Genomic DNA, 228,985 nt, shown 5'->3' on the forward strand with positions numbered 1-228,985 from the left:
CGGTGTCGGCGAACCACCACACCTCCGAGCCGTCCCGGTCGATCACGGCGAGGGTGGTACCCGCCGGCCGGTCGGTGAGCTGGTGGTGGGTGTCGGTGGCGCGGTCCCAGGTGTGCACCTGCAGGGCGCCGGAGGCGTTGGACACGTAGACGGCGCGGTCCGGCGCGTCGGGGGCCCAGCGCAGGACCGGCAGGTTCGGGGCGCGGAACCGTTGTACCCAGCGGGGCTCATCAGACATCCGATCAGACTCGCACCCGCCGGTACCCCCGATCAATGGGTTTGAGTCGTTACCCGGGCGGCGCGACCGCGGCGTCGGGCTGACCCGCGCGCAGGAGCGAGTCGGCCACGAACCCGCTGGCCTTCAGCTCCTCGACGAGGTCCCGGAGGAACGCCACGGTCTCGGGCAGCCGGGTCCTCGTCGTGCCCACGGCCTGCTGGATCTGCATGAACCGTTCCCCGATCAGCCGCACCCCCGGGCGGGCGGCGACGAACTCCGTCATCGGCTGCCGGACGCCGGCCACCGCCTCCAGGCCCCCGCCGAGGAACTCCGCGGTCCCGTCCTCGCCGCGCACGAGGGTCGCGTGTTCCAGGGTGCGCGACAGGTACAGGTCGTAGGCCGACCCGCGGTTCACGCCGATCCGGACGCCCGGCCGGTCGACGTCGGCCGGCGTGGTCAGCGGCGAGTCGACGGGCACGGCGAACACGCCCTCGATCACGACGTACGGCGCGGTGAAGGCCACCTCCGCCGCCCGCGCGGGCTCGACGGCGAGAAAACACAGGTCCGCGCGGCCGGCGGTCATCGCGTCGAAGGACTTGCGCGCGGCGTCGAAACACACGAGTTCGACGGGTACGCCCAGCCGCGCGCCGACCTCGTGCGCGATGTCGACCGTGACACCGGTCGGCGCGGTGGCCGTGCCCTGGGCGAGCACCGGATTGCCCAGGTTGATGGAGGCCCGCAGGGTGCCGGTCGGCGCCAGGTCCCGGGAGATGATCTTCATGGGCCGAGCGTAGCGCCCGTAGGGTCGGTCGCTCCCGGGCGGGACACGACCCGACCCACGGCGGCGGCTACCCGAGCGTGACCCGGTCGAGGACCGGGCGGAACCCCAGGGCCCGGTACTTCCCGTCGGCCACGCCGTCGTCGGCGGACCCGAAGACGAGGACGTCACGAGCCGTCTCCGCCGCCGTGGCGCAGGCCGCCACGAAGGCCGCGTCGGCGTGAGTCTCGTCGTCCGGGGCGTAGACCGCGCTCAGGCGGACCATGCCGGCCACCGTGCGACTGCGGCCGGCCATCGCCACCGGCACCCCGTCGACCTCCCACAGCGTGATGCCCCCGACGCTGATCGGGTCGTCGACCACGTAGGCCAGGTCGCTGGGGTCGTCGGGGAACGCCGCCATCATCCGCTCGAACCACGACACCAACAGGTCGCGGTCCGCTGGCCCGGCCGTCCGGGCGCTTCCCCGGGGCGGGGCCGGTGGTTCCAGACGCTCCAGCCGGTACAGCGTGATCCGTGACCGCTCGGTGAGCCGCACACCGGTCCGGCGCTCCCAGGCCACCGCGACGGAGTCGGCCAGCCGGCCGTCCACTCCGATCCCCCGCGCACCGGCCAGGACGTCGGCGAGGTCCGCCATCCCGTCGGCGGGCACCATCGACAGCACAGGCGGGTGCCGTGGCGCCCGGACGAACGCGCCCGCGACGTCGCCACCGGCGGTCCGCCACCAGCCGTGGAGCTGATCGGTCGCCGCACTCGGCCGAGCGTGCAGGTAGGCGGCCTCCGTGAGCAGGACAGTGTGCTCGACCGGGCGGGACTCGAGGAACGCGCGCGCCGCGGCGAGGAAGACTCCGATGTCGGACGTGGTCGACCAGGTCATGGCCCCATCCTGCTACGTGGGCCGGTGTCTTTCCGCACCGGCCGATCCGGCGATCCCACACCATGTGGCCCGCCGGATCGACGCCGGTCCGGATCAGTCGCCGGTCTCCGCGGCCTTCCAGGACTCCGCCCTGGCCCGGTGCAGCTGGGACTGCCACAGCAGCGCCGGCCCGGCGCACAGGGCCGCGAAGCCCGCGAAGAAGCTGATCGCGAACCAGTAGTCGGTCGGAGCGTCCTCCTCCACCGTCTCGCCGGCCTTGGAGAAGAAGTAGAACGCCGCGACGAGGAAGATCAGCACCGTCACACTCCCGGCGACCAGGAAGACGCGGGCCCGAAGTGTCTCGCGCTCGGCGCGCGCCGCCGGCGGCAGGGCGGCGACGCCGCTGCGGCGTTCCCTGTCGGCCTCGAGAATCGCCCGGGCCTCGGTGTTGGTCAGCCCGAGCTCTCTGAGCAGACGCCGCTGCGGGATGAGCAGCAGCAGGCCGATGCAGATCCCGATGAATCCGCCGCCCCCCAGCGGGAAGGACACGTCGGCCGCCACGAGCAGGACGACTCCCGCGATGACCACTGCCAGAGTGGCCAGCAGCGAGATCTTCAGACGTCGGTTCGACTCACGCAGACGACGGAGGTCTTCCTCGCTGATTTCGCGCACCGCTTCCCGCCCTTCGCTCGGAAACCCTGTCGACGCTGGTCACTCGCGCGGCAGAGGAGGCCGGCCCTGTGGAAGTGGGCCGGAACGTCTATCCATCATAGACAGACAAGGCCTCCCTGCGGGAGTCCGGTTCCCGACCCTTTCAGGTGGAGTGCACCGGTCTCAGCACCTCAGCCAACGAGGGGGCGCGGTGCCCGGTCCGGACACCGCGCCCCCTCGTGACGGTCAGTGGTTGTACTGGAACCAGGGCTGGGTCCACCCGAGGTACGGCTTGCCCCACTGGCTCTTGATCTCCGCGATCGTCGTCTCGGTCAGGGTGCCGTTGCCGTGGATGTCGTTGGAGATGAACTTCCCGCCACCGATCGAGATCATCACGTGGCCGGCCCCGCCGGAGAAGAACGCCAGGCCACCGGCCGGGACGTTGGTGTCACCGGCGTGCCGGTACGCCGAGGGCACCTGGGTCCAGTGCACGTACGCCGTGGTCGAACCGCTCGCCGGGAAGCCGTAGGCCAGCCCCATGATGTGGTCGCACCGGTTGTAGTAGTCCGCGACGTACGACGTCGTCTTGTGGTTGATCGCCCACGTCACCGCCTGGGAACAGCTCCTCGGGTCACCCAGCCCGCTGGTCGAGCACGCGGGGCCCGAACCGCACAGCGGCGCGATGAGGTCGTCGGAGCCGGTGTACACGTACGTGTCGGTGATGTAGCCGGTGGAGATCTTGTCCCAGATGTTGCTGGTGCCGTACTTGCCGGTGACCGTGTCGCCGTAGGTCTGGCAGGTGATGTTCACCGAGGCGCCGCTGGCCACCGACCCGACAGCGCTGGAACTGACATGCGGCCCCGACCGGACGGTGACCGCCACCCCGCTGTCGGTGTGGACGGTGCCACTGGCCGCGAAGGCCGTTCCGGCGGTCAGCGTGACCACCGCCGTCAGCACCGCGCCGACGATCCCGAGACGGGCGAAGCCGCGGCGTGACGAGGCTGTGTGTGACATGTGTTCTCCCAGGGGTTGCGGTGCCGGGGCGAGCGACATGTCGACCCGCCGGGGCCTGTGGCATCGAGAGGTGGAACTCGTTGAAAGTAGCCACGGGGCATCGACGGTGTCCAGGATCTGACTGTCAGCAAACAGGTTCTGACAAGGCCTTACACCGCCATTGGCGTCGCGTTCGCGCGTCGGTCACCGTGGCGACGTCCGGGCCTCTCCCCTGTCGGACCAGCGTCGGGAGCCCCGGAACCGGCCGACCGTTGGCACATACTATGTGGATGATCCGGCTGGCGGTGGTCGACGACTTCCCGATGAACGTGCTCGGCTTCGAGCAGACGTTCGTGGCGGCTCCCGACGTCGTGGTCGTCTCCGGGGTGACCGACCCCGGCGAACTGCCGGCCGGGGACGCGTTCGACGTCGTGCTGTGCGATCTGTACCTCGACGGCGGGCAGCGGCCCTCCCTGGACGTGATCGAGGCACTGGCGGCCCGCGCGCACGTGCTGGTCGTGTCCCGCTCCGGCCGGCCGCTGGACGTCCGCTCCGCGCTCGCCCGGGGCGCGCGCGGCTACCTGACCAAGCGTGCCCCGCTGGCGGAGTTCCTGCCGGCGGTCCGGACGGTGGCCGCCGGGGACATCTACCTCACCGGGGAACTGGCCGACCTGCTCGCCGCCGCGGAGAACACCGACCCCCGGCTGTCCCCGCGCGAACGGGAGGTGGTGGAGCTGATCGCCAGCGGCCTGGCCAACAAGCAGATCGCCGCCCGGCTGTCGATCGACATGTCCACCGTCGACACGTACATAGACCGGATCAAACGCAAGTTGGGGGTACGCGGGAACCGCGTGGTGCTGGCCATGGAGGCCCTCCGGCTGCACTACCCGGACTTCCCGGCCGGCGACGTCCGGTGAGCCGGGCGGACCTCGCGCCGTCCGTCGCCGTGCCGGCAGCGGACAGCGCCGCGGCCGGCGCCGAGCGGACCCTGGCCGTGGCCGCCTTCGCCGGTCCGGTGGCCGGGCTGCTCCTGGTCGTCGGGCAGGCCGTGACGTTGCCAGCCTCCCCCGCCCGGCTGCCCCTGCTGGCGGTGTGCGTCACCGCCGCCGTGTCCGCCGGACTGCTGGCCGCCGTCTCCTGGCGGCGCGGCCGACTGCCGCCATCCTGGGTGGCCGTCGACGCCGTGCTCCGGGCGGCGCTGCTGGCCGCGTCGTTCCTGCTCTGCTGGTACGGCGGCGGTCTGGCGGCCACGACAGGACGGGACAACAGTCCGCTGTACGACTTCCTGGTCGTCACCGCGGCCGTCCCCGGCCTGGTCCCGTGGCCGCTGCCGGTGGCCATGGCGTCGGTGACCCTGGTCACGGCCACCTCGGTGGCCGGGGAGCTCCTCCTCGGCAACCCGATGTGGAACGTCGTGCCCAACTCGACGGCGTTCCACGGCTCGGCGTTGATCGCCGCCCTGGTCGCCCGGCAGGTGCGCGCCGTGGCCCGGCGGACCGACGCCTACCATCGCGAGACGGCCGAACGCGCCGCGGCCCTCTCCGCCGCCGACGAGCGCCGACGGCACACCGAACCGCTGCGGCAACGGGTGCTCACGACCCTCACGGAGGTACTGGAGTCCGGCGCGATCGCCGACCCCCGGCTCGCCGGCCAGGCCCGCCGGGAGGTGGCCTGGCTGCACGGGCTGCTCAGCCGCGGTCCACGCGAACCGGACGGCGACCTGCCGGACCTGCTCCGCGCGCTGGCCGGCGACCTCGCCGACACCGGCCTGCGGGTGGAGCTGGACCTGCCGGCCGGGGACCTGCCACCCGGCGGGCGGGGCGCGGCGGCGCTCGTCCAGGCGGCCCGCGAGGCGCTGACCAACGTCCGCAAGCACTCCGGGGCGGACGTGGCCCGGCTCAGCCTGCGGCGGACCGCCGACGGCTGGCTGGTCGAGGTGGCCGACGACGGCTGCGGCTTCGACCCGGCCGAGGTGCCGGTCGGGCTCGGCCTGGCCCGGTCGGTACGGGACCGGATGTCGCGGGCCGGTGGCCATTCCGCCGTCCGGTCGGCCCCGGGCCGGGGCACCGTGGTGCTGTTGTGGGCGCCGCGGTGAGACGGCCCGACGCCCCGCTGCAGTTGACGGCGGGCCTCATCGTGCGGGCGTGCGCGCTCGTGGTCATGTGGGGGATCCTGACGTGGACCGGGCCCCGGTTCGACCACCCGTGGCAGCCCGTGGCCCTGCTCGCGGCGGTCACGGCGGTCAGCGCGGTGGTGGCGGCGCGCTGGTGGCGAGCCGGCCGGGCCGGGCGGGTCGGCCGGGCCGTGGACCTGCCGCTGGGCGTGGCGATGCTCGTCGTGGGCGCGCTGATCCTGCCGCCCGGCGGGACGGGGTGGTTGTACTTCGCCGCGCAGTACACCCAGTTGCTCAGTTTCGCCGTGGGACTGACCGCCGGCCGGCTGTGGTGGGCCCTCGGCGTGGGGGTGTCCTGGGCGGCCACGCTGGTGGTTGTCGGGGTAGGCATCCGCCACCAGCCGTTGGCGGCCCAGTTGGCCGCGACGCCCGGCTTCCTGGTCAATCCGCTGGTCGGGTGGTCGGTCGCCCGGTACCTGCGCACGTCCACCACGGCGTTGCGGGCCGCACAGCTTCAGGCCGTCGCCCAGGCCGCGGCCCTGGCCACGGCGACCGAGCGTGAGGCGTACGCCGGCGCGCTGCACGACCGGGCCCTGCAGATCATGGAGCTGTTGGCGGCCGACGGGGTGGTCACAGAACCCGGGCAGGCCGCGCGGGTCCGCGAGGTGTCGGCGTGGCTGCGGGACTTCGTGGACACCGGGCGGACGGAACCGGACCTGCTGGCGGCGTTGCGGACCATCGCGCAGGCTGCCGACCGGCCCGTCCGGTTGCACGACTCAGCGCTGCGCGCCGAGCCGGTCGCGGCGGTTCCGGTACTGGTGGCGGCGGTGGCGGCGGTGCTGGCCTGCGGGTCAGGGCCGGTGACGGTGCGGGCGGCGCCCCGCGACGGCGGCGTGCGGATCACCGTGGTCGGCGAGGACGTCGGCGACGGCGGCGGGGCCGGCCCCCTGCTGGCCCGGGCCGGCGGGCGGTTGGTGGCGGAGCCGTTGTGTCTGGAGCTGTGGGCGCCCGTCCGGTAAACACCCGACATGCGCGCGAGGTCCCCGACTGACAGCCTCAAGTCATCCTCCGCGCCCGCGAACCCGCTGCTCCGACGGGCGCCGGACCGACGTCGCCTGTCAGTTGTGGAGGGTCGCCCGTGAGCCTGCGCGGTCTTTTCGAGTACCGGGTCCGCGCCACGCCGGACGCCCCCGCCGTCCGGTGCGGCGACACGGCGTGGAGCTACGCCGAGTTGGCCGACCGCGCCGACCGGGTCGCCCGGCACCTGCGCGGCCTGGGCCTGCCCCTCGGCGCCCCGGTCGCCGTCTGCCTGCCCCGGGGCCCGCACCTGGTGGCGGCCCTGCTCGGCGTCCTGCAGGCCGGCGGAGCCTTCGCGCTGGTGGACCCGGGTGGCCCCGTCCGGCGACGGCTCCGCGAACTGCGACCCTTCGCGGTACTGGCCCGCGGTTCCCACCACGCGGACCTCCCCGGCGACCACCCGGTCGTCCGCCTCGACGACATCGACGGCCCGCCGACCGCGCCCACCACGGCCACCGACCACTCGCCGCCGCGCAACGACGGGACCCTCGACGTGCTCGTGGAACACGGCGACCCGGCCGGCTCCCGGCCGGACCGGACCGAGACGTACGACCTCGCCGACCCGGATCCGCTCGGCACCCCGGTCACCGACGGACGGTTCACCGTCGCCTGGGTCCGCGCGCTGTGCACCGGCGGCACGCTGAACCTTCTCACCCCGGAGGCCCCGCCCGGCGTGGGCGCCGACCCGCACCGGCTCGTCGCCGCCGAGCGGATCACGGTCCTCGGGTGCGATCCGGCGACGGTCCGCCGGCTGCTCCCTCCGGGGCGGCCCGACGTCGGCGTCGTGCGGCTGCTCGTCGTCGGCGTCGAGCCGTGGGCGTCCGCGGGACAGCGGGCCGCCCGGTACCGCCCCGGACCCCGGGTGCGGGTCATCGTGTCGGGCACCGACGTGCGGCTGTGAGCCTCGGTCAGCCGGCGCCGGTCGAGTACCGCCAGAAGTCGGACATCCACTCCGGCGGGACCGGGCTGTCGGCTCCGACCTGGGTGAGCAGGATCGCGACGGTGCCGGTGGCCGGGACGACGTGCGCCGACGTCCCGGTGCCCCCGACCCAGCCGTACCGGCCCGGCACGTTCCACGGGTCGAGGACGGCGACGTCGACCGAGCCGCCGAAGCCCCAGCCCTGGCCCTGGAGGAACAGCTCGCCGACCGCCCGTTGGACCGCGGTCGTGTGGTCGCTGGTCATCCGCCGCACCGAGTCGGCGGACAGCAGCCGCCGACCGTCGGCGGTCACGCCCCCGGCCAGCAGCATCCGCCCGAACGCCAGCCAGTCGTCGACCGTCGAGACCAGCCCACCGTTGCCCAGCGCGAACGCCGGCGGGGCGCTCCACTGCCCTTCCGGCCCGTCGGCCAGCTCCAACGCGCCCGCCTCGCCGCGGCGGTAGTAGCTCGTGAACCGTCCGAGCCTGTCCGCCGGCACCTCGAAGCCCGTGTCCACCATGCCGAGCGGCCCGAACACCCGCTCGGCCAGGAACTCCGGCAGCGGGCGGCCCGCGACCCTGGCGACCAGCACGCCCTGCAGGGTGGAGCACGTGTCGTACAACCACGCCTCGCCCGGCTGGTAGAGCAGCGGAACCTGGGACAGCTCGGCCATCCACACGTCCGGGGCCGGGAACGTCGCCGGCCGCCGGCCGTCCTTCTGCACCGGGAACAGCCGCTGGACGGCCGGCAGGGTGAAGTCGGAGGCGAAGCCGTAGCCGGCGGTGGAGGTGAGCAGGTCGAACACCGTGATCGGACGGACCGCCGGGACCACGTCGTCGACCGGGCTGGCGGGGGTGCGCACGACCATCGGCTCCGCCAGCTCCGGTAGCCACCGGTCGACCGGTTCGTCGAGCGCGATCCGGCCCTCCTCGACCAGGACCATGACCGCCGCGGCGGTGACGGGCTTGGTGATCGACGCGATCCGGAAGATCGAGTCCCTGGCCATCGGCGCGCCGCCGACCGCGACCGAGCCCACGGCCGCGACCTCGGTCCGGTCGCCGCGGGCCACCAGGGCCACGGCGCCGGGCACCGAGCCGTTCCTGACGTGGGTGTCCAACAGCTCGCGCAGGTCGGTCATCGCCCCACCATATGTCGGGTTCGACCCGTGTCACGACTGGGACGAGGTGGAAACCCGTCGACCCGGCGGTCCGACACACTCGCCGGCGCGCCGCTGACGGGTCCGGCGGGCGGGAGGCTCCCCGCCCGCCGGATCGGTCACCGCAGCGTCCTGCTCCACTCCGTCGACCACGGCTCCGCGGTCATGCCCGCCTTGCGGTACAGCTCCAGCGCCCCGGTCGCGTTGTCGGCGTCCACGTTGAGCACCCCCGTCGGCAACCCGTCGACCGCGAACGCCGCCAGCGCCGTGGTGAGCAGGGCGAACGCGATCCCCCGGCCGCGCCAGCCCGGCACGACGCCGACGTCGCCGACATATCCGACGGTGGTGTCCCGGTCGCCGTGCCGGCCGCCGTGGCAGAAGCCGACGATCCGGTCGCCGTGCCGGGCGACGAACCACAGGGCCGGGTCGAACGGCTCTGCCGGGTTGGCCCGCCGGTCCCGCCACCAGGCCGCCTCGTCCGCCGGGTCGGCCGGGAACGCCGCCCGGAACGCCGCGAACAGCTCCCCGGCGTCGCGCGCCTCGTCGAAGCCGGTGACCGCCACGCCGGGCGGCAGCGAGGCGGCCGGCCGGTCGTACCCGTGCAGGGACCTGCGCATCCGCAGGATCCGGTGGATCTCGGTGTAGCCGCGCCCCAGCAGAAGCGCGGTGCCGGCGGTGTCGGTGCCGGGCTGCATGACGGTGACGACGTCGCAGCCCAGCGTCGTGCCGGCCCGGTCCTCCAGCTCGGCCAGCAGGGCGGTGCCGACGCCCCGGCCGGTCGCGTCCGGGTGGACCCGGGCGAAGCAGCGCACGGCGGGTCCGGCGCGCCAGGCGTGGCCGAAGCCGAGGACGGCCCCGGTGTCGTCGTGCACCAGCGCAGGTACGGAACCGGGCTGGGTCAGTCGGGCCAGTGCCGCGCCGGGCGGCTGCGGGCGGCCCACGCGCACCAGGGCGTAGGCGTCGAGCAGGGTGTCTACCGCTGCCGCGTCCCCGGGGGTCGCGGCGCGTACGTGCAGAGTCATCGTGGTGGTTCCTCTCGCGCGATCGGGTACTGGACCCAGGCGCGAGCCGTCAACGGCCGGAGATGACGCCTGGGCGGAGAGTCCTGGCGGCCATGGCGTCACCTCCTCGTGTCACGTGTCCGAGCGAGCATGCCAGAGCGCCGCGGTCCTGTCATCCGGAAATCCCGGGCGTCCCGCAGTGCGCGAGCGGCTGATCGGGGACAGTAAAGTCCACCCCCGTGGATCACGCGGGGGTGGTGTCAGTCCTGGCCCGACGGGCCGGCGCGTTGTCGCGCCGCAGCGAAGTACGGTACGTCCTGGTCGGCGGGATGTGCTTCGCCGTGGACGCCGCGCTGCTGTACACGCTGAGCCGGCCGTGCCACGTCTGGCTGCCGCTGGCCACGGCGCTCGCCTTCGGCAGCTCCGTCCTGGCGAACTTCACCCTCAACCGGCTCTGGTCCTTCGGCGCGCGACGCACCCCGGGCAGACACTTCCTGCGGTACTCGTGCCTGGTCGCCGCGAACTGGGCGGTCACAGTGTGCGCGGTGCCGACGATCACCTGGGCCGGCGCTCCGCTGCTGGTGGCCAAGACGACGTGCACCGCGGCCCTGTTCCTGGCGAACTACGTCGTCTCCCGGCGCTGGATCTACCGCTAGGCGAGCCCCGGGCAGCCGCCCGGGCTCCCGCCGCCGCACGCGGGGGCAGTGATCACCGTAAAAAAGCGCAATGGTGTTGATCTGGTGTCGCCGCACCATTAGGGACAACGCTAGTGTTGTCATGATTTACATGAACCAATTTCGGGACTCTTCGAAGGAGCCGACAATGCGGGTGACGGTCTCACCGGAGGCATGCTGCGGATCCGGCCAGTGCGCGCTGCGCCTGCCAGAGGTCTTCGACCAGAGCGACGTCGACGGCACGGTCGTCCTGCTGGTGGAGCGACCTGCCGGACAGTTCCGGGCCGCCCTACGCGAGGCGGTGCTGACCTGCCCTTCCGGAGCCATCGAGGTCTCGGAGGACTGACCGAAGGAGCTGCGATGACCGATACCATCAATCTGCTGCCCACCGCCAGGACCAGCCCGCTCGACCCACCGCCCGAGGTGCTCGCGCTGCACGCCGCCGAAGGGCCGGTCAGCCGGCTGGACTTCCCGAACGGGAAGCGCGGCTGGCTGGTCACCGGCTTCGACGAGGTCCGCGCCGCCCTGATCGACCCCCGGCTCAGTGCCCGCGGCCGGCTCGAGCTGAACCCGATCCGCAAGCTCGAGGTGCCGCCGGAGGAGCTGGAGAACATCAACCGGCCCAACCTGCTCAACACCGACCCGCCGGACCACACCCGGCTGCGGAGAATGCTCACCGGCCTGTTCACGGTGCGCCGGATGCGGGCGTTGTCCCCCCGGATCGAGGAGATCGTCGCCGACCACCTCGACGCGATGGCCACCGCCGACGGGCCCGTCGACCTGGTCTCGGCGCTGGCCCTGCCCGTGCCGTCGCTCGTGATCTGCGAGCTGCTCGGCGTGCCCTACGACGACCGGACCCACTTCCAGGGCCTGACCGCCACCCTGCTGCGGAACGACTCCACCAGCGAGGAGGTCGTCGCGGCCGGCGCTGGCCTGCGGGAGTACATGATGGGGCTGGTCAAGGCCAAACGGGCCAACCCCGACGACGGGCTGCTCAGCGAGCTGATCCAGGCCGAGGACACCCTCACCGACATCGAGGCGGCCGGCACCGGCCTCCTACTCCTGATCGCCGGACACGAGACGACGGCCAACATGATCGGGTTGGGCACGTTCACCCTGCTCAGCCAGCCCGAACGGTGGGCGGAGCTCCGCGATCGTCCGGAACTCATCGACCACGCCGTCGAGGAGCTGCTGCGGTACCTGACGATCGTGCACTTCGGGCTGCCCAGAACCGCCGCCGCCCCGCTGACCATCGGCGACCAGGCCATCGCCGCCGGCGATCCGGTGCTGCTGCACCTGTCGGCGGCCAACCGGGACCCGGCCCAGTTCGACGGGCCGGAGTTCCTCGACTTCCACCGCGAGTCCGTCCGGCACATCGCGTTCGGGTACGGGGTGCACCAGTGCCTCGGGCAGCAGTTGGCGCGCAACGAGATGATCGTGGTGTTCCGGCGGCTGATCGAGCGGTTCCCGGAGCTGCGGTTGGCGGTGCCGGCGGAGGAGGTGCCGATGCGCAGCGACATGGCGATCTACGGGGTGCACCGGTTGCCGGTGCTGGTCGGCTAGACCCGCCGACGGGTACTCCGCCGGCAGTGTGGTCCCGGGCTCGCGCCTTCAGTGCGCGGGTCCCGGGGCTTGTCCCCGCTCCGGGGTCGGGATCAGGAACGAGCAGCCGGCGGCGGCGAGGACCAGCGCGCCGGCCAGGTCGATCGTCCCGTCCGTACTCCACCCCTGGCCGAGCGCCGCGCCGGCCAAGGAGCCGAGGAGCGTCGCCGCCGCCTGCAACGTCAGGTACGCCGCCGACACCCGTCCCAGGATGCCATCGGCCGTCTCCCGTTGGATGAACGTGTCGATCGCGACCAACGCGCACACCGCCGGCGGCCCGATCAGCGCGAACAACACGGTCGCCGACACCACGTCCGGCGCGTGGAAGGCGAGCAGGAAGACCACGCCCAGCGCGCCGAACGCACCGGCCAGCGACCGTCGCAACGGGACCCTCGCCGTGACGTACCGGCCCAGGGGCGCCCCGACGACGAAGCCGGCCCCCAGCCCGCCGAGCAGCAGGCCGAGGGTCCGCGACCCGGCGTGCAGCACCCCGCTGACGAACGGCACCAGCAGAGCCGTCAACGCGCTGTTGCCGACGAAGAACAGCCCGGCGGCACCGAAGGTCGCGGCGAACCCTGGTGCCGTGCGCACGTGCGCCCAGCCCTGGGTGACCTCGGCCCCGAACCGCCGCAGCGCTCCCCGCCCGCCGGGTACGGGCCGCGTCCGACCGCCGGATAGCGGTCCTGTCCGCCCGGACCGTCCGGCACCCCCGGCGCGTCCGGTCCGGTGCCGGACGAGGGCGATCAGCGCCGCCGACGCCAGATAGGTTCCGGCGTCGACGCCGATGACGGGGCCGAAGCCGACCACCGCGTACAGCGCGCCGCCGAGCGGGGCTCCGACCAGCCGGATCGTGCCGCTGACGAAAGCGCCCAGCGAGTTCGCCGAGACCAGGGCCGTGCCGCGCCCGACGAGCGCCGGGATCAACGCCTGGCGGGCCGGGAGGAAGAACTGGCTGAAGGAACTCTCCAGCGCCAGGGCCACGTAGATCACCCAGACCTGGTCGGCGGAGTGCACGCACAGCAGGAGCCCGGTGGCGCCGGCGCGCAGTACGTCGGCGGCGATCATGACCGCGCGGTGGTCCCACCGGTCGACGAAGACGCCGGCGACCGGGCCCAGCAGCAGGGCCGGGACCATCTCCGCGGCGATCGCCAGGCCTGTCGCCAGCGCGGAGCCGGTCAGTTGCCACACGTAGAACGGCGCGGCGACGACCAGCAGCCAGTCGCCTAGGCTGGAGAGGAACTGGCCGGTCAGTAACAGGCGGAAGTCCCGGTTCCGCAGTGCTTCGCGCACGTGCCGCTCCTCAGTCCCCCGTCGCCCGCGGCAGCCGCTCCGCTGGCGAGCGTCGTTAGCACTCTCGGGTGGAGAGTGCTAACGCATCCTGGCACCGGGCGGCCCTCCCGGCAAGACCCGGCAGTGCGCCGCACCCGGGCTGACAGGGCCGGGGTTTGCCGGCGGGACCGGAGTTCACCGCACGGGCGGAGCCGTCCGCGCCAGGGCTCCGGGTGTCAGGGAATTCAGGTTGCGGTCAGTCGCCGCGCGCCTGGGCCGTCGCCGACCCCGCGTCCCCGAGCAGCGCCCACGCCGGATCGGCCCCCTGCCCGGCGCGCTGCCGCCGGGTGTACACGTGGGCCACCCCGATCGCCAGGCCCGTCGCGAGCACCGCCGCGACCACGGCCTCGTTGGGCACCGCGAGCATCTTCAGCCCGCTGGCCAGCAGGACCACCGCGAGGAACGCCCGGATGGTGCCGCCGGCCGCACGGGAGGAGTACCGCGCGCCGATCCACACGCCGGGGATCGAGCCGACGAGCAGGGACACCGTCAGGTCCAGGTGGAAGTCGCCGAACAGCAGGTGTCCGCCCGCAGCGGCCGCGACCAGTGGGACGGCCTGCACGAGGTCGGTGCCGACGAGCCGGTGGGCGGCCAGCGTCGGGTACGCCACCAGCAGGGCGACCACCACCAGCGAACCGGAGCCGACGGAGGTCATGCCGACGACCAGGCCGCCGAGCACGCCGATCAGCACCGTCAGGGCCGGCCGGACGACGAGCTCCCCGCCGGGGGCGCGGCGGCGCTGGAGCCACTGCTTCACGCCGATCAGGGTGGCGGCCAGGACCAGGGTCACGCCCAGCGCGGTCTTGACCAGGTTCTGCAGGTCGCCGCCGAAGGCCCGGGTGAGGAGCACGCCGGCGAAGGCCGCGGGCACGCTGCCGAGGCACAGCCAGCCGACGAGCGGCCAGTGCACGGTCTTACGTCGGATGTGCACGAAGCCGCCGACGGGCTTCATCAGCGCGCTGACGACGAGGTCGTTGGACACCGCCGTCAGCGGGGGCACACCGAAGAACAGCACGAGGATCGGCGTCATCAGGGCGCCGCCGCCCATGCCGGTCAGCCCGACGATGACGCCGACGGCGAGGCCGGCTGCGGCCACGGTCCAGTCCACCATCCCGAGATTGTCTACTAAACAGGTAGACAAACTCAAGAGGCCGAGTTCGACCGAACGGTCAATACCAAACCCCCCATTTCGGGTACCGGGAGGGACGCCGGCCCGGTCAGGCCTGCGGCTCGCTGATGTTGACCAGCCAGGCGATGCCGAACTTGTCCGTGCACGCGCCGAACTCGTCGCCCCACATCTGCTTCTCCAACGGGACCGACACCGTGCCACTGCCGGAGAGCTTCCCCCAGTAGCCCCGGAGCTCGGCGGCGTCGTCGCCACTCAGGCTGACCGTGATGTTGTCCCCCGGGTTGTACGGCATCCCGGGCGGGGTGTCCGCGCCCATCAGGGTGAAGCCGCTGTCCGTCTCGAGCTGACCGTGCATGATCTGGTCGGCGTTCGGCGCGTCGGGGGCGCCGTACTCGCCGAACGTGTTCAGCCGCAGCGTGCCGCCGAAGACCTGCTGGTAGAACTCCATGGCGTCGCGCGCGGTGCCGGCGAAGCTGATGTACGGGTTGAGACGAGTGCTCACAACGTGCTCCTAGGTCGTGGCGAGGTCAACCCCTGCACACTATCGAGCCCCACCGACAATAGACGCCAAATCGGCTCCGACCTGCACACGGGCCGAACGTGGCGTACCCGTCAGGAGGTCTGCGGGTTCAGATCCGCGCGCCCGGTCCGCACGCCCCGCACGAGGAGCCAGCCGACCATCGCGATCTCCGCGACGGCGGCCGGCGCGACGACGAACGGACCCACGGCCGCGCCCAGGTCCGGGGCCGCGAACCGGGTGAACGTGTCCACCAGGTAGCCGGCGCACCCGGCGACGAGCAGCACCCCCAGCGCGCGCGGGAACAGGCGCGACGTGTAGACGAGGTAGCCGAGGGGCAGTAGCCACAGGCCGAAGAAGATCTGCGCGATGAGGAAGCCGTGGTACTGCAGGTCGAGCATGAGCAGGACGAGCCGGTCGGAGCCCGGCGCCGCCGCATAGCCGGGGTCGGTGGCGATGAGGAGCCCGGCGAACTGGTGGACCATGTTCAGGCACATCATCGCGACGGCGATCGCCACGAAGGTCACCATCGCGCGGGCGGCGTCGCGGTGGACGTGCCGCAGGAGCACGTACAGCGCCATGGCCAGGAACACGAAGAACGTGGCCTGCACGAGGTCGGCGACGAAGCCGGCGCGGACCAGGCCGGCGTGCGCGGCGACGTTGCGCGCCGTGGCCGCGGCGTCGCCCGGGACGTAAACCTCGCCGCGGGTGTAGAAGGCGAAGCCGCCGCAGACCCCGACGACCAGGTAGAGGAGTCCGGCGATTCTGGCGAGGCGTTGCGGGGATCGCATGGGTTCTCCCTGGTAGCGGCCATGTAAAAGAAACTTGACACCATGAAGGTAAAACAAACCCAACATGGTGTCAAGAATTCTTAACTTAGCGCGGGAGGTCAGCGACCCTGGAGCCCCCTGACGTTGTCGCCGAAGGTCCAGCCCTTCGACCCGTCCCAGTTCAGGGACCAGGTCATCAGGCCCTTGAGCTGGCCGCCGTACGTGTTCCAGGACTGCGACACCAGGCCCGTCGACATGTAGCCGCCGCCCGCGCCCGGCTGGGCCGGCAGCCCCGGGACCTGCTTGTCGAAGGGCACCTTGATCGTGGTGCCCTGGATGACCAGGCCCTGGTTGAGGCAGTCGGTCTGCTGGGTGAAGCCCTGGACCGTGCCGGCGGAGTAGGAGTCGCCGGAGCAGCCGTACATGCTGCCGTTGTAGTACTGCATGTTCAGCCACCACAGCCGGCCGTTGTCGGCGTACTTCTTCACGATCGGCAGGTACGCGCCCCAGATCGAGCCGTAGGTGACGCTGCCACCGGTGACGTACGCCGTCTCGGGTGCCATCGTCAGGCCGAAGGTGCTCGGCATCGCCGCCAGGACGCCGTCGATGATCCGGATCAGGTTCGCCTGCGAGGGGGACAGGCTCGTGATGCTGCCGCTGCCGGCCAGACCGGTCTCGATGTCGATGTCGATGCCGTCGAAGTTGTACCGCTTGAGGATCGGCACCACGGTGGCGACGAACCGGTCGGCGACCGTGCTGGAACTCAGGTCGATGCCGGCCGCCGCGCCGCCGATCGACATCAGGATCGTCAGCCCCGCCGCCTTGGCAGTGCACATCTCGGCCGGGGTCGCGACCTTCACGCCCGCGTCCATCCCGTCCTCCCACAGCACGGTGCCGTCGGAGAGGATGACCGGGAACGCCGCGTTGACCACGTTGTAGCCGTGCTGGCGGATCACGGGGTTCGTGATCGGGGTCCAGCCGAACGGCGGGTGCACGCCGTTGGACGCGCCGTCCCAGTTCTCCCAGTAGCCCTGCAGGACCTTGCCGGCCGGCCTCGACTTCACGGCGCAGGTGTCCGTGCCCGGGGAGGTGGTCGGCGTGGGCGACGGGGAGGCCGTCGGCGAGGGGCTGGGCGACTTCGTGGGTGACGGGGACGGCTTCGGCGAGGTCGAGGGCGACGGGGACGGGGACGGGGACGGGGTACCCCCGTCACAGGCTCCGAGGTCCTTCCACAGCGACGCCGCCGCGACCGGGTTCCAGCCGGCGCCCGGCGGGGCGGTGTGCGCGACCCGGGCCTCGTAGGTGTGGCCGAGATAGGTGACCTTGGCGCCGACGGCGTACGGGACGCCCTCGGCCCAGGCCGGGCCGGTGCACGGGGCCAGGACCGAGGCGCCAGTGAGGACGTCGGCCCGGCCGTTGGGGGCGATGACGAGTGCGGTCAGGACGGTCATCGCCGCGCTGACGGCCAGGGCGACTGCCCAGCGGGGCGCTCTCATGGCCGCACCGCCGTACCGCTTGAGGGGTATGTGTTCCACATCCCGTAATTGTTAAGAACGTTTGCTGTCAATGTCCACAGGTAGGGACGTGCCAAAATTCGGCATCACCTCCGGGGACAGTCGACCGTGTGCCCGTCGGTGGCGGCGCACCGGGGCCGCACCCCGGAAGTGGGATCGGGGTGGTGCGCAGCCCGATAGAACAGGGCGCCGATCCCGGCGAGGAGCGTCACGAGCCCCAGAGCCACGCCGAACGACCACGCCGCCAGACCCCGCCGGAAGATCCGACTGAGGGTGAAGCCCACCAGCAGCAGCCCACCGGCCAGGCAGAACGCGCCGAATACCGCGTCGGTCGCCCGGGCGGCCTCCGTGGTGGTGGGCTCCTCGTCGACGCCGAACCGGACCGACGGCGCGACGCCGACCACGACCAGCACGGGGAGACCCACGAGGACGAGCAGCCAGAGGACGCTGAGGATCCCGGTGAGCGCCGGGCCACCCGGTTGGCGGGTCATGCGACTGTCGGTCATCTCCCCATTGTGCCCATACCGTCGGAGTCAGCCGCGCAACGTCACCAGCCGCTCGCCGCCATAGGTCGTGTACGAGACCACCTCCGCCGGCACCCGCAGCCCGGGACTGTCCAGGTAGAGCAGGTGCAGGGCGGCGAACGGCCCACCGGCCGCCCCGAGGTCCGCCGCCCGGTCGAGCAGATCCAGGTCGGGGTCCTCGTCCTCCGCCGCGCCCCAACTGTCCCAGGGCAGCACCTCGACCTTGTTCAGCGCGGCCAGGTCGCGCACGACGCTGCCGCCGAGCATCTCCCAGCCGGTCAGGTTCAGGTCCGGCACCCCGAACGTCGCCGGATCGGCGCGCCCGTCCCGGCAGTCCCGCCACGCCCGGCCGCCGACCAGGAACTCCTCCCGCGGCACGTCCATCGGGTCGAACCGCAGCGCGAAGGCCTCGATCATCTCCGGGGCGAGCATCTCCGCGTCGGCGAGCCGCCAACCGTCCTGCCAGTACTCGGTCACCCAGTGGTCGGCGTGGAACCCCGCCACGAGGTAGGCGGCGTACCCGCACCGGACCCGCGCGGGTGTGCCGGTGTGCCGCAGGAACGCGCAGAACAGGACGGCGAAGTCCCGGCAGGTGCCGGCGAACCGCTCCTCCGGCGCGCGCGGCGCGGTCAGGGGCGCGGGGTTGCGGCCCCGGACGATGGCCAGGATGTCGGCGGCGTAGCGGGTCTCGGCCTCCTCGCGCCGTTCGGCCGGCAACGCGTACCCGAACGGGGCCGTGCCCTCGCGGTGGATCAACAGGTCGCGGACGAGCAGCCCGAGGGCGCGCGGATCTCCGGGCAGGTCCTCGAGCGGGCCGGGCTCGGTGACGACGCTCTGGGCGCGGTAGTACGCGAGTTCAGACATGGGGAGTGACCCTGTTCATCGAAGGATATACCTTGATCACAGTGGCAGGAATTGGCGGGGATTGTCGAGACTGGAATTGACAGGGGTCTGTTCACCGCGCGGAACACCGGTGGTCACCCGCGCCGGCGAGAGTGAGGGAAATCCACGTTTCCCGGTCAGGAGCCCTCACGATGGTGGACAGACGACAGGTACTCGCCGGCGGTGTCGCCCTGGGCGCGGCGACCACGCTCGGCCTCGCGACGCCGGCCCTCGCCGCGGACACGGTGCACCCGTTCGGGCTCGGCGTCGCCAGTGGCGACCCGCTGCCCGACGGGGTCGTGCTGTGGACCCGCCTGGTCGCCGACGCCGGCCAGCTTCCCGCCCGGCCGGTCGAGGTCGGCTGGCAGATCGCCGAGGACGAGCGGTTCCGGCGCGTCGTGCAGTCCGGGACGGCCACCGCCCGACCCGAGCTGGCGCACTCCGTGCACGTGGAGGCCTGCGGGCTGCGCCCCGGTCGGGAGTACTTCTACCGGTTCCGCGCCCACGGCCAGCTCAGCCCGGTCGGGCGGACCCGCACCGCCCCCGCCCCGCACGCCGACCCGCGCAGCCTGCGCCTGGGCGTCGTCAACTGCCAGGACTTCCAGAACGGGTACTGGCCGGCGTACGACGGGCTCGCCACCGAGGACCTCGACGTGGTGTTCCACCTGGGCGACTACATCTACGAGTACGACGCGCACAGCCGGTTCGCCGACCGCAACCACTCCCCCGTGGCCACGCCGGGGCTCGACCAGCTGCGCACCCTGGAGGACTACCGGGGGCGGCACGCGCAGTACAAGGGCGATCCGGCGTTGCGGGCCGCGCACGCGGCGTTCGCCTGGGTGCCGACGTGGGACGACCACGAGACCGAGAACAATTACGCCGGTACCACCGACGAGATCGACGACACGGGCGCGCGCCGGCAGTCCCCCGAGGAGTTCGCCCGGCAGCGCGCGGCGGCCTACCAGGCCTACTACGAGCACATGCCGATCCGCGCGCGGCTGCGCCCGGGCAGCTCCGAGCTGAAGATCTACCGGCGGTTCGACTTCGGCCGGCTGGCCAGGTTCCACGTGCTCGACACCCGGCAGTACCGCACCGACCAGCCCGGCGGCGTCCCCGGTGACTTCGGGCCGGAGCAGATCGGCCGGGCCAACACCGCCGGCTCGCTCACCGGCGACGAGCAGGAACTGTGGCTGACCCAGGGCCTGCGGTCGTCGTCCGCGCGGTGGAACGTCATCGCCCAGCAGGTCATGATGAGCCGGACCCGGTTCCCGAACCCGACCGGCGTGCCGCCGACGATCGTGAACCTCGACCAGTGGGACGGGTACGCCCCGCAGCGCGACCGGCTGCTGAGGTTCCTCGCCGACGCGCGGATCGCCAACCCGGTGGTCCTCGCCGGGGACATCCACTCGACGTGGTTCAGCGACCTGTTGGCCGACTTCGACGACCCCGCCTCGCCGACCGTGGCGGTGGAGTTCGTGGCCACGTCGGTCAGCTCGGACTTCCCTGTCGCGTTCGACGGCCCGATCAAGGCGATCAACCCGCTGGTCAACCCGCACGTCCGGTACTTCGACGGGCTCGCGCGCGGGTACCTGCGGTGCGAGCTGGACCGGGACTCGTGGCGTACCGATGTCCGGGTGGTGGAGTCGATCGAGACCCGGCGGTCGCCGGTGCGCACCAGCGCGTCGTTCGCGGTCGAGGCCGGCCGGCCGGGGCTGCACCCGGCGTAACGGGGCCCGCCGTCAGGCCCGGGCCGGGGCGTCGGGAAAAGGGCGGGCGGGCCGGGTGCCCGTTCGGGGAGAATCACGGCCCATGAGGGACAGACCCGACGGCGTCACCGAGTCCGCCCTGTTCGAGGCCCTGGCCGCCGGCTGGGGCCTCACTGTCCGGTCCGCGCGGTACGTGCCGCTCGGCGCCGGCAGCTACCACTGGGCGGTCACCACCGACGACGGCACCCGGTTCGTGACGGTCGACCACCTCGGCGGCGCGGACCGGGAGGCCACGTTCGCCCGGCTGGAGCACGCCTTCGACACCGCGGTGGCCCTGCGCCGCGACGCCGGACTCGGATTCGTCGTCGCCCCGGTCCCGACCAGGACCGGGGCGACCGTGTGCCGCCTGGATCCGCGGTACTCGGTGGCGGTGTTCCCGATGCTCGACGGCCGGTCCGGCCGGTTCGGCCCGCACCCGCCGGCCGACCGCGCCGAGGTCGTGGCGCTCCTCGCCGCGCTGCACCTGGCCACGCCGGTGGTCGCCGCGCACGCTCCCCCGGTCGACCTGGCCCTGCCCGGTCGCGCCGGCCTGCACGACGCGCTGCGGCACCTCGACGGGGAATGGGCGGGCGGCCCGTACGCCGAGCCGGCCCGCCGGCTGCTGGCCGACCGGGCCGGGCACGTCGTGGCCCTGCTGACCGAGTTCGACCGGCTCGTCGCGCACGTGCGCGGCACGACGACCGACTGGGTGGTGACCCACGGCGAACCGCACCCGGGCAACCTGATCCGGGACGCGGCCGGCCCGCACCTCGTCGACTGGGACACCGTGCGCCTGGCCCCGCCAGAGCGCGACCTGTGGATGCTCGCCGCCGGGCCCGGCTCCAGCGACTCCGGGGACTCCGGCGCCTCCGAGGCGGTGTTCGACGACTACGCCCGGACCACCGGCCGCGCCGTGGACCCGGCGGCGTTGGCCCTCTACCGACGATGGTGGAACCTCGCCGACATCGCGAACTACGTCGCGGAACTGCGCGGGCCACACCGGATCACGGCCGACTCCTCGGCGTCGTGGGAGTACCTGCAGGCGGGTCTGGTCAGCCCTTGACCGCCCCCTCCTCCACTCCTCTGAAGAAGAACCGTTGCAGCACCGCGAAGATCACGACGATCGGCAGGAACGCGATCATCGTGCCGGCCGCGATCAGCCGCGGGTTGGAACTGAAGGTCCCGTTGAGGTACTGCAGCCCGACGGTCAGGGTGTACTTGTCGGGATCGGTGAGCACGATCAGCGGCCAGAGGAAGTCGTCCCACGCGCCGATGAAGGCGAAGATGACCACGACGCTGAGCATCCCGCGCACATTGGGCAGCGCGATGTGGACCAGGCGCTGCCAGGCGTTGGCCCCGTCGATCCGGGCCGCGGCGTCAAGGTCCGGCGGGACGGCCCGGAACGCCGTGCGCATCAGCAGGACGTTGAGCATGCCGATCGCCCCCGGCAGGGCCACGCCGACGAGGGTGTCGGCGAACCCCAGACCGCGCACCGTGACGTACTGCGAGACGATGGTGACCTCGCCGGGCAGGACGAGGGTGGCGAGGAAGAGCCCGAGGAGCACCCGTGCGCCGCGGAACCGGAGGTTGGCCAGCGCGTACCCGGCCAGGGTGGCGCCGATCGCGTTGCCGGCCACCACGATGGCCGCGACGATCAGAGAGTTGATCGCGTAAGACCACACCGGGATGGTGTCGGCGACCTGGCCGTAGTTGTCCAACGTGGGTCGCTGCGGCAACAGGCTCGGCGTTCGGGTGTAGATGTCCTCGGTGAGGCTCTTCAGCGAGGTGGACAGCTGCCACAGGAACGGCCCGATCGTGCACACGAGCACGACGAGCAGCAACGCGTACCGGAGCACCTTCTCCCCGCGGGAGACCGAGTGCAGGCCGAGTGCCGGTCGGGTCATGTCAGGCCGCCTTCCGGTTCAGGCGCAGCAGGAACAGCATGGGGCCCAGGGTGATCACGAACAGGATCAGGCTGAGCGCGGAGGCGTAGCCGAGATGGCCGGTGAAGCCCCGGCTGTACATCTGGATCAGCATCACCACCGACATGTCCCGCCCGCCCGGACCGCCGGTGCCGTTGGACAGGATGAACAGCTCGGAGAAGATCCGCAGGGCAGACACGGAGATCAGCACCGAGACCAGCAACATGGTAGAGCGCACCCCGGGGATGGTGACGTGCCAGAACCTACGGACCGGGCCGGCGCCGTCGACGGCGGCGGCCTCGTGCAGCTCGCGGCCGACGTTGCCCAGGGCGGACAGGTAGATGACCATGTAGTAGCCCAGGCCCTTCCAGACCGTCAGGCTGATCGCGCTGAACAGCAGCAGCCACCGGTCGGACAGGAACGCCCATGGTTCCGTGATCGCACCCAGTTGCTGGGCCATGCCGTTGATCAGGCCGCGGCCGTCGAGGAGCCAGCCCCACACCAGAGCCACGACGACGGCGGAGGCGATGACGGGCGTGTAGAAGGCCGTGCGGAAGAAGGTGATGCCGGGCAGCTTCTTCTCCGCCAGTACCGCCATCAGGAGCGGCAGCAACGTCAGCAGCGGCAGGCACACCAGCATGTAGATGACGCTGTTGACCAGGGCGTCGACGAGTTGGCTGTCGTCGAGCGCGCGGCTGTAGTTGTCCAGGCCGGTGAACTCGCCGCCGCCGAGCGGCTTGGCGTTGGTGAACGACAGCACGACGGTGTTGACCGACGGCCAGATGTTGAAGACGAACAGCCACACCACCGCCGGGCCGAGCAGCAGCCACGGGGTGAACCATCGTCGGTGTGTCACAGGTATCGCCCTTTCCCCAGGGTGGGGCCGTGGCACACGACCCCACCCGACGTGCTCGTGCCTCGCGGAGCCTGACGTCATCCCTTGAGGAGCTGGTCGCACTTCGCGACGGCGTCGTCGAGAGCCTGCTTCGAGGTGGCGGCACCGCTGATCGCGAGGCCGAACTGCTGGTCGACGATGGTGCTCATCGCGCCGCTGACCTCGACCGGGGAGAGCTGCTGGGCCTGTGCGAGGGAGGTGAACGCCAGGACCTTCGCGTCCCCGGACGGGGTGCCGTCGCTCTTGGAGAAGAACGGGTCGTTGGCCGAGGCCTTGGTGCTGGGGAAGATGTTCACCAGGTGCGCGAAGGCCGCCTGGTTCTCGGCGTTGGTCACCCAGCGGGCCAGGGCGATCGCCGTCGACAGGTTCTTGCTCTTCTTGGACACCGACAGGCCCTGCACGTACAGGGGCGGGGTGCCCATCGCCTTGGAGGGCACCACCTTGGGGGCCAGCGTCGGGTTGTCCGTGGCCAGGCTGGTGATGTAGTTGCCGCCGCCGGTGGTCCACGCCGCGACGCCGGTGCTGAAGAGCTTCGAGTTTCCCTGGTACTTGTCGCTGAGCACGTCCTGCGGCAGCAGCTTCTCCTTGTACGCGTCGCGGTACTTGTCGAGTAGCGCCGCCGCCTCGGGGGTGTTGAACGTGAAGCTCTTGCCGTCGGCGGCCATGAGCTTGACCCCGGCGTTGGCCAGGTCGCCCAGCCCCGGCTTGCGGCTCATCAGGTAGACCTTGCCGCCGGACCTCTCCTTCATCACCGTCGCCTGGGCGATCAGCTCGTCGAGGGTGGTGGGCGGCTTGGCGGCGTCCAGGCCGTTCTGGGCGAGGAGTTCCTTGTTCCAGTAGTTGACGTCGGTGTTGAGGTACCACGGGTACCCGTAGACGCCCTCGACGCCGGCGTACCTGTAGGCGGCGATCCCGCCCTCGACGTAGTCGGCGGCGAGCTTCGGGTCCGCCTTGCCGACGTCGAGCAGCATGCCCTGCTTGGCCAGGGGCAGCGCGAAGTCGGGCGGGAGGTTGGTGACGTCGGGCAGCGACCCGGCCGACGCCTGGCTGAGCACCTTGTCGGAGTAGCCGTCGCCGGGCTGGTCGAGCCACTCGACCTGGGTGCCCGGGTACTTCTTCTGGAACGCGTCGATGACGCCCTGCACGTAGGTGGTGAACTTCGGCTTCAGCGCCCAGGTCTGCAGGCTGACCTTGCCCTTGATCTCGCCCGAGGTGTCCGTCTTGCCGTCGCCGGAGTCGCTGCCGCCGAGGCCGCATCCCGCGAGTGCCGCCATTGTCGCCGCCGCGACGAAACCTACAAGAACTCGTCTCATCCAGGTCTCCTGACAGTTACTAAACCGCTCTAGTATCGCGGTACTATCCTCCCGCTACACTGAGGTGTCAAGGGGTGACGATCGATGCGTACGGAAGGGCTGGAGCCATGGGACGTCCCACGATCAGCGACATCGCCGCCAAGGCCGGGGTGTCCAAGGGTGCTGTCTCCTTCGCCCTCAACGGCCGGCCCGGCGTCAGCGACGCGACCCGCGCGCGGATCCTGCAGGCCGCGGCCGAGATGAACTGGCGGCCGCACAGCGCGGCCCGGGCCCTGGGCGGCGCGCGCGCGGACGCCGCCGGCCTGGTGATCGCCCGGCCGGCCCGCACACTGGGCCTCGAGCCGTTCTTCGGCCACCTGCTCTCCGGTCTGCAGGCCGGCCTGTCGGCGCGTTCCGTGGCGCTGCACCTGATGGTCGTCGAGGACACCGCGGCCGAGATCGAGATCTACCGGCGCTGGGCCACCGAGCAGAAGGTGGACGGCTTCGTGCTGGTGGACCTGAAGACGCGCGACCCGCGGATCGCCGTGCTCGAGGAGCTGGGGATGCCGTCGTTGGTGCTCGGCGGCCCCGGCGGGCACGGGACCCTGTCGAGCGTGTGGGCCGACGACAGCGCGGCGATGGGGACCATCCTCGAACACCTCGCCGGGCTCGGCCACGGGCGGATCGCCCACGTGGCCGGCCTGCCGGCGTTCCACCACACCCAGCGGCGGATCCGGGCGGTGAGGAACTCGATCAAGCGACTCGGCTTCGAGACCGCGGAGTCGCTGCCGACCGACTTCAGCGACACGGAGGGGGCCGCGATCACCCGCAAGCTGCTGGAGCGGCCGATCCGCCCGACGGCGATCGTCTACGACAGCGACGTGATGGCCGTGGCCGGGCTCGCCGTGGCCGCCGAGATGGGGGTCGCCGTGCCGGCCGAGCTGTCGATCGTCTCGTTCGACGACTCGCTGCTGACCCGGATCGTGCACCCGACGCTGACCTCGCTGTCGCGGGACACGTTCGCCCTCGGGATGCGCGTCGCGGAGGAGTTGCTGGCCACGATCGCCGAGCCGGCGACCCGCCGGGACACCCAGATGCCGACCCCCCACCTGGAGATCCGGCAGAGTTCGGCCGCGCCGCCGGGGTCCCTGGGCACAGCGCGGCCTCTTGGCAAAGGCACTAAAGCGGTTTAGGCTCCTGCGTCAAGACGTCGGGTTGTCCTGATCCGACAACACGGCGTTTCCGGAGGAAATGTGACATCGCACTTGAGCGGGCCCCCGTTGCGGTTCGGCGCGAACTACGTGCCGTCGGAGGGATGGTTCTACAGCTGGCTGGACTACTCGCCGGCGGCGGTGCGCCGCGACCTGGCGGACCTCGCCGGGATGGGCCTGGACCACGTGCGGATCTTCCCCGTCTGGCCGTGGATCCAGCCGAACCGGGCCCTGATCCGCCAGCGCGCCATCGACGACGTGCTGGACATGATCGACGCCGCGGCGGAGTTCGGCCTCGGGGTGGCCGTCGACCTGTTGCAGGGCCACCTGTCGAGCTTCGACTTCCTGCCCTCGTGGGTGCTCACCTGGCACCAGCGCAGCGTGTTCACCGACGCTGAGACCCGCGCCGGCATCACCGCGTACGCCGACCAGCTCACCCGGGCCGTCGCCAGCCGGCCCAACGTGTTCGCCGTGACCCTCGGCAACGAGGTCAACAACCTGTGGCCGGCCAACGCCGCGACCCCGGCGGCGACCACGGCCTGGGCCGCCGACCTGATCGAGGTCGTCCGGGCCGCCGCTCCCGACGTGCTGGCCCTGTACTCGCTCTACGACGACGCCTGGTACGACCCGAAGCACCCGTTCGCCGTCGCCGACGCCGTCGACCTCGGCGACCTGAGCACCGCGCACTCGTGGGTGTTCAACGGGGTGTCCGCGATCGACGGCCCCCTCGGCCCGGCGACCGTCACCCACGCCGACTACCTCGTCGAGCTGACCGCCGCGACCGCGACCGACCCGGCGCGCCCCGTGTGGCTGCAGGAGGTGGGCGCGCCCGGCCCGGACATCAGCCCGGCCGACGCCCCGGATTTCGTCCGCCGGATGCTCGGCGCGGTCACCGGCAACCCGGCGCTGTGGGGCGTCACCTGGTGGTGCTCGCACGACGTCGACCGCGCGCTGGTCGACTTCCCCGACCGCGAGTACGACCTGGGCCTGTTCACCACCGACCACCGGATCAAGCCCCTCGCGGCCGAGCTGGCGGCGTTCATCCACGAGCTGGCCCCCGGCGCCCGGAACCTGGAGCGGCGGCCGGCGCTGGTGTGCGACGTGGACCTGCGCACCGAGCCGCACCGCCGGGGCGAGGTCGCACCGGGCAGCGCGTTCCACGCCGAGTGGACCCGGCTGCGCCAGGCCGGACCGGTCGCCATCGTGTCCGCGCCCCGCGCCGCGGACCAGCCCTACCTCGCCGCTCGCGGGATCAGTTCCGTCGTCACCCCTTCCTGAGCCTCAAGGAGCACCTGCCATGCATGATGACCGCAGCCTGGTCGAGGCCCGTCTCAAGCGAGTCCTGGAGGAGCGGATCCGTCCGGCCGTCTATCCGGAGACGGTGCCGCTACGGGTGGAGATCTGGGTGGCCCCGGACGAACCCGTGCCCGTGGCGGAGGGGCTCGCGGCACCCCGCGTCCCGATCAGCGTCGGCGACCGGTGGGGCGCGCCGTGGGGCACGAGCTGGCTGACGGTGTCCGGCACGGTACCGGAGCACTGGGCGGGCCGGACGGTGGAGGCCCTGCTCGACCTGGGCTTCGACGCCAACATGCCCGGATTCCAGTGCGAGGGGCTCGTCTACCTCTCCGACGGCACACCGGTCAAGGGGCTCAACCCGCGCAACCAGTGGGTGCGGATCGGCGCGCCGGTCAGCGGCGGCGAGGAGGTCCTGCTGCACATCGAGGCGGCCTCCAACCCCGTGCTGCTGGACTACCACCCCTTCCTGCCGACGGAGCTGGGCGACAAGCACACCGCCGGGGACGAGCCGCAGTACACGCTGGCCCAGATGGATCTCGCGGTGTTCGACGACACCGTATGGCAGCTGGTCCAGGACCTGGAGGTGCTCGGCGAGCTGATGGTCGAGCTGCCGGTCGAGGGTGCCCGGCGGTGGGACATCCTGCGCGCCGTCGACCGGGCCCTGGACGCCGTGGATCTCCAGGACGTCAACGGGACCGCCGCGGCGGCCCGCGAGCGGCTCGCCGGGGTGCTGGCCTCGCCGGCCGAGCCGTCCGCGCACCGGATCAGCGCGGTGGGGCACGCGCACATCGACTCGGCGTGGCTGTGGCCGCTGCGCGAGACTGTCCGCAAGGTCGCGCGGACCACGGCGAACATGACGGCGCTGCTCGACGACGAGCCGGACTTCATCTACACGATGTCGCAGGCCCAGCAGTACGCGTGGATCAAGGAACACCGCCCCGAGGTGTACGCCAAGGTGAAGAAGGCCGTGGCGGACGGCAGGTTCGTGCCCGCCGGTGGCATGTGGGTCGAGTCGGACACCAACATGCCGGGTTCCGAGGCGATGGCGCGGCAGTTCGTGCACGGCAAGCGGTTCTTCCTCGAGGAGTTCGGCGTCGACAACTCCGAGGCGTGGCTGCCCGACACCTTCGGGTTCGCCGGCGGTCTACCGCAGATCATCAGGGCGGCCGGCTCGAAGTGGCTGCTGACCCAGAAGATCTCCTGGAGCCAGATCAACAAGTTCCCGCACCACACGTTCTGGTGGGAGGGCATCGACGGCACCCGGATCTTCACGCACTTCCCGCCGATCGACACGTACAACTGCTCGATGGTGGGCCGGGAGATCGCGCACGCCGCCCGCAACTTCAGGGACAAGGGCCGGGCGCGGCACTCCATCGCGCCGACCGGCTGGGGCGACGGCGGGGGCGGCACCACCCGGGAGATGATCGCCAAGGCCGCGCGCATGCGGGACCTGGAAGGCTCGGCGACCGTGCGGTGGGAGACCCCGGAGACGTTCTTCACCCAGGCCCAGGCCGAGTACCCGGATCCGCCGGTGTGGGTCGGCGAGCTCTACCTGGAGCTGCATCGCGCGACCCTGACCAGCCAGGCCAGGACCAAGCAGGGCAACCGGCGCAGCGAACACCTGCTCGTGGAGGCCGAGCTGTGGTCGGCCACCGCCGCGGTGCTGGCCGGCGTGCCCTATCCGTACGCGGACCTCGACCGGATCTGGAAGACGGTGCTCCTGCACCAGTTCCACGACATCCTGCCAGGTTCCTCGATCGCCTGGGTGCACCGTGAGGCGGAGAAGACGTACGCCGCGGTCGCCGACGAGCTGGGCGGTCTCATCAACCGGGCGCTGCTGGCGCTGGCCGGTGACCCCGCCAGCGGTACCGAGGTCGTGTTCAACCCGGCCCCGCACAGCCGGGCCGCGGTGCCGGCCGGCGGCGGACGGATCGTGGCCCCGGCGGCGGCGGAGGGGTGCGCCGTCACGGCCCACGCGGACGGCGGTTGGACGCTGGGCAACGGGCTGCTCAACGTCACCGTGGACGCCCGCGGCCTGGTCGTGTCCGCCTACGACGTCGCCGCGCGGCGCGAGGCGGTCCCACCCGGGGCCGCGGCCAACCTGCTGCAGATCCACCCGGACTTCCCGAACATGTGGGACGCCTGGGACGTCGACGAGTTCTACCGCAACACCGTCACCGACCTGACCGGCATCGACGACGTCACGGTCACCGTCGACACCCCGCAGCGGGTGTCCGTGCGGGTGACCCGCTCCTTCGGTGACTCGACGGCCGTGCAGACCATCTCGCTGGCCGCCGGCTCCCGGCGACTGGACCTGGACACCGAGGTCGACTGGCACGAGCGGGAAAAGTTCCTCAAGGTGGCGTTCCCCCTCGACATCCACACCGACCGGTACGCCGCGGAGACCCAGTACGGGCACCTCTACCGCCCCACGCATACGAACACCAGCTGGGACGCCGCCAAGTTCGAGGCGTGCAACCACCGGTTCGTGCACTTCGACGAGTCGGGCTGGGGCGCGGCGCTGGTCACCGGCTCCACCTACGGCCACGACGTCACCCGGACGGTCCGGACGGCCGACCAGGGCACCACGACGACGGTCCGCGCGTCGCTGCTGCGGGCGCCCCGCTTCCCCGACCCGCACACCGACCAGGGCGTGCACCGGTTCCGGCACGCGCTCGTCGTGGGGTGCGCGATCGCCGACGCGGTCCGCGAGGGCTACGCGGTCAACCTGCCCGAACGGGTGCTCGCCGGGGACGCGGCCGTTGCGCCGCTGTTCGCCGTGGACGACGACGCCGTGGTGATCACGGCGGTGAAACTGGCCGACGACGCCAGCGGGGACGTCGTCGTCCGGTTCTACGAGTCGCTCGGCGGTCGGGCCAGGGCGCGGCTGACGCCGTCGTTCGCGTTCGCCGACGTCACGGCCTGCGATCTGCTCGAACGGCCCACCGGGGGGTCCGTGGCCGTCGAGGGCGGGGCGGTCGGGCTCCAGTTGCGGCCGTTCGAGCTGGTCACGCTGCGGTTCCGGCGCGGGTAGCCGCCGGTGCGCGTGGGCCGACCTCCTCGCGGGAGTCGGCCCACGCGCCCGGTCAGGTTCCGTAGACCTCGAGTTCGTAGATTCTGGTCGCCTTGTCGCTCGTCTGGGTCGGCGTGGTCACGTTCAGCCGCACGTACCGGGCCGGGGTGGCCGTGATCGGGTGGGTGGTGACCGCCGCGGTGTTGTTCGCGACCGTCACCGCCGTGGTCCAGGTGCCGCCGTCCGTGGACAGCTCGATGGTGAACGTCCTGGTGTTGTAGCTGGCCGTCTCGCCACCGGCCGAGGCGTGTCTGACCACGAACTGGTCCACCTGCCGCACCGATCCGAGGTCCACCCGCAGCCAGCTGGGCGTGGTCAGCGAACAGAACTTGTCGGAGTTGCCGCCGCCGACACTGCCGTTGACCGCCTTGGCCGGGGTCTCGGCGGAGTTGGCCGGGGTGGTGCCGGTGGCCGGTGCGTTCAGTGCCAGGTTCACCGACGGGCCCGAGCCCCAGGTGAGCACGGCTGTCGCCGCCGGGCCCTCGTCGCCGGTGACGGAGACCGGCACGAGCTGGAGGGTGGAGGTGGCCTCGGCGGCGACCCGCTGGAGGTCGTTGACGTAGAACACCTCGTCGTAGACCCGGCCGATCGCCTCCAGGCTGCCGTCCGGCCGGACCCGGCGCAGGTCGTAGTGCCACACGCCCGGGGCACCGAACGTCCACGACAGCAGCAGCTCGGCCGACGTGCCGTAGAAGTGGCTCGCGTCCAGCCGGAAGCCGGTCGGCGCGGCGGGCGTCACGGCGGGACCGTCCAGCAGGGCCAGTTCACCCACGTTGACGGCGTAGCTGGTCTGCCGCGCGGCGGTGAACCGCAGGCTGACCGCCGCGATGGTCCGGCCGGCGTGGCCGCCCAGCTGCACCGCCGCGGTGTTCCAGCCGGCCGCGTACGCACCGGCGACGGGCACCCAGGTGGTCTGGGTCGGCGAGTCCTCGAACACGAGCCCCAGGCTCAGGCCCAGGTCGCTGCCCGCGCCGCCGGCGTTGTAGACGATCCGCGCCGTGGTCGCCGAGCTGGCGGGGAGCCTGGTCTTGAACAGCCGGATGTCGTTGCTGTCGCCGGCCTGCAGCGTCCCGGACACCTTCAGCGAGGTGCCGCCGTCCCACGCCGTCGTCGCGTCGTAGTCCACGGTGAGCTTCGCGCCCGATCCGGCGGCGCGCACCCACCACTGCCAGGTGGGCAGGATGTCGGCGACCCCGGCGTGGGCCCAGGGCACGGAACCGACCCGGACCCCGCGCCGGTGGAAGGCCGCGCCCTTGCCCGTGTTGAACCGGGTCACGAACGGGAATGCGCCGATGGCCGAGCGCTCGACGATGTAGTGCGCGACGCCGTCCCAGACCTGGTACGCGTCGTAGGGGGCGTTCAGGTCCGCCTGGGTGGGCGCGCGGAGCCGGCCCGTGGCCGTCGGGTCGGAGTTGGGCCCGGACCAGAACCGCCGTTCCATGGCGTAGCGGGTCTGCTGGGTCGCGGGGTTGGTGAGGTCGACGCCGGGTGGCGCGCTGATCGAGGTGGTGCCGAACAGCGCCCAACTGGTCCGCGCCGGGCCGCCGTCGGGGAAGTTCTGCCGCGGGTCGTAGTCCAGGGAGTTCACGAATCCGCGCTGCTGGATCTCGCTGCCGGCGAACACGGTCGCGTAGGGATCCAACCCCAGGCTCTGGGCGTACGAGCGCGACGAGGACAGCCGGGTGGTGTTCCACGCGTAGTTGAGGAACATGCTGTGGCAGACGGGGGTGCCGGCGTTGAGTACCCAGGGAGCGTTCGCGCTGTTGAACTGGTTCTGGTAGGACACCGAACCGCCGGGCAGCATGGCGTCGTACCACTGCACGTGGAAGCCCGCCGGGGCCTTGGCCCGCAGGTACTTGAGCATCGCCATCAGCCTGGTCGCGTCCGCCGCGGCGACATTGCCCTCCTGGTTCACGAAGTAGCCGTCGAAGCCGAAGTAGGCCGCCATGGCCAGCAGCTTGTCGGCCACCGGGTACGAACCGTCCGGAGCGCTGACCACGAGGTTGGCGAACGTGTCGCCGCGCGGCCAGAACCAGCAGCCCAGACTCCGCACGCCGTTGCGGTGCGCGGCGTCGGTCCACGCCGGGTTCGGCAGGTTCACCACGCCGTAGGTCGCGCCGGTGGCCGTCAGCGGGGAGTCGGCGGTGATCAGGCCGTGCCAGGCGGCGTAGATGTCCTGGTACTGCCAGAAGCGGGACGTGCGCAACGACATGTCGTTCTGGTAGCGCAGGCTCCGGTAGCCGAACTTGCCGTAGTAGTCGTCGGACAGGTCGAGCACCTGTGGACCGTGGGCGAGGGCCGGCTTGGCCTGAGTGGCGACGAACACCGGGATGCGCGGCGCGAGCGGGACGCGGGAGCGCGAGTACCGCGCGTAGGGGTCGGTGGCCGGGCTCCACGTGGCGAGGTCGCGGGACAGGTAGCCGTGCATGACCGGCTGGCGCGGGGTGACGGTCAGGCCGGCCGGGTCGGTGGTGGAGTCGGGCGGTGCGGCGCTGGCCAGCGGCGCGGGAGCGGCCGGTGCGGCCGCGCCGGCCGGGGTGCGCGCCAGCAGGCCCCCGATGCCGATCGCCGCGCCGGCGGCGACGGTGCCGCGGAGCAGTGTCCTTCTGCTGACAGGTGGGATTTCCATGCTGCGCCTCCCAGGATGGTAAATCGGTTTAGTGCTCACCATCGCAGCCCCCGGAGGGAGAGTCAATCCATCCTATTCGATGCCGAGTGCGGCGCGGCCCCTTTCGGTGACTCTGGGTGCGCGGAGACTGCACCAATTTGGTCGTCTGACCGGATTCTCCGGTCGCTCCGAGGGAACCGGCCGGACGGGGCCTACAGCAGCCGCAGCGTGAGGAACGGGTACTCGTCCCCGGGCGGAAGATACCGGTCCACCTCCACGAACCCGTGCGACTCGGCGAACCGCAGCCCGTCCGGGTTCGACGCCAGGACGATGGTCTCGATCACCTCCGCGCCCAGCTCCCGGGCCCGGGCCACCGCCGCGGCGTGGTACTCCTCCCCGTACCCCCGGCGGCGGTGTTCCGGGAGCACCCGGACGATCACCGTGGCGGTCGCCGGGTCACCGGTCGGCGGGCGCACCGTCGCACAGCCGACGAGGACGTCGTCGCGGTAAGCCACCGTGAGATGGTTGCGCCCCACGCGTTCGCGCACCTCGTCCGGCGACAGCGGGTCGGTGGGGATGATCAGATTGTGGACGGACCGCCAGTCCTCGAGGGTGGCGTCGTCCACCGGTTCGATCCGGAGCACAGACATCAGCACACCGAACGCGATCACCCGGGCCGGCGTCAACCGGATTGACGCGGACCCGGTCGCGACGGGGCGAGCCGGCCGGAGGACTCCCGGCGGTGGGAGTCGGCCAGCTCGGCGGCCAGGTCCTCCTGGCCGGCGGCCACTGCGGCGTTGACCTTCGCGACGTAGGCGTCGTGCGTCCGGCGGGCCCACGCGTCCGGGGCGAACGGCCCGTCCAGCGCCGCCCACTGCAACAGCATGATGGTCTTCGCGTCCGCGATCCGCCCGTCGCGGACCATCGCGAGCGCCTCGCCGAACGGCAGCTCCACGACGGCGATGTCCTCGCCCTCGGCCGCGACGCCCCCACCCCCGGACCCGGCACCCGACCGGTACGGTGCGGCGAAGAAGTGCAGCCGCTCGGTGACCGAGCCGGGGCTCATGTACACCTCGAACACCCGGCGGATGTCGCCGATGACGTGCCCGGTCTCCTCGGCGGCCTCCCTGCGCACCGCCTCGCCCGGCTGGTCGCCGTCGAGCAGGCCGGCCGCCGTCTCGATCAGCATCCCGTCGGGGTGGCCGTTGACGTACGCCGGGAAGCGGAACTGCCGGGTCAGCAGCACCGTGCCGCGGTCGGGTTCGTAGAGCAGCACCGTGGCCCCGTCGCCCCGGTCGTACGTCTCGCGCTGCTGGCGGCTCCAGTGCCCGTCGCTGTGCTGGAAGTCGAAGGTGGTCCGGCGCAGCACGTACCAGTCGCAGGACAGCACCTCCACGTCGCGCACCCGGACCCGCGGGTTGCCGGTCAGGCCGCGGCCGTGGCGGTCCAGCCCGGTCCGACCGCGCCGGTCGGGGGTGTCGACGCCGGGACGGTACCCGTCGATGGGGGTCACGCGTGCTCCTTCCGTCATGCCAGGACGATCTCGACGCCCGCGTCGCGCAGCGCCGTCAGCGTCTCGGGGCCCATCGGGTGGGTGTCGGGGTCGTCGGCCGCGGCGTCGGTGACGAACGTGTCCACCGCGCCGAGCGGTGCGACCTGGCTGAAGGCGCGCACGCCGAGCTTGGTCGCGTCGGCCACCGCGACGGTGCGGGCGGCCTGGGTGAGCCCGACCTGTTTGACGGCGGCGTCGTCGAGGGAGAACTCCGACCAGCCGTGTCGGGCGTGCACGCCGCCGATCGACATCACGAACAGGTCGAACGCCATCGCCTCCATCGTCCGCACCGCGAGCGGGCCGACCAGCGACCGCTCCCCCGGCCGGGACTGGCCGCCGACCACGAGCAGCCGGATCCCCGGCAGGTCGGCGAGCCGCACGGCAGCCTGCAGACTCAGCACCGCCACGGTCAGCGGGCCGCGGGCCGCCAGGTGCCCGGCGACGTGCACGGTCGTCGTGCCTGCGTCGAGGAGCACCGTCGAGCCGGGCTCGACGAGATCGGCGACAGCCCGGCCGAGCCGGTCCTTCGTGGCGGCCTGCCAGCCCTCGCGGGCCGTGAACCCGGCCTCCTCCTCGCGGGACCGGGTGGCCACCGCGCCGCCGTGCACCCGCCGGACGAGGCCCTGGCGCTCCAGCTCGTCGAGGTCGCGGCGCACCGTCATCTCGGACACCCCGAGGCGCCCGGCCAGCTCCGCCACGGACACCCGGCCGGCGCCCTGCACCAGCCGCAACGTCAGATCCCACCGGTTCGCCACCTTCACACCCCCAGTTCTACCATGAAAATGTTCGAACTAACAACGCGATGTGACGGACCTGAAAGGTCTAGAGTCGCGGCCATGGCGATCACCGAGGGATTCGACAGCCTCCGATCCGAGCTCACCGACGCGCCACTCCCCGTGCGCGGCGCCCTGCCCGGGTGGCTGTCCGGCACCCTGATCCGCAACGGGCCGGCGTTGTTCGACGCCGGCGGCACCTCGTTCCGGCACTGGTTCGACGGGCAGGCGATGCTGCACCGGTTCGGGTTCGCCGACGGGGCCGTCACCTACACCAACCGGTTCCTGGACACCCCGGGCCTGCGGTCGGCCCGCGACGACGGGCGGATCGGGTACACGGAGTTCGCCACCGATCCTTGCGCGTCGCTGTTCGGCCGGTTCTTCAGCCGGTTCCGGCGCGGGTCCGGGGTCAACCCCAACGTCAACATCTCCCGGTACGGCGAGCACGACGTGGCCCTCACCGAGGTCCCGATGGCCGTGGAGTTCGACCACGCGACCCTGGCGACCATCGGGGTGCTCGCGCCCGACAGCGGCCCGACCGGCAACGTGACCACGGCGCACCCGCACGAGGCGCCTGGCACCGGTGACCTGGTCAACTTCGTGCTCCGATTCGGACCGAAGAGCAGCTACCAGGTGTACCGGCAGCCGGCCGGCGGCACCACCCGCCACCTCCTCGGCACGGTCACCGCCGCCCGCCCCGGCTACGTGCACAGCTTCGCCGTCACCGAACACCACGCGGTGCTCGCTATCTTCCCGCTGGTCGTGAACCCGCTGTCGTTCTTCCTGCGCGGTCGCCCCTTCATCGAGAACTACCGGTGGCGGCCGGAGCTGGGCACCCGGATCGTCGTCATGGACCTGCGCGACGGGTCGGTCCGCGCCGACCACACCGCGCCGCCGTTCTTCGCCTTCCACCACATCAACGCCTTCGAGGACGGCGGCCGGCTCGTCCTGGACGTGTGCGCGTACGAGGACGCGCGGATCATCGACGCCCTGTACCTCGACCGGCTGCGCGCCGGGGACGAGGCGCCGGTGTCGCACCCCACCCGGTACACCGTGGACCTCGACACCGGTGGCGTGGACGTCCGGCGGCTGTCCGACGAGCCGATGGAACTGCCGCGGATCGCGTACCGCACCCACAACGGCCGGCCCTACCGGTACGCGTACGGGGTCGGCACCACCACCCGGAGGGACCTCTTCGACCAGCTCGTGAAGCTCGACACGCACACCGGGGAGACCCGGCTGTGGCACGTACCGGGCAGCTACCCGGGCGAGCCGGTGTTCGTGCCGGCCCCCGGGTCGACCGGCGAGGACGACGGGGTGGTGCTGTCCGTGGTCCTCGACGGGGACGCCGGCCGCTCGGCGCTCGTGGTGCTGGACGCGGCGTCGTGGGCGGAGGTGGCCCGCGCCGAGGTGCCGCACGTCGTGCCGTTCGGCTTCCACGGCCAGTTCTCGCACCGCGCCTGATCAGGCGGATGCCGCCTGACCATGCCCACCTGGCAATGATTGACGGAAACTCTAAGATCTGCGTAATCTGTTGCCATGATCTCGCATGGCACGCCCCTCGGAGTCCGGATCAGGGCACTGATGCCGGAACTCACCGGCACGGAGCAGCGCGTCGCCGGGCTGGTGCTCGCCGATCCCTCGGCGGTCGCCGGCCTGACGATCGGCGAACTCGCGGCGGCCAGCGACACCTCGACGTCGACCGTGCTGCGGTTCTGCAAGGCGCTCGCGTTCCCGGGGTACCGGGCGCTGCAGACCGCGCTCACCGCCGAGGTCGCCCGGGCTGCCGAACCGCGGCTGTCGACCGGCACCGACGGCGGGATCGACCCGAACGACCGGCTCGCGGAGATCGTGGCCGCCGTGGCCGGGGCCGACGTGCGGGCCATCACCGAGACCGCGGCCCAGCTCGACCTCGACGCCCTGACGGCGTGCGTGGAGGCGATGGCTGGCGCGTACCGGGTCGACGTGTTCGCCGTGGGCGGCAGCGCCCAACCGGCGGCCGGCTTCCAGGCCAGGATGCACTACACCGGCATCGCCTGCTGGGCCTGGACGGACGTGCACCTGGCCCTGATCAGCGCCGCGCAGCTCAAGCCAGGCGCCGTGGCCCTCGGCGTCTCGCACAGCGGCCAGACCATCGAGGTCATCGAGGCGCTGGAGACCGCGCGCGCGGCGGGCGCGACGACCGTGGCCCTGACCAACTTCCCCCGCTCGCCCCTCGCCTCGGTCGCCGACATCGTGCTGACGACCGCGGTGCGGGAGGGCACGTTCCGGCCCGGCGACATGTCCGGCACCCACCCGCAGACGACCGTCCTGGACTGCGTGTACGCGGCCCTGGCCCAGCGGGACCGGCCCCGCACCGAGGCCGCGCTGTCCGCCGCCACCCGCGCCATCGCCGGCCACCGCACGACCAGGCAGCGTTAGTACCCGTCGAAGGAGTCCCATGTCCCTCAGTTCCGCCAGCTACGTCGCCGCCGTCCAGGCCACGATCGCGCACATCGTCGACACCCAGGCCCCGTCCGTCGCCGAGGCCGCCGACCTGATCGCCGCGTCCCTCGCCGACGGCGGGGTGCTGCAGGCCTTCGGGTCCGGGCACTCCGAGGCCGCCTCGATGGAGCTGGCCGGTCGGGCCGGCGGCCTGGTCGCCTCCAACAAGCTCGCCCTGCGCGACGTCATCCTGTACGGCGGCGAGCCGGCCGACACGCTCGCCGACCCGAAGGCCGAGCGCGACCCGGCCCTGGCCCGCCGGGTGTACGACCTGGCCAACGCCGAGCCGAAGGACGTCTTCGTGATCACGTCGCAGTCCGGCGGCAACGGGTCGATCGTCGAGATGGCCCGGATCGCACGGGAGCACGGCCACCCGCTGGTCGCGATCACGTCCCTCGCGCACTCGCGGGGCATCACCTCGCGGCACCCGAGCGGCCAGCGGCTGTTCGAACTCGCCGACGTGGTGATCGACAACGGCGCCCCGCACGGCGACGCCGTCCTGCCGCTGCCCGACGGCGGCACGGTCTGCGCAGTGTCCTCGATCGCCAACGCGCTCATCGCCCAGCTGATCACGGCGGAGGTCGTGATCCGGCTGCTCGCGAAGGGCATCGAACCCGACGTGTACCTGTCGATGAACGTCGCCGGCGGGGACGCGAAGAACGTGGCCGCCGAGGAGCGCTACGCCGGGCGGATCCGCCGCATCGCCGGCTGACCGCCGGGTCGCCGCGCCCCGGCCGCACAGGGCCGGCCGACCTCTACCGCAACCGCGGAAGCCGGGGTACCCCCAGAACTGGGGGCATGTCCGTGCGGTGCCGCCCACCTACCGTGAGCAGGCACAGCACAGTCCTTAGAGGAGGAACACCCATGGCGAACGCACGGATGACCCGTCGACTCTCCGTCCTCGGCGCGGTGGCGCTGGGGGCCGGGGCCGTCGTCGGCGTGGCCGCACCGGCCCAGGCGATGCCGACCTGCCGGGCGGTCTACTCGATCGGCTACAGCGCCGCCGGCAACGCGATCCACGCGAGCGGCAACCGCGCGTGCTTCGACACGGGCACGGTCACGCCGCTGCCGGTGACCATCCTGCGCCTCGACCCGGCCACGGGGACGTGGAGCGCGGTGGCCGCCGGCACCGGGTCCGTGCAGTACCCGTGCGTGACCGCCGTGACGAACACCTACCGCCTGCAGCAGGACGCGCTCAGGACGGTCACGGCCAACTGCGGCTGACCCGGGCGGTCGCGGACCGGGGCGCGGGATCCGGCGGCCACCTGCGGCCCCGCTCACAGGGCGGCGGCCAGCAGGGACTCGGCGACGGCCGTACGGGCGTAGAGCACCGAGCGGCCGGCCCGGTGCGCGCTGACCAAGCCGGCGTCGCGCAACGCCGTCAGGTGCTGGGACACCCCGGACGGGGAGATCCCAGTGCGCCGGGCCAGCTCCGTGGTGGAGGCCGGGGCGTCCAGTTCGGTCAGCAGCAGGGTCCGGGACCGGCCGAGGACCGCGGCGACCGCGTCGGTCCGCGGCAGGGGACGCGACTCCCACAGCGTGCCGGTGCCGCGCGCCGGGTACGCCAACTGCGGCGGCTCCGGGGGCCGGACCCGGGTGTGCACGCCCGGTCCGGCGAACGCCGAGGGCAGCAGGAGGAGCCCGGCCCCGGCCGTCGGGCGGTAGAGGGTGCGCTGGCGGCGTACCAGTCGAAGGGCGTTGTCGTCCCAGCTCAGGGACGGGTGCAGGTCGTTGAAGAGGCGGGCCGCGCCGTGCTCGGCGAGCTGTCGGGCCCGGTGGAAGACGTCGGCGTCGAGCAGGGCCCGGATCCGCGCCCAGTAGGGGGCGAGCGCCAGCTCCCAGTAGGTCGCGATCTCCTCGGCCACCCGGACCAGGCGGGCCGGCGGCTCGGCGTACAGGGTCCGCAGCCGGGGGCCCCGGCCGCCCTGGTGGTACTCGAGATGGTCCAGGTCCCGGCGCACCTGGTCCGCCGGGGTGGCCCGGATCGCGGCCAGCTCCTCGGCGAGCGTGGGGGCGGGGCCCACGGGGGCCGGATTGAGGAAGTCCGGCCGGTACGGCCCCGGCGGGATCAGCTCGGCGAGCACGCCCCGGTCCAGCCCCGCGGCCACCACCCGTCGCCGGACCTGCCCGATCCACGGCTGGTGCACGGGATGCGGGCCGGCGGCGCCCAGCAGCCGGAAACTGGTCAGGACCTCCCACATCGGCGAGACGGTGAACCGGGTCTGCGCCAGGTCACTCGCCGAGAACGCGAACTCCGCCAGAACGACCACCCCATGGATTCAGGCACACCTTAATCAATGGTGGCCAGGCTACCCCGCGCGGATCATTCCGGCATGACCACAGAGACGAACACAGCCACGGCCGCAGGTACCTGGAAGCTCGGCGACCTGGTGGTCAACCGGATCGGGTTCGGCGCCATGCGCCTGACGCAGAACGGCCCGGCGTTCCAGCCCGGCGTCGCCCCGAGCGACCGCCGCCGGGCGATCGGCGTCCTGCGCCGCGCCGTCGACCTCGGCGTGAACCACATCGACACCGCGGCGTTCTATTTCTCCCCGCTGCGCTCCGCCAACGAGCTGATCAACCAGGCGCTGGCCCCGTACCCGGACGACCTGGTCATCACCACCAAGGTCGGTCCGGGCCGGGACCCGTCGGGCGCGTGGCTGCCACACGCCACCCCCGCCCAACTGCGCGGCCAGGTCGAGGAGAACCTCCGCCAACTCGGCCGCGACCACCTCGACGTGGTGAACCTGCGCATCGTGGGCACCGACCCGATCGCCGAACGCTTCGGCGCACTCGCAGAGCTGCGCAACGCCGGGCTCATCCGGCACCTGGGCCTGTCCAACGTCCAGCCGCACCACCTCGCCGAGGCGCGGGCGATCGCGCCGGTGGTGTGCGTGCAGAACAGGTACGGCATCGGGGAGGACGACACCTTCCTGCGGTCGTGCGGGGAACTCGGGGTGGCGTTCGTGCCGTTCTACGCGATCGCCGGGGCCGGCCGCGAACGGGGCGCGACCGGTGCCGACAGCGCGGAGGTGCTGGCCGTCGCGCGGGCGCACGGGGCGAGCGCCGCGCAGGTCCGGCTGGCGTGGACGCTGCACCAGGGGGCGCACGTGCTGGCCATTCCGGGGACCGGTGATCCGGAGCATCTGGTCGCCAATGTGGCGGCCGGGGTGCTGCGGCTGTCCGCGGCGGATCTGTCGGTTCTGGACTCCGCAGTCTGAAACCAACCACGATAGCCGGAGAATCCGGGGCGGTCAGGCGTCGGCGAGTGCCAGGAGTTTCGTCACGGTGGACCAGTTGCGGGTCGTGCAGTCCGTCCCCCGGAGGCGCTTCTGCCAGAAGTCCGGCCCTAGCCGGGTCTCCAGGATCCCGGTGGGAAGCCAGATGTAGAGCTCCCGGCCGACCGCCCGGACCTCGTCGGGCGCGTAGGACTCCGGGTCGAGGCCGTCGAGGCGCGCCGGGTCGAACTCCTCGTTGAGGAACCCCACCAGGAACTGCTTCGGCAGCGTCGGCCCCGCCGGAAGCGGGTTCCCGGCGATCACCGCCGAGAGCTCCTGACGGGTACGGATGTGCACGGCGATCGTCAGCCCCAGCTCCTCGGTGATCCGGCCGGCCAGTTCCAGCCCCACTGCGGCCGGGTCGGCGTTGTCGCTGGTGAACACCGCGTTGCCACTCTGCAGCAGGGTCGCGACGTCGGTGTGGCCGAGTCCGGTCAGCAGGTCACGGAGCCGGGCCATCGGGATCTTGTTGTGGCCGCTGACGTTGATGCCGCGCAACAGGGCGACGTACCTGATCATGCGGCGCAGCGTAGCTCAGGCACGGGGGCTGCTCAGGTCGCGGGCCGGGATGCGGGGTCGGCCTGTTGGCGGCGGAAGGCCGGAATCGCGAGTCCGACCAGCACCGCGCCGAGGACCGTGGCCAGTCCGCCGCCGACGGCGCTGATCGCCGGCGTGGTCAGTGAACCGACGGCCCCGGCCCGGAAGTTGCCGAGCTGTGGGCAGCCGACGCCCACGACGTACTCGGCGGCGCTGACCCTGCCCCGGTACCGGTCGGGGGTCGCCGCCTGCACGACGGCCGTGCGGAACACGACGGAGATGACGTCGGCCGTGCCGGCGAGCACCAGCAGCGCCAGGGCCAGCCACAGGCTCCTGGACAGGCCGAATCCGGCGAGGCCGACGCCCCACACGGCACCGGCGACGAGGATGGCCCGGCCCTGGCGGGTGACGTGCGAGACCGGTCCGGACAGCGCGGAGCCGAGGACGCCGCCGACGGCCGGGGCCGCGGTGAGCAGGCCGAGGGTGACGGCGCGGCCGCCGAAGTGCTCGGCGTTGATGGCCGGGAACAGAGCGAACGGCATGCCGAGGACCGTGGCGCTCATGTCGGCGAGGAACGCGCCGGCGATCACCCGGTGGCCCCGGATGAACCGCAGGCCCTCGCCGACGGCGCGCAGTCCCGGGCGGGCCGCACCGCCCTCGGGGGGCATCGGCGGGAGGCGGAAGACGCCGTAGAGGGCCGCGGCGAAGCTGAGCGCGTCGATCAGGTAGCAGGCCCGCAGTCCCCAGCCGGCGGCGACGGCTCCGGCGAGCACCGGGCCGACGGTGACGGCGCCGTGCATGGTGAGCATGCCGAGCGCGGCCCCGGCGGGCAGGCTCGACGGCGCCAGCAGCCGGGGCACGAACGTGCGGCGGGCCGGCATGTTGACGGAGTTGAGCATCGACTGGACGGCGACCAGGAGGTAGAGCGGCCACAGTTGGCGCAGGTCCGCGAAGGCCTGGACGGCGAACAGGGCCGACACCGCTGCGAGGGCGCCGCTGGCGGCAAGGACCAGTCTGCGCCGGTCGACGGCGTCGATCAGCGGGCCGCCGAGCAGGCCGACGACGATGGCGGGTACGGCCATGGCCAGCCCCACCGCCCCGACGGCCGCCGAGGACCGGGTCAGCGTGTACACCTGCAGGGCGACGGCGAAGGTGGTCATCTGCCCGCCGACGGCCGACAGGGCCGAGCCGGCCCACAGCCTGCGGAAGGCCGGCGACTCGCGCAGGGGTCGGGTGTCCAGGAGGATTCTCATGACGGTGGCTCCCCGGGGTGGGGCGGACCCACGGCGGGGCCGACGGTCGCTGGCGGAGGAAGACTCCACGCCTGCACGTCGTGGTCAGTCCCGGCCGGCGAAACGGCCAGGGTCGCGATGCTAGCCGATCGTCGACCCCGGCCGGAACACCTTTACTCCAGCGGCAGGCCGGCCTCGGCCCAGTCCTCGATCCCCTCCTTGTACTTGCGCACGTTGGTGTAGCCGAGCGCCGTCAGCCGGTCGGCGACCTGGCCGCTGTTCGGGCAGGACGGGTTCGAGCAGTAGGTGACGATCGCGGCGTCGCGGTCGGGCAGCAGCGCGGCGTGCCGGGCGTCGACCTCTCCGGGCGCGAGGGGCAGCGCGCCGGGCAGGTGGCGCTGCGCGTGGTAGGTCGCACCGAGGGCGTCGAGCACGGTCACGGTGCCGGCCGCGACGGCGGCGGCGAGTTCGTCGCGGGTGATCAGGGTGGTCACGGTGAAACCTCCGAGGATATGGACTACAGTCCGGTTATGGCCTCCGACGTTAACGGACCGCAGTCCGGTTATCAAGAGCTGCACCAGTTGCGCACGTCACCCCCCACGGAGCGCGCCGACGCCGCCCGCAACCGGGCCACGGTGCTCGACGCCGCCGCCCGGTTGTTCGCCGAACACGGCGCCGACCAGGTCTCGATGGACGCGATCGCCGCCGCCGCCGGGGTCGGCAAGGGCACGCTGTTCCGCCGGTTCGGCGACCGCGCCGGCCTGGCCGCGGCGCTGCTCGACGCGCGGGAACGCGACCTGCAGGAGGGCGTCCTCAGCGGACCGCCGCCCCTCGGACCCGGCGCGCCGGCCGCCGACCGGCTCACGGCGTTCGTCGCCGGCTACCTGGACTACCTGCTCGCGCACCTCGACCTGGTCCGGATGTCGGAGACGGCGGCACCGGGGGCCCGGTACCGGATCGGGGCCTACCGGTTCTGGCACCGGCACGTCGCGCTGCTGCTCGCCGACGCCGCCGAGGACCCCGACTACGCCGCGCACGCCCTGCTGGCCGGCCTCGCCGCCGAGCACGTCACGGCGGTCCTGCCGGCACTCGGCCCGCAACGGCTCCGGGCCGGCGTGCTCCAATCAGCCAGAGACATCTACAAAGGCCGCATATAGTGACTTCGTGAAGCCTTGGGTCCGGTGGGGCGTCGTCCTGCTCGTCGCCGGGATCGCCGGCACCGCCGGGACCTGGCTGTACGCGCACGAACGCGCCGCCCGCGACCGCACCTACACCATCGGGTCGTCCACCGCCCCCGACCGGTTGCGGATCGTGGCGTCGGTGCAGCGGATCGACGCCTCGGCCCACGACCTGGTGCTCCGGGTCCTGGTGGTGCCGCTGGGCCGGTACGCCGAGGCGGACAGTCCACTCACTCCGACCAGGGACCTGCTGATCGAGACCACCGCGCTGCGCCCCGGCTCGCTGGCGATCCCGGCCGGCGAACGCAGTTCGAGCACCGACCTGACCGTGGGGTTGGACGGGGACGCGATCACGGCGTACCCGTTCGACAAGTACCAGGTGACGATCGGGTTCTACGCGGAGGTGGCCGGGGAGCCGGTACCCGTCTCGGTCGAGATCTTCAGCAACGACCCGTTGTTCCGCTCGCGCCTGGCCCAGCACGTGGACGACTCCACGGTGGAGATCTCCTTCTCCCGCACCTCCGGCTCCCTGATCATGGGCTGGTTCATGATCGGCGGCATGTGGGCACTCGCGCTCGCCGTCCTCGCCGGGGCGTGGGTCATCGTCCGCCAGCGGCGGGGCCTGGTGTGGCCGGCGCTGGGCTGGATGGCGGCGACGTTCTTCGCCCTCGCGGCGTTCCGCAACACCGCTCCGGGGCTGCCGCCGATCGGGTCGGTCCTCGACTACGCGGCGTTCCTGTGGGCGGAGGCGGTGATCGCGATCAGCCTTGCGGTCACGGCCGCCGCCGGCCTGCGGGTGGAACGGGCCCCGGCCACCGGGCCCGCCACGCCCGCCGCCGGGAGCTGAGCGCGCCTAGCCCGGCGGTGCCGTGCTCTGCCGGACCACCAGCGACGTGGGCACGATCCGCGTGCGCAGCTGGCCGGTGTCGTGCCGGATCTCGTGCAGCAGGCCCTCGACGCACAACCGGCCGACCTCGTCGAAGCTCTGGTGCACCGTGGTCAGCGGCGGCCAGAACGAGTCGGAGTCCTCCATGTCGTCGAACCCGACCACGCTGACGTCGCCCGGAATGGACCTGCCGGCCTCGTGCAGCGCCCGCATCGCGCCGAGGGCCATCTGGTCGTTGGCCGCGAAGATCGCTGTCACGTCCGGGTCCCGGGCGAGCTCGCGTCCGTGCAGGTAGCCGGAGTGGTTCGTCCAGTCCCCGACGAGGACCCGGGGTGGCTGGACACCGGCAGAGCGCAGCGTGTCCCGCCACGCCTCCTCGCGGGCCGTGGCCGAGAACGACGTGCCGGGGCCGGCGATGTGCCAGACGGTGCGGTGGCCGAGCCCGAGGAGGTGTTCTGTGGCCTGTCGGGCACCGCCGGCCTGGTCGCTGTCCACGACGCAGTACTGCGACGCGCCGCCGGAGTCGGCGACCACGATCGGCAGGCCGGGCGGCAGGGACAGCGCGCCGCCCTCGATCAGTCGGGCCTCGACGATCACGATGATGCCGTCCACGGCCTGCTTGTGCAGTCGTTCGACGGCGTCGGCCACCTCGCCGCCGCTGACCGACCGGGCGGTGAGCAGGGTGACCGAGTAACCCTGCTTCTCGGCGGCGGCCACGGTCGCGGCGATGGTGCGGGAGTTGCCGTAGCTGGCCATGGTGAAGGTGACGACGCCGAGGGTGCCGAACCGGCCGGTGGCCAGGGCCCGGGCGGCGGTGTTGGGCTGGTAACCGACCTGGGCCATGGCGGCCAGCACCCGCTGGCGGGTGGCCTCCTGGACGGTGTCCTGCCCGTTGGCGACCCGGGACACGGTGATCGGGGCGACGCCGGCGACCCGGGCCACGTCGATCATCGAGGGCCGGTTCCGGGGCTTCCGGCCGGGCGGTACGTCGCTCACCTGCGGACAACTCCTGGGGCTCGGGGTGGGACCTCTGGTCACAAAGGGTAGCGGAAGTCCACCGCACCCTTGCGCGCCTCGATCCCATGGTGCAAAGTGCGTGAACAGAAATGGTTGCGCAACCATTGCGTAACGTCCGGAGGGAGTTCCAGATGGTGGTGCCGCCAACCCGGGCCCCGGGGCCGGTCGCCGTCCCCCGCGCGGCCCGGTCCCGCCGGCGCGGGAGGTGGATCGGCTGGCTGTTCGTCGCGCCGTTCCTGCTGGTCTTCGCGGTCACGGTGCTCGCCCCGATCGGGTACGCCGGCTACCTGAGCGCCTACCAGGACCTGATGGTCGGCGGGGAGCGGTTCGTCGGGCTGGACAACCTGCTCGGCGCGGTGCGTGACGCCCGGCTGCACGAGGCTGTCGGCCGGGTCTGCCTGATCCTCGCCGTGCAGGTGCCGGTGATGACCGGCCTGGCGGCGGTGTTCGCCCTCGCCATCGACAGCGGCCGGCTGGGCGCCGCCCGGCTGTTCCGGATCGGCCTGTTCCTGCCGTACGCGGTCCCCGGCGTGATCGCCACCCTGCTGTGGGGCTTCCTGTACGGCGACCAGTTCGGCCTCGTGCACAGCGTCAACGACACCTTCGGCTGGCACGTGCCGAACCCGCTGTCGGGCACCTGGGCCCTTCCTGCGATCGGCAACATCGTCACCTGGGAGTACGTCGGCTACAACATGCTGATCTTCTACTCGGCCCTGCGGGTGATCCCGGCCGAACTCTACGAGGCCGCCGCCCTCGACGGGGCCGGCCCGTGGCGGGTCGCCTGGTCGATCAAGCTCCCGGCGCTGCGCCCCGCGCTGGTCATCGCGACCCTGTTCTCGATCATCGGCAGCTTCCAGCTGTTCAACGAGCCGGCGATCCTCAAGTCCCTCGCGCCGAACGTGATCAGCACCTACTACACGCCCAACATGTACGCCTACAACCTGTCCTTCGCCGGCCAGGAGTACAACTACTCGGCCGCGATCGCGCTGGTCGTCGGGGTGGCCACCGCCGTGTGCGCGTGGACGTTCCAGGCGGTCGCCGCGCGTAGGAAGGACGCCTGAGATGGCCGCCACCCCGCACCGGATCCGCGCATCGCGGGCCCTGACCGCCGTGATGACCCTCGCGCTGGTCTACGCGTTCCTCCCCCTGGTCTGGCTGCTGGTCAGCGCCACGAAGACCCAGTCGTCGCTGTTGACGTCGTTCGGCCTGTGGTTCGACGGCCCGTTCGCGCTCTGGGACAACGTCGGCGAGACGCTGACGTACCACGACGGGGTGTTCGTCCGCTGGCTGCTCAACACCCTGCTCTACGTGGTGGCCGGCGCGGGCGGCGCCACGGCGCTGGCGACCCTGGCCGGCTACGGGCTGTCGAAGTTCGCCTTCCCCGGCCGGCGGGGCGTGATCTCCGTCGTGCTGGCCGCCGTCGCCGTGCCGTCGACCGCGCTGGCCGTGCCCACCTTCCTGCTGTTCAGCAGGCTGGGGCTGACGAACACCCCGTGGGCGGTGATCCTGCCGACGATGGTCAGCCCGTTCGGCATGTACCTGATGTGGGTCTTCGCCAACGAGTCCGTGCCCGACTCGCTGCTGGAGGCGGCCCGGATCGACGGCGCGTCGGAGCTGCGCACGTTCCGCTCGGTCTCCCTGCGGCTGCTGTCGCCGGGCATCGTGACCGTGCTGCTGTTCAACATCGTCGCCACCTGGAACAACTACTTCCTGCCGCTCGTGATGCTCAGCGACCCGGAGTGGTTCCCCCTCACGGTCGGGCTCAACCAGTGGAACGCGCAGGCCAGCACCGTCGCGGCGCAGCCCATCTTCCACCTGGTCGTCACCGGCTCGCTACTCACCATCGTCCCGCTCGCGGTCTGCTTCCTGGCCTTGCAGCGGTACTGGAGGTCCGGTCTCGCCGCCGGCAGCGTCAAACAGTGAAACCCCCCTCGAAACAGAAAGGCACGCAGATGCCCCTCCCCCCACGCGTCGTCGCCGGTGTGCTCGCCGCGGCCACGGCCCTCGCCCTGACGGCGTGCTCATCGGGTACCGGCACCCCGTCACCGGTGAAACCGGTCGCCGCCGGTGAGTTCTCCCCCGGCGTCGCCGAGGCGCTGCGCAGGACGTCGACCATCACGGTGTGGTCGTGGACCCCGCAGATCGCCGACATCGCCAAGGCGTTCATGGCGAAGTACCCGCAGGTGACCGTGAACGTGGTCAACGCCGGCACCGGCAACGACGAGTACACGAAGCTGCAGAACGTCATCGCCGCCGGCAGCGGTGCCCCCGACCTCGCCCAGGTCGAGTACTTCGCGCTGCCGCAGTTCGCGCTGAAGAAGTCCCTCGTCGACCTGTCCGGCAACGGCGTCGCCGGGTTCGCCGACCGGTTCAGCAAGTCCGTCTGGGGCTCGGTGTCGATCGGCGGCGGGATCTACGGCATCCCACAGGACTCGGGCCCGATGGCGATGTACTACCGCGCCGACCTGTTCGACAAGTACGGCATCGCGGTGCCGAAGACGTGGGACGAGTACGTCGCCGCCGCGCGGAAGCTCAAGGCCGCGGACCCGAACCTGTACATCACCTCCGACGGCGGGGACGCCGGGTTCACCACCTCGATGATCTGGCAGGCCGGCGGGCACCCGTACACCGTCGAGGGCACGAAGGTGGGGATCACCTTCGCCGAGCCCGGTACCCGGAAATGGTTGGGGGTGTGGAACCAGCTGACCGCCGACAAGCTCGTGGACACCCACACGCCCGGCTGGTCGGACCCGTGGTTCAAGAACCTCAACGCCGGCGCCTACGCCACGATGCTGTCCGGCGCGTGGTGGCCGGGGATCCTGGAGTCCTCCGTGCAGTCCGGTGCCGGCAAGTGGCGGGCGGCGCCGATGCCGCAGTACACGGTGGGTGCGACCGCCACGGCCGAGAACGGCGGCTCGTCGTTCGCGCTGCCCAAGGGCGGGTCCAACCCGCTCGTCGCCCTCGGGTTCGCCGAGTGGATGAACACCAACGCCGACGGCATCGCGATCTGGACCAGGGGCGGGGCGTTCCCGTCCACCACGGCCCAGCTCACCGACCCGGCCTTCGTCAACGCGGAAATCCCCTACTTCGGCGGCCAGAAGGTCAACCAGGTCCTGGCCGAGGCCAGCCGCGACGTGGTGCCCGGCTGGAACTACCTGCCCTTCCAGGTGTACGCCAACAGCGTGTTCGGCGACACCGTCGGCAAGTCCTACGCCGCGAACGCCGACCTGGCCCCGGGGCTGGCCGCCTGGCAGCAGCAGTGCGCGGCGTACGGCACCAAGCAGGGCTTCACCGTCACCGCCGGTTAGGCGACCGTGGGGACGGCTCCCGGGCCGTCCCCCTCACACCTGGGAGTACACCCGCATGGCACACCGTTGGCTCCGCTGGCCACACCCGCACAACCCGATCGCGTACGGAGCCGACTACAACCCCGAGCAGTGGTCCCCGCGGACCTGGCGCGAGGACGTGGCCCTGATGCGCGAGGCGTCGGTCAACATCGTCAACCTGGGGATCTTCTCCTGGGCCGAGGTGCGACCCGCCCCGGACGAGTGGCGCTGGGACTGGCTCGACGAGATCCTCGACCTGCTGCACGACAACGGCATCGCCGTCGACCTGGGCACCGGCACAGCGTCCCCGCCGCCGTGGCTGACCACGCTGCACCCGGAGATCCTGCCCGTGACCGCCGACGGGCGCACCCTGGGGCCGGGCGGCCGGCAGCACTGGCGGCCGACGTCCCCGGTGTTCCGCCGGTACGCCCTGGAACACGTCCGCGCCGTCGCCGACCGGTACGGCGCGCACCCCGGGCTCGCGATGTGGCACGTGTCCAACGAGCTGGGCTGCCACAACGCGCTCGACTACTCCGACGACGCGGCGGCGGCGTTCCGCACCTGGCTGCGCGCCCGCTACGACACCCTCGACGCGCTCAACACCGCCTGGGGCACGGCGTTCTGGTCGCAGCGCTACTCCGCCTGGGAGCAGATCCTGCCGCCCCGGCTGGCCGCCAGCTACCCCAACCCGGCCCAGCAGCTCGACTTCCACCGGTTCTCCTCCGACGCGCTGCGGGAGCACCTGCGCGCCGAGGCCGCCGTGCTGCGCGAGCTCACCCCCGACATCCCGGTGACCACCAACTTCATGGTCATGGGCGACACCCGGAACATGGACTACGCCGGTTGGCGGCACGACGTCGACCTGGTCTCCAACGACCACTACCTGACCGGCGCGCGCCCGGACGCCTTCGAGGAACTGTGCTTCTCGGCCAACCTGGTCCGGGGCCTGGCCGACTCCGCGCCGTGGTTCCTGATGGAGCAGTCCACCAGCGCCGTCAACTGGCAGCCCGTCAACCACGCCAAGGCCCCCGGCCAGCTCGCCCGCGACAGCCTCGCGCACCTCGCGCACGGCGCCGACGCGATCAGCTTCTTCCAGTGGCGGCAGTCAACCGCCGGCGCGGAGAAGTACCATTCGGCGATGCTGCCGCACGCCGGCACCCGGTCCAGGCTGTGGCGGGACGTCCGCGACCTCGGCGCCACGCTGCGGGAGCTGGGTGAGGTCGCCGGCAGCCGGGCCGCGCCGTCGTCGGTGGCGGTGCTGTTCGACTGGGAGTCGTGGTGGTCCAGCGAACTCGACTCCCACCCCAGCGAGCTGTTCCGGTACCGGGAACTCGCGCTGGACTGGTACAAGGCCTTCGAGGCGCTGGGCATCGCCACCGACGTCCAACCCGTCGACGCGGACCTGACCGGCTACCGGATGGTCGTCGCCCCGGGCCTGCACCTGGTGCCCGCCGACCTCGCAGCCCGGATCACGGCGCACGTCGACGGCGGCGGGCACTTCGTCACCACGTTCTTCTCCGGCATCGTCGACGAGAACGACCGCGTCCTGACCGGCGGCTACCCCGGTGCGTTCCGCGACCTGCTGGGCGTCCGGGTCGAGGAGTTCGCGCCGCTGGCGCCGGGTGCGGTCGCCGCGCTGGACCGGGCCGGGCACGGCACGCTGTGGACCGAACACATCGCCGTCGACCCCGGCGTGGACGTGCTCGTCCGGTTCGCCGACGGGGACCTGGCCGGCCTGCCCGCCGCGACCCGCCGCCCGGTCGGCACCGGAAGCGCGGCCTACGCCGGCACCCGGCTGGACCCGGTGGCCCTGCGCGCGCTGGTCGGCGACCTCTCCGGCCGGGCCGGACTCGGCCCGGACCTGGACCCGGCGGCCGCCCCTGCCGTGGTCCGGCGCGTCCGGCAGACGGACACCACGCGGTACGTGTTCCTCGTCAACCGCACCCGGGAGGCCCGCACGGTCACGGCCGAGCACGGCTACGACCTGCTGGGCCGACGCGAGGTCACCGGGTCGCTCGACCTCGCGCCGCTGGGCGTGGCCGTGCTGCGACAGCCACGTCCGATCGATCACGATGAGTGCAGCCTCGGTACAGAACTGATCCAGAAAACCTCATGAGTCCACTCATAGTCTCCTCAGGTTCCTGAAGGACACCTGAAAGGACAGTTGAGATGATTTCTCGGAAGTTCGCCCGCGCCGCCACCGTCGCGGCCTCCCTCGCCGTCGTGGGCCTCGGCAGCGTCCTGGCCGCCACCCCGGCCAGCGCCGGCGACGACGTGAGCTGCTTCACCGGCGGCGACTCCAGCTGCGTCAGCGGCACCCTGCCCGCCAACGGCAACCACACGGTCTGCTTCGGCGGCCAGAACACCGCCCTCGGCCACTGGGGCAACGTCGAGCTGTGGGACCTCGACACCGCCCAGCGGGTCGGCTACCAGGCCACCAGCGGCTGGCAGTGGCAGCAGAAGTGCGTCGGCGGCCTGTACGGCAGCCACTACTACGTGGTCGGGCACTCGAACTACCTGAACGCCGAGGCCTGGAACTAACAGCACGCACCGTCGGGCCGGCCCCTCGGGGTCGGCCCGACGGGCACCGCGCTAGCGCTTCGCCTTCGGGACCTTGCCCGAGGCGACCATCTCCTTGAACCCCGCGCCCGGCTTGAACGCCGGCACGTTGGTGGCCTTCACCTTGATCTCGGCCCCGGTCTGCGGATTGCGTCCCGTCCGGGCCGCGCGCTTGCGCTTCTCGAAGGAACCGAAGTTCGGCAGCGACACCCGCTCCCCCCGCGCGACCTGCACGGAGATCTCCGCCAGCACCGCGTCCAGGGCCTCGCTCGCCGCCGCCTTGCTTCCCAGGCGTGGGGCCATGGCCTCGATCAGCTCACCCTTGTTCAACCCTGCCTCCTCAGCCGTTCACGACACTGACGACATTGTGCGCACACCGGCAGGGGTCGAGTGCCCGAATCTGTAGAGATACGGCGGGAATTAGGGTGATCGAGGCGCGCCGCACAGCGCGGACGTGTCAGTGCGGCCGGTCAGCGTCCGGCCAGGGCTCGTCGTTCGCCGCCCGGAACTGCGCGGCCAGTCGCTTCGGCGCGCGCAGCAGCCACGCCTCCGTCAACAGCTCCCGCAGCTCCGGCTCGGCGATCCGGTCGAGCCGGACCAGGATCGCCGGGTACCCGTTGAAGTGCGGGGTCGTGAAGTAGACGTCCGGGTCCTCGGCGAGCAGCGCCTCCTTGGCCCCGACGTCGGACACCCGCGCCGCCAGGACCGGCCCGTCGGGGGCCGCCTCGCCCAGGGCCGCCAGGTCAGCGCGGCGCAGGGGGCGTTCCCACGCGAGGGGCTTGTCCCGCACCCGCCAGGCGAGCTGGCCGTCGGCGGAGGTCAGCTCCACCGTCTCGGGCAGCTCCCGCGCGAGGCGGCTCACGTCGTCCCAACTGGCCACGCCCTCACCCTAGCCGGCCGGTCGGAGAGTGTCGCTGTCGTCGCCGGTCAGCTTCCACCTCGCCCGGACGACCAGGTGTCCCTCGGCGGACGTGCGCGCCACGATGGCACCGGCCTCGGCGGTCAGGGTGACCCCGATCTCGACCTCCACCTCGTCGGGGCGCCGGGTCAGGCCGCGCACCATGGACAGCGTCGACTCGATAGCCGGACGGATCTGCGCGAGCGCGGCCTCCAGGCCCTTCTTCGACGGCCGGACGTGGTCGAGGAGACCGATCCGCTCCAGGCCCTCGCCGTCACGCTCTTCGATGAGGATGGTGCCGTGCTCCGACTCGTACCGTAGAAGATCGCCCATAGGGGCAACATAGGGCCACCGGTCGGCCGTGGCCACTGTCGGAAGCGCGACAACGTCCCACTATGGGCTGATCCGGCCCGGTCGCTCGTCTCCGCGACGCCGGACACCGGTAGGGTGAAAGCGCGCCACCGCCTGGGAGGTTGATCCATGGAGTCCGTAGAGATCCCCGTCGCCGGCGGCGCCCTGCACGCCCTGCGGTTCGGCGAGGGTCCGCGTGTGGTGCTCGCCGCGCACGGGCTCACGGCGTCGGCGATGTCGTACCTGGCGGTGGCCCGGCACCTGCCGCCCGACTGGAGCCTGGTGGCCCTGGACCTGCGCGGCCGGGGCGGCAGCTCGACGGTCGGCGGGCCGTACGGGATGACGGCGCACGCCGCCGACCTGGCCTCCGCCGCCGAGCACCTGGGCGCCCCGGTGGTGCTCGCCGGCCAGTCGATGGGCGCGTACGCGGCGCTGCGGGCCGCCAGGCTGCGGCCGGAGCTGTTCAGCAGGGTGGTGCTGATCGACGGCGGGTTGCCGTTGCCGGCTCCCGAGGGTATGGATCCCGACGACGTGCTGTGGCTGACCGTGGGACCGGCGATCGCCCGGCTGACGGAGACCTACGCCGACATCGACGCCTACGTGGACTTCTTCCGCGCGCACCCGGCCCTCGGCGGGGACTGGACCGAGGACATGGCCGCCTACGTGCGCTACGACGCGGTCGGCGGGCCGGGTGCCGTCCGGTCGCGGACGAGCGGGGACGCGGTGCGCGCCGACGGCAGGGACCTGATCGTCGACGCCGCGTCCTTCGGGGACGATCTGGAGCGCGTCACGGTGCCGACCCTGCTCCTGCACGCGCCGCGCGGCATGCTCGGCCAGGAGCCCGGCTTTCACCCGCAGCCGCTGGTGGACCACTGGGTCGGGCGGGCCCCGGCGTTGAGCGCCGAGCTGGTGCGCGACACCAACCACTACACGATCCTGATGGCGGACCGGGCCGCAGCGATGGTCGCCGCGCGGCTCACCTCGTAATCAACTCTTGATCGAAAGTACCCTTTCGAAAGGGGTCTTTCGATGAGAGGCTCTGGGGCATGTCCGAGCTTCCGCACCGGCAGGTCTCCGACCCTGCCGAGCTGAGGGCCTTCGCCCATCCACTGAGGATCCGCCTCATCGAGGAACTCCTCGCCGACGGCCCCGCCACGGCCTCCCAGCTCGCCGACCGGGTCGGCGAGAGCCCGGCCAACTGCTCCTGGCACCTGCGCCTGCTGCACCGCTACGGCTACGTCGAGGAGGCCGAGGGCGGCACCGGCCGGCAGCGCCCCTGGCAGATGGTGCTGACGTCGCGGAGCTGGTGCGGCGACCACGACGACCCCGAGCTGGCGATGGCCGGCGACGAGGCCACCCGGTTCCTCACCCGCCGCGAACTCGACGCCCTCGAGGCCTGGAACGCCCGCCGGCGCACCGAGCCGGCCGCGTGGCGCGACGCCGGCTTCACCAACCAGAGCCTGGCCTGGCTGACCCCCGAGGAGCTCGCCGACCTCGGCCGGCAGATCGGCGAACTGCTCGTCATGAACGCCGAACGGTTCCGCGACCGCTCGACCCGCCCCGAAGGCGCCCGACTCATCCGCCTCATGGCCTGGGGCGTCCCCGCCACCCCACCGATGGAGAAATGATGCGCGCCGTCCTCCGCCGTTCCGACTTCCGGCTGCTGTTCACCGGACTCGCCGCCAGCATGGTCGGCGACATGCTCCTCATGCTCGTGCTGTCGATATGGGTCCGGGAACTCACCGGCTCCAACGGCGCCGCCGGCGCGACCATCCTGTGCATGGTCCTGCCCAGCCTGTTCGCGCCCCTGCTCGGCTGGGGCGTCGACCGGTTCCGCCGCAAGCCGTTCCTGATCTGGGGCAACGTGCTCTCCGCCGTCACCCTGCTGCCGCTGCTCGCCGTCGAGGGCCGCGAACAGACCTGGATCGTGTACGCCGTCGCCGTCGCCTTCGGCCTCTCCGGCGTCGTCCTCGGCGGGGCGCTGTCCGCCCTGATCAAGGACATGCTCCCCGAGGACCTGCTCGCCGAGGCCAACGGCGCGCTGCAGACCGTCCGCGAGGGCCTGCGGCTCGGCGCGCCGATCGCCGGGGCCGCGATCTACGCCACGGCCGGCGGGGCACTCGTCGGGGTCATCGACGCCGTCAGCTTCCTGATCGCGGCCGGGGCGATCGCCCTGCTCAAGGTACGCGGCACGCCGGTCGAACCCTCCCAGCTCGACTGGTGGGGCGAGATGACCGCCGGGGTCCGGCACCTGTTCGGCGAGCCGGCGCTGCGGCGCACCGTGCTGGGCGTCGCCGGAGCGGCCCTGGCGTTCGGGTTGCTCGACGCCATGGTCTTCGCGCTCGTCGACCATGGACTGCACCGGTCGGCGCCGTTCATCAGCGTCCTGGTCACCGTGCAGGGCGTCGGCGCGCTGATCGGCGGCCTGTCCTCGGCGAAGGTGATCCACCGGATCGGCGAGGTCGCCGCTATCGGGCTCGGCATGGGCCTGCTCGGGGTGGCCCTCGCGGGGATGGCTGCCCCGGTCCGGCCGACCGTCCTGCTCCCGATCGCGCTGGTCGCGGCCGTCGTCGCCGGGGTCGGGCTGCCGATAGCGTTCGTGGCCGTGAACACGCTGATGCAGAAGCGGACCCCGGGTGAGTTGATGGGGCGGGCGAACACGGCGGCGAGCGCGCTGATCAGCACCCCTCAGGTGCTGGCGCTGGGGTTGGGGTCGATCCTGGCGGCGTTCGCCGACTACCGGATCGTGGTCGGGGGCGCCAGCGTCGTCGTGCTCCTCGTCGCCGGGTTCATGTGGCGGGCCCGGGGGCTGACCAGGGCTGTGCCGGCCGTGCCGCAGGAGAAGGCGCTGGTCTGAGCCGGCGTCGGGGTCGAGCTCGGGTCCGGCCTCCGGGCCGGCTTCCGGGCGCTGGCGGAAAGTGTCGGGGGTGCCCGGTACAGTCGCGCGGTCCCACTGAGGAATGGAGCGCACGTGTCCCGCCCCCTGCGTCTGCTGACGGCCACCGTCCTGTCCCTCGCCGTCGTGCTCGTCCCCACCGGCCCGGCGCTGGCCGGTCCCGTCCCGCTGGGCCCGAACACCCGGCTCGAGGTCGGTGACGGCACCACCGGAGCCACCTACGCCCTGTCCACCACGAGCAACTACTGGTCGGCGGTGTGGGTCCGCCCGACGACCAACCCCGGAAAGTCCGTCGACTACGACGTCACCCTGCTCGACGGCGCCGGGGCCGCGGTCGGCGGCAGCGCGCTCGGCGCCGACCTGGTCGACGTCGTGGCGATCGACTCGAACCTGCGCACGCCGGGGGCGTACCAGGCCCAGACCCGCTACTACGCAGGCACCGGCGGGTACCAGATCGGGTTCGCGCAGCCCAACGAGATCCTGCCGCCCATGACCCAGGCCCAGCCGGTGTACGAGATGGACTCTCCGCACTGGCCACTGGCGCTGCGGGACGTGTACCTCGCGGCCGGCGAGTGCCTGGCGGTCACCGTGTGGGGCGCCAGCAGCTACGGCGACGTCATGGTGCTGGCCAGCGACCCGGCCAACCCGGTGCGGTCCCGGGCCCAGGCGGCGGCCCGGGTCCCGATCCACACGACCACGGGCATCCAGACGCTGCGGTACACGGCGCCGAGGGGCGGCTGGTACGGCTTCGCGATCGTCGACGACAACGTCTTCTTCTACGGCACGCTGCGCTACCAGCGGGTGGCCTGCTGAGCGGGCGGGGCCGTCACCTGTCGGCTGCCGGCCCCGCCCGGTCCGGCTGAGCTTCCTCGGCTGAGTGCGGGTGTGCGGCGTGGGTTCCGCGGCCGGGCGGGGTCAGGCGCCGATGGTTTCCTCGGTCACGCGCCTTCGCTTGCTCGGTCAGGCGGCGTGCGCGCCGAGCTTGTCCCGCAGGTATCCCTTGGGTCGGGCGCCGACGAGGGACCCGACCACCTCGCCGCCCCGGAACACCAGCAGGGTCGGCAGGGACATGACCCCGTAGTCGCGGGTGGTGCGCGGGTTGTCGTCGGAGTTGAGGGCCACGAAGTCCAGCCGCCCGTCGAACTCCTCGGCCAGCTCGGCCAGGCTCACGGAGATCTTCCGGCACGGCGGGCACCACTCGGCCCAGAAGTCCACCACGACCGGCCGGTCTGCGGCCAGCACCGTGGCGGCGAACGTCTCGTCGGTGACCGTGACTAGCAGGTCTGTCGCGTGCAAGTGTCCTCCCGGTGGGTGATCGCATGGCTGAGCTGGGCGTGCAACCGCTCGCGGACCTCGCCCAGCCGGGCGGCGGCGGCGTCGACCTCGGCGAGCTTGCGCCGCAGCACGGCCACCGAGTCCGGGCAGACGTCCCCGGAGCTGTTGCCGGCCCGCAGGCAGTCGACGAACGGGCGGATGTCGTCGAGGGTCAGGCCCACGGCGAGCAGCGCCCGGATCTCGTGCACGACGCGCAACTCCGCCGCGTCGTAGGTGCGGTAGCCGTTCGACGAGCGCCGGGCGTGCAGGAGCCCCCGGGTCTCGTAGTACCGCAGCGCCCGGGTGCTCGTGCCGGCGCGTTCAGCCAACTCCCCGATCAGCACGTGCCCTCCCTGACGTCTCCGTGGAAGTCACGCTAGACCTTGTCGCCGGCGTCAAGGCAACCCTGCCGACGGGTACGCGGCGGGCGGGAGGCGAACAGGTGGAGCAGTCCGTGGGCGCGTCCCCGCGGAAGCGGACGCCGCCGGTCGGGGCGAGCGCGGCCCCGGGGGCTACGGGCCGGTCGGGATGAAGCCGAGCTGCTGCATCATGCCGAACTGGTCGACGACTCCCCAGTGTTCGACGATCTGCCCACCGCTCATCCGGGAGATGTGCATCTCCTCCCAGGAGGCCTTCTTGTTCACCGGCGGCATCCCCATGAACTCGCCGGTCATGGTGCCGGTGGCCGTGATGTGGATGACGTGCCTGTCGCCCTCGTTCACCTCGTTCGTGATGGCGCAGTCCAGGTCGGGGAACGCGGCCAGGTACGCGGTGAAGAACTGGCGCAGGCCCTCCCTGTCCTGCGAGTATCCCGGGATCATGACGTGCTCCACGTAGTCCGGGGCGAAGACCTGGTCGATCAGCTCGAAGCGGCCCTTGTTGAGGATCTCCTCGGGCACCAGCCGATGCGTGTCCGCGTCCGACATCTCGATCACCCCTCAGGTTCGTGCTCACACCGGTTCTGACGCTACACCCGATATCAGGTGATAAATCGGGAACTGTGGAAGCTAGCCGTAGACCCGGTGTGGCCGCGCCCGGCCGCGTCGGTCCCGGCGGATGTGCCGGACGTAGGCGCCGACGCAGCCGAGGATCACCAGCACCGGCACGCCCCAACTGAGCAGCCGCTCGATCCGGTTCCACACCGGCTCGTCGGGCTCCCGGGGCGGGAAGTCGGCGGGGAACCCGGTCGCGGTGCCGCCGACGTCGAGGACCGCCTGGCCACGGCCGAGCGCCGGGTCCGCAGACTCGGCGGTCGTCTCCCACCGGCCGGGCGGCAGCACGTCCAACGCCGCGTACACCCCGGTCTGCTCCGGCACGGCGACCATCCGCACCGGCCCGATCCGCTGCGCGCCCTCGCCGGCGGTGCGCACGGCGGTCAGCAGGACCACGACGGGTACGTCGACCCGGTGGCCGTCCTCGGTCCACACCCCGGCGGCCCGGACGTGGCCCGCGCCGTCACCGGCCACGGTGAACGCGATCGTCGAGCCGTGCGCCAGCGCCGGTCGCGGCCACAGTGCCGCGAGCACCACGACGAGGCCGACGACGACGAGGGCGGAGCGCCTGGTCACGTGGTGGTCCCAGCGGTCAGGCGGCGCAGCAGCGCCGCGGCGTCGGTGGACAGGTGCCGTCCGGCGGCGCGGCGGGCCGTGGCCATGTCGGTGAGCATCCGGGCCAGTTCGGCGTCGGCCCGCTCGTCGAGGTCGTGCACCACGCCGAGGGGCACGCCCATCCGCACGCACCGGACGACGGCCTGCCGCCAGGCCTCGTCGTCGAGGTGCGCCGAGTAGGGCCCGAGGGCCGCGGCGAGCAGCGCGGGGTCCTTCCCCGAGCAGGCGTCGCGGAGCAGGTGCACCGCCGTGCCGCCGAGGTCGAGCATCGCCAGGGCCCGCAGTACGGTGCGCCGCTCGAGCGCGTCACCGAAGCGGTAGAGCTTCTCGACCACGGCGGCCAGGGCCCGGCCGCGCATCGGCAGGACCGACAGCAGCAGCACCCGGGCCGCGACGTCCGCCGTCCAGCCCGGCGCCTGCGGGAGTGGCCGGTTGCCGCAGCGGCGGGCGGCCAACGAGTACAGGCCGGCGATGGTGGACGGTTCCACCGCGACGCGGTGGAGCGCCCCGATCAACCAGCTGCGGTCCGGCACGGCGACGAGCGCCGCCCGGAGTTGGTCGGGATTCATGGGATCCTCCTCAGGCTCTCGACGACGCTGACAGGCCGGGGCAAGCCCGGACGGGCGCGGTGACCGACCGGAACCGGTCACCGCGCCCTGGTCGGTCAGGTGCCGGCGACGGCGATCTCGGCGGCTGAGGTCCACGGGTTGTTGTTGACCTCGGACAGGGCGCGCAATTTCACGTAGCGGCCGGCTCTGGGCGCGAACGTGGCCGCCTCTTCGGTGGTGGTGTTGGTCCAGGTTCCGGTCGCCACCGGGGTGCCCCAGGTGACGCCGTCGGTGGACACGTACACCTCGTAGCGGGCGATCGTGCCGTTGCCGCCGCTCTGGCGGGGCAGGTAGTACAGGCTCGTCACCTGGTAGGTGGCGTGCAGGTCCAGCTGGATCTCGTGCGGGGGCGGCGGGTTGCCGGCCGACCAGGCGGTGTGCCAGATCGTGGCCGGGTCGCCGTCGACGACGTTGGCGGCGGCCCCGTTCTCATTCGCGGTCTCCTGGCTGTCGGCGGACCGCACCGTCAGTCCGGGGATCCGGCCGGGCGGGTTGGGGCCGCCACCGCCGGCGATCAGGAAGACGTTGTCCGCGACGTTGAAGTGGGTGGCCAGGTAGCTGCCGGCCGGCGGGTTGGTGTGGTAGTAGTCGTCGTGATTGCAGTCGAGCCGGTTCTCGTGCGCCCGGTCGGCGCACAGGATGCGCATCGGCGGGTAGTTGGGGCTGTCGGAATAGCACATGACGTCGTACTCGTCGGTGCAGTGCGCGCCGTGGCTGGTGTTGGGCGCGCTGTAGCTGACCGCGCCGAGGTTGTGGCCGAGTTCGTGGGCCATGACCTGCCCGTTCCAGCAGCCGCTGTCGGACCGGGCGAACATCGGGCCGAAGTTGCTCTGGTTGGCGGCGATCTTGCGGTCGTCGCCCCGGAACTCGCCGATCCCGCAGTACACCGTGGAGTCCGTGATCAGGGAGTACTTGCGGTCCACCCGGTTGTAGCCCAGGGCCTTCATGGCGTTGATGGTTCCGTCGAAGGAGCCGATCGCCGCCGCGCTGATCCCGACGTCGAGCACGGTCGGCACGCAGGCCGCGTCGTGCACGAACCGGATGTGCCGGGTGCCGCCGGTCTCCTTGGCGCTCTCGTTGTAGATGGTGTCCATGTCCTGCGACCACTGCACGAACGACGCCTTGTACTGGTTGTACCGGTCGGCGTTCGGGCCGTGCACGTAGATGACCTGCACCCGGTTGCCGGACTGGCCGTCACCGACGCACGGGGCGGCGGCGAGCGGCGCGGGTGCCGGGGCGGCCGGGGCTACCGGGGCCTTCGCGTTCAGCCCCGGCGGGGCGATGTCGGGGCCGTGGGTACAGGCGCCCGACAGCCGGAGCCGGTACAACCCGGCACACGCGGCGCTGCCGGGCACCAGGTCGCGGTAGACCATGCCGTGTGCCGGCTGGTCGGAGGGAACCCGCGGCGTGTCGTGCGCGGGGGTGGACGCGCCGGCGGACGCCGGCAGGCCGAGTCCGAGGGCCGCGACGGCCACGAGGACCGCGAGCCATCGGGGTGAGGGGTGGGGCATGACTTCCTCGTTTCGTCCGAGGGGAGGGCATGGCAGGTCAGACCGGCGACCGCGAGGGAACGGTCGCGGCCTCCGGGCCGCTCCGGACAGGCTTGGGACCGTCTGTTCGGGGTCTGACGGTCACCGATGTGGAGGACGGTGACGCTGCGTTGCTTTCTAGCCCTCCCCGGCACCCCGGTCAACCCAAACGATCAGTATCGATCATTCACACATCGCGACCAGGGGTGTGTACGGCCGGATTCGGACGATCGCGCAGCCGCGCGCAGGAATACGCATCGGCCCTGCTCGATGGATGCACGGTAGTGCGCGTTTCCCCGGTTTCATTGACAGTTATCGTCACGTCGGTTCTCAATGAGGTATGACCTCTCCCCCTCGCAGACTCCGACTGCTCCTCGGAGGACTCCTGATCGGCACGGCTCTGAGCGTGTGCCCGATCTCCCCGGCCAGCGCGGCGACCGCCGGGAACGTCACCGGATTGACCCAGGCGGGCAACGTCTACAACATCGCGACGAACAGCTCGGCGAAGGCGCGGGTGACGTTCGCACGCGCGGACATCTTCCGGATCGAGCTTGCCCCGACCGGGACGTACAGTGACCCCGCCGGCACGGACATCACGATCAAGACCAGTTTCGGGTACAGCGCTCCGGCGTTCACCGACGCCGGCACGTACTACCGGGTCACGACGAGTTCGGTGTCGTTGCGGATCAACAAGTCCCCGCTGACATTCGCCACGTACAAGGCCGACAACACGACGCTGCTGTGGTCGGAGTCGGCCCCGCTGAACTGGACCGGATCGCAGACCACCCAGTCGCTGACCCAGGGCCCCAGCGAGCAGTACTACGGCACCGGGCTGCGGCTCGGCGAGTGGGCGCTGCGCGGGAAGACGGTACCCGTCAAGATCGACAATGCGTGGAACGAGAACGACAACGCGTCCCCGGCGCCGTTCTACATGTCCACCAACGGCTACGGGGTGCTGCGCAACACCTGGGCACCGGGTTCCTACGCGTTCACCGGGCCCTCGGCGTTGACCCACGACGAGAACCGGTTCGACGCGTACTACTTCGCCGGCAACGGTCCCGGTGACCTCAAAGGCGTGCTGAACGCGTACACCGACGTCACCGGCAAGCCGTTCCTGGCCCCGATGTGGGGCCTGGAGGTCGGCAACGCCGACTGCTTCAACGCCTCCAACCCCACGTATCAGGGCGACCACAACCGGGTCGGCCACCAGGTGACCCCGGACGTCGTCGCGTACGCCACGGACGCCCGCAACAAGAACATGCCGTCGGGCTGGTTCCTCCCGAACGACGGCTACGGCTGCGGCTACACGAACCTCTCCACGGCCGCGAGTGGCCTGGCCGCCAAGGGATTCCACACCGGACTGTGGACGTCCACCGGATTGAACGGCATGCCGGGTGAGATCGCCGCCGGATCGCGCGCGGTGAAAACGGATGTCGCCTGGATCGGCGGCGGCTACAAGAGCGCGTTCACCGGGGTCAACCAGGCGGTCAACGGGATCGAATCGAACTCCGACGCCCGCCGGTTCGTCTGGACGGTCGACGGCTGGGCCGGTACGCAGCGCAACGCGGTGGTGTGGACCGGGGACACCGAAGGCAACTGGGACAACATGCGCTGGCACGTGCCCGCCATCGCCGGAGCAGGCCTGTCCGGACTCAACTACGCCTCCGGCGACATCGACGGCATCTTCCAGGGCTCGCCGGCCACCTACGCCCGCGACCTGCAATGGAAGGCCTTCACCCCGGCACTGATGACCATGTCCGGCTGGGGACCCACCAACCCGTCGACCGGCTACAACGACAAGCAGCCGTGGCGGTGGGCCGAGCCGACGCTGAGCATCAACCGCAAATACCTGCAACTCAAGATGCGGCTGATGCCCTACATGTACACGATGAGCGCCAACGCCACCACGACCGGCACCCCGGCCGTGCGGGCCATGGTCCTCGACTACCCCAACGACCCGGTCGCACGCGGCAACCAGACCTCCGGTGAGTTCCTGTCCGGCGACTCGTTCCTCGTCGCGCCAGTGGTGACGAACACGACCACCCGTGACGGCATCTACCTGCCCGCCGGCACCTGGACGGACTACTGGACCGGCCAGGTCTACCAGGGCCCCACCACCCTCAACGGCTACAACGCGCCCCTCGACACGCTGCCCCTGTTCGTCAAGGGCGGCGCGATCGTGCCGATGTGGCCGCAGATGAACTACACCGGCGAGAAGGCCGTCTCGACGTTGACCTACGACCTCTACCCGCGCGGCACCTCGAACTTCACCCTCTACGAGGACGACGGCATCACCCGCGCCTACAAGACCGGCGCGTCCGCCACCCAGGCCGTGACCATGACCGCCCCGACGTCCGGGACCGGCGACATCACCGTCGACGTCGGCGCTTCCGTCGGCACCTACACCGGCAAACCCACCAGCCGTGGCTACGAGTTCACCACCCACCTCGCCGGCGCACCGACCAGCGTCACCCTCGGCGGCACCACGCTGACCAAGCACGCCTCGAAGGCGGCCTACGACAGCGCGCCGACCGGCTGGTACTTCGACGGCAAGGTCCTGTGGACCAAGGCCGGCGCACAATCAGCAGGGTTCTCCGTCACCATGACCGGGGCCACCCTGCCCGGCTCCACCGTCCCACCCACCGGCTCGCAGCCCATCCCCAGGACCGGCTGGTCGGTGCTGTTGGCCGACAGCCAGGAAACCGCGTCGGCGAACAACGCGGCCACCAACGCCATCGACGGGAACTCCTCCACCATCTGGCACACCAAATGGACCGGCGGCACCCTCCCGCACGAGATCCAGATCGACCTGGGAGCGAGCTACAACGTCGACTCGTTGCAGGTCCTCCCCCGCCAGGACGGCGGAGCCAACGGCCGCATCGGCTCCTACGAGATCTACGTCTCCGACTCCCCGACCGGCTGGGGAACAGCGGTGGCCACGGGGACGTTCTCGGACACCGCCACCGAGAAGACGGTGACGTTCGCCGCGAAGAGCGGCCGCTACGTCCGGCTTCGAGCCCTCACCGAAGCCGGCAACCGGGGACCGTGGACCTCGGTGGCCGAACTGAACGCGACCTCAGCCGTCTGATCCTCTCCTACCCCTCACACGCAACAGGAGTCTCAATGATGAAGTCAAGCCGTATGCGTGACGGGTGCGTTGGGGGTGAACAGTCTTCCGTCGCGCAGCAGGGCCCACAGCACGTCGACGCGGCGGCGGGCCAGGGCGATGACGGCCTGGACGTGGCGTTGTCCTTCGGCACGTTTCTTCAGGTAGTAGTCGCGGGAGGGTCCGGGGCGCATCATCGCGGTCTGGGCCGACAGGTAGAACAGTCGTCGCAGTCGGCGGTTGTAGCGTTTGGGCCGGTGCAGGTTGCCGGTCCGGCGTCCGGAGTCACGGGGAACCGGGGCGAGGCCTGCGGCCGAGGCCAGCCTGCCGGAGTCGGCGTAGGCGGTCAGGTCTCCGACGGACGCGAGAAATTCCGCGCCGAGGATCGGGCCCATGCCGGGCAGCGACTCGATGATCTCGGCCTGCGGGTGGCAGCGAAACGTCGCGCCGATCTGCTTGTCGATGCCGCCGATGCGCTCATCCAGGGCGAGGATCTGCCTGGCGAGGTCGGCGACCAGGTCGGCGGCCACCGCCTCACCGGGCAGTGCCACCGTCTGAGCGGCGGCTGCGGTCATCGCCTTGTCAGCGACGGTGTCGGCACTACGGACACCTCGTTTGACCAGCCAGGCTTCCAGGCGGCTGCGACCGCGTCGGCGCAGGGCCGCCGGGGTCTGAAACCCTGTCAGCAGGATCAGTGGTCCCTTGGCGGCCGAGTAGTCGAATGCGCGTTCCAGCGCGGGGAACACGCCTGTGAGCAGGTCACGCAGCCGGTTGATCATCCGGACCCGGTCGGCGATCAGATCGGATCGGTGGGCGGTGAGCAACGCCAGCTCGGTCACGAGTTCGCCCGGCACATCGATCGGGGCGAAGTCCCGGCGCAGCCGCGCGGTTTCGGCGATCACGTAGGCGTCACGCGCGTCGGTCTTGGCTTCGCCCCGATAGCCGCCGGCCATCCGGTTGACCGTCCGGCCGGGGACATAGACCGGCCGGTGACCGGCCGCGGCAAGCAACGCGAGCAACAACGCCGAGGCCGTCCCGGAGATGTCAACTGCCCAGTCGGCCTGCTCAGCCAGCGCTCCGGCCTCGCCGATCGCGTTCAGGATCGCCGTCTCGTCGTTGTCGATCTTCTTCGACCATACCGAGGCGCCGACTTCATCGACGGCGACCGCCCAGTGATGGCCCTTGCCGGCGTCAACGCCGACCCAGACCCGGGCCCGAACCTGCCCCACACGCCCCTCCTCCAGCCATACCAACACGTTCTGGCCCGAAGAGCGCCCCGCCGTCATCTCCGTAAACAGCGACCGAATCGCAGATCTCAATCAGCAGTCAGGGCACCCAAGAGAACCGGGCGGCCACTCCTGGTCAGCCACTGACGACAAGACCCCATAAGCCACACCCGGCCCTCCCGGGCCACCCAACAACTTACGGAGACCCCATGTCCACATCCAGAACCTGGACGGGACTACTGATCGTGGCCGCCACGGCCCTGTCCCCCGCGGTCGCGGACGCGTCCGCGGCGATCAACGCCTACGGCGGCAACGTGTCGGTGAGCTGGTCGGTGTCCGGCGTCCCCTCCGCCGGCCTGACGAACATCACCTTCCCCATCACGGTCAACCCGGCGACGGTGCACGCCGCCGGGACGTACTTCGCCCAGCAGTACAACTTCCGGAACAACTCCACCGGCGGTTACACCGGGCTGCAGCCCCGGGCGAACCTCAACGGCCACGAGCGGCTGCACGGCGTCTTCTCCAGCTTCACGAACGGCGCGACGTCCACCGACCCCAACTGCCACAACGGAGCCGACGGCGGGGCCGGGGTCAGCTGCGCCTCGGACTTCGACGCCGTCTACGGCCACACCTACGCCGTCACCGTCGCGCGCACCGGCACGGACACGTGGACCGGCACCGCGACCGACACGGTGACCGGCGCGTCCAGCCACATCGGCACGTACCGGATGCCCACCGGCAGCGGCAACCTCAACGGCTCGCACAGCGGCTTCGTCGAGTACTACAGCACCACGACGAACTGCGCGCAGCTGCCCAGGACCGACGTGGTCTTCGGCGGCCCGACGTCCACCGACGGCAACCTGACCGGCACCACCCGGGCGAACTACGAGTACGGCGAGTGCACCGGCCAGGCCAACTTCCAGGCCGGCAATGTCGGCAACGGTGTCCACGTGACCCGGGGCTGGGGCGGCACCACCCCGACCCCCGGCACTGTGGTGCGCAACACCGGTTCCGGCCGGTGCCTGGACGACCCCGCCGGCAACACGAACAACGGCACCCGGATGGCGATCGGGGACTGCACCGGGGCGAGCAACCAGACGTGGACGTCCACGTCCGGCAACGCGCTGACCCTCGGTGGCAAGTGCCTCGACGCGTACGCCGGCGGCACCTCCCCGGGCACCGCCGTGATCCTGTGGGACTGCCACGGCGGCACCAACCAGCAGTGGGTCTTCGGAGCCGACGGCGCGATCCGCGGCACCCAGTCGGGGCTGTGCCTGTCCCCGTCCGGCGGCGCGACCGGCAACGGCACCCTCGTGGTCCTCGCCACCTGCACCGGCCAGCCGATCCAGCGCTGGACCCGCGGCTAGGCTCGACGGCTGGGGCGGGGAGACCCGCCCTAGCCCGCCGGCGGTGGCTGCAGGTGCGCGGCGTAGTCGCACAGGGCCGCCCGGTTCGGTTGGCCCGTCTTGGCGATCAGGCTGGCCACGTGCTTCTCCGCCGTGCGGGGCGAGATGAACAGCCGCTCGGCGATCTCCCGGTTGGCCGGGGCCGAGCCGAGCAGCCGGAACACCTCGTACTCGCGGACCGTGACGCCGCCGTCGCGGAGCACGGCGGGCACCTTGCCGGTGCCGGAGCGGCGCTGGCCCACGTTGGCCCCCGCCCGGCGCAGCAGCCCGCGGCAGGCCGCCGCGACCGCCGGGGCGGTGGGGTGGAAGTACTGCTCCGCCGCCCGCAGCCACCCCTCCGGGTCGCCCCAGCCGTGCGCGACGGCGTCCTCGGCCACGAGCCGCAGGCCCAGGTGGTGGGCGACCGGGAAGGGGCGGGCCGCCTCCCGCGCCGCCGTCATCGCCGCCGTCGCCTCGGCGGCCCGGCCGGCCCTGCCCAGCGACACCGCCTGGGCGAACAGCACGAACTGCCGGTTCCACCGCAGCTGGCCTGCCGGGTCCTCCTCCGCCGGGGCGTGGCCGGCCAGTACCCGGAGGAAGGGGCGCAGGCCGAAACGGCCGTCGAGGGGGAAGATGTTGAGGTTGGTCCGCGACCAGGCCAGGGACTCGCCGAGTTCGGCGACGGCCCGGTCCCGGTCCTCCTCGAGCAGCGCGCAGAAGGCCCGACAATGCCCGAACACGACGGGCACGTGCATCGACCCCGTCCCGCCGCGCCGGCCGAACTCGGCGAGCGCCCGGTCCATCTCCCGCCGTTGTCCCTGGTGTGCGGCCACCACGGCCAGGGTCAGCAGCGCCATCCGCTGGTTGTCCACGTGCCGCAGCCGGGTACTCGACGCCAGGCAGCGCTCGGCCACCTCCCGCGCGTCGGCGTGGTCGCCGCGCAGAGCCCAGATCCTGGCCAGGGACACCTCGACCGTGTGCAGCAGGGAGATCTCGCCGATCCCGCGGGCGGCCTTCAGCGCGCGTTCGAGCTGGTGGGAGTGGCCGGTGCGCAGGAACTCGTTGCCGCCGAGCAGGGTCAGGGCGTGGATGTGCCAGACCGGCAGCCCGTGCGTCTCGGCGATGTCCAGCACGCGTTCCAGGCACGCGTCGGCCTCGCCGGTACCCCGCAGGCGGGCCACTTTGGACAGCAGCTGCCAGGACTGGCAGGCGACCACGTGCTGGCCGGCGGCCTCCGCGGCCCCGACGGCCCGGGTCGCCAGCTCCTCGGCGCGGACCAGCCGGTCGGGCCCCGTGGCCCCCATGTGCCCGTTGAGGGTCAGCTCGCCCTCGACGACGTCGAGCGCCGCGGTCTGTTCGGCTCCCCCAGCCCGGCCGAGCAGGGTACGGGCGAGGGCCACCTGGGCCACCCCGTCGGCCACCCGGCCGGCGGACGCAGCCCACCAGGCCATCCGGGTGTGCAGGGCCGCGGCGCGGGCGTGGCTGAGCCCGCCGGTGACCGGCAGCTGGTCGATGAGCGCCAGGGCGCGGTCGAGCTGCCCGGCCTCGGCGAGCGCGTGCGGCAGCGACTCCAGGACGTCGGTGAGTTCCGGCCGTCCGGTGAGGAGTTCCCTGGCCCGTTCCAGCAGGCCGACGGCCGACGTGAGGCCGCCGGCGGCGAGGGCGGCGTCGCCGGCCCTGGCGAACAGCAGCCCGGCCCCCGCCAGGTCGCCGCTCGCCAGGCGCAGTGTCGCGACCCGCTGTCCCCAGTCGCCGGGCAGGCCCGGGTGGGCGCGCTCCACCGCGTCGGCGGCCCGCCGGGCGATCGCCGCGCGCTCGGTCGGGGTCAGCGAGGCGAGGAGCGCGTCGGCGATCAGGGCGTGGCGGAACTCGTAGGAGTCGGCCACCGAGCCGCTCGGGGTGACCAGGTGCCCGTCGATGGCGGCCCGCAGGTGCGCGATGAGGCTGCGGTCGTCGAGCCCGGTGACGGTGCGCAGCTCGGCCAGGTCGAACCGGCGGCCCAGTACGGCGGCGACCTGCAGGAGTTCGCCGCCCTGGGCGCCGAGCCGGTGGGCGCGCCGGGCGACGCTGCGCACCACCGTGACCGGCACCTCGATGTCGAGGTCGCCGAAGACCCGCCAGCCGGCGGGGCCGGTACGCAGCACGTTCGCCGCGACCATGCCGCGGAGGATCTCCTCGACGACGAACGGGCTGCCGTCGCCGTGCTGGACCAGATGGTCGCCCACCGTCCCCGGCAGCGCGCCGCGGTCCACGCCGAGGCAGGCGGCGGCCATCTGGCGCACCTGTTCCGGGGTGAACCCGCTCAGCTCGGACAGGACGGCGGACCGGCGGCGGGCGGCGTCCCGGGCGAGGTCCGCGGCCCGGACCGGGTCGGGGCGCAGGGTGGCCAGGATCAGCACCGGCAGTCCGGCGACATTGTCCACCAGGTAGTCCAGGACCGCGAGGGTCTCGGCGTCGGCGTCGTGCAGGTCCTCGATGACGAGCAGGCATCCGGTGTCCCGCCCGGCGACGGCGAGGAGGCGCAGCACCGCCTCGGCCACCTCGATCAGGGTCACCGGGCCGTCGGCCACGGTGCCGTCGCGCCAGTCGGGCACGAGTCGGGCGAGCACCGGCCGGTACGGCGCGAGCTCCGGGTCCCGGGGCGGCCCGAGCAGCCGGAAGTAGGACAGCAGCGCCTCGGTGACCGGCCGGAACGGCATCGCCAGCCCGCTGGTGCCGCTGCGACCGCGCAGCACCGGCATCCCGGCGGCGCCGGCCCGGGCCGCGCACTCGGCCGCCAGCCGGGACTTGCCGATCCCGGCCTCGCCGATCAGGAACAGGGTGCCGCCGCGCCGGTCGCGGGCCGCCGCCAGCCCCCGGTCGAGGAGCGCCAGCTCAGCACCGCGGCCGATGACGACGGGCGATGTGATCTGCACAGGGCGAGGCTACCGTCCCGGGCACCGTCGTGGGCCCAACCGTCCGCCGGGCCCACCCGGGTCAGAAGTTGCCGAGGGTGTGGACGCAGGTGATGCTGGTCTCCGTGATCGTGTCCTCCGCGGCGACCACCGCCGCCGCGGCGAGCAGCAGGCCCGCCAGGCCGGTCATCCGTCGCAGGGTCGCGCGGCCCGAGCCGATCAGGCCCGAGGGATGATCGATGGTCGTGCCCTCCCTGGCCTCCGGGTCCTTCCACAGTCGGGCCAGTTCCTCATTGGTCATCCGGTGTCCTTTCGGTGCGGTGATGGCGAGGTCGGCGTCCTCAGGAGCGGCACCGACGGCACGCGGGCGGGGAACGCGAGGCGCAGCAGACCATAGCCGATGCCGGCGAGTCCGCCGAACAGTCCGGGGCTGGGCACCGCGCCGGGGGTGGAGCAGCGCGGGCCGTGCCGGTCGAGACCGGCCAGGAAGGCCCCCGCGCGCCGGGGCAGCGCGTCGACGGCGACCGGGTGGCCGGCTGTCGCGGCCACGAGCAGCAGTTCCAGCCGGCCCGTGTCACCGTGGCAGAGGCAGTCGTCGGGGAACGCCACCGGGCGGGCGGCGTCGACGATCGCGTCCTCGACGAGGGGGGCGCGCAGGCCGAGGTCCACAAGGGCGAGAGCGATTCCGGGGGTACCGTCGCACCAGGTCCCCGGCGTGCCGGCCGCCTCCGCCGTGCGGCTCGTGTCCCGCTCGCCGGCCGTGCCGTTCCCGTCGGCGGCGGGCTCCGGTCGTCCGGCCCTCAGCAGGAGGCTCGCGGCCTCGGGCCGTTCGCCGTGTCGGGCCAGCGCCCAGCCGACCCCCGCAGCGCCGAACGCCATCCCGCCGGTCGCCGGAAGCCGGTCGCGCAGGTGCGGTGCCCAGGACGTGGCCAGCTTCCGGGCGTGGTCGAGCCCGGTGGCCTCGTGCACGGCCACCAGCGCCGCCAGGTTGCCGGCCGCCCCGGTGAGCAGGCCCGGCCCGGGGGCTCCGACGAGCGCCGGGTCGCAGAGGGCGACCGCGCGTTCGACCCAGCCGGCGATCTCCCGGTCGTTCCACAATGCCGCGAGGTGGGTCAGCGCGTAGGCCAGGCCGGCCGGGCCGTGCAGTCCGCTGCCGGACAGCGCCAGGTACTCCGGGTGCGCCGCCAGGCCGGCCAGCAGCCCGGGCACGGGCCGCACCGCCTGGCTGGCCAGTTCCGCGTACCGGGCGATGCCGGTGAGTTCCGACAGGTGGGCCAGGAACAGCGCGGTGCCGGAGTGCCCGCTGACCAGGCCGGCACGTTGCGGGAGAATGCCCCAGCGGTCGGCGTCGACGGCCTCCATGCCCAGCCAGTTCACCCGGTGCCCGTCGGTGTGCGCCATGGCCAGCAGCTGGTCGCCGATCCCGCACGCCGCGGCGAGCAGCCGTTCGGACCCGACCGGCGTGCGGGGGGCCGGCGCGGGTCGCGGGGGGCCCGGCCGGTGCTCGGGCATCGGGGTGCGCACCGCCAGCGACGCCTGGATCACCCACTCCTGGTCGTACTGGTCCACGCCCCGCATCGCGGCCAACTTGCCGGCGACCCGCTCCAGTCCGGACTCGGCCAGGTCCGCGACCGGGGTGCCGTCGCCGGCCAGCAGCTGTCGGCCCGCCGGCCGGTGGGTGAAGTACGGGACGTCCCCGGCCCACAGGTCGGCCAGCTCGTGCCGCACGGCCGACCAGCGCACCGGGTCGTCGGCGGAGTCCGGCCACAGCGCGTCGAGGAACCGGTCCCGGTCGAGGGCGTCGCGCAGCAGGTCGGGGTGGGTGGACTCGTCGAGCAGGGTCGTGTACCGCCGGGTGGCCCGCAGCACCACCCGCATCTCGTCGGCGCCGAACCGCCCCACCAGCCGGGTCAGCTCGGCGCGCCGCTCGCTGATCACCTGGTACGCCTCGCGGAACCCGGCCAGGATGCTCTCCCCGAAGGACTCCGGCTCGACGTCCGCGCCGTCGAGCCGGGGCCGGTTGTCCGCGCCGGGGAACACGGCCGGTTCCCGGGTCAGCCGCATCTCGTCGGTGCCCGGGTCGGCCCACACGTCGAGGCCGTTCGGGGACGCCGCGCCCTTGTCGCCGCCCACGCCGGAGATGTCCAGGGCGCCGTGGTCGCCGATCAGCAGGTGCGGGAGCAGGGCGATCCGGTACACCGAGGACTCCAGTGCCCGGGCTGCCGGGTCGTCGGCGTCGGCGGGCATCGCCGGGTGGAACAGGGTCTCGACGTCCACGACGACCGGCTGGTCCGCGCAGGCCAGCAGGTTCTCGTAGTGGATGTCGGTGCCGTCCAGGGCGTGGAGCAGGGCGAGGAGCGCGCCGAGCCGGCGGTAGAAGGCGTCGACCTGGCGCAGGTCGGCGCACGGCCCTGCGACGGCGAACTCCATCCAGCCGTAGGGCCCGCGGTCCGCGACGGCCAGCGTCCGCAGGTCCAGGCCGGGCAGCGCGGCGTTCGTCCAGGCCAGCACGTCGTTGAAGTGCGCGTGCGCGGCGAGCGGCCGGGGCTTGTAGACCACCCGGGCGCCGTCGGCGAACCGCAGCACCGCCACCCTGCGGCCGCGCCGGTGGCTGTCCCCGGCCGCCATGTCCACGTCGACCAGCGGGCCCGGGTCGACACCGCCGAGCAGGTCCGCGACGATCCGGCCCCGATCGGCGGCGAGCCGGGCCGCGAGCTCCGACCACGCGGCGACGGCCGCGTCGCAGGCGCCGGCCAGGATCCGGGCCAGCACCGGCCACTCGGCGAGCAGGGTACCCAGATGATCCGGGGTGGACAGTCGTCCGACGAAGTCGGCGAAACGCTCCTGCGGGGTCTCCCCCGCCAGTTTCCCGGTGAGCCGCAGGACGTTGAGCTCCAGCACCAGGGTGCGCCGGGCCAGCCGGGTCAGGTCGCCGGACAGGTGCCGGGCGAAGCAGTCCGCGAGGGCCCGCGGCACCTCCGGCAGGTCGGCGCTGGCGCGGTGCACGAGGGGCGCGAGGATCCGGGCGAACCCGGCCTGCGTCGTCGCCGTCGGGCCGCCGAGGGCCTCGGCGACGTAGCGCGCCCAGGGCGGCTCCCCGCCGGCGGCGGCCACGTCCTCGGGGGGCTGCGCGAGCAGGGCGAGCAGGCGGGGCTCGTCCAGGCCGGCGACGGCGAGCCGGAGGTCGAGGTACCCGTCGCACGCTGTGCGCCACGCGGCCAGCCGGCGCTCGGCCCGCCGCAGGGCCGGATCCACCGGCGTGCCGGTCCCGGCCGGTGTCTCGGGCCTGCCAGCCCCGGCCGACGTGTCAGGCCCTCCCGCCCCGGCCGGTGCCGCCGGCCGCGCGGCCCGGCGTTCGGTCAGGGACAGGCCGCGGGCCCACCAACCGGCGGCGAGCCCGAGCACGTCCGGTTCGGTACTGGTCACGCCGCCGAGCATGGCACGCCGCCAGGTGCCGGGGATAGATAGCCCGGTCCCCATTCGCCCGGGATCCTCCCCCACGACCCATGGGCGACTACCCACATTCCCGACCACCCATTGTGGCCGGTCGATCCGTCTCGCTTGACTCGGTGCGCAGCCGTCCGCGCGGTGCGGAGGGCACGGGACAGGGAGAGCACCCATGATCGGGAGAAGGATCAGGCTCGGCGCTATCGCGTCGGCCTGTCTGACCTTGGCCGCGGCGGCGGCCACGACCGTCGGGACGGCCCCGGCCGCGGCGGCGACCGGGATCCGCACGGGCATGACGTGGACCGTGCTCGGCGAGCAGGACGGGTCGGTGCACGTCGGAGCCGACGGCCAGACCAACGCGTACGCCGGGGACACGACGGTCGACCAGTACCGGTCGATCCTGTGTCTCCTGGTGGACGGCCGGTCCGCGCCGGCCGGGATCACGTTCGACTTCAGCAACGGCTGGGCCCGGGGCGCCGTCCGCGCGACCCCGGCCATCGCGGCCAGCGTGCTGACCTCGCAGGCGCAGGCCGACGAGATCTGCGCCGACACGTTCGGCGCCGGGTGGCGGCTCGCCGAGTTCCACGACGGCCGGTACGGGCCGAACCTCGACCAGCCGGGCGGCTGGAGCTTCTGGGCCGCCGGCAGCCTCGCCCCGGGCACCCGGCTGTGGACGGCGATCAGCGACCAGCCGGCCAACGCCTGGAACTCGGCGGGCACGATGCCGGCGGTCCCGGCGCTGCCCAAGTTCATCGCGGCCGACGCCGAGGAGAACCCGATCGCCGGGCAGTACCAGGTGATGTTCCCCGACACGACCGCGGAGACCGACGTGGCCGCCCGTGCCGACGCGCTGGTGGCCGCGTACGGCGGCAAGGTCCTCGACGTCCAGACGTCGGTGCTCGGGTTCTCCTTCGCCGGCACCGAGGCGCAGGCCCAGGCGATGAGCGCGCACAGCTGGGTGGAGACCGTCGAGCAGGACACGACGGTCGACGGGAACGTCGTCCCGTGGCACCTCGACCGGGTGGACCAGCGCGCCCTGCCGCTGGACACCCAGTACGCGCCCACCGGCACCGGCGCCGGGGTCAACATCTACGTGCTGGACAGCGGCTTCCGCTACACCCACACGGAGATCGCCGGCCGGGCCCGCAGCGGCGTCGACCTGGTCGGCGGCAACGGCGTGGACTGCATGGGCCACGGCACGGCGACCAGTGGCATGGCGGCCGGCCGCACGGTCGGCGTCGCCCCCGCCGCGACCCTGATCTCGGTGCGCATCTTCGGCTGCTCCGGCGGCACCAGCCGCTCGAAGATCGTGTCGGCCTTCGACTGGGTGGCCCGCAACCACGTCAACCCGGCGGTGGCCAACGGCAGCTTCGGCGGCAAGGTCGGCTTCCTGCGCCGCTGGTTCAACTGGCGCACCCCGGAGGACAAGGCCGTCCGGCGCGCGACCCAGGCCGGGGTGACCGTCGTCGTGTCGGCCGGCAACAACAACGACAAGGCGAAGAACTACACCCCGGCGCGGGCCGCGGAGGCCATCACGGTCGGCGCGACCAACTCCGGCGACCAGCGCGCGTACTTCAGCAACTACGGCAAGGTCGACCTGTTCGCCCCCGGCCAGGCCGTGCTGTCGGGCAACCAGCTCGGCGACACGTCGTACTCGTCGTGGGACGGCACCTCGTTCTCCTCGCCGATGGTCGCCGGGGCCGCGGCGCTGTACCTGCAGAGCCACCCGACGGCCTCGCCCGGCCAGGTGAAGTCGTTCCTGCAGAACAACGCCACGCCCAACGTGGTCGGCAACCCGGGCTCCGGCTCCACGAACCGGCTGCTGTACACGCGGGCCGCCGCCACCCACGCAGGCATGACGTGGACCGTGCTCGAACAGCGCGCCGGCGCGGTCCGGGTCGGCGCGGACGGCACGACCAACCCGTACTCCGGCGACACCCCGGCGAGCGCGGCGTTGCCCGTGCTGTGCCTGTTGGTCGACAACACCCCGGTGCCGGCGGGCATCACGCCGAGCTTCTACGCCGGCTGGGCCCGCGGCCCGGTGCGGCTGAGCCCGGCGGTGTCCGGTGGCGACCTGACCAGCCGGGCGACCGCGGACGCGGTGTGCGCGGCGAACTTCGGGGCCGGCTGGCGGATGGCCGAGTTCCACGACGGCCGGTACGGCGCGAACCTGGAGTTCGGCGGCGGCTGGGCCTTCTGGGGGGCCGGGACGCTGCCGGCCGGCACCCGGTTCTGGACGGCGATCAACGACCAGCCGGCGAACAACTGGAACTAGTCGCACGCGGGGCCGGCCACCGGGTGGTGTCCGGCCCCGTCCCGTTCGGGGGTCCGCTTCGCCGCGTCGCGGCCCGGACCGGGAGTGGGGTCAGCCGCAGGCGTACGTGCCGCGGAACTGCTCGAACGACGCGCCGTTCCAGGCGCGGTAGGCGGTCGGGGTGGTGCCGGCGCAGTTGTAGAGCGCCTGGCCGTTCCCCTGGGCCACCACGGTCCAGGCTCCGGTGGCGGCGTTCTGCCTCTCCAACCGGACCCAGGCGTCGCCGCCCGAACCGTCGGGGCAGTCGTAGTAGCCGTCTGCGAACAGCTGGGTGGTGAAGTCGAAGATGGCGTAGTAGGAGCTGCAGACGGGCCTGGCCTGTGCCGGGGTCGAGACGGCGGCGGTGAGGCCGGTGGCCGTGACGGCGAGGGCTGCGGCGAGGGCCGCCGAACGCAGAGGTCGCGACATGGACGCACTCCTTGGGAAGAGACGTTCGTCTACATTAGACAGTGACGACTATACGCATCCCCGCACCCCACCGGGCAACCCTCAGCCGCCCGGTGGAGCCGACTCCGCCGAACGCCGGTCGCGCCCCGCCCGGGTGCGATACGGTCGGGCGGAGAGGGGGCAACCGTGCTCAGTCCACCGGTCGACGACGCCCAGCGCATCACCTCGGGACGGCAGTTCTGGCGCTTCGCCCTCACCGTCTCCGTGGTGGGGGTCGCGGTCCAGCTCGCGCTCACGGCCTACTACCTCGGCATGGGCCACGCCCCGAAGCCGCACGACCTGCCGGTCGGGGTGATGGCCACGGCCGCCCAGCTGCCGAAGGTCACCTCGACGCTGGAGGCCGACGGCGCGTTCACCGTCCGGACGTACCCGTCGGTGGACGCGATGACGGCGGCCATCAGACACCGCGACATCTACGGCGGCGTGGACCTGACCGCCGCCGAGCCGCACCTGTACATCGCGACCGCCGCGGGCCCGTCGGCCGCCGCCGTCCTGCGCGGCACGTACACCACGGTGATGCAGCAGCAGACCGCCCAGAAGCTCGACCAGCTGGCCGGGCAGGCCACCGAGGTGCCGCTGACCGCTGTCCGGGCCCTCACGGCGCCGCCGGCGGTCACCGACGTCGTGCCCCTGCCCGCCGACGACCGCAACGGCTCCTCGATCGGGTTCCTGGTCCAGGCGCTCGCGCTCGGCGGGACGATCGCCTCCACCGGACTCGGGCAGCTCATCCCCAGGGCCCGGCGGCAGGCGCGGCGCGGTCTGGCCCACATGACCACCCTGATCGTGTACGCCCTGGGCTCCGCGGCCATCGTGCTGTGGTCGATGAGCTGGTTCGGGGTCGGGGCCGGCGCGAACCACATGGCGCTGTTCTGGGAGTTCACGCTCGTCTCGCTGGCCATCACCGCGTCGACGGCCGGGGCGGTGAGCCTGATCGGGCCGGCGGGCGCGCTGGCCGGCCTGTTCTACTTCACCATCGGCACCGTCATCTCCGGTGCCAGCATCCCGCCCGAGTTCCTGCCGGCCTTCGGGCACCACCTCGGCCAGGCGCTGCCCACCGGCGCCGGGGTGCAGGCCGTCCGCGACAGCCTGTACTTCCCCGCGGTCTCCCTGCACCGGCCGCTGACCACCCTCGCCCTCTACGCCGGGCTCGGTTGCCTGGTCATCCTGGTCACCAACGCGCTGCCGAACCGCAGCGACCGGACCTCCGAGTTCGAGATCACCCTGCAACCGCACCAGCCCGTGCCGCCGTCCACCGACTAGCGACGGGCCTCCGTCCGGCCGGGCGGCCGCTGGCCGCTGACGGCCTGCGGCGGGCTGCTGGCGGCGGCGTCAGGCGTGCGCGGCCAGCCGGGTCGCCACCGTGTCCGCCTCCGGGAAGCCCAACGCCGTGTACCCGGCCCGGGCCTGTTCCCAGTGCGCGCGGGCCGCCGCCGGGTCCTCGTCCGCCAGCGCGTCGCCCAGGCCGTCGTGCGCGCGGGCCTGCGTCTCTCGGTGCCGGATCGCCGCCCCGAGTTCCAGCGCCCGACGGTGGCCGTCGGCTGCCTCGGCGGGCCGGCCGGCGGCGAGACAGGCCCGCCCGAGCGCGTTGAGCACCGTGCCCTCCTTCGTGCGGTTCCCGGTGGCGCGAACGAGGTCTAACGCCCGGTGCAGATACCCGACGGCGTCGGCGTGCCGGCCGAGGTGGCCGTACACGTCGGCGATGTGGGTCAGGGAGTTGCTCTCGCCCAGGCGGTGGCCGAGGGCGCGGTGCAGGTCCAGCGCCTCGTGCAGGGTCGCCAGCGCCTCGGCGTGCCGGTGCCGGTGGGCGTGGACCTTGCCGATGTTGTTCAGCAGGCCGGCCTCGGTCAGCCGGTCGCCGACCTCCCGGCACGCCGCCAGGCTCCGCTCGAAGTGGTCGAGGGCCTCCGGGTAGCGGCCCCAGGTGCCGTACACGGTGCCGAGGTTGAGCAGGGGGGTGGCCACGTCCGGGTGGCCGTGGGCGCGGTGCAGCTCCAGCGCCTGCTCGAAGTGGGCGACGGCCTCCGGGTAGGAGCCGAGTTCCCGCAGGACCAGGCCCAGGTTGTTCAGGGTGCCGCCGGTCCGGCGCGGGTCGCCGAGGGCGCGGCGGATGTCGAGGGCGTGCCGGTAGTGGTCGAGGGCGTCGGGATAGCGGCCGACGTGCCAGTACGCCGTGGCCAGGCTGTTGAGGGTGTCGCCCAGGCCCTGCCGGTCGTCGAGGTCCGCGTGGGCGGCGAGGGCGTGGCGCTGGGCGCTGATCCACGCCTCGGTGTGGCCGCGCACGTCGAAGCAGCTGCGCAGGCCGTTGGCGAGCCGGACCGCGTGGGCCGGCCAGCCGTGCCGGGCCGCGTGGGCGACGGCGGTCGCCAGGGTGTGGCGTTCGGCCTCGTACCAGGCGAGGGCGTCGGCGTAGCTGGCCAGGGCCGGGGTCCCGGGCGCGCCGGGGCGGACCGGGCGGCCGCGGACGTGGTCGTCGACCCGGTCGACCACGTGGGCGTAGTGCTCGAGGAGGCGGGTGACCGCCGCGTGCCGGTCGGCGGCGGGGTCCACCCGGTGCGCGACCGTGCGCGCGTACTCGCGGAGCAGGTCGTGCAGCCGGTACCGGCCCGGGGTGACCTGGTGGGCCAGGTGCGCGTCGACGAGCCGTTCGAGGGCGTCGTCGGCGGCGCGGTGCCCGACGCCGGCGAGGGCTCCGGCGGCGTACCCGTCGATGTCGGCTCCGGGGTGCAGGCCCAGCAGGCGGAACATCCGCTGCTCCGCGGGGGTGAGATGCCCGTAGGACAGCTGGAACGTCGCGGTCATGCTGCGGTCGTCGGCGGCGAGTTCGCCGAGCCGGCCGTGCTGGTCGCGCAGCCGGCGGGCCAGTTCGGCCATGGTCCACGACGGCCGGGCCGACAGCCGGGCCGCAGCGAGCCGGATCGCCAGCGGCAGGTGGCCGCACAGGGCCACCACCTCGCCGGTGGCGTGCGGGGCCGACCGGGCCCGGTCGCCGACGACGCCGGCGAACAGCGCCCGGGCCTCACCGTCGGGAAGCACGTCGAGGGAGACCGGAACCGCGCCGTCCAGGCCCAGCAGGCTGCGGCGGCTGGTGATCAGCACCAGCGCGCCCGGGGCTCCGGGGATCAGCGGCCGGACCTGGGCGGCGTCGACGGCGTTGTCGAGCACGACGAGGACCCGACGGCCGGCGAGCTCCTGACGCCAGGCCGCGGCGCGCTCGTCGAGGTCGCGGGGCACGGCGTCCTCCGGTACCCCGAAGGCGGCCAACAGGGTCGTGAGCGCGGTGGCGGGGTCGACCGGGGACCGCCCCGGCGTGAAGCCGTGCAGGTCGAGGAAGACCTGGCCGTCGGGGAAGCGCGGGGCGAGCGCGTGCGCCGCCCGCACCACCGTCGCCGTCTTGCCGACGCCCGGCATGCCGTCCACGGCCGAGATGACCACGGAGGACGCGCCGGACCCGCCGAGCGCGCACAACCTGTCCAGCTGGGTCGCCCGGCCGGTGAAGTCCGCGAGATCGTAGGGCAGTTGGCGGGGCACGTCCCGGGCCGGTGCCGAGGCGGTCGACGGGCACACGAGTACCGGGTCGTTGCGCAGGATCCTGGCGTGCAGGTCCACCAGGTCGGGGGTCGGATCCAGGCCAAGCTCCGCCTCGCGCAGCAGCCGCCCGGCGTCGTACGCCGCCAGCGCCTCGGCCTGCCGCCCCGCCCGGTGCAGCCCCACCAGCAGCAGCCGCAGGGGCTCGTCGCGCAGCGGGTACTCCCCCGCCAGCTCCGTCAGCTCGGCCAGCGCCTCCCGGTGCCGCCCGGCCCGCAGCTCGGCGGCCAGCAGGGACTCCCGCGCCCCGACCCACTCCTCGGTCAGCCCGGCCCGGATCCGCTCCACCAGGGCGGTCGGAGGCACTGCCTCCAGCGGGGCACCGCGCCACAGGCCGAGCGCCGCGCGGAGATCGGCGGGCGCGTCGGCCCCGCGGCCCCGGGCGAGAAGGCTCCGGAAGCCGGTCAGGTCGACCCGGTCGGCGGTCAGGTCGAGCAGGTAGCCGGGCCCGTGGCGGACGATGTCGGAGCCGAGCGGGCGCAGGACGGCACGCAGCCGGGAGACGTAGGTCTGCAGGAGGCCGCGGGCCCTGGCGGGCGGGTGTTCGCCCCACAGGCCCGCGGACAGGTGGTCGAGGGGGACGGTGCGGCCGACGTCGAGGGCCAGGAGGGCGAGGAGGCCGCGTTGCATGGCCGCGCCGAGGGGCACCTCCGTTCCGGCGTGGCGGAGCTCCACCGGTCCCAGTAGTGCGATCGTCAGCCCGGGCATCCGTCCCCCTCAAGATCCACTATGGCTGAAGGTACCTCGCGGAAGCGCGCGCGGCATCCGGGTTCCGGGAGCCGGGTCCCCTGGCTCCGGGGAAATCCGTGTCCACAGCCCGTGGGCGCGGCTACATTCACGGCCATGGAACCCACGGAGGCCGAACAGTTGCTCGCCGACCACGGCCGGGCCCGCGACACCCTGCTGCGCGGGTTCACCACGGCCGCCGCCGGGGACAACCTGACGCTGTGGCTGCTCGGTTCCCTCGCGTCGGGCGTCGCGGACGCGTGGAGCGACCTGGACCTCCTGGTCGTCGCCGGCCCGGCCCCGGTCGGCGATCCGGCGCTCGTCGTCGTCAACCCCGCCAACGGCCCGCAGGGTGGCGGCTACACCGGCGGCGCGTACCTGGCCGGTCCGCTCCTGATCTGGGTCGACTGGTTCACCTGGCCCGCGGAGCTGCCGGTTCCCGCCGGCGCGCGGCTCCTGACGGGCGACGGACGGCCCGGCACCCTGCCCCTGTTCGACGCCCTCGACCGGCACGGCCGCGGCACGAGACGCGCGGAGCCGGATCGTGACACGTTCGCGCTGGCGATGATCCCGATCGCGGCGAAGTACGTGGCGCGGGGCGAACTCGAGGACTCCGCCGGCATGATCGCCATGCTCGGCGGCGACCCGGACGGCGACCACGTCGCGGCACTGCGGGCGCTGCTGCGGGCGATCGCGGACCACGGCCCGGTCACCGAGCGGGTCGCCCGGACGATCGACGTGGCCGAGGCTCTGCGCGGGTAGCCCGGACGTGGCGGTCGACGCCGCTTCGCAACCGACCACCACGATCCGAGCCGCCTCCCGGCGCACGTCAGGCGTTCATGAACGACCCCACCGGCAACGCCCGGTCCACGATCCGCACATCCCCGATCCAGCCGTAGAAGCCCTGCTCGACCACGTTGTCGTACGTGCCGGCCCCGATCAGCCACGGCCGGCCCACCGTGCTCAGGCCGATCGACGGGGTCGACGGGTTGCGCAGCAGCTTCGCGCCGTCCACGTACATCGTGGTCGTGCGGCCGTTGTTGACGACCGCGACGTGGAACCACCGTTCGGGGCGCAGTTCGTGGCCCCAGTTCGTGGCGATCCCGTCGCGGTTGAGCGGCCACACGGCCCACTGCAGGGCAAGCCCGTCGGAGATCGCCAGGGCCGCCACGGGCTCGGCCGGGTCGTCGCCCGTGCGCCCGGCGTCCCCGCCCCGGCCGAGCCGGCTGAGCACGCCCATCCACGCGTGGTCGCCCCGGGCGTCGGCCGGCAGTTTCAGGAACGCCTCCACCGTGTACCCCTTGGTGAAGGTCATGGCGTTGAGCGGCGCGTCCTCCGCGGTGCGCAGGTAGCTGCCCCGGGCCGGGCGTTTGCCCCCGGCGAGGAACACGCTGCCGTGCGTCGGCTGGTCCGGGTGGTGCTCGGCCGTCCAGCGCAGGCTCTCCGACCCGTCCAACGACACCCGGGTCAGGTGGTTGCCGGCGCCGGAACGGTCCTCGACCCGGTCACCGGCCGCGTCGAAGCGCCAGTAGGCGACGGTGCCGGGCAGCACGAGGTGGCTCGCCGGGCGCGGGACGCGGACTGGCACGGGGTCGAAGCCGGCGAACCGGGCCGCGAAGTCGATCGGCACGGAGAACCGGTTGACCGGGTCGGTCAGCTCCACCTCGGCGCGCCCCAGCGCGTCGCGGGTCTTCTGACCGAGGAGCCACGGGGAGAACGTCTCCACGTCGATCGTGGCGCGGGCCAGGTCGAAATGGTACATCCGGATCGTCGCCGAGCCGCCGTAGAAGCGGTCCTGGTAGTTGGTGACGTGCACGTGCACGTCGTTGCCGGCGGCGTTGCGCAGCGTGGTGCGGCCCGGCGGCCAGTAGTGCCCGTTGAGGGTGAGGAAGATCTGGTCGTTGTCCCGGATCAGCGTGTCCCACAGCCGCTGGCCGTGCTCGGACAGGGTGGCCGTGCCGGCCTCGTCGGCGTGGGCCAGGTCGTGGGTGGTGAGGATGGCCGGCGTGCGCGGGTGGGCGCGCAACACCCCTTTCACCCATGCGACGGTACCGGCGGACACCCGCCAGTCCAGCGCGAACACCAGCCAGTCCCGCCCGGCGGCCCGGAACCGGTGATACGTGTTGTACCCGCCGGACGTCGCCCCGCCGAAGGTGGCCATCTTCTGGAACCGGGCCGTCCCGAACACCTCGAGGTACGGGCTCGGGCCCCGGGTGTCGTCGGTGCGGGAGTCGATGTCGTGGTTGCCGGCCAGCACGCTGTACGGCATCCCGCGCCGGTCGAACTCGCGGAACACCTTCCCGGCCGCGACGAGTTCGGCCGCGGCGGCGTTCTCCACGACGTCGCCGAGGTGCGCGGCGAACACGGTGTTGTGTTCGCCGCTGTGGTCCACGATGTACTTCAGCGTCGCCTCGAGCGGAGCCGGGTCGCCCCGGTCGGCGTCGAAGAGGTACTGGGTGTCGGGGATGACGGCGAGGGAGAACCGGGGGTCGTCGCCTCTCGCCCCGGCCGCACCGGAGACCGCGCCGACGACCGGGACCGCCGACGCGGTGCCCGGCACGGCGGTGGCGGCCGACGCCGTGCCCGGCACGGCCAGGGTCGCGGCCCCGGCGCCGAGTGCGCCGACACCGAGCAGGAGTTCGCGGCGGGAGGTCACTTCTTCACCTCGACGAAGATGGGGTTGGTGTAGAGCCAGGTGTCCAGCCACGGGTCGCCGTCGCCGGGCGGGTGCGGGAGCGGCCCGTGCGGGTCGATCGCCGCACCGAGCAGCCCTGGACCGTTGCGCCGACCGTCACTGCCGCGCACCCGCAGGTAGCAGGACTCCCGGACGCCCTCGATCGGAACCTTCACGGTGTACGTGCCCGTCCGGCCAGCCACGTCGGCGGTGTGCACGACCCTGGTGTCGGGGGCGCGCCACGAGTCCCGGTCGGCGGCCGGGCCTCGCACCGCGCCCCTGATCACGTCGAGGCGCGCGAGCGTCGGGATCTCGCCGTGGTAGTTCGGCCGGGACGCCGTGGTCACCGTGATGGTCAACAGCAGCCGCTCGCCCTTGCGGACGTGCACCCGGCCGCCCAGGGTCGCGCCCCTGCACCGGCCCAGGTGGTCGGTGAGCCGGACCTCGAGGCCGTCGACGAGCTGGCCGTGGTCGACCCATACCCGGCCGGCGCGGAGTCCGGCCATCACCTCGGCGTACCCGAATCCGGTGACGCCGACGTGGGTGCGGCTGAACTGGCCGGGCCACAGGTCGCTGCCCGGCTGCGGGGTGTCGGTGTCCACCGGGTCGGGCAGCCGGCCGGTGTTGTCGAAGTTCGCGCCCGGGGCCCAGTCGCCGTTGCGCCAGGTGTCTAGGACGGTGCGGTGGTTGTCGGAGTTGGAGGTGACCGAGTACAGCTTCCCCTCCGACAGCAGCGCGTCCCACAACCCGCCGACCGTGGCCGTCATCCAGTCGAAGCCGCCGTAGGTGACGTAGGCCTCGATCGGGTAGCCGGGCCAGGACCGGGCGGAGGGCTTGTTCTCGTACTCGCCCCGGATGCTCGTCGCCCCGCGCGCCGGCAGCGCCGCGCCCTGCGCCCCGGGCGCGCCCTCCATCCCGATCATGATGTCCGGGTCGGCGTCCCGCCAGGCGCGGATCTCGTGCGGGGAGTCGATACCCAGCCGGGACGGGTGGTTGGCCAGCACCAGCACGTCGGGGACGTCCCCGGCCCGCTTGCGCTCGCCGAGCCACCGGATCGCCTCCACCGCGAGGGCCTCGTTGCCGGCCGTGTCGGGGTGCCCCGGCGCGCCCTCGGTCCGGCCGAGCAGCTTGCCGTCGAACGTCAGCTCGAACTGGCGGAGGATCTCCGCCTCGTTCGGGCCGGGCGGGGTGAACACCGTGGCGTGCTCGGCCCCGGGGATGTACCACTCCAGGCCCTGGAACACGAGCATCCGAGGGTTCTCGGCCCGGGCCTTGAGCACCTCGGCGTGCTCCGCGAGCGCGCCCCCGGCGTTGGCGTGCCCGACGTTGCTGTGCTCGGTGAACACCATCCAGTCCAGCCCGAACTGGGCGGCGCGCCGGGTGAGCTGCGCCGCCGTGTACTTCGCGTCGTGGCTGAACACGGAGTGCACGTGATGGTCGCCGACGAGGTAGACGAGGTCGGGGTCGTCGTCGGGCTGGAGCGGGGCCTTGCCGGCGGGTGCCGGGCCCGCGCCGGCCGGGCTCTCGCCGAGGGCCGGCGTCCCGGCGGCGGGTGTCGCGGCGGCCGGGACGCCCTCCAACAGGGACAGCCCGGCGAACCCGGCGCCGAACAGGCCGGCCCGCACGAGCAGTGCCCGCCGGGAGCCGCCCTGGGCGTCCAGCGCCGTCTCGGGCACCTCGGGGTCCGCCCACTCGGGCAGCGGATTGCGGTCGTCAGGCATGGGACTCCCTGGTCGTGGTTGTGTCCCCGCACGGTAGGAGTCCCAGGTGACGGGCGGGTGATCTTCGGCGGGCCAACAGTTGACAACGTTGCCAGTCAGCACGCCGGGGCCCCGGGGCCAGTCCCGATCGCCCGGTCGGCGGCGTTGATGATCTTGTGGCGGCCGGTTAGGGTGGCGGCGTGACGAACCCCCAGCAGCGTTCCGATGTCCGACCGCCCACCGTCGACACCGACGAGCGGACCACCCTGACGGCGTTCCTGGACTACGTCCGCGACGCGGTCATCGCCAAGGCGTCCGGCGTCACCGACGAGGAGGGCCGCACCCCGGGCGTGGCCTCCGGCACCAGTCTGCTGGGCCTGGTCCGGCACCTGACGGCCGCCGAGCGGTTCTGGTTCGCCTGGTCCCACGCCGGCGAGGACGTCGAGTTCGACCTCGACATGCGGGTCGCCGACGGCGAGACCGCCGAAGGACTCCTCGACGGGTACCGGGCGGCGATCCGCCGCAGCAACGAGATCGTCGCCGGCTGCGCGGACCTGGACAAGCCGGCCGCCCGTCCGGCGCGCCCGACCCAGCCGGCCAAGTCCCTGCGGTGGATCCTGGTGCACATGATCGAGGAGACGTCCCGGCACGCCGGACACGCCGACATCCTCCGCGAACACCTCGACGGCAGCGTCGGGCGCTGACCCGCACGGCGTTCGCCGGTCACGACGGCCGCCGCGCTGAGCGGTGCTCCTCCATCACAACGCCGTGCTCCCCGGTCGCGACGGCCACCGCGGGAGCGGTCGGTGCCCGATACTGGACCGGTGCCCGTCGTTGAAGCCACCGTCGTCGTCCCGGTCCCACCGGAGCTGGCCTTCGCGGTGTCGCAGACCACTGCCCCGGTCCGCTACCGGTGGGACCGCTTCATCCGCCGCCAGTACTTCCTCGACGCGGCCACCGAACCGGCCAAGGGCGTGCGCACCTTCACCCGCTCCCGGCTTGGCGTGTCGATGGTCAGCGAGTACGTCTCCTATCAACCGCCGAGCCACGTCGGCATGAGGATGGTGCGCGGCCCGTGGTTCTTCGCGGTGTTCGCCGGCGGCTGGCGGTTCGCGGCCGCCGACCGGCCGGGTCACACCGTGGCCACGTGGCGGTACAACTTCCGGTGCCGTCCAGGGTGGACACGCCCGGCTGCGGAGCGGATCGGCGCGTGGCTGCTGGGGCGGGAGATCCGTCGCCGGATCGCCGGCTACGCCGGGGGCTGTGCCGATCCGGTGGTGCTCGCGGCCGCGCACCGGGCCCTGCGCGGGCCCGAGGTCTGACCCTGGCGCGGGCCGGGTCTGTCCGTGTGGCCCTGCTCCCGGGCGGTCGGCGCTGCTAGCGTCGGGAAGTGAGATTCTATGTACGTTCCGTCCTCGGCGTGACCCTGCTCGTGGTCGGCCTGACCGTGTTCGTCTTCGGCGTGTACCAGGTCGCCAAGGGCGGGACGTGCTCCTCCGGCGGCGTGCACGTGTCGACGAAACAGTGCGCCGCCGGCTCGTCGGAGTGGATGTTCGCGCTGCCGGTGATCCTGCTCGCCGGGCTCGGCGGGCTGTGGCTGTGGACCCGGCGCGGGCCGCGCCCGGGAACCGCGCCCGTTGCGGCCCAGGGCTGGTCGCACCTGTCCTCCGGTCCCACCGTCCGGTACGTCTCCGGGGACGCTCCCGGCACCCGTACCGACCCGATCGTCCGACTCGGACAGCTGCGGGCGCTGCGGGACGCGGGGGTGCTCACGGCCGCCGAGTTCGACGACGCGAAGGCGAAGATCCTGTCCGAGTTGTGAATCCGGGAGCGCTAGCAGCGGTCGGGGAACGCGCGTACGCCACCGAAGCGGGCGCCGAGCCACTCGTCGTAGTAGTCGGCGGCGTCGGCGAGGCTGTCGCACGCGTTGGCCAGCTCCGGCTCGTCCAGGGTCTCGGCGAGCAGCTCGGCCGCCGCGTACACGGTGCGGTCGCGCCAGAACAGGCGCAGGAACGACAACCGGCCGTTGAGGTCGTTCAGTTCGGCGAGCAGGGCCGGGCCGGAGTCGATCTCGCGGAGCAGCGGGGAGAACACCCGCACCACGGCCGGCTCGGCGTCGATCAGGCGCACGTACACGATCGCGGTGCCGCTGCGGATCGCCACCGGTTCGTCGACCAGGTCAGCACTGGGGACCGAGCCATGCAGGTATCCGGCCACGAGTCCGTGGACCCGGGTGCGCAGTACGTCGTCGATCGCCACGATCGTCAGGGTAGCGCCGTGCGGCTCAGCCCGCCTTGCCCGGCCGCCCCGGTGGCAGGAATCCGCGCCGCCGGGCCTCCTTGATCCAGCGGTGCGCGGTGGTGGCCGGCACCCCGTTGGCGGCGGCCAGCTCGGCGGCCGGCCGGTGCGAGGACTGCGCCAGGTCCCGGTACGCCCTGGCCACGTCGCGGTAGAACTCGTCGGGCCGCCGGCCGGAGCCGTCGTGCGCGAGCCGGGCTGACCCCGCCTCGGTCGGGCGGCGGGCGGCTCGGCCGGGATCGCTGGTCTCCCAGCCGGCGTCCAGGGTGTGCGGCGGACGCGCGGGGCCGGACCGGTCCTTGGGCCCGAGCGGCGCGGCCTGGACCACCCGGTCGTCCACGATGGCGAGTTGGGCGTTGGCCGCCGCCTCGATCCGGCCGACCGGGATGGCCCGGAGCAGCTCGGCGCTCGGTTCGCCGTCGATCCGCAGCCCGGTCAGCACCAGCCTGCCGTGCGCCCCGGCGCTGATCCGGACCAGCACGATCCCATGCAGAGGGGGCTCCTGGCGCCATTCACACCATTCACCTTCAACCGGAAACAGCCGCCCTCGCACCCGGACAGCCTACCTTCCCGCTAGTTGCGCGAACCTAGACGTCTAAGTACGCTCATCCAGACCGAGCTGTTCGGTCACCCTCCGCCGGACCGCCGGCGGCCAAACGGGGGGCAGTCGGGGCGGTGATCGCCGTCCCGGCTGCGGGGCCACACGTGGTTCCTTCGGGTTCCGGCGAAGGCCGGTGAAACGCGGAGGTCCGCCGAACGCCGCCGGGCGCGGGTTGCCCGAGCGGGCAGGGTCCGTCGCCCCTCCGGGTGCACGGGCGACGCCGGTCCGCGGCGACCGGCGGTGCGAGCCTGGAACCATGGGGTTCGCACGGGACCACGACCACGGCGTCGCGCCGGGTCCGCGTCGACCGGCGGACCCGGAGCGACGCTCGCCGCGGCACCCGGACACCGGCGGCACGCCGCAGACGACGGACCTGGGTCCGGCGGCCCTGCAACGGGCGGTCGGCAACCAGGCCGTCACCCGGCTGCTCACCGGGCAACTGCCCGTCCAGCGCGCCGTCGTCCGCGACTACCCGGACATCCTCAGCCGGCTGCGTTCCCTGTGGGTGAGCGACGGCGACGAGTACCGGATCATGAGTTATCTGCTCACGGATCCGCAGGACCAGTACGACACGGTGCGGGCGATGATGCGCGACGGGGTGCTCACCGAGTTCTTCGACCAGTTGCCGTCGGACGCCCGGACCCGGTTCGGCACCCTGATCACCACCGTCGAGCGGTACCGCGACGACCGGCTCACACCCGACGAGCAGCTGTCCTTCCGGCACCGGATGGACTGGGTGCGCACGGCCGCCGACGCCGACGCCGCGTTCGCCGCGCTGCGGGGCATGCCCGGAACCGAACGCGCCACGGTGCTGGCCGCGGTGCCCGCCGCCGAGTTCGAGGCCTGGTCGCGACTGTTGCCGGCCCGCACCGACCCGGTCGAGCTGCGGGCGCTGCAGGACCTGGAGATCGCGGCCAACGGGACCAGCCGGGCCGCGATGGGCACCCAGCAGCACGCGTTCCTCGCCAGCCAGGCCGCCGCCCAGGGCAAGACGGTCGAGCAGTTCCTGCGCGGCGAGGCCGACGCCCGCGGCTACGGCGGCCAACGCGCCCTGTGGTGGCCCCGCCTCAGCCCCGCAGCCCAGGCCCGGTGGCGGCAGCGTTTCACCGTGGCCCTCAGCCGAGTCGAAGCCGCCCTGCCGGCCGATCTGCGCCGGGTGCTGGCCGGCGCACGGGCGGGCGGGGGCGGCATCGAGTTCGACCCGCAGGCCGTCGAGGAGAACAGCGCCTACGCGATGAACACCGGCAACATCCGGCTCCGGGTCGGCAAGGACTGGCTGCTGGCCGCCGAGCACAGCCCGGCCAGCGTGTTCGAGAACATCGCGCACGAACTCGGCGGGCACCGCGACTACGGCACCGAGCTGACCTGGGACATCATGACCGACGCGACCTCCCCGGCCGAGCGCGCCGCCGCCGCGGCCGGCGGCCGTCCGCTGTACACGGCGTACGGGTACCTCGAGAACGAGTTGTACGCCGAACTGCGCGAGCTGCCGCACCGGACCCCCGACAGCCAGGGCGACGAGCCCGAGCAGGACGTGCCGCGCCAGCTCCGCCAGATCCAGGCGGGCTTCGCGCCGGGCGTGGCGGCGGTCGTGGTCCGCGCGTTCCGCCGCCGGATCGCCCACGACGCCCGGATCACCCCTGCGGCCCTGGCCCTGTACGACCGGCACGTCCGCGCCGTCTTCGGCATCACCTTCTAAAAGCACCGAAACACGGGAGATCCGCACCCGACAGCTGTGACGAATCGGTCGCGTCCTTGACAGCGGGCTGGACGGATCCCACAGTAGCCAGGACGTTCGCGCCCTGGCTGCGGGACGACGTCGAGCGGCCCCCCTCGGCCGCGGCCCGAGACGTAGGAGGAGCTCACCCGTGCGGTGGACACGTCGCAAACTCATCGTCGGCATCGCCACGGCCACCCTGGTCCTCGCCACCGCCTGCGGCGCGCCGTCGGCACCCCGGCCCACGGCCAGGAACGCCACATCGGCCACCGAGCTGGGCGGGATGGACGCGCTGGTCGCGGCGGCGAAGAAGGAGCGCGAGCTCACGGTCATCGCGCTGCCGCCGGACTGGGCGAACTACGGGGAGATGATCTCCAGGTTCGAGAAGAAGTACGGCATCAGGGTGGTCTCGGCGCAGCCCGACTACACCAGCCAGGACGAGATCAACGCCGCCCGGGGCCTCAACGGCACCAACCGCGCGCCCGACGTGTTCGACCTAGGCGTCCCGGTCGCCCTCGCCAACACCGGCCTGTTCGCGCCGTACAAGGTGGCGACCTGGCGCGACATCCCCGAGCAGCTCAAGGAACCCCAGGGCCTGTGGTTCAGCGACTACGGCGGCTACATGTCGATCGGGTACGACGCCGGCAGGGTCCCCGCCCCCGCCACGCTGCAGGACCTGCTCAAGCCGGCGTACCGGGGCAAGGTGTCCATCAACGGCAACCCGACCGAGGCCGGCTCGCCGTTCAACGCCGTGATGGCCGTGGCCCTCGGCACCGGCGGGTCCGCCGACGACATCGGGCCGGGTGTCGACTTCTTCGCCCAGCTCAAACGCAACGGCAACCTGCTGTCGGGCGAGCCCAACAAGACGTCGATCGACAGCGGGAAGACGCCGGTGATCATCGACTGGGACTACCTGAACACCGCGACGGCCGCCCGGCTCAAGGGCGTGCTCGACTGGCGGGTCACCCTGCCGGCCAACGCCGTCCTCGGCTCCTACTACGTCCAGGCCGTCAACAAGGAGGCCCCGCACCCGGCCGCCGCCCGGCTGTGGGAGGAGTTCCTGTTCTCCGACGAGGGCCAGAACATCTGGCTCAAGGGCCTCGCCCGACCAGTCCGCGCGGACGCGATGCGCGCGGCGGGCACACTCGACCCCGCAGCGGACGCGAACCTGCCGAAGGTCGTCGGCACCCCGGTGTTCCTGTCCCCCGCGCAGACGGACGCCGCGAAGAAGTACCTCACGGAGCACTGGCGGGCCTCGGTCGGCTGAGGACCGGTCGCCCAGATCGGCGACCGGTCCCACCCCGCCTCAGGGGGCCGGGGTCAGCCGCCACTGCTGGCTGAGGTCGCCGGTGTCGGTCTGCTGGACGAGGGTCGCGCCACCCGCGGTCGAGTTGCCGGTCACGCCGAGCGGCTTGCCGGTGCGCACGTTGACCAGCTTCACGAAGTCGCCGTCGGTGGGGACGATCCGCCACTGCTGGTTCGTGCCGCCGTTGGCCGGCCACTGGATGACCGGCGTCCCGTCGGCGGTGGAACCGCCCTGCACGTCGGCGAGTTGCCCGGAACTGGCCGACGTGAGCGTGTTCGCCCCGCCGGCGACCCCGGTCAGCCGCCACCGCTGGTTGGCCCCGCCGTGCGCGGCGTACTGGATCAGCTGGGTGCCGGCCGTCTGCGAGTTGCCTGCGACGTCGATCACGAGCCCGCTGCGCCGGTTGGTGACCACGAACGTGGCGCCCGGCCCGGCCAACGTCGCCTCGAACGTGATCGGCGCCGGCTGGAGCTGGTGCAGGTCCAGGACGAGCACCTCGTTGACACCGACGGTGAGCCAGGGCGCCGGGCAGTACAGGCGCTGCTGGGGACCGATCTGCCAGTACCGGCCGAGGTGGTGGCCGTTGACCCAGACCAGGCCCTTCGTCCAGCCCGACATGTCGAGGTAGGTGTCGCCGGTCTCGGTCAGGGTGACCGTGGCCCGGAAGAAGACGCCCGGCCGGTTCGGCGCGGACACCACCGGGTTGAGGCGCGCGACGTAGGCCTCGTCGACCGGGAGCGGGAAGGTCTGCCAGCCGGTCAACGTACCCGTCAGAGGTCCGGCGTTGGTCAGGGACACCTGCTCCAGGATGCCCTTGCGGTCGACGAGGGCGTGGCCGAAGTTGGTGCGGCCCATGCCCTCGACGAGGATGTCAAGCGTCGGGGTGCCGGTCGAGGACTTCAACGCCAGCGGCGCGTTGCCGTTCGTCACGTTCAACGCCTGCGCGACGGCCGCCGGGATGGCCGGCCGGGAGAATCCGCCCTGGTACACGCCGTTGAGGAACACCGTGGCGTAGTCGTGCACCCAGCGGATGTCCAGCATGCCGGTGGTGTAGCCGGGCAGGTTCCTGCGGTAGAGGACGAAGCCCGAGTTCTGGCCGTGCGCCTCCATCGGCTGCGGGTTCGGCTGGCTGGCCGGCAGCGGGGCCGGCAGGTTGTCCCACAGCGACGCGTACGGCGTCGGCGTCACCTGGAAGCCGGCGATCGTGGGCACCGCCGGCGGCACGGCAGGCAAGGTGCCGAGATAGCCGGCCATGATGCTGCGGTACTGGGTGTAGCGCGGCCCGACCGCGCCCTGCTCCGTGATGGGGGCCGAGTAGTCGTAGCTGGTGATGTCCGGCTGGTAGTTGCCGGAGGAGTCGTCGGCGTTGGCGCCGGCCGTGTAGCCGAAGTTCGTGCCGCCGTGGATGACGTACAGGTTGAACGACAGGCCGCCGTTCATGAACCCGCGCAGCACATTGGACAGATCCGTGTTCTGCCCGGCGAACGTGCCCTCGCCCCAGTGCGTCAACCAGCCCGGGTAGACCTCGCCGCCCATCGCCGGCACCGTCGGGAACGAACGGCGGGCCGCCGCGATCCCGGCCGCGTCGCCGCCGCTGAGCCCGATCGCGCCACCGGGCACGTTCGTGTGGTTGGCGACCACCTGGGACAGGCCGTCCTGGGTGTAGAACGGGCCGGTGATCCCGGCGTCGATCCACGCCTGGCGAACCTCCTGGAGGTAGGTCGAGTCGTTGCCGAAGGAGCCGTACTCGTTCTCGACCTGCACCATCAGGATCGGGCCGCCGTTGGCCACCATCAGCGGCCTGACCCGGGCCGCGAGCGCGTTGACGTAGCGGACCACCGCCGCCATGTAGTTCGGGTCGTCCGCGGCGCGGACCCGCAGCTTGACCTGCGGATTCCTCAACAGGTACTGCGGGATTCCGCCCAGGTCCCACTCCGCGCACACGTAGGGCCCCGGCCGCAGCAGCACCCACATGCCCTCGGCCTGGCACAGCCGGATGAACGCCTCGTAGTCGCGCCGGTCGGTGTGGAAGTCGAACACCCCCGGCTGTTCCTCGACGTCGTTCCACATCACGTACAGGGCGATGGTGTTCATGCCCATCGCCTTGGCCATCCGGATCCGGTGCTGCCAGTACTGCACGGGGATCCGGGCCGGGTGCATCTCGCCGCTGCGGATCTGGAACGGCTGACCGTCGAGCAGGAAGGCGCTGCCGTCGGCCGCGAACCCGAAGGTGTGCCCGGCCGCGGCGAACGCCGGGTCGCCGGTGGCGACCATGGCCGCCAGCGGGGTGAGCGCCCCGATCATCAGAAGGTGCCGTCTGTCCATGGTCCGGTCTCCTTGGCGTGTCGGTGGAGGGCGATGGCGCCGCGCTGCGCCCCGGAAGCCCGGTGTTCATTGATGTCGCTTCATGCGTGAACTCGGCTAGCTTCCCGCTGATATCGACATGTGTCAACACTATGTCCACAGGAAATCCACCCCTCGTGGACACTCCGCCCTGGCCTCGCATACCCTCTCCGGGTATCGTTCGGCCGAGAGTTCCGGAGGAGGTGGGATGGCGACCCGACTGCGCGTCGTGATGCTGGCCCTCCTCATCCTGGGGATCGTCGGCATGCACACGCTGGGGCATCCCGCGGCCGGACACGGCTCGATGCCGGCGATGGCCACCGTCGGCGCGCCGGCCGACCACCCCGAGCACGCCGGCCCGGCCGTCGTCGGTCTCGGCATGGGCCTCGATCCGATGAGCGTGTGCCTGGCCGTCCTCACCGCCCTCACGCTGCTGCTCGTCGCGGCGGCCGCCTCCCGGTTCGCGCGCGGGTCGCAGGCCGTGCGCGTCCGGGTCGATCCGGGCCGAGCGGGTTCCAGCCGGGGTCCGCCGCGCCCTCTGCTCGCCGACCTCTCGGTACTGCGGATATAGGACACGTCTGCCCGGCGGCGGCATCACGCCGCCCTTCGACGTCCCTTTCCTCCAGTTATGCCGATCTGAAGAGGCGAATCATGAAGAGCACCACCCTCCCGCGCCGCGCGTTCCTCGCGGGCGTCACGGCCGTCACGGCACTCGTGTTGACCGCGGCCTGCGGCGGCGACATGGGCGGCATGGACCACGGCGCGAAGCCGACCACCGCCGGCTCCGCGACCTTCACCAGCGCCGACGTGACGTTCGCGCAGATGATGATCCCGCACCACCAGCAGGCCGTGACCATGGCGACCCTCGCGGAGACCCGGGCCGCCGACCCGGAGCTGAAGCGGATCGCCGCGGCCATCAAGGACGCGCAGGCCCCGGAGATCACCACGATGACCGGCTGGCTGAGCGCGTGGAAGCAGCCGACCACTGCCGCCGGTGGGCACGACATGGGCGGCATGCCGGGCATGCTCACCGCCGAGGAGCTGGCCGCGCTGACCGCGGCGTCCGGCGTCGCGTTCGACCGGCTGTTCGCCCGGGGGATGATCGCGCACCACAACGGAGCGATCGCGATGGCCAGGGACGAGCAGAGCCGGGGCGGCGACGCCGACGCCCGGGCCCTCGCCGCGGCGATCGAGAAGGGCCAGACCGCCGAGGTCGCGGCTCTGCGGAAGATCCTCGACCGGCTCTGACCGCACGACGCCGGTGGGCCGCCGAGTTCGGCGGCTCACCGGCGTCGCGGTGCTCAGTGGTGGTGGCCGTGGTGCCCGTCGGCCGCCTTGGGGCCCTCGCCCGCCGGGGCCTGGTGGCCGTGGTACTGGTGCACGACAGCGTGGCCCCTGCCCCGCGAGATCATCCACCGGTTGACCGGCACCGTGACCACGAACGCGATGACCAGGGACGCCGCGAGGCTGGCCCAGAACAGGACGTCGGTCAGGCCGGCGGTCAACGCGCCGGGGACCGCGAGCATGAAGGCGTTGTCGATGACCTCCATGACGGCGATCGACACGGTGTCGGCGGCCAGGGCGACGCCCACCGCCGCCGTGAACCCGAGGCCGGCGCGCAGGACGGGGCGCATCGTCAGCGCGTACCCGAAGAAGAAGGCCAGGACGATCGACACCACGATCGTGGCGAGGTTCGACCAGCCGAACGCCGTGCCGAGGATCATGCCGAGCACCTCGCCGATGGCGCAGCCGGTGAGGCAGTGCAGGGTCGCGGAGATCGCCGTGCGCCAGGTGCGGTCGGCGGCGTGGCCGGTGTGCGTGCTGTGGTCCATGATGTGCTCCCCTTCGCTTTCAGCTCCAGGTCACCATACCCCTGGGGGGTATTAGTCACAAGGGGCGGTCGCCCCGTTTCTTACCGACCCGTGACGGCGGCGTCCGAACCGTCGGAATCTGCCCTACGCTCGGCTCGCGACGGGCGGCGACAGATGGCTGGAGCGTGACGTGATCCTGGAACGCGAACCCGAGCGGGCCACGCTCACGGGCCTGCTGGACCTGGCCCGCGCCGGCGACGGCGGCCTGGCCGTGGTGGTCGCCCCGGCGGGAATCGGCAAGACGACCCTGCTCGCGGACCTCGCCGCCACCGCCCGGGACCGGCAGGTGCGGGTCCTGGCGGCGCAGGGCTCACAGTTCGAGCGGGAGTTCTCCTTCGGCCTGGTCCGGCAGCTGTTCGAGCCACTGCTGGCCGGCGCGGCGGAGTCGGAGCGGTCCGCGCTGCTGGCCGGTGCCGCGGGGCAGGCGGCAGCAGTACTGGGCGCGGCGGACCCGGCGGCCGGCGAGCGCGGCGACTTCGCGATCCTGCACGGCCTGTACTGGCTGACCGCCAACCTGTGCCAGGACCGCCCCCTGCTGCTGTGCGTCGACGATCTGCAGTGGTCAGACCACGCCTCGGTCCGGTTCCTCGCGCACCTGCTCCCCCGGTTGCGCGATCTCCCCGTGCTGGTGCTGGCGGCCACCCGGCCGGAGGACCCGGACGCCGACCTGCGCCCCGTGCGCCAACTCCTCGCCGATCCCCGCGGCGTCGCCGTGCGCCCCGGGCCGCTGGGCGAGGCGGCGGTGGCCCGGCTGCTGTCCGAACGGCTCGGCCGACCGGTGGGCCCGGCGTTCGCGAGAGCCTGCCACGCCGCGACCCAGGGCACCCCGTTCCTCGTGGCCGAGCTGGGCCGGAGCCTGGCGGCAGCCGGGGTGGAACCCGACGACGCCCACGTCGACCGGGTGGCAGCGATCGGCTCGGCGGCGCTCGGGCACATGGTGTCCCGGCGGCTCGCGCACCTGTCGCCGGGCGCGACGGCGTTCGCCCGGGCGATGTCCCTGGTGGAGGACAACTCGGCGCTGGCGGACGTGATCGCCGTGTCCGGGCTGGCCCTCGCGGAGGCCACGGACGCGATGACCGAACTGGAACGCGCCGACATCCTGCGGGCCGGCGGCCCCGGCCGGGTGGCGTTCGATCACCCGCTGATGCGGTCCGTCGTGTACGACGCCCAGCCGGTCGGCGCCCGGATCGCCGGCCACGCCCTGGCCGCACGGGTGCTCGCCACCGCCGGGCACGAGCCGGAGCGGGTTGCCGGCCATCTGCTGCGGGTCCCGGCCGGCCCCGTGCCGAATCCGGCCGTCACGGCGGCACTGCGCCAGGCCGCGGCCGACGCGCTGACCCGAGGCTCCCCCGACAGCGCACACGCCTACCTGCGCCGCTGCCTCGACGAGTCCCTGCCGGCGGCCGAGCGGCTCGCCCTCCTGATCGACCTGGGCGCCCTCACCCAGCAGTCGGACATGGCCGCCTCCGCCGACTACCTGGGCCGGGCCGCGGACCTGGCCACCGATCCCGGGGACCGGGTGCGGGTCGCCGACATGCTCGCCCGGGCGTTGCACTTCGTCGGCCGCAACGCCGAGGCCGTCGCCGTGTGCCGGGCGGCACGCCGCGAACCGGACCTGTCGGCCGACGCCCGACAACGCCTCGACGCGCAGCTCCTGGTACTCGCCATGGCCGACCGCTCGATCACCACGTCCGGGAGTCTCGCCGAGGCGCGGCTGCTGGTACCCGAACCGGGCACCGGCGGCCGGCTGCTGGACTGCATCGTCGGGGTCGCCGACGCCTTCGACGGGCGACCCGAGGCGACCGAGCGGACACTGCGGGCGCTGCGGGGCCTCGACGTGCGCACCGCGGCGCACGGGTTGGAGATCTACCTGTCGGGTTGTATCGCGCTGCTGATGGCCGACCATCCCGACGGCATGGCCGTGCTCGACGGCTGGGTGGCCGAGGCGCACCAGCACGGGTCGACGGTGCTGTACGCGTACACGAAAGCGGCCAGGGGCATCGGCTGGTACTGGCGGGGCGCGCTCGCCGAGGCCGAGGCCGACGCGTCCGACGCGCTGGAGATCGGCGAGGCCAGCCTGACCGACGTGCGGCCGGCCGCGGCGGCGTGCCTGGCCAACACCCTGATGGCGCAGGGTCGGGACGAGGAGGCGTCCATGGCGCTCACCCGGGCCGGCGTGGATCCGGGAGACCCGGACGCCGGATTCCTGTACACGCTGGTGGAGAGCCAGGCCGCACTGCACGCCGCCCGTGGTGACGCGGTCGGCGCCAGCCGGTGGGCCGCGCTGTGCGGTGAACGCTACGCGGCCAGCGGCGGCGTGAACCCGGCCCGGGTCGCGTGGCGGTCCGTGCTGGCCGCCGCCCAGCACGCGCTCGGCGACGTCGGGGACGCCCGCCGGACCGCCGCCGCGGAGCTGGACTTGGCCCGGCGGTGGGGCGCGCCGCGCACCCTGGGCCGCGCGTTGCGGGTGTCCGGGCTCGTCGAGGGCGGGGAGGCGGGGCTGGCGCTGCTGCGCGCGTCCGTCGAGGTGCTCGCCGACAGTCCGGCCCGGCTGGAGTACGCCACCGCCCTGGTCGATCTCGGCGCCGCCCTGCGCCGGGCCGGACGACGGGGCGACAGCCGGCCGGAGCTGGTCCGGGGCGTGGAGGTCGCGGAGGTGTGCGGGGCCGGTCCGTTGGCGCTGCGGGGGCGTCGGGAGCTGCGCGCCGCCGGCAGCCGGATGCGCCCGGCGGCGGTGGCCGGTCCCGCGGCGCTCACCCCCAGCGAGGCCCGGGTCGTCGAGCTGGCGGTCGAGGGCGGCTCCAACCGGGACATCGCCCAGGCGTTGTACGTGACGGCGAAGACCGTCGAGGTACACCTGAGCAACGCGTACCGCAAGCTCGGGGTGTCCGGCCGCCGCGAACTGCTCACCCGGCACCGCGACCGCCCGGCCTGAGCCGGACGGTCGCCGCCGTGCCCGTGGTCAGACGACGTGGATGGTGACCGTCGCGACGCCGGAGACGCTGGGCTCACCGAGGCTGGAGTTCTGCCGGTACCGGAAGGTGTCCGTGCCCACGAACCCGGGGTTCGGGGTGTAGCTGAACGCGCCGGTGGCGTAGTCGAGGGTGAGGGTGCCGTTCGGCGGGGCCCAGCCCTGCTGGATGGAGTAGTACTCGCGGGTGCGGTCGGCGAACGTGTCGTTGGCGGTCAGGCCGTGGGCGGCGTCGACGGCCAGGGTGCCGCCGGCCGCGACGGTGTAGTCGTCGTTGGCGGCCGTCGGGGCCGGCGCGACCGTGACCTGCACCTTCGCCGTCCAGGCCGGGTCGGTGGCGTTGACCCGGTTGCCGAGCCGGTCCTTGAGGAACACGTCGATGGTGGCCGGGCCGGAGTAGTACGGGTCGGCCGGGGTGAAGGAGATCCAGCCGTCGGCGGCCAGGGTGGCGGTGCCGAGCCCGCCCTCCACCGCGGCGACGACCGTGACGTTGCTGCCGTTGGTGGCCTTGCACCGGGCGTCGTCGAGCCACCAGTTGCCGGCCCCGCGCAGCGTCACCGACGTCGGGTTGTAGGAGGTGCAGGTGGGCGGGGTGATCGGCACGACCGGCGCGACGCCGCATGTGAGTTCGCGGAAGTTCTGCACGCAGTGGTCGTAGTAGTAGTCGTTGGGGGCGTGCACGGGCCTCGCCAGGGTCGGCAGGCTGGCGGCGGTGTAGACGTCCTCGTCGCTGAGTACGTCGTGCCGGCTGAACACCCACGGCGCCGGCGCCGGACACACCGCCTCCCACCCGGCCGGGTACGGCGGCGGCGTGCCCCACACGACGCAACCGGTGTGGCCCGTCACCGTCAACGACGGCGTCTTGCTGCCCGTCGCCCAGAACACGGTGCGCCCGTCGGCGAGGGTCAGGTCGTAGGCCCAGACGCCGGGGCCCTTCATCGGGTCGGGCTTGATGCCGCCGCCGATGCTGCCGATCGGCTCCAGGCCGCCGCTGTTGAGGACGATCAACTCGCCCGACAGGCAACCGCCGCCCTCGTCCGGCCGGCAGATCGCGGCCTTGGCCTGCGCCGCGGCGGGAGTCAGTGCCGTCACCGCCGCGGCCACCGACAGGGCGGCGAGCACGGTGGCGACGACCCGGCTGAATCTGCGCATGGGGGTACTACCTCGATTCCGTGTGGAGAGTTCCGCCCCGACGGGGCGGCGTGCTCTCGACGCTACGGACCGCGCGCACCCTCCACATGGGGGAAAACCCCAAACCGGTGTCAGGGGTGAAGAGCCGTGAAGACCCTGCCTGCGTCCGTGGTGTCGTCCGGGTCGACGAGGGCCGTGACGTCGTCGCCGGCCCGCAGGACGGTCTCGCCGTTGAGGGACAGCAGGTGCCCGCCGCGGCTGATCAGGCTGACCCACACCGTGTCGGGCAGGTCGAGGTCGCTGATGCGCACCCCGTCGGCCCGGGCCCCGGGGACGACGCGGAACCGGCGGACGTTGTCGGGTTCGTGGCGCAGCCTGACCCCGAGCGACCAGGGCTCCGGCGGGTGGGTGCGCATCGGGATCCGGCACCAGCGGGCCACGGCCGGCACCAGGCCGCCCTGCACCGCCACGGAGAAGGCGACCACGACGAAGATGATGTCGTAGATCCGCAGCGTGTCGGCCCGGCCGGAGGTGAGGATGAACGTGCCGAGCAGGATCGGCACCGCGCCCTTGAGCCCGGACCACAGCACGAACACCCGCTCGCCCCGGGTGAGGTTGACCCGGGCCAGGAGCAGCCCGACCAGCAGCGGGCGGATGACGAACGCGAGGAGGACGGCCAGGGCGAGACCGATCTGCCAGGCGTGGCCCTCGCCGAGCGTGCCAAGGGTGACGGTCAGGCCGAGGACCGTGAACGCGACGATCTCGGCGAGGCTGGCCAGGGACGCGAGTACCCGTCGGGTGTCGCCCTTGTAGGGGGCCGGCAGGTCGCCGATGACGATGCCTGCGACGAACACGGCGAGGAACCCCGAGCCGTGCGCGACGGTCGCGGCCCCGTAGATGACGAATGCCGAGGCCAGGGTCCGCAGCGGGTACAGGGCCGCCGACGGCAGCGGCACCCGGCGGATGAACACCGCCAGCACCGCCCCGCCCGCCAGCCCGACGGCGGCCCCGATCCCCATCTGCAGGGTGAACTCGAGCACCCCGGCGGTGACCGCTCCGAAGCCGGTCGTGCCGGTGGCCGCCAGCAGCGCGACCATCAGCGCGATGCCGACCGGGTCGTTCGCACCTGACTCGCCCTCGAGGATCACCCCGGACCGCCCGGTGATCTCCTTGCGGCCCAGCACCGAGAAGACCACCGCCGGATCGGTGGGGGCCAGCGCCGCGCCCAGCAGCAGTGCCGTCGACCAGTCCAGGCCGAACAGGCCGTGCGCGGCGAGGGCGACGGCCCCGGCGGTCACGAACGTGCCGGCCACGCCGAGCCACACGATCGCCCCGGCCGCCGTCCGCAGCCGCTGGCGGCCGATGTGCATGCCGCCGTCGAACAGGATGACGACCAGCGCCACGGTGACGACCCGCTGGGTCATGGTCACCGACAGGTCGCCGAGCGCCGGAAACAGGTCGGAGGCCCCGGCCGCCGCGACCAGGAAGATCACGGGCGCGGGGATGCGGGAGCGTTCGCTGAGCCGGTTGGACAGCACCGCCGCCAGCACCGCGACCGCGACCAGGCCGACGAGCAGTCCGAAGGGCAGAACGTCGCGCACCGGCCGGACTCCGATCATGAGAATGGTCCCCTACCACCGGCTTCCCGGCACACCACCCTACGACCTGGCCCGACCTGGGACCACCGCGACGCGGGCCCCGAGGGTCCGCCGGCCCGACTGTCGTGGGTCCGGCGGGCCGCGGTCAGATCATGTTCCCCGCCTCGGTGAGGACGGCGCGCAGCACGCCTTCGATCTCGTTGAAGTGGGTCTGGTCGCAGATCAGCGGCGGGGACAGCTGGATCACCGGGTCGCCGCGGTCGTCGGCCCGGCAGTACAGCCCCGCGTCGAACAGCGCCTTGGACAGGAAGCCGCGCAGCAGCCGCTCGGACTCGTCGTCGTCGAACGTCTCCCGGGTGGTCTTGTCCTTGACCAGTTCGATGCCGTAGAAGTAGCCGTCGCCGCGGACCTCGCCGACGATCGGCAGGTCGTTGAGGCGCTCCAGCGTGGACCGGAACGCGCCCTCGTTGCGGCGGACGTGGCCGAGGACGTCCTCGCGCTCGAAGATCTCCAGGTTGGCCAGCGCGACCGCCGAGGAGACGGGGTGCCCGCCGAACGTGATGCCGTGGTAGAAGGTCGCGTCACCGGCGAGGAACGGCTCGGCGAGCCGGTCCGAGGCGATCATCGCGCCGAGCGGGGCGTAGCCGGAGGTCATGCCCTTGGCGCAGGTGATGATGTCGGGCTGGTAGCCGTAGCGGGTGGCTCCGAAGTACTCCCCCAGCCGGCCGAACGCGCAGATCACCTCGTCGGACACGAGCAGCACGTCGTGTTCGTCGCAGATCTCGCGGAGCCGGTCGAAGTAGCCGGGCGGCGGCGGGTAGCAGCCGCCGGAGTTCTGCACCGGCTCGACGAAGACCGCGGCGACCGTGTCGGCGCCCTCGCGTTCGATGGCCCGGCCGATCTCCTCCGCGGCCCACCGGCCGAACGCGACCGGGTCGTCACCGAAGACCGGCGCGCGGTAGTAGTTGGCGTTGGCGGCCTTGATCGCGCCAGGCACCAGCGGCTCGAAGTCGCTCTTGATGCCCGGCAGGCCGGTGATGGACAGCGCGCCCATCGAGGTGCCGTGGTAGGCGATGAAGCGGCTGACGACCTTGTGCTTGTTGGGCCGGCCGGTCTTCTTGTAGTAGGCGCGGGCCAGCTTCCACGCGGACTCCACGGCCTCGGAGCCGCTGGTGGTGAAGAAGACCTGGTTCAGGTCGCCCGGCGCGAGGGAGGCGATCTTCTCCGCGAGCCGCAGGGCCGTCGGATGGGCGTAGGACCAGATCGGGAAGTACGCCAGCTCGGCCATCTGCTTGGCGGCGGCGTCGGCGAGTTCGGTCCGGCCGTGGCCGATCTGCACCGCGAACAGGCCGGCGAGGCCGTCGAGGTAGCGCCGGCCCTTGTCGTCGTAGACGTAGGCGCCCTCGCCGCGCACCATCGTGGGGACGGGCGCGTTCGCGTAGGACGATCGGCGGGTGAAATGCATCCAGAGGTTGTCAGTGGTCATCTAGTGCCCCAGGCATAGGTTTGTTTGGTCAACTTGAGATAGACGAACGTTTCGGTGGCTGTGACGCCCGGCACCGTGCGGATCGCGTCGTTGAGTAGCGTCAGCAGGTGCTCATCGTCGGCGCAGACGAGCTCGACCAGCAGGTCGTAGCCGCCGGCGCAGATGACGACGTAGTCCACTTCGGGGATCAGCGCGATCGTGTCGGCGGCGGCTTTGAGGTCGCCGGTCACCTTGATGCCGATCATCACCTGCCGGGCGAAGCCCAGGGTCAGCGGATCGGTGACGGCGACGATCTGCATCACGTTGGTGTCGAGCATCCGCTGCACGCGTTGGCGGACCGCGGCCTCGGACAGCCCGACCAGTTTGGCGAGCGCCGCGTACGACGTGCGGCCGTCGCGCTGGAGGAGTTCGACGAGGCGCTTGTTCACGTCATCGAGTACGGGGTTCTCGGTCACAACTAAATCCTATACATCAGCTGGTGTTTGGCAAGTGATTCCGTAGATTCTAACGAGGAATTCTACGGAAACACTTGGGCCGCAGCGGCGGCTCAGGGAGCAGTCTCGCACCCTCAGTCCGCCGTCGCCCGCAGCGCGCCCTCCAGGATCGTCAGCCCCTGGTCGAGCAGCTCGTCGGAGATCACCAGCGGCGGCAGCAACCGCAGGACGTTGCCGTATGTGCCGCACGTCAGGACCAGCAGCCCCTCCCGCAGGCACGCCCGCGCCACGGCCTGGGTGCGGCCGGGGTCCGGCACGACCGAGCCGGGCAGCACGAGCTCCACCGCGACCATCGCCCCGCGCCCCCGGACCTCGCCGGGCAGCCCGAGCGCCCGCAGCCGCGAGGTCAGCACCCCGCCGATCCGGCGCGCGGCGGCCGGCAGGTCCAGGACCCGCATCGTCTCCAGGGCGGCCAGCGCCGCGGCGCACGCGACCGGGTTGCCGCCGTAAGTGCCACCGAGTCCGCCCGGGTGCACGGCGTCCATGTACTCCGCGCGGCCGGTCACCGCCGCCAGCGGCATCCCGCCGGCGATGCCCTTGGCCATGGTGACCAGGTCCGGTTCGACACCCTCGGCGTCGCAGGCGAACCAGTCGCCGGTGCGGCAGAAGCCGGTCTGGATCTCGTCGGCGATGAACAGCGCCCCGCTGGCCCTGGCCCACTCCGCCAACGCGGGCAGGAATCCGGGCGCCGGCTCGATGAACCCGCCCTCGCCCTGCACGGGTTCGATCAGGACCGCCGCGACGTTGTCCGCGCCGACCTGCTTGGCGATCACGTCGATCGCCCTGGCCGCGGCCGCCGTGCCGTCGAGGCCGTCGCGGAACGGATAGGACATCGGGACCCGGTACACCTCCGGGGCGAAGGGGCCGAACCGGTGCTTGTACGGCATCGCCTTCGCGGTCAGCGCCATCGTCAGGTTCGTCCGGCCGTGGTAGGCGTGGTCGAACACGATGACCGCCGGCCGCCCCGTCACGTGCCGGGCGATCTTCACGGCGTTCTCCACCGCCTCGGCGCCGGAGTTGAACAGGGCCGAACGCTTGTCGAAGGTGCCCGGAGTGAGCGCGTTGAGCTGTTCGCAGACCGCGACGTAGGACTCGTAGGGCGCGACCATGAAGCAGGTGTGCGCGAAGCGCACGATCTGCGCCTGGACGGCCTCGATCACCCGGGGGTCGGCGTGCCCGACGGAGGTGACGGCGATCCCGGAGGCGAAGTCGATCCACTCCCCGCCGTCGACGTCGACGACCGTGGCGCCCCGCGCGTGCGAGACGTAGGACCCGATGACGCTGCCGACCCCCTGGGCGACGGCCCGGACCCGGCGTTCGTGCAGCTTGGTGGACTCAGACATTGTTGTTGCTCATCACGTGCTTGATCCTCGTGTAGTCCTCGAAGCCGTAGCCGGACAGGTCCTTGCCGTAGCCCGAGTGTTTGAACCCGCCGTGCGGCATCTCGGCCACCAGCGGGATGTGGGTGTTGATCCAGACGCAACCGAAGTCCAGGTCCCGCGCGGCGCGCATCGCCCGGCCGTGGTTGGCGGTCCAGACGCTGGAGGCGAGGGCGTAGCGCACCCCGTTGGCCGCCCGCAGCGCCTCGTCCTCGTCGGCGACCCGCTGCACGGTGATGACCGGGCCGAAGATCTCCCGCTGGGACAGTTCGTCGTCCTGGCGCAGGCCTGCGATGACGGTCGGGGCGTAGAAGTAGCCCCGGTCGCCGATCCGGTGGCCGCCCGCGACGAGGGTGGCGTGCTCGGGAAGCCGGTCCACCATGCCCGTGACGTGGGCGAGCTGGGCGGCGTTGTTGAGCGGCCCGTACAGCGCGTCGGGTCCGGTACCCGTCTCTGTGGCCTTGGCCCGCTCCGCCAGCGCGGCGACCAGTGCGTCGTGGACGCCGGGGGTGGCCAGGACCCGGGTCGCGGCGGTGCAGTCCTGGCCGGCGTTGAAGTAGCCGGCCAGCGCGATGCCCTCCGCCGCGGCGGCGACGTCGGCGTCGTCGAAGACCAGGACCGGAGCCTTACCCCCCAATTCGAGGTGTACGCGCTTGACGTCACCGGCAGCGGCTCCCGCCACCTCCATCCCGGCCCGGACGGAACCGGTGATCGACACCATCTGGGGCGTGGCGTGCGCGACGAGCGCCTGGCCGGTCGCCCGGTCGCCGCAGACCACGTTGAGCACGCCCGGCGGCAGGAACTCCCCGGCGATCTCCGCGAGCAGCAGTGTGGACACCGGGGTGGTGTCGGAGGGCTTGAGCACGACAGTGTTGCCGGCCGCGATGGCCGGGGCGAGCTTCCACACCGCCATCATCATGGGGTAGTTCCACGGGGTGACCTGGGCGCAGACCCCGATCGGCTCCCGGCGCACGAAGGAGGTGTGCCCGGCCAGGTACTCCCCCGCCGAGCGGCCCTCCAGCATCCGGGCCGCGCCGGCGAAGAACCGCAGCTGGTCGACCATGGCCGGCAGCTCCTCCGAGGCGGTCAGCGCCCGGGGCTTGCCGGTGTTGGCGCACTCGGCGTCGATCAGCTCGTCGGCGCGGGCCTCGACGGCGTCGGCGATCCGCAGCAGCGCGCGCTGCCGGTCGGCGGGGGTGGTGTCCCGCCAGGTCACGAACGCCCGGGCGGCCGCGGCCATGGCGAGGTCGACGTCGGCGGCCCCGGAGACCGGCGCGCTGCCGAACACCTCGCCGGTGGCGGGGTCGATCAGGTCCGCGTACGTGCCGTCGACGGGGTCGACGTACCTGCCGTCGATGTAGTTGCGTAGGGCAGACATCCAGACTCTCCTCGTGTAACCGTAGAGGAACGTCATCTTGTCAACTGATTCCGTTGATGGCAAGCTCTTCAGCTATGGAAACAACAGAATTCTGGGTAGCCGGGCAACCGGTGACCAGCGATCGGACCTTCGACGTCCACCACCCGTACGACGGGGCGTTGGTCGCGACCGTCGCCGTCGCCGGGCCCGAGCACGTGGAGGCCGCCGTCACCGCCGCCGTCGCGGTGGCTCCCGAGGCCGCGGCGCTTCCCGCGCACGCCCGGGCCGGCGCGCTCGACCACCTGTCGCGGCGGCTGGCCGAGCGCGCCGAGGAGGTCGCCCGGCTCATCACGGCCGAGAACGGCAAACCGATCCGGTGGGCGCGGGCCGAGGTCGGCCGGGCCGTGTCCACCTTCCGGTGGGCCGCGGAGGAGGCCCGGCGGTACTCCGGCGACCTGCAACGCCTCGACACCGACCCGGCCGCCACCGGCCGGCTGGGGCTGATCCGCAGGTTCCCGCGCGGGCCGGTGCTGGGCATCGCCCCGTTCAACTTCCCGCTGAACCTCGTCGCGCACAAACTCGCGCCGGCCATCGCCGTCGGGGCACCCGTCCTCGTCAAGCCGGCGCCGGCCACCCCTCTGTCGGCCCTCATGCTCGGCGAACTGCTGGCCGAGACCGACCTGCCCGCCGGCATGTGGTCGGTGCTCCCCGTCCCCAACGACCGGATGCCGGCGCTGGTCGCCGACCCGCGGCTGCCCGTGGTGTCGTTCACCGGCTCCGTACCCGTCGGCTGGGCCATCAGGGCCGCGGTGCCCCGCAAGCACGTCACCCTCGAACTCGGCGGCAACGCAGCGGCGGTGGTCTGCGCTGACTGGACGGACCTCGACCGGGCCGCGGCGCGGATCGCCACGTTCGCGATGTACCAGGCTGGCCAGAGCTGCATCAAGGTGCAGCGGGTCTACGCCGAGACCCCGGTCTACGAGCGGCTGGCCACGAAGATCGTTGCCGCCGTCGAGGCGCTGGGCGCCGGCGACCCGGCCGACGAGGCCACCGAGGTGGGGCCGCTGATCAACGAGGACGCGGCCCGCCGGGTGGAGTCCTGGGTGGCCGAGGCCGTGGCCGCCGGGGCCCGGGTGCTGTGCGGCGGTACCCGGACCGGCTCCTCCCACGCACCCACGGTCCTGGTCGACGTGCCCGCCGACGCGAAGGTCGTCCGGGAGGAGATCTTCGGCCCGGTGCTCGTCCTGTCGCCGGTGGACTCGGTCGACGAGGCGTTCGCCGCCGTCAACGACTCGGCATTCGGCCTGCAGGCCGGCGTGTTCACCCACCGGCTCGACGTGGCGTTCCGGGCGCACCGGGAGCTGGTCGTGGGCGGGGTGGTCATCGGGGACGTGCCGTCCTACCGCGCCGACCAGATGCCCTACGGCGGCACCAAGGACTCCGGGGTCGGCCGGGAGGGGCTGCGCTCGGCGATGGACGACTACACCGAACCCCGGGTCCTGGTGCTGACGGATCTGCCGCTGTGAACTGCCCCCGACCGGAACCCCTCCGGCCGGGCGCAGGGCCCGCCCCGGCACGGGGCCCGACCGGGCCCCGGCCGGGGTTCAGCCGCGTGCCGCGCCCAGCTCCGCCGTGATCGCCCCGCACAGCAGGTGCCGGGCCCGCTCCAGGGTCATCGACCCGCTGAGCCAGCGCTCACTCAACCCCTCCACCAGGGCGGTGAGCCGCTCTGCCACCTCCTCCGCGTCGAGGTCGGCCGAGACCCGGCGGACGACCTCGGCGGTGTCGCGCACCCAGCTGGCGGTCGCCTCGGTCAGCGGCGCGCGCAGGTCGGCCTCGAAGATCGCGCTCGCCCGCAGCTCGCCCCACGCCGTGCTGTTCTCGCGCACCGACGGCGTGTCCTGGAGCTCGGACAACAGTCGTTGTTCCAGCTCGCCGCGCGGGTCGGCTCCGGCGCCCACGCTCTCGCCGGTGTAGCGGTCGGCGCGTTCGCTGATGAACTCCAGGGTCCGGCGCAGCAGGCCGGCGCGGTCCTTGAAGTGGTAGTAGATCAACGCGGTCGAGACTCCGGCCTCGGCCGCCAACACCTCGACGCGCAGCCCCCGCACGCCGTTGCGCGCGACGACACGGGCGGCGGCTTCGAGCACCTGGACCTGTCGGCTGGACACGGCACTCCTCAATTTCTCGAATTCGAACCGGGCGATGGGTTGACTGAAATTTCAGTCAGGAGCACGATAGGCCATCACGTCCACCGCTCGTGCAGGAGGAGGAAAGACCCATGACCATGCGAATGCCGGCGCCGTGGGCCGACCATGAGGGCTGCCTCATGGCCTGGCCCACCAGACCGGAGATGTGGGGCAGCGTGTTCGCCCAGGCCAGGGCGGAGTACGCCGCTGTGGCCCGCGCGATCTCGGCGTTCGAGCCGGTCACCATGATCGCCGCCCCGGGCCAGGGCGGGGCCGCCCGGCAGGCGTGCGGCGACGACGTCGACGTCCTCGAACTGCCGATCGACGACTCGTGGCTGCGGGACTCCGGCCCGGTCTTCGTCCTCGGCCCCGACGGCCGGCGGGCCGGGGTGGACTTCCGGTTCAACGGCTGGGGCGGGAAGTTCCCACCGTTCGACGCGGACGACCGGATCAGCGGGGTACTGCTGGAACGGCTGGGCGTCACGGCGATCCACTCGCCGATGGTACTGGAGGGCGGGGCCATCACCGTCGACGGCGAGGGCACGCTGATCACCACCGAGCAGTGCCTGCTGCACCCGACCCGCAACCCGCTGCTGACCCGCGCGCAGATGGAAGCAGAACTGTGCGCCAAGCTCGGCGTGACCACGGTGATCTGGCTGCCGTACGGCCGGATCGAGGACACCATCACCGACGGGCACGTCGACGGGGTGTGCATGTTCGTGGCCCCCGGCACGGTGCTGGTCCGGATGCCGTCGGACCCCGACCACCCCGACCATGACCGGATGCGCGCCAACCGCGCCCACCTGGAGGCCGCCGTCGACGCCCGGGGGCGCAAGCTCCAGATCCTCGAACTGCCGCAGAGCGCGTTCGTGGAGGTCGACGGGCACCGGACCGAGGTCGGCTACCTGAACTTCTACGTCGCCAACGGCGGCGTGGTCGTGCCGATCGCCGGGTGTCCGTCCGACGAGGACGCGCTGGCGGTGATCGCCGCGGCGATGCCCGACCACAAGGTCGTCGGGGTGCCCGCGACGACGATCGCGTACGGCGGCGGAGGCGTGCACTGCGTCACCCAGCAGGTTCCGGAGGAGAAGGCATGAACGAGCGTCAGCGAGTGCATCAGTGGATCAGCCCGGCTGCGCCTCATGCGGCCGGCGAGCGGAGCGGGGCGGGCGCATGAGCGAGCGTCAGCGAGCGAATCAATGGATCAGCGCGGCTGTGCCTCAGGCGGCCGGCGAGCGGAGCGAGGCGGGCGCATGAGCTACACACTGTTGACGGCGTTCGGTTCCCCGCTTGGCTCCCCCGGCCGGCTCGACCAGGAGACCGGGTCGATGTTGCGCGTCGGCCTGGTCCAGATGCGCTGGTACGACGGCGAGCGCACCCACGACGAGAAGCTGCGCGAGGGCGTCCGGCTCGCCGCCGCCCAGGGCGCGCAGGTCGTGTGCCTGCCCGAGCTGACCCGCAGCCCCTACTTCGCCGCCGACCACACCCTCGCCGCGGGCGCCGACCGCTACCTGGAGGACCTGCCCGACGGGCCGACCACCCGGCTCGCGACCGAGCTGGCCAAGGAACTCGGGATCATCGTGCACGCGTCGCTGTACGAGCGGGCGACCGACGGTGGCCTGGGGTACAACACCGCGATCTGCGTGGGGCCGGTCGGCGAGCTGCTCGCGCGTACCCGGAAATTGCATATTCCGGAGTTTCCCGGCTACCACGAGGACCTGTGCTTCCGGCCCGGGGACACCGGATTCCCCGTCGTGGAGGCCGCCGGGGCCCGGTTCGGGTTCCCGACCTGCTGGGACGAGTGGTTCCCGGAGGTCGCCCGGGTGTACAGCCTGCACGGCGCCCAGATTTTGGTGCATCCCACAGCGATCGGCTCAGAACCGGAACTTCCGGACTTCGACACCCGGCCGATGTGGGAGCATGCGATCAGTGCGAACGGCCTGGCCAACGCCCTGTTCATGGTGGTACCGAACCGCGTCGGCACGGAGGGTCCGATCACCTTCTACGGCTCGTCGTTCATCTCCGACCCCTACGGCCGGATCGTGGTCCGCGCCCCCCGCGACCGGCCCGCAGTGCTGGTCGCCGACCTGGACCTCGCCCAGCGCGAGGACTGGTTGGGGTTCGGCCTGCTGCGCACCCGCCGCCCCGAGCTGTACACCCCGCTGACCAGTCCCGTCGCCCAGGGAGTGACCCGATGAGAACCCGACTACTGGCCGGGGTCGTGGCCGCCGCACTGGCGACCGCCGCGTGCACCAGCCCGCCCGCAGGGCACACGAGCTACAAGCTGTCGGCCGTCACGCCAGAGGCCAAGGGCGAGATCGCGTCGTTCAGCTGGTCGCTGTACGCCGAGCCGCCGACCCTGGACTACGCCTACGCGTTCGACTACGCGCAGAACATGATCGTGTCCAACGTCTGCGAGAGCCTGATGCGCTGGACCCCGGCGCTCACCGTGGAGCCCGGGCTGGCCTCCGCCGCCGCCAACCCCGACCCGCTGACCTGGGTGTACACCATCCGGCCGGGGGTGAAGTTCCACGACGGCGGCACGATGACCGCCACCGACGTCGCCTACAGCCTCAACCGGCACCTGGACCCGGACGTCGGATCGTTCTGGTCCTCGGAGTTCACCAACGTCGCCTCGATCACCGAGACCGGCCCGTTACAGGTGACCGTCAAGCTCAAGCAGGCCGACTCCCAGTTCCCGCTGGCGATGGCCAACTCCGCCGGCACCGTCGCGCACGCCACGACCGTCAAGGCTCAGGGCAAGGACTACGGCACCGGGTCCGGCCTCGGCTGCACCGGGCCGTTCACCCTCGGCCCGTGGACCAAGGGCCAGTCCATCCAGTTGGACCGCTTCGACAACTACTGGGGCGCCCGCGCCAAGGCCGGCTCCGTGGTGTTCAAGTTCCTCACCGACCCGGCCGCCCGGGCCAACGCGATGCTCGCCGGCGAGGTCGACGGCGGCTACCTCGTCTCCCCCGAGAGCTACGCCCGACTGTCCTCCAGCGGCAAGGGCACCCTGTACTTCGGCAAGTCCCTGACCACCATCAACCTGAACGTGGTCAACCTCAAGGGCACGCTCGGCGACGTCCGGGTCCGCAGGGCGCTGATGCTGGCCCTGGACCGGGAGGGCTTCATCCGGACCGGACTGCAGGGCGTCGGCACGGTCACCTCCGCCGCCGCCCCACGCGACGCCTGGGCCGGGCTCCCCCAGCCGGCCGTCGACGCCGCCTACGCCGGCATGCCCGGCTCCGGACGGGACCTGACCCAGGCCAAACAGCTGGTCAAGGACGCCGGCGCCACCGGCAAGAAGGTCGTCATCGCCACCAGCGCGATCGGCGCCGACGTGTCGCTGCTGGCCACCGCAGCCCAGTCCGCCGGCACCGCGATCGGGCTGGACGTCGAGCTGAAGACCATCGCCCCGGACGCCTTCACCGCGCTGTTCTCCGACCCGAAGGCGCGCGAGGGCCTCGACGCGTTCCCGGAGACCTACTACCTGTCCAAGACCGATCCGCTGGCCATGTACAAGATGTTCCGGACCGGGGACTTCGAGAACTACGGCGGCTACTCCGACCCGGCCTACGACACGCTGCTCGACCAGGCCGTCGCGGAGTACGACCCGGCGAAGCGGGCGGCGCTGTCCGCGCGGTTGCAGCAGATCGCGACCGGACAGCTGCTGTGGATCCCGGTGGCCGAATGGCCGACGTCGGTGTTCCTCAACAAGCGGATCACCGGGGCTCCGACGAGCATCTGCTACATGTACTACCCCTGGGCGGCGCAAGTGGGCGCTTCAGGATGATCATCCGGTTCCTGATCCGTCGGCTCCTGGAGCTGACAGGGACGCTGGTGGCCGCGTCGTTCCTCGTGTTCGGCGCGGTCTACCTGGCCCCCGGCAAGCCGGAGACCTTCCTGCTGGGCGGCCGCTCGGCCACCCCCGAGGCGAAGGCCGCCATCCGGGCGCAGTACCACCTCGACGACCCGTTCCTCGTGCAGTACTACAAGTGGCTCGGGCAGGTGCTGACCGGGGATCTCGGCCGGTCGGTGCAGTACCGCCGCCCGGTCCTGGGGCTGATCGAGGCGCGGCTGCCGAGCACGCTCCTGCTGATCGCGATGGCGCTGGTACTCGTCGTGGTGTTCGGGATCGGACTCGGCTGGCTCAGCGCACTGCGGGGCGGGGCCACCGACAAGGCGGTCCTGGTCGGCACGTCCGTCGCCGTGGGCACCCCGTCGTTCGTCGCGGCGATCGTGCTGATCTGGCTGTTCTCGGTCAGCCTCGGCTGGTTCCCCAGCACCGGCAGCGGGGCGGGACTCGCCGACATGGTCTACCACCTGACCCTGCCCGCCACGGCGCTGGCGCTGTACTGGGTCGGCGTCCTCGCCCGGGTCACCCGCACCACGATGCTCGACGAGATGGGCCGCGACCACGTCACCGTCGCCCGCAGCCGGGGCATCGGCGAGAGCGCCGTGATCCGCCGGCACGTGTTCCGCAACGCGCTGGGCGGCATCGCCACCATGAGCGGCCTGACCGTGTCCGGTCTCGTGGTCAGCACCGTGCTGGTCGAGGCGGCGTTCGGACTCGGCGGGCTCGGCAACCTCCTGCAGTCGTCGGTGTCCGTGAAGGACTTCCCCGTCGTGCAGGCCATCTCCCTGCTGATCGTCGCGTTGTTCGTCGTGGTGAACCTGGTCGTCGACCTGACGTTCCCCCTGATCGACCCGAGGGTACGGCTCGGCGCGAGGAGCACCCTGTGACCACGACCATCGTGAACCGCCGCCCCGGCTTCGGCCGCCTGCGCACCCGGCGACCGTGGCTGTACCTGACCTGCCTCGCCTTCGCGGCCCTCGTCTTCCTGGTCGCGGTGGCCGCGCCCTGGCTGGCCCCGGCCGACCCCAACGCCGCGGACCTCGGCGCCGCGCTCACCGGACCGTCCCCCGACCACCTGCTCGGCGCGGACGAAGCGGGCCGCGACGTGCTGTCACGCCTCATCCTGGGCGCCCGCACCGCCCTGTTCGGGCCGCTGGGCGTCGTGGTCTTCTCCACCGTGCTCGGCGTCGCCGTCGGCGTCGCGGCCGGCTGGAGGGGCGGCTGGCTGGACTCGGTGCTGTCGCGCGGCAGCGAACTGCTGCTCGCGTTCCCCGGCCTGCTGCTGGCGATCCTGTTCGTCGCGCTGTACGGCGACGGCCTCCTCGCCCCCGTCCTCGCCCTGTCGCTGGCCTATCTGCCCTACGTCAGCAGGCTCGCGCGCAGCATGACCCTCGTCGAACGCGAACGCCCGTACCTGGCCGCCTACCGGGTGCAGGGCTTCTCGGGGCTGTCCATCTGCCTGCGGCACCTCGTCCCCAACATCGCGCCGGTGGTCCTGGCCCAGTGCACCCTCAACTTCGGGTACGCCCTGCTGGACCTCGCCGCACTGTCCTACCTCGGCCTGGGCGTCGCTCCCCTGACCCCCGACTGGGGCATGATGGTCAATACCGGGCAGAGCGCCGTACTGCAGGGCCAGCCCCTGTCCGCCATCATCCCGGGTGCCGCGATCGTCGCGACGGTCGTCGCCTTCAATGTCGTCGGCGAACACTGGGCCGACAAGGTCGCCAGGAGGCACCGTTGAACACCCTGGAGATCGAGGAACTCCGGCTCACCCTGCCCGGCACCGCCCGGCCCGTCCTGAACGGGGTCACCCTCGCGGTCGGGGCCGGCGAGACGGTCGCGCTGGTCGGAGAGTCCGGGTCGGGGAAGACCCTGACGTCGCGGGCCGCGCTCGGCTTCCTGCCCCGCGACGCGGAGGTCACCGGCGTCGTCCGGGTCGCCGGCAAGGACCTGCTGACCATGACCCCCGAGGAGCTGCGCGGCGTGCGGGCCCTCACCGTGTCGATGATCTTCCAGGAGCCGCGTACCTCGCTCAACCCGCTCCGCCGGATCGGCGACTTCCTGACCGAGGGCCTGCGGACGAACCTGCACTGGACCGCCCAGCGGGCCGGGGACCGGGCGCGGGAACTCCTCGACGCCGTCGGGCTCGACGACCGGGTGCTGCGGCAGTACCCGCACGAGCTGTCCGGCGGGATGCTGCAACGCGTCACCATCGCCGCGGCGTTGATGTCCGACCCGGCGCTGCTGCTCGCCGACGAGCCGACGACCGCCCTGGACGTCACCACCCAGGCGGAGATCGTCGCCCTGCTCGCCGACCTGCGGACCCGGTTTCAGACCGCGCTGCTGTTCGTCACCCACGACCTGCACCTCGCCGCCGCGATCAGCGACCGGGTGTGCGTGATGTACGCCGGCCGGATCGTCGAGTCCGGGCCGGCGGACGCGCTGTTCGACAAGCCCCGGCATCCGTACACGGCGGCGCTGCTCGGCTCGACCCCGCGGCTCGACCACCCCCGAAAACGGCTCGACGCGATATCCGGTCAGCCGCCGGACCTGCGCACCGCCCTGTCCGGCTGCCCCTTCGCCGCCCGCTGCCCGCACGCCACCGACCTGTGCCGCGCGGAGACGCCGGCCAGCACGCCGGTCGACGGCGGGACGGTGGCCTGCCACCACCACGAGCTGCTGTCCCTGGAAGGGATCTGAGAACCATGGCTGAGACCGTGCTCGAGGTGTCGGGACTGCGCAGGACCTACGGGGCCGCGCGCGCGGTCGACGACGTGTCCTTCACCCTCGCGGCGGGCGGCGCGCTGGGCGTCGTCGGCGAGTCCGGGTCGGGCAAGACGACGACAGCCCGGATCATCGTCGGCCTGGAGCGGGCCGACTCCGGAACGGTGACCGTCGGCGGACACCAACGGACCGGACGGCCGGTCGGCCGCGCCGCGCGCCTGCGGTGGGCGCGTGAGGTCCAGATGGTCTTCCAGGACCCCTACCTGTCGCTGGACCCCCGGATCAGCGTCGGCGGCGCGCTCGCCGAAACCCTGCGGCTGCACTTCCCCGGCGCCGACCACCGGACCCGCATCGCCGAACTGCTCGACCAGGTCGGACTGGGCGGGCGGGAGGCCTCGGCGCTGCCGCACCAGCTCTCCGGCGGGCAACGCCAACGGGTCACGATCGCCCGCGCCCTGGCCGTGCAGCCGGCGGTCCTCGTCCTCGACGAGGCGGTCGCGGCGCTGGACGTGTCCGTCCAGGCCCAGATCCTCAACCTCCTCGGTGACCTGCGCGCCGAGCTCGGCGTCGGATACCTGTTCATCACCCACGACCTCGGAGTGGTACGCACCGTGACCGACGACGTGGTGGTGATGCGCCAGGGCCGGGTCGTCGAGGCCGGGCCGACCGACCGGGTCCTCGCCGAGCCGGAGCACCCCTACACCCGGCTCCTCCTGGAGTCCGTCCCGCGGCCCGGCTGGGATCCGCGCCGGATCGCCGAGGCCCGCCGCGCGCTCGGCTAGGGAGTGTCTCGTGGATCTCGTCGCGCCGAGGCGGAGTCCAGAGGTCGAGATGCAAGCCGATGATGCGTCCGAATACCGGTGTTGTATTCGGGCGGATCAGCGGCGCCGCAGGTCGGACTCTGGGCCCGCCGCAGGCCGGCGAAGATCCACGAGACACGACCCAGGGGTGGTCCCGGGACCACGGGGTGACGGTACGTGCATGCTGAGTGGTGTGCGGACGAAGAGCGGTGTCACCTCCCAGGTACTCGTCGACCTGGGCCTGCTCGCCGTGGCGGGCGCCGCGGTGGCGGTCCTGTTCGGCTGGGCCGACGACTGGCTCGTCGACAGCCTGCTGACGGAGCACCCCGCCGCGCGGTGGATCGTCGCCGGCGGCGCGGTCCTGGCGGTGCTGATCCGCCGCCGGCTGCCGGCCACCGCGGTCGTCGTCGCGGCCGGGTTGACCGCGGCGGACCCGTTGACCGGCGGCGCATGGGCGATCGTGGCCTACGCCGCCGGTCTGCGGCCCATGTCGGCCGTCCGGCGGTGCGCGCTGCTCGCGGCCAGCGTCGCGGTGCCCGCGGCGGTCGCCGGAGTCGCCATGATCGGCGAGAGCGCGCAGCTCATCCAGTACCGGATCAACGCCGTGGTCGTGACGACGGTCGTCTGCGGGGTCCTCCCGGGGCTGGTGGGCGTCGTCGTCGGCCAGCGCGAACGGCTGCTCACCGCGCTGCGCGAACGCAACTCCTCCCTGCTGCGGGCGCACCGGGCCGCCGAGGAGCGTTCCCGCCTGCTGGAGCGCTCCAGGATCGCCCGCGAGATGCACGACCTCCTCGGCCACCGGCTCAGCCTCATCGCCCTGCACGCCGGAGGCCTGGAACTCGCCAGCCGCTCGGCCGGCGGCGAGCTGCGGTCCACGTCGGTGCTCGTGCACTCCACCGCCCGGCAGGCGATGCGCGAACTCCGCGGCGTCCTCGGCGTCCTGGGAGCCGAGGACCCGGCGGCGGCCCGCCCGGAGCCGTTGACGGACACGACCGGCACGAAGGCGGACGTCGCCGACCTGGTCGCCGGGTCGAGGACCGCCGGCATCGCCGTGGACCTGGAATGGACCGGCGAGGACCTGGACCACGCGGACCCCGCCGTCCGGCGCGCCGTGCACCGTGTCGTCCGCGAGGCTCTGACCAACGTGCACAAACACGCCGCCTCCGCCCCGGTGGCCGTCGCCGTCCGGCGCACCGCGCACGACGTGCGAATCGAGGTGCGCAACGGCCGGGGCGGCCACCCGGCCCCCGGCATGTCCGGCAGCTCGATGGGGCTGGTCGGGCTCCGGGAACGGGTCCGGCTGCTCGGCGGGACGCTGCGCGCCGAGCCGACCGCCACCGGGGGTTTCGCCGTCGTCGCGACCGTCCCGCTGGCCGCCCACGCCGAACCCGGGGCCGACAGCGCCCCCGCCCCCGACGGGACGGCCGGCACGCCCTCGCAGAGCACCTGGGCCAGGGCCGGCACGGCCGTCACGATGGCGGTTGCCGTGATCGGCGTGGTCGGGTTGCAGTACCTGGCGCTCGCGTTCGTCCCGTTCCCCGGCGACGACGAACGGGCGGAGATGTCGGAGTACGGCATGTCCCACGACGACTTCGTCGACCGGTACGGGCTCAGCAGCCCGCGCGCGGAGGCCACGGCGCGCGGGCACGAGCCGGCCAGGCCCGACGGGGCGCGCTGCGACTACCACTACAGCGCCGACCGGTCGACGCCCACGACCGCCGTGGTGCACCGCTACTGTTTCGTCGACGCCGAGCTCGTGGAGATCCAGGAACTCGACGTCGCCCTGCCCACCGAGTGAGGACGCCATGATCCGTGTAATGCTCGTCGACGACCAGGAACTCGTCCGCGCGGGCATCCGGCTCGTGCTCAAACACGCCGACGACATCGACGTGGTGGCGGAGACCTCCGACGGGCGCGGCGCCGCCCAACTCGCCGTGCGGCACAAGGTGGACGTCGCGCTGCTCGACATCCAGATGGCGGGCGTCGACGGGCTGACCGCCGCCGAACGGATGGCGGCCCAGGCGCCGTCCGTCCGGGTGGTCATGCTCACGACGTTCGGCGAGGAGGAGTACCTGCGCCGGGCGTTGCGGGCCGGGGCGGTGGGCTTCCTGCTCAAGGACAGCACCCCGCAGGAGCTCATCGAGGCGGTGCGGTTGGCCGCCGCCGGCCGACACGTCGCGTCGCCGGAGATCACCGGGCAGCTGATCCGCGGGTACCTGGACAGCGATCCCCCGCAGGCCAACCCGCACCGCGAGCGGCTCTCGGTCCTCACTGAGCGGGAACTCGAGATCCTCGTCATGGTCGGCACCGGGGCTTCCAACGCCGAGATCGGCCAGCGGATGTTCCTGGGCGAGGGCACGGTCAAGGCGCACGTGAGCCGGATCCTCACCAAGCTCGGCTGCGCCAACCGGGTGCAGGCCGCCGTGCTCGCGCACGAGGCGGGCCTGTTGTCCGATTCCTAGACCGGCGTCGTGACGATCGGCCACGAACCCGAGACGAAAGACAGCTGTCCGGCCCGCACCGGTCGCGGACGATGAACAGGTCGGCTTCCATGCCGTTTTCCCTGTTCACCGCAGTGTCCGCCGTCACGGGGGCACCGCCGCCCGACCTGGAGACCCCGATGACCGGACCCCACACCTCCTCCGACCGCACCGGTGCGCGGCCGTCCCGCCGGGCCGTCCTCGGCGCGATGGGCGTCGGCGCGGCCGGCCTGGCCGTCGGTTCGCTGGCCGCGGCCTCTCCGGCGGGGGCGGCGGCCCGGCGCTGGCGGGTGGGCGCCGACGACGTGCGGCACGCGCGTACCTGGATGTCGTGGCCGGCCAGCAGGTCGATCTGGGGCCGTGATCTCAACGGGGTCCAGGACGACATCGCGTTGATCGCGAGCACGATCGCCGCGTACGAGCCGGTGGTCATGTGCGCCGCGGACCGCTACGCCGCCGCCGACGCCCGGGCCCTGTGCGGCGGCGGGGTCATTGTGACCGACGAGATCCCCACCGACGACCTGTGGATGCGCGACGCGTGCGCGGTGTTCCGCACCGACGGCGCGGGCGGGCTCGACGCGGTCGGCCTGAACTTCAACGGCTGGGGCCGCAAGCAGCGGCACGCCGACGACGCCCGGGTCGCCCGGTACGTCGCCGAGTACGCGTCGGTGCCGTACAGCACCGCGCGGTTCGTCGGCGAGGGCGGCGCGATCGAGACCGACGGCGACGGCACGGTGATGGCGACGGAGAGCAGCCTCGTCAACGCCAACCGCAACCCGGGCTGGAGCCGCGACGACGTGGAGGAGGCCGTACTGGCCGCCTACGGCGCGGACACGATGATCTGGGTGCCCGGCATCAAGGGCAAGGACGTCACCGACGACCACATCGACGTGACCTCCCGCTTCGTCCGGCCGGGCGTCGTCATGGTGCAGCTGCCCCCGCGCGACCGCACCGACGTGTGGGCGAAGGACGCGCGCGAACAGTTCGCCATCCTGTCCGCCGCGACCGACGCGAAAGGCCGCCGGTTGCAGGTGATCACGATCGAGGGGCCGGACAAGGTCCGCTCCCGCAGCGACAAGTTCGTCGACTCCTACCTCAACTTCCACGTCGTCAACGGGGCCGTGATCACCGCGCAGTTCGGCGACCGGGCGAAGGACGCGGCGGCGAAGGCCACCCTGGCCGCGGCGTATCCCGGGCGGGAGGTCATCCAGCTCGACGTGGACCGGTTGATGACCGGCGGCGGCGGCATCCACTGCTCGACCATGCACGAGCCGCTGCCCTAGGGGCGCGATCGACCACGATCACGGGATCTTCTTCGGTACCGTGAATCACAACCGCTTTTTCCTGGAGTACTCCATATGTCAGGTTTTCTCCTGTCTCGCCGGACGGTGCTGCGCTCGCTGGCCGGGGTCGGCGCGGTGGCACTCGGAGCGACCGCGTGCTCGGCACCGGACGACTCCCCCGACACCGGGACGGCCCAGCCCCCGGCAGGGCGGCGGTTCGGCGCCGAATGGGAGCCGCACGCGCGGACCTTCATGGCCTGGCCGGCCTCCGACGGGATCTGGGGCCGACAGCTCGCCGACGTGCGCCAGGACATCGCCGGCATCGCCCGCGCGGTCGCCGGCTTCGAGCCGGTCGTCCTCCTCGCCCGCCCCGGGCAGGAGGACGAGGCGCAGCGGGCGTGCGGCTCGGACGTGGAGGTCGTCGCGCTCCCGGTCGACGACCTGTGGACCCGCGACACCGTGTCGGTGTTCGTCGAGGACGCGGGCAAGGTCATGGGCGTGGACTTCAACTTCAGCGGCTGGGGCGGCAAACAACAGCACGCCAACGACGCGCAGGTCGCGGGCAAGGTGCTGGCCAAGTACGGCATCGGCCGGATCGAGACCCCGGTCGTCGCCGAGGGCGGCTCGTTCGAGACCGACGGGCAGGGCACGCTCCTGGTCACCGAGAGCTCCGTCGTCAACGACAACCGCAACCGGGGCCGGACCCGGCAGCAGATCGAGGCCGACCTGATCGCGGCGCTGGGCGTGCGGAAGGTGATCTGGTTCGCCGGCGTGCGCGGCAAGGACATCACCGACGCGCACGTCGACACCCTGGTCCGGTTCGTGGCCCCCGGGGTCGTCCTGCTGGACAAGCCCGCCGACGGCACGCCCCCGGACGTGTGGACCCGCGCCATCGACCAGGCCCGGGGCGTACTGAAGGACGCCACCGACGCCCGGGGCAAGGCCATCGAGGTCATCGACCTGCCGCAGCCGGACCCCGACCGGATCACCGGCCGGGGCGCGGAGTTCGTGTCCTCCTACGTCAACTTCTACGTCGCCAACAAGTCGGTGATCCTGCCCAAGTTCGGCGACGCCGCCGCCGACGACCGCGCGAAGCAGATCCTGCGCGACCACTTCCCGGACCGCGACGTCGTGCAGCTGAAGATCGACACGATCGCGTCCGGTGGCGGCGGCATTCACTGCTCGACCCACGACCAGCCCGGCGGGTGACCGGGACCCGGTCCCGCTGACGTCCTCGCGCGCGTGCGCGCGGCCCGGCACCCCGTCCGGCGCCGACGTCCGACCCCTCTCGCACCAGGAGAACCACCCGTGTCCCTCGACCCCACCCCGACCCTGCGGGCCCCGTCGCCGGTATTCCCGCCCCTCCTGCCCGACGACCCGCGCGAGGTCGGCGGCTACCGGCTGCAGGCCGTCCTCGGATCGGGCGGCATGGGCCGGGTCTACCTGGCCTACACCCCGGCCGGGCGGCCCGTGGCCCTGAAGACGGTGCGCCCGGAGTTCGCCGAGGACCGCGAGTTCCGGGCCCGGTTCGCGCACGAGGTGGCCAACGCCCGGCGCATCCACGGCCTGTACACGGCGCAGGTGATCGACGCCGGCACCGAGGACCAGGCGCCGTGGCTGGCCACCGCGTACGTGCCGGGCCCGTCCGTACACCAGGTCGTGCGCGACCACGGCCCGCTGCCGGTGCGCACCGTACTGCTGCTGATGGGTGGCATCGCGGAGGCACTGCAGGCCATCCACCGCGCCGGGGTCGTGCACCGCGACCTCAAGCCGGCCAATGTGCTGCTCGCCGCCGACGGCCCGCGCGTGATCGACTTCGGGATCGCCCGGGCGGCCGACGCCGTCGCGCTCACCGGGACCGGGCTGGTGGTCGGCTCGCCGTCGTACATCGCACCCGAACAGGTCCTCAACCGGCCCGTCACCCCGGCCGCGGATATCTTCGCCCTCGGCGCGCTGGCGGCGTTCGCGGCCGGCGGGACGCCGCCGTTCTCCGGAGGACCGGACAGCGCCGCGCTGTACCGGGTGGTGCACGAACCGCCCGACCTGCGCGCTGTGCCCCCGACCCTGCACGACCTGGTACTGCGCTGCCTGGCCAAGGACCCCGGCGCCCGCCCGTCCCCCGCCGAGATCATCGACGTGGCACGCCGGCATCCGGCGGTGGGCGGACAGCTCCGGTTCACCGAGGACTGGCTGCCGGCGTCGGTCAGCGCCGACATCACCCGACGCGCCGACCCGGCACCGCACCTGGCGACGGAGGCCGGCGGGGCGCACGGGGCGCTGGCGGGCGCGACGGTGGCGGGCGGGCCGGACCCGAGCCTGGTGGGCGCGCATTCGACAGTGGCCGGCGGGCCAGGCCGAAGCCCGGTGGACGCATCGCGCCCGCCGGTCGCCGGCGGGCCTCACCCGAGCCTGGCCGGCGGGTCGCCGCCGACCGTCGTGGACGGGGCGGCGGCACACGTGGCGCACGCGACCGCGCGGATGCCGGTGGACCGGGCCCCGGTGCGAACCCGACCCGGCCGACGGCGGCGGGGTGTCGCGTGGCGGACGGTGGTGATCGTGGCCGCGGTGACGGCCGTGCTCGGCATCGTCGGCGGGATCGTGATGATCGACCACCTGGACCGGCTGCTCGACGGGCCGGCGGCGGACAGCGCCGCCCCGCCCGCACCCACGGTCTCCGCGTCGCCCGGGGCGGGACGGGTCGCCGAAACGCCAGCCGTTCCGCGATACTCCGCCGTGTACACCGCCGTGACGCTGACCGCGCCCGACGACTCCTACGATTTCGACATTCGCACCGGCACCCTGACCCCGGCGGAGTCCACGACGTGGGCGGTGGGCCACACCAACGGCGAGTTCCTCGCCCCGGACGCCAGCGACGCCTACCTCGCCCCGGGCGGCCGGCTGACCGCCGAGGAGTGCGCCACGGCCGCCGACCAGCGTCCGGTCACCCGGCTGGGCTTCGCCGACGCGGCCCCCGGTCGGGCGTTCTGTGTCCGCTCGCGCACGACCCGGGACATCGCCGTCGTGCTGGTCGTCAGCGCGACGGTCGGTGGTCCGGTGACCGTCGCGATGGACTACTACCGCGTCGACGGCTGAGCCACGCCGGGCCTGCCGCTCGGTCCGGCGGGCGTGCCGTCGGGTCGGCTCACCGGTAGACCGTCACGACCGGTGCGCGGAGCACGGCGGCGTGGTCGGTGTAGCCGGGCACCTCGACCGCCGCGATCCGGCCGATCCGGCCCGGGTCGGGCGCGGGTACCGACCCGCCGGCCTCGTGCCGGGCCGGGTCGAACCGTTCGCCGAGCGGGCTGACCGTCTCGACTCCCGCGTCCGCCAACGCCCGGCCGAGCCGCCCGGACAGGGCGTCGCTGGTGAGCCGGTCGCGCAGGTACACCATCTCCCGAACCAGGGCGTCGCGCTCCCGGCCGATCCGAGAGTCGGGGGCCGCGGCGGGCGCGGCCCCGCTGGTCCACGCCACCGGCTGGGAACCCGGCACGTCACCGCCCTTCCGGGCGGCCGGCCGAGAGCCGGGCACGTCACCACTATTCCAGGCCACCGGCTGAGAGCCGGGCACGGCCCTCGGCCGGGCCGTCGGCTGGGAGCGGAGTGCGGACGTCACACCGACGGCCAGGCCACCGGCCATGGCGGCGCCGAAGAACCCGGCCACCGCGGGGAGCACCGCGAACGAGTCCGGCTCGCACGCCTGCGCGTCAGGGCTGGCGGCCTCGCCGGTCGAACACGTGCTCCCGGCACCGGTCACCCCGGTGGCGACTCCGGCGAGCACGGCGACGAACAGGGCTGCGAGCATCGCGACGGCTGCCGCGCTGGCGCGTACCGCACTCGGGGACATCGATTCTCCTATGGGGATGGCGGGGCACGGTGCTGCCGGCACGGTGGCCGGATTCACGACGCATGGGCGGCACCGTCGTCACGCGGGACACCGTGCCCCGCAGGCCGGGCACCCTGCCCAGGCTGGCGGAACGTCGCCGGGACACCGCGCCTCGGCACGCCGGGCACCCTGGCCAGCTTCGCGGCGCGCGGACAGCGCCCGTCGCGGTCGCGGCACGACCCGTTCGACCACGCCGGCGCCCTCCCAGCATGCCCCGCGCCCAGCCCCGGAGGCAGTGCCGATCGGCCACCCGTGGGCAACGAAAGTGACCGGCGGCCCCGGATCCCCGGGGCCGCCGGTCGGCGGTCCTGCGCACGCGCGGCCCCGCGTGCGCAGGATCAGGACCCGCTACGCCAGGGGCTCCTGCATGGTGACGCAGTGCGCCCCGCCGCCGCCCTCGCCGTAGAGCTGGTCGAGGTTGAGCTGGACGACGGTCTTGCCCGGGAACGCCGCGCCGATCGCGGCCTTCGCCGCCGCGTCCTTGGCGGTGTCGCCGAACTGGGTCGTGATGACGGCGTTGTTGGTCACCACCCAGTTCACGTAGGAGTTGAGGAACGTGTTCCAGCGGCTGTGCGGCCACCGGGGCAGGGTGTCCGGGTTCTCCAGCGTCAGGACCTGCAGTCGGCGGCCCTTGGCGTCGGTCGCGTTGAGGAGGGTGTCGTGGATGGCCCGGGCGTTGTCCGCCCAGGGGCCCGTCGTGCCGGCCGGCGGCACCTGCACCATGACCACGCCGGGGCGGACGAACCGCGCGGTCGCGTCGATGTGGTCGTCGGTGATGTCGTCCGGGTCGAGGTAGCCCGGGCACCAGATCATCTTGGTGGCGCCGAACATGTAGAGGAGTTCGTCCTCGATCTCCTGGCGGGTCCAACCGGGGTTGCGGTTGGAGTTCACCCAGCAGGTCTCGGTGGCGAAGAGGGTGCCGTCGCCGTCGTACTCGACACCGCCGCCCTCGCCCGTGGCGTAGGACGGGGTGAACGGGGACACGCCGGCGTAGGACGCGGCCCGCTGGGCGACGTACCGGTCCTTGCTGGCGGTCTGCTTGCCGCCCCAGCCATTGAAGTTCAGGCCGATGGCGTCGCGCCCGCCGGAACCGTTGACGCGGAACAGCGGGCCGGAGTCGCGCATCCAGCAGTCGTTGACCGGGATCGAGCTGATCACCTGGACCGTGGAGCCCACCGCGGCCCGCGCGTTGGCCGCGTTGGTCGTGCCGTCGGCGCACAGGACCACCGGCTCGTACTTGGCGATCTCCTTGGCCAGCTTGGCGATGTCACCCTGGATCTTGGGCAGCAGCGAGCTGCCCCAGATCGACGTGCTGGAGGGCCAGGCCATCCAGGTCCGCTTGTGAGGGGCCACCTCACCCGGCACGACGAACGTTCCGGCGGCCGACGCCGGTCGGCCGGCGAACAGCGCGTCGCCGGCGACTCCGACGACGGCACCGGCGGCCGCCGTCGCGCCCACCGCGGTCAGGAACGACCTACGGCTGACCCCGGGGCGGGAGGCCCGTTCTGTGTTGTCCATCCGTCTCTCCTCTCGGGCGTCCTGCCTCCGCGAGGGGAGCGGCTTCTAGGACGCCATACTAGATTGAGTATCAGAGGCACTTCGGCCTGCGTCAATGCCAAAATTGGTTGACAACCTAGAATTCCCCGGAGGGCCGCCGCGCGCCGTGAACGCGCGCGGCGTACCAAAAAAATGCTTCAAGGCTTTTGACTGTTACGCCGCGTCACTGGGCCGGCGCGCGGCGGTCGCTCCCCGCCGACGGCAGGCCGGGGCTACGCCGCGCGGGACCCGAGCAGCGTCCGCGCGGCGGCCCGGACCAGGCGGAGGAGGTCGACCCGCGTGAAGCCGGGCGCGCCGAGCGTGACCTTGATCGACAACCCGTCGATCATCGCCGACAGCGACATGGCCACGGCGACGTGGTCGGTGGCGTGGAAGGCGCCGCGCCCGACGCCGTACCCGATCACGTCGACCAGGATGTCCCTCCACCGCGCGTCCAGCTCGTCGAGGACCTTGGCGACCTCCCCGTCGAGAGCAGCCTCGAGCCACACCTGCAGCCAGAGGACCCAGCCGGGGTCGCGGACGCCCTGCGCGGCGGACAGCTCGACGAGCCGGTCGAGCCGGTCCCACGGATCGCCGATGTCGGCCAGCTGGCGGGCGACCTCGGCGGCGAGGGCCTCCTCGCTGGCCCGGATCGCCCGCATCAGCATGTCGATCTTCGAAGGGAAGTAGTAGGTGACGTGGCCCGGGCTCATCCCGGCCCGTTCCGCGACGTCGGCGACCCGGACGTTGGCCAGACCCCGCTCGGCGATGACCTGGGCGGCCGCCCTGATGACGAGCTCCTCGCGCTCCTTGCCCTTCGAACGTCGTGCGGTCACGGCACCTCTTCCTCCCAGACGACATCCCATCCTATGGCCGGCGTCGCCGGTCACCGCAGGACGGAGATGTCCACCCCCTCGGGGATCTGCTGGGTGATGCAGTGCGGACCGCCGCCGCCGAGGGCGATGGTCGCGCCGGGCACCGCGACGATCTCCCGACCCGGGTACACCTCGGCGAGGGTCTTGAGCGCCGCCTCGTCCGTGCCGTCGCCGTTCACCGGCACGATCACCGCGTCGTTGGCGAGGTAGTGGTTGGCGTAGGACACGGCGGCGTCCGGGCCCGGGTCGAGCAGGCTGACCCTGAAGGCGCGTCCCGCGGCGTCCGGCGTCGAGCGCAGGGCCGCGAGGTTGTGCTGCGACCGGGAGTACTCCGAGGCTCCCGGGGTCGCAGGCGCCTCCAGCAGCACGTGCCCGGGTCCGACCAGTTGGGCCACCCCGTCGATGTGGCCGTCGGTGCCCTCGGGGCCGACGTCGAAACTGTGCCCGTACGGCAGCCACACGACCGTGCTCGCCCCGAGGTAGTCGCACAGTGCCCGCTCGATGTCGCCCCTGGTCATGTCCGGGTTGCGGTTCGGGTTGAGCAGGCACTGCTCGGTCGTCAGGACGGTCCCGTCGCCGTCGACGTAGAACGCGCCGCCCTCCAGGACGAACGGGGCGTGGAACACCGGGAGCCCGAGGCGCTCGCCGATCCGGGTCGCCAGCCGAGCGTCGTCGTCGTGGGGGTGCCACCGCCCGCCCCAGGCGTTGAACCCGAACTGCACCACCGCGATCCCGCCGGCGGCGTCGCGCACGAACACCGGCCCGCTGTCCCGGGTCCACGAGTCGTTGATCGGGATCTCCACCGGCAGGATGTCGGCGGTGCCGCACAGGTCGCGCACCTCGGCGGCCGTGCCGGGCTGGCAGACCATCACGACGGGCTCGAAGTCGGCGATGGCCCGGGCCACCGCCGCGTAGTCCCCCTTCACCTCGTCGAGGCGCTCGCCCCACAGCTCCGGCCGGGCCGGCCAGGCCATCAGGCAGGCGGCGTGCCGCGCCCACTCCGGCGGCATCCGGAAGCCCGCCTCAGCGGGCGTGATCAACGGGTTCTGGACCATCTCGCGTCTCCCTTGCCTCGACATCGCAGTCACTATATCTTGGATGGCAACCAAGAAACTCGCCACAGCTGGGGGACGCCATGCACCTCGGACCTGCCGAAGGGCCCGCGATCCCGGCTGCCGGCCAGGGCATCGACCCGACGACGCTCACGGACCGGTGGACCGAGCTGTGGCCGGAGTGCGCGCCCGTTCCGACCCGGCTCAGGGCCGCGTACCCGGATCGGTGGATCAGGTTCCGCACCCTGCCGGAGGGGCGGCGGCACCCGGCCTCCGAGGAGGAGTACGCGGCGGTCCTGCACCGCCACAACACCGTGCTGGACGACCTGGTGACCGACGGCCGCGTCCTCGTGCTGACCGCCGCCTACTCCGAGACACTCCGGGCGGACGCCGCCCCGCACCCGGGCGACACGTACTGGACGAGCGTGCTCCTGACCGACGAGCGCACCGGATACGAGATCCACCAGCACCAGTACGCGCGCCTGGCCCCCTGGTCGCCGGGTTGCCTGGACCCCCTGCTGCGCACGGTCGCCACCGACCTGGCCGCCACCGTCCTCGTGGCGGACGCCGAGCTGCGATGGCTGTGCCACCCGTTCGCCGGCGGCATGGACGTGATCCTGCCGACGCCCGAGCACCGCGACGCGCTCGGCGCACGCCACCCGGCCTGGCGGTCCACCCGCGCCACCGGCCTGTGACGCCCCCGGCGACCGACGATCCCCGCCCCTTCGTCGTCATCGGCACCACCGTCGTCGCCAAACGCGTCTGCGGCACCCTGGCGAGCCTGGGCGAGGACGTCATCCACCTCGCCGAGCCCACCGAGGACGAGCTGCGCACCGCCACGGCCCGCCGGCCGCGCGGCGTCGCCGTCCTGGTCCACGACGACGTCGCCTGCCTGCGCTACGCCCTGACCGTGGCCCACATGCGACCACAGACCCGCCTCGTCGTGTCGATATTCGACCGCACCGTCGCCGAACAGCTGCGACGCGTGATGCCCGCCTGCGTGGTCGCCTCACCCGCCGACGTGTCCGCCCCCACCCTGGCCGCCGCGTGCCTGAACACCGACCTGCTCGCCGTGTGGGAGACCGGGAACGGCCCGACCGGCGTGCGCCGGATCGACGACGCGCTCACCGTGGCCGGGTACCCCCTGCCGGGGCGGTGGCGCACCCGGCTGGGACGGCTGCGCGGGCAGCTCCGGCCGCACGACGGCGGATCACGGATGCTGCTGGCCGGACTCGCGGGGCTGGCGGGCGTGCTGTGCGCCGACTGGCTCTGGCTGTTCCTGCGCCACCACCTCGACCCCGCCACGGCCCTGTACGAGGCCGTCCGGGTGGTGGCCACCGTCGGCCCGGCCGAGGCACCCGAGGCCTCCGTCCGGTACCGGCTGTTCGCCGCGGCGGCCATGCTGGCCACGATCGTCTTCACCGCGGTCTTCACGGCCGGCATCGTGCACCGCGCCCTCAACGGCAGGACCTTCGGACTCATCGGACACCGCGCGCCGCCCGTCGACGGGCACGTCGTGGTCGTGGGGATGGGCCAGGTGGGGCTCCGGCTGTGCCTCGCGCTGAAGGACCTCGGGATCGGGGTCGTCGCGGTGGAACGCGATCCCGCCGCCGACAACCTGCGGATCGCCAAACAGAGCCGCATCCCCGTCCTGGTCGCGCACGGCAGCGACCGGCGGGTCCTGACCAGCCTGCGGCTGCACCGGGCCATCGCCCTGGCCGTCGTCGGCTCCGACGAACTGGACAACATCGCCGTCGCCCTGACCGGGCTCGCCGTCGCGCCCCACGTCCGGGTCGTGCTGCGCGCCGGGGACAGCGAGGCGACCGCAGAGACGAGGTCGCTGTTCCGGATCGCCGAGATCCGCGACGTCACCGCCATGTCCGCCACGTTCGTGGTGCTCGCCCTGCGCCGCGTGGACCCGGTCCACCTGTGCAGCGACGGCCTGCACGTCTACGCCCAGCTCGGGGGGCCCGAGTTCACCGAGTGCACCTCGGGGGTGGCCGCCGCGTGCCGACACCTCGAACCGCCCAGGACTGCCTGACCCGACACGCGGGCCCACGGCGGTCGGCCGGCGGTCATGGGGTCACAGCTGGCGGCAGAGCAGCGCGTCCGGGACGCCGCCGTGGGACCACCGCCAGGTGTAGGCGACGCCCGCGAGGTACTCGTCGTCGGCGCACTGGCCCTTGTAGTGGCCGGGCGACCAGTCGCTGGCCGTCGAGCCGCCCTGTGCCGGGCGGTTGTCGCCGTGGTCGAACCAGACGATGCGGCCCGTGGTCGGCAACGGGCGCGCTGCGGGTGCGCAGAGCAGGGCGGCCATGGCGTTGTCGTGCACGGCGTACCCGATGGCGAAGCTGTTGGTCGGGCACTGGAGTTTGCTGTAGCCGGAGGCCCAGTCGCCGTTGGTCACGTACCGCTCGTCGGTGACGACGACCGGCGGGGTCGCCGCCCGGCCCGGGGTGTTCAGGTCCCCGCACAGGCCCCGACTGCTACTGCGACCCAGGGCGACCAGGCGTTCGGTGTCCGGGCAGCTGGCCTTGCGGTTGCCGGGCGACCAGTCGGGTCCGGTGAGCACGGTCGCCGAGGCGTCGTGGTCGGCGAAGTCCAGGTCGAGCATGTTCCACCGCGCGGCCGGGGCGACGACGCCGGTCCTGGACGGGGCGGACAGGAGCTTGCGCCAGTCGGCGGTGCGCCAGTCACCCGGGTCGTTGACGCCGAGCCGGCCGCCGTCGGGGCCGTAGGACAGCAGGGCGAACCGTTCGTTGGGCACGCCGTCGGTGGACCAGCCGATCGCCGACCAGTACGCGAAGTCGACGTCGCGCTGCGCCAGGATGTCGGTGAAGGTGTGGAACCACGCGATGTCCCGCTGGTTGGTCTCGCCCCGGCCGCCGACACCGAACTCGCTGATCCAGACCGGGGCGGTGAAGTGCTGGCCCTCGGTGGTGACGAACGTCGACTCGGCGGCGACCGTCGCGGCCAGGTCCGCCGGGGACAGGTCGCGGTAGCGCGGGTCGCCGGTCGCGCCCCAGCCGCCGTCGGCGCCCGTGTTGGCCGGCCCGGTGAAGCCGTAGAAGTGCGCCGAGTAGACGAGCTTGTTCGACGCCGTGAGGGTGTGCGACAGGTTCGCCACCGGCCTGAGCTGGGGGCGGCCGTGGGAGAAGAGCACGTTGGGGATGCCGTACCAGTTGATGCCCTCCATCACGATGAGCAGGTCCGGGTCCGTCGCCAGGATCCGCTCGCCCGCGCGCTGGTAGGCCCGGTACAGGTCGTGCTCGTCGCCCCAGCCCCAGTTCGGGTCGTCCCAGGTGTCGCGGCGGACCTCGTTGCGCAGGTCGACGCCGACCACCCGCTTGTTCGCCCGGTACCGTCCGGCCAGGAACACCCAGTCGGCGATCCACTGCTCGGTGGACTGGCCGCTGTTCCACCGCTCGTTGCCGTCGAGGCCGCAGCACCACCGGTACGCCGTGGTGTGGTTGTTGAGGATCACCGCGAAACCGTCGGCGGTCAGGGCCGTCACCACCGCGTCGTACACCTGGAGCGGGGTCCTGCCGCGCAGCTGCGGGTTGGCCGCGACCGCCGCGTCCGGCACGACCGTGGTGTCGTGCACGAGGGCGTCGGCGAACGGCAGCCGGACGCTGTTGATCCCCGTGGCGTGCAGATCGGCCAGCAGCGTGGCCAGCGGGACCCGGTCGAGGCCGATCGGGAGGTTGTGGGACACCTCGCGGTTCGCGTGGTTGGCCGGGTCCGCCGGATCGCCCGAGCCCAGGTAGGTGCCCTGTGCTCCGCTCCAGTTGGCGGACACGAGCTTGAAGCGCTGGCCCGTCGCGTCGACGACGTAGCGGCCCCGGGTGCTCAGCGGCGCGGTCCAGGACCCGGCGAGCACCTGACCCGGAGTCGGCTCCGCCGCCTGGGCGGGAACCCAGGCCCCGGTGAGAACGCCCACCGCCGCAGCGGCGAGTGCGACCGCGCGCACAGCGAAACCTCTGGTCCTCATGACGCCCTCTCCGGATTCACCGCACGGCGATCGAATGATCGAAACCTGAGCATATGGCGCGGCGTTCCGACATGGACAGACTCGCCCGCCTGAATTCTCGGTGGCACCCACGGGAACACTGCGGACGCTGGATCCCGTGCCGGAGGAGCGTTTCCGGGTTCTTTGCGGACCGATCAGATCGCGATCGAATGCTACGGTTCGCGCCAGGCCGAGGGTTCTCAACCGCAGGGGGAAGCATGGCCATCACCGCGGAGCAGCGCCGGCAGGCGATCCTCGCCCTGGTTCGCGAGCGCGGCACGGTGCGGCTGGCCGACCTGGCGGCGCAGTTGGGGCAGGCGGCGGTCACCATCCGCCGCGACGTGGCGACGCTGGCCGACGACGGACTGGTCCGGCGCTCGCACGGCGCCGTCTCCGTCCTCGCCGAAGAGCGGGCCGCGACCGGCGAGCGGGTGGTCGGGGTGCTCGTGCCGACGGTCGACGGCTACTTCGACGAGGTGGTCGACGGCGCGAACGAGGTCGCGGCCAGGACCGGTGGACGGCTCGTGCTGACCATCGCCGACACCGGGGCGGCCGGGAACCGGGCGCAGGTGGCACAGCTCCTGGAGTCCGGCGCGGAAGCACTGTTGCTGACCCCGGACGGTGACGCCGGGTGGATCCGCGACCTGCCGGTCCCGGTCGTGCTGGTCGAGCGGCCGCCCCCGGCCGACAGTCCCCTCGCCGAACTGGACTCGGTCGCCTCCGACCACGGCCACGGCGTCCTGGTGGCGCTGCGGCACTTCACAGCACTCGGGCACACGTCGGTGCTCCTCGCCGCCCGGTCCGACACCCCGACCGCCCTGGCGGTACGTGCGGGCTACGCCGCCGGGATGCCCATGGCGGGCCTCACGGCCCAGCCGGTGGTCGACATCGCCGGCGGCCCCGGTGGCATGGCCGGGGTGGCCGCGGCCCTCGCCGAGCGGGTCGCCGCCGGGACTCGGGCCGTCCTGGTGCACAACGACCGGGCGGCCATCGCGCTGCCGCCGCTGTTGCGGGCGCACGGGCTGCACCTGCCCGACGACATCGCGCTGATCTCCTACGACGACGTGTTCGCCCGGCTCGCCGCGCCGCCGCTGACGGCCGTCGCGCCGCCGAAGAAGGCGGTCGGGGTCGCAGCCATGGAACTGGCCATGCGCAGGCTCCGGGGCGGATCGGACCTCCCGGCGCACCACATCAGGCTGCTGCCGCGGCTACGGGTGCGCACCTCGTGCGGGGCGGGGCCCTCCTAGTCGCTACAACGGCAGGCTGTGGACGGTCGAGCTGCGCCGGACGGACATGCCGACCCGTTCGTACAGGGGCAGGGCGCCGGTGTCCGAGTGCGTCCACAGGGTGCAGGTGCGCCGGCCGCTCCGGTACACGTCGCGGAAGGCGTGCCGGAGCAGCAGTCGGGCCATCCCCCGGTTTCGGTGGTCGCGGCGCACGGCGAGCCGCTCGATGTACCCGTCCGCGGAGCCGGGGACGTCCAGGGACAGTGCGACGCCGATCATCTCCCCGCCGGCGAACGCGACCGGGGACAGGCCGGGGGCGAACGTGGCGCGTTCCACGGTCAGTTTCGCCCACTCCTCATACGACCTGCGCCGCTCCTGCCACTCGTCGAACGCGTCCTCGAGGAGCTCGTGCACCGCGCGTTCGTCGCCGGCCCGAAACGGCCGCACCGTGACGCCGGCCGGCGGTTCGGGCGCCTCAGGCTCGGCGGGCAGGGCGATCTCCAGCAGCCAGGACGTCGCCAGCGGCGCGAACCCCCGGGACCGCACCAGCGCGACGGCCGCGGCGTCGGCGTCCGGGACCGTCTGGACGAGCCGGTGCCCGCCCGCCGCCCGGGTCCGCGCCACCGTCCAGTCCAGCAGGGCACCGCCGAGGCCCAGGCCGCGGTGCTCCGGGTGGACGTCGACCTCGGACCGCCGGTCCACCCAGGCACGGGCGACCAGGGTGTCCGCCGGGTCGTACACGAGCAGGGTGTCGGTCGCCGGGTCCAGGCCGGGTCGGGCGAAGTCCGCCGCGACGGCGTCGAGATCCGTCTCGGCGTGGCCGAGGAGCGCGCGTTCGCAGGTGGCGACCAGGTCCCTGATTGCCGGCATGTCGGTGGTGGTCGAGGGGCGGGTCCGGTAGCCCGTGGGAAGCAGCATGGGGTCAGTCTGCACGACCGCAGGGCGGGCCCCGGACAGAGGCCGGCCGGGCTCAGAACGGCTCGGCGAAGCTGTCGGTGAACACCCTGGACCGCACGGCGCGCACGGTGGCCGCCGAACCGGACACGCTGTCGTCGATCCACGCGAAGCCGACCCGGATCTGCCCGTCGAACATGACCCCGGTCGCCACGGCGGGGGAGGTCTGGTTGCCGGCGCCGGCCACCGGGACCGTGATCAGCTGCCCCGGCAGCCCCGCGCACATCCGGGCCTTGACGTTGTCCCCGGTGCTGTCGCCCTGGTCGGGGGTGAACCGCTCCGCCCAGGTGACGACGAAGCTGCCGAGCGGCAGGGCGGAGGCGGCGAAGGACTGGGCGACGGTGTGATCGGCGGCGTGCGTGAGGTTGAACTCGGGCTGCTGGACGCCTCCCGAGCTGAACGGGGACATGATCGCCACCCGCTCAGTTCCCGGCCCCTGCGCCGCCGCCCGCGCGATCACGAAGCCGCTGTCCTGGCCGGGGAAGGTGCTGAGGAACGTCATCCCCATGTCCCCGGTGAACCCGGAGAAGTTCGGCACGTGGTCGCCGCCCACCGTCGTCCCGTCCAGGGTGAAGACCCGCACCCGGGCCGTGACGTGCGCGACGGCGAGGTTCTCGCCCCCGCGCCAGGCGACGACGAAACTGTTGGCGTCCGTGCCGGTGACCCGGACCGGGCCGACGTGCACGCCACCGGCGTCGTTGACCTCGATCTCCCCACCCTTCGGCGCACCGTCCGGTCCGAAGATCCGCGCCCGGACCCCCAGCGTGCCCACCCAGGCGACCACACTGTCGCGATTGGACAGCCGGGCGATCGCCGGGCGGAAGCCCGTGTCCACGTCGGAGGTGTTGACCTGGGTCTCGTCACCGATCCCCACCCCGTGCCCGTCGAACCGCCGGGTGCGGACCACCCGCGCGGCGGTGTCCAGCCAGGCGACGGTGAACCCCGGCGTGCCGATGTCCCCGACGGCGGCCGGCAACGTCCCCTCCCCCGCGGCCGTGGTGGAGACGGCGAACTCCGCGCCGGTCTTCTTGCCGTCGCCGAGCAGCATCTGGCCCCTGATCGCGGTGTTGGCGGCGTTGTTCCACAGGACGGCGAAACCCGCGCCGCCGGAGCCGCAGATCGCGGGCGGGGAGGCCGACGCGGCCGTGCTGATCAGGGTCTCCACCACGGCACTCACCCCAAAGTGTCAGCAAATATCCCGGCTTATCCTACCGTGAGCGGCCTGCCTTGAAGGCGCTCTCTGGCCACGCCCGCAGCCGGAAGACCGGGCATTTTTCAGGGGTACCGGACCCGACCGGCCGCCGCTGGGCGCCGGGCGAGCCACAGCACGATGGCCACGGCGACCGCCACCGCCGCCACGAACCAGGCCTCGGCGAGCACCGCGACCCTCGCGTCGACGATGGACTCCGAAGCGGTCCCGGCGGCCGTCGGGTACAGCACGGGCAGGAAGCCGAGCACGCCGGCGAGCCCGCGCGCCCGGGCGAGCGTGAAATGTTCGTGGTCGCGGGACCCCGGGCCGCGCAGCGCCCCCGCGGCGGCCCCGACGGTCAGGGCCGCGAACAGGGTGAGCGCCGGAAACAGCAGCAGGTCGGAGGCCATGGGGCCGGCCGGCCCCACGCCGTACAGGAACCCGGCCTGGCCGACCAGGCCCAGCACCGCGAGCGTCGCGACGAGCCCCGACCTGGCGCGGCCGCCGAGCCGGGACAGGACGACAGCCGGCACCAGCGCCGCGACGACCGTGAGCAGCACGATGACGACGGGGTCGGCATCCTCGGAGATCAGCCTCACGGCAGTGCCTTCGCGGTATTCGGACATCAGCAGTACCGTCGCGCCCCAGGACAACTCCGCCGTCGCCGCGGCCAGGACGAGCACCCGGCTCCGGGGTGCCAGACGCCGGCCGGGGATCCCGGGCACGGGGGCGGAGGTGAAGGCGAGCCCCGCCGCGCCCACGTACAGCAGACAGGCGAGGACGGCCGCCACCGTCAGCAGGTCGACGGGCACCGAGAACACCACCACCGTCCGTCCGGACTCGGGCGTCCAGAGCAGCACCGCCGCCGAGCCGAGCAACTGCCCGAGCAGGGTGACGGAGTGCGCGCCCGGACCGGCGGACGTGACCGCCGCGGCGGTGAACGGCGCCCGGAGGGCGGACAGCACGCCGACGAGGAGCAGGAGGACGCACATCGACGTGACCGTGACAGGGCCGATGATGAGGAACGCTCCGGTCGCCGCGGCGGTGAGCACCAGCGCGGGGCCGCGGTGGGCCGCCAGTCGGTCCCGCGGCGTGACCCAGACGGCGAGGTGCCCGACCAGGCCGGCCACGGCGGCGACCCAGAGGACGGTCGTCAGCGGACGGCCGTCGGTACGCAGCGGGATGAGGATGGCGGCGAAGGAGAGGACGCCGCAGGCCACCCCGGAGAGGAGCTGGCTGGCCACCGTCCTGCGGTGTCCGACGGCGGAGACCGGAGCTGGGAGGAGGAACCCGGTGTCCCTCGGAGAGGTCGCGGCGGGTGGGATCGCCGCGGGGCGTGGGGTGGTCGGAGTGCGGGTCGACGCGGTGCGCGGTGTGGTCGCGAGGCTGGTTCCGTTGGGCGGCGCGTCCGGGACCCGATGGTCCGCGTGCTGGTGGTCCGCGTCGCTGCGGGGGTCCACTCCGGGCGGCGGGTCAGGTGGGTCCGGGTCGGGCTCGGGATCCGGGACCGGCGGCGTCTCCGACACGGGCCGACTGATGGCCACGGCAACCACCGGAGTCCGGCTTGTCCCCGGCTCGTCGCCCACGTCCGGGGTCCGGCCCGCCTCCCGGGGCCGGCCCGCGCGCGGGGGCCGGCGGGCCGGTGGGGTGCGGGCCAGGAGCAGGCGGCCCTCGACCTGGTCGGCCGTCCGGGTTGGGGTCTGCTCCGGGATCCGGCTGGTCACCTCGGCGTGCACGTAGTCGTACAACTCGTCGACGCTGACGTACCCGTCGCCGTCCAGGTCGGCCGCCCCGGTCGCCAGGCCCGTGATCACCGCCTCGGTGAACACGCTGGGCCGGCCGGGCGTGGCGCTGGTGACCTCCTCCTCGTGCGCGTACTGCAACGCCGTCGAGGACGTGATCACCACCCTCCCCCGCCCGTTGAACTGGTCGCTGAGGTCCGCCACCGGCTCGCCCCGGGTCCGCCGGAGGGTGGCCGCGCCGCTGTAGCAGCAGTCGAGGAGCACGATGACCCGGCGGGACAGCCCACGGTCGATCCGCTGGTCGATGAACTCGAAGGAGACGCCGGTCGCGTCGAGGTAGTCGTACTGGGTGTTGGCGGCGGCGAAGTACCACCGGCTCTCGTCGCGGCGGCCGTGCGCGGACACGTGCAGCAGCAGGATGTCGTCGCGGCCGGCCGCGGCGAAGAACCGCTGGATGGCGATCCGGATCTCGTCGGTCCGGCCATCGGGCACCACCGCGACGTCGAACCCGCAGATCGCCGGGTCGGCCAGGACGGCGCGCAGACCGGTCAGGTCGGCCGCCGCGCCGGGCAGCGGGCGGAACCGGGGATCCTCGTACCGGCTGTTGGCGATGATCAGCGCGCGTTTCGCCACCAGCTATCGCCCGAGGACCCGGTCGACGTAGGCGGCGATGAGCACCGCCCGCTCCTCGGGGGTGGAGCTGTCGAGGGTCAGGGACTGCTCGCCGATCCGGACCTCGATCCGGCCCCTGCCCCGCCGGTCCAGCCAGCCCCACAGTCCGGACAGGACGGACGTGACCACCTCGGGGTTGCCGGCGAGGGTGAGCAGGACGCCACCGAGCGCGACCAGCTCCCCGGCACGGGTGCCGTCCGGGGCGTCGCCGACGGGCGGCCGGGCGATCCCGTCGACCGGGAGGAGCGTCAGCTCGCCGAGCAGGCCGGTGACGGCGTCGTCGGTGTCCCGCGCGTCGACGCCCAGCACGGCCAGTCGGACGGGCAGGCTAGCGCTCATCCTGGCAACGTAGCCGACGCCGCCGCCGGGCAGAGTCCGATACCCGACCCGGCCGGATCACCGGTCGCGGCCTTGCGGGCCGGGGCGTCCGGGATGGGCCCGGGGTCAGGGCAGGCGGGTGGCCAGGCCGTCGAGGATGCGTTCCAGGCCGAACGCGAACCGTTCGTCCATCGTGGGCCCGGTCAGGTCGCCGGCCAGCCGCACGAGGTGCGGGAACGTCTCCGCCGGCAGCGCCCGGAGGTGCTCGGCGATGGCCGTGGCCACCTCGCGACGCCCGACCCCCGCGGTCTCGGCCGCCGTCAACGGGGTCTGCTCCTGCAGGACGAAGCCCTGCACATAGGTACCCAGAAGATAGGTCGCCATGGTCGCGTCGGCGTCGGAGAATCCGGCCTCGCGCAGCCGGGACAGCTGGTCCTCGGTGAAGCGGAGCATGTGGGGGCCCAGGCCGAACCGGCCGGCCATCACCTTGGCGGCGTCGCGCCGGCCGAGCAGGTGCCGGCGGTAGGCGGTGAAGTAGTCGCGGAACTGCGCCCGCCAGTCCCCCCGCCGGGGCGGGGCCTGAGCGTCGGCCATCAGCCCGTCGGTGAGCAGGTCGAGGAGTTCCCGCTTGTCGCGGACGTGCCAGTAGAGCGAGGCGGCCTTCACGTCGAGTTCGGCGGCGACCTTGCGCATGGACAACCCGTCGACGCCCTCGCGTTCGAGCACCCGCATCGCCGCGCGCACCACCGCGTCGCGGGTCAGCCCCGGGGGTTCTTCTGTCGGCACCGGCCACCTCCGTCGCGGATATCCCGCTTGCAATCTAACACTGTTAGGTGCATTCTCGTCGGAGACCCACCGTCTAACAGTGTTAGGGAACTCCATGGAGGCTCGGCGCACGAAGACACTGGTGCTCGCGACGCTGTGCGGCACCATGTTCATGGCCATGATCGACAACGTGATCGTCAACAACGCGCTGCCGAGGATCGGGCAGCACCTGCACGCCGGCGTCGGCGGGCTGCAGTGGGTCGTGGAGGGCTACAGCCTCGTGTACGCGGCCCTGCTGCTCACCGGCGGCACCCTCGGCGACCGGTACGGCCGGCGGCGGATCTTCCTGACCGGCCTGGTCCTGTTCACCGCCGGCTCGGCCGCCGCGGCGCTGTCCGGCTCGATCGGCCTACTGATCGCCGCCCGGATGGTCCAGGGCCTCGGCGCGGCCATGCTCACCCCCGGCACCCTGTCGATCCTGCGGAACGTGTTCACCGACGAGAAGGAACGCGCCCGGGCGATCGGCGTCTGGTCGGGCGTCTCGGCCCTCGGACTGGCCGTCGGACCCGTCGTCGGCGGGCCCATGGTCGAGGCGTTCGGCTGGGGCAGCGTGTTCTGGATCAACGTCCCGGTCGGCGTGGCCGCGCTCGTGCTGGGACTGCGCGTCCTCCCGGAACTGGCCACCCGGCCCCGGAGCCTGGACCTCCCGGGTCAGGTCCTCGCGGCCCTCGGCCTCGCCGGCCTGGTCTACGCCCTGATCGAGGGGCCGGCGCGGGGCTGGACCGACCCGGTCGTCCTCGGCTCCGGCGTCGCGGCCCTGGCCACGCTCGCCGCGTTCGTCGTCGTCGAGCGGCGCACCGCCGACCCCATGCTGGACCTGAGGTTCTTCCGCGACCGGGTACTCACCGGCGCCGTCCTGTCCGGCTTCATGGTCAGCTTCGGCATGTTCGGCGCGTCCTTCTTCCTGCCCCTGCTCCTGCAGGGCGTGATGGGCTGGACCCCGTCCGACGCCGGCCTCGCCGGGCTGCCCATGACAGCGATGATCGTGATCGCCGCGCCGCTGTCCGGAGCGCTCGGCGCCCGGCTCGGCCCCCGGCTACCCGTGGTCGCCGGGCTGGCCCTGTGCGCGACGGCCCTCGCAGGCCTGTCGCTGTACGACGAGCACGCGCGCTACCCCGAGTACATCTGGGTGCTGTTCGTGATGGGCTTCGGCATGGGCCTGACGTTCGCGCCGGTGTCGATCGCCGTCATGGGGCGGGTCGCGCCCACCGAGGCGGGGATGGCGTCCGCGACCGTCAACACGCTGCGCGAACTCGGTGGCGTGGTCGGCATCGCCGTGCTGGGCGCCGTGCTCACCAGTCGGCTGTCCTCGGCACTGGCCGGGCCGCTCACCCGGCTCGGCGTCCCGGACGGGGCCCGGCGGCGGATCGCCGACGCGGTGACCGGCCCGGGGGCCGGCGGGGTGGAACTGCCCGGCCCGGTGCACGCCGCGGTGAACGTGGCGTTCGTCGACGGGCTGCACCTGGCGTTGCGGGTGGGGGCTGTCGCGCTGGCGGGCACCGCGGCGCTGGTCGCGGTCCTGCTCCGCCCGAGCCCGGTGCCGGGACCCACGGGTCAGCCGGACGCCGAACTCGCCAGCGTGTAGCCCGACGTGGGGCTCCCGGCAGCGCGCCGGGAGCCCCACGGTCCGTCAGATCGTGAACCCACCGTCCACGCTGATCGACGCTCCGGTGACGTACCGGCCGTCCCCGCCGGCCAGGAACGACACGGCCGCCGCGACGTCCGCCGGGTCCGCGTAGTGCCCCAGCGCGATGAAGCCGTTGACGTACTCGGCGTTGGGCCCGTCCGCCGGGTTGAGTTCGGTGTCCGTCGCGCCCGGGTGCACGAGGTTCACGGTGATGCCGCGCGGTCCGAGTTCCCGGCCGAGGGCCTTGGTCATGCCGGTGAGGGCCGTCTTGCTCAGCGCGTACAACGAGAAGCCGCCGAACACGGTGCGCTCGACCACGTTGCTGCCGATGTTGACGATCCGGCCGCCGGTGGTCATGTGCCGGACGGCGGCCTGCGTGGCGAACAGCGGACCGCGCACGTTCACGGCCATCGTGGCCTCGTACTCGGCGAGCCCGACGTCCTCGATCGGCCCGAGCGGGAACGCGCCGGCGTTGTTCACCAGGATGTCCAGCCGGCCCAGTTCCCCCGCGACCCGGTCCACGGCCGCCACCAGCGCGGCGGTGTCGGCGTTGTCGACCGGCATCGCCAGCGCCCGCCGGCCGGTGGCCTTGATCTGCTCCACCACCCCGGCGGCCCGGTCGTGGTTGGAGTGGTAGGTGAAGGCCACGTCGGCGCCGTCCTGGGCGAGGCGGAGCGCGACGGCCGCGCCGATGCCCCGGCCGCCACCGGTGACAAGGGCTACTTTGTTCGTCAATGCGTCGTTGTTCATGGGCTCAAGCATGATCGACTCCGGGGGCGCCGTCTGGCGGAGATCGGACGCGGCTCTGCCCCGGAACGGAGGAGCCATCGTCTGACGGACAGCTTCCGGACGACCGTCGACGGCGGCCCGCTGAGCATGCACGTCCTGCGCAGTTCACTACCGTTATGCACACTATGCGCTGCGAGAACATGCTCGACATTGCGCATTCACGCGCAACTCTTGACAAGCGGTTCCGATGAGTCGGTAATTGTGAACCATGACCATCGGCCCCCGGGCCCCACCCCGACGGGACGGGCGACCACCACACACGACAGTGCCGCGATGCCCCGACCAGAGGGGACACCCCGATGCGGAACCGTGCCCACCATCCCGTCCTCGTCATCGCCGTCGCGCTCCTGGCCACCGCGGCCGTCATGGGGCCGGGCACCACCCCGGCCGACGCGCACGGCTCCACCATCAGCTTCACCCTCGCCGACGAAGGCGGTGGCCGGATCCGGGCGATGGCGACCTGGGCCGCCGACGGGCATCCCGTCGACGTGCCGATCGACGCGACCCTCACCGCCACCCAGGACGCGCCACCGGTCAGGCTCGGCCCCGCGCGCATGACGGCCGTGCCCGGCGAGACCAGCGTGTACGTGTCCCTCCTGCCAGTCGGCCACTGGGACGTCGACGTCCGGTCGGCCGAGCCGGCACCCGGTTTCGGCCACGCCCTGATCGACGTCGACCCCGGCGCCACCAGACCTCCCCCGGACTTTCCCCCCGCGGCGTTCGACGACCACACCGCTGTCGACGCGATCCGGGCCTGGACGCCGAGGACGATCTGCGCACTCCTCGTCGGGTTCCTGTTTCTCGTGACGCGCACCCGGCGGACCCGCTCGCGGAGTCCGACCCGGTAGCCGCACGCGCGGTCGACACCGGCCGGAGACAGCGCGCACCGCACCACCTGACGACAGACCGCCGCAAGGCGCCGAGAGGAACACCTGTGACCAACGAACGGGCCATCAGCGACATCTGGCTGACCATGGCGACCGCCTGGCAGCTCGGCGACGCCGCGATGTACGCGAGCGTCTTCGCCGAGCACGTCGACTTCGTCACGATCCGCGGCGAGGAGAGGATGGGTCGGGCCCAGGTCGAGGCGTCGCACGCGGCACTGTTCGACGTCGTCTACGCCAACACCCGCCTGCTGCCCGAGGTCACCCTGATCCGCCCGGTCGCCGACGGCGTCTGCCTGGTGCACGCCCTGACGACCATCGTCCCCCTCGGGATCAGGACCCACGCGCAGGCCGTGGTGGTCATCGACGCCGGCCGGTGGTCGATAGCGGCGTTCCACACCACGCTGGTCTGACGTTCCTCACGACGGCCGCACCATCATCAGGCCGACGCCGCGCACCGTGTGCAGGAGTCTCGGCTGGGCCGCCGTCTCGCCGAGTTTGCGGCGCAGCCAGGACACGTGCACGTCCAGGGTCTGTTCGGATCCCGCGTACGGCTGGTGCCACACCTCGGTGACGAGTTCCTGCCGGGTCACCACCCGTCCGGCGCGGGCGGCCAGGTAGGCCAGCAGCTCGTACTCCTTGCGGGTCAGGACCAGCTCCGTCCCGTCGAGGAGGGCGATCCTGCGCGCGTGGTCGACGCGCAGCGGGCCGATGTCGATCAGGTCCGGGACCGCCACCGCCCGGGCCCGGCGGAGCACCGCGTTGATCCGCGCGCCCAGGGCCCGGCCGGTGAACGGCTTGGTGAGGTAGTCGTCCGCCCCGGCCTCCAGGAGCCGGACCATGTCGGTCTCCCCGTCGCGGACCGTGGCCACGATGACGGGCACGTCGGAGATCCCGCGCAGCATCCGCAGGGCGTCGGCCCCGTCGAGGTCCGGCAGGCCCAGGTCGAGGATCACGAGGTCCGGCGGGTCGACCGCGACGGCCCGCAGCGCCGCCAGTGCCGTGCCGTACGGGCGGGTGGCGTGGCCGAGCTGGCCGAGGGCGCGGACCAGCGCCCCGCAGATCACCGGATCGTCTTCCACCACCAGGACGACGGCCATCGGGTCGACCTCTCGTTGACCTGCCGGAGTGCTCGGAACGAGTATCACGGGAGAACGCCCCACCCGGCGCCCTGAGGGGTGCGCGCCGGGTGGGGCGGGTGGGGGGTGGACTACACGGCGGTCATGGTCCAGCGCTGGACCCGGGTGTGGGCGGGGGCCTGGAGCACCAGCTGGCGGCAGCCCTCCCCGATCCCGATGTTGAACCCGCCGTTGGACAATGCGTACCCGTCGGAGGTCATGGTGAGCTTCCACCGCTGCCCGGCCGCCTGGGCATCGCACGCGTACTGCACGAGCGGAGCCCCGGCCACCGGATCACCGAGCGACGAGACGCACTTGCCACTGGACACCGAGCGCAGCTGCACGGTGTCCCCCGCGGCGGGCACGAGCACCCAGCGCTGGTTGGCGTAGCCGTGCGGCGAGTACGCGATGATCGGCGTGCCGTCCGCGCGGCGGCTGGCGGTCAGGTCGACGTTCTGGCCGGTGAGGGCGTTGGCGATCGTCATCTCCTTGCCGACCGGGGCGGTCGCCGAGGGGGTCTTGATCGTCGTCTCGGCCGTGTACGCCGCCGACCCGACCGCGATCGACACCCGGTACTCGGTGCCCGGCCGCATGCCGGTGACCCGTACCGCTGTCGACCCGACGGTGCCGATCGCCCGGCCGTCGAACACGACGGTGTAGCGGGTGCCGGTGGCGGCCGCCGGCCAGGCCAGCTCGACGCTGGTCTGCTGCAGGTTGTGCACGATGAGCATCTCCAACGGCCCGGGGGACGCGGTCGGCGACGGACCCGGCGTGCGGGTCACGGTCGGCGACGCGGACGGGGACGGCTTCGTCGTGGCCGACGGGCTCGGGGACGGCGACGGCGGCACCGACCGGGTCGGCGACGGGGACGGGGACGGGCTCGGGTTCGGGTCGGGCCCGCCGCCGCCCTGGATGAGCCAGCCGCTGTCGGCGACGTTCCAGTTGGTGGCGAGGTAGCTGCCCGGCTTCGCCGCGGTCGTGAAGTAGTCGTCGTGGTTGCAGTCGAGCCGCTCCTCCATGGTGCGGTCCGTGCACACCGAGCGCATCACGGTGCCGGCGCCGTCCTGGTAGCACATCAGGTCGTAGTCGTCGGTGCAGTGCCCGTAGTTGGTGTGGTTCGGGGAGTTGTTCTGCACGGCGCCCAGGTTGTGGGTCAGCTCGTGGGCGGCGACGGCCGCGCCCCAGCAGCCCGAGTCGACCCGGGAGTAGGAGCCGACGTTGTTGTTGGAGTTCTCCTGGCCCGGCCGGTGGTCGCCCATCAGGGTGCCGATGCCGCAGTACACCTTGGACTCGGCGAACAGGACGTACTTGCGGTCCCGGGAGTTGTAGCCGAGCTTCTTCAGGGTGTCGATGGTCGTGCCGAAGTTGCCGAGGGAGCCGGCCGGCAGCTCCACGGACAGGACGTCCACGGTGCAGTCGGGCGTGGTGACGAACCGGACGTGCCGGGATCCGCCGGTCTGCTGGGCGCTCGCGTCGTAGATCTTCTCGATGCCGGCGGCCCAGGTGCGGAACGAGTTCACGTACGCCGGGAACCGGCTGGCGGTGCCGGCCTCGTAGCCGTACAGCAACTGCACGCGTTTGCCACTGCGGCCGTCGCCGTCGCACACCACGCCCGACGCGGCCGGGGCGACGGGCGCGCCGGGCGTGGAGCCGGCGGCGGCCAGCAGCGGCGCGTCCCCGGCGACCGGCGGCAGCGCGCCGACGCCCTGGGCCAGTTCCGCCAGGGACGGCACGGCCGTGGAACCCTGCGCGGGTGCCTTCTCCGGCGGGAGGGCCGGGGCGACGGCCTTGGCGTCACCGCGCGGGTTCAGGCCGGCCGGCGCGGCGTCGGGGCCGTGGCTGCACAGGTCGCTGCCGCCGACGAGGTACTCGCCGACGCACCTGTTGCCCTTGGGCGCCGGCTTGAGGCCCTGAAACACCAGGCCGGCGTCGGTGTTGTCGGCGGGGACGCCGGTGAGCGCCTCCGGCTCCGACGAGGACGCGCTGATCAGCTCGCCCCAGGAGGTGTCGGTGAGAGTGGGTGTGACGGACAGGCCCAGCACGGCGACCACGCCGGCCACGAGCAGGATCCGACGGAGACGGCGGCGCTGTGGCGCCGCATGACCGTGCGGCAGAGGGGAGGACACGCGAGACCCCTTACGGGAGGGAACAATTGGCGATCACCGTAAGGCCGGGTCAGCCGTGGGCCGTCGTCTTATGAGGCAGATTTAAGGTCGCCCCGCCGATCGGGCGGGGCGCCGGCGGTCCCAGACCGATGTGGGCGGCGACCGGCCGGTCGCCGCCCACATGGGGCTAGCCGCGCACCCAGCGCTGGTTCGTGCCGCCGGTGCACGTGGCGAGGACGACCCGCGTGCCGTTGCCCGTACCCGCTCCCTCGGGGGTCAGGCACAGCCCGGACTGCACCCCCCGGATCGTGCCGTCGGCGGTGAACGTCCACTGCTGGTTCGCGCCGCCGTGGCAGTCCCACAGGATGGCGTTGGTGCCCGGGACGAGGCCGCCGCCGAAGGCGTCCAGGCACTTGCCGCCGATCGTGAGGGCCTTGCCGGCGGTGGCCGTCCACCGCTGGTTGGTCGCGCCGTGGCAGTCCCACACGATGGTCCGGGTGCCGTTCGCCGTGTTGCCCGCCGGATCGTCCAGGCACCGGCCGGAACCGGTGTTCCTCAGCGTGCCGGCCGGGCCGGGGTTCCCGGTGGCGGTCGGCGTGGGCGCCGGGGTGGTGGGCTTCGGCGTCGGGTTCCCGCCGGGAAGCCAGCCCCGCGTGACGTGCGTGCCGTCGCCCTCGCTCACCGCGTGGTAGTTGGACTGACCCACGCACTCGCTGTACTCGTAGTTCGCCCGCGACGTGCCCGTCAGGCCGCCGGCGTCGGTGGAGGTCGGGCCGCCGAACACCGCGTCGGTGCGCCGCAGCTGGGCACAGGTGGGCGCGCCGCGGTAGTACTCGACGAATCCGCCCTGCCAGCTGGCGAGGTTGCCGCTGCCGGCGGGCATCGTGTAGGTGCCGATGTGGCTGGACACCCCGGTCACGGTGTCCGTGGCGGTGCCGGTCCACGTGTCGGCCCCGGCGCGTTCGACCGTGATCGCGTACCGGTGCCCGTAGACGCCGTCGAAGTCGGCGGCGCAACTGACCCCCGGTCCGCCGTCGGCCCCGCTGTGGCATTGGGGGTCCGTCGACGTCGAGCCGCCCTGGAAGCTGGAGAACACCCCGTGCAGCCGTTCGCGCCCGTTGACGTTCGGGCGCGGCTGCAGACCGGTGTAGCCGACCTGGGCGGCGTTCGTGAAGCTGTACTGCTGGGCGAAGTACGTGCCGTCCGTATGGGACGTGTCGGGGTTGACGGTCATCGGGAAGGTGATGTTCGTCAGGCCGGCCGCGGGGACGCCCGGGATCGACCAGGACACGGACACGTTCCCGCCGACGCTCCCTGGCGCCGCCGACGCCGGTGGGGCACCGCCGATCGGCGACAGGGCCGCGGCGAGCACCGCGAGCCCCAGGACCGAGCCGCTCGCGACGGCCCACCGTCTACTTCTGGATGTTGGCACTGGATCTCCCACTCTCTACCGTGCGCGACGGCGCACTCGCCGACGACGGTATGACCGGGCGCTGCGCCGACCCGCGTCTTCTGAGGCAGATTTAAGGAGGGGGTTTGGCAGTACAACTGGCACATAGACGGTAAAATCGGCCCGACGACCGAGGCCTCGGAGGTGTGCGGATGCGACGTCTGGGCGCGACGGGCGCGACCCTCCTGCTCGCCCTCCTCGCCGGAGCCTGCGGCAGCGGCGAGGGCACCCCACCGGCACCGGCATACGCCGCCGACCTCACCAGGACCCTCGGCACCCTCATCACGGACCTGCGGATCCCCGGCGCGGTCGTGATGATCACGTCGAAGGCGAAGGGGAACTGGACGGCGACCTTCGGGAACCGCGCCCTCGGCGGCACCGACCGCGTCACGGTCGACGACCACTTCCGGGTCGGATCCAACACCAAGACCATGACGGGTACGGTGATCCTCCAACTCGTCCAGGAGGGCAAACTCGGCCTCGACGACCCGGTGTCGAAGTACCGGCCGGGCGTGCCGAACGGGGACGCCATCACGATCACCCAGCTCCTCGACATGCGCAGCGGGCTCTACAACTACTCCGAAGAGGACCAGTTCAACGTCCGGCTGGACAGCGAGCCCGGTCACGCATGGCAGCCCGACGAGCTGCTCGCGATCGCCTTCGCCCAGCCGCCGTACTTTCCCCCGGGCGGCGGGTTCCACTACTCCAACACCAACACCGTCCTGCTCGGCCTCATCATCGAGAAGCTCACGGGCGGCACGCTGCAGGAGGCGTTCCGGCACCGGATCTTCGACCCGTTGGGCATGCGGAACACCAGCCTGCCGGCCCTCGCCGACGCCGACATCCCCGCGCCCCACCCGCGCGGCTACATGTTCGGCACCAACGTGAGCACCCTCAAGGAGGCCGCGCTGCCGGCCGCCGAGCAGGCAGCCGCAGCCAGGGGCAGCCTGCTCCCGAACGACGTCACGGACGCCAACCCGTCGTGGACGTGGGCCGCCGGCGGAGCGATCTCCACGGCCGGCGACCTGACCCGGTACGTGACCGCGATGATCGACGGCGGGCTCCTCGACGCGAAGCTCCAGAAGACGAGACTGGACAGCATCCAACCGGTGGATCCGACGAACCCGAACGGCGCCGGCTACGGCATGGCGCTCGCCAGGTTCGGCCCGCTCGTCGGACACGACGGCCAACTCCCGGGATTCCAGTCCTTCATGGCCCACGACCCGGACCGCGAGGACACGGTCATCGTGCTCACGTCCCTGTACGCGGCCCCGAACGGCACCCAACCGGCCAACGCGCTGGCCATGGCCATCATCAAGGCGCTGTACGCGTAGCCGCCCGGGCCGCCGACGGGGCCGGGGCATCGGCCGGGCGGAACCAGGTCAGCACCAGGACCGCGCCCACGGCCAGGATCGCCGCCACCACCCGGTAGCCGATCGCCGTCGCGTGCCCGAAGTCCAGCCCCGGCGTGTTGAGCGCCGTCCCGATCGTGGCGACCCCGAGCGCGCTGCCGATCTCCCGCGCCGCCCCGTTCAGGCCGGACCCCATGCCCGCGCGGCCCGGCGGCAGCGCCCCGATGATCCCGCCGGACAGCGCCGGCATCGCCAGCCCCATCCCGGTGGCCATCACCACGAGATACACCAGATACACCGGGTACGGGGTCCCCGCCCCCGCCGTGGACAGCGCCAGCAGCCCCACCACCAGCGCCCCGAGTCCGGCGGCGATGATCCGCCGGGGCCCGTACCGGGCGGTGAGGCGCACGCTGCGCCGGGACACCACGACCATGGCGGCCGGCATGGGCAGGATGGCCAGCCCGGTGAGCGCGGCGGAGAACCCGAGACTCGTCTGCAGGTACTGCGCGTTGACGTAGAACATCGCGAACAGCGCGAAGAAGCCGAGCCCCACGCCCAGGACGCCGGCCCGCAGCCGGGGCGCGGCGAACACCCGCGGGTCCAGCACCGGGTGCGCGGCGCGGAGCTGGTGGCCGATGTAGCCGGCGAACAGGGCGGCGGCGACCGCGAACGCCGCCAGGACGGCCGGAGCGGTCCAGCCGGTCACCGGGGCCTCGATGATGCCGTACAGCAGGGCCACCACGGCGGCGGTGAGCAGTCCCGAGCCGAAGGGGTCGAGCGGGGCGGGGTGCCGGTCGGTACGCGGGGCGGTGCGGGCGACCAGTACCAGGAGAATCGCCGCCAGCGGCACGACGGTCCCGAACAGGCCCCGCCACGACGACCACTGCACGATCAGTCCCCCGCACAGGTTGCCAAGCATGCCGCCGACGCCGGTGGCTGCTGTCCAGGTGGCGATCACCCGACCACGCTCGGCCGGCGGGTGCGCGTGCACCGCCAGGGACAGGGTGGCCGGCATGACCAGCGCCGCACCGACCCCGGTCAGCACCCGGCCGGCGATCAGGACGGCGACGTCGGGCGCGACGGCGGACACCAGGCCGCCCGCGCCGAGCACCGCCAGGCCGATCATCAGCACGCCCTTGCGTCCGTACCGGTCGCCGGCCGCCCCGGCCGGGATCAGCAGGCAGGCGAAGACGACCACGTAGGCGTCGACGATCCACAACAGTTGGGTGGGGCCGGGGTGCAGCCCGCTGGCCCGCAGCTCGGGAATGGCCAGGTTGACGGCGGCGACGAGCGCGACGGTCAGCGCGACGCAGGCGGACATCACGGTCAGCACGGTCTTGGGTCGGATCATGGTCGAAACGCTAGGCTGGGGGTCACATGACGGCAAATGCAATCTAGTTAAGCGAAGGTTTACCCAGATGCAATTAGATCTGAATCTCCTGATCGCGCTGGACGCGCTCCTGGAGGAGGAGAGCGTCGGCGGGGCCGCCACCCGGCTGCACCTGTCCGCGCCGGCCATGAGCCGCACCCTGGGCCGGATCCGCCGCGCCCTCGGCGACCCGGTCCTGGTCCGCGCCGGCCGGACGATGGTGCCCACCCCCCGCGCGGTCGCGCTCCGCACCGAGGTCCGCGCCCTCGTCCGCCGCGCCCAGGCGCTCCTCGCCCCCGAGGGCGAACCGGACCTGACCACCCTGGACCGCACCTTCACGATCCAGGCCAACGACGCCGTCGTGGCCTCCATCGGCGCACGCCTGCTGTCCGCGGCGCACGCCGCGGCCCCGCACGTGACCATCCGGATGCGCGCCGAGGCCCCCGCAGACACCGCCGACCTGCGCGAGGGCAGAGTGGACCTGGAGATCGGCGTCATCGGCGAACCCGCGCCGGAGGTCCACCGCGAGTTCCTGCTCACCGACCGGATCGTGGGCGTGGTCCGCGCCGGCCACCCGCTCACCGCCGGCCGGATGACAGCGGCCCGGTTCGCCGCCGGACTCCACCTGGTCACCTCGCGCCGGGGCCGCCTGACCGGACCGATCGACACGGCCCTGGCGGACCTCGGACTGACCCGACGGGTACTGGCCGCCGCCCCCACGTACGCGACCTCGCTCATGCTGTTGCCCGACAGCGACCTGGTCGGCTCGATCGCCGGCCGCCTGTGCCGCCCGGCGATCGCGGCCCTCGGCCTCCATACGTTTCCGCTGCCGCTGGAGCTGCCGGCCCTGGAGATCTCCCAGGCGTGGCATCCGCGGTACGACGCGGACGGGGCGCACCGCTGGCTGCGCGGCCTCGTGCGCGAGGCGTTCACCGACCTCGATCCGGCCACGCCGTGAGACGGCGGCTGTGCGGCCGAAGCCCGCACGCCAGGTGCCTCAGTCGATGTAGCCGCTGACCCGCACCGGTCCCGCCTCCGACGTGATCCGTGGCGGATCCAGCCAGAGGATCTCAGACCTGCCGCCGTGTCCGTGCACCCGCATGAGATCGTCGAGCGAGTCGAAGACGCAGATCTGCCGCACGCCGGTCGTCGTTCCCAGCCACCGGAGCACGACAGTATCGTCGGGCCACGCGACGCCGTGGGCGACAACACCGAGGCCTGAGACTCCCGAAGGATCGTGCCAGCGCCGGAACGCGAACCGGCGCGGGGAGTGTTCCTCCGGAGAGCCGGTCGCGGTGTCGCCGGCCCGGTGCTCCACCACTGCCGCCTCGATCACACGAGCGGCGGCCGACCGGTATTCACCCACCGCGCACCACTGACAGTGCTCCCTGAGCCACCCGCACCGGCCCGCATGGCAGCGTCCGCCCCTCGCCCAACGCCACGGCGCACCCCGCGCACAGGCCGCCAGCGTCCTGACGGTGCACGTCGAGCACCAGGGCCGCGAGAAGGCAGATCACCTCCTTGATCGGGGATGCCAGCACCCGTCCATTGACGCCCGCCCGCACCTCGGTGCCGGTCGACGCACACGCGTTGTCCTTCACGTGACACTCCTTCCCTGGCAGTTCGCCCTTCCCAGGCACCCTTCCAGCTCAGGAATGCGACGCGCACCTGTCCAGCGCTGGGCACCCGGCCGGGACAGTGGGCAACTCCGACCTGCGTGTCCGTGTGCACCGGAGACAGTTTGCCCATGGCGATGGGTAATCTGGGCGACGCATGGTCCTGACCCGTCAGGGAGGCGGCGCAGAGTGGACTCTCCGGCACCGGCACGCACGAGCCCGCAGGCGCGGGGGCGCGAACTCGCACGGCAAGGCCAACACCTGTGGCAGGAGCTGGGCTCTGTGAAACGGGCCGCCGCCGCGTTGATGGATCTGCACCGCGACCTCCCGAGTCTGCAGGCGTTCCGGTACGCGGCCGGGCTGTCCCAGGACCAGGCGGCGGCGCGCTACAACGAGGTCGCCGGCCACCAGACGAGCCTCGGCGGCACGACCATCAACGCGTGGGAGACCTGGGCCCGGGTCCGGGGCACGGGATCGCCGCCGCCGTTCTCCAGCCTGCTCATCCTCGCCACCGCGTACGGGCGCGGCCCCCTGAGCGTGTCCGACGAGGACATCGCCCCTGGCGACCTGGTCGCCGAGGCGTACGAACGGTTGCCACCTGAGGACCAGTTGTCACTCAGGCACCTCGCCGCCAGTCGACCACCGACTCAGCGGGCGGAACACGGGGCCAACCCGACGCCGCCACCGGCCGGTACCGGGAACACGATCGGCGCGGATTTCAGTCTCTCCGTCCCCACCGTGCGCGACGGCAACCCCTCGATCCGGGTCTTCTCCCTTCCCAACCCCGAGCCGGGTCAACTGCTGGATCTGACGTGGGCGACCTTCGGCCTCGGGATCGAACGACTCGCCAGGCAGATCAAGAATCTCGGCAGGCGACTCGACGTCGACATCTGTTTCGGCATCAACGAGGCGGGGCTGGTGATGGCCACGTTCCTGGCCTCGGCCCAGTTCGGAGGCTGCGCCATCGGGTATCTGAAATGCAACAAGGTGCGCGACGACATCGCCATCGACGACGCGTCGTTCTTTCCGGCCGCACGCGTCGCGCCGACGATCGTGATCTGCGACTTCGAGGTCAAGCACGCCGATGTCGTGGGGTTCATCGCCAGGGAGGTCCGCGACCGCTACCCCGACGCGGAGCTGTACTTCGCCGTGTTCGGCGCGATGACCAAGGGCAGTGACCTGCGGGTCGAGAGCTTCGAGGACCTGACGGGCGCACGCATCATGCTGGCAGCCGACTTCGCCGCCGTCTTCATCGCGGCGACCATGGGTCCGCCCGGCATCGAACCCCCGCTCGAACTCCGGTAGCTCCGCGAAGGGGATGTCCGATGACTCATGAACACCCGCTCCCCGAGCTCGCGGAGCGCACCGCCGACCTCGTCAGGGCTGTGATGTCCGAGATCAGGCCGAAGCTGATCCGGGCGGCACTCTCCGGGGACCGGGGCGAGGACACCAATCTCCGGCACGCCGACAACTTCCTCTCGGTACACGACCTGTGGATGCACCGCCGGTACCAGGAAATGCTCCAGAAGGTCCTGCCCTCCTTCGTCTACGCGTCCGAGGAGGCTGAGCCGCAGGTCATCGGACCTGATCCCGACCCTGATCTGTGCGTGCTGGTCGACCCGCTCGACACCAGCGAACTCGCCGTCCGAGGGCTGCACGGCTACACCCACGTCATGATCTACTCACGTGCCCTGAGACGTCCGGTGGTCTCGGTGGTCGGCGACATCTTCCACCATTTCCATTTGTACGTCGGTGCCCTGGGAGCGGACGGGCAGGACCGGGCGCACCTGATCACCGCGGACTCGGAACGGCATGTCCTCACCGCGCGTCCGCCGCATCGCCTGTCGGAGGCGTTGGTCACCAACTACCTCATGAAGCCCGCCGAACGCTTCCGCCCCCTCGCCCGCCAGGAACGCCTCCTCCAGGCTCTCGAACAGCCGGGTCCAGACGGGAGGAGCCGGGGCCGGATCGGGGTGGACTTCGGATCGGTCAGCCTGTGCCACGTGGCCGCGGGGCTCACCGACGCCGTGGTCGAGTTCGCCAAGGGCTTCGCGATCTGGGACCTGTCCCCCGGGCACCATGTCCTGCACGCGGCCGGAGGGGTCGTCCTCGACCTGGACGGAAACCAGGTTCCCCTCGACTACGGTCTCGACTCGCTGGCCGACATCGCCGGGGCCATGAACGGTCGGCGCAGGTTCGTGGCCGCGGGAAGCATGCAGTTGGCGCGGGACATTCTCGGGGTGCTCGACGTCTGATCAGGTCAGGGGGCGTCGATGGTGCGGGACGGGTCCGTGGTCGGGCGGTCGGACAGGATGCCGTGTTTCCGCGCCAGGTGGCCGATGTAGGTGACGGCGCCGAGGAGGACCCCGATGTCGTCGAGGTAGATCGGGTCGGGGAGCAGGTCCACGGGGAACACCGCGTAGACGAGCGCCGCCCAGAACGCGAACTTCCCGCTCGCGGGCATCCGGGCGCTGCGGACGACCGATGCCAGCCGGACCAGTTTCACGCCCAGCACGATCGTGACGACGAGCAGCGCGACGAGCACCAGGACGACGGCGATCAGCAGCACCGTCTTGACGGTCGGGCTCATGGGACCTCCTGGAGGGTCGGGGCGGTCCGGTGGTACCCGGAAGATTCGGATGTCGAACGTCTCCAGCCTGCCAGGCCCGCACGACCCGCGACACCCTGGCACCAGGTCGGACCACGGGTGACGTCGGCACCGATCTGGCACCTAACTGTCTGCCATGGGACGACATTCTGTCGATATCATCTCCACAAATATGCCTTCTTGGGTAAAAACCGCTTCGGGGATCCGGGCCGACCGGGTAACGGAAGATGCCGGGAGGCTGGTCCAGCCTCCCGGCACCGGGTCAGGGCCCGTCGCCGGAATCCCGGCGGCGGGCCCTTCGGGTCAGTTGACGCCGACCGCCGACCAGGCCGCCGCGACCCGGGTGTACTCGACGCTCGACGCGCCGTACAGGTCGCTCGCCGCGCTCAGCGTCGCGGCCCGCGCGCCCTTGTAGTCGGTGCGCGAGGTCATGTAGGTCGTGAGCGCCCGGTACCAGATGGCACCGGCCTTGGCGTTGCCCACCCCGGTGACCGTCGAGCCGTTGCACGTCGGGCTGTCGCCCCACTGCGAGGCGCCGGAGCCGACGGCGAGCAGGTAGAAGAAGTGGTTGGCAACGCCCGAGGAGTAGTGCACGTCGAGGCGGCCGACGTTCTTCGACCAGCAATCGGCGGAGCTGCCGTCCTTGGAGGGCTTGTCCATCCAGCGCAGCGGCTGGCCGTTGGTGCGGATCTTCTCACCGATCAGGTAGTCGCCCGGGTCGGCCGGGTTGTTCGCGTAGAACTCGACGAGCGTGCCGAAGATGTCGGAGGTGGCCTCGTTGAGGCCGCCGGACTCGCCGCTGTAGCGCAGGCCGGCCGTGGCCGCGGTGACGCCGTGGCTCATCTCGTGGCCGGCGACGTCGAGCGAGGTCAGCGGGGACCAGCCCTGTGACAGGTCGCCGTCGCCGTAGGTCATGCAGAAGCACTGGTCCGACCAGAACGCGTTGACGTAGTTGCTGCCGTAGTGCATCCGGCTGTAGGCGGCGACGCCATCGTTGCGGATCCCCAGCCGGTTGTGGGTGTTCTTGTAGTAGTCCCAGGTCATCGCCGCGCCGTAGTGGCCGTCGACGCCGACGGACGCCCGGTTGGCCAGGGTGCCGTCGCCGAAGACGTTGCTGGCCGAGGAGAAGATCGTGCCGGTACCGGTGGTGCCGCCGTTGAGGTCGTAGGTCTTGTGACCGCCGCGCGCGCCGTCGTTGAGCTGGTACACGCCGCCCGTCAGGGTGGTCTCGACCGGGACATCGCCCACGTGGTACCCGTGCCCGGTGCCCGCGGCCTCGACCGTGTCCCAGCCGTCCAGCACGGCGCCGGACTGCGCGTCCACGACCACGTGGTACTCGCTCGGCGTCTGGTCCGCCCGGACCCCGCCGACCACGACCTCGTACGCGAGGCGGGTCGCGCCGGTGTCGGCGAACACGACCAGCTGCTGGCCGTCGATGTTCTTCGTCGCGGCCGGCGACGCTGCCAGTGCCCGGGTGCCGGCGTCGGCGGCGGCCAGAGCAGCCTTCGTGGACAGTCGGGGCGCCCCGGTCAGCGTCTGGCTGACACCCCGCCAGCCGCCCCTGCGGTCGGAGTGCACGACCAGGTCGCCGCCGAGGACGGGCAGGCCCTGGTAGTACCGGTGCAGGCGGGTGTGGGTCGTGCCGTCCGCGTCCGTGCTGACGCTCTGGACGCCGTAGGTCTGGTCGGCGTCCGCGCTGGCCTCCCCGCCGTGGGCGCGGAGCTGGCCGATCGCGGCGAGCGCCCGGTCGGCGTCGGAGCGGACGGGCTGGGCGGTGGCCGGCACCGCGGCGGCCACGAGGCCGGCGGCGGTGAGCACACCGGGGAGGGCGATGGAACGACGCATGCGAAGTCCTATCTGCGAGAGGTAACACCGAGCTAACACCCGGTGCCCAGCTATCGCCGCCCACCCCGCAGGCGTTGCAGGTCTTAAGCAGAATTTATTGTCAGGGATCGATATGGGCGTGAAATATCGCCGTGTTCCGGTCCGATCTGGAGAATCTTCCTGTACTACGGGCGGCGCGCGGTCAACGCGGCCCCCGCCTCGCCGGTCCGGTGCATCCGGTGCCACCGCAGCCGCGCGCCGAGCACGGCGGTGACCACGGACTGCACGACGACGAGGTACATGAGCTGGCGGTAGACGACCTGTTGCAGCGGCAGTGCCCACAAGGGACCGAAGGATTCGCGGTCCAGGCGCAGGGCGTAGGCGGCGGTGCCGAGTTGGAGCGCGACGAGCCCGCCGAGGACGAGCCCGGTCTGGACCGGGTCGCCGAACACCAGCCCGTAGAGGCCGTAGACGTCCACGGCCGGGGCCAGCAGCGGCAGCACGAGCTGGAAGAGCACCAGGTAGCCGATCCCCCGCCGGCCCAGCTTGCCGGCCTGTCCGCGTTCGACGAGCGCCCGGCGGTGCTTCCACATGGCCTGCAGGGTGCCGTAGCACCAGCGGTGGCGCTGCCGCCACAGCTGGCCCAGCGTGGCGGGGGCCTCCGTCCAGGCGCGGGCGTCCTCGACGTACACGACCCGCCAGCCGGCTCGGCACACCGCCATGGTCAGGTCGGTGTCCTCGGCGAGGGTCGCGTCGGAGACCCCGCCGACATCGGTGAGCACCTCGCGGCGGAACGCGCCGATCGCCCCCGGCACGGTCGGCATGCACTCGGCGACGTCGAACATCCGCCGGTCCAGGTTGAACCCGATCACGTACTCCAGGTGCTGCCACCGCCCGAGGATCCCGCGCCGGTTGCCGACCTTCGTGTTGCCACTGATCGCCCCAACCCCCGGGTCGGCGAACGGCTGGATCAGCCGGGTGATGGTGCTCGACTCGAACACCGTGTCCCCGTCGACCATCACCAGGATGTCGTGCCGGGCGTGCCGCAGTCCGGTGTTCAACGCCGCGGGCTTGCCGGCGTTGTTCTGCCGGACGACGATCACCCCGGGCAGGTTCAACGCCTCGACGATGTCGGCGGTGCCGTCGGAGGAACCGTCGTCCACGACGACGACCTCGAGAGCCGGGTGGGTCGTGTCCAGCAGGGACCGTACCGTCGCCGCGATGTTGGCCGACTCGTTGTACGCGGGCACGATGACCGACACCGGGGTCCACACCGGCTCGCGGGACCCCTCCCGTCCGGCCCGGCTGATCCGGCGTCGGTGGACCCGGGTGCACCAGACCTGGACCAGCAGTCGCAGGACGGACAGGACCATCGCGACGGTGAGGAAGACGCTGAGCGCCCCGGCGAGCACGCCTGCGATCGTCTGGGCCACCCGCAGCGCGCCGCCGCTGACCTGGGCGGCCTCCGGCGCGGGCTGGGCTGGCGTCGCCGGATCTCCGAGGCCGGCGGAGACGGTGATGAACCGGTAGCCCTGCCCGGTCAGTGCCGGCAGCAGCCTGCCGAGGGCCGCCACGGTCTGGGACCGGTCCCCGCCGGCGTCGTGCAGGAGCACCACGGCCCCGGCACCCGGTGAGCGCGGGGTGGCCGCCGTGACGATCGCGTCGACCCCCGGCCGGGACCAGTCCCGGGTGTCCTGGTCGGCGAGGACCGTCAGGTAGCCGTCGGCCCCCGCGCCCCGCACCACCCGCCAGCCGGCCGCGTCCAGCGCGTCGGGTTGCGACGAGTAGGGCGGCCGGAACAGCGCGGTGCGGGTGCCGGTGGCCCCGGCGATCGCGCTCTGGGTCAGCGAGAGCTCCAGGTCGGCCTGGGCGGCGGGGACGGTGGCGAGGTCGACGTGGGTGTAGGTGTGCACGCCCAGTTCGTGGCCCTCGGCGAGGATCCGGCGGACCAGCTCGGGGTGCTCGTTGACCCGGGCGCCGACCACGAAGAACGTCGCGTGCGCCCCGTTGCGGCGCAGCGCGTCCAGGATCAGCGGCGTCCACACCGGGTCGGGTCCGTCGTCGAAGGTCAGCGCGACGGTCCGCGCCGGCATCCGCCGGGACCTGGTCGCGCCGCCGTCCGTGCGGATCACCGGTCCCCCGCCGGTCACCTGCTCCGGCGCGCCGCCGCCCGCCGCGCCCCGGGCGGCCGTGCCGGTGCCGATCGCGTGGTGGGCGTACCCGTCGAGGGTCAGGAGAGCCAGGAGCAACACCATGCCGAGCAGGAGCAGCACCCAGTGCGCCCGGGGCGTCGGCGGGGTGCGCGGCGCAGCGTGCCGGGCGGTCACGGCCGGCCGTGGGGCGGCTTGGGGCTGGGCACGTGCCGGTTGTCGCTCCCCGGGTTCGTGGTCGGGACCGTCGTGGGCTTCGGCGCGCCGGTGGTGGCGGGTCCGTGTCCCGGGTTCGGCGCGCCGGTCGTTGCGCGGCCCGTGGCCGGCCGGGGCGCGACCGGCGCGCTGGTCCGCGGCGCGGTGCCGGGGGCCTCGCCGCGGACCGGTTCCGCGCCGGGCCAGCCGGGGAGCGGCACCGGCGACGCCCCGAACAGGCCTGCGACGACGAGCGCGACCCCGACGACCAGTGCGGCGCCCAGCCCGAGACCGACGAGGCGGACCACGCCACGCCGCCGGCCGGACGGGTCGACGAAGACCGGGCTGTCCCCGGCACCGTCGGTAGGCGCGGGGGCTGGGGTGGTCTCGGACTGTACGGCCATGGCGGGCACATCATCCGCGTGGCGGGAGCGCCGGGTCAACGCGGGAACAGGCGGAATGAATCACACGTTCGCCGTGTAACGGATGGCCGACCGGATCGATGTCCGGCCACGGTGTAACGCGGCGGCGAAGAGAGGCGATTCCCGCGACTGCTGGGCGTTCGTGGTCCCGGTGCGCCGGGGCTCCACGGTAACGGCGGGCCCGCGTCCCGCGATGTGGGCAGCGAGCGCCCGACACGGTCGGACGCACCGCCCTCCGGAGGTCAGATGAGAATCGACACCACCCGACTCGGTCTGTGGCTGGCTGGCGCGAGCGCCGCGGCGGTACTCGTGGCCGCCGCGCCGGCCAGCGCCGTCACGTCCAACGGCGTGCCCGACGCCGGGGCCCACCCGTACGTGGGCGCCATGCTGGCCGGGGCCGACGACCCGTACACCCGGTGCTCGGGGACCCTGTTGTCCCCCACGGTGTTCCTCACCGCCGCGCACTGCATCGACGATCTGCCCACCGAGGGCCGGACCCGGGCGTACGTCACGTTCGACGAGCACTACGTCCGGGGCCGCTCGATCCTGCACGCCGGCACCATGCACGAGGACCCGGGCTACGCCACCGGCAACGGCCACGACGCACACGACATCGCGGTCATCGTCCTGGACACCCCGGTCGCCGCCGCCGGCTACGGCAGGCTCCCGACGGCCGGCAGCCTGGACACGCTGGCCGCTCAGGGCGGGCTGAACACGGCCCGGTTCGACGTGGTGGGCTACGGCACCCAGGAGGCGGCGCGCGGCCCGGGCGGGCACACCTTCCCCGGCGGGGACAGCCGGATGCGGGCGTCGGCGGAGTTCAACGCCCTGAACCCGTACTGGGTGCGGCTGTCGCAGAACCAGCACACCGGCGACGGGGGCGGCTGCTACGGCGACTCGGGCGGCCCGAACTTCTTCGACGGCACCGACCTGCTGGCGGGCACCACCATCACCGGCGACGGCCCCTGCTACGCCACGAACGTGATCTACCGGCTCGACACCGACTCGGCGCGCGCCTTCCTGGCCGCGTTCGTGCCGCTGCCGTAGCCGACCGGGGGGAGGAGGCTCCGCCTCCTCCCCCTGACACCTTCCGGGCAGAATCCGGGCAAGCCTTAACGTCCGATCAGTACGGCGTAAAACCCTACGAAGAATATTGACGCTGGTCTATATCTAGGCCTAGCGTTCCGCCTCACCGGATCTTCCGATCCGGTGACCCAATCGGGGGTGGGCCGGCTTTCCACTTCGTACTGGAGGACCGACCATGCGCACGAGCACGTTCCGCACGATGGGCACAGCCCTCGCCGCCCTCGCGGTGGCGGCGGCCAGCCTCGCCGCCGCGACACCGGCACAGGCGGCGGGCAACGAACTCAACCACCGTCCGCACTCCTACCCGGCCAAGGACCACTCCCTGGCTGCCAGGCCCACCAAGGCGCTGAGGTACGGCGGCGGCGTCGACGGGATCGGCGTCACGACCGGCCACGAGAAGGTGTACGTCATCTTCTACGGCTCCCAGTGGGGCACCGCCGGCACCGACGCCAACGGGTACATGACGCTGACCGGGGACGCCAAGGGCATGGGCCCGCGGCTGCAGGCCATGGCCAAGGGGCTCGGCACGAACAACGAGCTGTGGTCGGGCGTCATGACCCAGTACTGCGAGGGCGTCGCCACCGGCGCGACCTCCTGCCCGGCCGGCTCGGCGCGGGTCGCCTACCCGACCGGCGGCGCGCTGTCGGGCGTCTGGTTCGACAACTCCGTCGCCTCCCCGTCGGCCGCCACCGCGCGCCAGCTGGGCGACGAGGCGGTCCGGGCCGCCGCGCACTTCGGCAACACCACGGCGGCGTCGAACCGCAACGCGCAGTACTTCATCGTCTCACCGACCGGCACCCACCCGGACGGCTTCAACACGCCCAACGGCGGCTTCTGCGCCTGGCACGACTACAACGGCGACCCGTACGTCGGATCGCCCTCGCCGTACGGTGACATCGCCTTCACCAACGCGCCCTACGTCACCGACATGGGCTCGAGCTGCGGCGCGAACTACGTCAACTCCGGCACCGCCGGGGCGCTGGACGGCGTGACGATCGTGATGGGCCACGAGTACTCCGAGGTCATCACCGACCAGAACCCGGCCGGCGGCTGGACCGACTCCACCGGGTACGAGAACGCCGACAAGTGCGCCTGGAACGGGACCGGCGGGACCGGCGGCGCGGTCAACGTCGCCTTCAGCACCGGCTCGTTCGCGATGCAGGGCACGTGGTCCAACGACAGCAACAACTGCCGCAACACCCACCCGATCGTCACCTGAGCAGGAGGTGGGGCACCTCGCGGGTCGAGGTGTCCCACTCCCCCGGGTCGCCGCGGCGTCCGATAGGGTTCGGCATGGCACAGATCATCGCCGAGGTTTCCCGGACGTTCAACGAATTCCTCCTCCTGCCCAACCGCACCCGGACCGACTGCTCGGTGGGGGCCGTGGACCTGAGCACCCCCCTGGTCCGGCACCGGGTGGGCGAGTCGCCGGCGATCACGCTGCGGGCCCCGTTCACGTCGGCGATCATGCAGGCGGTGAGTTCCCCGGAGCTGGCCATCGCGCTCGCCCGGGACGGCGGGCTGAGTTTCCTGCACCACAACCAGTCGATCGCCGAGCAGGCCGCCGCCGTGCGCCGGGTGAAGAACTTCAAGGCCGGGTTCGTGGTCAGCGACACCAATGTCCGTCCCACCGACACGCTGGGCCACCTGCTCGAGGTGATGCGGCGTACCGGTCACAGCACCGCGGCCGTCACCCAGGACGGCTCCGCGACCGGCCGACTGCTCGGCCTGGTCACCTCCCGGGACTTCCATCCGCAGCGGCACGGCCTGGACGGACCGGTCAGCGGCCGGATGATCCCGGTCGCCGAGCTGCAACACGCAAGCAGCGACATCACGCTCTCGGCGGCCAACGCCCGGCTGTGGGACGAGCGGCTGGACTGCCTGCCGGTGCTCGACGCCGAGGGGAACCTGCAGTTCCTGGTGTTCCGCTCCGACTACCAGGACAACAAGCGGTTCCCGCACCAGCTGGTCGACGCGGGCAAGCGGCTGCGGGTCGGCGCCGGGATCAACACCCACGACTACCGCGACCGGGTGCCGGCCCTGGTGGCCGCGGGCGCCGACGCGTTGTGCTTCGACTCCTCAGACGGGTACAGCGACTGGCAGGCCGAGGCCCTGACCTGGGTGAAGAAGCACTACCCCGACGTAGCCACCGGCGGCGGGAACGTCGTGGACGCCGAAGCGTTCACCTTCCTCGCCGAGGCCGGCGCGGACTTCGTCAAGGTCGGGGTCGGCGGCGGCTCGATCTGCATCACCCGGGACCAGAAGGGCATCGGCCGCGGCCAGGCCAGCGCCGTGCTGGACGTGGCGGCGGCCCGGGACGCCTTCGCCGCGCGGACCGGCGAGTACGTGCCGATCTGCTCCGACGGCGGGCTCGTGCACGACTACCACATGGCCCTGGCCCTGGCGATGGGCTCGGACTTCGTGATGATGGGCCGGTACTTCGCGCGCTTCGACCAGGCGCCCGGCGCGAAGTTGCCGACCCGCGACGGCTTCGTGAAGGAGTACTGGGGCGAGGGCTCCAACCGCGCCCGCAACTGGCAGCGCTACGGCCAGGGCGGCCAGGGGCTGGTCTTCGAGGAGGGCGTGGACGGCTACGTGCCCTACGCCGGTGACCTGCACGAGGGGCTCGCGGTCACGATGACGAAGATCAAGTCCACGATGGTGTCCTGTGGTTCGCTCACCCTGCCGGAGTTCCAGGCGTCGGCCCGGCTGACGCTGGTCTCCGAGCAGAGTTTCCAGGAGAGCCACGCCAACGTGGCGGTCCGCGAGACCGCGCCGACGACCGGCTGAGGCATCCAGGGACGGCTCAGTGTTCGCCGGGGCGCTTCGTGGTCGGCGTGGTGACGGGCCCCTTGCTGCGCTCGCCGTCCCCGCCGTGCTCGGAGGGTTCGGGGGTCGACGGCTTGCGCTTGTCCGCCGACTTGCCGGTCGAGCCGGCTCCGCCCCCACCCGGCGACGGCGTGGCGACCGGCGTCCCGGAGCGCCCGCCCGGCACCGGGGACGGGCCGGCTCCGGCCTGGGCCCACAGGACCGCGAGCCGCTCGCGCAACCGGCGGGCGGCCTCCGTGGAGTCGACCTTCCCTAGTTGGCGCTCGGCCTCGGCCAGGTGGACCTGTGCCTGGTCCGCGCGCCCCGCAGCCAGGTCCTGGCCAGCGGTCGTCAACGAGCGCTCGGCGGCCTGCTCGGCCAGCGCCGACTCGGCCCGGTCCGCGTACGCCAGCCGGGTCACCGGCCACAGCACACTGCCCGGCCGGGCGTCACCGGCGGCCGCGGCCACCCCGCCGGCCCCGGCCACCAGTACGAGACCGGCGGCCACCGCGACGAGCAGTCGACGCCGACGGGGCGGCGCGAGCCGCCACGCGACGAGCACACCGTCGGCGGGGCTGGGGTCGTCGGCGTCGGCCCGCCACTCGGCCAGGGCCAGCAGGAGCAGGTCGTCCGTCACGGGCTTCTCGCCCCGGCCGATCGCGTCCAGCGTGGCGTCGGTCGTGCTCAGGTCCTCAAACGCGTTCACTTCCCCACCTCGCCTCCACCATCGCCCGCAATTTTCCGAGTGACCGGTGCTGGGCCACCCGGACCGCACCCGCCGTCATGCCCAGCACCGCGCCGGTCTCCTCCGCCGACAGCCCCACGGCCACCCGCAGCAGCACGATCTCACGCTGCGCCGGGGTGAGCTCCCCCAGGAGGCTCGACAGTCGCCGCGACAGGTCAGCGGCCACCGCCAGGGTCTCCGGGCTCGCGTCCGGGTCCGGCCGTTCGGGGACCGACTCGACCGGAGCGTGCGCCAGGGCCCGTTGGGCGGCCCGGTGCGCGTCGGACACCTTGTGCCCGGCGATTCCGAACACGAAGGCGACGAACGGCCGCCCCACGTCCCGGTACCGGGGCAGAGCCTTCATCACCGCCAGACATACCTCCTGAGCCACGTCGTCGGCCGTCACGAACCCGCCGCCGACCCGGCCGAGCCGCGCCCGGCAGTACCGCACGACCAGCGGCCGCAGTCGGGTCAACAGATCCGACAAAGCGGAGGAATCACCAGCAGCGGCACGTACCGCGAGCTCACCGAACTCGTCCTCTCCCACCATCGCCAGCACCACCTCCTCCGTTACCGATCCACCGGCCCCCGGCAACCTAGCCAACCCAGCCGGCGGACGCCACCTCGGCCGGTAACGTGGACGGGGTGAAGGGCGCCGGGCTCACCCGCCGAGGCCTGCTCGCCGGCATCGGCTCCACCGCGGTCGCCGCGGGGCTGGGTGCGTGCGGCGCAGAACCCGCGCCGAAGCCGGCCACGTCCGGCTCCCCCGGCCCTGGGACGCCGAGCGCGTCGACGGGGACCAACGAGACCGCCCTCCGCCGGAAGATCGCCGGCATGCTCGTGGTCGGGTTCCGGGGCGACCGGGTCGGCCCGGACGACTGGATCACCCGCGCGGTCCGCGAGTCGGGCGTCGGCGGGGTCATCCTCTTCGACAAGGATCAACTGACCGGCGGTACCCGGAACATCACCTCCCCCGAGCAGGTCACCGCGCTGATCCGGGCACTCCGCGAGGCCGCGCCCGGGCGGCGGCTGATCGTGTCCGTCGACCAGGAGGGCGGCCAGGTCGCGCGGCTCGGACCGGCGAACGGCTTCCCCGCGACCCGCTCCCAGGCGCAGATCGGCGCCCTCAACTCGCCGGAGGTCACCCGCGGCTGGGCCGAGGACATGGCGGCGACCCTGGTCCGGATCGGGGTGAACTTCACCTTCACCCCCGACGTCGACATCGCGGTCAATCCGACGAACCCGGCGATCGCCCTGCTGGACCGCAGCTTCTCCGCGAATGCCGACGTCGTGGTGTCGTGTGCGACCGAGGCGGTCCGCGCGTACCGGAAGGCCGGCGTCCGGACCTCGATCAAACACTTCCCCGGCTTCGGCAGCGCCACCGGCAACACGGACTTCGAGACCGTCGACGTGACGGACACCTGGACCCGCGCCGAGCTGGAACCGTTCCGGCGCATGGTCGCCGCGGGCAGCGTGGACACGGTGATGGTCACCCACCTCCTCAACCGGCAGCTCGATCCGCAGCGGCCAGCGTCCCTGTCCCGGGCCGTGGTGACGGATCTGCTGCGCGGGGAGCTGGGCTGGGACGGCGTGGTCGTGACCGACGACATGCAGGCCGAGGCGATCTCCCGGCACTACGGCCGCGACGAGGCGGTCGGACTCGCGCTGGAGGCAGGCGTCGACCAGCTCGTGTTCTGCAACCAGGCGGCCTACGACCCGGCGGTGGTCGAGGCGACGGTCGGCGCGGTCGTCGGGCTGGTCCGGCAGGGGCGGATCAGCGAGGCGCGGATCGACCGGTCGGTAGCCCGGATCACCGCACTGTGGCCACCGAACTGACCCCCTCCCAGGAAACACCACATATGGGTACAGGTCAACCCGGCCCCCCAAGTGTCGGATACCTGTCGCGAGACCGGCCGGCCCGGCGCAGACCGCGCGGCGTTCCTCCGCAGCCGACAAGCCTCCCACCTGCGCCGATCCACCACAACGGAGTGTCGCCGCGCCCGCCCCACGCCCCGGATTCCCGGCCGTCCCGGCACGCTGGCACCGCGCTGACCCGTCGCCGTTCGTGCCTCCGATGGGTTGTGCTGACGAGGGGTACAGGTTAGAAATATGAACAATCACCATCTAGCCGATATTTGGTACCCAGGACGGAGGCGGCCGTGGAGCCGTTCGCCCTACCCGACTTCTACATGCCCTATCCGGCCCGGCGGAACCCGCACGAGGAGCACGCCCGCCGGCACTCGGACGAGTGGGCGGCGAAGATGGGGATGCTCGACGCGCACGGGCCGACCGGCACCCTCGTCTGGGACCAGGCGAAACTCTCCGCGAACGACTACGCGTTGATGTGCGCCTACACGCACCCCGACTGCGACGAGACCATGCTCGACCTGATCACCGACTGGTACGTGTGGGTGTTCTTCTTCGACGACCACTTCCTGGACCTGTTCAAGTACACCGGGGACATGGTCGGCGCGAAGGCCTACCTGGACCGGCTCGACCTGTTCATGACCGCCCCCGGCACGCTCCCCCCGGAGCCGGAGAACCCGGCGGAGGCGGGCCTCGCGGACCTGTGGGCGCGCACGATCCCGATGATGTCGGACGGCTGGCGCGAACGGTTCACGGCCTCGACGCACAACCTGATGGTCGAGTCGATGTGGGAACTCGACAACATCAACCGGCACCGGATCGCCAACCCGATGGAGTACGTGGAGATGCGCCGCAGGGTCGGCGGCGCCCCCTGGTCGGCGAACCTCGTGGAGTGCGCGGTCGGCGCGGAGGTCCCCGACCGGCTCGCAGCGCTGCGGCCCCTGCGGGTGCTGCGCGACACGTTCGCCGACGCGGTGCACCTGCGCAACGACATCTTCTCCTACCAGCGCGAGGTGACCGAGGAGGGCGAGAACTCCAACGCGATCCTGGTGCTGGAGACGTTCCTGGGCGTGAGCACCCAGGAGGCGGCGGAGCTGACCAACAGCCTGATCACCTCCCGGCTGCAGCAGTTCGAGAACACGGCCCTCGTCGAGATCCCGCTGATGATCGCCGACAACGCCGTCGCCCCGCACGAACAGGTCGCCGTCGGCCTGTACGCCAAGGGCCTGCAGGACTGGCAGTCCGGCGGGCACGAGTGGCACGCGCGGTCCAGCCGGTACATGAACTCCACGGCCGGCCCCGCGACCCCGGTCCTCGGCGGACCGACCGGGCTGGGCACGTCCGGGCTCCGGATCACCCCGGGGACGCTGGGTGTCGACCGTCGCCAGGCCCAGCACCTGGACGTGCCCGTCGGCCGCGACGTCGGCCACCTGCCGCTGCCGGACTTCCACATGCCCTACGCCCACCGGGTCAGCCCCCACCTGGACGCGTCCCGCCGGCACGGCGCGCGGTGGTGCGAGGACATGGGCATGTTCGCCCCGGTGCCGGGCGTCGTGGGCGGCCGGCTGTGGGACGCCGCGCGCTTCGAGGCGTACGACCTCGCGTACTGCGCCGCGATGATCCACCAGCGCGCCGACCTCGACGCGCTGAACCTGTCCACGGACTGGCTGAGCTGGGGCACGTACGGCGACGACCTGTTCCCCGCCCAGTACGGCAACAGCCGCGACCTCGTCGGCGCCAAGGCGCAGAACGCCCGGCTGACCCTGTTCATGCCGCTGGACCTCGGCCCGACCCCGGAGCCGGTCACCCCGGTGGAGCGCGGCCTGGCCGACCTGTGGCGACGCACCGCCGCCCCGATGTCCATGCCGGCCCGCGCACAGTTCCTCGAGGCCGTGACCAGTATGACGGCCTCGTGGATCTGGGAGCTGGTCAACCAGGTCCAGAACCGGGTGCCCGACCCGGTGGACTATGTGGAGATGCGCCGGGCCACGTTCGGCTCGGACCTCACCATGGGCCTGGCCCGGATCGGCCACGGCGACCTCGTGCCCCCGGAGATCTACCAGAACCGGGTGATGCGCCAGCTCGACAACTCCGCCCAGGACTACGCCTGCTTCCTCAACGACGTGTTCTCCTACCAGAAGGAGATCCAGTACGAGGGCGAGATCCACAACATCGTGTACGTGATGGAGAACTTCCTCGGCGCCGACCGGCTCCGGGCCCGCGACGTCGTACACCGGCTGATGACGGAGCGGATGGAACAGTTCGAGCACATCGTCGCGGTGGAGCTGCCGGCGATGTGCACGGATCTCGACCTGTCCGGCGAGGTCAGGGGCGTGTTGACGAACTACGCGGAGGAACTCAAGGACTGGATGTCCGGGATCCTGGAGTGGCACCGCAAGGTCGACCGGTACAAGCCGGAGTGGTTGGCGGCGGAGCACGGCGTGCCGGGGGCGGCCCCGGTGCCGGGGGGCGCGGCCGGGCCGGGGGTGTTCCGGCTTCCCGGGGTGCCTGCGGTGCCCGGCGTGCCGTCGCGGCCGGCGCCCGTGGCCGCGAGCGGGGAGCCGACCGGGCGTGGTGGCCCCTCGGTCTTCGTGCCGCCGGGCCCCGCCGGTCTGGGCACGTCGGCCGCGCGCCTCGCCGAGCACCTCGAGGTTCGCCGCCGGCCGTGACCTGACGTCCGTGCGACCCGGCGGGTCAGTCCGTGACTGTCCGGAAAGGTGTGTCCCGCCGGTCGCGGGATACCATGGTCGGCATGGAGACGAAGGCTCTGGCCGGAACCCGCGCGCGGCGGCTGACGGGGCTCGGTTTCGCCGTCGGGCTGTTCCTTCTCCTCGTGCCGAAGTACACCTGGATGGATCCCGGGCTGCGCCCGGTCGCCGGTGGGGCCGTCCTGTGCGCGATGGTGGCGATCCTGGTGGTCAGCTTCCTGCGCGGCTACCGGGAGGAACCACGGCGCTGACGCCGGGCGACGGGGTCGATCCTTCGGTCCTCACCGAGCCGACCGCCTTCCTCGCCGGGTTACGGGCGTTGAGGGCTCGCGGACGGCCCCGGACGGACCCCGACAGCCCGGTGGGCCGCGCGGGTGGAGGAGCCACGACGAACAGAGCAGCCCCGACCCCCACGATCAGGGGCCGGGGCTTCGTGGCTCCCGGGCCCGCGCACCGGCCCGGGAGCCACGAAGAGCGACCGGTCCGCTGTCCCTCGGACCGGTCACCACTCGATCAGGTCGTGGTCAGCGTGACGCTGTCGAGGAGGAAGTCCGTGGTCAGGGACGAGTCCTCCGTGCTGACGAACCTCAGCGTCACCGTCCTGCCCCGGAAGGCGGAGAGACTGACGGTGCGGGCGACGTACCCGTTGCTGGCGTTGGTGTTGGAGAACGTGGCCAGGGTCGTGGTCGTGGAGCCGTCGATCACCTGGACCTTGAAGGTGTCGTACGCGGTGGAGCCGGACTCCTGGGTCGCGATCCGCAGGTAGTAACCCAGGGTCGCCGAGGTCGCCGTGGACGGGATGGTGATCTGCTGGGAGAGGGTGTCGGTGTTGACGACTCCGTTGCCGCCCATCCACGCGTACCAGGATCCCTGCTGGGCCGGGTAGTCGGGCCAGTTGCCGACGACGCCACCGGTGATGGTCCAGTTGGCGGTGCCGCTCTCGAAGCCGCCGTTGGCGACGCCCGATCCGGGGGTACCCGTCCGGTAGTCGATCGTGTGGGTGTAGACCAGGTCGCGGGCGGTGGCGGACGTGTCCAGGCCGGTCAGCGGGCGGTCGTCGTTGAACCATTCGCGGAACGTGCTCGACTGGTACCGGCGCATCAGGTCGAACGTGGCCGCCGGCCCGTTGTCGGTCCTGCGCCACAGGTCGATGATCGAGCCGGCCACCCGGCACTCGACCTGGTCGCCGTCCTCGATGTTCGTGTGGCTCGCCGGCTGGCGCGGGTCGAACGGGGCGGTGGTCATCAGGTCCACCGACTCGCCGTCGGGCCAGTAGAACATGCCGTCACCCTTGGCGTACCCGGCGATGGCGTTGGCGAAACCCTCGGTCCACGCGCAGGTCGGGCCGGAGCGCTTCTGCAGGTAGTGCGGGTCAGGGCAGTCGAAGACCGGCCACCAGCGGTTGTACAGCAGGTCCATGAAGTGGTGTCCGGACTCGTGCAGCACCAGGTGCTCGGAGTCGGGGTCGGCGTCCTCCATGGCCACGTACCGGCCGTCGGGGTCGAAGTACGTGCCGTCGGTGCTGCCGGGCTGCCAGTGCAGGGTGATCTTCGTGCAGTTGGCCGTCTCGCGGGCGGTCCAGCAGTTGGTGCCCGAGGCGCGGATGCCCCACAGGAGGTTGAGGGTGTCGAAGGCGTGCCAGCCGCGCATGTACGTGCTGGTGGGTGAGGTGGTGCCGAAGTCCACGGTGCCGGCCTGCACGTTGGTCCGCGCGGCGGTCGTCACGCTGTACGTGTTCGCCCCGGCGTTGTCGGTCACCCGCCACACGCTGGAGTCGGAGGTGAACTTGACCTGCACGGAGTACATCGTGGTCACCGGCGACGTGAAGCACACCGAGTAGCGTCCGTCGGTGGCGCCGGTCAGTCCGGTGGCGTAGGTCTGCGTGGCCGCCGAGGACGTGGTCCTGCCGAGGACGGCGACCGGGATGTTGCGGCCGGCCAGCCACGTACCCGTCTTGTCCGCGACCGTGAACTGGCCCGTGGCGCAGATCTGGCCGGCCGCCGTCGAACGCGGTGCCGCGGCGGTCAGCGGGGTGGTGCGTCCGTTGGCCGCCGGCCGGACAACTCCGGCGTCCACAGCCGGGCTGTCGGTGCCGGCCAGGCCCGCGTGTGAGCCGCCGGCCCTCTCCCCCACCGTGAACACCGTCGATCCGTGCGCCGAGCGGGACTGGTCCGGCACGCCGGCGTCGGTGACGTCGGCCTGGACCTGCGCCGGGCCGGCCTCGAGCGCCGTGACGCGCAGGGTGACGGTCCGGCCGCCGGTGGACAGGGCGAACGTCTGCTCGGCCGCCTGGTCGAGGCCCACGGCGCGCGGGGCGGACAGGCCGGTGCCGGCGGTGTCCAGGCGCAGGGACCGCGGCAGCCGGACCGACAGCCGGGCCGCGTCGATCGACACCTGGGAGCGCAGCCGGATCTTCACCGTCGCCGACTCCCCCACGGCGGGCAGCCGGTCCAGGGTGACCTCGGCGGCGACGCAGGCCGGGCCGGCCTCGTCGTGGTGGGGGCCGTGGGTGGCGACGGAACAGGCGACCGCAGGGGCCTTCGACGTCGCCGCGGCCATCGTCACCGGGACGACGGCGGCTCCGATGGCGAGCACCGCGCCCACGGTGAACAGTCGGATGGGTTTCATGAGGGGGTCCTTTCGAGCCAGCCCGGACGAGGGGACCGGGTAGGGAGAGGCCAGCATGGATGGACGCCCGACCGAGTGCAATATCACACCTCACGGGTACCCTCGGGCCGTGCGACGTCGCCGACCCGGCCCGACAGCCGGGCGCAGGGGCTCTGACCTGCGGCGATGCCGACCCGAAGGGTTGACGCCCCCGGGCGGGGCCGCCGATGATGCTGAATATCCAGAACCGTCGAGTAACAAGGAGGCCCCGATCGACGAGTTCCACGACGTGCTCCAGACCGGGCCGTTCCACACCGCGCTGCGGTGGGCGATCGCCGCGCGGGGGCTCAGCCTCGACCGGCTCCGCGACCGGCTGGCCGTGCTCGGTTTGTCCGTCAGCGTGTCCACCCTGAGCAACTGGCAGCGCGGCGTCAGCCGACCCGACCGTGCCGAGAGCCTGCGCGCCCTCGCCGAGCTGGAGACCGTGCTGCAGGTGCCGGCCAGGGCGCTGTGCCGGCTCCTGGACGAGCCGGCCCACCAGGGCCGCCGCCAGGCCCTGACCCCCGGCACGCCGATGGCGGTCGCCCACCGGCTCAAGGCCGCCCTCGACGCACCGGCCGACCCCGAGCTCGACGTCCTCGCGGTGCGCACCGACGTGACGGTCCTCGGCCCGCACGGCTGGCGGTCCACGGTGCGGGTCGTCGTCCGGGCCCGGCGGTCCGGGGTGCGCCGGCACGTCGTGCTCAGCCACGGCCAGGGCGAGGAGCCCGCCACGATCCGGTCCGGCCGGGACTGCGCGCTCAGCCGGACCCGGACCGACCCCGACGCCGGCCTGGTCGCCGCGGAGCTGGTGTTCCCGGCGTTGAGCCGCGGTGAGGCCTACGCGCTGGAATACCACGTGTCGGGGCCGGTGACCGAGACGTACCACGGAGTCTGGCTCCGGGCCGGCCAACAGCTCGAGTTGACCCTGCGGTTCGGGCCGGGGTCGGGGGCCGAGCGCGCGTACCGGATCTGGCGGCTGGACAGCAGGTCCCCGCACAAGGACGTCGAACAGCTCCGGCTGATCGACTCCCGGCTGACCCATCTGGTCGACCACGACATCACCCCCGGTTTCCACGGGATCCGGTGGAACTGGCTCCCTCGATGAGACAGTCCTTTGTCGAGGGTGCGAATCGCCATGAGGTGCGCATCCGGCAACCGGGATTGGTGCGCGGCCGGATCCGACGCCTATGGTTGCTCCGACCGAAGGACCGGGGGTGGCTGGCGTGCGTCGGCGCATGGTGTGGATCGTGACGGGGGCCCTCGCGGCGGTGGCCGCCCTGGGCGGCGGCGGCTGGTACCTGACGTCGGGTGGCGGCCCCGCGCCCGCGTCCGCCTCGGTCCCGGCGTTCGCGGGCACCCCGACCCCGCTGAACCCCGACCCGGCGGCCGTGACCCGCGACACGGCCGGCCGGCGGACGCTGACCGTCCTGGGGGCCGGCGACGTGCTGCCGCACCCGGAGTTGTGGCAGCAGGCCAGCAAGGACGGCGGCGGCGCGATGGACTTCCTGCCGGTGCTGTCCGGAGCCGCGCCGGCAGTCTCAGCCTCTGACCTGGCGATCTGTCACCTGGAGACGGCACTGGCCCCGGACGGCGGGCCGTTCGAGGGGTACCCGACGTTCAGCGTGCCGCCGACGGTGGTGGGCGGGATCCGGCGCTCCGGGTTCGACGCGTGCTCGACGGCGTCGACCCACGCCCTCGACCACGGCGAGGAGGGGGCACAGCGGACGCTCACGGCCCTCGACCAGGCGGGCCTGGGACACACCGGCACCTTCTCCTCGGCCGCCGCCGCGGCGAAACCGACCATCTACACCGTCAAGGGCGTCAAGGTGGGACACCTGTCCTACTCGAAACGCGGCACAGGCCCACAGCCGCCCGACGGCAAGGCGTGGCTCGTCAACCAGGTCGACGTGGCCGCGATTCTCGCCGCGGCCCACCGGACCCGCCAGGCCGGGGCCGAGATCGTCGTGCTCAGCATGACCTGGGGCACGGAGTACGAGAACGAGCCGGACGCCGACCAGCAACAGTGGGCGAAGAAGCTCATCGCGTCCCCGGACATCGACCTGATTCTCGGCCACCACGCGAACGTCGTGCAGCCCGTGGAGAAGATCTCCGGCAAATGGGTCGTCTACGGGATGGGCAACCTCCTCGCCCGGCACGCCGAACCCGTCAACGCCAATCGCGAGGGCGTGATGATGCGCTCCACCTTCGTCGAGGTCTCCCCGCACAAGTGGCAGGTCTCTCACCTCGAGGCCATTCCGATATGGATGGATCTCAACCCCGACATCCGGTTGGTGGATCTGACCAGGGCGCTGGCGGATCCGGCGGTCCCGGAGGGCAAAAAGGCCATTTACCACGCCGCAATGGGGCGAATTCGGGATCATCTGCTGTCCCACGGCGCGGAGGCCAACGGCCTCGTCGTGCCACAAGGCGGGTAAAGCTGCCCTTTCAGGGGAGGGCGTGCCTTCGACGAAGGCTGATAGGTTCGGAATACGCCATTCCCGCTGACGACCCCGGTCGTCGGCACGGGATGGCGTATTGCAAGCATCCGGTGGAGTTCGCCGCCGATGTCGTTTTCGGGAGGGCGAGACACCGTGCGGCTCCGTTCCAAAAAACGGCTGCGTGCTGCCCCCGAACGACCAGTCCCCGTCGCCGACGTCGTGACCTGGCGGGCCATCGCCCTCGAACAGCAGCTTCCCTCGCCCCGCTTCCCGGCCGGCGTCAACGCCCCCGCGCCCGTGATCTTCTGGGCCCTCACGCTCGTCGCCCTGCTGTGCGTGGGGCTGTTCGCGGCGCACGCCGGCGACCCGACGCCCCGCGCGGTCGTCGACTCCCAGCGCGACCTCGTCGAACGGCTCGCCCGCACCGTCAGTACCAGCGTCGACGCCCAGGCCGATCAGCTGTCGTCGACCGTGCGGACCACGAAGTACGACACCGACCCGGCCCTCGACAAGCTGCTCACCACGGTCACGACCGGTGACCGGGCCTTCTCCGGCGCGGCGGTGGTCAACCCGGCCACCCGCGCGGTGCTGCGGTCGCAGGGCACGGCGGTCCCGGTACCGGAGAAGATCGAGACCGGGCGGCGGACCGTGACCGGCCATCTGGTCAAGGGTCAGCCGCAGATCCTCGTGACCCTGCCCATCGACGGCGACCGGGTCCTGGTCGCCTCGACCCTGCTGCGGGTGCGCTCCGTGCGCCTGAACCCCGACGCCCGGCACGGTGTCCTCGTCGGCGCGGCCCACGAGGCACCCGTCGTCGTGCAGGGCGTCGCCCCGGCGACGCCGCAGGGCGTGATCTGGGCCGGCGAGGGCGTGAAGGCCGCGGCCACCGGCCGGACCTACGGCACCAGCCACACCCTGCCCGGCACCTCCTCCCGCGCCCTCGTCGTGGCCGCCGCCCCGCTCGGCCGGACGGGGCTGGTCGTGACGTCGACCGTGGAGGCGCCCCTGCTGGCGGCCGGACGGCCCTGGGACGGCGTCCCGGGTGGCCTGTCCCTCATCGCCGTCGCGGCGCTCGGCTGGTGGATCACCTACCGGTTCCTTATCCGGCCGGTCCGACGGCTGCGGGCCCAGGCCAAGGCCGAGGCCACCGGCGACACCGCGCCGCGCGCCCGCAACCGGGGACCGCGCGAGGTGGCCCGGATCAGCATGGCCCTCGGCGCGCCGCACAGCCGATCGGCGAAGTCGCTGCGGCGGACCCTGCCCGCCGGGGTCGGCCTCGTCGCGGTCTTCCTGATCACGATGTCGTGGTCCGGGGGCATGATCCTGTGGTACGGCGACGAGTACGTGGCCACGCCCACCCAGATCGTCCGCGACGAGGAGAGCCGGGTGGAGGTCGCGGCGCACACGCTGGCGACCAGTATGGACCGTGGGCTCGACCGGGTCTCCCGGGTCGTCGCTGATCACCCGTCACTCAAGGCCGACGACGTCCGCCCGGCGCTGCGGTCCATGGTCAGCCGGGACAACCGGTTCCGGGGCGCGTACCTGGTCGACGCGCACGGCAAGGTCCTCGCCTCCGCCGGCCGCAGGTCGCTGCGGACCCCCGACCCGCTGCCCGGCGAGGTCGGCATCGCCCTGCAGCACGGCACCGGCCGGCTGCCCGTCGTGTTCGCCTACAAGGCCGGCCAGCACGGGACGGCCGTCATGGCCGAGTTCGACGTCGGCTACCTGACCGGCATCCTCAGCCAGATCGACGGCCGGGTCCGGGTCGTCGACTCCCAGATGCGCACCATCTTCGACACCGACGGCCACCTGGCGTTCGCGGAGCTGACCGGGGCCGACGAGCGGGCGGCGGCGGCACGGGCGCTGGCCGGCGCCACCAACAGCGACACCGTGACGGAGGGCTGGCCCAAGGCCGCCAGCCGCCGGCTGGTCACAGCCGCCGGCATGGTCGAGCCGACCACCGTGACCCAGCTGGAATGGGCCGTGCTCGCCGACCGGTCGGTGTCCGAGTTGTCCCTGCCGGCGGCGATGCGGTTCCGGGCAGCGGTGCTCGTCGCCGGGGTCGCGGCGGCGCTGGCCCTGTTCGGGCTCGGCTGGCAGTGGCTGGTGGTGCTGCGACCGCTGCGCGCCCTGGCGGTGGAGGCCGACCAGGTGTCCGCCGGCACCCTGGAGGACCCGGTGTCGCTGCGCCGGCACGACGAGATCGGCGCGATCGGCGCGTGCCTGGAGATCTGCCGACAGGTCGACATGTACGGGGCGGCCCGGTTCGGCGGCGCGCTGCGGCTGCGGCGCGGCGAGGACGACTTCACGGCCGTCTTCCCCGTCATCCCCGGACCCCGCGACCGCCGGTCCTCGCTCACCGGAAGGCGCTGACATGGTCTACCTGTACGTGGTCCTGCTCTGCGCGTGCCTGGTGCTGCTCGTCGCCGGCATCGTCGAGCAGCGCAACCACGGGCGCAGCCTGCACCTGATCCCGAACCGGGTGCTCGTCAACGGCATCCGGGGCAAGAGTTCCATCACCCGGCTGTGCGCGGGCGCGCTGCGCGGCGGCGGGCAGGTGGTGGTGGCCAAGACGACGGGTACCGCGGCCCGGTTCATCTTCCCCGACGCCACCGAGGAGCCGGTGTACCGCAAGTTCGGGATCGCCAACGTGGTGGAGCAGATCGGCATCGTGCGCCGGGCCGCCGCGTACCACCCGGACACGCTCGTGATGGAGTGCATGGCCGTGATGCCGGCCCTGCAGGAGATCAACCAGTCGAAGTTGATCCAGTCCACGATCGGCGTGCTGTGCAACGTGCGGGAGGACCACCTCGCCGAGATGGGGCCGACGCTCGACGACGTGGCCCGGTCGCTGAGCCGGTCCATGCCGCACGGCGGGATCTGCGTCACGGCCGAACAGGACCGGCTGCACATCCTCCAGAAGGAGGCGGACCGCCGCGACTGCCAGCTGATCGCCGTCGACCCGGAGACCGTCGCCGACGCCGAGATGGCCGGGTTCGGCTGGATCACCTTCAAGGAGAACGTCGCCATCGCGCTCAAGGTCGCCGAGCTGCTCGGCGTGCCCCGCCGGGCGGCGCTGGACGGGATGTGGGACGCACCGCCGGACCCGGGCGTGCTCAGCGTGCACCGCTACGTCGCCGAGGGCAAGCGGATCCGGTTCGCCAACGTGTTCGCCGCCAACGACCCCGCCTCGACGCTGATGAACGTCCGCCAGCTCCAGGACCAGAACCTGATCGGCACCCCGCTGTACGTGGTGATCAACTGCCGGCCGGACCGGGTGGAGCGCAACGGCCAGATGGGTTCGATCGTCGCCGACATGGACCCGGCCGGCGTGATCCTGATCGGCGAGCCGACCCGCAGCGCGCAGAGCAAGGTGCCCGACGCCTGGCAGGACCGGGTCGCCGACCTCGGCGGGCGCAACGACCCGGCCACCCTGCGCCGCCGGATGGTCGACGTCCTCGTCGACGGCGCGTCCATCGTGGCCATCGGCAACATCCACGGCCAGGGCGAGGTGCTGCTGCACGAGCTGGCGGCGCTGCCGCACTGGAACCCCGAACGGGCGGCCGCGCTCGACGGTACCCCGGAAGGTCTGACGGTCTCATGAACTTCGGCGGCGAGCTCAGCTCCCAGTTGGCGACGGCGTGCCTCGGCATCGGCCTCGTGTTCGCGCTGGTGTGCTACCTGACCACCAACCTGTCCCCCGGCGGCATGATCACCCCGGGTTGGATCGCCCTCGCCCTGGTCGAGGACTACCGGCAGGCCTGCGTCGTCTTCGTCATGACCGGGGTGACCTGGGGGCTGACGAAGATCCTGCAACGCGTCGTCATCCTGTACGGCAAGCGGCTGTTCGCCGCGATCGTGCTGCTCAGCGTCGTCCTGCAGCTCACGGTGTTCATGATCGTGCAGCAGGACCTGCCGCTGCTGTTCTCCCACCAGACCCTCGGCTTCGTCGCGCCCGGCCTGATCGCCTACCAGCTCGTCCGCCAGCCGCCGCGCGCCACGCTGCTGGCCACGGGCGTCGTGACCGCCGGCACGTACGTCCTGACGGTCAGCGGGATCCTCGCCGGACTGGTGCCGGTCACGTGAGCCGGGTACCCGTCCGACTCGTCGCGCTCGCCGCCGGGGCGCTCGCCGTCCTGGCGACCGGCGTGTTCCTCGTAGTCCGTTCCGACGGCGCCGCCCCCGTCCCGACCGAGGTCGCGTCGGGGGCCCCGTCGGCGACCGCGCGGGCCACGGCCGCCCTCCAGTTCCGCCGATTACAGGACCCGCCCCGCACCGAAGTCCTCGGCGGCGACGGGAGCACGGTCGCCGTGTTCACCGACACCAGCAGGACCGTCCGGCTGACCGGCCCGGAACGGGTCTTCGCCGAGCCGAAGTACACCCCGGCGACCGTACGGACCGACCAGTGGATCCGGCTCGCCCCGCACCCGTGGTCCGCCGGCCAGGAGACCCAGCCGTGGTTCGCCCCATGGCTGAAGTCCGCCACCGCCGACCGCACCCCCGACGTGCTCGGCGTGGCCATGGAATACGGCTACGGCGCGCAACCGCTGACCGACCCGACCGGCCAGCAGATCGCCGGCGACGCCGCATTCGGCCCCCTGTCGGACGCCGACCCCGACGGCCGCGCCGAGAACTCCGACTTCTACGACTACCTCGGCGTGCCGTGGTCGTTCCCCGACGGGAAGAAGGAGCAGCCCGACCCCGAACGGATCCACAGCCTCGACTGCTCCGGCTTCATCCGGATGGTCTACGGGTACCGGCTCGGCCTCCCGCTCCGCGGCACGAACACCCCGGGCGAGGGGGCTCTCCCCCGGCGCGCGTACGCGATGGCGGAGTTCGGCCCCGGCCAGATCGTGATCCCCAACTCCGGCACCCAGGCCCGGGACTTCGACAAACTCCAGCCCGGAGACCTGCTGTTCTTCCACACCGCGTCCGCGGAGGGCGCCTCCATCGAACACATGGGCATCTACCTCGGCATCGACGACGCCGGGCACCAGCGGTTCATCTCCAGCCGGACGAAGGCCAACGGGCCGACGCTGGGCGACGCCGGTGGGGAGTCGATCCTCGACGGGACCGGGTACTGGGCGGTGCGGTTCCGGACGGCACGCCGGGTCTGACCGCGCGCCGGGGTCACATCGCGTGCGCGAGGGCCTCGACGATCCTCGCCCGGGAGTCGGCGTCGCCGCGGTTGGAGTTGCTGATCTCCACGTGCACGAACACCTGCCCCAACTGGGCGGCGGCCCTGCCCTGCACGTTGTTGTTGCCCTCCAGCTTGCCGCACTGACGCTCCCAGGCCCGGCACACGTCGAACCCGGCGGTGGTCAACGCGTCGCTCACGGCTCTGGCCTGGGCCAGCACGCCCGCCGCGCCAACGGACACGACGACGTCCCAGTCCGGCAGGCTCTCGTCGGCGAAACCGTGCAGCTGGACCTGCGGCAACCCGCGCCCGGCGAGCGCGGTGGTCAGCGCGTGGAACAGGGACCGGTCGTTGTGCGCCACGTCGGCCAGCCCGCCCGCCGCGTTGCGGTGCGCCCCCGCGACCAGCAGAACAGCCCCCGGCCTGGCCCGGAACTCCGCCATCCCGATCACGTCGGTGTTGAGGTCGAACCCGGTGTGCGGCACCTCCACCACCAGGCTGACCGGCACCGACCGGTCCACGAGGATCGCCCCCCACGACCGCTCGGTGCCCCGCTCGCCGAGCAGCAGCAGGTACGGCCGCGACGTCACCGGATCCGTGCCGGTGACCGTACGGAAGCCCAGCCCGGCGAACGCCGACTCGTACCCGGCCGGGGTGGCCGGGGCGTCGAGGAGCCGGAGCACGGCGTCCTTGGCGATCTGGGCCTCGCTGCCGGACGGGTCACGGTACAGCTGGCCGGCGTCGACCTTGCGGGTCATGTCGCGGACCATCACCGCCGGGTCGGGCACGGTGCTCTCGGTGGGCGGGCGGCGGTTCGGGTCGGAGGTGCAGCCCGACAGCGCGAGCGCCCCGGCCAGTGCGACAGCGGCGGCCCAGCGTCGTCGGCTCATGACCGAAGGCTACCCGGCGCGCACCCGCCCCGACCGCACAGGCCGCGGACCGCGAATCGACCGACCGGCGACGGGCCTCGGCGGGTGGTGGGCCGGGGCGGGCGGGCACAATGGCGTCAACGAGTGCGGAGGTGCCATGGACGGCCAGCCCAGAACGGCCCTGGTGGCCCCGGTCCCGGCCGCCGACCGGATCCTCGCGGCCGTCGCCGTCGACCACCCGGCCGCCGTGCGCACCGGCCTGCCGGCGCACGTCACCCTGCTGTACCCGTTCGTGCCCGCCATCGACCTCGAGGACCACGGGCTGTCATGGCTGCGGGAGTTCGCCGCCGCCCAGCCGCCGGTCGAGCTGGAGTTCACCGAGGTCCACCACACCGCGGACTTCGTCTACCTGCCGGCGGCCCCACTCGGCCCGCTGGTGCGCGCGGCCCGGGACCGGTGGCCGGCGCTGGCCCCGTACGCCGGCCGGTTCGGGGCGGACCCGGAGCCGCACGTGACCGTGGGGATGCGCCATCCGGCGGCCGCGGAGATCGCGGAGATCGTCGCCGGGCTGTTGCCGGTGCGGCAGGTGGTGGACGAGTTGTGGGTGGGCGTGCGCGACCAGGGCTGGACGATCACCGGCACGTTCGCCCTGACCGGCGACTGACCTCGCAGGTCAGCCGGGACGGGAGGTGGGCGTCCCGACCGGGACGCCCACCTCGACAGACCAGACCATTTTCCGGGTACCGGGACCGGGTCAGCCCACGAGCACCGGCTCGGCGACCCGCTCTGTGCCGACCGGCACCACGGCGGGCCGGAGCAGGAGGGCCGCGAGGACCGTGGCGACGGCCACGACGCCCACCCCGATCCCGAACGCCAGGTGGTAGCCCCCGGTCAACGCCGCCGGCGCGCTCTCCCCCGCGGCGAGCAGCCCGTCCGTCCGGGACGTGGCCAGGGTGAGCAGCACCGCGAGCCCGAACGCCCCGCCGACCTGTTGGGTGGTGTTGACCAGACCGGACGCGATCCCGGAGTCCTCCGGCCGGGCCCCGGACATCGCGAGCGTGGCCACCGCCGGCAGTGCCAGGCCGACGCCGAGTCCGAGGAGCAGCATCGACGGGAGCAGGTCGGTGACGAACGAGCCGTGTACCGGCAGCCGGGCCAGCAGCGCGAAGCCCACCCCGATCAGCGGCAGCCCGGTCAGGGTCACGGCGCGCGGGCCGAACCGGGTGATCAGGCGGGCCGACAGCCCGAGGGCGACGACGCCGATCGCGGCGGTGATGGGCAGGAACGACACCCCGGTCATGAGGGAGCTGTAGCCGAGGACCTGTTGGACGTACAGGGCGACGGGGATCTGGAAGCCGAACATGGCCGCGACCATCAGGGCCTGCACGACGTTGCCGGCGGACACCTGGCGGGAGCGGAGGACGCGCAGCGGCAGGAGCGGGGTGCGTGCCCGGGCCTGGCGGAGGACGAAGCCGGCGAGCAGCGCGGCGGACAGCGTGCCGAGGGCTGCCGTTGCGGGGGTGGACCGCTCGGCGGATCCGACGATGGTGTAGATCGCGAGCATCAGGCCGGAGGTGACCAGGGCCGCGCCGAGGATGTCCGCGCCGGCGGCGAGACCGGTGCCCCGGTCGCGGGCGACGAGGCGCGCGGCGAACAGGGTGCCGATGCCGATCGGGAGGTTGACGAGGAAGATCCAGTGCCAGGTGAGGGTCTGGGTGAGGACGCCGCCGCCCAGTACCCCGATGGAGGCGCCGGCCGCGCCCACGAAGCTGTAGAAGCCGATGGCCCGGGCGGTCTCCTTCGGCGTGCTGAACATGGTGACCACCATGCCGAGGATGACGGCGGAGGTCATCGCCCCGCCGACGCCCTGGACGAACCGGGCGGCGATCAGGAGTTCGCGGCTGTCGGCGAGGCCGCAGAGCAGGGACGCCGCGGTGAACACCGCGAGGCCGAGGACGAACATCCGGCGGCGGCCGATCAGGTCGCCGAGCCGGCCGGCGAGGAGCAGCAGGCCGCCGAAGGGGATCAGGTAGGCGTTGACGACCCAGCCGAGGCCCGACTGGGTGAAGCCCAGGTCGCGTTGGATGGCCGGCAGTGCGACGTTCACGATGGTCGCGTCAAGAATGATCATGAGCTGGCCGACGCAGAGGACGAGAACGGCGAGCCAGCGGGCACGGTGGGACGGGACGATCTGTGACATGGGGGTCGCCTCCTGGACGAAGAAGTCTCAGGAGTGACCGTAGCAGATAGTTTCGTTGTAGACGATCTGTTCAGAGATTATTTTTGGGTACGCCGGGCCCGGCGCACCACGGTCGCGGACTCCGCCGGCCGGGCCAGATGCCCCTCGACCAGCCGGGTCAGCGCGGCCACGAACGCCTCGCGCTCCCCCGCCGGCAGCGCGTCGAGCACGGCCTGGTGCACGCCCGACGACACCAGCCGGCCCCGCTCCACGACGACCCGACCCGCCTCGGTCACGTGCACGATCCGCGCTCGGCGGTCGGTCGCCGACGGCCGGCGCTCGGCGAGCCCCGCGCCCTCCAGGGCGTCGAGAGTGACGACCATCGTGGTCTTGTCGAGGTCGGAGAGCTCCGCGAGCTGGTTCTGGGTCAGCTCGGCGCGGGTCGCGTGGTTGAGCACGCAGTAGCCGCGCGGTGAGACGCCCAGCTCCTCGAAGGCCGCCGTCATCTGGGTGGACAGCACGTGCCCGGCGTGGGACAGCAGGAAGCTGACATCGGTGACGGTCGGTGCGCTCATGGCTCGAGGATAGCAAGAACGGTCCGCTACGGGATTATCCCGCAGCGGACCTATCGGCTCAGTAGTCCTTCAGGACGAGCGCGTTGACGACCTCGCCGAAGTCCTGGAAGTCGACGGCCTCCCCCGACATCCGGGCCTCCACCCGGGCCTTGTTGGTGAGGGCGAGCCGCTGGTTGGCGGCGACGTACCCGCGCAGTTCCTTCTCGTAGTTCTCGAAGGCCGCCGTGTGGTCGCCGGCGGCCCGCAGCTCGCCGGCGAGGACGTACGCGCCGACCATCGCCATGCTCGTGCCCTGGCCGGACAGCGGGGAGCCGCAGTATCCGGCGTCGCCGAGCAGGACCACCCGGCCGCGCGACCAGCTGTCCATCCGGATCTGGCTCATCGAGTCGAAGTGGAAGTCGGGCGCGTCCCACATGTACGTCAGCGCCCGGGGGAACTCCCAACCTGCGTCGGCGTAGTGGTCGGCGAGCAGCCGCTTCTGGGCCCCGACGTCGCGGTGGTCGTAGTCGAGCGGCTCAGCGGACTCGAAGCCGACGAACACCCGGGCCTCGGCGTTGTCGCGGGCGCTCATGATGCCGCCGCCGTACCGGCCAGCTTGGCAGAACACCTGCCAGTGGTCGAGGTCGAGGAAGTTGGGCGCCGTGAACACCGCCAGGTACGTGCCCAGGTGGTGGATGTGGTCGACCTCCGGCCCGAACGCGAGCCGCCGGACGGTGGAGTGCAGCCCGTCCGCGCCGACGACCAGGTCGAACGTGCGCGGCGGGGTCTTCTCGAACGTGACGTGCACGCCCGCGCCGTCCTCGTCGAGGGCGGCGATCGAGTCGTCGAACAGGTACTCGACCTCCTCCCCCGCCGCGTCGCACAGCAGTCGGGCCAGGTCGTCGCGCATGATCTCGACGTCCGGGCTGGCCAGCTCGCCGCCGGTCAGGGTGCGCTCCTCGCTGCGGTAGATCTCGTTGCCGTCGCCGTCGACCATGGTCATGCCGCGCATGGCGGTGCTGTGCGCGCGCAGGTCGGCCAGCAGGCCCATCCGCTCGGCCACCTCCAGAGCCGGGCCGCGCACGTCGATGGCCTGGCCGCCGGGGCGCAGGGCCGGGGCGCGCTCGACGATCGTGACGGAGAAGCCGTACCGGGTCAGCCAGTACGCGAGTGCCGGGCCGCCGACGCTGGCACCGGAGATCAGGACCGAGGTGTTCCGCGAGTTCGTCATGGGGAGAGGTTGTCCGCGGCGACTGACCGGCCACTGACCGTGTGCTGACGGTCATACTAGCTATGTACTTAATATCTATGTACCATATCTGGTATGAGCGACACGGAGGGGCCCACGCCCGGTTTCCTGGTCTGGCGGCTGTCCATGCGGTGGCGGGCGGCCGTCGACCGGGCGCTGGCACCGCTGGGCCTGACCCACGCGCAGTACTCGCTGCTGGGGTCATTGCACGGCATGCACGCCGCCGGCCAGCGGCCCAGCCAGCGCCAGCTCGCCGACCACACCGGCCTCGAACCGCTCTACGTGTCCAAGCTCGCCCGGACCCTCGAGGCCGCAGGTCTCGTGGCCCGGACCCCCGACCCGGTCGACACCCGCGCGGTGCGGCTGGCGCTGACCGCCACCGGCGTGCGCGTCACCGGCGAGGCGGTCACCGTCGTCCGCGACGTCTTCGACCAGCTCCTGGCACCCCTGGGCGGCCTCGACGGCGCCCGCACCCGGGCCTTCGCCCGCGAACTGTCCACCCTGCTCGACGTACCCGTCAAGGAGTGAGCCATGTCCGTCACCCACACCCTCAACGGCCAGGTCATCGGCCGGACCGCCCTGGCCGTCTTCGCCGTCCGCGACCGGCTGCTCGGCCGGGCCGGGATCACCTTCCACCAGGCGACCGCGCTGTTCGCCGTCGCCACGGCCGGCGGGTCCACCGACCGCGCCGGGCTCCTCGCGCAGCTGACCGGCAGCCTGCAGATCGACGGGCCGACGGCGGAGACCGTCCTCGCCGAGCTGGCCGACGCCGGCCTGGTCGAACTCTCGGAGTCCCTGGTCACGAACACCGCGGCCGGCGGCACGCTCAACGCCGCGGTCCGGGCCGAACTCGACGAGCTCACCGAGAGCCTGTACGGGGACCTGCCCGCCGAGGAACGCGCCACCGCCGGGCGACTGCTGGCCACCGTCACCGCCCGCGCGAACGCCGTCCTCGCGGCGGCCTGACGGTGGCCGTCCACAGCGTCTAGTCGTAGGGCATGAAGTCGTCGGTCTGGGCCGTGCCGTCCGCCACCACCACCACCGGGTGGTCGGTGACGGCCACGGCCGTGGCGGCGGTCGCCGCGATACCCAGGGCCACCAGAACAGCGGCACACAGTCGCCTGATCCTCATCGTCCACCTCTGTGGTCGTCGCGCGGGGAGTTGGACAAACACTCACAGAGGACGAAGAACGGCAGATACCACTTCATGAATGGCGGACGGACGCCCGACGGCGGTTCCCCGCACGCGTGCCGAACTCCGCGCGGCCGGCGGGCGACGCGTACCCGAAAAGGGGGTTGCCCGTGGGTTTCCTTGTCCGGCCCCGGACCGCCTTGTAGCGTCTGATCTATGCCGAATGCCCCTGACCTGGTGCTGGGCCGCGATCCGGAGCTGTCCCGCCTGTCAGGCTGGGTGGATGACGTCGTGGCCGGACGCGGCCGGGCGGCCCTCGTGGAGGGAGAGCTGGGGATCGGCAAGTCCACCCTGGTCCGCGCCGCCGGCCGCGCCGCCGCCGACCGGGGCTGCCAGGTGTTCTGGGGCGCCGGCGACGAACTCGGCCAGGCACTGCCCCTGCTGCCGCTCCTGGAGGCGTTGCGGGTCCGCGAGTCCGACGACCCGCGCCGGGTGGCGATCGTGCGCACGCTGCGCGGGGAGTTCACCCACACCGGGCCGGTCTCCGCCGCGGCGGAGCAGCTCGTGGCCCTCGTCGACGAGCTGTGCGCCACGCCCGCCGTGCTGGTCATCGACGACCTGCAGTGGGCCGACGACACCAGCCTCGCGGTGTGGGAACGCCTCGCCCGCGCCGTCCGACAGCTCCCCCTGCTCCTGATCGGGGTGCTGCGGGCCGGCCCCCGGTCCGGACGGCTCGCCGCGCTCCGGCGCGCCGTCGGGCCCGGGTCGACCCTGCGGCTCGGCCGGCTCACCGAACCGTCGATCGTGGACCTGGTCAGCGCCCTCGCCGGCGGGCGGCCCGGCGGCGGGCTGCTCGGGCTGGCCGCCGGGGCCGCCGGCAATCCGTTGTATCTCACGGAGCTCGTCGGGGCGTTGGCGCGGGGCGGCGGGCTCGCCGTCGACGCGGCCGGGGACGTCGAGTCCACCGGCCAGCCTCCGACCTCGCTGTCCGCGGCGATCGCCGACCGGCTCGGTTTCCTGCCAGAACCCGTGCGACAGGTACTGCGGGCAGCCGCCCTCCTCGGCGGCGACTTCACCGTCCCCGACCTCGCCGTCGTGTCCGGCCGGCCGGTCGCGGAGCTGGCCGGCACCCTGGCCGAGGCCCGCGCCGCCGGGGTGCTCACCGGTTCCCTGGCTTTCCGGCACCCCCTGATCCGCACCGCCCTGTACGACGAACTGCCGGCCCCGGTCCGCGCCGCCTGGCACCTCGACGCCGGCCGCGCGCTCGCCGACGCCGGCGCGTCCGTGGACCGGGTGGCCCGCCAGGTGCTGCCCGCCGTGGCCGGCACCCCCGACACCGAACCCGTCGACCCGTGGGTGGTGCGCTGGCTGCACTCCGCCGCCGCGGCGCTGGTCGGCCAGGCCCCGCAGGTCGCCGTGGAGCTGCTGCGCCGCGCGGTCCCCGGCCGGTCCGACGGGGTGCTCGCCAGCCGGCTCGCCGACGCCCTCTACCGGGTCGGCGACCCGGCCGCGGCCGAGAAGGTCGCCAGCCGCGCCCTCCTCCTCGCCTCGGACCCCGACGTCGTCGTGGACCTGCACTGGACCCTCACCCAGTGCCGGACGCTGACCGGCACGTCGTCGGACTTCCTGCCCGAGGCACTCGCCGCTGCGGAGCCCGGCTCCCGGCATCGGGCCCGGCTGCTCGTCCTCACCGCCCGCACGCACTGGGGCACCGGGCACGTCGACACCGCCGCCCGGGTCGCCGCCGAGGCCCTCGACCTCGGCACGGCGGTCGGCGACCGGTGGGCGACCAGCTGGGCGCTGCACGTCCTGACCATCGTGGCCATGACCCGCGGCGCGGTCGCCGACGCGTTGCCCCTGTTCGAACGGGCCCTCGCCGAGGCCGACGCCGAACCGGGGCTCACGGACCTGCGGCTGCTGCTGCAGATCAACCAGGCCGGCGCGTTCGGGGAACTCGACCGGCAGGCCGAGGCCCTGGCCGCCGTGCAGCAGGTCGGCCAGCTCGCCGACCGGACCGGCAACGTCGTCCGGCTCGCCCAGGCGCACAGCGCCCTCGGACAGCTGTCCCTGGACGCCGGCCGGTGGGACGACGCGCTCGCCGAGGTCGACGTGCTGCCCGCCGAGCTGAAGGACCCGGCCGTCGCGTGCTGCGACCACGGGGTGGCGGCCGTGATCGGCTTCCACCGGTCCCAACCGGAACTGGCCCGCGGCCACCTCGCGGCGGCCGGGCCGTACGCCGACCGGATCGGCGACCGGCTCGTCGGACCGCTCGCCCTGGCCCGCAGCCTCGACCACGAGCTGGCCGGCGAACCGGCGGCGGCCCTCGCCGTCCTGGGCGAGGCGCGCGACCTGCTCCCCGAGGCAGTCCGGCTCGCCGTGGCCCTCGGCGACCGGGACCGCGCCGGCGAACTGACCCTGCTCGCCGAGCGGTTGGCCTGCGACCAGCCCGTGCCGCACCGGCTGGCCGTGGCGCTGCACTGCCGGGGTCAGCTCGACGGCGACCCGGCGGCCCTGCTGCTCGCCGCCGACCGGTACCAGGACTCCGGGCGGGCCCTGCCCCGGGCGGTGGCGCTGGAGGCCGGCGCGGCGGCGTTCGCGGAACACGGGGACAAGACGTCTGCCCGGGCGGCGTACGCGCGGGCGTTCGACGCGTACACCGCACTCGGCGCGACCTGGGACCTCGCCCGGCTCGGGGCCCGGCTGCGCACGCACGGCATCCGCCGGGGGCCGCAGGGCAGCCACCGGCGGACGTACACGGGCTGGGACAGCCTCACCCCGACCGAGGTGAGGATCGCCGCGCTGGTCGTGGAGGGGCTGTCCAACCCGCAGATCGGGGCCCGGCTATTCCTGTCGCCACGGACGGTCGGCACCCATGTCTCGCACATCCTGGCGAAGCTCGGGGTGCACTCGCGGATCGACATCGCCCGGGAGTCCGGGCTGCGGGCGTCCAGCTGAACCGGGCTCGCGGCCGTGTCGGGCGCGGCTCCACAGCGGGACGGCGTACCACCACAGGCAGAACCAGGCCAGGGTGCCGGCGGTGATCCACGCGGCCGGGCCGGTGCCGAGGACCACGTCGAGGATCAGCAGCATCGAGGCACTCAGCGACAGCATCAGCAGCGCCAGTCCGAACTGGACGAACAGCGCGCACGCCCGGACCAGCTGCTCCTTGAGCCGGCGCTGGAAGAGCAGCCGGTGGAACGGGGCCGGGGCGATCAGGAGGGCGGTGGCCGCCGCGCCGAGGATCAGGCTCGCGACGTACAGGGAACGCTCGAAGTCCGTCAGCGCGCCGAACCTCGGCGTGAACGCCAGGGCCAGCAGGAACGCCAGCAGCAGTTGCACCCCGGTCTGCGCGACCCTGACCTCCTGGAGGATCTCGCTGTAGTTGCGGTCCAGCCGCTGGGTGGGCGTCTCGCCCCGGGCCCGGAGGTTCCACTGGTCGTGCTGCTCGGACTGCGGCCCGGCCGGGAGCTCTGACGGGTGCCCCGTCAGATGGTCGGACGGGTCCTCGCGGCGGGGTGCCGGATGGTGGGTCAGCCAGTGGTTCACGGTGCGCTCCCGGGGTGCTCGACGCGGCGATCTTTCCGTTCCCAGAATCCCGGGTGTCCGGAAGGGAAACATCCGTTGACTGACGGATGTTGAACGCCCGACAGGGTGGCCGCCTATCCGACACACTGGGGACGTGACCAGGTGGCGGAGACCCCATCCCCCGGATCCGGGCACCGTCGCCGCCACGACGGCCGCCGGCGTCTTCGGGTGCTGCGCCGTCCTCCTCACCTGGAGCGTCGTCACCGGCCAGGGTCCGTCCGACTGGGCCTCGGCCACCGTCCCGATCGTCATGACGGGTTCCGTCGCCGTCCTGGTCTGGCGGGCACAGCGCCTCGGCGTGTTCTACGGCGACCGGGGCCTGAAGGTCTGCCACCTGTGGCGGACCCGGGTGCTGCCATGGCCGGCGGTCGCCTCCGTCGTCAGCCGGCGCGGGGAGACCGTCGGGGTCGGCGAGGGGCCGGCGATCTGGGTCGTGCCGTGCACCGGCGAGGAGATCGAGACCCCGTTGTACCGGCGGCGCGGCTCCTGGTTCGGCCAGCGCTCCACCACGGGCAAGCACCTGTCGCCGGAGGCGTACGACCGGGCGGTCCGGGTGCTCCGGCAGGCCATCGCCGCGCACCGGGCGGGCTGAGCGCGGGCTCCCGGGCCCCCGCCCAGGTCACTCGACCCGAGGACAATTCGGTTGCCCGGCGGGCCGGCGCCTGTTGTACTCCGGGAATACCGACCGCCGATCCGAGGAGCAGACCCGTGCGCCGATCCATGCCCATCCAGAAGGTCATCACCGCCTATCTCGAGGACATGGAACTAGTTGCGGACACTGAACCTGGGAATTCTGGCGCATGTCGACGCCGGTAAGACGAGCCTGACCGAACGGCTGCTGCACGCGGCCGGCGTCATCGACGAGATCGGCAGCGTCGACGACGGCAACACCCAGACCGACTCCCTCGCGCTGGAGCGCCAGCGCGGCATCACCATCAAGTCGGCCGTCGTGTCGTTCGTCGTCGACGGCGTCACAGTCAACCTGATCGACACCCCCGGGCACCCGGACTTCATCGCCGAGGTGGAACGGGTGCTCAGCGTGCTCGACGGCGCCGTGCTCGTCGTGTCGGCCGTCGAGGGGGTGCAGGCCCAGACCATCGTGCTGATGCGGGCCCTGCGCCGGCTGCGGATCCCCACCCTGATCTTCGTGAACAAGATCGACCGGGGCGGCGCACGCTACGCGGAGACACTCGCGGCGTTGGCCGCCCGGCTGTCCCCGACCACGGTCGCGATGGGCACCGCCAGCGGGCTGGGCGCCCCGGGCGCGCGGTGGGCCCCGTTCACCGACCGGGACCCGGAGTTCACCGCCCGGCTCACCGACGTGCTCGCCGACCACGACGACGCGCTGCTGGCCGCGTACGTGGCCGATCCGGCGACGGTGTCCTACCGTCGGCTGCGCTCGGGGCTCGCCGCGCGCACCGGGGAGTCGCTCGCGCACCCGGTGTACTTCGGGTCGGCGGTCACCGGCGAGGGGGTGGACTCCCTGGTCGCCGGGATCACGGAGCTGCTGCCCACGGCGGACGGCGACGCCGACGGGCCGGTGTCGGGCACGGTGTTCAAGGTGGAGCGCGGGCCGGCCGGCGAGAAGGTCGCGTACGTGCGGATGTTCTCCGGTACGGTCCGGGTCCGCGACCGGGTGCGCTACGGCGCGGCGGGCGGGGCCGACACGCCGGGCCGGACCGGGGCCGCCGGCGAGGCCGAAGCGCTCGGCCAGGTCGGGGCCGCCGGGGCGGTAGGTCCGGCCCCCGGCCGCGAGGGGAAGGTCACCGCGGTCGCCGTGTTCGACCGGGGGCCGGCCGTGCGGAGCGGGTCCGTGGTCGCGGGGCAGATCGGCACCCTGTGCGGGCTGGGGGACGTGCGGATCGGGGACGCGGTCGGCGTACCCCCGAATGGCTCTCCGGGGTGGCACTTCGCGCCGCCGACGCTGGAGACCGTCGTCGTCGCGGTCCGGCCGGCCGACCGGCGCGCGCTGCACGTCGCGCTCACCCAGCTCGCCGAGCAGGACCCGCTGATCAACCTGCGCCAGGACGAGGCGCGCCAGGAGATCTCCGTATCGCTGTACGGCGAGGTGCAGAAGGAGGTCATCGGGGCCACCCTGGCCGCGGAGCACGGCATCGACGTCACGTTCCGGGAGACCACGACGATCTGCGTCGAACGCCCCGTGGGCACGGGCGCCGCCTTCGAGATCATCCGCACGGCGCCGAACCCGTTCCTCGCCACGGTCGGCCTGCGGATCGAGCCGGCATCCGTGGGCAGCGGGGTCGAGCTGCGGCGGGACGTCGAGTTGGGCTCGATGCCGTACGCGTTCTTCGCGGCCGTCGAGGCGACCGTGCGCGAGACCCTCGAGCAGGGCCTGCGGGGCTGGCGGGTCACCGACTGCGTCGTCACCGTGACCCACTCGGGCTACTGCTCCATCACGAGCACCGCCGGGGACTTCCGCAACCTGACCCCGCTGGTCCTGATGGCGGCCCTGCGCCGGGCCGGCACCGCGGTGTTCGAGCCGGCCCACCGCTTCCGGCTCGACCTGCCGGCGGACACCCTCGGCCCGGTGCTGCCCGTCCTGGGCCGGCTCGGCGCCGTGCCGTCCGCGCCGGTCGTCCAGGGGTCCTCGTGCGTCCTGGAGGGCACGATCCCGGCGGCGCGGGTGCACGAACTCGAGCGGCGGCTGCCCGGGCTGACCCGGGGCGAGGGGGTGCTGGAGTACGCCTTCGACCGCTACCGGCCGGTCGGCGCCCCGGTGCCGGAGCGGCCGAGGACGGACCACAATCCGCTGCGCCGCGAGGAGTACCTGCTGCACGTGGTCCGCCGGGTCGGCCGGTGAATCGACCGCCGGCACCGCACCTGCGCTGTTTGTCCGAATCTCAAACGGCCGCCTGGCGAAGTTTTTGCAAACATTATGTTGACAGTTGTCGTTACTGGCGAGAAGCTGAGCCTGTTCGAGCATGAAACAACAAGAACAAACACCCGCAGTACCCGTCCCGTTCCGAGGAGGAACCCCGATGAGACAGCCCCGACTCGCCGCCGCAGGCGCGGCAGCGGCTCTAGTGATCGCGGGCGCGCTGGCGTCCACGACGGCCTCGGCCGCCGCACCGGCGGGCACCTTCACGGTCTCGGTCGACTCGACGGGTTCCTGGACCCACCCCACGGACACCCCGGCCAACGTCTACATCGACAAGGACGGCACGTTCTACTACCAGCAGTCCGCGGCGCTCTACGGCGCGACCGAGGGCCGGCACTGGGACTTCTACTCCGGCACGAACCTGGAGACGGCCACCAAGAACTCCACGATCAGCGGCTACGTGAACCCGAACAACGCCAACGACAAGAACGGCGACACCACCTGGCGGTGCAACAACAGCCCCACCGGCGTGGAGGCGACGGATCCGCCGGCGGGCTCCGGCTACTCGCAGAAGAACTTCTGCGACCTGTCGAGCGTGTGGGTGGACCCTGACACCGGCGACTGGTACGGCCTGGTGCACAACGAGTTCACCCCGGAGCCGTTCGGCTCGGCCGGGTTCTCGCACTACGACTCCATCGACGTCGCGGTGTCGACCAACCAGGGCAAGGTGTGGTCGATCACGGGCCACGCGATCACCTCGCCGTACAGCACCCAGCGCGGCGACGCGGCGGCGTTCCCGAACTCCACCTGGTACTACGGCGACGGCGACCAGCGGCTGTTCGTGGACCCGGCCTCCGGCTACTTCTACGTCTACTACGGCTCGCGGGTCAACCCGAAGGCCGGCGCGGGCGGCAGCGTGGGCGGCCTGGCACACGTGGCCCGGGCCCCGATCTCGTCGAAGATGGCGACCGGCTCGTGGCAGAAGTGGTACAACGGCGCCTGGACCGAGGCCGGCATCGGGGGCAGGGAAAGCAACATGGTCCCGGCGACCACGGCCCAGCCGAGCGGGTACACCCCCGTCGCCGACGACTACGACCCGGCCAACACCGGCAACGTCGACGCGCAGATCGCGGCCGGCCAACTGCCCGCCAAGGCTGACCTGTTCGTCATGAACATCACCTACGACGCCTACCTCGGCCTGTACATCGGCGAACCCGAGGTCGTCTCCGGGGTGCAGTCGCAGCGGTTCTACGCCACCGACGACCTGAGCACCCAGAAGTGGTACCTGCTCGGCGACACCGGCAGCTACAAGTCCGCCTCCTGGTACCGGTGGTTCCTGGACGGGGCGAACACGACCAGCTCCACGATCGTCGGCAAGTCGTTCCGGTCGTACTGCTCCTTCGGGTGCTCCAACGACACCAGCGGCGAGTACACCAACGTCACCATCACCTCGACCGTCGCGGCTCCGTCCCCGGTGGACACCACCCGGTCCTACACGATCGGCAACGGCGACAACCGGCTCCTCGCCCAGGTGTCCGGCGGCTCCGCGACCACGTCGGTGGCCTCCGGGACCGGCTCGAACCTGGAGAAGTGGAACTTCACCAGCAACAACGACGGCTCGTTCCGGATCACGAACGCCTCGACCGGACAGGCGCTCGGCGTCGACTCGGGCGTGACGACCACCCGCGCATGGGGCGCCAAGCCCACCGTCACCTCGGCCGTCACGGTCGGCCAGCAGTGGTTCGTCGTGAAGATCGCCGGCACGTCGACGTTCCGGATCGTCAACCGGTACAGCGGCCTGGTCCTGGGCATGTCCTCGGACACCGCCCGACTCGCGGAGACCTCACCGCAGCGGTCCTGGACCGCGCCGGCGACCACCGTCGGCGCGTCGCGCACGGCGGCTGAGCAGACCCTGACCCTGACCGCGTCCGGCACGGCGCCCGGGAACCTGAACGGCATACACACCCTGGTGACCGGGGGCAGGGCGCTGGACGACCCGGGGCACTCCACCGCCACCGGTACCCAGATGGTCACGTGGACGGCCAACGGCGGCCCGAACCAGAACTGGACCTTCACCCAGCAGACCGACGGCTCCTACCAGCTGGTCAACGGCGAGTCCAACCTGTGCCTGGACGTCAACGGCGGCTCGTCCGCCGCCGGAGCGACGATCATCCAGTGGACGTGCACCGGCGGCACGAACCAGCACTGGGTGGTGGCGGCCCTGTCCGGCGGCGGCTACACCCTCGCCTCGAAGAGCAGCGGACTGCTGCTGACCACGGCGTCCACCGCGAACGGCGCGCTGGTCACCCAGCAGGCGGACACCAACTCCGCACTGCAGCACTGGACGATCAGCTGACGGCGGGGCACTGACAGCGGTCGCCGGCACGCCCCGTCCGGGTGTGCCGGCGACCGCTCCGTCACGGCCATCGCCGCGCACAGAGCCGGGGACGGCGGCCCGGGGACGCGGCTAACCGGCCAGGGCACCGCGCCGCGCCGCGTCCTCCGCCAACCCCTCCGGGCGGGACAGCGGATGCGGCCACCACACGTGCCGGCCCACGTCCAGAGTCAGGGCCGTGACCAGCACCGACCGGACCACGATCGTGTCGAGCAGGACCCCGAACGCCACCGCGAACCCGATCTCGGCGAACGCGGTCAGCGGCAGCGTCGCCAGTACGGCGAACGTACCGGCGAGCACCAGCCCCGCCGAGGTGATCACCGCCCCGGTGGCCGCGAGCCCGACCAGCGCGCCGCGCCGGGTGCCGACCCGGGTGGCCTCCTCGCGGACCCGGGTCATCAGGAAGATGTTGTAGTCGATGCCCAGCGCGACCAGGAACACGAACACGAACAACGGGAACGAGGTGTCCGCCCCGCCGAACCCGAACAGGTGCCGGAACACCAACGCGCTGACCCCCATAGCCGCCCCGAAAGACAGCACCACGGTCGCGATCAGCAGCAGCGGCGCGACCACGGCGCGCAGCAGCAGGGCGAGGATGACGAAGACGACGGCGAGCACGATCGGGATGATCAGGTCGCGGTCGTGCCGGGCGGCGCGCTGCAGGTCCAGGTTGATCGCCGAGTTGCCGCCGACGAGGGCCCGCGCGCCGGGCACGGCGTGCACCCGGTCGCGGACCCGGTCCACGGTGTCGAACGCCGCCTGGCTGTCGGGCGGATCGACGAGCGTGCCGACGAGGTACGCCGTGTCGCCCCGGACCTCCGGCGGCGGCACGTCCCCGCCGACCAGCCCCGGGGTGCCGGCCAGCGCCGCCCGGACGGCCGCGGCCTGACCGGCGGCGCTGACCACGACGACCGGGCTGCCGGCCCCGGCGGCGAAGTGCCGGGCGAGGATCCGCTCGCCGGTCACGGAGTCCGGCGTACCCCGGAAGGCCTCGGCGTTGGTCAGGCCGGTGGCGTCGAGCTGAACGACGCCGAGGGCCATCGCGGCGAGCGCGGCGGTGGTGACCGCCCAGACCAGGCGCGGATGCCGGGCGATGCCCCGCCCGATCCGGGACCACAGGCCCGTGGTGGTGGGGTCGGTGGCGTCCACGTGCGGCCGGGCCGGCCAGAAGATCCACCGGCCGAACGTGACCAGCAGCGCCGGCAGCAGGGTGAGCATCACGCCCAGGCCGACGGCGATCCCGATCGCGGCCACCGGGCCGAGGCCCTTGGTGGCGTTGGTCCGGGCGAGGACCAGGCAGAGCATGCCGACCACGACCGTGGCGGCGCTGGCGACGATCGCCGGGGCCGCCCGGTGCAGGGCGACCGCCATCGCGCGGTGCCGGTCGGCGTGCCGGTGCAGTTCCTCCCGGTACCGGGCGACCAGGAGCAGCGCGTAGTCCGTGCCCGCGCCGAAGACGAGCACGGTGAGAATGCCGGCGCTCTGCGCGTTGACGGTGAGTCCCGCGTGCCGGGCGAGCAGGTAGATCACCATCTGGGCGCAGGTCAGGGCCACGGCGGCGGACACCACCGGCAGCAGCCAGAGAACCGGGCTGCGGTAGGTGAGCAGCAGGATCGCGACCACGACGCCGACCGTGCCGAACAGCAGAGTGCTGTCGATGCCCTCGAATGCCTTGCTCGAGTCGGCCGCGACGCCGCCCGGGCCGGTGACGTGCGCGGACAGCCCGTCGGCCCCGGCGTCCGCCGTGCGCTTGAGGTCGGCGACGACGTCCCCGGCGCGGGCCCAGCCGTCCGCGCCGAGGTTCAGCGGGACGATGGTCTGCGCCGCCCTGCCGTCGGCGGACGGCACGGGCCCGGTGACCGCGCCGTCGAGGTCGCCGAGCGCGCTGAAGACCCGCGCGTCGGCGGTGGCCTTCGCCAGGTCGGCCGGGGTGAGCCCGGTGCCGCGTTCGTACACGACGACGGCCGGGATGGTGTTGGGGGAGGCGAACGCCGCCTGGGCCTCGAGGACCCTGGTCGACTCGGCGGCGGCCGGCAGCCAGGACTTCGACTCGTTCTGCTCGACCCCGGTGAGCTTGCCGGCGAGGGGACCGGCGACGGCGAGGACCGCCAACCAGAACACGATCACCAGATACTTGGACCTGCGGCCGGTGACGATCGCCATCCGGCCGGGTTCTGCGGCCATGACCGCCCCCAGATGCGCTCGCGCTTGCCGCTGACCTGGCCCATTGTCCTCCGGCCGGGAGCCGGTCGTCGCGGCGATGCCCGAAATATGTGTGCCGTGCCGTCGGGCCACGGGGCAGGATGGTGGGCATGACGATGCCGGGCCGCTCCGAGGTCCTCGCCCTGTTGCGCCAGTTCGACGACCCGGACCTGCTGGAGCACCCGGCCGGATTCGACTACCGGGCCGAGCAGGACAGGTTTCGGGCACTGGCGTCCAGCCTGGGACGCCGTCTCGACTGCGTGTGTGACGTCGACGCCGGTATGAACGTGCAGGACGCCAGCTACCTGGGCCAACTCGTCGTCCCCGCCGCCGCGACCGTCGGCGGGACGGCGATCTTCGTCCGGGTCAGCAACTTCGGCGGACTCGCCCTGTTCGGCGCCGAACGCCCGGGGATCTACGACGACGAGGAGACGCTGATCCTGATCGGCGAGCGGGATCTGCGCGCGGTGCTCGAGGCGCTCGCCGAGTTCGGCTACGTGCCCCTGTTGGAGGACGTCCTGGCCCGGGAGTACGACGGCACGAGCGACGCGCTCCGCGAGGCGTACACCAGATATCCGGCCAGCTGGTTCATCAGGTACTTCGACTATCTGTGACCGCACGGCCCGACGACCCCCGGGTGGGCGGGGGTCGTCGGGGCGGGCGGGGCTACTCCCGCACCCCGACCGCGCGCTGGCGCAGCGCCCACCGGGCCGGCAGCACGCTCGCGGCCAGGCCGAGGAGCACGCACGCCCCGATCACGCCGCCGACCTGGTCCCACGGGATCAGCAGGTCCACCGGCGCCTTCAACGCCTGCGAGATGCCGCTTCGCACCCCGATCAGCGCGGCGACCGACACCCCCAGCCCGAGGGCCGCGCCGATCCCGACCACCATGAGCGACTCGGCGGCCACCACCCGCAGCACCTGGCCGGCGGTGCCGCCGGACAGCCGCAGGACGGCGAAGTCGCGCCGCCGACCCGCCGTGGCCATGACCAGGGTGTTCGCGATCGCGATGCCGGTGTAGCCGACGGACAGGCCGATCAGGGTGAGCACGAAGATCCGGACCAGGACGTCGTCGCGGGCGGAACTGTCCGACTCGTAGTCCTTGCCGGCCACCGCGGTGGCGCCCAGGCCGGACACCGCGGCGCGCAGGTCGGCGAGGCCGACGCCGTCCACGTAGGCCAGTTCGGTCAGGGCCGCCGGGTCGTGGGCGCGGACCGTCGAGCGGGGCAGGAGGAGTTCCACCTCGGCGAGCGGGTCGATGACGGCGACGACGCGCAGGGTCGCGGTCCGGCCGTCGGCGAAGGTGACCGGCATCAGGTCGCCGACCGCCGCGGGCCGGCCGTCGGTCGCGGGTTCCGCGGCCACCACGACCGTGTCGTCCGCGCCGAGGTCGGCCAGGGAACCGGCGCGCACCACCGCGCGCACCGCGGCCGGGTCCACCCCGCCGGCCAGCCGGGTGCGCCCGCCGACGTACAGGTCGGTGGCCGTGTACGCGACCGTCCGCCCGGCGGGCAGCGCCGCCAGCACGGCGTCGGACAGGCCGGGCGTGCCGTCCGGGCGGACCACCGCCTGGTGTTCGACCGCCGTAGTGCCCCGGCTCCGGTAGGCGGCCGATACTGTCGCGACCTGGCCCAGGATCAGCGCGGCGAATCCGACCGTGACGATCACGGGGGCGGCGATCGACGCGGTGCGGCGCACGGCCGTCAGGCTGCTCTCCCTGGCCAGGATCCCGGTCGCGCCGGCCAGCCGGCCCAGGGGCCAGGTGACCAGGCGGACCACCGGCGGGATGACCACCGGCGCGAGCAGGGTCATCGAGACCATCAGCGCCATCGCGGCGAGCATCGACAGGACCATCATGTCCGTGTCCCCGGCCGCCGGGGTGGCCAGCGCGAACACGATCCCGACCGCGGCGCACAGGCCACCGCAGATCCACCGGGCCCGGGTCATCGGCCTGGTGTCCACCGCGGCCTCCCGCAGCGCCTCGACCGGACCGACCGCGCCGGCCCGCCGGGACGCCGAACCGGAGCCGAGCACCGCGACGAGCAGCCCGGCGCAGTACGCCGCCGCCACCGGCCACAGTGGTGTCCGGGTCACGAAACCGGGGGGCTCGAAGCCGACCTCGACCAGCACCCCGCCGAGGGCCGGGGCGACCAGGGCGCCCAGGGCCGCGCCGACCGCGCCGGCGAGCGCGCCGATCCCGAGCGCCTCGCCGTACACGGTGCGGCGGATCTGACGCGGGGTGGCCCCGATCGCGCGGAGCAGCCCGAACTCGCGACGCCGCTGGTTGGCCGCGAACGCGAACGTGGAGGCGACCACGAAGACCGTGCAGAACGCGGCGAGGCCGACCATCCCCGTCAGAACCTGGGAACCGATCTCCCGGGTACCGCTGACACTGTGCTCCTCCAACGCCGACCGCCCGTCCCCGGACAGCACGGTGCCCGCGCCACCGACCGCTGCGGTGATCGCCGCGACGCCTCCCGTGCCGCGCACCCCGAGGAGCCGGGTGCCGCCGGACAGGCCGGCCGCGACGTCGTCGGCCACGTACAGGCCGGGCCCGTCGACCGTGCCCGTCACCGTGTACGGCGCGGGCCCGGTCGCCGTGAGCACCGTGACCCTCGCGCCCGGGGCCAGGCCCGCCGACCGGCCGACGACGACCTCGCCGGGGGCCGTCGGCGCACGCCCGTCCCGGACCGGGTACGGCGCGAGTCCGGCCACCGACCAGGCGTGCCCCTGCGGGTCGCGGGCGTCGGGCCGGCCGAAGGGGCGGCCGTCGATCAGGAGTTGGGCGTAGAAGGCGCGCTCGGCGACCACTGCGGTCACGCCCGGGACGGCCCCGATCCTGTCGGACAGGGCGCGGACCGTATCCGGCGACCAGGGGGTGCCGGTCGACCGGACGTAGACGGGGGTGCCGGCGAAGCGTTCCGGGATCGTCGGCTTCGCCGACAGGTGGACGAGCAGGGTGCTGGCGATCAGGGCGACGCCCAGGGCGAGGGTGACGAACGTGCCGACGAAGCTGACCCAGCGCTGGCGGACGGTGGCGAGGGACAACATCTCAGGCCTCCCGACGGGCGTCGACCGGGGCTGCCGGGCCGGAGCCATCGGCGGGGGCCGACCCGCCGGGACCATCGGGCCGCCGGCGCGGTGCCCCGGTGCCGGCGGGCGACGGCCGGGCGGCGGTCGCCTCCAGGCGGGCCATCCGGGTGGCGACGGCCTCCGCGTCCAACCCGGACACCACGTCCACGACCCGGCCGTCGGCGAGGAACACGACCCGGTCGGCGTACCCGGCGGCGGCCGGGTCGTGGGTCACCATGATCACGGTCTGGCCGTGCCGGTCGACGGTGCCCCGCAGCAGCGCCAGCACCTCGTGCGAGGTGACCGTGTCCAGTGCGCCGGTCGGCTCGTCGGCGAACAGCACCGCCGGTCGGGTGACCAGCGCCCGGGCGATCGCGACCCGCTGCTGCTGGCCGCCGGACAGCTCGCTCGGCCGGTGCCCGGCCCGGTCGGCCAGCCCCACCTCCGCGAGCCCCGCGAGCACCCGGGCCCGGTCCGGGCGGCGGCCGGCGAGCCGGAGCGGCAGGGCGACGTTCTGCTCGGCGGTGAGCGCGGAGACCAGGTTGAACGACTGGAACACGAAGCCGACGCCGTCGCGGCGCAGCAGGGTCAGCGCGTGCTCGGACAGCGGGCCGAGGTCGGTGCCGGCCACGACGACCGTGCCGTCGGTCGGCCGGTCCAAGCCCGCCGCGCAGTGCAGCAGGGTCGACTTGCCGGAGCCCGACGGGCCCATCACGGCGGTGAACGTCCCGGTCGGGAAGGCCAGCGTGACTCCGTCGAGGGCGGTCACGGCGTTGTCGCCGGAGCCGTAGGTGCGCCGGACCGACCACAGTTGCACGGCCTCGGGGGTTGCGGAGTTCGTCATGCCGTCGATACTTCAGGGAACCGGCCGGCCGATCACTGGCGCGCGGTGGAGTCCCGGAGGTAACGCCAGCACTACCGCCCGGGCCCGACACGATGGGTACCGTCATGGCGTGACCGTCCGCACCGCCTGGCAGGCCCTGACCCGGAACCCGGTCAGGTTCCTCGCCTCGTCCTGGCCGCTGCGGTCCCTGGCCTACCTGCTCTCCGGCGTCCTCGTCGGGGCCGCGACCGCCGCGACGCTGATCGCCCTGCTGGTCGGCGGCGTCGCGTTCGCCCCGGCCGTCGTCGGCCTGGTGCTGCTGTTCGCGATCCTGCTGTCCGGCCTGGTCGTGGGCCGGTTCGAGCGGTGGCGGATGCTCCTCGTCGACCTCGACCGGGCGCCCGACCCGCACGCGGCGCCCGACCGCCCCGGCGTGCGGGCCTGGCTGACCACCCGGCTCCGCGAGCGGCAGACCTGGCAGGAGCTCGGGTACGTCGCGGTGTCCGTCCTCGGCCTGTGGTGGCTCGACTTCGGCGTGCTGGTCGTCTCGTTCTTCCTCCCGGGGCTGTGCGTGGCCTCCCTGTTCCTCGACCACTCGCTGCCGTGGTACGGCTTCGTCTTCGAGGTGGCGGCGGCCCCGGTGCTGATGGTGGTGGCCGCGTACCCGGTCACGGTGTGGGCCGGTGCCCGCGCCGCGCTGACCCGGGCCGTCCTGTCGCCCCGCGAGTCGGAGCTGGGCAGGCGGCTCGGCGAGGTGTCGCGGTCCCGCGCCCGGCTCGTCGACGCGTACGAGGTGGAACGCCGCCGGATCGAGCGTGACCTGCACGACGGCGCCCAGCAGCGCCTCGTCGCCCTGACCGTCCAGCTCGGCCTGGCCCGCCTGGACCTGCCCGCTGACTCCCCTGCGGCGATCCAGGTCGGCAACGCGCACGAGCAGGCGAAACTGGCCCTCGCCGAGTTGCGCGAACTCATCAGGGGCGTGCACCCGCAGATCCTGACCGACCGGGGACTGCCGGCGGCGGCCGCCGATGTGGCGGGCCGGTCCCCGGTGCCCGTCAGCCTGGATCTCGTCCTCGACGACCGGCTGCCGGCGTCGGTGGAGGCCGCGGCGTACTTCGTGGTCACCGAGGCCCTCACCAATGTCGCCAAGCACAGCGGGGCCAGCCGCGCGGCTGTCCGGGGCCGGGTGGTCGGGGACCGGCTCGTGCTGGAGATCCGCGACGACGGGGTGGGCGGCGCGGACCCGGCGGCCGGCAGCGGACTCGCGGGCCTGGCCGACCGGGCCGCCGCGGCGAACGGCACACTGGCCGTGTCGAGCCCGGCCGGCGGGCCGACCCTGGTCAGAGTGGAGCTGTCGTGCCTGGTGGAGTAGGCGGGCAGCTGCGGGTCGTCGTCGCGGAGGACTCCGTCCTGCTGCGGGCGGGGCTCGTCGGACTCCTCGAACGGTTCGGGCACACCGTGCTCGCCGCCGTCGGGGACGCCGGGGCCCTCGTCGCCGCCGTCGACGAGCACGGACCGGACATCGTCGTCACCGACGTGCGGATGCCGCCCGGCTTCACCGACGAGGGGCTGCGCGCGGCCGTCGCCCTCCGCGCCCGCCGGCCGGACCTGGCGGTGCTGGTGCTCAGCCAGTACGTGGAACAGACCTACGCCACCGAGCTGCTCGACTCCGGGCGGGGCGTCGGCGTCGGCTACCTGCTCAAGGACCGGATCGGGGACGTCACGGACTTCGCGGACGCCGTCGGCCGGGTCGCCGCCGGCGGCACCGTGGTCGACCCCGAGGTGGTCCTCCAACTGCTCAGCCTCCGCCGGGACCCGCTGCGCCGGCTCACCGCCCGGGAGCGCGAGGTGCTCGCCCTGATCGCCGAGGGCCGGTCCAACGCGGCGGTCGCCCGCGCGCTCGTCGTCAGCGACGCGGCGGTCGCCAAGCACATCAACAACATCCTGACCAAGCTGGACCTGCCCCAGGCCGAGGACGACCATCGACGGGTACTGGCGGTGCTGGCCTACCTCCGGGGCTGACGCCCCCTCCCCTTACCCGATGTTGACCTTGCTCTCAGTGTGTGCCCAGTTTCGGCGGGCACGGTGCACCGTATGCGTTCGGGATATTTCGACCTGTTGCGCGCGGCAGCGATCGCCCGCGTGGTGCTGTACCACAGCATGGGCTGGGCGTGGATCACCGTCGCGTTCCCGGCCATGGGGCTGATGTTCGCCCTGGCCGGCGCGCTGACGGCCGCCTCGCTGGACCGCGCCCCGACCGGGACGGTGCTCGGCCGGCGGCTGCGCCGGCTGCTGCCCCCGGTGTGGGCCCTGGCGGCCATGGCGGTGCCGGTGATGCTGCTGGCCGGCGAGTCCGCCTGGTCGCTCGGGTGGTGGCTGCTGCCCCTGCGCGACCCGCACCTCGCCGGCAGGCTCGCCCCGGCGCTGAGCATGATCTGGTACATCCGGGTGTACCTGTGGTTCATGCTGTGCTCCCCGCTGCTGCTCCGGGTGTTCCGCCGGTACCCGGTGGCGACGCTGCTGACCCCGTTCACGCTGCTCGTGGCGTTCACGGTGATCGGCTCCCGGGGCGGTTCGGTCCCCCAGGAACTGTGGGACCTGTCGCTGTACGGCACCTGCTGGCTGCTCGGCTTCGCCCACCACGACGGCCAGCTCCGCGCCGTACGGCCCCGGGTGTTCGCCGCCCTCACCGGGGTACTCGCCGTCGCCGGCCTCGCCTGGATCGCCACCCACCCGGGGCCCCGGGGCTTCGACCTCAACGACGACCCGATCGGCAACGCGCTGTGGTCGGCCGCCCTGGTCCTGCTGATGTTCCGCCTCGCCCCGCGCCGCGACCCGCTGCACCGGGCCCCCCGCCTGGCCGGGGTCGTCGCGTTCCTCAACCGCCGGGCGATGACGATCTACCTGTGGCACCAGATGGCCATCCTGTGCGCGGTGGCGCTCGCCGCGGCGGTGGGCGCGGTCCTCGACCGGGCGGAGTTCCTCGCGCTGGTGGTCGCCCTGCTGGCGGTGGCGGTGGCCGTCGTCGGCTGGGTCGAGGACCTGGCGGCCCGCCGCCCGGTCCGCGCGCCCCGGCTGCTCCGCGCGGCCGTGAACGGCGGCCGGCTCCGCGCCACGGCCCAGATCTAGCCACGGCCGCCGCCGGGCCGATCGCGCCACGGGTCCGCGGAACATGCCGGCGACGGTTCAGACGGTGATGACGACCTTGCCGCGTGCGTGGCCGCCCTCCAGGTACCGCACGGCGGCCGGGACCTCGGCCAGCGGGAACGTCCGGTCGACCACCGGCGTGACCTGGCCGGCCTCGACGAGCTCCCGGACGACCTCCAGGTCCCCGTGCCCCGGCCGCGCGAACAGCCCCTTGAGACTGTGCCCGACGAACGGCGACAGCAGCAGCGCCCGCAGCGTGCGTCCCACGGCCGCGCCGAACCAGCGCCCTCCGCCCTCACCGCCGACGAGCACGAGCGTGCCCCGCGCGGTCAGGGCCCGTCGGAGGACGGACAGCGGCCGGTTGCCGGCGGTGTCGACGATGAGGTCGTACCCGTCCGACAGGTCCTCGCGGGTGTAGTCGAGGACGTGGTCCGCGCCGAGTGACCGGACCAGGTCGGTCTTCGTCGGGCCGCACACGCCCGTGACGTGCGCGCCGAACGCCTTGGCCAGTTGGACCGCGAACGATCCCACCCCGCCGGCCGCGCCGATCACCAGGACCCGCTGTCCGGGTTGGACGCCGCCGGTGTCGCGGAGCGCCTGTAGGGCCGTGACGGCGGAGACGGGGACGGCGGCCGCCTGTTCGAACGTGAGGTTCGCCGGCATCGGGGCGATCCGGCTCTGCGGGGCCGCGGCGTACTCGGCGAAGGTGGCGTCGCAGTTGCCGTACACCGCGTCGCCAGGCCGGTAGTCGGTCACCTTCGTGCCGACCGACTCGACCGTGCCGGCGAAGTCCGTGCCCCGGACGGACACCTTCGGCCCGCGCAGGCCGTAACCGGTGCGCACCAGGTACGGCAGGCCGGTCATCAGGTGCCAGACGCCAGGGTCGACGGAGGCGGCGCGGATCCGGACGAGCACGTCGTCTGGGCCGACGGCCGGTCGGTCGATGTCGCGGAGTTCGAGCACGTCGGCGGTGCCGTAGCTGTCCTGGACGATGGCCTTCACGGGGTGTCCTCCTCCTCGGGCGGGTACTGGAACACGTCGTCGAGCCCGACCTGGAACACCCGGGCGATCTGGAACGCCATCTCCAGTGACGGCGAGTAGCGGCCCGCCTCGATGGCGATCACGGTTTGGCGGGTGACGCCGATCCGGTCGGCGAGGTCCGCCTGGGTCATCTCGCCGTGCGCGAACCGCAGCGCCCGGATCGTGTTCGTGACGCGGGTCGGCTTCACCATGACTGGAAGCCCCGCCGGTAGGCGACGATCTTCGCGGTGGAGCCCAGCAGGGAGGACAGCACGAAGGCCAGGTAGATGACGTTGGCGATCCAGAAGTGGTCCCATTTGAGCATCGCCATACCCATGGCGGTCACGCCGCCGAGGATGACGAAGGACGAGCCGATGTGCTCGCCGAGCCGGTTGATCTCCTTGTCCCGCTCGTCGGTGCGCCGCGCGCCCTTGGGCACGACGCCGCCGAACAGGATGTGCAGCACGATCGACGCCACGATCGCGCCGCCGATGGTCCACAGCAGGGTCGCGGCGTAGGGCGTGTCGGCGAGGGGCGCGTCGCCGGCGCGGCGCAGGATGAGGGTGGCGTAGATCGCGTACGCGCAGGTCGTGACCAGGACCATGATCCAGGCGCGTCGTTCTTCGGAGGACATCTCGACTCCTATGTACAACATTGTTGACACAGGAAATGTAAAGCAGCCCGGACATGATGTCAAGTTTTCTTAACACGACGGGTACTAGCGCATGCCGTGCCGGCGAGCCAGGGACACCGCCTCCAGCACCGAGTGGCAGTGCAGTTTCGTCAGGATGTTCTGGGTGTGGGTGCGGGCGGTGTTGGTCGACACGTACAGCTTCGCGGCGATCTCGGCCCGCGACAGCCCGTCGACCATGCACCGCAGCACCTCGCGCTCCCGGTCGGTGAGCACCGCCAGGGGGTCGCGGTCGAAGTCCGGGGGCCGGGTCAGCCGGTCGAGCACCAGGGCGAGGAGCCGGGGCGGCATCCAGGCCTCGCCGCGCACCACACCGCGCAGGACCCGGACCAGCTCCTCGGCGCCCACGGACTTGGGCAGCCACGCGGCGGCCCCGCCCCGGACGGCCGCCACGGTCTGGTCGGGGTCCTCGACGGCGGTCACCATGACGACCTTGATCGCGGGGTACCGCGCGCGGATCCGCTCGAGCACTGTCAACCCGCTGTCCTCGCCGAGGACGAGGTCGAGGAGGACGACGTCGGGCTGTTCGCGCGCGATCGCCGCGAGCGCGCCCGCACTGTCGGAGACCACCGGCAGGACCTCGATGTCGGGTTCCGCCGCCAGCCTGGTCGCGAGCGCCTCGGCGAAGACCGGGTGGTCGTCGACGAGGAGGACCAGCATGCTGTCCACGTCCTCAAGGATGGGCCCTTCCGGCCCACGATTCATCCCGCAAATGCTGTATGTCTTGCCTTGAAATAATGTGATTTGGTAAAATAGTTGGCCGTGTCGCGAGCGCCGGGGCTTCCGCGAGGGCGTAGACGACCCGACCGGAGTCCGCGGCCGGGCCGGTGACGGTCCAGCCGCCCTCGACCTGTTCGACCGTCGAGGCCGCCCGCTGCCGCCACCACGCGCTCACCTCCCCCGGGTTCGCCCACCACGCCCCCTCGTCGTCACGCACCGTGTCCAGCAGTCGGCGGTAGCCGGCGGCGGCCCTCGGGTCGGTCGCATAGTCGGGGTGGGTCAGGACCAGCATCATCCCGCCCCTGGCCCGGATCGCCGCCGCCTTGTCCAGCCACACCGACTCGTCCGGGTGGCCGAGAATCGTGAACAGGGTGTGATCCTGGGGCAGGGTGATCGGCAGCTCGACCAGGTCGCCGTTCGGGTACGGCAGCCAGCTGCACCCGCCGCCCGGCGTCGGCTCGTACGGGGCGGTGTCGTGGTAGGACATGTCGTAGTCGAAGCCGAGGAGGGGCATCCAGGCCCAGGTGCGCTGGGTGGCCGGGGAGCGGAAACCGACGGCGCCCCACCGGGCGGCGTACTCGCGCATCACCGGCAACCGGCGGCGCAGCGTCCGGCGCGAGCCCAGGTCGCGGCCGTCGTGCCGGACGCCGTGCACCCCGATCTCGCAGCCCTCCGCGCGCAGGCCGGCCAGGACGTCGTCAGCCACCGGGTAGCGCAGCGGGACGAAGTTCCACTCGGACGGGCGGCCGTGCTCGCGTTCGATGTCGCGCAACAGGTGCAGGTCGCGGCAGCCGGCGGCGGTCTCCACGTCGTGGGTGAGCACGACGGCCCAGGTGTGCCCGGCCGGCCACAGGTCCAGCCACGGCACCGGTTGGCCGGCGACATCCACGAGCAGCGCGAACAGCCGGTCCTGCAGGTCGTGCAACGCGGTCTCCACGGGCCAGGCCGGGAACGCCGGCACGCGGTGCAGCCGGGCGAACAACCTGCGGGCGGCGAGCTGGGCGCGGCGGGGCAGGGCAGGGCGTACCAGATAATAGGTTCTCACCAGCAGAGGGCGCAGTCGGCCGGCGCTCCGGTAGCCCTCGCTCCAGAACTGGTGCATCACCTCCCCCGGGTCGAACGGCAGGAACACGTCGCCGTCCCCGTCGCGCCACACCGAGGCGACGTGCCTGCCGCGGGCGTCCAGGATCGGCACGTCGACCCGCCAGTCGCCCGGACCGAGGAGCCGACGGGCGGTCCGGTCGGGCAGCACGTGCCCGAACAGCGGGGTGCCGTCGAGGTCGTGGCGGCCGGCGACGCCCCCGGACAGCGGCCAGCGCAGACTGCCGCCGCCGGGGCCGCGCACCGTGCCCACGTTCCGCTCAGAGCTGTCGATCATCCGGTACGGCACCCGGAAGTACTCGAAGAAGGCGAACCGGTGCGTGCTCGTGAACATCACAGCCTCCGGCTGGTGGCCAGATAGGGGCCCAGCGCGATCTCGTAGAGCGCCGGCAACGGGTCCGCCCAGGAGAAGACGGCCTCGGTGTGCACGTGCAGCAGGGAGGAGAGGTAGGCCCCGGTCCGCAGCCGGCCGGCCCGCCAGTCGACCACGGCGGTGGGCAGGTCGGTGGCGAGCCGGATCCACCGCACCCCGGTGCGGGCCCGCGTCGGCGGCAGAGGCCGGCCCAGCTGGTCGAGGAACAGCAGGTGGGCGAAGTCGACGCCGGCCGCCCGGCCCAGAGTGTGGTAACCCCAGGTGCGGGCGTTGACGTCGAGCAGCTTCGGCTCGCCGTCGCGCGGGTCCACCTTGTACTCGACCTCGACGAGGCCGTGGTACCCGATCGCGGCCAGGAACCGGGTCGAGGGCCCGTCGAGTTCCGGAGCCGACACGGTCTCCACGAAGGTGCTGGCACGGCCGAACTCCGACGGGTGCTGGCGCAGCCGGCGCGCGGCCATGCTGGCGGCCGGCCGGCCGTCGCGGAACAGCCCGCACCAGGCCAGCTGCGCCTCGCCGCCGCCAGGAATCAGCTCCTGCACGATCACCTCGCCCGCCGGCACGATCGCCGCGGCCCGGCGGAACGCCGCGACCAGGTCGGCCCGGCTGTCGGCCCGCCACGCCTTGACCCCGGTCGCGTAGAAGAAGTGTTCCTTGATCGCCGGCTTCACCGCGAACGGCCCGTCGACGTCGACCTGGGCCAGGTCCGCCTCGTCCATCGGGAACCAGGACCGGGGCGCGGCGATCCCGAGCTTCTGGGCCAGCCGGTAGGTCTCCCGCTTGTCCCAGGCGCACCGCACGCAGTCCCAGTCCGGTGTCGGCACCCGCCAGTGGCGGGCCAGGTCCGCGCGGTGCCGGGACAGTGCGGCGACGGTCTCCTCCCGGGTCGCGTACAGCACCCAGCCTTCCAGCCCGAACCGCCGCCGCAGCCCGGCCAGCGCGGCCAGGGTTCCCTCGTCGTCGCGCAGGCTGGCTACCCGCACCGCCCGCGACGTGTACCGCGACGCCGTCGAGATGGACCGCTCGTCGTCGAGCAGCACCACGGGCACGCCGTGCCGGCCGAGGCTGCGCACGATGCCCAGGCCCTGGTAGTCCCCGCCGATCACGACGGCCCCGGTCCTCACGGGACGACCACCCTGGTCAGCGCCCGGCTGGCGTACCAGGTGCCCGACACGAAACGCATGACCGGGCCGAAGGAGTACGCGGCAGGCGCGCCGAGGAAGTGCAGGCCCGCGACGCTGGACTCCAACCCTGGGCCCAGCACCGGATAGCCGTCGACCTGCCGCACCGCGCGGACCAGGTCGGCGGACAGGAACCCGTACTTCGCGATGTCCACCTGGAACCCCGTGCCGTAGATCAGGTGGTCGACGCGCGTCGTGCCGCCGTCGTCGAACTCCACCGCCAGACCGCCGCCCGCAGGCGCCGCCCGGCGCACGGCGCACGCCAGCCGGATCGGCACGTCGGCCAGCCGGTCGACGAGCCACCGCGCCCCCGCGGGTCGGATGGACCGCCGCGCCAGCCTGTCCCGCACGCCGCGGGGCAGCCGGCGGAACAGGTCCGGCACGGCCACCACGCGCGACAGGCCCATCGGTCCGACATCGGTCGGCGCGTAGACCAGCGGGGCCCACCGGCCCAGCATCCTGTGGTACCTGCCGCCGTGCAGCCAGATCAGACGGTCCCGGCGCACCACCAGCTCCGGCTCGGCTCCGGCCTCGCGCAGCAACGCCGCGGACTCCAACGCGCTCTGCCCACCACCGACGACCAGCACCCGGCGGCCGGCGAACCGGGACAGGTCCTGGTGCTCGCTGGTGTGCGAGACCAGCTCGCCGGACAGGTCCGCGAACTGGGCCGGCCGGCGCGCGAACGGCCCGATCCCCGCCGCGACGACCAGCCGCCGGGCACGCACCGTCTCCCCGTCCTCGAGGGTGAGCCGGAACCCGCCGGGTGCGCGGTCGACCCGGTCGACGGACCTGCGGTCCACGTCCGGGGCGACCCGGGCCTGCACCCACATCCCGTAATCGACGAACTCGTCCACCGGCACCGGCCGGTCGAGCCGCCGACCGGTGGCCGCCTGGTAGGAGTCCAGGGACAGCGGGCCGCGGTACTCCGCGATGCACGTCGCCGTCCAGTTCGACCGCAGCACCATCCCCTTCGGCATCGCCCGCCACAGCGCCATCGGGTCGCCGAGGACCCGCACGTCCGCGCCGGCCCGGCGCAGGTGCGCGGTCGCGGACAGCCCGTAGGGGCCAGCACCGAGCACGACCACATCCACGTTCACGTCGACCTCCCGGCCAGCAGCCCGCGGACGACCCGCAGGTACGACTCCTGTTGCCGCTCCCATGCGAACGACACCTCGATCCGCAACCGCCCGGTCCGCCCCATGTCCGCCCGGCGGTCCGGGTCGTCGAGCAGGTCCCCGATCAACCGGGCCATGTCCCCGGCGTCACCGGAGTGGGCGTACACCGCCGACGGGCCGGCCGCCGACCGGGTCTCGCGCGCGTCGAACGCCACGAACGGCAGCCCGAAGGCCATGTACTCCATGCCCTTCACCGGGGACACGATGTCCTCCAGATTCGAGTCGAACCCGAGGTCGGCGGTCGCCAGGTGGTCGAACACCTCCTCCTGGCCGACCCAGCCGGTGAAGGTCACCCAGTCGTCGACGCCCAGCGTCCCGGCCAGCCGCTCCGCCCCCGCGCGCGCGTCCCCGTCGCCCAGGAACACGAACTGGCAGTCGGTGCGCCCGTCGACCCGCACCACGTGGTGCACGACCCGCACCGCGAGGTCCAACTGGTCCTGCGGGCCCATCGCCCCGTGCCAGCAGCACAGGTACCGCCGGCCCCGCAGCTCGGGCCGGACCGCGCGCGGCCCGGTGCTGGCCAGGGCCGGGCCGTTGCCGACCACGGTCACGCGGTGCCGGCCGATCCCGCCGCGCTCGACGGCGAGGTCCACAGCCGTCCGGTTGACGGCCAGCACCTGGTCCGCGGACCGGTAGCTGGCCCGCTCCAGCCACAGCAGCAGCCGGTGCACGGGGCCGCGCCGGCCGAACCGCAGCTCGTACAGCTCGGGCGACTGGTCGCGCTGGTCGAGTAGCACGGGCGTGCCGGTGAACGTCCGCAGCGGCGCGGTCACCGTGAAAAAGATGTCCGGCGTGCTGGTGATCTGGACGACATCGAACCGGTCGGTGACCAGCAGCTTCCCGATCAGCCATGCCGTGGCCAGCCACGCCTTCGCGTACTCCCGGACGAAGCCCAGGGTGCTGCCGTTGTCCGGCGCGGGCCGGTAGTCCAGCACCCGGACGCCGTTTACCGACGCGTTGCCCGGGTCGCGGGGGCAGATCACCGTCACCCGGTAGCCGGCGGCCAGGAGCGCGCGGGCCTGTCGCCGCAGCCGGGCGTCCCTGGCGAGTGGCACGTTCTCCACGACCAGCAGGACGTGCGGGCGGGTCGCGCGGGCGGCACGCATTCCGGCGGCGACAGCGGGAACCACGCCCGGTCCGGTGGTCACCGCCGGCTCCAGGGAGCCCAGTGCCGGGGCAGGTCGATCTCGTGGTTGTCGACGCCGGTCGCCGTCGTGCCGGCGTGCCGGCGTGCCGCTTCCGACTCGCGACCGCCGGCCCGGACCGCGGCACCGGCACGGGCCGGGTCGCCGGTGCGGGCCGGGTCGCCGGTGCGGGCCGGGCCGGGGACTGTGCCGGGAACCGCGTCGGGTACGGCGCCTCGGGCCGGGTCAGGGTCCGTGGCGGTCGGCTCCCGCAGCCGGAACCGGAACAGCTCCACATCGGACGGTGTCCGCGACGCGTGCAGCCGTCGCCGCCGGCCGACGTTGTCCAGCACACAGCCGACCACCAGGCCCTGGTTCTCGTGCAGGGCCCGCACGGCGCGCTGGACCTGGCTCCGGGTGGTCCGCCGCGCGTCGGCGACCAGCACCAGCCCGTCGGCGGCGTCGGCGAGCACCTCGACATCGGGGCCGTCGAGAACCGCCGGGGCCTCGATGAGCACGACGTCGGCCTGGTGCCGCAGCGCGTTCAGCAGCCGGTGCACAGCCGGTGACTGCAACAGGGCGCCGACGTCGTGTCCGACCCGCCCGCCGGGCAGCAGCCGCAGCCCGGGCACGTCCGTGGCCCGCAGCGTCTCGTCGAGTTCGGCGTCCCCGTCGATCATGTCGCTGAGGCCGATCCCATTGTCGACCCCGAGCATGTCGGGGGTACGGGGCCCGGCCGGGTCCGCGCACACGAGGATCACCCGCCGGCCGCCGAGCGCCAGCGCGGCGGCGAGGTTCGCGGCGACGGTGCCCCGGTCCTCGTCCCCCGGGCTGGTGACCAGCACTGTCGTTCCGGTCCGGTTGCGGACGTGCGGCACGGCGCGCAGCAGCCGGGTGCGCAGTTCCCGGTAGGTGTCGGCGGGGCCGGAGAAGGGACTGTGCACGATGGCCAGTCGACCGGCGGGGTCGCGCCCGGTGCCCCGGAACGCCGGGATCCGGGCCAGTACGGGCACGCCGGCGTACCGTTCCAGGTCGGCCGCGCCGCGCAGCCGGTCGTCGAACCGGTGCCGGAGCAGCGCGACCCCGACCGCGAGGCTCAGCCCGACGAGCAGCGCCACGGACAGGTCCACGGCGTGGTTGGGGCTCGCCGGGGTACGGGGCGCCAGCGCGGGGGTGATGATCCGTGCCGTCTGCGCGGACCGGTATGCCACGTACGCGTCCGCGACCGCCTGCGCCCGCCGTTGCGCGTCGAGCGGGGCAGCCCGCGTGGAGGCGATCCGCAGCACGTGGGTGTCCACGGGCACCGTGACCGACAGCCCGCCGCCCAGGTCCTCGGCGGTCAGGCCGAGCGTCGCCGCGGCCCGGTCGAGCACCGCCAGGGACGAGGCGACGGTGCGCTCGGTGCCCATGTCGGGCGCCAGGTTCGAGGCCGCGGGCGCGGTGACCAGCACGTCGGCCGTCGCCCGGTACACCGGGGACCGCGACCAGGACATGGCCGCCGCCCCGGCCAGTACTGCGAGGGTGATGGCCACCATCCAGGCCAGGTGCCCCAGCACCCGGCGGGCGGGCAGTCCGGCGTCGTGCGCTGCGTGTGCCATCAGGCACCCCCTTGGTCGTCGCGGGCGGCCCCGCCGAGACCGGCGAGGGCGAGGAGTCCGAAGAACGCGTCGGCGGATCCCCGGTAGGTCAGGTGCGGGTCGAACGCCATCAGCACGACGATGACGGCGATCCCTGCGAACGCGCCGGTCGCCGCCGCGCCCCGGGCGGACGTCAGGTCCCTGGCTGCCCGCCAACCCGCCCTGGCGACGACGTTCGCGAACCACAGGAAGCTGCACAGCAGCGGGATCCCGCCGCCCCACAACAGCCAGGTGTACCCGCTCTCGATCCACACGTACCCGGTGATCTGGCTGGACACCGGTACCCTGGCCGAGGGCCGGACGCCGAGCACGAAGTTCCACCGGGAGAAGAGTTCCGGCCAGAAGTAGGTGCGCAGGTTGTTCAGCCGGCCGACCCAGCTCGCGGGTACCCCCGAAGCGGACTGGAAGCCGGACAACCGGCGCTCGATGACCGGGCGCAGGATCGGGTAGGCCAGCAGCGACCCCGGGATCGCCAGCAGGGTCAGGCCCGGCGCGCCGGACACGAACGCCACCGCGACGATTCCCACGAACAGGCCGATCGTGCTGGAGAACTCCCCTGCCGCCAGCGCGCCGAACACGAACACCAGGAAGGCGGCGGCCAGGAGCATCCGCTGGCGCGCGGCCGAGGTGCGCACCCACAGCCCACGGGCCACGGCCAGGTTGAGGATCATCAGGTCGGCCGTGGCGCCGGGCAGGCTGAGCGTGGAGCTGGCCTGGTTGGCGCGGAGTTCCCGGTCGCTGGCACCGAACAGGTCGTAGAAGCGCACAAGCATGCCCTGCACGCCGAAAATGCCGAGCGCTTCCAGGACGCCGATCAGCCCGACCACGCCGGCGGCCGCCAGGGACAGCCACAGGCACCGGCGCACCTGGGCCTCGGTGCCCACGCCGTAGCGGACGATCGCGTACACGAACAGGTACTTCCACAGCACCAGGGCGTGCAGGATGTCGTCCCGGGAGATCTCGCGCTGGATGAGACCCATCCAGGCCAGCGGCAGGATCGAGCTGGTCACGGCGAGCAGCAGGATGGCCACCTCGACCCGGTTCGGCCGGGGCAGCCGGACCGCGCCTCGCCAGCGCACGACGGCCCGGAGCGCGAGCGTGCCACCGAACAGCAGCAGCAGGACCTCGCTGGGGCGCAGCACCGGGATCAGGCCGCCCCGGTCGATGCCCGCGACGAGCGGGGTCACGCCGATCAGCCCGTAGGCGGCGACCACCGGACGCCACCACACCACGGCGGCGAGAGCCAGCACCACGACGCACAGGAGCACCGGAACCGGCAGCAGAACCACCGCCGCGCCCAGGAGCACCGCCGCCGGCAGCGCCGCGAACGGCACCACGCGGGCTAGCCCCGGGGCGAACAGCGCGGTCCCGGGGCTAGCCACCGCGCACCCCCGCGACGGGCCGCGACGTCCTGCCCAGCAGATGTGACATGCCACCCGCGACCTCGGCCAGTTCCGGGGACCGCAGCAGGCTCTGCGTGCCGACGAACACGGCGACCGCGACGGCCAACGCGGCGACCAGGCCGACGGCGCGACCGGCCGGCCCGAGCGGTCCACGCAGGAGTACGGCCGTCAACCACGCCGGCCCCGCCATCACGACCGCACCGGCCACGGTCCGACCCAGTCCCGGGGCGAGGCGTGTCCCGGCCGTTCCCGGGGTGAGGATGTCGCCGGGCCGGGCCGCCGTCACCCGCCGGACGTGCCGGGCCAGGTGCGTGCCGCCGGCCGCCGCGCCGGCCGAATAGGCCAGGCCGAGCACCACGAGCAGCGCCGGCCCGGGCACCAGGAACCCGACGCAGGCCACGGCCAGGCTTGTCCCCACCTGCACCACCGTGGACCGCAGCGGCGCACCGGTGTCGCCCCGGGCGTAGCAGGCGTAGGTGTTGATCCAGAACACGGTCTCGCCGACCACGGCGGCGGCCAACGCGGCGAGCGCCAGCGCGACCATGGTCACGCCGGCCGCCGTGCCCATCCGGCCGAGTGCGACGACCCGGGCCAACGGTGCGGCCAGTACCAGGTAGAAGGCTGCGGTGGGCACCGTGACGAACAGCCCCAGGCCCAGCCCGCGCGCCAGGGTGGCGGCGAACCGCCCCGCGTCGCCGTCGAGGTGCATCCGGGCGAGCCGGGGCAGCATGGACAGTGCGACGGGCGCGGCGCCGAGGGCGTTGGCGACGTACACGAAACTCAACGCGAGTTGGAAGGCGACCACGCCGCCGGGGATCCGGTTGGCCAGTACCAGCAGGATCAGCAGTTCGCCGGCGGCGAGGCCGGCCTGGGCCACGGACGGCAACGCCCGGCGAAGCAGCTTCCGGGCCTCGGGGTCGCGCCAGCCGGCCCGGGGCACCAGGGTGACGCCGACCCGCCCGGCGCCCCACCACTGCACGGCGGCGTGCAGCCCGACGGCGCCGGTCGTGCCGAGGCCGAGGAACAGCACGCCTCCGACCCCCGACGCGTAGCCGGCGAGCACGGCCAGGATGCCGGCGTTCTCCAGCGCCGGGGCCGCCGCGGCCAGCGCGAACCTGCGGTGCGCGTTCATCACGGCGACGGAGGTGGCGATCAGGCCGTAGCAGAAGATCTGGGGCACGAACAGCGCCACGAGCAGGCGACCGGTGGCCTCCTGCCCGCCGCGCAGTGCCAGGGGTCCGAGTGCGACGGCCAGCGGCGCGAGCGCGGCCAGACCGAGCAGCGCCATGCCGAGGAAGCCGCCGGCCAGCCGGCGCGACGCCGGGCCGTCCCCCAGGTCGATGTGCCGGACCAGGGCCGGCACCAGCAGCGACGAGAACAGCGAGCCGCCGAGGAAGCCGTAGAACACCAGATTGGGCAGGGAGTTGGTGAACTGGTAGGTGTTGCCGAAGTACGTCGGGCCGAGCACCGCACCCACCATCGCGAACCGCAGCACGCCCGTGGCCCGGCTGACCGCTGTCCAGCAGGCGACGCTGATCGAGTCGCCGGTCACCGCCGCCGCCGAGTCGGCCGGGCCGGCCCTCATGTCGCGCCACCGGCCGAGAGCACCACGATCACGGTGCGCGCCAGGATGCGCAGGTCCATCCCGAAGGTGTGCTCGTCGACGTAGCGCAGGTCGAGTGCCATCCGCTGGGTCAGGGTGAGCCGGTTGCGACCGCTGACCTGCCACAGGCCGGTGATGCCGGGCCGCACGGCCAGCCGCCGTCGGTAGCCGGGGTCGAGCAGCTCGAGTTCCCAGTCCAGCATCGGGCGCGGACCCACCAGGGACATCTCGCCGCGCAACACGTTGAACAGCTGGGGAAGTTCGTCGATGCTGGCGCGCCGCAGCACCCGGCCCACGCGGGTCACCCTCGGGTCCGTGATCGGCCGGACCGCGCCGTCGCGGAGTTCGGTGGTGACGAGGTCACGCAGGATCGCGTCGTCGCAGTTCGCGACCATGGTGCGGAACTTGTACATGACGAAGGGTTCTCCGTCCCGGCCGAGCCGGGACTGCCGGAAGATCACGTCACCCGGCGAGCTGAGCCGGACGAGCAGCGCCGCGACCAGCAGCAGCGGGAGGAAGACCAGCACGCACACCGCGCCGGCGAGGACGTCGAAGACCCGTTTCGCCGAGGGCGGCGCGGGGCGGTGCCGCACGGCGGGTGCGGAGCGCGGCAGGCGGTGCGTCGTCACGCCGACACCTCCCTGAGCCGGTATCGGCCGGTCGACGTCGGCTCGGGTCGCACCCGGTGCCCGATCGCGGTCAGGTCGGCCACCTCGCCCCGCACGACGGCCGGGTTACCGAACGCGACCACATGGGCGGGGACGTCCCGGGACACCACGGCCCCCGCGCCGATCAGGGCGCCGGGGCCGATCCGCACGTACGGCAGGATCGTGGCGTTGACGCCGATCTGCGCGCCGGCCCCGATCCACGGACCCGACATCAGTCGCGCGGAGGCCGGCTGGCCGGGGTAGAGGTCGTTGGCGATCGTGACGCCGGGGGCGAGGAACGCGTCGTCCTCGATCTCCGTGAACTGGGCGACGTAGCAGTTCGCGTGGATCTTCACCCGGTGTCCGATCCGGCAGCCGTAGTCGATCACGGTGTTGCTCCACACGGACACGTCGTCGCCCAGGACGCAGTCCTCCCGGACCACCACGTTGTGCCCGGACTCGAAGCGGTCCCCGATCCGGGCGCCCGCGTAGAGCACGGTGCCGCTGCGCACCCGGGCCCTCGCGCCGAGCACCAGGTCCCCCGCCGCGCCGCGCGCCGGCGGATAGCCGAGGAGCACCCCGTCATCGGCCAGCAGTTCCCGCTCAGCCATCGTCGGGACCTCCGGAGCCAAGCACCTCCGCGAGCGCCTTGCACACCCGCAGCACGTGTTCCTCGCCCATGTGCGGAAACACCGGCAGCGACAGCACCTCGCGGGCGGCGAGCTCGGCGACCGGGAGGGGGCGCGTCGCGTACCGCCGCATGCCCTCCTGCTCGTGGCACGGCACCGGGTAGTGCACCCCCGTCTGCACCCCCAGGGCCGCCATCCGCCGCTGGACGAGGTCGCGGTGCGGCACCCGGACGACGGCTAGGTGGTAGACGCCCCGGGTGCCGGGGGTCTCCTCGACGAGGCGGACCGGTCCGTACTCGAACGCCTCCGCGTACCGGGCGGCGACGGCCCGGCGCGCCTCGTTCCAGGCGTCCAACCGGGCCAGCTTCGCCGACAGGACCACGGCCTGCACGGCGTCCAGCCGGCTGTTCATGCCGACCGCCACGTGTTCGTGGTGCGAGCCGGTCGCCCGACCGTGGTCGCGCAGGCACAGCAGCCGGTCGGCGAGGTCGGGGTCCGAGGTCACGACCGCGCCGGCGTCGCCGAACGCGCCGAGGTTCTTGCCCGGGTAAAAGCTGAAGCACCCGGCCGCGCCGATCGAGCCGGCGCGCCGGCCGCGCCAGGTGGCCCCGTGCGCCTGGGCGGCGTCCTCGACGACCGTGAGGCCCGCGCCGTCGGCGAACCGGCAGATCCGGTCCATGTCCGCCGTCTGCCCGTAGAGGTGCACGACGATCACGGCCCTGGTCCGGGGCGTGACGGCGGCCTCCACCGTCTCCGGGGTGAGCTGCAGGGTGTAGGGGCTGACGTCCGCGAACCGGGGCCGGGCCCCCGCGAGGACGACGGCCTCCGCCGTGGCCACGAACGTGTTGGTGGGCACGACGACCTCGTCGCCGGGCCCGACGCCCAGGGCCATCAGGGTCAGTTGCAGCGCGTCCGTGCCGTTGGCGACGCCCACGGCGTGGGACGTGCCGCAGTACTGCGCCCAGGACCGCTCGAACTGTTCCACCGCCCTGCCGCCGATGAACTGGCCCTCGTCGAGGAGCCGGTCCCAGGCGGCCCGGACGGCGGGGCGGATCTCCGCGGTCATGGCGTTCAGGTCGGTGAACGGCACCTGCTGGTTCATGGCTGGTTCCGATCTCTCGTCAGGCGGCGACCCGCGCGGGGCCCTCCGCCATGGCCTCCTCGATCCGCACCGGCCGGCCGCGGTCGAGCGAGATCTGGGCGGCCTCCAGTACCGCGACGACGGCCAGGCCGCTGGCGCCGTCGGTCAGCGGGACCGCGCCGGTGGCGACGCACTCCACGAAGTGCCGGTCCTGCACCCCCAACGGCTCGTCGGGGGCCACGAAGGGGGCCACGATGTCGCCGTACCGGTAGGACATCGGCGGCTGGGTGCGGCTGTCGTCCTCCGAAGGGAGGGTGATGCCCTTGTCGAGGACGCGGATGCGCTCCTCGGCGATGTCGTCGTAGACGGCCATCTTCGCGCTGCCGACCGCGACGACCCGGCGGACCTTGGCCGGGTCGAGCCAGCTCACGTGGATGTTCGCGGACAGGTCCCGGTCGGCGTAGAACAGCCGCAGGTAGGCGACGTCCTCGAACTGGTGGTGCGCGTGGTGTGACGCCCAGGCCTGCACGGCCACCGGTGCGACGCCGAGCACGTAGTTGACGATCGACACGTCGTGCGGGGCCAGGTCGTAGATGACGTTGACGTCGCGCTGGTACAGCCCGAGGTTGAGGCGGGCACTGTCCAGGTAGTACACCTCGCCCAGTTCGCCCCCGCGCACCAGGTCCCGCAGCTTCCACACCGCCGGGTTGTACTCGAACGTGTGCCCCACCATCAGCGTCACGCCCGCGTCGGCGGCGGCCCGGTCCAGCCGGTCCGCGTCGGCCACCGTCGTCGCGAGCGGCTTCTCGACCAGGACGTGTCTGCCCGCACGGATCGCCTCCAACGCGACGGCGACGTGCGTCGTCGGCGGTGTGGCGACCACGAGCGCGTCCACGTGCTCCAGCGCCTCGCCGACGGACCCGAACCGCAGGTCCGCCGGGTAGCTGCGCGCCAGGCTCCGCAGCCGGTCCTCCACGGGGTCGATCATGACCACCGCGTCCACGCCCTCGGTCGCGTGCAGGACCCGGACGTGCTTGGAGCCCCAGTACCCGCAGCCGACCACCCCGACCCGCACCATGGCGACGCTCCCTCCGGTCCGAGCCGACGCCTCCGCGCGACTCGATCACCAAAGTGACGCTAATACCGCTTAAGGGAGAATTCCTCCGCCAGCTGACGTAGCCGCTCTCATGCGAACGCGGGAGAGCCCGGGGTGGTTACCGACCAGATTGGAAGTTTACGGAGCAGGTTAGAGGTCGGGTCGGGTCTGGTGTGACCGGCGGCCCGGCCCCGCCGCCGGGGGCTACGTTGAACCAGGAACACCAGGTCACACGCCGCCACTGCACATGCACTCCTCGGAGGACACTGTGGAGCTCGAGAGCACGGACACCACGTTTCGCCGGTTGGCGAACCTGACCCGGGTCAGGCCCCGGGTCGACGCCGCCCGCCGGCGCGAGCTACGCCACGACATCCGGCACGAGCTCGCGACGATCGGACTCCTCGCGAGCCTGCTGACCGACGCGGAGGACATTGGCGACACGAACCGCAGCCGGGTCAAGCAGCTCCAGCTGGAGACGGCGTGGCTCGACGAGCTGTTGCAGGCCTACGACCGCGAGCACGCCGACCCCGAGGACCTCTGGTCCCCGCCCGTCGAGCGGGTCCGGGTCGACGTCCTGGCCGCCGAGGCGGTCACGGCGCTCCGGCTGACCAGCCCCGCGCGGTTCCGGTTCGAGGCCGACCCCGCCGTCGCGTACGCCAACCGGCTCCGGCTGTGGCGGGCCCTGCGCAACCTCATCGACAACGCGTCCAGCGCCGCCGGTCCGAGCGGAACCGTCAGCGTGCGGGTCGGCACCGAGGACACCTGGACCCTCGCCCAGGTCGACGACGACGGCCCCGGCTTCGGCCGGGAACCGACCGGACTCGCCTCGACCGGGCTCGGCGTGGTGCGCGCCTTCGCCACCGACATGGGCGGCCGCCTGGAACTGCGGACCAGTCGGCTGGGCGGCGGCTGCGCCCGGATCCTGCTCCCCGGGGTGGACGACCCGGGCGGGCTGTACAGAGCGGACGCCGATGCGGGTACTCATCTGTGACGACCACGCCGTGTTCGCCGAATCCCTCGCCCTGGTCCTCCATGAGCGCGGCTACGACATCGTCGCGGTCACGCACACCCCCGACGAGGCCATCGCCGCGCTGCCGACGGCCGCGGTGGACCTGTGCGTGCTCGACGTCGGCTTCGGCCCGGCGAGCATCCTGCCCCGGCTCGCCGAACTGCGGGCCGCGGCGCCCGACGCCGGCATCGTGCTGCTCTCGGCGGGACTCGACTCCCGGGTGGTCGACGCCGGACTCGCAGCGGGGGTACGCGGCTTCGCGCACAAGAGCGGCCACATCGCCGACATCGTGGTCACCATGGGCCGGGTGGCGGCCGGCGAGCTCGTCTTCGACCCGGCCATCCCCCGCCACCCCGCCCACGGCGGCCCGGTGGCCCTGCGGCTCGCCGACGCGCTCACCGCGCGCGAACGCCAGGTGCTCGGCCGGCTCGTCCGGGGCGAGGACACCAGGGCGCTCGCCGGCACGCTGGGCGTGAGCTGGGCGACCGCCCGCAGCCACGTGCAGAACATCCTCACCAAGCTCGGCGTCAACTCCCGGCTGGAGGCCGTGACCCTGGCCATCCGGTGCGGCCTGGTCGACCCGGACACCGGCGCGTGGCTCCCGGGCGGCGGGTCCGGCCCCTCCCAGGCGTCGTAGTCGCTCCCCTGACATCCCTGGCGTAGTCGCTCCCCTGACATCTCTGGTCAGGGGAGTCTTTCCGTGTCCGGTTTCACGTCGGAGTTGTCGGGTTCGCCCTGGTCGGGTGCCGACAGGTGTAACACCTCAGCACGCGGGTACCGATGTCCCAACGCCGACCCAGTGCGCCGACCAGAAAGGACGGCCGTCCCACCCGTCCCGTCGCCCGGAGGAGACTGCCATGGTCCGGACTCCCCCGGCACCGGTCCCGGAGGTGGTCGCCAGGCCGTGGTTCCTGCGTCTCGTCAGCCGGACCGTGGCGGCCTGCGCGTTCGGCGCCGCCGTCCTGGGCGCGATCGGCTGGGACGCCGACGGGCGGCCTACGTGGTCGCTCGGGCACCTGGCCTGGTCCGGAACCGGGGTGGCGATCGCGCTGGTGGTCGGCTACCTGGGCGGGCGGCCCCGGGTGGAGGCTCACCCGACAGGGGTCCTCGTGGTCAACCTCGTCGGCGGGCTGCACGTGCCCTGGTCGGCGATCGCCGGCGTCCGGCTCGACGGCGCCCGGTGCGCCCGGCTGGACACGGTCACCGGCGGGGAGATCAGGATGGACGCGGTGCGGGTGGTCGACCGCGAGTACGCGGTGGACGCCGTGACCCGGCTGCGCGAACTGCTGGCCGCGCACCGGGCACGCGGGACCGGACGGGCACACGGGGACGACGACGGTGCCGGACGGGCGTCGGCGTCGTAGAGTGCGACTGCGGGCGCCGCCGGGCACCCGCGGGGTGGGGAGGGTGACGCCGTGACCGACGAGTCCGGGCCGACTGGCCGTGACCTGCTCGAACAGTGGCTGCGGGCGCTGACGATCCTCGGCGACTCCTCGCTGACCCCGCAGGAGCGGCTCGACCTGATCACCGAGGTCAACCCGCCGGAGCAGTTGGACCTGCGGATCAGTACGCCGCTGCCGCAGGTGGACGTCGAGGCGATCCAGAACGCCTTCGCCCGCGCGGCGTCCCTGCACAGCCGCAAGACGAGCGTGCACATCCTCGTGGAGAACCAGCTGATCGCCTGGCTGGGCGAGGCCACCGACTCCAGCCGCGAGCAGGTGCTCCAGCGCCTGGCCCTGAGCCTGGACCAGGCGCTGTGACCAACGCGCCACGGCCGGGACGCGTCGCCCGCGACGCCGGCCGGGCCGCTACGCCGGGCAGCTGACCTTCTCGGCGGGCCACGAGTGCTCCTTCGCCGGCGCCCGGCCGGTCAGGAGGAATTCGTTGACGATCCGGTCCACGCACGCGCCGTTCCCGTAGGCGATGTGCCCGTCGGCGTCGGCGACCACGAGCCGCGCGTCCTCGAGCGCCTCCGCCACCGCCTCGGCCCCGGAGAGCGGCGTCGCAGCGTCCCGGGTGTTGTTGAGCAGCAGGATCGTCGGGGTGCCCGGGGCGTTGATCGCGTGCGGCGCGACGGTCGGCCGCACGGGCCAGTACGCGCAGTACTGGGTGCCGTAGAACAGCCACGCGCCGAAGTGCGGGGACGTCCCCGCGGAGCCGGCCGCGTCGGCGTCCATCCGCGCGGCGATCGCGTCGGGCGGCTCGGGGACGGACCGCGGGTCACCGATCAGGCAGTTGACGGCCGCGAACGCCGCGGTGGAGTTGGCGTAGTGGCCGTGTTCGTCGCGGTGGTAGTACGCGTCGGACAACGCCAGCAGGCCGTCGCCGGTGCCGTTGACGGCCTGGCGGAGCCCCTCGCGCAGTCCCTCCCAGTTGTCGCGCGAGTACGTCGCGTGGAACAGCGCGGCCCGGGCCAGCGACTCGGTCAGCCGTCGCCCGCCGGCCGCCGGCAGTGGTCGGATCCGCAGGTTCGCGAGCAGGTCGTCGACGGCGCGGACCGCCCCGTTCTCGTCCCGGCCGACCGGGCAGTCCGCGCGGCCGACGCAGTCGCGGAGAATGTCGCGCAGCGCGGACTCGGCCTCGTCGGGCTCGGCGGCGGCCGGCGCGGGCGTCAGGCCGGTGCCCGCCATGGGCGTCGGGCCGGTCGCGTCACCGGGGGTCTCGGACTCGGCTGGGTTGTCCACCGAGTCGAGCACCATCCGGCCGACCTTGCCCGGGAACTGCTCGGCGTAGACCTGGCCGAGGCGGGTGCCGTAGGAGAAGCCGAAGTAGTTCAGCCGCTCCTCGCCCAGCCCGGCCCGGATCAGCTCCAGGTCCCGGGCGACGTTCTCGGTACCGGTGAAGGGCAGCAGGTCGCCGGAGTGCGCCGCGCAGGCGTCGGCGAACCCCTTGACGACCTCGCGGGTCCTGTCGCGTTCGGCGGCCGTGGCCGGCGTGAGGTCCGCCGCCGTGAACTCGTCCATCCCCCGGTCGTCGAGGCACCGGACGGCCTCGCTGGCCCCGACGCCGCGCGGGTCGAAGCCCACGATGTCGTAGCGCTCGACCAGGGTCCCGAACTGCTCGCGGCCCTCGAACACCGTGTCCAGGCCGGACTCGCCGGGCCCGCCGGGGTTGACCACGAGCGCCCCGAGCCGGGCGCCGGTCGCCGGCAGCCGGTTCAGCGCGATGCCGATGGTCCGGCCGTCGGGCCGGGCGTGGTCGAGGGGGACCCGCAAGGTCGCGCACTCGAAGCCGTCGCGGCCCTCGCAGGGGGCCCAGGCGATAGTCCCCCCGTCCCTCGCGCGCGGCCACGCCAGGACGGCGACGACCGCCACCCCGGCCACGAGCGCGGCCGCGAGGACGCCGGCGATCAGCAGTTTCCTGGAGAGCATGGGTGATTCCTGTCCGTCGGCCGGCACCGGCCGGGCGACCCGGCTGGTCCGAAATTACCGTATCGGCCTGATTGGCATTGCTTGCCAGCATCCGGGACGGGCGACCGGGCGGACAGTGCCGATCGACCACATCCGGCGGACGAAAGTCTCGACGGCCGAAGCGATGTACCCAAATAGCCTTCTTCATACCGAAATGTAATCAATGATGATGCTGTTTGTCCTGATCACCTGCGAAGGAGTTCTGATGGCGCACGTTCCCTGGAGACGGCTGTTGGCCGCCGGCGCGTTGACCACCACCCTGGTGACCCTGACCGGCACCGCGGCCGTCGCCAAGCCCGACCCGAACCTGCCCCGGCCGTGGGCGTACGGGCACCAGGCCCAGGTGGGCCGGCACCACGCCGACCGGGTGCTCGCCGGGCGGGTCCGCGCGGAGGAGGACCCCTCCGACGAGACGGAGAACGCTGCGGAGTCCGCCGCCCAGTACGCCGAGGCGCGCACGTCCCCCGGAGTGGTGGCCCCCGGCGCGTACTCGGCGGCGTGGGCGCAGCTCGGCTCCCTGCCGAGGGTCGGCGGAGCGTGGGACCACGTGACCGACCTGCCGTACGACGCCGACGACCCGCGCTACCGCGACATAGGCTCGAACTCCTCCGGCGGCGCTGGGCGGGTCACCGGCCGGATCACCGGCCTGGCCGCCGACGACGCCGGCTTCGTCTACGCCGGCGGAGCGAACGGCGGGGTGTTCCGGTCCCGGACCGGCGGCGGACAGTGGACGCCGATCGCCGACAAGCTGCCGTCGCTGTCCACCGGGGACCTGCAGCTCGACGGGCGCGGCCGGCTCTGGTACGCCACGGGCGAGGCCAACACCGGGGCGACCTCCTTCGTCGGCACCGGCGTGTACGTGCTCGCCGACCCGCGCAACGGCCAGTTCCAGCCGGGCGGCCGGGTCGGCGGCGCGGAACTGGAGAGCACCACCATCAACGCGCTGCGGTTCGCCGGGGACCTGGTCTGGGCGGCGACCGGGCGCGGCGTGTGGACGCACAGCACCACCACCCTCGCCGGCCCGTGGCGGATGGAGTTCGCACCGAACCCGGACTTCCTGCCGGGGGGCGCGCAGGACGCGGATCCGAGCGCGCCGTACAAGAACATCGCCAACGACGTCGCGATCGACCCCGCGGACCCGACGAAGGTCATGCTGGCCGTCGGCTGGCGCGGCGGCGACACATACAACGGCTTCTACACCAGGCAGGGCGGGGTGTGGACCCGCCAGACCGGGCTCGGTGACCTGCCGAGCGGCTCCGACGACGTCGGCAACGTGACGTTCGCGAAGGCGAAGGACGGCTCGCGGTACTACGCCATCGACCAGTCGCCTCTGCAACTGGCCACCAATCCGGACAGCGCCCTGCAGGGCATCTACGTGTCCAGGTCCGGCTCGCCGACCGGCCCGTGGACGCTGATCGCCGACCACGTGAAGCTGCGCGACTCCGGGTCGGCGTTGCAGGATCCGGGGTACCAGCCGGGCATCCAGTCCTGGTACAACCAGTTCCTCCAGGTGGACCCGGCCGACCCCGAGCACGTGTTCGCCGGGCTGGAGGAGGTGTTCGAGTCCAAGGACGGCGGGGCGCACTGGATCACCCCCGGCCCGTACTGGAACTTCTCCTTCCCCTGCTGGGACATCAACCCGGCCCAGCAGACCGGCGACTGCTTCGCGACCACCCACCCCGACCAGCACTCCGCCGCGATCGGCAAGGGCAAGCTGTTCGTCGGCAACGACGGCGGCGTCTACCGCCGCCCGGTGCGCGGCGCCGTCGACTCCGGCGGGCACGCCAAGGACTGGACCTCGCTCAACGACGGCACGATCGACACCCTGCAGTACTACTCCGTCGGCGTCGGGAAGGACCTGAAGACCGGCGGGATGGCGGTCAGCGGCGGCCTACAGGACAACGGTCAGTCCATCCGGCGCGGCAAGGACATGGTGATGGGCTCCAACTTCGGCGGCGACGGCGGCGACACCCTCGTCGACCCGAACAACGGCTGCAACATCGCCGCCGAGTACGTCTACCTGGCGATCTCGGTGACCCAGAACTGTGCGGTGAACAACGGCTCCTGGACCGTGGACCCGACTAAGGCCACGTCGTTCGGCGTCGCCCCGCCGGACAACGCGCTCGGCGGCGCCGGGGCCCGGTTCATCGCCCCGTTCGGCGCGGACGCGAAGAACATCCGGAACTGGGTGGCCGGCGGCCGGCACGTCTGGACGCAGAACAAGGGCTTCACGATCCGCGACCCGAAGGAGTGGAAGAGCGTCTACGACCTCGGCGAGGGCCACGTGGCCACGGCCGTGGTCGCCTCGGGCGGCACGATCTACGCCGGCTGGTGCGGCCCGTGCAACAACCAGGGCTTCACCCGGGGCATCGCCACCGGCAAGGCCGACGGCACCGGCTGGCACCAGCTCAACCTGCCGGTCGACGGGACGCTGCCGAACCGGTACGTGTCCGGGTTCGACGTCGACCCGGCCAACGCGAAGCACGTGTTCGTGGCCATCAACGGCTTCTCCCGCAAGTGGACCGAGGGTCCCGGCGCGGGCGTCGGGCACCTGTTCGAGTCCACGGACGGCGGGGCGCACTGGAGCGACCGGTCGGCGAACCTGCCCGACGTGCCCGCCAACGCCGTGAAGTTCCTGCCGGGCGGCGGCCTCGTCCTCGGCACCGACCTGGCGGTGTTCTACCGCGCGCCGGGCGCGCACGGCTGGGCGGTGCTCGGCACCAACCTGCCGACGACGGCGGTCCTGCAGGTCCGCACGGACGCCGACGGCCGGCTGTACGCCGCCACCCACGGCCGGGGCATCTGGTCGACCGTGATCCGCACCAGGCCGGAGGACGCCGAGGGCCTGTAGTGCCGGCCGGCCCCTGGCGCCCTCAGGGTGCCAGGGGCCGGGGCCTCGGCCGGTACCCGTCGGCGACCAGCCCCAGGACGAACGCCCGGGCCCGCTCAGCCGTCCAGCCGTACTCGGCGTGCCGCACCCGGACGTGCACGTACGGCAGGGTGACCGAGGTGAAGAGCACCACGGCGTACGGCCACGGCTCGGCGACCGGCCCGAGACTGCCGTCGGCCGTCCCGTCCTCGAGGATCCGCACGAACGGGGCCAGCAGGTTGACCTCCGCCCCGGCGTCGTCGACCAGCGGGGCGTCGTGCAGGAACATCTCGGAGTGGGCCAGCAACGCCAGGTGCCGGTCGCACACCGCGCACAGGGCGTCGAGTGCGGCGGCGAGCCGGTCGGCCCCGGTACCCGGCATCGTCAGCACCGGCCAGAGCAGCGTGCGGTAGTCCTCCGCCAGTTGGCGGCGCAGTTCCCCCTCCACGGAGGTCCGGGTGACACCGTGTCGCCACACCGTCGCCCGGGACACCCCGGCCGCCTCGGCGATCCGGTCGAGGTTGAGCGCCTCCCAGCCGTGTTTCTCCAGCAGCGTGACGGCCACGTCGAACAGGGCCCGGTTCATCGGTGGGCACTCCCTTGTTGAAACTGGCTGTCTCATGTTGCGATGAAGTTCGTTTCACCCATTCTGTGGAGGACGTCATGGCGAACACAAGCGGGGACGACTGCTGGTTCTGCGCGGACGACCGGGGCGCGGACGCACCCCCGGGCGGCTGGCTGTACGAGGACGAGCACTGGCGGGCCGGGCACGCGCCGCCGCAGTTCGGTCCGGCCGGTCTCGTGGTGCTCGAGTCCCGGCGGCACGTCCTGGACGTGTCCGAGCTCGACCCGGCCGAGGCCGCCGGCTACGGACCGGTCCTCGGTCGGCTGACCGGCGCGGTCAAGGGGGTCACCGGCGCACCGCGGGTCTACACCTGGGCGTCGGCCGCGCACACCCCGCACCTGCACGTGTGGGTGCTGCCGTGGACGCCGGACCAGCCGGTCGGGCCGGCGTTCCTGGCCAGGACGCACCGGTACGCGTGCACGGCGCGGGAGGCGGAGGAGACCGCCGCCGCGGTGCGCGCGGTACTCGACGGCGGGCCGGCGTAGGCTCTGAGGTGCGGCGGATCCGCCGCCGACGGGGGCGTCACGACTGGGGGGCCGGCATGGCCGCCTTTCCGATCAACTCCGCCCCGCTCGCGCCGGCCCGTGACCGGCGGCATCTCTTCGACCCGTACGACGTCGAGGAGTTCACCGACCAGCGGTGGCTTCCCGACGACGGAACGGACACCGAGGCAGACGAGGGACGGCTCCTCGCCGGGCCGCCGGAATGGCACCGGCACCTCGTCGTCGAGGCCTCGGGCGGCCACCGCCGCCACGGCTGAACGGCGAAGGGGCCCGGCGCGTCGCGTCGGACCCCTTCTCAGCGCACTAGCAGCAGGGGCGCTTGCCGGAGTTGTGCGTGGCCCAGTAGATGCCGTCGCCACCGCAGCCGGGGACGCAGCGGCCCTTGGCCAGGGTCGCCTTCGCCGTGGCGGTGGGCAGGACCAACGCGAGCACTCTATCGATGATCTTCATCGGAAACCTCCTTTGTGGATCTCTGTGCGTGTCAGGAGAGTGTCACCCGAACATTGATATCAGTCAATACGTAGGCCTCACAGCTTCCGCAGGACGACGCCACGGATCCGGTCGACAGCGACAAACCCCTCCTGCCGCGAGTCGTGACTGCGCCCCGGGTTGTCGCCCAGGATCACCATCCGACCCGCCGGGACCGGGGTGCCCGCGGCCGCGGTCAGCGCCGGCCCGAGGCCCCCGGGCACCGGGTCGCCCGGCCCCGCCACGAGACGCTTGACGAACCACAGCCGGCCAGCCGCCCGGACCCGGCCGCGCCGACGCCCCACGAAGGCGTCGGGATCGGCCGGCGGCGCGAGCACGACCACCGGCCCGACCAGGCACCCACCGGACCGGGGCCGGCCGGTCGGATCGGGCCGGACCCGGCCGGCCGACTCCCCGGCGGGCCGGCCCGGGAGGCGCGGCACCCCGCGGACCCGCCGGACCAGCACCCGGTCCCCGTCCCCGTACGTCGGGGACATGCTGTCCCCCTCCACCGTCACCACGACCAGCTCCCGGCGCGCCCACACCGCCCCGCCGACGGCCACGGCCAGCACCGCGCCCAGCACCCACCACACGGTCACACCCCCTGGTTCCGGTATCCGGCGGCCTGCAGACCGAACAGGCGGGCGTACACCCCGCCGGCGGCCACCAGCGCGTCGTGGTCGCCCTGCTCGGCGACGACGCCGCCGGACAGCACGACGATCAGGCCGGCGTCGCGGACCGCGCCCAGCCGGTGCGAGATGAGCAGGCTGGTCAGGCCGGCGCGCTGGGCCCGCAGCCGGGTGTGGATCTCGTGTTCGGCCTCGGCGTCGAGCCCCGCGCTGGGCTCGTCGAGGATCACCAGGTCGCGGTCCTCGCGCAGGAACGCCCGGGCGATGGCGATCCGCTGCCGCTGGCCGCCGGACGGGTTGACGCCGGCCGCCGGGGCCGCGGTGGACGGGTCGTTGTGGTAGCGGCGGCTGAGCATGGTGTCGTAGCCGTCCGGCAGTCCCGCCAGGGTCTCGTGCACGCCCGCCCGGTGGGCGGCGGCCTCGATCCGCGCCGGATCGCCCAGCGCGGTCAGGTCGCCGACGCCGATGTTCTCCGCCGCCGTCATCTCGTAGTTGACGTAGTCCTGGAAAACAGCGCTGATCCGGGTACGCAACACCGCCGGCTCCACCTCGCGGATGTCCACCCCGTCCCAGAGCACCGCGCCCCGGGTGGGGTCGTAGAGCCGGCAGAGCAGCTTCACGACCGTGGACTTGCCCGCGCCGTTGAGCCCGGCGAGTGCCACGGTGCGGCCGTGCGGGACGGTGAGGTTCACCCCGCGCAGTACCCATGGATGGGCGTCGGTGTAGCGGAACCACACGTCCCGGAACTCGATGCCGGACCGCAACGCCGGCAGGGCGGCCGGGGTCGGGGCCACCGGCAGGTCCGGCGCGGCGCGCAGCACCGTCACGTAGTGCTCGAAGAGCAGCAGGGCCTGGTGCCCGGTGGCGACCTGCTGGGCGACGGCGGCCATCGCGCCCTGCACGCCGACGATCCCGGCGATGAACAGCGCGATGTCGCCGACCGTGTGCTGGCCGCCCTGGGCCGCGCGGGCCACCCAGATCAGACCGGCCCCGGCGACCACGGCGGAGAACAGCCCGAGGCCGGCCTGGGTGGCCAGTTCGCGGCGGTCCATCCGGTGCTGGGCGGCGTTGGCGGCGCGGCGTTCCCGGAGCATCCGGCCGCGCAGGAACGCGCCGAGCCCGAACAGCCGGACCTCCTTGGCCGCCTGTTCGGTGGCGAGCATGTCGCGGTAGAACAGCTCCCGGCGTTCGGCCGGGGTGATCTCCCAGTTGGTCCACGCCCGCCGCCGGCTCAGCACCAGCTCGGCGGCCAGCACCGGCAGCCCGGAGGCGAGCACGAGGACGCCCATCACCGGGCTGACCACCCACAGCGAGCCGAGGAACCCGGACACGGTGAGCAGCCCGCCGAGGACGCCGAACGCGCCGTCCACCACCCGGTTGGGCCCCCGGCCGCCGGACTCGTCGGCGAGTTCGAGCCGATCGAGGAACGCCGGGTCCTCGAACCGGGCCAGGCCGATGATCCGGTCCACTGCCGTGAAAAGCCGCTCCTTGGCGACCAGCGCGACGGCCCGCTCCATCTCGTTGTGCAGGTAGCGCAGTGCCGCCGGGACCGCCGCCGCGAACAGGCCGACGACGGCGAGGGCCACGACCTGCGCCGTCCACCGCGGAGTGACCCCGCTGACCAGCCCGTCGACGACGGACCGGGTCAGCCAGGCCGTGGCGACCGGCAGGCCGGCGGCGAGCAGGGTGCCGGCGACGTACCCGGCGAGGGAGCCGGGGGCCGCGCGCAGGGTGAGCCCCACGGCGCTCCCGATCCGGGAACAGACCTCCGCGGGCGACAGGCCGATCCGGCGGTCGGTCATGCCGGGGCCGCGACCTCGTGCCCGTACCCGTGGGCGGCCACCGTCTGGTCGGCGCCCAGCCGGCAGAACGCCGGGGTGGCCTCGACGTGGAACGCCCGGGCGACCGGTCCCCTGCGGCGTTCGACGACGACCCGGGCGGCCGGGGCGAGGACCGCGACCATCTCGTGGGACTCGTCGTCCTCGCGGACCACGCCCAGCGCCAGGTCCCGGCCGCGCCGGGCGGCCTCGGCGGCGAACAGCGGTAGGTGCGAGTGGCAGGTCTCGCACTGCGGGTCGAAGAAGCCGACCATGGTGCCGGCGGCCAGCGTCTCGCGGGTCAGCTCCTCGCCGTCGACCGTGGTGGCCTCAAACGCGTCGATCCGCTCGCCGAGGGGCAGCATCGGCTCGGGAGCGCCCTGTTCGAGGGTCGCGAGCCGCTGGTCGTGGTCGCGGAGCCGGCGGACCAGGGCGACCGTCAGCGTCAGGGTGAGCAGGACCAGCACCGCGAGCAGGACGACCAGGGAGATCAGGAACGGCATGGACTTCCTCCAGGGTGGTGGGCCGGCGTCGGGGTCAGTGCCGGCGGGACGCCGGGGTGGGGTGGAACAGTGCGCGGATGTCGTCCATCACGGTCACCAGGCCGCCGAGGACCAGGCCGGCGACCGCGGCGACCAGGGACTCGCCGAGCCTGAGGGATCCGCCGGTCGGCGCGGCGACGCCTCCGGCGACCGCGACGGCCACGAGCAGGAGGTTGCGCAGCACGTGTGCCGGCCCGAGGGGCACAGTGGACGCTCCGAAACACCGGCAGGTGGTACGCGTCCCGCGCCGCACCGTCACCGTGATCGCCCCGGCGAAGGCGAGCAGCAGCCCGGTGGCCACCGCGAACCCGGCGACCGCGGTGGCACGCGTCGGGACCGCCAGGAGGACCACGATGGCCGCCTCGGCCGCGACCACGACGCCGGCGACCGGCTTGACCAGGCCGGACGGCACGAGCAGCATCCGGCGGACCGAACGGACGAACGCCGCGAACGCCGCCGGTCCGGCCACCTTCGTCGACACCGAGGCGAGGAACACCACGCCGATCAGGCAGCGGCTCGCCAGCACGAGGTACTGCATCGTCACCTCCCGAGACCGCGGTCGGCCGGGCGGGCCCACGCGGTGACGGGAGTATAAGCACAAAGGACGATCATGATCGATAGGTTGAGCCATCGATGTGCGTCGACCATGCTCAGGCGGTCAGCACCGCCAGCTCCCCCGCCAGGTTGGCCCGCGCGGCCGACTCCCACCGCGCGTGGCCGGTCGGCGTGCGAAACAGCGTCGGCAGGTCGAGCAGGTCGCGGAGCACGGCGGCCCGGCCGGCCCGGAACACGTCGTCGGGCACGAAGGCGTACTCGGCGCGCACCGCCGCGGCGTACGCCGCGTAGTCCGCCGCCGGGCCGGCCAGCACGGCCAGGTCCGCGTCGCACAGCACCTCGCCGTCGGCGTCGCCCGGCTCCGGGTCGTGGGTGACCGTGAGCCGGACGAGCCGGGCGACCTCGGCGGTGAGCGCGCCGGACACCCCGGCCTCCGGCAGCGCGAACTCGGCGAGCCGGGCACTGCGCTCCTCGTTGCCGGACAGGTCCGGCCGGTACACCGCGTCGTGGAACCAGGCGGCGAGCCGCACCGCGTCGAGGTCCGCCGCGTGCCCGGCCAGCTCCTCGACCCGGTCGAGGACCGCTGCGAGGTGGTCGGTGGTGTGGTAGCGGCGGTGCGGCTCGGCCCACCGGGCGAGCAGGTCCTCGCCGTACGGGCCCGGATCGGGCGCGCCGTCGGCCTGGCGGCGGCGGAGGGTCCCGGACCAGCGGGCGAGGAGGGCGTCGTGGACAGCGGCCATGAGACATTGTGTGGCCGTGGGCCCCGCCGGGGCGCGCCCGGAACGGGTGACTCCGGCCACGCCTAGACCCCCGGACGCCACACGGAGACGTCGTCCATCTCGGAGCCCGGCCCGTAGAGCCGGTCGAGCGTGAGGCGCAGCTGATCGCGGTGGTCCGCCGGACCGAGCACCACGCAGGAGGCCTTCCAGTACCGGGCGTCCTCCCTGGCCTCCCGGCGCTGCTGGTCCCCGATGGCGGGGAGCGCGCCGGTCTCCTGGACGCCTGCGAGCAGGGTCGAGGTCGGGCGGCGCGGCGCGCCGTACCCGAATGGTCCGATGAACTGGCCCTCCGGGACGCCGAACGCCGCGCCGGCGGCGGCTGCCCAGCGCAACGAGTCGGGTCGCGCCGGGCTCGGCACCGGAACGGGGACGAGCACGCCGCCGGGCCGCACGCAGTCCCTCCACCGGCCGTCGGCGAAGAACGTGGGCACGGCCGGGCGGGCCGCGACCACCATGGGCAGCGGGTACAGCGGAACCAGCGCCGCGAACACCGCGACGGGGAGCAGGATCGCCCGACGCCGGCCGGACAGCAGGGCCTCGTGGACGGCCATCGCGAGGACGGCCCCGATGAGCGGCACCAACGCCAGGGCGAAGCGGCTCGGCAGCGCCCACTCCAGCACCGGCACGCCCCGGATCAGCGCGTACGGGCCGGGCACTCCGGTCCGAACCCCGTCGACGACGATCTCCGGGCCCAGGGAGACGCCGGCGAGCAGCACGGCGACGATCGCTGCCGCGCGGACGAAGGTGTGCTGCCACAGCCGGACGAAGCAGAGCACGAGGACGAGCAGGACCGGCCAGCCGAAGAACGTGTTCATCTCCGCCGGGTGGCCGGCGAGCCGGCCTACGTCGCTGTGCCAACCGCCCACGGTCAGGTGCGAGAAGCTCCAGTAGC

Annotated in this window: 205 protein-coding genes (2 of these 205 cut by a window edge); 94 read left to right on the forward strand and 111 right to left on the reverse strand. The window is 72.8% G+C overall.

From position 1 onward, the window contains the following. The 5 genes from IW245_RS15375 to IW245_RS15395 all read right to left on the reverse strand — a co-directional run. Nucleotides 1-238 carry the 5' portion of a S9 family peptidase gene (locus IW245_RS15375; RefSeq protein WP_197003859.1) on the reverse strand. 1,493 nt of this gene lie to the left of the window's left edge, so 238 of the gene's 1,731 nt are visible here — the first part of the coding sequence; the start codon lies at nucleotides 236-238; its stop codon lies beyond the left edge, outside the window. Between the two features lie 49 nt (nucleotides 239-287). Continuing rightward, nucleotides 288-998, reverse strand: a complete 711-nt coding sequence (locus tag IW245_RS15380) for a transporter substrate-binding domain-containing protein (RefSeq protein WP_197003860.1) — start codon at nucleotides 996-998, stop codon at nucleotides 288-290. Between the two features lie 67 nt (nucleotides 999-1,065). Beyond that, a complete protein-coding gene (locus IW245_RS15385) occupies nucleotides 1,066-1,869 on the reverse strand; it encodes a GNAT family N-acetyltransferase (RefSeq protein WP_197003861.1) in 804 nt (267 codons plus the stop codon). 93 nt (nucleotides 1,870-1,962) lie between these two features. Next, entirely contained in the window at nucleotides 1,963-2,520 is a 558-nt protein-coding gene (locus IW245_RS15390; protein ID WP_197003862.1) for a hypothetical protein, read from the reverse strand. A 225-nt stretch (nucleotides 2,521-2,745) separates the two neighbouring features. After that, the gene (locus IW245_RS15395) at nucleotides 2,746-3,513 is read right to left on the reverse strand and encodes an SH3 domain-containing protein (RefSeq protein ID WP_197003863.1); all 768 of its coding nucleotides are present in this window, start codon (nucleotides 3,511-3,513) and stop codon (nucleotides 2,746-2,748) included. A gap of 269 nt (nucleotides 3,514-3,782) precedes the next feature. Between IW245_RS15395 and IW245_RS15400 the strand changes: the two genes are divergently transcribed. From IW245_RS15400 to IW245_RS15415, 4 genes are all read left to right on the forward strand, one after another. Further along, complete coding sequence (locus IW245_RS15400; protein WP_197003864.1) at nucleotides 3,783-4,409, forward strand: response regulator transcription factor; 627 nt, start codon at nucleotides 3,783-3,785, stop codon at nucleotides 4,407-4,409. Further along, nucleotides 4,406-5,587 carry a sensor histidine kinase gene (locus tag IW245_RS15405; RefSeq protein ID WP_197003865.1) on the forward strand — a complete coding sequence of 394 codons (1,182 nt, stop codon included), beginning with the start codon at nucleotides 4,406-4,408 and terminating at the stop codon, nucleotides 5,585-5,587. The genes IW245_RS15400 and IW245_RS15405 overlap by 4 nt, the downstream gene beginning before the upstream one ends. Beyond that, entirely contained in the window at nucleotides 5,584-6,624 is a 1,041-nt protein-coding gene (locus tag IW245_RS15410; RefSeq protein WP_197003866.1) for a hypothetical protein, read from the forward strand. Before IW245_RS15405 ends, IW245_RS15410 begins: the two co-directional genes overlap by 4 nt. 119 nt (nucleotides 6,625-6,743) lie before the next feature. Beyond that, complete coding sequence (locus tag IW245_RS15415) at nucleotides 6,744-7,583, forward strand: AMP-binding protein (RefSeq protein ID WP_197003867.1); 840 nt, start codon at nucleotides 6,744-6,746, stop codon at nucleotides 7,581-7,583. 7 nt (nucleotides 7,584-7,590) lie between these two features. Here IW245_RS15415 and IW245_RS15420 read toward each other — a convergent pair whose 3' ends face one another. Beyond that, complete coding sequence (locus IW245_RS15420) at nucleotides 7,591-8,739, reverse strand: serine hydrolase domain-containing protein (RefSeq protein WP_197003868.1); 1,149 nt, start codon at nucleotides 8,737-8,739, stop codon at nucleotides 7,591-7,593. Nucleotides 8,740-8,876: 137 nt separating this feature from the next. Then, on the reverse strand, nucleotides 8,877-9,779 hold the full coding sequence (locus tag IW245_RS15425; protein ID WP_197003869.1) for a GNAT family N-acetyltransferase: 903 nt from the start codon (nucleotides 9,777-9,779) through the stop codon (nucleotides 8,877-8,879). A 218-nt stretch (nucleotides 9,780-9,997) separates the two neighbouring features. Between IW245_RS15425 and IW245_RS15430 the strand changes: the two genes are divergently transcribed. The 3 genes from IW245_RS15430 to IW245_RS15440 all read left to right on the forward strand — a co-directional run bounded on the left by IW245_RS15430 (nucleotide 9,998) and on the right by IW245_RS15440 (nucleotide 11,995). Beyond that, nucleotides 9,998-10,414, forward strand: coding sequence for a GtrA family protein (locus IW245_RS15430; protein ID WP_197003870.1), 417 nt, complete (start codon nucleotides 9,998-10,000; stop codon nucleotides 10,412-10,414). A gap of 166 nt (nucleotides 10,415-10,580) precedes the next feature. Then, nucleotides 10,581-10,778: a ferredoxin gene (locus tag IW245_RS15435; protein ID WP_197003871.1), complete on the forward strand. Its 198-nt coding sequence runs from the start codon at nucleotides 10,581-10,583 to the stop codon at nucleotides 10,776-10,778. A gap of 14 nt (nucleotides 10,779-10,792) precedes the next feature. Continuing rightward, complete coding sequence (locus IW245_RS15440; RefSeq protein WP_197003872.1) at nucleotides 10,793-11,995, forward strand: cytochrome P450; 1,203 nt, start codon at nucleotides 10,793-10,795, stop codon at nucleotides 11,993-11,995. Between the two features lie 48 nt (nucleotides 11,996-12,043). On the opposite strand, the gene IW245_RS15445 is transcribed toward IW245_RS15440, so the two are convergent. The 7 genes from IW245_RS15445 to IW245_RS15475 all read right to left on the reverse strand — a co-directional run bounded on the left by IW245_RS15445 (nucleotide 12,044) and on the right by IW245_RS15475 (nucleotide 18,681). Continuing rightward, nucleotides 12,044-13,324 carry an MFS transporter gene (locus IW245_RS15445; protein ID WP_197003873.1) on the reverse strand — a complete coding sequence of 427 codons (1,281 nt, stop codon included), beginning with the start codon at nucleotides 13,322-13,324 and terminating at the stop codon, nucleotides 12,044-12,046. A 235-nt stretch (nucleotides 13,325-13,559) separates the two neighbouring features. Beyond that, the gene (locus IW245_RS15450; RefSeq protein ID WP_197003874.1) at nucleotides 13,560-14,474 is read right to left on the reverse strand and encodes a sulfite exporter TauE/SafE family protein; all 915 of its coding nucleotides are present in this window, start codon (nucleotides 14,472-14,474) and stop codon (nucleotides 13,560-13,562) included. A gap of 106 nt (nucleotides 14,475-14,580) precedes the next feature. Then, a complete protein-coding gene (locus tag IW245_RS15455; protein ID WP_197003875.1) occupies nucleotides 14,581-14,994 on the reverse strand; it encodes a VOC family protein in 414 nt (137 codons plus the stop codon). A 110-nt stretch (nucleotides 14,995-15,104) separates the two neighbouring features. Beyond that, a complete protein-coding gene (locus IW245_RS15460) occupies nucleotides 15,105-15,800 on the reverse strand; it encodes a DUF4386 domain-containing protein (RefSeq protein ID WP_197003876.1) in 696 nt (231 codons plus the stop codon). Between the two features lie 98 nt (nucleotides 15,801-15,898). Next, nucleotides 15,899-17,275 carry a glycosyl hydrolase family 18 protein gene (locus IW245_RS15465; RefSeq protein ID WP_197003877.1) on the reverse strand — a complete coding sequence of 459 codons (1,377 nt, stop codon included), beginning with the start codon at nucleotides 17,273-17,275 and terminating at the stop codon, nucleotides 15,899-15,901. Between the two features lie 104 nt (nucleotides 17,276-17,379). After that, nucleotides 17,380-17,799 carry a hypothetical protein gene (locus IW245_RS15470; protein WP_197003878.1) on the reverse strand — a complete coding sequence of 140 codons (420 nt, stop codon included), beginning with the start codon at nucleotides 17,797-17,799 and terminating at the stop codon, nucleotides 17,380-17,382. Between the two features lie 27 nt (nucleotides 17,800-17,826). Continuing rightward, nucleotides 17,827-18,681 (reverse strand): transglutaminase-like domain-containing protein, encoded by an 855-nt coding sequence (locus IW245_RS15475; RefSeq protein WP_197003879.1) that lies wholly within the window; start codon nucleotides 18,679-18,681, stop codon nucleotides 17,827-17,829. Between the two features lie 170 nt (nucleotides 18,682-18,851). On the opposite strand from IW245_RS15475, the gene IW245_RS15480 reads away from it, so the two are divergent. Both IW245_RS15480 and IW245_RS15485 read left to right on the forward strand, forming a co-directional pair. Beyond that, nucleotides 18,852-20,426 carry an alkaline phosphatase D family protein gene (locus tag IW245_RS15480; RefSeq protein ID WP_197003880.1) on the forward strand — a complete coding sequence of 525 codons (1,575 nt, stop codon included), beginning with the start codon at nucleotides 18,852-18,854 and terminating at the stop codon, nucleotides 20,424-20,426. 82 nt (nucleotides 20,427-20,508) lie between these two features. Then, a complete protein-coding gene (locus IW245_RS15485) occupies nucleotides 20,509-21,507 on the forward strand; it encodes a phosphotransferase (RefSeq protein ID WP_197003881.1) in 999 nt (332 codons plus the stop codon). On the opposite strand, the gene IW245_RS15490 is transcribed toward IW245_RS15485, so the two are convergent. From IW245_RS15490 to IW245_RS15500, 3 genes are all read right to left on the reverse strand, one after another. Next, the gene (locus IW245_RS15490) at nucleotides 21,497-22,348 is read right to left on the reverse strand and encodes a carbohydrate ABC transporter permease (protein ID WP_197003882.1); all 852 of its coding nucleotides are present in this window, start codon (nucleotides 22,346-22,348) and stop codon (nucleotides 21,497-21,499) included. The two genes, IW245_RS15485 and IW245_RS15490, sit on opposite strands and share 11 nt — an antisense overlap. Before the next feature lies 1 nt (nucleotide 22,349). Then, nucleotides 22,350-23,222, reverse strand: a complete 873-nt coding sequence (locus IW245_RS15495) for a carbohydrate ABC transporter permease (protein ID WP_197003883.1) — start codon at nucleotides 23,220-23,222, stop codon at nucleotides 22,350-22,352. Between the two features lie 77 nt (nucleotides 23,223-23,299). Continuing rightward, on the reverse strand, nucleotides 23,300-24,574 hold the full coding sequence (locus IW245_RS15500) for an ABC transporter substrate-binding protein (protein WP_197003884.1): 1,275 nt from the start codon (nucleotides 24,572-24,574) through the stop codon (nucleotides 23,300-23,302). Between the two features lie 107 nt (nucleotides 24,575-24,681). On the opposite strand from IW245_RS15500, the gene IW245_RS15505 reads away from it, so the two are divergent. The 3 genes from IW245_RS15505 to IW245_RS15515 are packed head-to-tail and all read left to right on the forward strand — an operon-like array spanning nucleotide 24,682 to nucleotide 30,094. Then, nucleotides 24,682-25,746 carry a LacI family DNA-binding transcriptional regulator gene (locus IW245_RS15505; RefSeq protein WP_197003885.1) on the forward strand — a complete coding sequence of 355 codons (1,065 nt, stop codon included), beginning with the start codon at nucleotides 24,682-24,684 and terminating at the stop codon, nucleotides 25,744-25,746. A 60-nt stretch (nucleotides 25,747-25,806) separates the two neighbouring features. Continuing rightward, entirely contained in the window at nucleotides 25,807-27,042 is a 1,236-nt protein-coding gene (locus tag IW245_RS15510) for a glycoside hydrolase 5 family protein (protein ID WP_197003886.1), read from the forward strand. A 19-nt stretch (nucleotides 27,043-27,061) separates the two neighbouring features. Continuing rightward, nucleotides 27,062-30,094, forward strand: coding sequence for an alpha-mannosidase (locus IW245_RS15515; RefSeq protein ID WP_197003887.1), 3,033 nt, complete (start codon nucleotides 27,062-27,064; stop codon nucleotides 30,092-30,094). 52 nt (nucleotides 30,095-30,146) lie between these two features. On the opposite strand, the gene IW245_RS15520 is transcribed toward IW245_RS15515, so the two are convergent. The 4 genes from IW245_RS15520 to IW245_RS15535 all read right to left on the reverse strand — a co-directional run bounded on the left by IW245_RS15520 (nucleotide 30,147) and on the right by IW245_RS15535 (nucleotide 35,048). Then, a complete protein-coding gene (locus tag IW245_RS15520; RefSeq protein ID WP_197003888.1) occupies nucleotides 30,147-32,762 on the reverse strand; it encodes an endo-beta-N-acetylglucosaminidase in 2,616 nt (871 codons plus the stop codon). Nucleotides 32,763-32,953: 191 nt separating this feature from the next. After that, nucleotides 32,954-33,391 carry a GNAT family N-acetyltransferase gene (locus IW245_RS15525; protein ID WP_197003889.1) on the reverse strand — a complete coding sequence of 146 codons (438 nt, stop codon included), beginning with the start codon at nucleotides 33,389-33,391 and terminating at the stop codon, nucleotides 32,954-32,956. A 32-nt stretch (nucleotides 33,392-33,423) separates the two neighbouring features. Continuing rightward, nucleotides 33,424-34,254, reverse strand: coding sequence for an NUDIX domain-containing protein (locus IW245_RS15530; protein ID WP_233473112.1), 831 nt, complete (start codon nucleotides 34,252-34,254; stop codon nucleotides 33,424-33,426). Between the two features lie 14 nt (nucleotides 34,255-34,268). Then, nucleotides 34,269-35,048: a DeoR/GlpR family DNA-binding transcription regulator gene (locus tag IW245_RS15535; RefSeq protein ID WP_197003891.1), complete on the reverse strand. Its 780-nt coding sequence runs from the start codon at nucleotides 35,046-35,048 to the stop codon at nucleotides 34,269-34,271. An 81-nt stretch (nucleotides 35,049-35,129) separates the two neighbouring features. On the opposite strand from IW245_RS15535, the gene IW245_RS15540 reads away from it, so the two are divergent. The 4 genes from IW245_RS15540 (at nucleotide 35,130) to IW245_RS15555 (ending at nucleotide 38,774) form a co-directional block, all read left to right on the forward strand. After that, on the forward strand, nucleotides 35,130-36,530 hold the full coding sequence (locus tag IW245_RS15540; RefSeq protein ID WP_197003892.1) for a carotenoid oxygenase family protein: 1,401 nt from the start codon (nucleotides 35,130-35,132) through the stop codon (nucleotides 36,528-36,530). Nucleotides 36,531-36,605: 75 nt separating this feature from the next. Further along, nucleotides 36,606-37,487 (forward strand): MurR/RpiR family transcriptional regulator, encoded by an 882-nt coding sequence (locus tag IW245_RS15545; protein WP_197003893.1) that lies wholly within the window; start codon nucleotides 36,606-36,608, stop codon nucleotides 37,485-37,487. Nucleotides 37,488-37,506: 19 nt separating this feature from the next. Further along, nucleotides 37,507-38,262, forward strand: coding sequence for a sugar isomerase domain-containing protein (locus IW245_RS15550; protein WP_197003894.1), 756 nt, complete (start codon nucleotides 37,507-37,509; stop codon nucleotides 38,260-38,262). 152 nt (nucleotides 38,263-38,414) lie between these two features. Beyond that, a complete protein-coding gene (locus tag IW245_RS15555) occupies nucleotides 38,415-38,774 on the forward strand; it encodes a hypothetical protein (RefSeq protein ID WP_197003895.1) in 360 nt (119 codons plus the stop codon). A gap of 53 nt (nucleotides 38,775-38,827) precedes the next feature. Here IW245_RS15555 and IW245_RS15560 read toward each other — a convergent pair whose 3' ends face one another. Next, nucleotides 38,828-39,820, reverse strand: a complete 993-nt coding sequence (locus tag IW245_RS15560; protein WP_307788889.1) for an ArsR/SmtB family transcription factor — start codon at nucleotides 39,818-39,820, stop codon at nucleotides 38,828-38,830. Between the two features lie 63 nt (nucleotides 39,821-39,883). On the opposite strand from IW245_RS15560, the gene IW245_RS15565 reads away from it, so the two are divergent. Next, nucleotides 39,884-40,771 (forward strand): aldo/keto reductase, encoded by an 888-nt coding sequence (locus IW245_RS15565; RefSeq protein ID WP_197003896.1) that lies wholly within the window; start codon nucleotides 39,884-39,886, stop codon nucleotides 40,769-40,771. 33 nt (nucleotides 40,772-40,804) lie between these two features. Here IW245_RS15565 and IW245_RS15570 read toward each other — a convergent pair whose 3' ends face one another. The 3 genes from IW245_RS15570 to IW245_RS15580 form a co-directional block, all read right to left on the reverse strand. Further along, nucleotides 40,805-41,347, reverse strand: coding sequence for a DUF1697 domain-containing protein (locus IW245_RS15570; protein ID WP_197003897.1), 543 nt, complete (start codon nucleotides 41,345-41,347; stop codon nucleotides 40,805-40,807). A 32-nt stretch (nucleotides 41,348-41,379) separates the two neighbouring features. Continuing rightward, nucleotides 41,380-42,618: an MFS transporter gene (locus IW245_RS15575; RefSeq protein ID WP_197003898.1), complete on the reverse strand. Its 1,239-nt coding sequence runs from the start codon at nucleotides 42,616-42,618 to the stop codon at nucleotides 41,380-41,382. Nucleotides 42,619-42,770: 152 nt separating this feature from the next. Beyond that, entirely contained in the window at nucleotides 42,771-43,091 is a 321-nt protein-coding gene (locus IW245_RS15580) for a rhodanese-like domain-containing protein (RefSeq protein ID WP_197003899.1), read from the reverse strand. Nucleotides 43,092-43,127: 36 nt separating this feature from the next. On the opposite strand from IW245_RS15580, the gene IW245_RS15585 reads away from it, so the two are divergent. Further along, on the forward strand, nucleotides 43,128-43,754 hold the full coding sequence (locus tag IW245_RS15585; RefSeq protein WP_197003900.1) for a TetR/AcrR family transcriptional regulator: 627 nt from the start codon (nucleotides 43,128-43,130) through the stop codon (nucleotides 43,752-43,754). A gap of 7 nt (nucleotides 43,755-43,761) precedes the next feature. Continuing rightward, nucleotides 43,762-44,622, forward strand: coding sequence for a DUF4436 family protein (locus IW245_RS15590; protein WP_197003901.1), 861 nt, complete (start codon nucleotides 43,762-43,764; stop codon nucleotides 44,620-44,622). A 6-nt stretch (nucleotides 44,623-44,628) separates the two neighbouring features. Here the strand turns inward: IW245_RS15590 and IW245_RS15595 are convergent, their stop codons facing one another. Further along, nucleotides 44,629-45,657, reverse strand: a complete 1,029-nt coding sequence (locus IW245_RS15595) for a LacI family DNA-binding transcriptional regulator (RefSeq protein ID WP_233473111.1) — start codon at nucleotides 45,655-45,657, stop codon at nucleotides 44,629-44,631. Nucleotides 45,658-45,809: 152 nt separating this feature from the next. Between IW245_RS15595 and IW245_RS15600 the strand changes: the two genes are divergently transcribed. From IW245_RS15600 to IW245_RS15620, 5 genes are read left to right on the forward strand one after another with little or no spacing between them, the layout of a single operon-like run. Continuing rightward, nucleotides 45,810-46,739: a carbohydrate ABC transporter permease gene (locus tag IW245_RS15600; RefSeq protein ID WP_197003902.1), complete on the forward strand. Its 930-nt coding sequence runs from the start codon at nucleotides 45,810-45,812 to the stop codon at nucleotides 46,737-46,739. 1 nt (nucleotide 46,740) lies between these two features. Beyond that, entirely contained in the window at nucleotides 46,741-47,601 is an 861-nt protein-coding gene (locus IW245_RS15605) for a carbohydrate ABC transporter permease (protein ID WP_197003903.1), read from the forward strand. Nucleotides 47,602-47,630: 29 nt separating this feature from the next. Further along, nucleotides 47,631-48,986: an ABC transporter substrate-binding protein gene (locus tag IW245_RS15610; protein ID WP_197003904.1), complete on the forward strand. Its 1,356-nt coding sequence runs from the start codon at nucleotides 47,631-47,633 to the stop codon at nucleotides 48,984-48,986. Between the two features lie 55 nt (nucleotides 48,987-49,041). Continuing rightward, entirely contained in the window at nucleotides 49,042-51,120 is a 2,079-nt protein-coding gene (locus IW245_RS15615; protein WP_197003905.1) for a beta-galactosidase, read from the forward strand. Between the two features lie 53 nt (nucleotides 51,121-51,173). Continuing rightward, nucleotides 51,174-51,545, forward strand: a complete 372-nt coding sequence (locus tag IW245_RS15620) for a hypothetical protein (protein WP_197003906.1) — start codon at nucleotides 51,174-51,176, stop codon at nucleotides 51,543-51,545. Between the two features lie 51 nt (nucleotides 51,546-51,596). On the opposite strand, the gene IW245_RS15625 is transcribed toward IW245_RS15620, so the two are convergent. The 3 genes from IW245_RS15625 to IW245_RS15635 all read right to left on the reverse strand — a co-directional run bounded on the left by IW245_RS15625 (nucleotide 51,597) and on the right by IW245_RS15635 (nucleotide 52,794). After that, nucleotides 51,597-51,893: an HU family DNA-binding protein gene (locus IW245_RS15625; RefSeq protein ID WP_197003907.1), complete on the reverse strand. Its 297-nt coding sequence runs from the start codon at nucleotides 51,891-51,893 to the stop codon at nucleotides 51,597-51,599. Between the two features lie 127 nt (nucleotides 51,894-52,020). Beyond that, entirely contained in the window at nucleotides 52,021-52,443 is a 423-nt protein-coding gene (locus tag IW245_RS15630; protein ID WP_197003908.1) for an MmcQ/YjbR family DNA-binding protein, read from the reverse strand. A gap of 9 nt (nucleotides 52,444-52,452) precedes the next feature. Beyond that, nucleotides 52,453-52,794 carry a CU044_2847 family protein gene (locus IW245_RS15635; protein ID WP_197003909.1) on the reverse strand — a complete coding sequence of 114 codons (342 nt, stop codon included), beginning with the start codon at nucleotides 52,792-52,794 and terminating at the stop codon, nucleotides 52,453-52,455. A gap of 147 nt (nucleotides 52,795-52,941) precedes the next feature. Between IW245_RS15635 and IW245_RS15640 the strand changes: the two genes are divergently transcribed. The 4 genes from IW245_RS15640 (at nucleotide 52,942) to IW245_RS15655 (ending at nucleotide 56,521) form a co-directional block, all read left to right on the forward strand. After that, nucleotides 52,942-53,799 carry an alpha/beta hydrolase gene (locus IW245_RS15640; RefSeq protein WP_197003910.1) on the forward strand — a complete coding sequence of 286 codons (858 nt, stop codon included), beginning with the start codon at nucleotides 52,942-52,944 and terminating at the stop codon, nucleotides 53,797-53,799. A gap of 59 nt (nucleotides 53,800-53,858) precedes the next feature. Next, a complete protein-coding gene (locus IW245_RS15645; protein ID WP_197003911.1) occupies nucleotides 53,859-54,440 on the forward strand; it encodes a winged helix-turn-helix domain-containing protein in 582 nt (193 codons plus the stop codon). Next, complete coding sequence (locus IW245_RS15650) at nucleotides 54,440-55,669, forward strand: MFS transporter (protein ID WP_197003912.1); 1,230 nt, start codon at nucleotides 54,440-54,442, stop codon at nucleotides 55,667-55,669. Before IW245_RS15645 ends, IW245_RS15650 begins: the two co-directional genes overlap by 1 nt. 114 nt (nucleotides 55,670-55,783) lie before the next feature. Further along, nucleotides 55,784-56,521, forward strand: coding sequence for a hypothetical protein (locus IW245_RS15655; protein WP_197003913.1), 738 nt, complete (start codon nucleotides 55,784-55,786; stop codon nucleotides 56,519-56,521). A 147-nt stretch (nucleotides 56,522-56,668) separates the two neighbouring features. On the opposite strand, the gene trxA is transcribed toward IW245_RS15655, so the two are convergent. From trxA to IW245_RS15685, 6 genes are all read right to left on the reverse strand, one after another. Then, nucleotides 56,669-57,004 carry a thioredoxin gene (gene trxA / locus IW245_RS15660; protein ID WP_231398815.1) on the reverse strand — a complete coding sequence of 112 codons (336 nt, stop codon included), beginning with the start codon at nucleotides 57,002-57,004 and terminating at the stop codon, nucleotides 56,669-56,671. After that, entirely contained in the window at nucleotides 56,983-57,366 is a 384-nt protein-coding gene (locus IW245_RS15665) for a MerR family transcriptional regulator (RefSeq protein WP_197003914.1), read from the reverse strand. The genes trxA and IW245_RS15665 overlap by 22 nt, the downstream gene beginning before the upstream one ends. Before the next feature lie 168 nt (nucleotides 57,367-57,534). Further along, nucleotides 57,535-57,948: an ester cyclase gene (locus IW245_RS15670; protein ID WP_197003915.1), complete on the reverse strand. Its 414-nt coding sequence runs from the start codon at nucleotides 57,946-57,948 to the stop codon at nucleotides 57,535-57,537. Nucleotides 57,949-58,029: 81 nt separating this feature from the next. Next, nucleotides 58,030-58,590 carry a hypothetical protein gene (locus IW245_RS15675; RefSeq protein ID WP_197003916.1) on the reverse strand — a complete coding sequence of 187 codons (561 nt, stop codon included), beginning with the start codon at nucleotides 58,588-58,590 and terminating at the stop codon, nucleotides 58,030-58,032. Then, nucleotides 58,587-59,198: an EboA domain-containing protein gene (locus tag IW245_RS15680; RefSeq protein WP_197003917.1), complete on the reverse strand. Its 612-nt coding sequence runs from the start codon at nucleotides 59,196-59,198 to the stop codon at nucleotides 58,587-58,589. The genes IW245_RS15675 and IW245_RS15680 overlap by 4 nt, the downstream gene beginning before the upstream one ends. A 95-nt stretch (nucleotides 59,199-59,293) precedes the next feature. Further along, entirely contained in the window at nucleotides 59,294-60,748 is a 1,455-nt protein-coding gene (locus IW245_RS15685) for a discoidin domain-containing protein (RefSeq protein WP_197003918.1), read from the reverse strand. A 358-nt stretch (nucleotides 60,749-61,106) separates the two neighbouring features. Here IW245_RS15685 and IW245_RS15690 point away from each other — a divergent pair, with 358 nt between their 5' ends. After that, the gene (locus IW245_RS15690; RefSeq protein WP_197003919.1) at nucleotides 61,107-63,854 is read left to right on the forward strand and encodes a TIM-barrel domain-containing protein; all 2,748 of its coding nucleotides are present in this window, start codon (nucleotides 61,107-61,109) and stop codon (nucleotides 63,852-63,854) included. 44 nt (nucleotides 63,855-63,898) lie between these two features. Here the strand turns inward: IW245_RS15690 and IW245_RS15695 are convergent, their stop codons facing one another. Then, nucleotides 63,899-65,101 carry an IS110 family RNA-guided transposase gene (locus IW245_RS15695; protein WP_197008524.1) on the reverse strand — a complete coding sequence of 401 codons (1,203 nt, stop codon included), beginning with the start codon at nucleotides 65,099-65,101 and terminating at the stop codon, nucleotides 63,899-63,901. Between the two features lie 206 nt (nucleotides 65,102-65,307). Here IW245_RS15695 and IW245_RS15700 point away from each other — a divergent pair, with 206 nt between their 5' ends. Further along, complete coding sequence (locus IW245_RS15700) at nucleotides 65,308-66,465, forward strand: RICIN domain-containing protein (protein ID WP_197003920.1); 1,158 nt, start codon at nucleotides 65,308-65,310, stop codon at nucleotides 66,463-66,465. A gap of 29 nt (nucleotides 66,466-66,494) precedes the next feature. Here IW245_RS15700 and IW245_RS42220 read toward each other — a convergent pair whose 3' ends face one another. The 3 genes from IW245_RS42220 to IW245_RS15715 form a co-directional block, all read right to left on the reverse strand. Next, the gene (locus IW245_RS42220; protein WP_197003921.1) at nucleotides 66,495-69,398 is read right to left on the reverse strand and encodes a helix-turn-helix transcriptional regulator; all 2,904 of its coding nucleotides are present in this window, start codon (nucleotides 69,396-69,398) and stop codon (nucleotides 66,495-66,497) included. Nucleotides 69,399-69,459: 61 nt separating this feature from the next. Further along, entirely contained in the window at nucleotides 69,460-69,678 is a 219-nt protein-coding gene (locus tag IW245_RS15710) for a hypothetical protein (RefSeq protein WP_197003922.1), read from the reverse strand. Then, nucleotides 69,675-72,803: a type 2 lanthipeptide synthetase LanM family protein gene (locus tag IW245_RS15715; RefSeq protein WP_197003923.1), complete on the reverse strand. Its 3,129-nt coding sequence runs from the start codon at nucleotides 72,801-72,803 to the stop codon at nucleotides 69,675-69,677. The genes IW245_RS15710 and IW245_RS15715 overlap by 4 nt, the downstream gene beginning before the upstream one ends. A gap of 193 nt (nucleotides 72,804-72,996) precedes the next feature. On the opposite strand from IW245_RS15715, the gene IW245_RS15720 reads away from it, so the two are divergent. Then, nucleotides 72,997-75,099, forward strand: a complete 2,103-nt coding sequence (locus IW245_RS15720) for a S8 family peptidase (protein ID WP_197003924.1) — start codon at nucleotides 72,997-72,999, stop codon at nucleotides 75,097-75,099. Between the two features lie 90 nt (nucleotides 75,100-75,189). Here IW245_RS15720 and IW245_RS15725 read toward each other — a convergent pair whose 3' ends face one another. Continuing rightward, nucleotides 75,190-75,546 carry a hypothetical protein gene (locus tag IW245_RS15725; protein ID WP_197003925.1) on the reverse strand — a complete coding sequence of 119 codons (357 nt, stop codon included), beginning with the start codon at nucleotides 75,544-75,546 and terminating at the stop codon, nucleotides 75,190-75,192. A 165-nt stretch (nucleotides 75,547-75,711) separates the two neighbouring features. Between IW245_RS15725 and IW245_RS15730 the strand changes: the two genes are divergently transcribed. Beyond that, a complete protein-coding gene (locus IW245_RS15730) occupies nucleotides 75,712-76,845 on the forward strand; it encodes an ABC transporter permease (protein WP_231398817.1) in 1,134 nt (377 codons plus the stop codon). 69 nt (nucleotides 76,846-76,914) lie between these two features. Here IW245_RS15730 and IW245_RS41665 read toward each other — a convergent pair whose 3' ends face one another. Then, nucleotides 76,915-79,878, reverse strand: a complete 2,964-nt coding sequence (locus IW245_RS41665) for an AfsR/SARP family transcriptional regulator (RefSeq protein ID WP_197003926.1) — start codon at nucleotides 79,876-79,878, stop codon at nucleotides 76,915-76,917. A 135-nt stretch (nucleotides 79,879-80,013) separates the two neighbouring features. Between IW245_RS41665 and IW245_RS15740 the strand changes: the two genes are divergently transcribed. Beyond that, entirely contained in the window at nucleotides 80,014-80,658 is a 645-nt protein-coding gene (locus IW245_RS15740; protein ID WP_197003927.1) for a nucleotidyltransferase domain-containing protein, read from the forward strand. A gap of 67 nt (nucleotides 80,659-80,725) precedes the next feature. Here the strand turns inward: IW245_RS15740 and IW245_RS15745 are convergent, their stop codons facing one another. Further along, a complete protein-coding gene (locus IW245_RS15745) occupies nucleotides 80,726-82,552 on the reverse strand; it encodes a laminin G domain-containing metallophosphoesterase family protein (protein ID WP_197003928.1) in 1,827 nt (608 codons plus the stop codon). After that, nucleotides 82,549-84,291 (reverse strand): PHP domain-containing protein, encoded by a 1,743-nt coding sequence (locus tag IW245_RS15750; protein WP_197003929.1) that lies wholly within the window; start codon nucleotides 84,289-84,291, stop codon nucleotides 82,549-82,551. The genes IW245_RS15745 and IW245_RS15750 overlap by 4 nt, the downstream gene beginning before the upstream one ends. A gap of 179 nt (nucleotides 84,292-84,470) precedes the next feature. Between IW245_RS15750 and IW245_RS15755 the strand changes: the two genes are divergently transcribed. The 3 genes from IW245_RS15755 to IW245_RS42225 all read left to right on the forward strand — a co-directional run bounded on the left by IW245_RS15755 (nucleotide 84,471) and on the right by IW245_RS42225 (nucleotide 86,092). After that, nucleotides 84,471-84,974, forward strand: a complete 504-nt coding sequence (locus IW245_RS15755; RefSeq protein ID WP_197003930.1) for a DinB family protein — start codon at nucleotides 84,471-84,473, stop codon at nucleotides 84,972-84,974. A gap of 120 nt (nucleotides 84,975-85,094) precedes the next feature. Further along, the gene (locus IW245_RS15760; protein ID WP_197003931.1) at nucleotides 85,095-85,592 is read left to right on the forward strand and encodes an SRPBCC family protein; all 498 of its coding nucleotides are present in this window, start codon (nucleotides 85,095-85,097) and stop codon (nucleotides 85,590-85,592) included. Between the two features lie 68 nt (nucleotides 85,593-85,660). Next, nucleotides 85,661-86,092, forward strand: coding sequence for an SHOCT domain-containing protein (locus IW245_RS42225; protein ID WP_197003932.1), 432 nt, complete (start codon nucleotides 85,661-85,663; stop codon nucleotides 86,090-86,092). Nucleotides 86,093-86,103: 11 nt separating this feature from the next. Here IW245_RS42225 and IW245_RS15770 read toward each other — a convergent pair whose 3' ends face one another. Next, nucleotides 86,104-86,529: a T3SS (YopN, CesT) and YbjN peptide-binding chaperone 1 gene (locus tag IW245_RS15770; RefSeq protein WP_197003933.1), complete on the reverse strand. Its 426-nt coding sequence runs from the start codon at nucleotides 86,527-86,529 to the stop codon at nucleotides 86,104-86,106. A gap of 25 nt (nucleotides 86,530-86,554) precedes the next feature. Then, nucleotides 86,555-87,049, reverse strand: a complete 495-nt coding sequence (locus IW245_RS15775; RefSeq protein ID WP_197003934.1) for a hypothetical protein — start codon at nucleotides 87,047-87,049, stop codon at nucleotides 86,555-86,557. Nucleotides 87,050-87,425: 376 nt separating this feature from the next. On the opposite strand from IW245_RS15775, the gene IW245_RS15780 reads away from it, so the two are divergent. Beyond that, a complete protein-coding gene (locus IW245_RS15780) occupies nucleotides 87,426-88,868 on the forward strand; it encodes a hypothetical protein (protein WP_197003935.1) in 1,443 nt (480 codons plus the stop codon). A 169-nt stretch (nucleotides 88,869-89,037) separates the two neighbouring features. Continuing rightward, the gene (locus IW245_RS15785) at nucleotides 89,038-90,153 is read left to right on the forward strand and encodes an ABC transporter substrate-binding protein (RefSeq protein WP_233473110.1); all 1,116 of its coding nucleotides are present in this window, start codon (nucleotides 89,038-89,040) and stop codon (nucleotides 90,151-90,153) included. A gap of 39 nt (nucleotides 90,154-90,192) precedes the next feature. Here IW245_RS15785 and IW245_RS15790 read toward each other — a convergent pair whose 3' ends face one another. Next, the gene (locus tag IW245_RS15790; RefSeq protein WP_197003936.1) at nucleotides 90,193-92,517 is read right to left on the reverse strand and encodes a beta-galactosidase; all 2,325 of its coding nucleotides are present in this window, start codon (nucleotides 92,515-92,517) and stop codon (nucleotides 90,193-90,195) included. 226 nt (nucleotides 92,518-92,743) lie between these two features. Between IW245_RS15790 and IW245_RS15795 the strand changes: the two genes are divergently transcribed. Together IW245_RS15795 and IW245_RS15800 are read left to right on the forward strand one after the other, a co-directional pair. Continuing rightward, entirely contained in the window at nucleotides 92,744-93,106 is a 363-nt protein-coding gene (locus IW245_RS15795; RefSeq protein ID WP_197003937.1) for a DUF6153 family protein, read from the forward strand. A gap of 80 nt (nucleotides 93,107-93,186) precedes the next feature. Next, complete coding sequence (locus IW245_RS15800; protein WP_197003938.1) at nucleotides 93,187-93,783, forward strand: DUF305 domain-containing protein; 597 nt, start codon at nucleotides 93,187-93,189, stop codon at nucleotides 93,781-93,783. 53 nt (nucleotides 93,784-93,836) lie between these two features. On the opposite strand, the gene IW245_RS15805 is transcribed toward IW245_RS15800, so the two are convergent. Beyond that, entirely contained in the window at nucleotides 93,837-94,367 is a 531-nt protein-coding gene (locus IW245_RS15805; protein ID WP_197003939.1) for a DUF4396 domain-containing protein, read from the reverse strand. A gap of 169 nt (nucleotides 94,368-94,536) precedes the next feature. Here IW245_RS15805 and IW245_RS15810 point away from each other — a divergent pair, with 169 nt between their 5' ends. Then, nucleotides 94,537-97,341 (forward strand): LuxR family transcriptional regulator, encoded by a 2,805-nt coding sequence (locus tag IW245_RS15810; RefSeq protein WP_197003940.1) that lies wholly within the window; start codon nucleotides 94,537-94,539, stop codon nucleotides 97,339-97,341. Nucleotides 97,342-97,368: 27 nt separating this feature from the next. On the opposite strand, the gene IW245_RS15815 is transcribed toward IW245_RS15810, so the two are convergent. The 6 genes from IW245_RS15815 to IW245_RS15840 form a co-directional block, all read right to left on the reverse strand. Continuing rightward, nucleotides 97,369-98,529 (reverse strand): Ig-like domain-containing protein, encoded by a 1,161-nt coding sequence (locus tag IW245_RS15815; RefSeq protein WP_197003941.1) that lies wholly within the window; start codon nucleotides 98,527-98,529, stop codon nucleotides 97,369-97,371. A 110-nt stretch (nucleotides 98,530-98,639) separates the two neighbouring features. After that, nucleotides 98,640-100,127 carry a cation:proton antiporter domain-containing protein gene (locus IW245_RS15820; RefSeq protein WP_197003942.1) on the reverse strand — a complete coding sequence of 496 codons (1,488 nt, stop codon included), beginning with the start codon at nucleotides 100,125-100,127 and terminating at the stop codon, nucleotides 98,640-98,642. A 124-nt stretch (nucleotides 100,128-100,251) separates the two neighbouring features. Further along, the gene (locus IW245_RS15825) at nucleotides 100,252-101,592 is read right to left on the reverse strand and encodes an aspartate aminotransferase family protein (protein ID WP_197003943.1); all 1,341 of its coding nucleotides are present in this window, start codon (nucleotides 101,590-101,592) and stop codon (nucleotides 100,252-100,254) included. Then, nucleotides 101,589-102,047 (reverse strand): Lrp/AsnC family transcriptional regulator, encoded by a 459-nt coding sequence (locus IW245_RS15830; protein ID WP_197003944.1) that lies wholly within the window; start codon nucleotides 102,045-102,047, stop codon nucleotides 101,589-101,591. The genes IW245_RS15825 and IW245_RS15830 overlap by 4 nt, the downstream gene beginning before the upstream one ends. Nucleotides 102,048-102,160: 113 nt before the next feature. Continuing rightward, entirely contained in the window at nucleotides 102,161-103,429 is a 1,269-nt protein-coding gene (gabT, locus tag IW245_RS15835; RefSeq protein WP_197003945.1) for a 4-aminobutyrate--2-oxoglutarate transaminase, read from the reverse strand. Next, nucleotides 103,422-104,843: a gamma-aminobutyraldehyde dehydrogenase gene (locus IW245_RS15840; protein ID WP_197003946.1), complete on the reverse strand. Its 1,422-nt coding sequence runs from the start codon at nucleotides 104,841-104,843 to the stop codon at nucleotides 103,422-103,424. Before IW245_RS15840 ends, gabT begins: the two co-directional genes overlap by 8 nt. A 74-nt stretch (nucleotides 104,844-104,917) precedes the next feature. On the opposite strand from IW245_RS15840, the gene IW245_RS15845 reads away from it, so the two are divergent. After that, nucleotides 104,918-106,348: an aldehyde dehydrogenase family protein gene (locus IW245_RS15845; RefSeq protein WP_197003947.1), complete on the forward strand. Its 1,431-nt coding sequence runs from the start codon at nucleotides 104,918-104,920 to the stop codon at nucleotides 106,346-106,348. Between the two features lie 78 nt (nucleotides 106,349-106,426). Here the strand turns inward: IW245_RS15845 and IW245_RS15850 are convergent, their stop codons facing one another. Continuing rightward, nucleotides 106,427-106,990: a TetR/AcrR family transcriptional regulator gene (locus IW245_RS15850; protein WP_197003948.1), complete on the reverse strand. Its 564-nt coding sequence runs from the start codon at nucleotides 106,988-106,990 to the stop codon at nucleotides 106,427-106,429. A 110-nt stretch (nucleotides 106,991-107,100) separates the two neighbouring features. Between IW245_RS15850 and IW245_RS15855 the strand changes: the two genes are divergently transcribed. The 12 genes from IW245_RS15855 (at nucleotide 107,101) to IW245_RS15910 (ending at nucleotide 121,247) form a co-directional block, all read left to right on the forward strand. Then, nucleotides 107,101-108,105: an agmatine deiminase family protein gene (locus tag IW245_RS15855; protein WP_197003949.1), complete on the forward strand. Its 1,005-nt coding sequence runs from the start codon at nucleotides 107,101-107,103 to the stop codon at nucleotides 108,103-108,105. 156 nt (nucleotides 108,106-108,261) lie between these two features. Beyond that, nucleotides 108,262-109,206, forward strand: coding sequence for a nitrilase-related carbon-nitrogen hydrolase (locus tag IW245_RS15860; protein ID WP_197003950.1), 945 nt, complete (start codon nucleotides 108,262-108,264; stop codon nucleotides 109,204-109,206). After that, nucleotides 109,203-110,804 (forward strand): ABC transporter substrate-binding protein, encoded by a 1,602-nt coding sequence (locus tag IW245_RS15865; RefSeq protein ID WP_197003951.1) that lies wholly within the window; start codon nucleotides 109,203-109,205, stop codon nucleotides 110,802-110,804. Before IW245_RS15860 ends, IW245_RS15865 begins: the two co-directional genes overlap by 4 nt. Then, nucleotides 110,801-111,754: an ABC transporter permease gene (locus IW245_RS15870; RefSeq protein WP_197003952.1), complete on the forward strand. Its 954-nt coding sequence runs from the start codon at nucleotides 110,801-110,803 to the stop codon at nucleotides 111,752-111,754. The genes IW245_RS15865 and IW245_RS15870 overlap by 4 nt, the downstream gene beginning before the upstream one ends. Further along, the gene (locus IW245_RS40710) at nucleotides 111,751-112,608 is read left to right on the forward strand and encodes an ABC transporter permease (RefSeq protein WP_197003953.1); all 858 of its coding nucleotides are present in this window, start codon (nucleotides 111,751-111,753) and stop codon (nucleotides 112,606-112,608) included. The genes IW245_RS15870 and IW245_RS40710 overlap by 4 nt, the downstream gene beginning before the upstream one ends. Then, on the forward strand, nucleotides 112,605-113,567 hold the full coding sequence (locus IW245_RS15880; protein ID WP_197003954.1) for an ABC transporter ATP-binding protein: 963 nt from the start codon (nucleotides 112,605-112,607) through the stop codon (nucleotides 113,565-113,567). Before IW245_RS40710 ends, IW245_RS15880 begins: the two co-directional genes overlap by 4 nt. 5 nt (nucleotides 113,568-113,572) lie before the next feature. Then, entirely contained in the window at nucleotides 113,573-114,373 is an 801-nt protein-coding gene (locus IW245_RS15885; protein ID WP_197003955.1) for an ABC transporter ATP-binding protein, read from the forward strand. Between the two features lie 211 nt (nucleotides 114,374-114,584). Beyond that, nucleotides 114,585-116,189 carry a sensor histidine kinase gene (locus IW245_RS40715; protein WP_197003956.1) on the forward strand — a complete coding sequence of 535 codons (1,605 nt, stop codon included), beginning with the start codon at nucleotides 114,585-114,587 and terminating at the stop codon, nucleotides 116,187-116,189. A 7-nt stretch (nucleotides 116,190-116,196) separates the two neighbouring features. Then, on the forward strand, nucleotides 116,197-116,853 hold the full coding sequence (locus IW245_RS15895; RefSeq protein ID WP_197003957.1) for a response regulator: 657 nt from the start codon (nucleotides 116,197-116,199) through the stop codon (nucleotides 116,851-116,853). 89 nt (nucleotides 116,854-116,942) lie between these two features. Next, nucleotides 116,943-118,154, forward strand: coding sequence for an agmatine deiminase family protein (locus IW245_RS15900; RefSeq protein WP_231398818.1), 1,212 nt, complete (start codon nucleotides 116,943-116,945; stop codon nucleotides 118,152-118,154). A gap of 75 nt (nucleotides 118,155-118,229) precedes the next feature. Continuing rightward, nucleotides 118,230-119,363 (forward strand): agmatine deiminase family protein, encoded by a 1,134-nt coding sequence (locus IW245_RS15905; protein WP_197003958.1) that lies wholly within the window; start codon nucleotides 118,230-118,232, stop codon nucleotides 119,361-119,363. Between the two features lie 99 nt (nucleotides 119,364-119,462). Further along, nucleotides 119,463-121,247 carry a serine/threonine-protein kinase gene (locus tag IW245_RS15910; RefSeq protein ID WP_197003959.1) on the forward strand — a complete coding sequence of 595 codons (1,785 nt, stop codon included), beginning with the start codon at nucleotides 119,463-119,465 and terminating at the stop codon, nucleotides 121,245-121,247. Between the two features lie 49 nt (nucleotides 121,248-121,296). Here IW245_RS15910 and IW245_RS15915 read toward each other — a convergent pair whose 3' ends face one another. The 4 genes from IW245_RS15915 to IW245_RS15930 all read right to left on the reverse strand — a co-directional run bounded on the left by IW245_RS15915 (nucleotide 121,297) and on the right by IW245_RS15930 (nucleotide 125,527). Continuing rightward, a complete protein-coding gene (locus IW245_RS15915) occupies nucleotides 121,297-121,998 on the reverse strand; it encodes a nucleotide exchange factor GrpE (RefSeq protein ID WP_197003960.1) in 702 nt (233 codons plus the stop codon). 387 nt (nucleotides 121,999-122,385) lie between these two features. Further along, on the reverse strand, nucleotides 122,386-123,555 hold the full coding sequence (locus tag IW245_RS15920; protein WP_197003961.1) for an agmatine deiminase family protein: 1,170 nt from the start codon (nucleotides 123,553-123,555) through the stop codon (nucleotides 122,386-122,388). Nucleotides 123,556-123,806: 251 nt separating this feature from the next. Continuing rightward, nucleotides 123,807-124,409, reverse strand: coding sequence for a TetR/AcrR family transcriptional regulator (locus tag IW245_RS15925; protein WP_197003962.1), 603 nt, complete (start codon nucleotides 124,407-124,409; stop codon nucleotides 123,807-123,809). Nucleotides 124,410-124,459: 50 nt separating this feature from the next. Then, nucleotides 124,460-125,527: an agmatine deiminase family protein gene (locus IW245_RS15930; RefSeq protein ID WP_197003963.1), complete on the reverse strand. Its 1,068-nt coding sequence runs from the start codon at nucleotides 125,525-125,527 to the stop codon at nucleotides 124,460-124,462. A gap of 56 nt (nucleotides 125,528-125,583) precedes the next feature. Between IW245_RS15930 and IW245_RS15935 the strand changes: the two genes are divergently transcribed. Then, a complete protein-coding gene (locus IW245_RS15935) occupies nucleotides 125,584-126,195 on the forward strand; it encodes a DUF3885 domain-containing protein (protein WP_197003964.1) in 612 nt (203 codons plus the stop codon). Further along, complete coding sequence (locus tag IW245_RS42230) at nucleotides 126,192-127,541, forward strand: NAD-binding protein (RefSeq protein WP_197003965.1); 1,350 nt, start codon at nucleotides 126,192-126,194, stop codon at nucleotides 127,539-127,541. Before IW245_RS15935 ends, IW245_RS42230 begins: the two co-directional genes overlap by 4 nt. Nucleotides 127,542-127,583: 42 nt before the next feature. Here IW245_RS42230 and IW245_RS15945 read toward each other — a convergent pair whose 3' ends face one another. Continuing rightward, on the reverse strand, nucleotides 127,584-129,491 hold the full coding sequence (locus IW245_RS15945) for a glycoside hydrolase family 5 protein (RefSeq protein ID WP_197003966.1): 1,908 nt from the start codon (nucleotides 129,489-129,491) through the stop codon (nucleotides 127,584-127,586). A 236-nt stretch (nucleotides 129,492-129,727) separates the two neighbouring features. On the opposite strand from IW245_RS15945, the gene IW245_RS15950 reads away from it, so the two are divergent. Beyond that, on the forward strand, nucleotides 129,728-130,756 hold the full coding sequence (locus tag IW245_RS15950) for a substrate-binding domain-containing protein (RefSeq protein WP_197003967.1): 1,029 nt from the start codon (nucleotides 129,728-129,730) through the stop codon (nucleotides 130,754-130,756). A gap of 3 nt (nucleotides 130,757-130,759) precedes the next feature. Here the strand turns inward: IW245_RS15950 and IW245_RS15955 are convergent, their stop codons facing one another. From IW245_RS15955 to IW245_RS15975, 5 genes are all read right to left on the reverse strand, one after another. Beyond that, a complete protein-coding gene (locus IW245_RS15955; protein ID WP_197003968.1) occupies nucleotides 130,760-131,653 on the reverse strand; it encodes a GNAT family N-acetyltransferase in 894 nt (297 codons plus the stop codon). 52 nt (nucleotides 131,654-131,705) lie between these two features. Further along, a complete protein-coding gene (locus IW245_RS15960) occupies nucleotides 131,706-132,857 on the reverse strand; it encodes a hypothetical protein (protein ID WP_197003969.1) in 1,152 nt (383 codons plus the stop codon). A gap of 107 nt (nucleotides 132,858-132,964) precedes the next feature. After that, on the reverse strand, nucleotides 132,965-135,253 hold the full coding sequence (locus tag IW245_RS15965) for a caspase family protein (protein ID WP_197003970.1): 2,289 nt from the start codon (nucleotides 135,251-135,253) through the stop codon (nucleotides 132,965-132,967). A 3-nt stretch (nucleotides 135,254-135,256) separates the two neighbouring features. Next, on the reverse strand, nucleotides 135,257-135,631 hold the full coding sequence (locus IW245_RS15970) for a hypothetical protein (RefSeq protein WP_197003971.1): 375 nt from the start codon (nucleotides 135,629-135,631) through the stop codon (nucleotides 135,257-135,259). A gap of 105 nt (nucleotides 135,632-135,736) precedes the next feature. After that, nucleotides 135,737-136,396 carry a TetR/AcrR family transcriptional regulator C-terminal domain-containing protein gene (locus tag IW245_RS15975; protein WP_197003972.1) on the reverse strand — a complete coding sequence of 220 codons (660 nt, stop codon included), beginning with the start codon at nucleotides 136,394-136,396 and terminating at the stop codon, nucleotides 135,737-135,739. A gap of 94 nt (nucleotides 136,397-136,490) precedes the next feature. On the opposite strand from IW245_RS15975, the gene IW245_RS15980 reads away from it, so the two are divergent. Next, nucleotides 136,491-138,020, forward strand: a complete 1,530-nt coding sequence (locus IW245_RS15980; protein WP_197003973.1) for an MFS transporter — start codon at nucleotides 136,491-136,493, stop codon at nucleotides 138,018-138,020. A gap of 45 nt (nucleotides 138,021-138,065) precedes the next feature. Here the strand turns inward: IW245_RS15980 and IW245_RS15985 are convergent, their stop codons facing one another. Then, nucleotides 138,066-138,812, reverse strand: coding sequence for an SDR family NAD(P)-dependent oxidoreductase (locus tag IW245_RS15985; RefSeq protein ID WP_197003974.1), 747 nt, complete (start codon nucleotides 138,810-138,812; stop codon nucleotides 138,066-138,068). A gap of 338 nt (nucleotides 138,813-139,150) precedes the next feature. On the opposite strand from IW245_RS15985, the gene IW245_RS15990 reads away from it, so the two are divergent. Further along, the gene (locus tag IW245_RS15990; RefSeq protein ID WP_197003975.1) at nucleotides 139,151-139,699 is read left to right on the forward strand and encodes a hypothetical protein; all 549 of its coding nucleotides are present in this window, start codon (nucleotides 139,151-139,153) and stop codon (nucleotides 139,697-139,699) included. 86 nt (nucleotides 139,700-139,785) lie between these two features. Next, on the forward strand, nucleotides 139,786-140,148 hold the full coding sequence (locus IW245_RS15995; protein ID WP_197003976.1) for an SgcJ/EcaC family oxidoreductase: 363 nt from the start codon (nucleotides 139,786-139,788) through the stop codon (nucleotides 140,146-140,148). A gap of 6 nt (nucleotides 140,149-140,154) precedes the next feature. Here the strand turns inward: IW245_RS15995 and IW245_RS16000 are convergent, their stop codons facing one another. The 3 genes from IW245_RS16000 to IW245_RS16010 all read right to left on the reverse strand — a co-directional run bounded on the left by IW245_RS16000 (nucleotide 140,155) and on the right by IW245_RS16010 (nucleotide 144,390). Continuing rightward, nucleotides 140,155-140,835, reverse strand: a complete 681-nt coding sequence (locus tag IW245_RS16000; RefSeq protein WP_197003977.1) for a response regulator transcription factor — start codon at nucleotides 140,833-140,835, stop codon at nucleotides 140,155-140,157. 110 nt (nucleotides 140,836-140,945) lie between these two features. Beyond that, nucleotides 140,946-142,979 carry an RICIN domain-containing protein gene (locus IW245_RS42235; protein ID WP_197003978.1) on the reverse strand — a complete coding sequence of 678 codons (2,034 nt, stop codon included), beginning with the start codon at nucleotides 142,977-142,979 and terminating at the stop codon, nucleotides 140,946-140,948. 166 nt (nucleotides 142,980-143,145) lie between these two features. Continuing rightward, nucleotides 143,146-144,390, reverse strand: a complete 1,245-nt coding sequence (locus tag IW245_RS16010; protein ID WP_233473109.1) for an RICIN domain-containing protein — start codon at nucleotides 144,388-144,390, stop codon at nucleotides 143,146-143,148. A gap of 170 nt (nucleotides 144,391-144,560) precedes the next feature. Between IW245_RS16010 and IW245_RS16015 the strand changes: the two genes are divergently transcribed. After that, nucleotides 144,561-145,742: a serine hydrolase domain-containing protein gene (locus IW245_RS16015; protein WP_197003979.1), complete on the forward strand. Its 1,182-nt coding sequence runs from the start codon at nucleotides 144,561-144,563 to the stop codon at nucleotides 145,740-145,742. Here the strand turns inward: IW245_RS16015 and IW245_RS16020 are convergent. Further along, complete coding sequence (locus IW245_RS16020; protein ID WP_197003980.1) at nucleotides 145,723-147,111, reverse strand: MFS transporter; 1,389 nt, start codon at nucleotides 147,109-147,111, stop codon at nucleotides 145,723-145,725. The two genes, IW245_RS16015 and IW245_RS16020, sit on opposite strands and share 20 nt — an antisense overlap. 67 nt (nucleotides 147,112-147,178) lie before the next feature. On the opposite strand from IW245_RS16020, the gene IW245_RS16025 reads away from it, so the two are divergent. Then, nucleotides 147,179-148,087: a LysR family transcriptional regulator gene (locus IW245_RS16025; RefSeq protein WP_197003981.1), complete on the forward strand. Its 909-nt coding sequence runs from the start codon at nucleotides 147,179-147,181 to the stop codon at nucleotides 148,085-148,087. 39 nt (nucleotides 148,088-148,126) lie between these two features. Here IW245_RS16025 and IW245_RS16030 read toward each other — a convergent pair whose 3' ends face one another. Both IW245_RS16030 and IW245_RS16035 read right to left on the reverse strand, forming a co-directional pair. Then, nucleotides 148,127-148,495: a hypothetical protein gene (locus tag IW245_RS16030; protein ID WP_197003982.1), complete on the reverse strand. Its 369-nt coding sequence runs from the start codon at nucleotides 148,493-148,495 to the stop codon at nucleotides 148,127-148,129. Further along, entirely contained in the window at nucleotides 148,488-148,730 is a 243-nt protein-coding gene (locus tag IW245_RS16035; protein ID WP_197003983.1) for a hypothetical protein, read from the reverse strand. Before IW245_RS16035 ends, IW245_RS16030 begins: the two co-directional genes overlap by 8 nt. A 297-nt stretch (nucleotides 148,731-149,027) precedes the next feature. Here IW245_RS16035 and IW245_RS16040 point away from each other — a divergent pair, with 297 nt between their 5' ends. After that, nucleotides 149,028-150,050, forward strand: coding sequence for a hypothetical protein (locus tag IW245_RS16040; RefSeq protein ID WP_197003984.1), 1,023 nt, complete (start codon nucleotides 149,028-149,030; stop codon nucleotides 150,048-150,050). A gap of 20 nt (nucleotides 150,051-150,070) precedes the next feature. After that, nucleotides 150,071-151,000, forward strand: a complete 930-nt coding sequence (locus tag IW245_RS16045; protein WP_197003985.1) for an inositol monophosphatase family protein — start codon at nucleotides 150,071-150,073, stop codon at nucleotides 150,998-151,000. 5 nt (nucleotides 151,001-151,005) lie between these two features. On the opposite strand, the gene IW245_RS16050 is transcribed toward IW245_RS16045, so the two are convergent. From IW245_RS16050 to IW245_RS16065, 4 genes are all read right to left on the reverse strand, one after another. After that, on the reverse strand, nucleotides 151,006-151,335 hold the full coding sequence (locus tag IW245_RS16050) for a YkvA family protein (RefSeq protein ID WP_197003986.1): 330 nt from the start codon (nucleotides 151,333-151,335) through the stop codon (nucleotides 151,006-151,008). A 321-nt stretch (nucleotides 151,336-151,656) separates the two neighbouring features. After that, complete coding sequence (locus tag IW245_RS16055; RefSeq protein WP_197003987.1) at nucleotides 151,657-153,198, reverse strand: M4 family metallopeptidase; 1,542 nt, start codon at nucleotides 153,196-153,198, stop codon at nucleotides 151,657-151,659. A 164-nt stretch (nucleotides 153,199-153,362) separates the two neighbouring features. Then, nucleotides 153,363-155,504, reverse strand: a complete 2,142-nt coding sequence (locus IW245_RS16060; RefSeq protein ID WP_233473108.1) for a bifunctional polysaccharide deacetylase/glycosyltransferase family 2 protein — start codon at nucleotides 155,502-155,504, stop codon at nucleotides 153,363-153,365. Continuing rightward, nucleotides 155,501-155,926 carry a hypothetical protein gene (locus IW245_RS16065; protein WP_197003988.1) on the reverse strand — a complete coding sequence of 142 codons (426 nt, stop codon included), beginning with the start codon at nucleotides 155,924-155,926 and terminating at the stop codon, nucleotides 155,501-155,503. The genes IW245_RS16060 and IW245_RS16065 overlap by 4 nt, the downstream gene beginning before the upstream one ends. A gap of 264 nt (nucleotides 155,927-156,190) precedes the next feature. On the opposite strand from IW245_RS16065, the gene IW245_RS16070 reads away from it, so the two are divergent. The 3 genes from IW245_RS16070 (at nucleotide 156,191) to IW245_RS16080 (ending at nucleotide 159,820) form a co-directional block, all read left to right on the forward strand. Then, complete coding sequence (locus IW245_RS16070; RefSeq protein ID WP_197003989.1) at nucleotides 156,191-156,991, forward strand: trypsin-like serine protease; 801 nt, start codon at nucleotides 156,191-156,193, stop codon at nucleotides 156,989-156,991. A 214-nt stretch (nucleotides 156,992-157,205) separates the two neighbouring features. Continuing rightward, complete coding sequence (locus tag IW245_RS16075; RefSeq protein WP_197003990.1) at nucleotides 157,206-158,249, forward strand: hypothetical protein; 1,044 nt, start codon at nucleotides 157,206-157,208, stop codon at nucleotides 158,247-158,249. Between the two features lie 74 nt (nucleotides 158,250-158,323). After that, nucleotides 158,324-159,820, forward strand: a complete 1,497-nt coding sequence (locus tag IW245_RS16080; protein ID WP_197003991.1) for an IMP dehydrogenase — start codon at nucleotides 158,324-158,326, stop codon at nucleotides 159,818-159,820. 16 nt (nucleotides 159,821-159,836) lie between these two features. Here the strand turns inward: IW245_RS16080 and IW245_RS16085 are convergent, their stop codons facing one another. Then, nucleotides 159,837-160,544: a hypothetical protein gene (locus tag IW245_RS16085; protein ID WP_197003992.1), complete on the reverse strand. Its 708-nt coding sequence runs from the start codon at nucleotides 160,542-160,544 to the stop codon at nucleotides 159,837-159,839. After that, complete coding sequence (gene shbA, locus IW245_RS16090; protein WP_197003993.1) at nucleotides 160,531-161,112, reverse strand: RNA polymerase sigma factor ShbA; 582 nt, start codon at nucleotides 161,110-161,112, stop codon at nucleotides 160,531-160,533. The genes IW245_RS16085 and shbA overlap by 14 nt, the downstream gene beginning before the upstream one ends. 95 nt (nucleotides 161,113-161,207) lie before the next feature. On the opposite strand from shbA, the gene IW245_RS16095 reads away from it, so the two are divergent. From IW245_RS16095 to IW245_RS16105, 3 genes are all read left to right on the forward strand, one after another. Further along, nucleotides 161,208-162,398: a glycoside hydrolase family 3 N-terminal domain-containing protein gene (locus IW245_RS16095; protein WP_233473107.1), complete on the forward strand. Its 1,191-nt coding sequence runs from the start codon at nucleotides 161,208-161,210 to the stop codon at nucleotides 162,396-162,398. 323 nt (nucleotides 162,399-162,721) lie between these two features. After that, nucleotides 162,722-165,097: a terpene synthase family protein gene (locus IW245_RS16100; RefSeq protein WP_197003994.1), complete on the forward strand. Its 2,376-nt coding sequence runs from the start codon at nucleotides 162,722-162,724 to the stop codon at nucleotides 165,095-165,097. Between the two features lie 83 nt (nucleotides 165,098-165,180). Next, a complete protein-coding gene (locus IW245_RS16105; RefSeq protein WP_197003995.1) occupies nucleotides 165,181-165,387 on the forward strand; it encodes a hypothetical protein in 207 nt (68 codons plus the stop codon). Nucleotides 165,388-165,649: 262 nt separating this feature from the next. Here IW245_RS16105 and IW245_RS16110 read toward each other — a convergent pair whose 3' ends face one another. Continuing rightward, a complete protein-coding gene (locus IW245_RS16110; RefSeq protein WP_197003996.1) occupies nucleotides 165,650-167,764 on the reverse strand; it encodes a hypothetical protein in 2,115 nt (704 codons plus the stop codon). A 109-nt stretch (nucleotides 167,765-167,873) separates the two neighbouring features. Between IW245_RS16110 and IW245_RS16115 the strand changes: the two genes are divergently transcribed. The 6 genes from IW245_RS16115 (at nucleotide 167,874) to IW245_RS16140 (ending at nucleotide 175,340) form a co-directional block, all read left to right on the forward strand. Continuing rightward, complete coding sequence (locus IW245_RS16115) at nucleotides 167,874-168,890, forward strand: helix-turn-helix domain-containing protein (RefSeq protein WP_197003997.1); 1,017 nt, start codon at nucleotides 167,874-167,876, stop codon at nucleotides 168,888-168,890. A 118-nt stretch (nucleotides 168,891-169,008) separates the two neighbouring features. Next, entirely contained in the window at nucleotides 169,009-170,220 is a 1,212-nt protein-coding gene (locus tag IW245_RS16120; protein WP_233473106.1) for a CapA family protein, read from the forward strand. A 156-nt stretch (nucleotides 170,221-170,376) separates the two neighbouring features. Further along, nucleotides 170,377-172,596, forward strand: coding sequence for a HAMP domain-containing protein (locus IW245_RS16125; RefSeq protein WP_197003998.1), 2,220 nt, complete (start codon nucleotides 170,377-170,379; stop codon nucleotides 172,594-172,596). 1 nt (nucleotide 172,597) lies between these two features. Beyond that, nucleotides 172,598-173,827, forward strand: coding sequence for a poly-gamma-glutamate synthase PgsB (pgsB, locus tag IW245_RS16130; RefSeq protein ID WP_197003999.1), 1,230 nt, complete (start codon nucleotides 172,598-172,600; stop codon nucleotides 173,825-173,827). Then, nucleotides 173,824-174,309, forward strand: coding sequence for a poly-gamma-glutamate biosynthesis protein PgsC/CapC (locus tag IW245_RS16135; RefSeq protein ID WP_197004000.1), 486 nt, complete (start codon nucleotides 173,824-173,826; stop codon nucleotides 174,307-174,309). Before pgsB ends, IW245_RS16135 begins: the two co-directional genes overlap by 4 nt. After that, entirely contained in the window at nucleotides 174,306-175,340 is a 1,035-nt protein-coding gene (locus tag IW245_RS16140; protein ID WP_197004001.1) for a C40 family peptidase, read from the forward strand. The genes IW245_RS16135 and IW245_RS16140 overlap by 4 nt, the downstream gene beginning before the upstream one ends. A gap of 13 nt (nucleotides 175,341-175,353) precedes the next feature. Here the strand turns inward: IW245_RS16140 and IW245_RS16145 are convergent, their stop codons facing one another. Continuing rightward, a complete protein-coding gene (locus IW245_RS16145) occupies nucleotides 175,354-176,250 on the reverse strand; it encodes a hypothetical protein (RefSeq protein ID WP_197004002.1) in 897 nt (298 codons plus the stop codon). On the opposite strand from IW245_RS16145, the gene IW245_RS16150 reads away from it, so the two are divergent. Continuing rightward, a complete protein-coding gene (locus IW245_RS16150) occupies nucleotides 176,249-176,893 on the forward strand; it encodes a 2'-5' RNA ligase family protein (RefSeq protein ID WP_197004003.1) in 645 nt (214 codons plus the stop codon). The two genes, IW245_RS16145 and IW245_RS16150, sit on opposite strands and share 2 nt — an antisense overlap. A gap of 90 nt (nucleotides 176,894-176,983) precedes the next feature. On the opposite strand, the gene IW245_RS16155 is transcribed toward IW245_RS16150, so the two are convergent. The 3 genes from IW245_RS16155 to IW245_RS16165 form a co-directional block, all read right to left on the reverse strand. After that, a complete protein-coding gene (locus IW245_RS16155) occupies nucleotides 176,984-178,429 on the reverse strand; it encodes an MFS transporter (RefSeq protein ID WP_197004004.1) in 1,446 nt (481 codons plus the stop codon). A 77-nt stretch (nucleotides 178,430-178,506) separates the two neighbouring features. Beyond that, nucleotides 178,507-178,983, reverse strand: coding sequence for a MarR family winged helix-turn-helix transcriptional regulator (locus tag IW245_RS16160; RefSeq protein ID WP_197004005.1), 477 nt, complete (start codon nucleotides 178,981-178,983; stop codon nucleotides 178,507-178,509). Between the two features lie 58 nt (nucleotides 178,984-179,041). After that, nucleotides 179,042-180,193: an FAD-dependent monooxygenase gene (locus tag IW245_RS16165; protein ID WP_197004006.1), complete on the reverse strand. Its 1,152-nt coding sequence runs from the start codon at nucleotides 180,191-180,193 to the stop codon at nucleotides 179,042-179,044. Nucleotides 180,194-180,286: 93 nt separating this feature from the next. Between IW245_RS16165 and IW245_RS16170 the strand changes: the two genes are divergently transcribed. Beyond that, nucleotides 180,287-180,739: a MarR family winged helix-turn-helix transcriptional regulator gene (locus IW245_RS16170; protein ID WP_197004007.1), complete on the forward strand. Its 453-nt coding sequence runs from the start codon at nucleotides 180,287-180,289 to the stop codon at nucleotides 180,737-180,739. 3 nt (nucleotides 180,740-180,742) lie between these two features. Next, nucleotides 180,743-181,177, forward strand: coding sequence for a winged helix DNA-binding protein (locus IW245_RS16175; protein WP_197004008.1), 435 nt, complete (start codon nucleotides 180,743-180,745; stop codon nucleotides 181,175-181,177). Nucleotides 181,178-181,196: 19 nt separating this feature from the next. On the opposite strand, the gene IW245_RS16180 is transcribed toward IW245_RS16175, so the two are convergent. Beyond that, the gene (locus IW245_RS16180) at nucleotides 181,197-181,343 is read right to left on the reverse strand and encodes a hypothetical protein (protein ID WP_197004009.1); all 147 of its coding nucleotides are present in this window, start codon (nucleotides 181,341-181,343) and stop codon (nucleotides 181,197-181,199) included. Nucleotides 181,344-181,559: 216 nt separating this feature from the next. Here IW245_RS16180 and IW245_RS16185 point away from each other — a divergent pair, with 216 nt between their 5' ends. Next, a complete protein-coding gene (locus IW245_RS16185; protein WP_197004010.1) occupies nucleotides 181,560-184,298 on the forward strand; it encodes a helix-turn-helix transcriptional regulator in 2,739 nt (912 codons plus the stop codon). On the opposite strand, the gene IW245_RS16190 is transcribed toward IW245_RS16185, so the two are convergent. After that, a complete protein-coding gene (locus tag IW245_RS16190; RefSeq protein WP_197004011.1) occupies nucleotides 184,185-184,889 on the reverse strand; it encodes a DUF6328 family protein in 705 nt (234 codons plus the stop codon). The genes IW245_RS16185 and IW245_RS16190 overlap by 114 nt on opposite strands. A 133-nt stretch (nucleotides 184,890-185,022) precedes the next feature. Here IW245_RS16190 and IW245_RS16195 point away from each other — a divergent pair, with 133 nt between their 5' ends. The 3 genes from IW245_RS16195 to IW245_RS16205 all read left to right on the forward strand — a co-directional run bounded on the left by IW245_RS16195 (nucleotide 185,023) and on the right by IW245_RS16205 (nucleotide 190,123). Beyond that, entirely contained in the window at nucleotides 185,023-185,520 is a 498-nt protein-coding gene (locus tag IW245_RS16195) for a hypothetical protein (protein WP_197004012.1), read from the forward strand. 177 nt (nucleotides 185,521-185,697) lie between these two features. After that, nucleotides 185,698-187,749 (forward strand): elongation factor G, encoded by a 2,052-nt coding sequence (locus IW245_RS16200; RefSeq protein WP_197004013.1) that lies wholly within the window; start codon nucleotides 185,698-185,700, stop codon nucleotides 187,747-187,749. A gap of 178 nt (nucleotides 187,750-187,927) precedes the next feature. Next, a complete protein-coding gene (locus IW245_RS16205) occupies nucleotides 187,928-190,123 on the forward strand; it encodes an RICIN domain-containing protein (protein ID WP_197004014.1) in 2,196 nt (731 codons plus the stop codon). Nucleotides 190,124-190,234: 111 nt separating this feature from the next. On the opposite strand, the gene IW245_RS16210 is transcribed toward IW245_RS16205, so the two are convergent. Continuing rightward, the gene (locus IW245_RS16210) at nucleotides 190,235-192,346 is read right to left on the reverse strand and encodes an MMPL family transporter (RefSeq protein WP_231398824.1); all 2,112 of its coding nucleotides are present in this window, start codon (nucleotides 192,344-192,346) and stop codon (nucleotides 190,235-190,237) included. Between the two features lie 128 nt (nucleotides 192,347-192,474). Between IW245_RS16210 and IW245_RS16215 the strand changes: the two genes are divergently transcribed. Beyond that, nucleotides 192,475-192,978 carry a hypothetical protein gene (locus IW245_RS16215; RefSeq protein ID WP_197004015.1) on the forward strand — a complete coding sequence of 168 codons (504 nt, stop codon included), beginning with the start codon at nucleotides 192,475-192,477 and terminating at the stop codon, nucleotides 192,976-192,978. 52 nt (nucleotides 192,979-193,030) lie between these two features. On the opposite strand, the gene IW245_RS16220 is transcribed toward IW245_RS16215, so the two are convergent. Together IW245_RS16220 and IW245_RS16225 are read right to left on the reverse strand one after the other, a co-directional pair. Next, nucleotides 193,031-195,415 carry an ABC transporter permease gene (locus IW245_RS16220; protein WP_197004016.1) on the reverse strand — a complete coding sequence of 795 codons (2,385 nt, stop codon included), beginning with the start codon at nucleotides 195,413-195,415 and terminating at the stop codon, nucleotides 193,031-193,033. A 1-nt stretch (nucleotide 195,416) separates the two neighbouring features. Beyond that, the gene (locus IW245_RS16225) at nucleotides 195,417-196,280 is read right to left on the reverse strand and encodes an ABC transporter ATP-binding protein (protein WP_197004017.1); all 864 of its coding nucleotides are present in this window, start codon (nucleotides 196,278-196,280) and stop codon (nucleotides 195,417-195,419) included. A gap of 109 nt (nucleotides 196,281-196,389) precedes the next feature. On the opposite strand from IW245_RS16225, the gene IW245_RS16230 reads away from it, so the two are divergent. From IW245_RS16230 to IW245_RS16240, 3 genes are all read left to right on the forward strand, one after another. After that, a complete protein-coding gene (locus IW245_RS16230; RefSeq protein ID WP_233473105.1) occupies nucleotides 196,390-197,631 on the forward strand; it encodes a sensor histidine kinase in 1,242 nt (413 codons plus the stop codon). Then, the gene (locus IW245_RS16235) at nucleotides 197,616-198,281 is read left to right on the forward strand and encodes a response regulator (RefSeq protein ID WP_233473104.1); all 666 of its coding nucleotides are present in this window, start codon (nucleotides 197,616-197,618) and stop codon (nucleotides 198,279-198,281) included. The genes IW245_RS16230 and IW245_RS16235 overlap by 16 nt, the downstream gene beginning before the upstream one ends. Nucleotides 198,282-198,353: 72 nt before the next feature. After that, a complete protein-coding gene (locus tag IW245_RS16240; protein ID WP_197004019.1) occupies nucleotides 198,354-199,388 on the forward strand; it encodes an acyltransferase family protein in 1,035 nt (344 codons plus the stop codon). A gap of 57 nt (nucleotides 199,389-199,445) precedes the next feature. Here the strand turns inward: IW245_RS16240 and IW245_RS16245 are convergent, their stop codons facing one another. From IW245_RS16245 to IW245_RS16315, 15 genes are all read right to left on the reverse strand, one after another. Then, nucleotides 199,446-200,408, reverse strand: coding sequence for an NAD(P)-dependent alcohol dehydrogenase (locus IW245_RS16245; RefSeq protein WP_197004020.1), 963 nt, complete (start codon nucleotides 200,406-200,408; stop codon nucleotides 199,446-199,448). Next, entirely contained in the window at nucleotides 200,405-200,638 is a 234-nt protein-coding gene (locus IW245_RS16250) for a helix-turn-helix transcriptional regulator (protein ID WP_197004021.1), read from the reverse strand. The genes IW245_RS16245 and IW245_RS16250 overlap by 4 nt, the downstream gene beginning before the upstream one ends. Further along, nucleotides 200,632-201,060, reverse strand: a complete 429-nt coding sequence (locus IW245_RS16255) for a hypothetical protein (protein WP_197004022.1) — start codon at nucleotides 201,058-201,060, stop codon at nucleotides 200,632-200,634. Before IW245_RS16255 ends, IW245_RS16250 begins: the two co-directional genes overlap by 7 nt. Nucleotides 201,061-201,144: 84 nt before the next feature. Further along, entirely contained in the window at nucleotides 201,145-201,777 is a 633-nt protein-coding gene (locus tag IW245_RS16260; protein ID WP_231399760.1) for a response regulator transcription factor, read from the reverse strand. Between the two features lie 13 nt (nucleotides 201,778-201,790). Next, entirely contained in the window at nucleotides 201,791-203,272 is a 1,482-nt protein-coding gene (locus tag IW245_RS16265) for a polysaccharide deacetylase family protein (protein WP_197004024.1), read from the reverse strand. After that, nucleotides 203,272-204,435, reverse strand: coding sequence for a carboxylate--amine ligase (locus tag IW245_RS16270; protein WP_197004025.1), 1,164 nt, complete (start codon nucleotides 204,433-204,435; stop codon nucleotides 203,272-203,274). Before IW245_RS16270 ends, IW245_RS16265 begins: the two co-directional genes overlap by 1 nt. Next, entirely contained in the window at nucleotides 204,432-205,589 is a 1,158-nt protein-coding gene (locus IW245_RS16275) for an FAD-dependent oxidoreductase (RefSeq protein WP_233473103.1), read from the reverse strand. The genes IW245_RS16270 and IW245_RS16275 overlap by 4 nt, the downstream gene beginning before the upstream one ends. Further along, on the reverse strand, nucleotides 205,586-206,815 hold the full coding sequence (locus IW245_RS16280; protein ID WP_197004027.1) for a glycosyltransferase family 4 protein: 1,230 nt from the start codon (nucleotides 206,813-206,815) through the stop codon (nucleotides 205,586-205,588). The genes IW245_RS16275 and IW245_RS16280 overlap by 4 nt, the downstream gene beginning before the upstream one ends. Beyond that, nucleotides 206,812-208,389, reverse strand: a complete 1,578-nt coding sequence (locus tag IW245_RS16285) for a tyrosine-protein kinase domain-containing protein (protein WP_197004028.1) — start codon at nucleotides 208,387-208,389, stop codon at nucleotides 206,812-206,814. Before IW245_RS16285 ends, IW245_RS16280 begins: the two co-directional genes overlap by 4 nt. After that, nucleotides 208,389-209,810 (reverse strand): hypothetical protein, encoded by a 1,422-nt coding sequence (locus tag IW245_RS16290; RefSeq protein WP_197004029.1) that lies wholly within the window; start codon nucleotides 209,808-209,810, stop codon nucleotides 208,389-208,391. Before IW245_RS16290 ends, IW245_RS16285 begins: the two co-directional genes overlap by 1 nt. After that, nucleotides 209,803-211,416 (reverse strand): murein biosynthesis integral membrane protein MurJ, encoded by a 1,614-nt coding sequence (gene murJ, locus IW245_RS16295; RefSeq protein WP_197004030.1) that lies wholly within the window; start codon nucleotides 211,414-211,416, stop codon nucleotides 209,803-209,805. The genes IW245_RS16290 and murJ overlap by 8 nt, the downstream gene beginning before the upstream one ends. Beyond that, on the reverse strand, nucleotides 211,413-212,063 hold the full coding sequence (locus IW245_RS16300) for a sugar transferase (protein ID WP_197004031.1): 651 nt from the start codon (nucleotides 212,061-212,063) through the stop codon (nucleotides 211,413-211,415). The genes murJ and IW245_RS16300 overlap by 4 nt, the downstream gene beginning before the upstream one ends. Continuing rightward, nucleotides 212,060-212,692 (reverse strand): acyltransferase, encoded by a 633-nt coding sequence (locus tag IW245_RS16305; RefSeq protein WP_197004032.1) that lies wholly within the window; start codon nucleotides 212,690-212,692, stop codon nucleotides 212,060-212,062. The genes IW245_RS16300 and IW245_RS16305 overlap by 4 nt, the downstream gene beginning before the upstream one ends. Further along, entirely contained in the window at nucleotides 212,685-213,812 is a 1,128-nt protein-coding gene (locus IW245_RS16310; protein ID WP_197004033.1) for a DegT/DnrJ/EryC1/StrS family aminotransferase, read from the reverse strand. Before IW245_RS16310 ends, IW245_RS16305 begins: the two co-directional genes overlap by 8 nt. 19 nt (nucleotides 213,813-213,831) lie before the next feature. Next, entirely contained in the window at nucleotides 213,832-214,869 is a 1,038-nt protein-coding gene (locus IW245_RS16315; RefSeq protein WP_197004034.1) for a Gfo/Idh/MocA family protein, read from the reverse strand. Between the two features lie 286 nt (nucleotides 214,870-215,155). On the opposite strand from IW245_RS16315, the gene IW245_RS16320 reads away from it, so the two are divergent. The 4 genes from IW245_RS16320 (at nucleotide 215,156) to IW245_RS16335 (ending at nucleotide 217,656) form a co-directional block, all read left to right on the forward strand. Further along, complete coding sequence (locus IW245_RS16320; RefSeq protein WP_197004035.1) at nucleotides 215,156-215,878, forward strand: sensor histidine kinase; 723 nt, start codon at nucleotides 215,156-215,158, stop codon at nucleotides 215,876-215,878. Then, on the forward strand, nucleotides 215,859-216,533 hold the full coding sequence (locus tag IW245_RS16325; protein WP_197004036.1) for a response regulator transcription factor: 675 nt from the start codon (nucleotides 215,859-215,861) through the stop codon (nucleotides 216,531-216,533). Before IW245_RS16320 ends, IW245_RS16325 begins: the two co-directional genes overlap by 20 nt. Nucleotides 216,534-216,753: 220 nt before the next feature. Next, the gene (locus IW245_RS16330) at nucleotides 216,754-217,260 is read left to right on the forward strand and encodes a PH domain-containing protein (RefSeq protein WP_197004037.1); all 507 of its coding nucleotides are present in this window, start codon (nucleotides 216,754-216,756) and stop codon (nucleotides 217,258-217,260) included. A gap of 51 nt (nucleotides 217,261-217,311) precedes the next feature. Continuing rightward, on the forward strand, nucleotides 217,312-217,656 hold the full coding sequence (locus IW245_RS16335; protein WP_197004038.1) for a hypothetical protein: 345 nt from the start codon (nucleotides 217,312-217,314) through the stop codon (nucleotides 217,654-217,656). Nucleotides 217,657-217,704: 48 nt separating this feature from the next. On the opposite strand, the gene IW245_RS16340 is transcribed toward IW245_RS16335, so the two are convergent. Further along, nucleotides 217,705-219,267 (reverse strand): alpha/beta hydrolase, encoded by a 1,563-nt coding sequence (locus IW245_RS16340; RefSeq protein WP_197004039.1) that lies wholly within the window; start codon nucleotides 219,265-219,267, stop codon nucleotides 217,705-217,707. 244 nt (nucleotides 219,268-219,511) lie between these two features. Here IW245_RS16340 and IW245_RS16345 point away from each other — a divergent pair, with 244 nt between their 5' ends. Then, nucleotides 219,512-222,157 (forward strand): WD40/YVTN/BNR-like repeat-containing protein, encoded by a 2,646-nt coding sequence (locus IW245_RS16345; RefSeq protein ID WP_197004040.1) that lies wholly within the window; start codon nucleotides 219,512-219,514, stop codon nucleotides 222,155-222,157. A gap of 22 nt (nucleotides 222,158-222,179) precedes the next feature. Here the strand turns inward: IW245_RS16345 and IW245_RS16350 are convergent, their stop codons facing one another. Continuing rightward, on the reverse strand, nucleotides 222,180-222,761 hold the full coding sequence (locus tag IW245_RS16350; RefSeq protein ID WP_197004041.1) for a TetR/AcrR family transcriptional regulator: 582 nt from the start codon (nucleotides 222,759-222,761) through the stop codon (nucleotides 222,180-222,182). A gap of 77 nt (nucleotides 222,762-222,838) precedes the next feature. Between IW245_RS16350 and IW245_RS16355 the strand changes: the two genes are divergently transcribed. Together IW245_RS16355 and IW245_RS16360 are read left to right on the forward strand one after the other, a co-directional pair. Further along, nucleotides 222,839-223,285, forward strand: coding sequence for an HIT family protein (locus tag IW245_RS16355; RefSeq protein WP_197004042.1), 447 nt, complete (start codon nucleotides 222,839-222,841; stop codon nucleotides 223,283-223,285). A 56-nt stretch (nucleotides 223,286-223,341) separates the two neighbouring features. Then, nucleotides 223,342-223,560 carry a hypothetical protein gene (locus IW245_RS16360; protein WP_197004043.1) on the forward strand — a complete coding sequence of 73 codons (219 nt, stop codon included), beginning with the start codon at nucleotides 223,342-223,344 and terminating at the stop codon, nucleotides 223,558-223,560. A gap of 46 nt (nucleotides 223,561-223,606) precedes the next feature. Here IW245_RS16360 and IW245_RS16365 read toward each other — a convergent pair whose 3' ends face one another. The 7 genes from IW245_RS16365 to IW245_RS16395 form a co-directional block, all read right to left on the reverse strand. Beyond that, nucleotides 223,607-223,753, reverse strand: a complete 147-nt coding sequence (locus IW245_RS16365) for a hypothetical protein (protein WP_197004044.1) — start codon at nucleotides 223,751-223,753, stop codon at nucleotides 223,607-223,609. 77 nt (nucleotides 223,754-223,830) lie between these two features. Then, nucleotides 223,831-224,370: a S26 family signal peptidase gene (locus IW245_RS16370; RefSeq protein ID WP_233473102.1), complete on the reverse strand. Its 540-nt coding sequence runs from the start codon at nucleotides 224,368-224,370 to the stop codon at nucleotides 223,831-223,833. Continuing rightward, the gene (locus IW245_RS16375; RefSeq protein ID WP_197004045.1) at nucleotides 224,367-226,202 is read right to left on the reverse strand and encodes an ABC transporter ATP-binding protein; all 1,836 of its coding nucleotides are present in this window, start codon (nucleotides 226,200-226,202) and stop codon (nucleotides 224,367-224,369) included. Before IW245_RS16375 ends, IW245_RS16370 begins: the two co-directional genes overlap by 4 nt. Then, nucleotides 226,199-226,720, reverse strand: coding sequence for a peroxiredoxin family protein (locus IW245_RS16380; protein WP_197004046.1), 522 nt, complete (start codon nucleotides 226,718-226,720; stop codon nucleotides 226,199-226,201). The genes IW245_RS16375 and IW245_RS16380 overlap by 4 nt, the downstream gene beginning before the upstream one ends. Nucleotides 226,721-226,754: 34 nt before the next feature. Continuing rightward, nucleotides 226,755-227,297 carry a MauE/DoxX family redox-associated membrane protein gene (locus tag IW245_RS16385; RefSeq protein ID WP_197004047.1) on the reverse strand — a complete coding sequence of 181 codons (543 nt, stop codon included), beginning with the start codon at nucleotides 227,295-227,297 and terminating at the stop codon, nucleotides 226,755-226,757. A 112-nt stretch (nucleotides 227,298-227,409) separates the two neighbouring features. Further along, the gene (locus tag IW245_RS16390; protein WP_197004048.1) at nucleotides 227,410-228,054 is read right to left on the reverse strand and encodes an HD domain-containing protein; all 645 of its coding nucleotides are present in this window, start codon (nucleotides 228,052-228,054) and stop codon (nucleotides 227,410-227,412) included. 62 nt (nucleotides 228,055-228,116) lie between these two features. Beyond that, a protein-coding gene (locus IW245_RS16395) for a hypothetical protein (protein ID WP_231398826.1) crosses the window boundary here: on the reverse strand, nucleotides 228,117-228,985 show its 3' portion. 868 nt of this gene lie beyond the right edge of the window; 869 of the gene's 1,737 nt are visible here — the last part of the coding sequence; its start codon lies beyond the right edge, outside the window; the stop codon is at nucleotides 228,117-228,119.

Source organism: Longispora fulva, from assembly GCF_015751905.1.
Taxonomy (GTDB): Bacteria; Actinomycetota; Actinomycetes; order Mycobacteriales; family Micromonosporaceae; genus Longispora; species Longispora fulva.

Excerpts from the sequence above, each read along its gene's own strand:
- IW245_RS15920 (WP_197003961.1), bottom strand. The coding sequence starts at position 123,555 with ATGGACAACACAGAACGGGCCTCCCGCCCCGGGGTCAGCCGTAGGTCG.
- IW245_RS16305 (WP_197004032.1), bottom strand. The coding sequence starts at position 212,692 with ATGGCTGAGCGGGAACTGCTGGCCGATGACGGGGTGCTCCTCGGCTAT.
- IW245_RS16180 (WP_197004009.1), bottom strand. The coding sequence starts at position 181,343 with ATGAGGATCAGGCGACTGTGTGCCGCTGTTCTGGTGGCCCTGGGTATC.
- IW245_RS15550 (WP_197003894.1), top strand. The coding sequence starts at position 37,507 with ATGTCCCTCAGTTCCGCCAGCTACGTCGCCGCCGTCCAGGCCACGATC.
- IW245_RS15490 (WP_197003882.1), bottom strand. The coding sequence starts at position 22,348 with ATGACCCGACCGGCACTCGGCCTGCACTCGGTCTCCCGCGGGGAGAAG.
- IW245_RS16350 (WP_197004041.1), bottom strand. The coding sequence starts at position 222,761 with ATGAACCGGGCCCTGTTCGACGTGGCCGTCACGCTGCTGGAGAAACAC.
- IW245_RS15970 (WP_197003971.1), bottom strand. The coding sequence starts at position 135,631 with ATGAGCGCTAGCCTGCCCGTCCGACTGGCCGTGCTGGGCGTCGACGCG.
- IW245_RS15740 (WP_197003927.1), top strand. The coding sequence starts at position 80,014 with ATGGAACCCACGGAGGCCGAACAGTTGCTCGCCGACCACGGCCGGGCC.
- IW245_RS15800 (WP_197003938.1), top strand. The coding sequence starts at position 93,187 with ATGAAGAGCACCACCCTCCCGCGCCGCGCGTTCCTCGCGGGCGTCACG.
- IW245_RS16260 (WP_231399760.1), bottom strand. The coding sequence starts at position 201,777 with ATGCTGGTCCTCCTCGTCGACGACCACCCGGTCTTCGCCGAGGCGCTC.
- IW245_RS15605 (WP_197003903.1), top strand. The coding sequence starts at position 46,741 with ATGGCCGCCACCCCGCACCGGATCCGCGCATCGCGGGCCCTGACCGCC.
- IW245_RS16385 (WP_197004047.1), bottom strand. The coding sequence starts at position 227,297 with ATGCAGTACCTCGTGCTGGCGAGCCGCTGCCTGATCGGCGTGGTGTTC.
- IW245_RS16165 (WP_197004006.1), bottom strand. The coding sequence starts at position 180,193 with ATGACGAACTCGCGGAACACCTCGGTCCTGATCTCCGGTGCCAGCGTC.
- IW245_RS15575 (WP_197003898.1), bottom strand. The coding sequence starts at position 42,618 with ATGAGAATCCTCCTGGACACCCGACCCCTGCGCGAGTCGCCGGCCTTC.
- IW245_RS16340 (WP_197004039.1), bottom strand. The coding sequence starts at position 219,267 with ATGCTCTCCAGGAAACTGCTGATCGCCGGCGTCCTCGCGGCCGCGCTC.
- IW245_RS15895 (WP_197003957.1), top strand. The coding sequence starts at position 116,197 with ATGATCCGTGTAATGCTCGTCGACGACCAGGAACTCGTCCGCGCGGGC.
- IW245_RS15720 (WP_197003924.1), top strand. The coding sequence starts at position 72,997 with ATGATCGGGAGAAGGATCAGGCTCGGCGCTATCGCGTCGGCCTGTCTG.
- IW245_RS15585 (WP_197003900.1), top strand. The coding sequence starts at position 43,128 with ATGGCCTCCGACGTTAACGGACCGCAGTCCGGTTATCAAGAGCTGCAC.
- IW245_RS16210 (WP_231398824.1), bottom strand. The coding sequence starts at position 192,346 with ATGGCCGCAGAACCCGGCCGGATGGCGATCGTCACCGGCCGCAGGTCC.
- IW245_RS15480 (WP_197003880.1), top strand. The coding sequence starts at position 18,852 with ATGGTGGACAGACGACAGGTACTCGCCGGCGGTGTCGCCCTGGGCGCG.
- IW245_RS15425 (WP_197003869.1), bottom strand. The coding sequence starts at position 9,779 with ATGACTCTGCACGTACGCGCCGCGACCCCCGGGGACGCGGCAGCGGTA.
- IW245_RS16175 (WP_197004008.1), top strand. The coding sequence starts at position 180,743 with ATGTCCGTCACCCACACCCTCAACGGCCAGGTCATCGGCCGGACCGCC.
- IW245_RS15570 (WP_197003897.1), bottom strand. The coding sequence starts at position 41,347 with ATGATCAGGTACGTCGCCCTGTTGCGCGGCATCAACGTCAGCGGCCAC.
- IW245_RS15450 (WP_197003874.1), bottom strand. The coding sequence starts at position 14,474 with ATGGTGGACTGGACCGTGGCCGCAGCCGGCCTCGCCGTCGGCGTCATC.
- IW245_RS15955 (WP_197003968.1), bottom strand. The coding sequence starts at position 131,653 with ATGCTGCTTCCCACGGGCTACCGGACCCGCCCCTCGACCACCACCGAC.
- IW245_RS16170 (WP_197004007.1), top strand. The coding sequence starts at position 180,287 with ATGAGCGACACGGAGGGGCCCACGCCCGGTTTCCTGGTCTGGCGGCTG.
- IW245_RS16325 (WP_197004036.1), top strand. The coding sequence starts at position 215,859 with ATGCGGGTACTCATCTGTGACGACCACGCCGTGTTCGCCGAATCCCTC.
- IW245_RS15600 (WP_197003902.1), top strand. The coding sequence starts at position 45,810 with ATGGTGGTGCCGCCAACCCGGGCCCCGGGGCCGGTCGCCGTCCCCCGC.
- IW245_RS15690 (WP_197003919.1), top strand. The coding sequence starts at position 61,107 with ATGACCTCTCCCCCTCGCAGACTCCGACTGCTCCTCGGAGGACTCCTG.
- IW245_RS16240 (WP_197004019.1), top strand. The coding sequence starts at position 198,354 with ATGCGTTCGGGATATTTCGACCTGTTGCGCGCGGCAGCGATCGCCCGC.
- IW245_RS16020 (WP_197003980.1), bottom strand. The coding sequence starts at position 147,111 with ATGATCCGACCCAAGACCGTGCTGACCGTGATGTCCGCCTGCGTCGCG.
- IW245_RS16315 (WP_197004034.1), bottom strand. The coding sequence starts at position 214,869 with ATGGTGCGGGTCGGGGTGGTCGGCTGCGGGTACTGGGGCTCCAAGCAC.
- IW245_RS16220 (WP_197004016.1), bottom strand. The coding sequence starts at position 195,415 with ATGTTGTCCCTCGCCACCGTCCGCCAGCGCTGGGTCAGCTTCGTCGGC.
- IW245_RS16025 (WP_197003981.1), top strand. The coding sequence starts at position 147,179 with ATGCAATTAGATCTGAATCTCCTGATCGCGCTGGACGCGCTCCTGGAG.
- pgsB (WP_197003999.1), top strand. The coding sequence starts at position 172,598 with ATGGTCTACCTGTACGTGGTCCTGCTCTGCGCGTGCCTGGTGCTGCTC.
- IW245_RS16365 (WP_197004044.1), bottom strand. The coding sequence starts at position 223,753 with ATGAAGATCATCGATAGAGTGCTCGCGTTGGTCCTGCCCACCGCCACG.
- IW245_RS15980 (WP_197003973.1), top strand. The coding sequence starts at position 136,491 with ATGGAGGCTCGGCGCACGAAGACACTGGTGCTCGCGACGCTGTGCGGC.
- murJ (WP_197004030.1), bottom strand. The coding sequence starts at position 211,416 with ATGAGGGCCGGCCCGGCCGACTCGGCGGCGGCGGTGACCGGCGACTCG.
- IW245_RS15750 (WP_197003929.1), bottom strand. The coding sequence starts at position 84,291 with ATGCCTGACGACCGCAATCCGCTGCCCGAGTGGGCGGACCCCGAGGTG.
- shbA (WP_197003993.1), bottom strand. The coding sequence starts at position 161,112 with ATGGTGGGAGAGGACGAGTTCGGTGAGCTCGCGGTACGTGCCGCTGCT.
- IW245_RS15945 (WP_197003966.1), bottom strand. The coding sequence starts at position 129,491 with ATGAGGACCAGAGGTTTCGCTGTGCGCGCGGTCGCACTCGCCGCTGCG.
- IW245_RS15555 (WP_197003895.1), top strand. The coding sequence starts at position 38,415 with ATGGCGAACGCACGGATGACCCGTCGACTCTCCGTCCTCGGCGCGGTG.
- IW245_RS15435 (WP_197003871.1), top strand. The coding sequence starts at position 10,581 with ATGCGGGTGACGGTCTCACCGGAGGCATGCTGCGGATCCGGCCAGTGC.
- IW245_RS15700 (WP_197003920.1), top strand. The coding sequence starts at position 65,308 with ATGTCCACATCCAGAACCTGGACGGGACTACTGATCGTGGCCGCCACG.
- IW245_RS16310 (WP_197004033.1), bottom strand. The coding sequence starts at position 213,812 with ATGAACCAGCAGGTGCCGTTCACCGACCTGAACGCCATGACCGCGGAG.
- IW245_RS15610 (WP_197003904.1), top strand. The coding sequence starts at position 47,631 with ATGCCCCTCCCCCCACGCGTCGTCGCCGGTGTGCTCGCCGCGGCCACG.
- IW245_RS15825 (WP_197003943.1), bottom strand. The coding sequence starts at position 101,592 with ATGACCACTGACAACCTCTGGATGCATTTCACCCGCCGATCGTCCTAC.
- IW245_RS15805 (WP_197003939.1), bottom strand. The coding sequence starts at position 94,367 with ATGGACCACAGCACGCACACCGGCCACGCCGCCGACCGCACCTGGCGC.
- IW245_RS15905 (WP_197003958.1), top strand. The coding sequence starts at position 118,230 with ATGTCAGGTTTTCTCCTGTCTCGCCGGACGGTGCTGCGCTCGCTGGCC.
- IW245_RS15475 (WP_197003879.1), bottom strand. The coding sequence starts at position 18,681 with ATGTCTGAACTCGCGTACTACCGCGCCCAGAGCGTCGTCACCGAGCCC.
- IW245_RS16215 (WP_197004015.1), top strand. The coding sequence starts at position 192,475 with ATGACGATGCCGGGCCGCTCCGAGGTCCTCGCCCTGTTGCGCCAGTTC.
- IW245_RS15440 (WP_197003872.1), top strand. The coding sequence starts at position 10,793 with ATGACCGATACCATCAATCTGCTGCCCACCGCCAGGACCAGCCCGCTC.
- IW245_RS16105 (WP_197003995.1), top strand. The coding sequence starts at position 165,181 with ATGGAGACGAAGGCTCTGGCCGGAACCCGCGCGCGGCGGCTGACGGGG.
- IW245_RS15865 (WP_197003951.1), top strand. The coding sequence starts at position 109,203 with ATGAGAACCCGACTACTGGCCGGGGTCGTGGCCGCCGCACTGGCGACC.
- IW245_RS15420 (WP_197003868.1), bottom strand. The coding sequence starts at position 8,739 with ATGACCGACCTGCGCGAGCTGTTGGACACCCACGTCAGGAACGGCTCG.
- IW245_RS15900 (WP_231398818.1), top strand. The coding sequence starts at position 116,943 with ATGCCGTTTTCCCTGTTCACCGCAGTGTCCGCCGTCACGGGGGCACCG.
- IW245_RS15670 (WP_197003915.1), bottom strand. The coding sequence starts at position 57,948 with ATGTCGGACGCGGACACGCATCGGCTGGTGCCCGAGGAGATCCTCAAC.
- IW245_RS16045 (WP_197003985.1), top strand. The coding sequence starts at position 150,071 with ATGACTCATGAACACCCGCTCCCCGAGCTCGCGGAGCGCACCGCCGAC.
- IW245_RS15790 (WP_197003936.1), bottom strand. The coding sequence starts at position 92,517 with ATGGACAGACGGCACCTTCTGATGATCGGGGCGCTCACCCCGCTGGCG.
- IW245_RS16255 (WP_197004022.1), bottom strand. The coding sequence starts at position 201,060 with ATGTCCTCCGAAGAACGACGCGCCTGGATCATGGTCCTGGTCACGACC.
- IW245_RS15840 (WP_197003946.1), bottom strand. The coding sequence starts at position 104,843 with ATGTCTGCCCTACGCAACTACATCGACGGCAGGTACGTCGACCCCGTC.
- IW245_RS41665 (WP_197003926.1), bottom strand. The coding sequence starts at position 79,878 with ATGCCCGGGCTGACGATCGCACTACTGGGACCGGTGGAGCTCCGCCAC.
- IW245_RS16145 (WP_197004002.1), bottom strand. The coding sequence starts at position 176,250 with ATGAGCCGACGACGCTGGGCCGCCGCTGTCGCACTGGCCGGGGCGCTC.
- IW245_RS16250 (WP_197004021.1), bottom strand. The coding sequence starts at position 200,638 with ATGGTGAAGCCGACCCGCGTCACGAACACGATCCGGGCGCTGCGGTTC.
- IW245_RS15620 (WP_197003906.1), top strand. The coding sequence starts at position 51,174 with ATGATTTCTCGGAAGTTCGCCCGCGCCGCCACCGTCGCGGCCTCCCTC.
- IW245_RS15950 (WP_197003967.1), top strand. The coding sequence starts at position 129,728 with ATGGCCATCACCGCGGAGCAGCGCCGGCAGGCGATCCTCGCCCTGGTT.
- IW245_RS15460 (WP_197003876.1), bottom strand. The coding sequence starts at position 15,800 with ATGCGATCCCCGCAACGCCTCGCCAGAATCGCCGGACTCCTCTACCTG.
- IW245_RS16355 (WP_197004042.1), top strand. The coding sequence starts at position 222,839 with ATGGCGAACACAAGCGGGGACGACTGCTGGTTCTGCGCGGACGACCGG.
- IW245_RS15485 (WP_197003881.1), top strand. The coding sequence starts at position 20,509 with ATGAGGGACAGACCCGACGGCGTCACCGAGTCCGCCCTGTTCGAGGCC.
- IW245_RS15380 (WP_197003860.1), bottom strand. The coding sequence starts at position 998 with ATGAAGATCATCTCCCGGGACCTGGCGCCGACCGGCACCCTGCGGGCC.
- IW245_RS15845 (WP_197003947.1), top strand. The coding sequence starts at position 104,918 with ATGGAAACAACAGAATTCTGGGTAGCCGGGCAACCGGTGACCAGCGAT.
- IW245_RS15985 (WP_197003974.1), bottom strand. The coding sequence starts at position 138,812 with ATGAACAACGACGCATTGACGAACAAAGTAGCCCTTGTCACCGGTGGC.
- IW245_RS16380 (WP_197004046.1), bottom strand. The coding sequence starts at position 226,720 with ATGCCGTTCCTGATCTCCCTGGTCGTCCTGCTCGCGGTGCTGGTCCTG.
- IW245_RS16160 (WP_197004005.1), bottom strand. The coding sequence starts at position 178,983 with ATGAGCGCACCGACCGTCACCGATGTCAGCTTCCTGCTGTCCCACGCC.
- IW245_RS15990 (WP_197003975.1), top strand. The coding sequence starts at position 139,151 with ATGCGGAACCGTGCCCACCATCCCGTCCTCGTCATCGCCGTCGCGCTC.
- IW245_RS16330 (WP_197004037.1), top strand. The coding sequence starts at position 216,754 with ATGGTCCGGACTCCCCCGGCACCGGTCCCGGAGGTGGTCGCCAGGCCG.
- IW245_RS15820 (WP_197003942.1), bottom strand. The coding sequence starts at position 100,127 with ATGATCGGAGTCCGGCCGGTGCGCGACGTTCTGCCCTTCGGACTGCTC.
- IW245_RS16050 (WP_197003986.1), bottom strand. The coding sequence starts at position 151,335 with ATGAGCCCGACCGTCAAGACGGTGCTGCTGATCGCCGTCGTCCTGGTG.
- IW245_RS15385 (WP_197003861.1), bottom strand. The coding sequence starts at position 1,869 with ATGACCTGGTCGACCACGTCCGACATCGGAGTCTTCCTCGCCGCGGCG.
- IW245_RS16150 (WP_197004003.1), top strand. The coding sequence starts at position 176,249 with ATGACCGAAGGCTACCCGGCGCGCACCCGCCCCGACCGCACAGGCCGC.
- IW245_RS15500 (WP_197003884.1), bottom strand. The coding sequence starts at position 24,574 with ATGAGACGAGTTCTTGTAGGTTTCGTCGCGGCGGCGACAATGGCGGCA.
- IW245_RS15545 (WP_197003893.1), top strand. The coding sequence starts at position 36,606 with ATGATCTCGCATGGCACGCCCCTCGGAGTCCGGATCAGGGCACTGATG.
- IW245_RS16225 (WP_197004017.1), bottom strand. The coding sequence starts at position 196,280 with ATGACGAACTCCGCAACCCCCGAGGCCGTGCAACTGTGGTCGGTCCGG.
- IW245_RS15540 (WP_197003892.1), top strand. The coding sequence starts at position 35,130 with ATGGCGATCACCGAGGGATTCGACAGCCTCCGATCCGAGCTCACCGAC.
- IW245_RS15400 (WP_197003864.1), top strand. The coding sequence starts at position 3,783 with ATGATCCGGCTGGCGGTGGTCGACGACTTCCCGATGAACGTGCTCGGC.
- IW245_RS16345 (WP_197004040.1), top strand. The coding sequence starts at position 219,512 with ATGGCGCACGTTCCCTGGAGACGGCTGTTGGCCGCCGGCGCGTTGACC.
- IW245_RS15465 (WP_197003877.1), bottom strand. The coding sequence starts at position 17,275 with ATGAGAGCGCCCCGCTGGGCAGTCGCCCTGGCCGTCAGCGCGGCGATG.
- IW245_RS15680 (WP_197003917.1), bottom strand. The coding sequence starts at position 59,198 with ATGAATCCCGACCAACTCCGGGCGGCGCTCGTCGCCGTGCCGGACCGC.
- IW245_RS16155 (WP_197004004.1), bottom strand. The coding sequence starts at position 178,429 with ATGTCACAGATCGTCCCGTCCCACCGTGCCCGCTGGCTCGCCGTTCTC.
- IW245_RS16390 (WP_197004048.1), bottom strand. The coding sequence starts at position 228,054 with ATGGCCGCTGTCCACGACGCCCTCCTCGCCCGCTGGTCCGGGACCCTC.
- IW245_RS15615 (WP_197003905.1), top strand. The coding sequence starts at position 49,042 with ATGGCACACCGTTGGCTCCGCTGGCCACACCCGCACAACCCGATCGCG.
- IW245_RS16110 (WP_197003996.1), bottom strand. The coding sequence starts at position 167,764 with ATGAAACCCATCCGACTGTTCACCGTGGGCGCGGTGCTCGCCATCGGA.
- IW245_RS15915 (WP_197003960.1), bottom strand. The coding sequence starts at position 121,998 with ATGTCCCCGAGTGCGGTACGCGCCAGCGCGGCAGCCGTCGCGATGCTC.
- IW245_RS15645 (WP_197003911.1), top strand. The coding sequence starts at position 53,859 with ATGTCCGAGCTTCCGCACCGGCAGGTCTCCGACCCTGCCGAGCTGAGG.
- IW245_RS15780 (WP_197003935.1), top strand. The coding sequence starts at position 87,426 with ATGGGGTTCGCACGGGACCACGACCACGGCGTCGCGCCGGGTCCGCGT.
- IW245_RS15795 (WP_197003937.1), top strand. The coding sequence starts at position 92,744 with ATGGCGACCCGACTGCGCGTCGTGATGCTGGCCCTCCTCATCCTGGGG.
- IW245_RS15395 (WP_197003863.1), bottom strand. The coding sequence starts at position 3,513 with ATGTCACACACAGCCTCGTCACGCCGCGGCTTCGCCCGTCTCGGGATC.
- IW245_RS15885 (WP_197003955.1), top strand. The coding sequence starts at position 113,573 with ATGGCTGAGACCGTGCTCGAGGTGTCGGGACTGCGCAGGACCTACGGG.
- IW245_RS15565 (WP_197003896.1), top strand. The coding sequence starts at position 39,884 with ATGACCACAGAGACGAACACAGCCACGGCCGCAGGTACCTGGAAGCTC.
- IW245_RS15710 (WP_197003922.1), bottom strand. The coding sequence starts at position 69,678 with ATGACCAATGAGGAACTGGCCCGACTGTGGAAGGACCCGGAGGCCAGG.
- IW245_RS16065 (WP_197003988.1), bottom strand. The coding sequence starts at position 155,926 with ATGGCCGTACAGTCCGAGACCACCCCAGCCCCCGCGCCTACCGACGGT.
- IW245_RS16070 (WP_197003989.1), top strand. The coding sequence starts at position 156,191 with ATGAGAATCGACACCACCCGACTCGGTCTGTGGCTGGCTGGCGCGAGC.
- IW245_RS16135 (WP_197004000.1), top strand. The coding sequence starts at position 173,824 with ATGAACTTCGGCGGCGAGCTCAGCTCCCAGTTGGCGACGGCGTGCCTC.
- IW245_RS15520 (WP_197003888.1), bottom strand. The coding sequence starts at position 32,762 with ATGGAAATCCCACCTGTCAGCAGAAGGACACTGCTCCGCGGCACCGTC.
- IW245_RS15650 (WP_197003912.1), top strand. The coding sequence starts at position 54,440 with ATGCGCGCCGTCCTCCGCCGTTCCGACTTCCGGCTGCTGTTCACCGGA.
- IW245_RS15815 (WP_197003941.1), bottom strand. The coding sequence starts at position 98,529 with ATGCGCAGATTCAGCCGGGTCGTCGCCACCGTGCTCGCCGCCCTGTCG.
- gabT (WP_197003945.1), bottom strand. The coding sequence starts at position 103,429 with ATGTCTGAGTCCACCAAGCTGCACGAACGCCGGGTCCGGGCCGTCGCC.
- IW245_RS15635 (WP_197003909.1), bottom strand. The coding sequence starts at position 52,794 with ATGGGCGATCTTCTACGGTACGAGTCGGAGCACGGCACCATCCTCATC.
- IW245_RS15725 (WP_197003925.1), bottom strand. The coding sequence starts at position 75,546 with ATGTCGCGACCTCTGCGTTCGGCGGCCCTCGCCGCAGCCCTCGCCGTC.
- IW245_RS16265 (WP_197004024.1), bottom strand. The coding sequence starts at position 203,272 with ATGTTCACGAGCACGCACCGGTTCGCCTTCTTCGAGTACTTCCGGGTG.
- IW245_RS15930 (WP_197003963.1), bottom strand. The coding sequence starts at position 125,527 with ATGTCGAGGCAAGGGAGACGCGAGATGGTCCAGAACCCGTTGATCACG.
- IW245_RS15525 (WP_197003889.1), bottom strand. The coding sequence starts at position 33,391 with ATGTCTGTGCTCCGGATCGAACCGGTGGACGACGCCACCCTCGAGGAC.
- IW245_RS15685 (WP_197003918.1), bottom strand. The coding sequence starts at position 60,748 with ATGCCCCACCCCTCACCCCGATGGCTCGCGGTCCTCGTGGCCGTCGCG.
- IW245_RS15470 (WP_197003878.1), bottom strand. The coding sequence starts at position 17,799 with ATGACCGACAGTCGCATGACCCGCCAACCGGGTGGCCCGGCGCTCACC.
- IW245_RS15860 (WP_197003950.1), top strand. The coding sequence starts at position 108,262 with ATGAGCTACACACTGTTGACGGCGTTCGGTTCCCCGCTTGGCTCCCCC.
- IW245_RS16285 (WP_197004028.1), bottom strand. The coding sequence starts at position 208,389 with ATGGCACACGCAGCGCACGACGCCGGACTGCCCGCCCGCCGGGTGCTG.
- IW245_RS16055 (WP_197003987.1), bottom strand. The coding sequence starts at position 153,198 with ATGCGTCGTTCCATCGCCCTCCCCGGTGTGCTCACCGCCGCCGGCCTC.
- IW245_RS15640 (WP_197003910.1), top strand. The coding sequence starts at position 52,942 with ATGGAGTCCGTAGAGATCCCCGTCGCCGGCGGCGCCCTGCACGCCCTG.
- IW245_RS15935 (WP_197003964.1), top strand. The coding sequence starts at position 125,584 with ATGCACCTCGGACCTGCCGAAGGGCCCGCGATCCCGGCTGCCGGCCAG.
- IW245_RS15870 (WP_197003952.1), top strand. The coding sequence starts at position 110,801 with ATGATCATCCGGTTCCTGATCCGTCGGCTCCTGGAGCTGACAGGGACG.
- IW245_RS16015 (WP_197003979.1), top strand. The coding sequence starts at position 144,561 with ATGCGACGTCTGGGCGCGACGGGCGCGACCCTCCTGCTCGCCCTCCTC.
- IW245_RS16375 (WP_197004045.1), bottom strand. The coding sequence starts at position 226,202 with ATGACCGACCGCCGGATCGGCCTGTCGCCCGCGGAGGTCTGTTCCCGG.
- IW245_RS15515 (WP_197003887.1), top strand. The coding sequence starts at position 27,062 with ATGCATGATGACCGCAGCCTGGTCGAGGCCCGTCTCAAGCGAGTCCTG.
- IW245_RS16205 (WP_197004014.1), top strand. The coding sequence starts at position 187,928 with ATGAGACAGCCCCGACTCGCCGCCGCAGGCGCGGCAGCGGCTCTAGTG.
- IW245_RS15855 (WP_197003949.1), top strand. The coding sequence starts at position 107,101 with ATGACCATGCGAATGCCGGCGCCGTGGGCCGACCATGAGGGCTGCCTC.
- IW245_RS16000 (WP_197003977.1), bottom strand. The coding sequence starts at position 140,835 with ATGGCCGTCGTCCTGGTGGTGGAAGACGATCCGGTGATCTGCGGGGCG.
- IW245_RS16075 (WP_197003990.1), top strand. The coding sequence starts at position 157,206 with ATGCGCACGAGCACGTTCCGCACGATGGGCACAGCCCTCGCCGCCCTC.
- IW245_RS16360 (WP_197004043.1), top strand. The coding sequence starts at position 223,342 with ATGGCCGCCTTTCCGATCAACTCCGCCCCGCTCGCGCCGGCCCGTGAC.
- IW245_RS16185 (WP_197004010.1), top strand. The coding sequence starts at position 181,560 with ATGCCGAATGCCCCTGACCTGGTGCTGGGCCGCGATCCGGAGCTGTCC.
- IW245_RS15505 (WP_197003885.1), top strand. The coding sequence starts at position 24,682 with ATGGGACGTCCCACGATCAGCGACATCGCCGCCAAGGCCGGGGTGTCC.
- IW245_RS16080 (WP_197003991.1), top strand. The coding sequence starts at position 158,324 with ATGGCACAGATCATCGCCGAGGTTTCCCGGACGTTCAACGAATTCCTC.